We start from the raw sequence: 230,686 nt of genomic DNA, 5'->3' as shown, positions 1-230,686 counted from the left end.
CCAGTTGGGCTAATGATGGTAGTTAAAAACGCGCCGCTATCTATCATTGGGCTGCTCGCTTGCAGGCGATAATCGTTCTCTTGTTGATCAACAAAAAGTGGATCTTCTTCGAGCGTGTCGATAAATTCCACCAGACCAATACTAATGTAATAACTCAACAGGGAATGGTTTATCAATCGTCCCCAGATACCTAAAACATCGTCATCAACGCTACTGGCAATATTATTGTTGATAAAGCGACCGACTGATTTATTACTGCGCAGTAGAATTTGTACGCCATTATTTTCCTTGCAGTGAGAAGCTGCGAAACCTTGGTTATTCCAAAGGATATTATTGCGATATTCGTTGTCTGTCATGTTGTTGATTGGCGTACCGATTGCGATGGCCGCACACCAATTATCGTGAAAGGTATTATTATAGATGCGATTACCATAGTTATAGGTGGCCTCGCTTTTGTATGAAGCCATGCCAATGCCTGCATTGACATGATAAAAAACATTTCGACGGATAATACCATTTTGCCCCGCATACTGAATGCCATTGCCGCCGCTCGTTGAATAGTAATGCTGCGCATCTTTGAAGATATTATTATCAATCATGTTATATTGCGTACTATTAAGCCGCTCCTTTTGCTGTGCAAATTCACCGTTGCCATGCCAACTCATGGACCCTTTTTCACAATCAAATACCGAGCCTAATTTCTGATTTTTATTGCTAAATAGATTATTACGGATCACATTAAAGCTGCCACATTTTATATTCCATAGATCATGGCCTGCGAGATCCATGCGATTATCGGCGACTAAATTATGGTTAGAATGAACCAGCGCAAGGGCATCAGTACCTTTATAAAAACGGTTATTTACAATGCGATTGTAGTGACTAAAGGCAACATACAACCCACCCCGCTTGCTTTTTCCACGCCCATTTCGCCAGATGGTCGATTCATTAAATTCACTATTAGTGATTATATTGTAATGTGCATTCAAGAGCCGCCCAAAGCCGATAGAGCCTCGGACATCAATGCCATTAATCAATACATAGGAGACTTGATCTAACCAAATGGCACCGTACTCTTCACCGCTATCTTCGCTATTAATATCTAACAGGGTGACCTTTTCATTCGCGTAGGCAGAATATCCCAAATAAGCATCCGCACGCCCTGACGTCGTGACATGTAGTACTTCGTTATAATTTCCCCCTCGAATTAAAAATAAAACGCCCGCAGCAGCGCTTTGTTGTGCTCGTTTGATACTGTGAAATGCCAGTTCAGAACCACTGCCACAGGCACGTAATGCGACGTTATAATTGTCACAATCATCCTCTAAGTGGCGATCTATATAAATATTGCGAGTAAAGGAAAATGAATCGATATCTAATCTTGGTTCAATAACGGGGGCAGACTCAATGGGGGGAATGGCGGCACTATTTGCAACCATTTCCGGATAAACTATTTTATCCGTAGCGACACAGGCAGCGATAAAAAAGAGTGATAGAGCGATGCCTGCCGTTACTACCCGTCTGTTTTTATCCATTTAGTTATCCCACCTGTCTCTCTATTAAATGTTGTCACGATGATGCGCAACTAACCAATTTTGCCGATGCCCTAACGGTACTATTCCATAGAGATTAATAGCCCTTGATATCTGCCATGTTGACCGTTTTGGCGATGCTCGGTAATTGATACAGTTCTAACATATAATAGTAGAGATTAGTGAATTCTTTGAGTAAATTTAAATTGCATTTAAAATGGGGGCGATACACCACGTCAAAATGCACTAGCTTGGTACATAACCACTAATGCCTATTTCTCCATGCTCCCGAAAGGATAAGCATCTGATCTATCTTGTTGATTAAAATAATAGATAGCTGCGTTACATTCAATCGCAATAGCCTGCTATTACTCAGTCATGCGCCTTATACCAATCGGATTAAGTCTGTGATCTAAATTTTGCGCAGAAAAAATGGCTTAATTTGAGGCGTAAGTTGACGCAAATAGGTTGTTCCCTTTGCGAAACTTACAACAAAAAAGTAAGTTATTTTAGGCAGTAAAATAGATCAGCTATTTCCCGATTGGTATTACTCTCCATCATTTTTCCTCAACAAGCTATGACCATAATATTATCTGAATTGGTATTATAAAAAATTAACTTTGCGCCATTTCAATAATAATGAAATGGGCGTATTTATCCGCAGCAGAAAGCTTAAGGCAGCCCTCTTCACTTATCGTTAAAGAATCTTGCTGGTTGAGTGATGGGTAACCTGCTATTTTCATCGTCCCTTCTATGCAATTAATGTATGCCTGTCTGCCCGGTTTTAATTGAAATTCGACAAGCGTATCTGGCGCTGTTATTTCCGACACGTACAAATTCACATCCGCATTAACATAGAGGGGGGCAGTCTCTTTGTTCTTCGGGTTAGCAACAATATGCAACAGCTTATTTTCACGGTCGCTTAAGTGAAAGTTGCGCTGGTTATAGCGCACTGTCCCACCTTTTGTCGCTGGCATGACCCAAATTTGTAAAAGACGACAGGATTGATCTTGTTGATTCTGCTCGGAGTGCCAAACACCGTTCCCGCTGAAATAGCCTGCACATGACCTCGACCTATGGTTTCTTGCTGCTCGGTCACATTATCCCAATGGGTTAATTTCCCTGAAATAATATAACTGATTATCTCCATATCTTGGTGTGGATGGCGACCGAAACCACTATGCGGTTTAATCTCATCATCATTTAGGACACGCAGAGCACCAAAGTGCATCCGCACTGGATTGTAATAATTGGCAAATGAAAAATGAAAATAGGTATCTGCGGGATGCACTTCACTACTCGGCAAATAATGTAATTCCGAGGCACTAATTTTTTGATGAGCTGCTTTCATTTTAATTCCCTCACGCTGTTTTGTTCGGTTAATTATATTGAATGAAAGCGATGATTAATAACGGTAATAACTGAACGATCTATTCAAAAATATTGAACTAAAAAAGTCAGCTATTCCCTTTAATATAACGCCCATGGGAATAGCTACCCCGTTACCGTTTTATCGTGGAAGTTGCTCTACCCATGTAGTAAATTTTTCGTATTGGTACAAGGAGGCAAAGGCTTTTTCTGATTTAAAGTGGTCAGCTTTAAATTCATAGGCAAAATAATTTTTTAATACTTTCAGCGCCAGTAGTGCATCATCGGGTTGATTTTTACGTGATAATGCTTGCGCTAACATCCAATAGGCAAGATCCTCTCTTGGATTAATTCTTAAGGCCTTGTTGCCATGTAATATGGCATTATCAATGTCATTAATGGCTAAATAGAGATGACCAATCATCAAATGTACGTGCGCATCTGTCTTAATAATGTCTGCGAATGTTTTTAATGCCGCAATGGCTTCTCTCTCCTGTTTTCTCATAAGGTAAAGCTGAGCCATTAGATAAGAGACGGAGGGGTCATCTCGATAATATTTTTCTAATAGTTGCAGTGCCTTTTTAATCTGCACTTCATCGACCGATGAAGCCATCAGATAAGTCGTCAAATAGACTTTATTGCTAAGTAACGGCTCGGGGATCATTTCTAATTGAGTGATTGCATTATAGGGATTGTTATTATTCATCGCTTGCGTGGCATAGGTAAATTTCTGCACCGATGCTCGTTCCTCTTCATCATCACTGGAACATGGGCAAACAGGCTAGCACTCTTTTGGCTCTGATAAACACCAATTCCATAATCTAACAGATCAACTATCTTATATTGACCATCTCGCTGACTGACAACAATTGCAGTATATAAACTTTCATGGCCGCGTTTAATGCGAATTTTTATTTGCAACTTATCACTGTCAAGTAAGATCAGCTGAGCATCCTTAAATATCGCTAAATTACTGTTCGTAAGCCTAGCAAAAAGGTCTTTTTTAAGTAGTGTATTTCTCACTAAGTTTGCATTGTAGGGGCTACTAGCCATCAGCCCGACACTGCGCTCTGCAAATTCATTGGCATCCCACATTGCTAGATAACTTTTTTCATCCTGTCTTTGCAACACATCAAATAGCTCAGCGATAAATTCATTCAGTGTGGCACTAGGATAAGCAGGAGACGCTTCTATATCAAGGGTTTGTCTCGCGCTAGTTGAGGATGGTACCGTTGTACTTGCACAGCCGTTAAGCAAGATAAAGCAGATAAAACATAATGAGATCTTTCATGATTTTCATAGTCTATCTCCCGTGATGCAATCAATGTGTTTATTAAGGTGTTCAATAAAGGTGCCCATGGTTTGCTCTGTTTGGTTCTTTGTATAGGTTATTTCATACACTTTCGCTAAGCTGTTCTTAGCTTTGCGTAACTTAGCGATATGTTCAGGCACATCTTTGACTGGAATAAAGGCCCCTTTTGATTCATACAGATAACTTGTAATAATCGCTCGGTCGCGATAATCCTCGCTAAAAGAGAGCGAAAAATATGGCGTATCAATCGATTCCGTATTGTTAAATAAAGACATTTTTATCCACTCAGGGTAAGAAATGTAGGATTGATGCATTACTTTTATAGGATAAATGTGTCCCAAGGGAGTCTTACGGTTCACCGTTGTTGGCAGTGTAAAATATTCTGCAATACTATAGGGATAAATATCTGCTAATAGACGCTCTGGTTCTGTTCTAAAAAAGTCAGTAAGACGATAGGACTCAACAACCGTTGCAATATTTTGTTCAGAATCATACTCAAAAGTTAAAGGGGCACCCGCTTGCAAATTTGGGTAAATACGATTCATATAATTGAGAAATTTACGCGCCATGGTCGTTTGACCTTGCGTGATAAATTGAGAATGAATATATTCCGCTTCAATACCGCTATACTCCGTCACGATTCGATAATCCACAGGGGCTTCGTAGGCAATGACGTTAAAATACTCACGCGTACGAATTTCAGCTACCTGCTGAGCCGTTTTGGGCATTTCAACCAGAGCAAGGTATGGGTGGCCAACAACAAGGGCGTTATCATAACTGCGATAGCCAAGGCGATCTAATGCACCGCTCTGCAAGCTTCTCGTTGGATCTAACCAATAAACTTGGTCATCACTTTCGACCCGTGTAATAACATGGTTAAATTCGATAGGGCTAGGTAACTCATTAGGTAGGTTAACCGCCCCAAATGTGGAAACCAAGGCGGGATGAGCGGTGATCCCCAATTTTTCAAGAATGGCGATAAGCAGCAATGTTTTATCTTTACAATCGCCAAAGCGATTTTTAAACACCTCATCTGGATCATGGGGTTGATGGGAATTAACCCCTAACTCGATGCCTAAATAACGAATCTCTCCTTGCACAAACTGCAATGCTTTAACAATTTGTTCTTGCGGCTTTAATGGCTTGATTTTAGAGATAAAGTTCAGCAGTTCAGGATTGCTAATCGTTCTATTTGCGTAAAGAGGCTTTGCCCAAGCACTGACGTCTTTCCAGCTTTGGAAGGATGAAAAAGATAGCTGGGGATAAACGCGATACCATGCTGGATACTCTTTTTCTACAAAAATGGCGGGCGTATTTTTCAGCGTCCATTGATACTCAGTGAACCCATTTTTTTGCGAAATAATGGGTTTATCATCAAATTGATCGAGCTTATATTGAATATCACGACTGTTATCAAAAATAAAACGTCTGTTGAGTTTAACAACGGAATCGTCCAGCCCATAAAGGTATTAAAAAAGGCATGTTGACCATAGATTGGATTGCGACCTTCAATAGAGTAACTGTAATCAATAACATCCCCCTTACGAGTATCATCAATCACCAGCATCGCAGTCACATAACCATCAACAATTTCTTGATCTAAAGACTGCTCCCTTTGCAGCAAGGTAATAGCCGAGGAGGAGAGACGATTCATCTCCTTAGCACCCCGTTTTACGGTGACCTTATGCCACACTAATTTTTGATAAACGGGATTAAAGGAGACTTCTACACGAGAGGATCGCATGACCCCTTCCGTTGTTAACGGCTGTTCAACATTCCGGTTATAAACCGTTGCTTGACCATTAGCGAATTTCACTTGCTGATCAACTAATAGATAGCTAACCGGTTAGAGGAGTCGCTATCCGGAATATCATAACCATTTATGCTGACCCATAAATCGCTGGGAGCGATACGATAGCTAAAGCCGTTAGACTCAACAAGCTGTGATTGGGTCGCTGCTATGCTGATACTTTGAAAAAATAAAATAACAGCGACAATAAAATAGTGACAACAACATATAGCACTGCTACGACGCAGAAAAATATCCATATACAATCAAATCTCCATAAAGAAAGCAAAAAACGCTCACTAAACCCGCCCCACTATCATAAAAAAATGACAACCATCACCATAAGGAATAATCAGCACCGGAACGACCTCTATTTATTAGCGACTCAGTATAACAGTCAAAAATGTCAAAAATAGGGCTATTATCAATTTGTTAGAGACAAATACAAAAAAACAAAAAATAATCAGGTAAAAAAGGCATGTTTTTTTAAAATCTAAAAAACATATTTTTGATGTTTATTTTTTATTTTAAGTAGAGAAGTTGTTAGGATGGCAAATAAAAATATAACTCCTAGCATGTGGATAAACTATAATTTACTTTAGTAATAATCAGGGCTCAGTTACGATGAGCGAAGGCAATTTATTTTGCCATGGAAAAATATAAAAGGAATTTTCAATGAACATCTCTCAATTAAGCATGGTTTCAGCCATTGGATTGATTAGCCTAGGTTTATCCCCTCAACTAATGGCTTTAGAAAATGCTACAAACTTTGCTATTGACGCAAGCCTATGGCATGCCAATTCAATCAGCGAGCCCTCTCCTTTGAGCTATCGTGATGATTTTTCACTACAATTAGCACAAGTCGAGACGAAAACTAACAATAGCGCACAATCCTCAAAGAAGGCATTAACACCCAACGAAAAGCAGCAAGCGTTAAATGGTGGCTATACGCAGGCTCAAATCAATGAAATGATTAACAACCCGCTGGGTGAGTTATGCTGTTGTATATGCAAAATGATACGACTTGGTACGATGGCGATTATTTAGATTTTCTCGGGGAAGATAAAAAGGTCTATAACACCACCACTATTGAACCTGTTATGCCCTTCCAGCTAACCGAGAATATAAAATATATCTTCCGCCCTGTTATTCCGATTCACAGCTGGGAAACGCCACAGTTAAGACAAGGGGCAACGCAATACCCCGGTGGCGAATTACCCGTTTCGGTTGATTTTGAAAGAAAAACTGAGATGGGCGATATCGTTTTATGGAATGCCTTAGGCAGCAATGATATGGTCAAGCCACCTAATATCATGGGTTTCGGTATTACTGCAATGCTCGATACAGCAACGAACAAAGCCTTTGGAACAGGGAAAAACAGTGTTGGCCCGATGGCTGTTTTGCTACATGTTGGCGCACCTAAAGAGTATATGTATGGCGCAGTCGTACAGCACTGGTGGAGTATTTCAGGCGTTCAAGATCGTGACGATGTGAATATGACAAATATCCAATATATCGCATTTTACCGTTATAATGATTCAACCAATTTTGGGTTTGGCAGTCCGAATATTACAGCGAACTGGGAAGCGGATAATGGTGATGTCTGGACGATTCCAGTTGGATTTGGTTTTAATACCATGACAAAAATTGGCCCAATGCCGGTGCGCATAGGAATTGAAGCCTATAAATATATTGAGAAACCAGATAATTTTGGTGCTGAATATGGTTTACGTTTTTATTTCAGTCCCGTTGTACCCAGTCCTGATTTTAGTAAACATGCTCTTTTTTAAATAAAACGCCAAATGACTACTTTGGCGTTATAAGCCAGGGTGTTACAACACCCCGAATTGCATGGCAATATATCGGCATTAATTTAAATCATCGGGGCCAACGCGCACAATTAATTTACCAAAGTTCTCACCTTGTAGTAATCCCATAAATGCAGTCGGTGCATTTTCTAAACCATCGACTAATTGCTCTTTATATTTAATCTTACCGGCACTTAACCAAGCTACCATTGCCTCACTAAACTCGTTATAGCGGTGCCCATAATCATCAAATACGATAAAACCTTGCATCTTGATACGTTTCACCAACAACGTCCCCATTAGCATGGATAACCTATCCAGCCCCGTTGGCAACTCAGTGGCGTTATACTGTGAAATTAAGCCACATAGCGGTATGCGTGCTTTACTATTTAACAGAGGTAGTACGGCATCAAAAACCTTACCGCCGACATTTTCAAAATAGACATCAATACCGTCACAACAAGCTTCTGCCAATTGTTCTGCTAAATTAGCCGATTTATGATCCAAGCAATAATCAAAACCAAGTGCTTGCACTGCATAGTCACACTTTTCTTTTCCACCAGCAATACCCACCACTTTACAGCCATTAAGTTTAGCTATTTGCCCCACTAAGCTGCCCACGGCACCCGTTGCCGCAGCAACCACCACCGTTTCTCCCGCTTTAGGCTGACCAATATCCAACAGCCCCATATAAGCCGTTAATCCTGGCATACCTAAAATGCCTAACGCATATGAGTGATGGGTTAAACTGGCATCTAACTTAAGCAGATTCACACCATCGCTAACGCTATAATCTTGCCATCCAGAAAAAGAGACAACCCAATCCCCAACGGCAAAATCACTATTTAACGATTGCTCAACGCGACATACTGTGCCACCAACCATCGCCGCACCAATTTCAACAGGCGGCGCGTAGGATTTGGCATCACTCATACGTCCGCGCATATAGGGATCTAGTGATAAATAGACCGTACGCAGTAATACTTTCCCCGTTGATATCTGTGGTTTTTCACTTTCAACGAATTTAAAATTATCAGACTTTGGCGCGCCAACAGGGCGCGATGATAATAATATTTGTCGATTAAAATCTTTCGTTTGTGCCATCATTATTTCCATCTATATATTCAGTAAGATTACAAAGCTTGCTCTAATATTTTGCGGCTCTCTGCAATAGTGATCTCTTGTTTTTCACCTAATGCCGTCATGCCATGCGCTTCAAGATTCGCAATGAGCAGATCAATATCTGCTTTTCCTAAATCGACTTCAGATAATCGAACGGGCACGCCCATCTCATGGAAGAAATTTTCCGTCAATGTGATCGCTTGTGCGATTTGTTCATCGTCACTGCCACTGTTGGTATGCCATACACGTTGTGCATATTGAAGTAATTTGTCGTGTTTAGCAGCTTGACGCACTTTCATCACCGCGGGTAAAACGATTGACAAGGTACGCGCATGGTCAATTTCATAGGCACCGGTTAATTCATGTCCTATCATATGTGTTGACCAATCTTGCGGTACACCCGATCCAATTAACCCATTCAGCGCCATCGTTGCTGACCACATAATATTGGCTCGTACTTCAAGGTCGTTTTTCGTTTCTGCTTTAAGCGCTTTCGGCCCTTCCTCAATTAAGGTTTGCAATAACCCTTCTGAAAAACGATCTTGAACTTTCCCATTAACGCTATAGGTAAGGTATTGCTCCATGGTATGAACAAAGGCATCCACTACACCATTGCTAATCTGACGATCCGATAATGATAATGTGACCGCAGGATCTAACACCGCAAATTGAGGGCGAACCAACGGGTTCATAAAGGGTAACTTAGTGCCACCTCGAGTCACAACCGAACCAATATTGGTTTCTGAACCCGTCGCTGGTAGGGTTAATACCACACCAATTGGTAGCGCTTTGCTTATTGGTGCTTGCTTGGCAACGATATCCCAAGGATCATCACCTTCATAAAACGCCGCCGCAGCGATAAATTTACTGCCATCAACAACGGATCCACCACCAACCGCTAATAAATAATCGATACCATGTTCTTTGATAATCGCCTGTGCTTTCATTAACGTATCGTATTTGGGATTTGGCTCAATACCAGAAAACTCAAACCAAGTATGATCTTTTAATGCCGTCACCACTTGTTCATAAACGCCATTGCTTTTTATCGAGCCGCCGCCATAGACGACGAGTACTTTGGCATCCTCTGGAATTTCTTTGCTTATTGCGCTAATTTGTCCTTCACCGAAATGAATACGGGTTTGATTTTCGAAACTAAAATTGAACATACTGTGCCCTCTCTTTAATAATTACGCGTTAATTTGTTTAATTAATTTTTCAGCAACAAGCTCAGAACTAGCGGGATTCTGTCCCGTAATAAGTTGCCCATCCTGTACTGCAAAGGGAGACCAATCCGCTCCTTTTTGATAGTCTGCTCCGCGTTTAATTAATTCATCCTGCAATAAAAATGGCACAATATCGGATAATTGCACGGCATCTTCTTCACTATTACTAAAACCGCTAATGATTTTATCTTTTACAACATATTGCCCGGCATTATCTTTAATATTTAACAATGCAGCAGTCGCATGACAGACTGCCCCTACGGGTTTATTGGCATTAAGAAAAGCTTCTATTAGGGTAATAGAATCACTGTTATCGGTTAAATCCCATAAAGGCCCGTGACCACCAGGGTAAAAAACCGCATCGTAATCAGCTTGATCAATATCAGCAAGTTGCTTAGTCTCTTTTAATTGCAATTGTGCAGCACTATCTGTGGCAAATCGTTTGGTCGACTCGGTTTGAAAATCAGCTAACTCACTTTTCGGATCAATCGGTGGCTGTCCACCAACGGGAGAGGCCAGCGTCACTTCAACGCCTGCGTCTTTAAATAGATAATAAGGCGCGGCAAACTCTTCGACCCAAAATCCCGTTTTTTCACCCGTGTTGCCGAGTTTATCGTGGGATGTTAAAACCATTAATATTTTCTTGCTCATAAATTAACTCCTTTTGATGACCTTACTTTATTTGACGTAGATCAGTATATGCCGCGAATATTGTTTGGACAATGCGCAGTTATTTAACTACATTGTTTCAATAAATTTGACAATAAAAGAATTAATGATGGATATCTCCTTTGAACAGCTAAAAAGCATGGTCGTCTTCGCGCAGGTCGTTGAGCAAGGTAGTCTCAGTGCCGCTGCCAAACATATCGGTTTATCACGCGCGGTCGTGAGCTATCATATAAAAAAATTAGAAACCCATTTAGGCATTAAGCTGCTCAATCGCTCGACTCGTTCAATCACCTTAACCGAAGCAGGCACACAATATTTTCAACGTTGCCGAGTCATCGCAGAGCAAGCTTCTGCCGCCAATCAGCAAATTGAAAATTTAAAAAACGAACCAGAAGGTCTGATAAAAATGACCTGCCCGGTAAATATCGGGCTGCAAACCATTGTGCCAGCGCTCAACTCATTTCGGCAACTTTATCCAAAAGTAGAGTTAGATGTGGTGCTTACCGATGAGGTGGTTAATATTATTAAGGAAGGGATTGACCTTGCTATTCGTGGCGCCCCCTTAGCGGATTCGGGATTACAAGCGAGTAAATTATCAACGCTCACAACTTGCCTATGTGGCTCTCCAGACTATTTTAAAAAGCATGGCTATCCAACGACCCCTGCTCAATTAACTGAACATCAGTGGGTTATCTATAAACTCACCTCCAATACATTAGAGCTTAGCAAAGGTAATCGCTCCTTTAGCATCAAGGTCAAGGGAGGGATCAGCACCAACAATGCTTCAGCTCGCACCGCCTTTGTTGAGGGAGGACATGGCTTAGGTCGGATTCCCACCTACGATGCAAAGCCAAAAATTGCAGCGGGCACGCTAGAGTCGGTTCTCGATGATTACAAACTCTCTGATATTAATGTCTACGGGGTATTCCCTCCGGGTGGCGCGGACTCAAAAAAATTACGTTTATTAATCGATTATTTAAAAGCCTATTTTGTGAAATACAATACGCTCTAATTTATTGTTAAAACAGTGATAGCTGATCGGAAACGATTTGTTCAAAATCCTTACCCAGTAAGGGCAATACCGCTTCGGCAATCGGTTTCAACTGCTTATCAATATAGTGCTGATAATCGATAGCTGAAGCTAAGTACTCCTGAGGCTCGGGGCCATTAATGGTGAACAAATAAGCGATCCGACCGCGCTGCTGATAACGTAAGGGCTTCCCTAATGCGCCATTATGTTGATCCGCTAAACGTGCTGCCCGCACTTGCGGCGGGACATTCTTAATATAGTCCGCCAAAGGACGGCGTAAACGCTTGTGATAGATAAGCTGTTGGTCAAGTTGACCTCGGTTAAGTTGATTAATGGTCTCGATGATCAAATCATCAATAGGCTCATCGGCAAACACTTTGGCGTATAACGCTTGCTGAAAGTTTTGTGCTAACTCGGTCCAATCGGAACGCACCGTTTTAGCCCTTTGAACAACATTTTTTCACCCGTTGCGGTTTGCTTTAAACCAACATAGCGTTTTTTAGATCCCGTTGTCGACCCTCTCAGGGTGGGCATAAAAAATTTTCTAAAGCAGGTTTCAAACTCAATTTCTAAATAGCTGTGTAATTGGTACTCTTTCTCTAATTTATGCTGCCAGTAATGATTAATGATCTTCTCTAACGTCTGCCCCCGCAGTGCTGCTTGTTCACTATTTTTGCACGCCTTTAACCACACAAAGGTTGAATCCGTATCACCATAAATGACTTGTTCACCTTGCGCTTCGATAACTTGCTTGGTCTCCTTCATGATTTGATGTCCACGCAGGGTAATGGAACTCGCTAAACGGGTATCATGAAAACGACAACCAGCCGAGCCAAGCACACCATAGAGACTGTTCATGATAATTTTAATCGCATGCTGAAATGGTTGGTTGTTCTCTCTCTTAGCCTGCTCTCTGGCGGCACTTAATTTATCCAAAATGCCGGGAAGATGATGGGCACTGCGGCTAAATCGCGCTTCTCTAAAACCGGGGATGGAGAGGGAAGGATCTTCACGTAACCCTTCAATCATCCCCATCGGATCGATTTTAAAGGTACGCATAATTGATGGATAAAGGGATTTAAAATCTAACACTAACACCCAAGAATAGAAGCCCGGATCTGATTCCATTACAAAACCACCGGGAGAGTGCTGCGCCTCAATATCACCTATGTTGGGGGCAATATAACCGCTACGATGTAATAACGGCAGATACAAATTGGTAAAAGCCGCCACCGATGCGCCACGTCTATCTAATGCAAGGCCCGTAAGGCAAGCGCGTTGTATGGCATATTCAATCAATTGCGCCTTTGCAAAAATACGTTCAACCAATAAGCAATCCTGTTGATTATAACGTGCCAGCGCAATCGGATCTTGCTCAAAAAGACGTTGGATTTCCAGCCCTTTATCCTCATTGCTAGCTAGCAATTTGCTTTCGCCCAGCAGCGATTCACTAACAAATTGCAAACTGAAGCTATCAAAGTGCCAACTGGCATTTTTTAACTGATCAATACCATCTAATACGACCCGACCATTGATAATCAATGAGCCTTGGTTTGGATTATCTTGATGCGTTAACCAACGTAATGGCGATTGATCACGGCCGAGACAAAGTGGCATCTTGTGCAATGCAGCACGCTTCACCAATAACTGCATATCAAAATCAACGACATTCCAACCAATAATAAGATCCGGATCATGGTCAATGAACCATTGTTGTAACGCCTCTAATAGTGCTCGCTCATCTTTCACCCATTGAATGTTGATATCTTCAGTTTGCGCTTGTTGGCCGACCATTAAGACCCGTGAATAGGGCGAGCTATTTATCGATGCACTGCTGCTATTCGCATAGGTTAACGCAATCGAATACAACGTTTGCCGTGGACTACATTCAATATCTAAGGAGACAAATTTTAGTTGAGGTGAAGCCGTCCCCGCACTTAATTTAGGAGCAATGCTTGTCCAATAACGTCCATTCCACTCTATATCCCCCTGCACTTTTACTGTGCCATAGATAAAGCGCTCCATGAGATAGCGATCTGCTATTTTTATATCTCCTTCAAAATGCGCAATACCGGCACTATCTAAAATACTTTGTAATGCTCGGAATTGTTTATTATTCAATGTATAAATTGCAGTAACAGGTTGCTGATTGAAAGATTTAATGGATAATGAGCGAATTTGTTGCGGGGTTAGCTTGCTGCTTTGCCATAATGAAATAGCACGCGCTAAATCATCCTGTAAAATCAGAAATACATAACGTTGCGCAGGAATAACTACACGACACGGACCTAAGCCAGTGGCAAGCCATAGAACCAGCTCAACCCCCTGTGCCGTTTCATTTTGCTGTCGAGATAGAATTAAACCTTCAATAGTGTTGCGTAAAAGAATATGACTCAATAGTGGCGACCATTTGTTGATTGAAAATAGTGAATGGGACTCATAATAGAGTTGAATTAAACATATAACCTAAATTTCACACAGAGCAAATAAATTACAATACAGGATAAGCAATTAAATTTACAATGCAGGAAGAGATAACGCCATGCCAATTACCCTATATAGCCAATGAATAATCAAATAAGTAGTCGCACCACTATGACTAGATTAACAATATCAAGTCACACCAAAGAAGCGATTAAAGTCGGCATGGCCTTTGTCATTGCCTATGGTATCGCACTTGGCTCTGGCTGGTTAAATCCCTACTGGTCAGCTCTCGCAGTCGCTATGGTTTCCTTGTCTCCGCCGGGATTATCCTTAAAAAAAGGGATGTTACGGGCTGCGGGCACCATACCTGGCTGCCTAGCCGCTATTGCCATTGTCGCCTTAGCGCCGCAGGAAAGATGGTTATTTTTAGGATTTTGTAGCGTTTTTATTTTCTTTACAAGCTACATGATGGTAATCGATGAGGATAAACCCTATTTCTGGAATGTTATGGGGTTTACTTGTTTAGCCGTTGCGATCACAGCAATACCAGGGGATGTCAATGATTTCTTTCAACATGCTATTGCACGCACCATTGAAACAATACTCGGGGTCGCTGTCTATAGCCTGATTGGCATATTTATTTGGCCACAAAAAAATACCGGAGCAATTAAACAAGCCTATCTTAAACTTATCCATAGCCAAAAATTAATAATCGCCAATTGCCAACAAATAATAGAGGGTTCGCCATCAAGCTTATCGCAGGTTGAATTTGGTAACCAACAAATCACACTGTTAACTAACTTTAGCAATGCAACACAAATAGAAAGTTCTGAAAATATTAGAATATTTAGCAATCGCCACCTCTTGAAAGGGATGGTCGCTATTTTTACTGTACAGACGGAGTGTTTACAAAAATGGCATGCAAGCTTATCGATGCTTTCACATCTCGACCTAAATGCAGTCATACCTAGATTAAATGAACATCTTAGCCAACGAATACAACTATTTAATGAAATAGAGGAGATCGTATCTAATAAGAAATGTCATATCGAACTAAGCGAAATCCCTTTAGTGGCAGATCCTGCCATCTTAAAAACACTCTCTCACTATGATAGAGCGGCTATCTCGTTAACCCTTAAAGAGCTAAAAGAGATCGATAAAAATCTAAAATACACGATTAATTATTTACAAGGATTAATGGGGCTTTTAGCGGCTAATACAGTTGAAATATATCCAACTCCTTCTTTATGGCAAAAAACAATAAAACCAACTTGGATATCGATCTGCAAGGCTTTTTTTCCGCCTCTAGTATTGATTATTGGCTTTATCATTTGGATATACATCGATACGCCCGGACACTATGCTTTATTTGAGTTAGCGGCAATACTTGCCATGAGTGTGAGCTTAAATCAACAAATCAATCTAGCTGAAATATTAAAAAACTTTGTCCTTCTTATTCCCATATGCATCTGTATTTATATATTTATCTTGCCTGAAATCACCCTTTTTGCTGAACTGGCGCTGGTCTTTTTTATTATAGTTTCCTACGCTTCCTACTTTTTTACAGGCACTGGAAAATTGGTTTCGCTGATGAGCATTAATAATATCATCGTAATTTCCAACCAACAAAACTATGACGTAGCAGCAATCTTCAATAAAGGCCTGTTCATGGTTATGGCTGTTTCTTTAGCCTATATAGTCTCTTATTTATTACAATATTCCTCTCCAGAGAAACATGTACAAAAACGCGTGCAATACTTTTTAAAAAAGCACTGTGGTTATCTGCTAATTCACTCTTTTTTGCCAAAAAAAATAAATCATCTTTTTTTTCTGTATCGATTATCGCGACATTTGAATGAAATAAAAGCATTGCCTCAGGATATCGGTACATGGACCCCGAGCTATTGATTACAAAACCTTTAATAATACAACGCAACAACAGTCACATGATTTACTCCTTGCCTTGCAAACGTTATCCTATCGAATTGAACAATTACATCAATGTGATGGGATCTACTGTGATAATCTTGAGCTAAATAGACAGTTAAATAAATTTAAAAAATTTATTATGGAGCCTTTACAGTTATGGAGTCGCACCCCGAATGCAGGAAATGAAGAGTTTATGAGGCAACGACTGGCCAATATGGAGTACCTCACAACACAAATAGTCAATAAAATAGCTAATATCATCAGTGAAGATGAAGCAGAATCAATCTTGCTATTGATTGCAAGTTATCGTGGAATATCAGAAGCAAGTATTAACTATTTACACGCAGCAAAGGCAATAGACTGGCGACAATGGCAACAAGAGAGGTTTGCATAATGCGTTTTATTCCCCATGAATTTGCCCTCGGTGGCGTCTATTTTCCGCCTCTGTTTATTGCTTGGATACTGGCCATCATAGTCTCTATGTTAACCGTCTATTTATTAAACAAGTATGATTTAGCCAAATACTTTTTCTATACCCCGATAGTGTTTATTGCATTTAACATTATTTATACTATTTTCTTTAGTCTTTTTGTCATTCCAGGATAACCTATGGCGACCTTCATTAAACAATATCGAAGTTACTTATTAACGGGAAGTGTGCTGCTCATTGCAGTATTAGCCTTTGCCTATAAATATTATGACTATATAAACCATCCATGGACGCGAGATGGGCAAGTGAGAGCAAAAGTGATTCAAATTGCACCGCGTGTTTCTGGCGAAATCATTACCTTGCCAATAAAAAACAATCAGTTTGTCAAGGCTGGCGAACTGCTTTTTGAGATAGATCCGCGTACCTTTGACAATGCCTTAGCACAAGCAACGGCACAACTTGACAGCGCAGTTAATAATTACAACTCTCTGATTGAGCAAATAAAATCAAGCGAAGCCCATGTTAACGTGTCACTTCATGCCATTACTCAGGCAAATGCGAATATTGATGCAAACCTTGCCACCATTGCAAAAAACAAAGCGGAATATCAACGCCAACAGGAGTTACTGCCACAAAAAGCAACGTCCTTAAAAGCGGTACAACTGGCTAAGGCTAATTACGAAATATCCATTGAACAAAAAAAATCAGCGGAAGCGAGTCTCAGTCAAGCTAACGCCACACTGCTTGCCGCAAAAGCGGATTTGGCACAAAACAGAGCGGCACTTGGCGCAATGGGGGAAGACAATGCTAAAATTCGAGCGGCCCGCGCAGCTGTAGAGCAAGCTAAACTTAACTTACAGTTTACCAAGGTGATCGCGCCCGTTGATGGTTATGTTACCAATTTAAATTTGCGAATCAGTTCTCAGGTGGTGGCCAACCAACCCATTATTGCCTTTGTTGATGTGAATAGTTATTGGATAAGTGGCTTCTTTAAGGAAAACTCCGTCGGAAATATGTGCCCAGGTAATCGTGCAGTTATCACCTTAATGAGCTATCCAGACACTCCGATCGAAGGGGTCGTCACTGATTTAGGTTGGGGGATTGCCCAGCAAACGGGAAGCACTGGATTTGAACTACTTCCCACTATCAATCCGACCTTTGAATGGATTCGACTTGCACAGCGTATCCCTGTTAATATCAAATTACTCGATATTCCTGAAAATGTCGCACTACGTGTCGGCTCAACAGCATCTGTACTGGTTTTTTCCGAACCATCTTCATAGCAATTAATGTCTACACATAAGAGAAAAGAATGGCCGCGTTACCAATAGATCAAGATGATCGTTTAGACCATATGAAAAAAAATAGAGTGATAACACCCTTACTCTGTTTAGTACTTAGTGGCTGTACAACACTGGGTCCTAATTATATCGCTCCTAGCGATAATGACCTCATCCCAGAGCAGACAAAATTTACAGAGCAGCAACAAGAAATGGCGATAGTAGATAAACATGCTGCTATTGAAAACCAACAACCGAGTATTGAATGGTGGAAAAATGCATTCCACAATGAGCAAATTAATGGTCTTGTAGAAGCCGCATTAAAACAAAACCTCAACATTCGCTCGGCGGCGCTACGTGTTTTACAATCACAGCAACAATTGGCGATTGCCACTGCGAATCAATATCCACAACAACAATCCATCACTGCGGGTGTATCAAGGCAAGAAGCAAATGGCAGCGCATTCAACAACTATAATAGTGGCTTTAATTTGAGTTGGGAGGTTGACTTATGGGGCCGTTTTCAGCGTCAAATTGAATCATCTCAAGCGCAACTCGATGGCAATGTTGCCAATTATGATGGCGTAGTCATCTCGCTAATATCACAAGTCGTTAAAAATTACATTTTAATTCGCACCTATCAACGGCGCATTGATGTTTCACAGTTAAGTATCCAACTGCAAGAGGAAAACTACCGCATTGCCTTAGCAAAAGCGAATGCCGGCGATACCAGTGAGTTGGATGTCGATCAGGCATTAAGCTTACTCAACAACAGCAAAGCAAGTGTACCAAGTTTACAGATATCACTGCAGCAATCTAAAAATGCGTTAGCACTACTATTAGGAGAATCGCCGCAAGCACTGAATTATATACTGAACGAGCAACAAGCTATTCCCATTGCTTCACCATTCATCGCCTTGGGAATGCCACAGGATCTTATCCGCCGACGACCTGACATTCGCGTAGCAGAACGTTCGCTGGCCGCTCAAAGTGCACAAATAGGCTTTGCGGCCAGTGAATTATATCCACACTTTTCGATAGGCGGCTCTATCGGAAACAGTGCCGATAGCATGGGTAATTTATTCAATAGTAATAGCAAAACATGGTCGATTTTCAGTGCCTTTGAATGGGATATATTCAATTATGGAAGATTACAGAGTAATGTTCGTTTACAGGATGCCTTATTCCAACAATTATTAATTGATTACAAAAACATCGTTTTATCCGCACAGGTTGAAGTTGAAAATAAAATAGTCGCCTACTTAAAAAATCAAGAACAAGTGACGTTATATGAAACATCGGCGGCAGCAGCAAAACGTGCTGCGGATATTGCCACCTTTCAATATCAAAATGGGGCGGTAAACTTTAATACAGTGATTAACACTTTAGTTTCCTATTCTCAACAAGAAGATTTATTAGCCTCTCACCAGGGAGCGATTGCAGCAAGTTTGGTCGATGTTTACCTTGCACTCGGCGGTGGGTGGCAAATAAGAGGATCGTGATCCGGTGGATTTATTACCGCAAGAGATAAAACAAGAGATGAAAGCAAGAACGGCTAATTGGGATGATCTGTTACAATAATTTGCCATAACGTAGCCACCTTCTTTGCGAAGGTGGCTAGCAAATAACGTTAGCTACGCGTTGGCTGGTATTACGGCGACGCTCATTCGTTTTACGATGCTGACTATGTTTTTTCACCGCGCGACGAATACGCGATTGTGCATTTTTTACTTTACCAATATCGACACGAACCTTACTTTCCGTCTCCTTAGGCATATCCACTAATTTACGTAAATAGTTGACCTCTTTTAGGTTTAACTCTTGCCAACCACCTTGGGGTAACTGTTTATCTAAATGAATATTGCCATAACGTACACGCATTAAACGACTTACCTGTACACCTTGGCTTTCCCATAAACGACGTACTTCACGTGTACGACCTTCTGTTAATACAACATGGAACCAACGATTAATACCTTCGCCACCTGACTCTTTAATTGATAAAAACTTCGCTTCGCCGTCATCGAGTTTCACCCCCATGCGTAAACGGTTAAGCATCGCTTCATCAACATCACCAAAGACACGTACCGCATATTCACGCTCGACTTCATTACTGGGGTGCATCATTTTATTAGCAAATTCACCATCGGTGGTAAATAGCAATAAACCCGAGGTATTAATATCTAATCGACCGATGGAGATCCAACGTGCACCATTTAAACGCGGTAAACGTTCAAATACAGTTTTACGCCCCTCTTCATCACTGCGCGTACAAATTTCGCCTTCCGGTTTGTTGTATGCCAATATGCGACAAACGACGGTTTCTGCGGTTTTATTTTTAACCACATGACCATCGACACGGATCACTTGATCTTCAGTAACACGTTCACCGAGTTGCACAATTTTACCATCGAGACTAACACGTCCTTCGGCAATAATCGTTTCCATTTTACGGCGCGATCCTAAACCTGCACGCGCTAATACTTTCTGTAGTTTTTCACTCATTTTAATATCCTTGGGTAATTCTCATTAAGCCAATACCAACAAGCGCAAAGGCGCTGTTGGCAAATTTAATCACACCTAACAATGGTGCGCTGTTTTTATATAAAGGGGCTTACATCACCAGCACCTTCACGCAAAATAACCACTTCGTCATCGGAAAAATCGATAACTGTCGTTGGTGATTCGCCAAGATAACCGCCATTTAAAATTAAATCTACGCGGTTTTCTAATTTGTCTCTTATATCTTCAGGATCAAACTCCGTACTTTGCGAACCCGGTAAAATTAAACTGGTTGTCATCAAAGGCTCACCAAGCTCAGCCAATAAAGCTAAGGCTATCGCATTATCAGGAATGCGGATACCAATAGTGCGCTTAGTTGGGTTCATTAATCTTTTAGGTAAATCTTTGGTTGATTTAAATATAAAAGTATAGGCACCCGGCGTATTACTTTTCAAAGCACGATAGGCTTGATTATCAACGCGAGCATAAGTGGCTATCTCTGAGAGGTCTCGACATACCAAAGTAAAATTATGCTTTTTATCTAAATCTCGAATCTGACATATACGTTCTAAACCACGCTTATTGTCCATGGTACAACCTAATGCATAGCCAGAATCCGTCGGGTAGATCACTACCCCACCATTTTTTAAAATATCCACCGCCTGCTTCATTAATCGAATTTGTGGATTTTCTGGATGCACGTAAAAAAATTGACTCATTTTAACATTCCGTCTCTACTTAATAGTTCTTTGTAAATAGGCCAATCTGCCCATACTGCTTTACTTATATCGGGTAAATGTAACGATTTACCGAGGTCACGCCAAGGCCCCACAAAATGAAAATCACTCCCCTGCGATGCGAGTAATCCATATTCAACACTCCACATCGCTAACTGCTGACGCATTTGTGGAGACTGCTGCCCCATCGCCACTTCCATGGCATCACCATTAAAACTTTTAAACTCACTAAACAAGCGGCGCATCCATTTATTGGATAGATGGTAATGGTTAGGGTGAGCCAAAATAGCTTGTCCACCCGCTAAATGGACCACTGCAATGGCCTCCGCTAAGTCAACCCAATTATGCGGAACATAGCCGATGTTGCCACGACTTAAATATTTATCAAACACTTTTGCGAAACTTGGTGCAGCGCCTATGGTCACTAAATACCGAGCAAAATGAGCACGCGTGATTGCACCGTCACCAGCCAGAGCTTTCGCCCCTTCATAGACGCCCAATAATTTTGCTTTTTCTAATCGCCTACCCATCTCCATCGCTCGCTCTTCACGCTTTAGCTTTTGCTGTGCGATTAAATCGGTTAATGCGTGATGGCTGGGATCGATATTGACACCAACAAGGTGAATTTCATGATTTAACCAATTCGTGGTTATTTCGATCCCATCAATTAACGTTAACTTTAGATTTTTCTCAGCAATAGTTTGTCGAGCTTCAGCTAAGCCATCAACCGTATCATGGTCAGTAATTGCCAATATATCAACTTGCCGATTTGCTGCGCGCTCAACGAGTTCTTTGGCGGTTAATTGTCCATCCGACGCTTTCGTGTGTGAGTGCAGATCAATTAACATGAATATCCTAAAAATCAACTTGACATTAAAAGCAGAATCGCAAAAAATGGTTACCATAATTTATTGGATGCATAATATATGATTTTAAATACAATTACTCTTAAAGATTCTTGGTGGCACTCATTCTCTTAGGCGAGCAATGAGTTTTTTGTATATTATCGATTTTTCCAGAAAACCTTAAAGCTCGCATAACGCGGGCTTTTTTTGTATTTGCAGCTTTAAAAGTAAAAAAATTAACAACAAATTTTGAGAAGTAATATGGATATAATTGCGCAGATCCTTATACAGCGATGGCGATGGTAAACATAACAAGAATATGCCAACCACAGACTGAATATATGAAAGGATAAGAAAATGAACACATTACACCCCATTGGCGTTTTAAAAAGCATCTCTGCAAATTGCAGATATATCAGTGATTCACTCACATTATTTCAGAGAATCGCAGAAAATAGTCATAACCAACTACTTTTGGACTCCGCTGAAATAGCCAGTAAAGCCCACCTTAAAAGTTTAATGCTACTCGATGCATGTATGAAAATAAGTTGTCACGGCCTCGTTGTGACGCTCGAGGCATTAACCGATAATGGTAAAGACTTACTCACCTTTATTACCCCTCAATTTTCAACACTGATTATTACGCAACAATCTCCCTCCCATTTACAACTGACCTTCCCAGCTTCTGATAACAGTGGTGATGAAGATAAACGCCTTAAATCAGCCTCTCCAGTTGATGCGTTGCGCTGTATTGTTGACAAAGTAAAAAACAGCTCGGCTCACAATCAAGCACTATTTCTCGGTGGAATTTTTGCTTATGATTTCATCGCTACCTTCGAAGATTTATTAGATGTGCCAGAGAGTGATAATATCTGCCCTGATTTTGTCTTCTATGTTGCTGAAACGCTGTTAATTCAAGACCATCAAACACAACAAAGTGAAATTCTCGGTACTGTTTTTGGCGGCCTATATTCCAGTGAGAATGAACAACGCATTCAATCACGTATCAAAGAGATTCAAGACTATTGTGATAACTTTGTTGCCCCACTCCCCTCTATCACACCACTTAATGGGCAGGTCACAACGGATGTATCGGATCAACAATTTTGCCAGAATGTCCAAACCTTAAAAGAGTATATTGTTAAGGGTGATATTTTTCAGGTGGTTCCATCACGTACTTTTTCTCTGCCTTGTCCCGATCCGGTTGCCGCCTATGCCAAGCTAAAAGAGACCAATCCAAGTCCTTACATGTTTTACATTAAAGATGAGGATTTTATTTTGTTTGGCGCATCACCTGAGAGTGCCTTGAAATATACCCAATCTAGCAATGAAGTTGAGATTTACCCAATTGCAGGAACTCGCCCTCGCGGATTTAATAGAGATGGCACTATTAACAAAGATTTAGATAGCCGTTTGGAACTGGAATTACGCTTAGATAAAAAAGAGACGGCTGAACATTTAATGCTAGTCGATTTAGCACGTAACGATGTGGCACGAATTAGTGAACCGGGCTCTCGCCACGTTGCTGATTTATTGCAGGTTGATCGTTATAGCCACGTTATGCATTTAGTTTCCCGTGTGGTTGGTCAATTACGCTCTGATCTAGATGCATTACATGCCTATCAAGCCTGCATGAATATGGGAACCCTAGTTGGTGCCCCTAAAATACGCGCATCGGATTTAGTCCGACAAGTCGAGAAAAAGCGCCGCGGTAGTTACGGTGGAGCGGTGGGCTACATTAATGGCAACGGCGATATGGATACCTGTATTGTTATTCGTTCGGCCTTTGTTAAAGATGGTATTGCACAGGCGCAGGCTGGAGCTGGTGTCGTCTTTGATTCTGACCCTCAGGCTGAAGCCGATGAAACGCGTAGCAAAGCAGCGGCAGTTCTCAATGCGATCGCCCTAGCCCACGGCACAACATTACAAGCAGTTTCAGCAACCCCGAGTGTAGGAAAATAAGCAGATGACTAAGACAACAAAACAAACCCTGTTTTTTCTTGATAACTTTGATTCATTTACCTACAACTTAGTGGATCAATTTAAAGCACTTGGTTATCCGGTTAAAATATATCGTAATAGCTTATCTGCAACTCAGATCAAAAGCTATATTGATGCCTGTGAAAATGAAGTCGTATTAGTACTTTCCCCCGGCCCGGGTACCCCCAGTGCTGCGGGATGTTTAATTGAATTAATCAGCTTATGCCGCGGTAAAATACCGATGATCGGCATCTGCCTAGGCCATCAGGCTTTGATCGAACAATATGGTGGCGTTGTTGGCCAAGCAGAACAGATTATGCATGGTAAGTCATCATTAATTAGTCACTGCGGAGACCGAATGTTCGCAGGGTTAAAGAAGCCCTTGTCCGTCGCCCGTTATCACTCATTAATCGGCTCAACTGTCCCCGATAGTCTTGAAGTCGTCGCAGATTACAACGGTATGTGTATGGCCGTTTATAACGAGCAGGATAAGGTTATTGGCTTGCAATTCCATCCTGAATCTATTTTAACCTGCGAAGGCGCTAAATTATTAGAAAATTGCTTAAACTTGGTCACCACTAGGGAGAGTGTTTAATGAATGCATTTAATATCCAAGCTATGTTAGAACAACTTTATCAGGGTAAATCACTTTCTAGCCCACAGAGCCAACACTTTTTTGAACTGGTTGTGCAAGGTGAAATCGACCCAATTGTTTTATCTTCGGTTTTAACCGCTTTAAAAATAAAAGGTGAAACTCCGCAGGAGATCACCAGTGCTGCGCAAGCATTATTAGCGCAGGCGGTAGCCTTTCCCCGCCCTGACTATCCTTTTACCGATATTGTCGGTACGGGTGGAGATGGGTTCGGTACCATTAACATCTCAACGGCGAGTGCCTTTGTCGCTGCGGCATGTGGCGTGAAAGTTTGTAAACATGGTAGTCGTAGCGTCTCAAGTAAGTCGGGCTCATCGGATTTATTAGCCGCCTTTGGTATTAATCTCAATATGAGCCCAGAGATTGCCCGCCAATGTTTAGATGATTTAAATATCTGCTTTATTTTTGCCCCACAATATCATGCAGGTATGCGTTTTGCTGCGCCCGTTCGCGCGGCCTTAAAAACACGTTCTATTTTCAATCTGTTAGGTCCATTAGTCAATCCTGCTCGTCCCGATTTTGAGTTGATGGGCGTCTATGCACCGGAGTTATTGAAACCGATAGCGGAAGTACATAAACAACTCGGCATGAAACGTGTCATGGTTGTCTACGGCAGTGGCTTAGATGAGGTGGCATTACATGGTGAAACAGAAGTTGCTGAACTCAAAGATGGTGAAATTATCGAATATCGTTTAACGCCAGAAGATTTTGGCGTAAAACGCTACCCCATTGAAACCATATTTGGTGGAGATGCCAATGAGAACAAAATAATCATTGAGCAAATATTGCAGGGTAAAGGCAGCGATGCACAGCAAGCTGCTGTGGCCATTAACGTTTCTGCCCTTTTGGTACTAAATGGCTTTGCCGATGATTTTAAAACAGGGGCAAGCATGGCTTTGGATATGATGAAGACAGGTAAACCTTTACAATTAATGCAACAATTAGCGGAGCAGAGTCAATGTTAAATGACCAAAGTTTACAAAATACCATCCTTGGTAAAATTGTTGATGATAAATTATTGTGGGTGGCTGAAACGGAAGCAAAAACAACCTTTAATTTCCTTCAAAGATGAGATCACTGAAAGTGATCGTCACTTTTACCAAGCATTAGATCAAGATAACAGTGTCTTTATTTTAGAATGTAAAAAAGCGTCTCCATCAAAGGGGTTAATTCGTCCCGTTTTCGATTTAGATTTAATTGCAGGTGTTTATAAAAACTATGCCAGTGCGATATCAGTTCTAAGCGATGAAAAGTACTTCCAAGGCGATTTTAACTACATTACTCAAGTACGTGAACAGGTTACTCAGCCGGTCATTTGTAAAGATTTTATTGTCGATCCTTACCAAATTTATTTAGCTCGTTACCATCAAGCAGATGCAATATTATTGATGCTATCGGTACTTGATGATGATGCCTATCAAGCTTATCGTGATACAGCACATAGCCTAAATATGGGTGTATTGACCGAAGTGAGTAATGAACACGAATTAGTCCGAGCTATCGCCTTAGGTGCTAAAGTCATTGGTATTAATAACCGTAATCTACGTGATCTCAGTATCGACCTTGATCGTACTAAGGAGTTAGCTGCTCGCATTCCTGCTGATCGTATTGTCATTTCAGAATCTGGTATTTATAACCACGCTCAGGTAAAAGAGTTAAGTAAATATGCCAATGGCTTCTTAGTGGGTAGCTCGATTATGGGGCAACAAAATATTGATCGCGCATGTCGCCGCTTAATCTATGGCGAAAATAAGGTGTGTGGTTTAACCGCGCCTCGTGCTGCAGCCGATGCTTGTCAGGCCGGTGCCGTCTATGGTGGTTTGATCTTTGTAGAAAGATCACCACGTTATGTAGACATGGAACAGGCACGCTTGACAATGGCAGGTGCACCATTGCTGTATGTCGGAGTATTCCAAAATGAAGATCCAGAAATAATTGCCTACACCGTAAAACAGCTTGGGCTAACAGCTGTCCAACTTCATGGTGATGAAACACCTAAAGATATTAAAATGTTACGCGCCATTTTACCAAGCCAATGTGAAATATGGAAAGCGCACGGCATTAGTGACAAACTACCTGAATTTAGTAAATATAATGTGCAAAAACATATTCTCGACACACGCATTGGCAATCAAAGTGGTGGCACGGGTGAAGTATTCAATTGGCAGCTACTTAATGATGCCAGTATCGATAAAAGCACTATTATACTGGCGGGTGGTTTAACACCAGAAAATGCACAGCAAGCGGCATTAATTGGTTGTGCAGGACTAGATTTTAACTCTGGTGTAGAAAGTAAACCCGGCATAAAAGATAGAAGTAAATTAGAAGCAGCCTTTTCAGCTATACGCAGCTACATGCAACGTAATTAAAATATTTTAAAATAAGGTATACAGAACAATGGAAAAATTAAATCCCTATTTTGGACAATTTGGCGGTATGTTTGTACCACAAATTCTGGTTCCAGCATTAAAGCAACTTGAACAAGAGTTTTTAAAAGCACAAACCGATCCTGAATTTATTGCTGAATTTGCAGAGTTATTAACTGAATACGCAGGTCGTCCAACTCCGCTTACTCTATGCCGTAATTTAACTAAAGGTAAAAAAACCAAGCTTTACCTAAAACGTGAAGATTTACTTCACGGTGGTGCGCATAAAACTAACCAAGTTCTGGGCCAAGCACTGCTTGCCAAACGCATGGGCAAAAATGAAATAATTGCCGAGACGGGGGCTGGTCAACATGGTGTTGCTACTGCACTAGCCTGTGCCCTGCTTGGTTTAAAGTGTAAAATATATATGGGTGCAGTCGATTGTGAACGCCAAGAGCCCAATGTATTTCGTATGCGTTTAATGGGTGCAGAAGTAATTCCTGTCACGTCTGGATCAGCGACATTAAAAGATGCCTGTAATGAAGCCCTACGCGATTGGGCGGGTAGTTATGATAGCGCACATTATCTGCTCGGCACCGCCGCAGGACCTCACCCATTCCCAACGATTGTGCGTGAATTTCAAAAAGTTATTGGCGAAGAAGCGAAACAACAAATACTTAAAAAAGAAGGAATATTACCTAATAAGGTTATAGCTTGCGTTGGGGGAGGTTCCAATGCAATTGGGATTTTTAACGACTTTATTGACGATCCTAGTGTTGAACTTATTGGCGTTGAACCCGGCGGTCATGGCGTTGAAACGGGTGAGCATGGCTGTCCTATATCATATGGCTCTAAAGGCATTTTCTTTGGCATGCACTCTTTAATGATGCAGGATAAACATGGTCAAGTTCAAGAATCCTATTCTATTTCTGCAGGACTTGATTTCCCTTCTGTTGGTCCACAACATGCCTATCTTGCTGAAACAGGACGTGCGCAATATGTTAATGCAACGGACAATGAAGCACTAGATGCATTTAAAGCCCTCGCTGAACAAGAAGGGATCATTCCCGCATTAGAGTCGGCTCATGCACTAGCACATGCATTAAAAATAATTAAAGAAGATGATAAAGAGCAAATCATTATTGTTAATTTATCTGGTCGCGGTGATAAAGATATCTTTACCGTTGCCGAGATCTTCACAAAAAAAGGAATGAAAAAATGAAGCAACGTTATCAAGCATTGTTTAATCGTCTAGCAACAGAGCAGCAAGGTGCATTTGTTCCTTTTGTTACTATTGGTGATCCAAACCGTGAACTATCGATACAAATCATTGATACCTTAGTGAAAGCTGGCGCCGATGCACTAGAACTCGGTATCCCATTTTCTGACCCCGTTGCCGATGGCGTGGTTATTCAAGATGCATCAACCCGCGCACTAAATGCCGGAGCAACCCCCGATAGCTGTTTACAGATTATTGCAGAAATACGTAAAATGCACCCAACCATTCCAATTGGTCTGCTTCTTTATGTTAACCTTGTTTATCGCAATGGTATCGAAAACTTCTATCAACGCTGTGCTGAAGCAGGCGTAGATTCGATTCTTATCGCCGATGTACCACTAGAAGAGAGTGCCCCATACCGCGCAGCTGCCAGTAAATTTGGCCTGCAGCAAATATTTATCGCACCACCTAATGGTGATCAAGAAACATTACAACAAGTCGCGGAGTATGGCGAAGGCTATACCTATCTACTTAGTCGCGCAGGTGTCACAGGCGCTGATGCAAAGGCCGGAATGCCCGTTGAACATATGCTAGCAACCCTTAACAAACATCAAGCGCCTCCTGCACTTTTAGGCTTTGGTATCTCAACACCAGCACAAGTGAAAGAAGCGATAAAATCAGGGGCGGCAGGTGCAATATCAGGCTCCGCAGTGGTCAAAATAATAGAAGAAAATGTTAATGATCCGGCGCTATTACTGTCAAAAATGGATAAATTTATCAGTAAAATGAAAGCGGCAACTCATAAATAATTTGCGAGCTAAATAATGAAAAGAGAGAGCGATGAAACAATTCTTTGAGTTTATACCATTAATCATATTTTTTGCCGTCTATAAAATGGTCGACATCTATATAGCCACAGCATCATTAATGGTGACGACGGGGCTAATGCTTGCCTTTAATTATTATAAAAATGGCAAAGTAGAAAAAATGCACCTCATCACTTTTTTAATGGTATTGGTATTTGGTGCATTTACACTTATCTTCCACGATGATCTATTCATAAAATGGAAGGTTACCATCGTTTATGGCCTCTTTTCAGTTGCTTTACTCGTTAGTCAACTATTTTATAAAAAGCCCATTATCAAACAAATGCTAGGTAAAAAGCTGTTTTACCCGATCATATTTGGAATAACATCAATACAGCTTGGGCAATCTTTTTTTCAGCATTAGCCCTATTGAACCTTTATGTAGCATTTAATTTACCTCAAGATGTGTGGGTAAACTTTAAAGTGTTTGGTCTATTAGCCCTAACCCTTGTTTTTACCGTCCTAAGTGGACTATACCTATACAAATACCTTCCTGTAACTACTCAACCAGAGAGTGATAAATAATTATGTTATACGTCATTTTTTCACAAGATATTGAAAATAGCCTAGCACTACGTAAACAAGCTCGCCCTGCACATATTGCACGCCTACAAGCATTAAATGAGCAAGGCCGTTTAGTTATTGCAGGGCCATGCCCAGCGATTGACAGCGATGATCCGGGTGAAGCAGGATTTACAGGCTCAACGGTGATTGCTGAATTTCCATCACTCCAGGATGCTCAGGCTTGGGCCGATAGTGACCCTTATATCGAAGCGGGTATCTACAGCAAAGTAATCGTAAAACCATTTAAGCAAGCTCTGCCTTAGTCAAATAGGTAAATACTATACAAACGGAGAGAGATAGCTCTCCGTTTACCCCTTGCGCTTGCATTGCAATAATACCAATCGGAATAATACCAATTCCGGTAAGTATGTGATCTAGATTTTGCGCAGGAAAAACAGCTTAATTCAAGGCGTAATTTGACGTAAATGGTTATTCCCTTTGCGAAAATTACAACGCAGCAGTAAGTTGTTTTAACCAGTAAAATAGATCAGCTATTTATCGGAATTGGTATAAATAGCTGATCTATTATTTTTTTAACCAATAAAAAAAATCCGATCTCTTGTGAACATCGGATTTCTATTTCATTCAGTTAACCATTAACCGTTTATAATCACGACTAATCATTAAAAAGAGGTCATTCAGCGATTAAAAGTATTCCTGCTCTGCCACTCTTTTTTCAATGGTAAGCGTAGGATCAACCTCTTCTACGACGGTATCAACCCAACCGCCACCCATTGCTTTATAAACATTAACCAACGAATTGTAATAGGCAACTTGCGCATCAACGCTATTTAACTCTGCTTGAAATAACTCTGTATTGGCGTATAACACTTCTAAATAACTCGATGCACCATTGTCAAAACGCATCTGTGCAAGTCTTGCATAGGTGCGTAAAGAGTCTGCTCTTTTACTCTGAGAAGTATACGATTCCGCCGTTGTTTTAGTTGATACAAGCGAATCATTTACTTCGCGCAAAGCATTTAAAATTGTATAACGATAATTTCCTTCAGCCTCATCTCGCGCAGCCTCAGCGGATTTAACAACCCCCTCTACACGTCCAAAAGTAAATATTGGACCAGCAATATTTGCTCCTAGATTCCATGTTCGAGCACTAGTTTGTACAAAATCGCCTAAATCGGAGCTAACTAAGCCAAGCGCACCTGTGATTGATATATCAGGATAATAGAGTGTTTCAGCCACACCTACTTGTGCATTAGCTGCAATTAAATTTTGCTCTGCTTGCATGATATCAGGGCGGCGAGTAAGCAATGAAGAAGGCAAAGCACTAGGTACCTCTGGTAACTTCATTTCAGCTAAATTCAGACCACGTTTAATAGCGTCAGGATTCTTGCCTAATAAGATCGATAGTATATTTTCTTGCGCTGCAATTTTTGCCCGTAACTCAGGAATAGAAGCCAGTGCTTGCTGATACTGAGAATCTATTTGCGCCACTTCCATCATAGATGCGGTCCCAAATTTATGACGAAGTAAAAATATATCTAAGGTCTTTTTATAACTGTCGGCAGTTTCCTGAGCAATAAGTAATTGCTGATCAAGGCCACGCAAACCGATATAACTTGTCGCTACACTTGTCACAACAGACATGATAACACCGCGACGACCTTGCTCAGAGCTATATACTTGAGCAATAGCCGCTTCCGTTTGTCGTTGTACACGGCCAAACAGATCAAGCTGCCAAGTGGCACCTAACGCAGCGTCATATTGGCTATAGTAGGGATCACTTCCCGTACCAAAAGCCTCTTTTGATAGACGAGTTCGCCCTAAATCGCCACTGTAACCAATTTGTGGATAGAACTCTGCGCGAGTGGTATTTAATGCCCCAAGAAATTGTTCTACCCGACTCGCTGCGATACTAATATTGAGATTTTCTTGTAAAGCCACTGAAATTAAATGATCCAACTCTGGATCATTAAATTTTTTCCACCAACTCTCATTCGCTAATTCAGCAGCAGAAGAGTAGTTAACTCTCCAGCTATCAGCCATTTCAATATCAGGACGTTTGTAATCAGGGCCTAAAGTACAGCCAAATAAAACAACCGAACAACATGCACTAACTAAACTACGTTTAAGGAATCTCATCTTAATTTTCCTCCTTAATATTAGCACTATCAATTGCGGCCACTTCACTGCTTTCAGCTGTTTTATGTTCCTTAGAAAACTTAGCACTAACATTCTCAACAATAACAAAAAACATCGGTACAAAAAATGATGAAATAAGGGTCGATGCTAACATGCCACCAATTACACCAGTCCCCGATCGCATGTAAACTATTTGCACCAGGTCCTGATGCAATCGCCATCGGTACACAACCAAGAATGAATGCTAATGAAGTCATCACAATCGGTCTTAATCTTAATCTAGCACCTTCTATAGCCGCCTCTTCTAAAGACATCCCTTTACGGAAATTATCTAAAGCAAACTCGGTAATAAGGATTGCATTTTTAGCGGACAACCCGACCAAGGTAACAAGTCCAACTTGGAAATAGACATCATTTTCAAGTCCGCGTCCCCAGGTCATTAAAAGAGCGCCACAAATTGCAAAAGGAACGGCAAGCATAACCCCAATCGGTAGTGTCCACATTTCGTATTGCGCAGCCAAAATCAGGAACACCATGACTAAGCCAAAGGCAAAGGCAATAATTGCAGTGTTACCTGCTTTTTTCTCTTGATAAGCCTGACCTGACCAAGTGTAATCATAACCTTCTGGCAATACCTGTTGCGCTACACTTTCCATTGCTTCAATCGCTTGCCCAGAGCTGTATCCGGGTGCTTGTGCGCCGGTAACTTTTGCTGCAGGGAAACCATTAAAACGCGGCAACATATTTGCACCAGCAACATATTTATATGTCGATACTGCAGAAAGTGGTATCTGTTCACCCGTTTGAGATTTAACGTAAATATTATCAAAGTCACTCGGATCATTACGGTATTTACCATCGGCTTGAATAATTACCTGCCAAATTCGACCAAAATCAGTAAATTGTGAAATGTATGAGGAACCAAAATAAACACCAAGCGTCTGATAAATATCAGGTATCGATAATTGCATTAACTCAGCACGTGAACGATCAACATCAAGATAAAGTTGCCTTTCTGACGCTGTAAATGTCGTACTTACGCCCGCTAATTCAGGTTTTTTTCTTGCAGCGGAGAGGAACTCTTGTGTTACTTTTTCCAATTCAGCAGGACTACTTCCGATCTTATCTTGAATATAGAATTCGAACCCTCCCGTTGAACCTAAACCAGGTAATGATGGCGGACTGACTAGCATGCCAATACCATCTTCTATTCCGGCTAAATCTTTGCGTGAGTTTTTAACAACATCAAAGGAACTCATACCAGCTTCTGTACGTTCCTCAAACTCTTTTAATTGCACAAACAATAGACCGGTATTGGTTCTAAATTGTGAATCAAGAATACTAAAGCCGTTTAAAGTCGCAACCGATTTAATCGCAGGTTCATCGTTACGTAGAATAGTCGCAATATTATCATTTACCGCGGTAGTACGCTCAAGACTAGCTGCATCCGGTTGCAGGCTTAAACCAAATAAATAACCTTGATCTTCCTCGGGAACAAAACTACTTGGTAACACTTTAAAGAGCATGACCATTGCAACGATCACACCTAAAAATAGCGATAAACCGATGGTCTTATTGAAGATAAAAAATCTAACACCATGTATATAAAGATCCGTTATTTTATTAAAACCGTTATCAAAAGCGGCAAAAAACGCATGTTTTTTCTTGTCTTCTTTAGGAGCTTTCAAAATTATTGAGCATAAAGCCTGGCGACAACGTTAATGCAACGATACCCGATATCACCATAGAAATGGCAATGGTAATGGCAAACTGTTTATATAACGTCCGGTCATACCACCTAAAAACGCAATAGGTAAAAATACCGACGAAAGTACCAATACGATTGATATTAATGCGCCAGTTAACTCTTGCATCGCCTCTTTTGCTGCAGATTTTGGATCTAACCCCTTACTCTCCATTTTGTGTTCAACGGCTTCAACCACGATAATAGCGTCATCGACCACCAAACCGATAGCTAAGATCATACCGAACAATGTCAGCATATTAGTCGAGAAGTCGAGACCATAAATGCCAATGTAAGCCCCGATAATTGCAATGGGTACCGCAATGACAGGGATAATCGTCGCACGAAGACTTTGTAAAAATAAAAATACAACAATAACAACTAACACTACCGCTTCAAAGAAGGTATGAACAACTTTATTGATAGATTCTTGGGTAAATTTAGTGGTATCTAACACCACCTCATATTCGACCCCTTTAGGGAAGTTAGGCTTTAACTCCTCGAGTGTCTCTTTTACCAAAGTAGCGGTTTTAATTGCGTTCGCACCTGCCTGTTGATATACCACCAATTGACTTGCAATTTTGCCATTTGTTTTAGCGGTCAATGAGTAGTTTCTTGAGCCTAACTCACTATGGCCAATATCACGTACACGTACGATTGATGCGTTATTTTCAGTACCCGCTCTGATCATAATATTGTCAAATTCTTCGGGCTTAACCAACATACCTTGGCTGGTAATCGGAATATTTTGTATTGTACCGGCAGGCGAAGGATTAGCCCCTAACTGACCAATACCAAAGGCTTGATTTTGTCCACTGATCGCATTGGTGATTTCAGGAATAGTAATCCCCATTTGCGCTAGTCTATCTGGCTGTAGCCACAAACGCATAGCGACGTCAGGACTAGGGTAAACCGTTGATAAGTTAGCACCTGGTAATCGCTTGATCGCATCCCAAATATAGAGATTAACATAGTTGTCTAGCTCTACTTTGCTCATTTTCTTTTCATCTGCGGTAAAACTAATTACCATCATGAAAGATTGCGATACCTTTTGCGTTGTTACACCCTGTGCATTTACGATTTCAGGAAGTTGAGCCGTTGCCTGCCCAACCCGGTTTTGCGTGTTAACCTGTGCGATATCTGGATCAGTTCCTGGTTCGAAGGTAACAACGAGTGTCATGTTTCCAGAAGATGAACTTGTGGAAACCATATAGATCATATTATCGACACCATTAACCTGCTGCTCAATAGGCGCAGCAACAGTATTAGCAACCACCTCTGCGGTCGCACCAGGGTATGTCGCAGATACATTGATTGTAGGAGGAGCAATATCGGGATATTGCGAAACAGGAGTGACCGACATAGAGACCAAACCAGCTAATACAATAACGATAGATATAACCGAAGAAAAAATTGGTCTATCAATAAAAAAACTTGGGCCCATTATTATATCCTTAATTAATGCTCAACAGATTCGGTGGTCTTCACCTGATCTTTTGTATTTTCAGGTTTCGCGGACTCTTTTGCTTTAGGAATATAATGTAAAGCTTTCACCTTCATTCCAGGTGCTGTGGTTTTAAAACCATCAACGATTAGCGCTTCCCCACCATTAAGACCATCTTCGATAATCCAACCATCACCTAACCACTCACCGATAACAACTGGCTGAGCTTCGACGATGCCTTTATCATTAACCACTAGAACGATAGGTCCATTAGCACGTTGTTGCACTGCCTGTTGAGGGATAACGATTGAATTAGGACGTTTTGCCCCTAATATATTTGCCGATACAAACATACCAGGTCGTAGATAAAGATTCGGATTTGGTACCACGGCTCTTATTTTCACCGTACCTGTATTTTTATCAAAGATAGGCGAAGAAAAGTCCAAGTAACCTGTATGAGGATATGTACTGCCATCGGCAAGCACGATTTCAAATTTATAATCGCTTTGCTCTGGTGCTGTTATCAAGCCATCTTTTTGCTCTTGCATATACTTAGTTAATTCATTTTGCGATAAAGCAAAATTGACCCAAATAGGATCTAATTGCGCAACGTAAGAGATATAAGCAGATTCCCCCATTGAATTTAAATAGGCTCCTTCACGTTGGAAGGCTGCACCACTTAATCCGGTTACAGGGGCTTTGATAGTTGTATAACTCAGATTCAATTGTGCATTTTTTACCGCAGCTTGAGCTGAATATACGGCGGCTTCTGCAGCCCGTTGTTCGCCTGTTGCTGTATCTAAATCACTTTGGCTCATCGCATCAGCTTCAGCAAGTGGTTTAATACGTTTTAAATTTGCATTGGCGGTCCATAATCTTGCCTGTGCAGCTGCCAACTCACCTTTTGTCGCATCAAGTTCACTTAAAAACGGACGTTTATCCATAATAAACATGACGTCACCTTTTTTAAGAGCAGTACCTTCTTTATAAGCAACTTTATCTAAGAAGCCTGAAACTCGGGCAACGACAGCAACCTCTTTGGAACTCTCTAGCTGAGCCAAACGTGGGATTTTAATATCCACGGTTTTTGGTTCAACAGTAATGACTTTAACCTCTCTGACAACAGGAGGCGGTGCATCAGTTTTTTTATCACATCCAACCAAAAAGAAACCTAACAATAATAATAAATGTTTGCTAGTAAGAGGATATGTCACGTAAAGCCGGCGCCCTATTTTAATCACTATGCGGATTCCTTGTTTTTAACTCTAACGGTAAAATTTTAGACTCACTTAAAAAAAGTGCCAATGAAAGTTCGTTTTAATTCAATAGATTCACTAAATAAAACGGCGATGATCGCACTTTAACAGAGAGAAAGGATAATTCAACATTAAATATATTATTACATGATAAAGCTTGATTTTTATACGCCTTTAATGTGATGTTTATTGGAAAGTAATGAAATATCAACAATGGAGATCATTCATTGTTTGCCACTCTTTATCACTTTTTAAGTTGGCAATTCAAGCATATCTTTCTATGTACAGGCACCAGCAAAAATAATTAATTTTTTACCATTTTTAAAGGATGGCTTAATGAACTACTCATTTATATTTATTAAAATATAGGAATGGGTATAACCCATCATATTGATGGGTTAACTATTAGCAAATCAATCAGCTATGATTAACTGCGCAACAAACAGGACAATGCGTGTGTTTCATTGCCAATTAATCGTGGTTTTTCAGCTGCACAACTATCCGTTGCAATCGGACAGCGTGTACGGAATACACAACCTGAAGGCGGGTTAATTGGCGAAGGTAACTCCCCTTCTAGCATCTGTATTTTTTTATTACGCTCAATACGCGGATCTGGAATAGGCACAGCAGACATTAACGCCTGCGTATAAGGATGTTTCGGATCTGCAAACAACGCTTTACATTCACCAAATTCAACCGGATTACCAAGGTACATCACCAATACACGGTCTGCTATATGTTTCACAACGGAAAGATCATGGGCAATAAAAACTAAGCTCAAACCAAACTCCTGTTGTAATTCTTTCAATAAATTAACAACTTGTGCTTGAATTGATACATCTAAGGCTGAAACGGGTTCATCACAAATGATCATTTTTGGTTTGAGTATTAATGCGCGCGCGATACCAATACGTTGACATTGCCCACCGGAAAACTCATGGGGATAACGGTTAATCACGTTCGGCAATAAGCCAACGCGAGACATCATCTCTTTGACCTGTGCTTTAACCTCATCTTTACTTAAATTGGGGTAAAAAGTACGTAATGGCTCAGCGATAATATCCCCCACATTCATGCGAGGATTTAATGATGCCAAAGGATCTTGAAAAATCATCTGAATTTCTTTACGCTTGAGACGTAAATCTTCATCAGCGAGTTGAGTTAAATCTTCACCTAACCAAACAATGCTGCCGGCAGCGGCAGGTACTAAGCCTATAATCGCACGCGCTAAGGTTGATTTCCCGCACCCTGATTCACCTACGACACCTAAGGTTTCCCCTTCGTACAATTTAAGCGAAACACCATCAACAGCTTTTAACTCTTTTCCATTAGCCCAAGGCCAAATCGATTTAGAAGGAATAGCAAACTGAACTTTCAGATCATTAATATCAAGAATTAATTTTTTATTACTACTCATGACCAAGACTCCCAGTCAGAAAAACAAGCACGGGAGCGCTGTTCTGCAAAAGGTATTAATTGCGGCGCTTCTTTTTTACAACGTTCCATAACACGATGACAACGATCTTGGTATGGGCATCCAGTCGGTAAATTTAATAAATTTGGTGGATTACCCGGAATAGTTGGTAATATATCGCCATCCGTATCTAAACGAGGAATCGCCCTTAACAATCCTTCGGTGTAAGGGTGACTTGGTTTGTAGAAAATTTCATCCACTGTGCCATATTCCATGGTACGCCCTGCATACATCACTAAGACTTTATCACAACTGCCAGCGACAACGCCTAAATCGTGTGTGATCATGATAATAGCCGTATTAAACTCCGCTTTTAATTCATTTAACAACGCCATGATCTGAGCTTGAATAGTGACATCAAGCGCCGTTGTTGGTTCGTCAGCAATCAGCAATTTAGGACGACACAACAGTGCCATTGCGATCATCACACGTTGACGCATACCGCCTGAAAACTCATGGGGATACATATTAATACGTGCTCTTGCTTCTGGTATTTTAACTGCCTCAAGCATTTTTACCGACTCTTCAAAGGCCTCTTTTTTACTCATACCTTTGTGTAAAATTAACACTTCCATCATCTGTGCGCTGACTTTCATGTAAGGATTAAGTGAAGTCATGGGATCTTGGAAAATCATGGCAATTTGTTCTGCACGCACCTTGTTGAGTGCTTTTTCTGGTAAATTGAGAATTTCATTACCTTCAAATTTTGCACTGCCGTTAATTATGCCATTTTTGGCTAATAAGCCCATCAAAGCAAATACAGTTTGCGATTTCCCTGAGCCAGATTCACCAACGATACCCAGTGATTCGCCCGCTTTTAAAGAAAAATTAAGATCATTGACGGCGGTTACATCACCATCTTGTGTGGTAAATTCAACACGTAGATCTTTAACATCTAATAAATTCATTATCTATCCTTCAATTCTTTTATCTGTCTTTTGGATCTAACGCATCGCGTAAACCATCACCGATATAGTTAAAGCAGAAGAGCGTGATCACCATAAACGCGGCAGGAAAAGAGATCTGCCAAATAGCCACTTCCATGGTTTGTGCCCCCTCTTGCAATAAAGCGCCCCAGCTTGTCATCGGCTCTTGTACTCCGAGCCCTAAGAAACTGAGAAAAGATTCCGTTAGGATCATGCTCGGCACTAACAACGTGGAATAGACAGCAACGATACCCAATACATTGGGGATAATATGGCGTCTGATAATATTCCATTTACTGACACCACAGACTTGTGCAGCTTCTATAAACTCCTTGCCACGTAGACTCAATGTTTGCCCACGTACAATGCGCGCCATGTCTAGCCAAGCAATAGCACCAATCGCAACAAAAATAAGAATAATATGACGGCCAAAAAAGGTGACTAATACAATCACCAAAAACATAAAGGGAATAGAGTAAAGTATTTCCAGAATACGCATCATCGCTCTATCGACTTTACCACCAATGAAACCAGAAGTAGCACCATAAACAGTACCAATAATGACCGCGACAAATGCCCCTAAAACACCAACCATTAATGAGATTCGACCACCAATAAAAGTACGCACCAATAAATCTCGCCCAAGGCTATCTGTGCCAAACCAGTGCACACTGGAGGGGCCTTCATGCATGGCATACCAATCGGTGTCATCATAGGCAAACTCTGCAAACATCGGTACAAAAATAACAGATACAGTAATCGCAACTAAAATGAATAGACTCACCATCGCCGCTTTATTGCGCATAAAACGTATTCGCGCATCCTGCCAAAGACTGCGCCCTTCAATCTCTAAATTTTCAGCTAAACTTTCCACTGTGGCGCTATTTTTTTTTGTGTTTAACATAAGATTAGTCCCTTAATAGCGAATTTTTGGATCGACAAAAGCAAGTAAAATATCAACGATCGCATTGAAGATAATGAACAGAAAACCAATTAATATGGTAACGCCCATTACTAAGGAATAATCACGGTTAAAAGCGGCATTAACAAACAACTTACCAATGCCCGGTAAACCAAAAATAGTTTCGATAACAACGGATCCAGTAATGATACCGACAAATGCAGGCCCCATATAAGAGACAACGGGTAACATTGCTGGTTTCAATGCGTGTTTCAAAACAATATAGGAGAAACTCAACCCCTTCGCTCTCGCGGTACGAATAAAATTACTATTTAAAATTTCAATCATACTACCGCGCGTAATACGTGCAAAAGTGGCCACATACATCATCGCCATCCCTAAAACAGGCAGCACAATATATTGTGAAGATCCATCAAGCCACCCCCCGGCAGGAAACCAGCCTAAATTGATAGCAAATATATAAATAAGCACGGGTGCTAGTACAAAGGATGGCATAACGATGCCGAGCATGGCCGTTGACATCACTGTGTAATCTAACCAAGTATTTTGCCGCAGCGCCGCAACAGTGCCGACCAAAACACCAAAAAAGAGGGCAAAAATAAAGGCAATAGAGCCAATGGTCGCCGAAACAGGTAAAGCAGCGCTGACCAACTCATTAACGGTAAAGTCTTTATATTTAAATGAAGGACCTAAATCACCTTGCATCACATTCGTTAAATAGGAGGCATATTGCTCCATAACTGGTTTATCAAGACCATATTTTGCATTAATATTTTGCATGACTTGTGGCGGTAAGGTGCGTTCACTGGAAAATGGGCTACCTGGTGCAAATCGCATTAAGAAAAAAGAGACAGTGATTAATATCAGCATTGTAGGTATTGCTTCAATCACCCTCTTCATGATGAATTTAAACATAATTCACTCAATTTTAGCTAAGTTAAACAAAAAAGAGGCTGCTATAGCCTCTTTGTATTCCGATACAAAAGATATTATTTCGCAATAATATACATATCTTTTGAATAAAGTTTATCTTCTGCATTATTAACCGCATAGCCGCCCACATGAGGGTTGACTAAACGAGTTGTAACATATTGATAAATTGGTGCAATCGGCATGTCTTTAGCAAGTAAAGCTTCCTGTGCGTAGTATAGTTGTTCACGCTCAGCATCGGAGGTTGTTTCAATACCACGTTTGATTAGTTCATCATATTCAGCACTTTTATAATGAATACCACCTGTAGTATTACTGCCTTCCATTAATGAGGTAAAGGTTGATGGCTCATTGTAATCACCACACCAACCAGCACGAGCAGCTTCGAAGTTACCTTGTTTTTTGGTTTCTAGGTAGGTTTTCCACTCTTGATTTTCTAGTGTCACTTCAACACCCAATGTTTTCTTCCACATTGATGCAATCGCAACGGCGAGTTTTTTATGGTTTTCACTGGTATTGTATAACAATGAGAATTTAAGAGGATTCTCTTTATTGTAGCCCGCTTCAGCTAACAATTTTTTCGCTTCTGCAATACGTTCTTTTTGCGTTAATTTACCATAAGGTGGTAATTGAGGCGCAAAGTTAGCAATGATTTCAGGTGTTAAAAAGTAAGCTGGTTTTTGTCCTTGGCCAAGTATTGCATTAGCGACGATATCACGGTCAATAGCGTAGGAGATAGCCTTACGTACACGTAGATCATCAAAAGGTGCTTTATGAGTATTAAAGTTATAATAATAAGTACACAGATTACCTTTAATGGCTAGCGACTCGGCATGTTCTTTTTGCAAACGTTTAAAGTGCTCATTTGGAATTTCATAGGTAAGGTCAATTTCACCAGAAAGGAAGCGATTCATCTCAGCCACTTGATCTTCAATAGGCAAGAATGTCACTTTGGTTAATACTGTTTTTGCATTGTCCCAGTAGTTTTTATTCGGCGTCATTTCAATGCGTTCATTAACAACCCAATTGCTAACCACAAAGGCGCCATTACCAACAAAGTTTTCAGCTTTCGTCCATTTATCGGCGAATTTTTCAACGGTCGCTTTATGGACAGGTTTCATGGTGGTATGGCCCATCATCATAACAAAATAGGGTACCGCATTGTCTAACTCAACCTGTAAAGTATAATCATCAATGGCTTTAACACCGAGAGTAGACTTATCCTTTTTACCTGTGATGATATCTGCAGCATTGGTCATGGTGGTCATTTCAAGATACCATGCATAAGGTGATGCAGTTGTCGGGTCAACGGCTCGTTGAAAGCTATAAACAAAATCATGCGCAGTGACAGGATCGCCATTTGACCATTTAGCCTCTTTACGTAAATAAAAAGTAAATGTTTTATTGTCAATGTTTTCCCAGCGCTCCGCTACGCCAGGAATTGTATTACCATCAGCATCTTGGTTAACTAAACCTTCTAATAAATCACGAATTACATGAGATTCAGGTACCCCCTCTGTTTTATGTGGATCAATCGAAGCGACTTCAGTGCCATTACCACGCACAAGTTCTTGTTTAGCGGCAAGCTTGACACCAGCAGGAACATTTGCGGCAAAGGTTGTGATAGAGGTTGCAGCCAAAGAAAGTCCGGCAGCTAAAAGTAGGGATTGAGTTATTTTATTCTTATACATGTGTAAACTCCATTGTTTGTTTATCTTCCATAAAGTAGTCAAACTTCTTTTGATACAGTTTTTACTGATAAAAACCTGAAATCAGAAAACCAACCGAAAGCATAAATATGCACAAAAAACGCATAAGGAACCACTTTCAGCTGCATATTCACTGCATAACTACTGCATATTTGAAATCGATGCGACAGCAACATAGCATTTTATATTTGTACAACATAATTTAAGATCAATAAAATGCGATTAAAAATGCAGGAATGATAAAAAAAAAGCCATTAACTTACTTTTCCTTCATTTTTATGTTCAATTTGTAGCCGAGGAAACACGTTAAAGCAAGCTAAAAGCTAATAACAAAGTGAGAATCGAGAGTGGAGAGCATATTCAATTTATGCACTTCTGCACTTAATGATAAGAAGTAATAACTAGCTATTACGATTATTTTAACCAACAAGATAAATCAAATACTTATGCGGATTGGTATAAATAAGAGGAGTTGATACCATTTACGTCAAATTACGCCTTGAATTAAGCTGTTTTTCCTACGCAAAATTTAGATCACATACTTACCGGAGTTGGTATGAGTTGAGCCGAGCTACAATGCTGATACAAAAAGCGCATCCAGTATTGGATGTCAGGTACCTTTATGAGATAAGAAAAAGGATAAAAAAATGCCGCTTACTTTCATAAACGGCAATCGATATTTACGCAAATAAATGCAAGCTTAATTAGCCATAGACAGGGTTTGCTTTACAGAACGTGGCAACTTTCACTTTCACACTCTCAATAGCGGCTGCTAATTTCTCTTCGTCTTTAATCGCATCAAGAATATCACAGATCCACCCAGCCAATTCAGTTGCATCCACAGGTGTTGCACCGCGACGCGTGAATGCAGGTGTACCAATACGTAACCCAGAAGTTACAAATGGCGAGCGAGGATCGTTAGGTACTGAGTTTTTATTTACCGTGATATGAGCAAGTCCTAATGCGGCATCCGCTTCTTTACCTGTAATATCTTGGCTGATTAAATCCACTAGGAACAAGTGGTTTTCAGTTCCGTTAGAGACTATTTTATAACCGCGCTCTTGGAATACTTTTACCATCGCTTTTGCATTATCTAACACGGCTTGTTGATAAACTTTAAACTCAGGCTCTGCACACTCTTTGAATGCAACCGCTTTAGCTGCGATAACATGCATTAATGGGCCACCTTGACCACCCGGGAATACTGCCGAGTTAAGTTTTTTCTCAATCTCTTCGTTTGCTTTGGCAAGAATTAAACCACCACGAGGACCGCCCAATGTTTTATGGGTTGTTGTCGTTACAACATCAGCAAAAGGAACCGGGTTAGGATAAAGACCCGCAGCCACTAAACCTGCTACGTGTGCCATATCTACAAATAGGTAAGCACCTACTTTATCGGCAATTTCACGGAATTTAGACCAATCAATAATACCCGAGTATGCAGAAAAACCAGCGACAATCATTTTAGGTTTATGTTCAACCGCTAATGCTTCCACTTCAGCATAATCAATTAAACCTGACTCAGGATTAATGCCATATTGAATTGCGTTGTAAATTTTACCAGAAAAACTAACAGATGCACCGTGTGTTAAATGACCACCGTGCGCAAGACTCATCCCTAAAACAGTATCACCGGGTGCACAAAGTGCTTGGTAAACTGCAGAGTTAGCTTGTGAACCGGCATGAGGTTGCACGTTTGCGTAATCGGCACCAAATAGTGATTTAGCACGTTCAATCGCTAATGACTCAGCTACATCAACATACTCACAACCACCGTAGTAACGTTTACCAGGGTAACCTTCTGCATATTTGTTAGTTAACTGACTACCTTGCGCTTCCATTACACGAGGGCTAGTGTAATTTTCTGATGCAATAAGTTCAATATGCTCTTCTTGACGCTGAACTTCATCTGTCATTGATTTCCATAATTCCGGATCGTAATCTGCAATATTCATATCGCGGTTAAACATGCGCATCTCCTGCTAAAAATGGTAGGTATCTAATAAAATCTAAATGATTCTGTGATGTAGCTCATTTTACGCAAAGTTTTGTCACTTGCATAGCGTAAAAAAATTAATTTTTTTGGGATTTAAGATGAACAAAATTCATAGTAAATAAGTAACAATGAAGATCATTAATTAAAATAAATCCGTACAGCTTTTTTACCGTATTCTATAAAATGACAAGTAATAAAGTTTAACCATTTATAACCATGATACTTAAAAATACTAGGAGCTGATTTCCATGTTCTACAGCCGCTAACTAGCAAAGCATCTAGAGGTGACAGGGTTATATTTTAACAAGCATCGTTTTTTGTAGTTGTGAGATAAAGTAACGTACGGCAATGGGCATAAATAAACCAAAACAGATATAAATAGCCCACATAGATGCTGACTTGTAATGCACTAATGCCAATATTTTATCGTATTCATAGTAACCCAACTGCACCATGAAAAGATCAATAATCACAAAAGCCAACATATGCATCGTCATAATATCTTTGGAATGTAAACCGATCGCTTTTAAAGCTCGATTGTTTACCGATACGCTTAAAAAATACGCAACGGAAAATAAGCTAAAACACCCTAGTAATGCACTAACAAGATGGATAGAAAAACCATCTGGGTATTGACTCCAAGACATGCCCAAACGATGAAAAGAGTCATTACCAACGAAGGTAAACATCAATAGTACAGAGATAATGAAGATGTTAAATGAGGCAAATATCTTAAGGTTATTTTGAATTACATATCCAATAGCCAAATACATGTAAGCAACACCTAACTGACAAACAAAATTAATCAACCAATACTCTTTCGGGTTTGGCCAATATTTTTTCACATCAAATAGAGGGGCAACTTCGGCAATTGCAACATAACCGACCAACAGTCCCATAACTAAACACAATAAAGGAACAAAACGCGGCTGCAGATAGGAAAGCATCAAAGTAATCTGCATCTTAAAGAGTGAAGAGATGAGAAAAAATGCAACCAAAAACCAAGCCACCATAAATAAGCTGTTATTATGCATATTGCTTTGAAGCGCAAATTCTAACGGATTAAATTGCCCACTATCAGAAAAACGAAGCACAATTTTTGTAGCAAATATATGGTTAATAACCCAAGTAACTAAACCAATCACCATATACCAAATGGCCATATACAATATATATTTTGTAACACAGTCTTTCAGCCACTTTTTCACATCACGAATCGGTTTCATCACAATGCCACCGATAATAAAAAAAATCGGCATATGGTAAATATAGGGATCATAAATATCCAATGGCATCCAATTATAGTGGCCAATCACCACGGTGATCATGGCAAGTGCTTTGGAGTAAGTAATAAAAAGGGAGTGTTGTTCGGTAAATTTAATATCCACAGCTTAAATATTCGTTTAGTAAAGAAATGTTTTGTGCATTAGTTAAGCATACATAGATAGCCTTGTATCAAAATAGATAGCAAAAACCGCATAACATCACAATTTTTGCCCATATTTTTTTAGATTAAAATTATAATTTTGGCAAATTCGGTACGCGGCCTACTTCGCATGTGATTAGCTATTTATATTTTTAGATATTTCCCCTATTATTCTTACATTTTCAATATGCTAACAAGGGGTCCCTAAATGGCACCATTACCAGATAAATTCATATTTTCAATGAATCGGGTGAGTAAAGTTGTTCCTCCGAAACGTACCATCCTTAAAGATATATCGCTCAGCTTCTTCCCTGGCGCAAAAATCGGCGTACTGGGTTTAAATGGCTCAGGTAAATCAACACTTTTGCGCATTATGGCTGGTGTTGATAAAGAGTATGATGGTGAAGCTCGTGCTTTCCCTGGCACTAAAATTGGTTACTTACCACAGGAGCCCGTACTTGACCTAAACAAAAACGTGCGCGAAATAATCGAAGAAGCAGTTAGCGAAGTAAAAAACGCACTCACTGAGTTAGATAGTGTTTATGCCGCCTATGCTGAAGCAGATGCCGACTTTGATGCATTAGCAAAACGCCAAGGTGAACTCGAAGCGATTATCGAAGTTCACGATGGTCATAACTTAGATAACCAATTAGAACGCGCAGCAGATGCGTTACGTTTACCCCCTTGGGATGCTAAAGTAAATCTATTATCGGGTGGTGAACGTCGTCGCGTTGCACTATGTCGACTACTGCTTGAAAAACCTGACATGTTATTATTAGATGAACCAACCAACCATTTAGATGCTGAATCCGTTGCATGGTTAGAACGTTTTCTACATGATTACGAAGGCACCGTTGTCGCCATTACCCATGACCGTTACTTCTTAGATAATGTCGCAGGTTGGATCTTAGAGTTAGACCGTGGCTACGGTATTCCTTGGGAGGGTAACTACTCATCATGGCTAGAGCAAAAAGATGAACGGTTAAAACAAGAAGGCGCACAGGAAAAAGCACGTCAGCGTCAAATTGAAACCGAGCTTGAATGGGTGCGCTCTAATGCGAAAGGTCGCCAATCGAAAAGTAAAGCGCGTATGGCTCGCTTTGAAGAACTTAATAATCAAGATTACCAAAAACGTAATGAAACCAATGAGCTATTTATTCCACCAGGCCCTCGTTTAGGCACACAAGTCGTTGATGTTAGCCATCTTAAAAAGTCATTTGATGGACGTGTGTTGATTGATGATTTGAGCTTTAGCATTCCACAGGGTGCCATAGTTGGGATTATTGGAGCAAATGGTGCAGGGAAATCGACCCTATTTAAAATGCTATCAGGCACAGAACAACCCGACTCAGGCGAAATCAAAATAGGTGAAACGGTACAACTTGCCAGTGTCGATCAGTTCCGTGATCACATGGATGATAAAATCACCGTTTTCCAAGAAGTATCAGGAGGCAGCGATATTATTCAAATTGGTAATACCGAAATTCCAAGTCGCGCATACCTAGGCCGTTTTAACTTTAAAGGTACCGATCAACAAAAAATAGTGGGTGACCTTTCTGGTGGTGAACGCGGCCGTTTACATCTTGCTAAACTATTAAAATCAGGTGGTAATCTACTGCTCCTCGATGAACCAACCAATGATCTGGATATAGAAACTTTACGCGCTTTAGAAAATGCCCTACTCGGTTTTCCTGGTTGTGTGATGGTCATTTCCCATGACCGTTGGTTCTTAGATAGAATCTCTACTCATATCATCGATTACCGTGATGAAGGGCAGATTAACTTCTATGAAGGTAACTTTACAGAATATGAAGCGTGGTTGAAAAAAACCTATGGTGCCGCTGCGATTGAACCGCATCGAATAAAGTACAAACGTATATCGTGACTTTAACCATAAAAATGATAAGCCTCTAAGATAGAGGCTTTTTTATCATGGTAGTAAAGGTAAATGGCCCGTTTTAACCAAAATAATGGTCTCTTCTTTAACAAAGGGACAGTGGCCACTCATGTGAGGTGAACGGATCCAACTATTTGCAGGACACTCGCCAAATTCATCGATAAAAACACCAGATAAGACTAATATTTCCTCACCACCGAAATGTTTATGGGGCTGAAAACGTTCATTAGCAGGCCACTTAACTAACGCAACATGCTCATGAGCAAATTCATGTAATGGCATCACTTGTAGGCCACCTATCCCCGCTAGCCACATAGAATTATTGGTATCAATATTAACCTGTTGATTGTCTTCAGGTGAAAATTGATTCAGTTTCACAAAAATCGTACAACCTTCACGACTAAAGGGAGTATGGGTACTACCGGGTGGGTTACGGATATAGGAGCCGCTTGGATAGTCACCATTTTCATCGGAAAATACACCTTCAAGCACGTAAATTTCTTCACCCTTTGGATGCAAATGAGCCTTAAAAGAGGATTGCGCTTTATAACGAACAATACTCGTTGTGTGCCCTGATTCTTTTGCTTCTCTTTCTAGCGGCTTACGTAAAACATTAGGGGATGGGCTAATAACCCACTCCATTTGATTACTATCCACAACAATTCGTTTGCTAAAATCCATATTCAACATGTAATTTTCCTCAAATATAGTTGGCTAAAAAAGGTCAAATGCCCCGAGTATAAATAAAAGAAGTGGGTAGAAAAAACAGGTAGGGTATAAATTAAAAGGCAAAGCGAATGCTTTGCCTTGTTATTAACAACTTACTTATGAACATGAACATCCATTTGTGGGAATGGAATATGTAAACCTTCTTTGGCAAAGGTTTTATAAACATTTTCATTCATATCAAAGAAAACGCCCCAATAATCACTGGATTCAACCCATGCTCGAACGGCAAAATTTACCGAACTATCAGCTAATGCAGAAACAACAATCACCACTTCAGGATCTTCAAAATTCGCGCATCGGCATCACATAATTTACGGATAACCGCACGAGCCTGATCCAAATCATCGCCATAGGCAACACCAATAGTCCAATCAACTCGACGACGGCCTTCCGTTGAAAAATTAACCATAGATCCCGTAGATAAGCCACCATTTGGTAAAATAATGGTTTTGTTGTCAGGGGTTTTTAAGATGGTATTAAAAATTTGGATCTCTTTAACCGCCCCCACATAACCCTGTGCATCAATGACATCACCAACTTTAAAAGGTTTAAAGATTAGGATCATCACGCCACCAGCAAAATTTTGTAAGGTACCCGATAATGCCATGCCCACGGCTAAACCAGCAGCTGCTAAAATGGCAATGAAAGAGGTCATTTCAATACCCAGCATGCCTAACACGGTAATCGCCAATAATACCTTAAGCGTCATGCCAAAAAGGCTAGCTAAAAAAGGTTTTAGGGAGACATCAAGATTACTCTTGTTCATCACCTTATTTGCACCACTAATCAGTAGCTTAATCACCCACATACCGACAACCCAAACGACAATGGCTGCAATTACTTTAGGGCCATATTCTAAGACTATTTCTGTTCCTAAATTGATTATACTTTCTACGTCCATATACTGCTCCTTGCTAAAATAAATCCGAATTGGATATGCAAAACAAATTAATACATTTATATTGTTTTGTAAAATATTTGTGATTTATAAATTAAATTAATTAACCTTACCACTCACTAAAATGAATGCGACTGTCATTTTTAATGATTAATCACGAAAATTATTAAACTGGAAAGCGGCATCTAATTCAGCGCCTTTCACAAGTGCCATAACAGATTGTAAATCATCACGCTTTTTGCCAGTCACACGTAACTGCTCACCCTGTACAGCAACTTGTACTTTCGCTTTACTATCTTTGATAAGTTTGATCAGCTTTTTAGACGTGGGTTGGTCTATTCCCTGAGCGAAAGTTACATTTTGTGTCCATGTTTTTCCACTCGCATTGGCTGTATCTAAACTCATGGCACGAGAATCGACTCCGCGTTTAATAAGGTTAGTACGCAACATATCAGCCAAATGACGTAATTGCGAGTCATGCTCAGCGGTCAATTTTACAACATCTTTTGTTAACGTTATGCTCGCTTTTACACCACGAAAGTCAAAACGCGTGTCTAATTCACGACCGGCATTGTCAACGGCATTTTGAACTTCAGACATATTTATTTCTGAAACGATATCAAATGAAGGCATATTGTATTCCTATAAAGTAAATTTAATAATTGAGGCATAAGTTACCAGAAAAAAAGAGATTCATCTATGTTATGATCTGGCAAAGTAAGTATTTAAAGGTAAATAGCATGTGGCAAATAATAGGCGCTGGCGCAATAGGTTGTTTATGGGCTGCCAATTTAAAACGCATCGGTGAAGATGTTCATTTAATTATGCGCAGAGCCGCACAAAGTAATGCACTCTGCTATCAAGATTTACAGCAACAAATAACAGAGGTAGCAATTTCCTGTAGTGCATCATTAAAAAATGATTACGATCCTATTCTAGTTTGCGTCAAAGCAACGCAAGTTGAACAGGCCATAGTGACGCAACGTACACTAATTAGCGACAAACAACCCATTATTTTAATGCATAACGGTATGGGGTGTGCCGAAAAAGTCGCCAAACTGTTGCCTACAAATCCAATTATTTGTGCAACGACGGCCAATGCGAGTTACTGAACTCTCAGCTTAAATATACAACAAACGGGAGTTGGCCCTACCTATTTAGGCGCTTACAATGATTTAGCGATACCATTTAAAGATCTCATTTTGCCATTAAATAAAGCATTAAATGAGACCCATTGGGTTGATAATATCAATGAAAAATTGTGGTTAAAACTGTTAATTAATGTTGCCATAAACCCATTAACTGCAATCTACCAAGTTAAAAATGGTCAACTACTCGCCCCTGAGTTTGCAACGTTAATTAACCGAATTATCAAAGAGAGTGTGCTCATCAGTAAAGCAGAAAAGATGCCATTTTCAGAAGAAGAGCTGCTTGCGACTGTTACGCAAGTAATAAGCAAGACAGCAGAAAATTATTCATCCATGAATCGTGATATTCATTTTAAACGCAAAACAGAAAATGAATATATAAGCGGTTATTTATTAGCAAAGGCAGCTAAACACGCGATCAACGTGCCAACAATTGCCAAGCTACATCAAAAAATCGATCAATACAGCCTCTACAAAGAGGGAGAATCACTAAGTAATTCAATTAAATAGTTAGAGAGTTGGCGATTAATATTATCCTCTAAACGCGGTATAAGTAGCTCTTTTTGTTTAGCGGACACTTTTACGGGCCAGCGTTTATGGCTGAGCATGACACCTTTATCTGCAATGGATAAAGTATAACTCCCGCGCACCCAATACCAACCATCAAGTAAGGTCGGTTCAGTAACGTCTATATCTGCATTTATCTGTAAATCAGCATATTCAACTACGGTGATGCCTAATTGCGCCAATCCACCTTGAATGCTTCTTTTATGACCATCATGGTCGAGTTGTACACTTATTTTTATGGCCGCTAATTTTTCGACGATCAACTGCTCAAGTTTACTATTAGAAAAATCACTCTCAATGCCAGACACGCCCACCTGTTTAAGTTGTAAATTAGCCATCGAGCGCGTTAACTGTAAATCACGCGCTTTACGTAGCGCATTTAAAGAGGCGAGTTCATTGGTGGCGCCCTGACGGCTAAACTCCACCAACTTTAGCGTTGCTTGATCCAAATCCATTATTGATTCGCTTAAACTTAATGCCGCTTTGCGTTTGTTTAACACAGCTAAAGCATAGTATTCGCCCTCTGGGCTTAACCATGTCTCTTTTATCTCAACACCACTGATAACTTGATCTGTCTCGGTTTGGATACTTCGACGTAACTCAGTCGAGCTTTCCATGCTGACACCTAAGGCACTTTGCTGTTTAGTCGCCTCCGTTAATGTATTGGTTTGTGCGTTAACATTAACTAAAAATATTTCGGCCAGATTAGCAATGGCATTTTGCGTCGCACGATCACGCTTATCTGATTGCCCTACAGCCGTTAAATAATCTTGAGCAGCATAGTCTTGGCTGGCGTTATCAATCCATGTGGGGCGTTGTTGGGCTGAATTAAAACTACATCCATAAACAAACAAACAGCTAATAAATATAATTAAAGTGCGGGATAATTTTTTATACATAGCATACTCTTTATAAATCTACTGTTGATAATGAAATACTGAATTAGACAAACCATTAATTAACAAAATATTTTGAGAACCTTTTTCGATTGGCACAACTTTAATTGCATCACCATTATTTTGAACTGATACCCCATTTTCATTGGTCTCTAAATAAGTAAATTGTATGTTTGATGGTAAGGTATTCCAGCTGCGCAAATCAGCTATCTCTGTTAATAGTGTAGCCATATTAACAATCAATCCCAACAAGGGTTCTACATCATTACTCGTATCGACTAATTTGTACTTACTCAACGCCCTCGCCGTCGTCATTAATAGTATAGAAGGATAATCGTCGGACAAATCATCCCTCACTATACCTTCGACATCCTCAACTAACTCTGTGTTTGCTTGCTGCTCTTTTAAAACTAAATTAGCCCTTTTTAGGGGGTAATTTTTTACCGGATAACTCGGAACAGAAATACGAATAACTTGCTCCCCATCATCAACGGGCACCATCAGTGATTTCTGTATTTTATGACTTACGATACCATCAAAGTAAAAGGCAAAAATGCGACTTTTACTATTTTCAGTGGGAAGTGCTAAATTGGCAAATTGCTTTCGATATTGATTATATTGAGCTTGATCACCAATTTTAAAGCTCATACGTAACAGTGATTTTTTTAACCCTAAGGGTAAAGCATATCCTCGTTGCTTTATAATATCAGCGGCAAATTTATAACTAATTAAGGCATTTGATTGTTCATCGAGCATTTCATAAATAACCGCAGACAACAAGTGAGCGCTCGCCAACTGACCTAATAACTCTTGCCGATTAGCCAGCTTCTTCATCGCAACATCCGCTTGCAGTACCTCGACACGCGCCCCATCAATATCATTATTGAATAGGTAGCTAAAAGCTAACATGGTATGCACCATCACTTTATCAGTGGGATAACCACTATAGTTGCGCAAAGTTTCACTAATAGTCGCTGCCGCAAAGTTTTCACTGACCGATGCTGCTTCTAAAACCGCCATTTCACGCTTAGCAAGCGTTAATATATCAATCGCATCATGAAAATGACCGCTTAATAAATAGACCATGCCAATATTTAGATGGAATTGTGCGGAACTACGTTCGCTTGGCTCACTCTTTTGTAATTGTTTAAGTACAGTTTGTGGTTCTTGAGAATAGAGTAAATTAGCTAGTTGAAAGCTCTCTTGCTGCTGTTGCTGCGCACAACCTACCATGGCCATGCACAGCATAATTAATATCACTTTAGGCATCCGTGAATCCGACATATTTAGTCATAAAATAGATAGCGCCATCAAGCTTAAATTATTCACGCAATTTACTATTTTTGATTAACTTCTTGATTTTTTTCTCACCAATCCAAACTTTACGATTATCTTTGATGCTTATTAACTCTAAATTAACTTGGTAATAACGCACCTGTGTTTTACCGTCAATATCAATAATCGTGTTAATTTGCCCTTGCATCATAAAATCAGCGCCATACTCTTGACCCATCTCTTTACGCGTTTCTTCCGATGCATGCAGATCTTGATCACTACGTTCATCACGAATTTCATTTCGTGCGGCTGCAGACGCAACAAACTGTACCTCGCCAGAATTAATGAGCTCACGCTCCATATTGGCAATAAAAGTGTTCGTGTTAATATGCTCATGACTAAGGTTTTTTATCTTACCGACGATGACAACGGGTTGATCACCACTTGCTGTTACAAAGTTTTTCAACCAAGCGCGAGATAATGAATCTTCAATCATCTCTTTGGCAACTAACTGTGAATCGCTATCATTCCACGCCCCACTTAAATCAACCTCTTTCTCGGCATCTAAACGTTCGACAGATGTTGAACAAGCGCTAACAAAAATAGCGACTAACGCTGCTAAGAAAATATTTTTTTTACTCTGCATTTTTTACTCCAAAGAATTATTTTATAAGATTTAATTTCCAGCAACCATTTTACCAAGCGGCTTACCACCGACTAAATGTAAGTGGATATGATAGACCTCTTGCCCACCATCTTGATTACAATTCATTATTAAACGATAACCAGATTCTGCAATCCCCTCCTGCTTCGCTAACATTTTAGCGACACTGTAAAGTTTACCTATCAATAACTCATCTTCAATTTCAATATCATTAACAGTCGCTATCAATTTATTAGGAATAATTAAAATATGTGTTGGCGCCTTTGGTGATATATCACGAAATGCGGTAACAAATTCATCCTGATAAAGCATATCAGACGGAATTTCTTTATTAATAATTTTTCTAAATATTGTCTCTTCGGCCATGTTCCCTCCGTTACGATTCATCGTTCTGTAATTGCGCCTTTACCAATACCTTCATAGGCATACACGGTGATCTTTTGTTCACTATAACGCGCTTTTATTTGCTCACAAATATAATTTGCTAACTCTTCAACGGTGGTATCTCTAGGCAACACTTCAGCTCGACTAGCTGGGAGCAAAAGTTCAAAATACCCTTGTTGTGCATGGTAAGCGGTACATAATTTATCGCTTTTATTCTGTAATACAATAAAAGACAAATCCCCCTTATCTATCACATCTTCAGCACTAACAAGGTAAATATCGCGCCAACGGTTAGCCCAATCCTTGACCAAGGCATCACTGTAAACATCATCAATATAGATATCTATTTTAGAACGATGTCCGTGAGCGATACGTTGACAGTTACCATTATGCTTCTTTAGACCATGAGTATAATGATAGTAAGGTGTTGCAATCTGTTCATTTCTTAATTTCACTTCAAGCCCGGTAATATTATCAGGCAGTTGCAATAAAATAACTTGCTCAAGATAGGTTTCTAATAATTCAAGTGTGACGGTTTCACTCTCTAATAAACAATAGGCTTCATTGGGGCATTTTAATTGAATAGCGCTATTATCATTGAGAATATAATTAACCTGAGAGCGTTCAGCTCCAAGGATCACACTGCAATTTTCAGCGGCATGTGGCACAAGCAACTTATGATCTACCTCGGCATCAATGATCGCTTTAATTTTCTTTTTCACCAATGAAAAATCAAGTATCATCGATTGTTCATTGAGCTTACCGTCAAGCGTTATATCAACTTGATAACTCTCTCCAACGAAGCCTCGTTGTGCATCTAAGTATGATGCATCAATAACCGTTAAATCACGTACAAATAATTTCATTCTTCTCTCATTAATTTAGTAATATAGTCATCATACTTCAAGGTACAAAGTCAGTAAGAAACAAAATACTGAGCTGCATGGCATAACTATGCTATTTTCTTGCCCTACGGGGCGCTAGCCCGAAAACCAATGCTGCGTTGTCAAACTCGAAAAACGAATAACAATTCCCTCATTTTACATGAGGCTCAGGTGTCCGAGTTGGCGCCAGACAAGCATCTGGAGATAACATGGGGATAAGCATTAAAATGGTGCTGTATCGTCATTTTCAAGACGGCTATCTGACTCACCAACATCACCATCCCGCTTCAACTGCTCGCGAAGATTAGGTGGGATCCCTTGAATAGTTAGGGTATCGCTATCCGCATCATAATGTATACGTTCACCAAGATGTTTTTGGTCAAAACTAATGCTAATTCCGCCCCCCTGCCCGACATATTTCGTTAATTTACGCATCACACTACGATCAGCAGGAAAACTATTTTCCAATTGATAATCTTCGCTGACAAAATCATAAAAACTACCTTCGAGTTTAGGCGACTCTTGCAGTTGCTCTGATAATACCGAAAGATCAATATCATCACCTTGTTTTAATTGCTCTTTACAATATTCAAAGGCAACTTCCCTTACCTCTTGTTTTTGCGTTATCGGCAAAGCTTCTTTATCACAAAATGCTTCGACCGCTTTCATTAAGCCTTGATTTTGAGCTTTAGCATCAAAACCTTCTTGCGCCCCCATAAAGTCCAAGAAAAAATCAGACACTTGACGCCCAACACGCCCTTTTATAAAGGAGATATAGCGATTTGATTCCGGATCACGAGCAAACAAGGTTAAATCAATACGTGCAACCAGTTGGATTTTAGTCGTTTCAATGTGCTGGCTGACCTGCAATTCTAAATTATCGTTAACACTAACAGACTCATTATTGTGCAATAACGCGATAAATAGATATTCACTAGCAGTCCAACTGTATTTACTAATTAACAATACGCCCTGCTCAGCAAAGTCATACTTTTGTAATTCAGTCACCAAGCAAGTTGCCGCTTGTTGCGATAAACTGACAAAGTCGAGCTCGCCAGCCATCTCTTTTTCTAATGCATCACGAAATAGCGACTCTTTTTCACTATCAGCGGTAAAAGAAGCGAATGCTTTATTCGTTTTACTTTGATAAGTACGATGCAACTCACTTAAAAAAGATTCAATTGATGGTGATATTGGCAATTCACCTTCACGCATTTTACACTGTAGTACACCCTCAGGGCTGTAATTCAATGAATGAAGAATAATGTTCGTTGCAGAGATATTCATAACAAGTGCACCAGATAAAAAAAGTAATTAGTCTGTATGGATTATACAGATACAAACAGCCAATAGTAGCAAGCAAGATACCGATATTGAAAATTTTGCTAATAAAAATAAAAACTAGGTTACCTTTGCCATTGCTATGTTATTATAAAATTATTTATTACTAACGAGTTAACCAATTACTATGCCAATTATTTCTAAGTATTCTAATAAAAAAATTGAAAAAATCTTAAATGAAGTTTTACAAGTATTACATGATAATGATGTCTCCATTGACCTAAGTCTGATGATTTTGGGCAATAGCATTACACATATCATTAATAATAATGTTCCCGTTAACAAACGTGCTGAAATTGGTGAAAAATTTGTTGATGCCTTCACCGCCTCACTTAAAACAGAAGAAAAATAATTAATATGGTTGAAACGGGTAATAAATTCCACGATAACGCCTCTCGCTTAATCAGCTGGGGGCATTGGTTTACTTTTTTTAACCTCATACTCATTTCATTAATCAGCCTTCGCTATATAAAATATGCCGGATTAGCTGACACGCCTGTGGGAATCGCATATCAATTCATTAGCCTAATTGGCCATGCTAGTTTTTTATGCGCAGTGGTATTTGTTGTAATACTCTTTCCCCTGGCGTTTATTATACGAATGCAACGCTTATACCGATTATTAGCAATAATAATAAGTACCGCAGCGTTAACGTTATTAATTGTAGACACACAAATATTCAAGCTATATAGCTTCCATATTACCCCTTTAATTTGGCAATTTTTACAACGTCCAGAACAGGTTGAGCAAATTTACTCAATCAATTTGCACTACATATCTATTCCTATAATTTTCGCCATTGAATTAGCTATCTCTTATTTTGTTTGGCGTAAACGTCGCGTATTGCAAGCTAAAGCCATTGGTAAGCCGATCGCTATATTCCTATTTACTACTTTTGTTATCACCCATTTAACGTTCATTTGGGCTGATGCAACGCAATATCGCCCAATTGTCCAACAGAAATCTATTTACCCACTCTCCTATCCTATGACGGCACGTTCATTTTTGACCAAACAAGGCTGGCTTAGCGATGAAAAATTATTAAAAAGAATTAACCAACAAAGTGCTTATGCCAATGCACAAGTCGAATATCTACACTACCCCAAAAGCACGTTATCTTTTATGAAACCACTAGCAAGCACACCTAAAAATGTCATACTCATCAGTGCAGGTGGATTACGTGCAGATATGCTCAATGAAAACAATATGCCATTTTTACATTCACTGAGTAAACAAGGATTGAATTATACAATGCATTTCAGCGGTGCGACTAATCGTTCGCAGGGAATATTTAGCTTATTCTATGGTTTACCTAATCGCTATTGGCCGGAAATAACCAGTAACTATATTCCACCTATATTAATGACTCACCTATCCAAAGAAAATTACAATTTTGGTCTTTTTTCTAGTATTGGATTTGTACATCCGGAATTTTTGCAGAGCAGTTTTAGCGAAATAAAAACACCTGAATTAGAAAATTATTCAGAACAAAATAGCAATGCGAGTAGCACACTAAAATGGCAACAGTGGATAACTAAACAACCTCAAAATGAAAAATGGTTTAGCTTTATATACTACAAGCAAGGACGTGCTGCAGCGAACAACACAACCCCATTGACGTTAACTGCGCAGTCACAAAAATTAACGCAATACCAGCAGCAAGTATTGGCGATAGATGAACAAATAAACGGGGTCATTTCAACCCTAATAAAAAAGGACTTACTCGAGAATACCATCGTTATCATCACCGGCACAAATGGCAAAACATTTGATAATCTATCCAGTAACGATGCCATGATCCATAACGCCCATGTCCCTTTAGTTGTACTTTGGCCTGGAATACAAGAACCCAGACAAATAACCCGCATGACCAGTCATGTTGATATTGTCCCCACTTTAATGGAGGCGCTATTTGGCAGTAAAGATAACCCAGATTATACAGCAGTGGTCAAAGCCTATTTGATAACAGAGAGCGCCAATATGTCCTGTCGGGCAGTACGAAAGAATATATTATTTATCAAAAAGAAAAAATAACGCGCTTTTCAAATAACGGCGAGATAGAGAGCATTAACTGGCTTGGTGATGAGCTAAACGAAGATGAAATAGACATTACCCTACTTATTGATGTACTAACCAAACTAAGGCGTTTTAATTAAGAGATATTCCCGATCAAGGCATTAGCTTACACAATAGCGATAATCTTCTATCGCTATTTTTTGTTGATCGGCTAAACCGTTAATAGTAATCCCCTCATGCTCTAACAACCAGTGTTTACGATGTAGCCCCCCCGCGTACCCTGTTAATTTACCATTGCAACCGATAACTCGATGACAGGGAATAATAATCGCAAGCGGGTTTTTAGCATTTGCTCCGCCCACTGCTTGTGATGCTTTAGGGTTGTTAATCATACGTGCAATATCAGCGTAACTAAGCAGTTGACCATAGGGGATTTTAGCTAAGCATAACCAAACAGTTTTTTGAAAATGGCTGCCATGCGGAGCAAGCGGTAAATCAAATGTTTTTCTTACCCCTGAAAAATATTCCGCAAGCTGTATCAGACATAACTCAGTGTGTTGATTCGCATTACACTCACCTATTCGGCTCGCACTAAACTCAACCTCTGTTATGCCTAGCTCAGAAGCGTGGCATTTAATCAAACCTATTGGTGTTTCGATATAATCAAAGTACATCAGTGCGACTCCCTTAAAAGAATAGTTATACCAATTCCTTTGATTATGAAATCTATCTAGGCGTGACAACAAATCGATGAAAGCGAGCGCTACTTTTTAGCAATAGCTTCACTTGCTTTTAATTGAGGCAGGGCAATAAGCTTGTTTTAATCACTTAAGAACAAGCTTATTGCAGTCGCTTTAACTCAGCCGAAATTGTAGTCAGTATCCCGACCAATATCGTAGTTAAAGTCATCGTCGTAGTCGTAGTCATCAAATGTACTATCAAGATCTAATTTCAACAGTCTCTTTTCATGCCATAACTCAATCTCTCTGCGTGTTTGCTCTTTTGAACGAACGGGCATAACCACTTCAAAATCATCGCTATTTACATCAAAATCAAGAAGGTCAATATCATCATCATCAAATAGATCATCTTCTTCTTCGTAATTCATCATAAACCTCCCAAGGTTGGTGATTGCAACTAAATAAATAATTAACCAAATTCTCAATTTTAGAAAGAGAAAAAATTTATTGTGGCTGAACAATTTTTTTTATTAAGACCGAAGCACAGAAAATACTATTTTTAACTTGCACAGATAACCTAAGTTAGCGATATTAGGGACTCATCAATACCCGATATCAATATTACATAGGAAATCATTTTGAATGACTTACTAACGCGTTGTAAAACGTACCTGTTTTGCCTCATTACAGTCGCTAGCTTAACTGCCTGCCAAGGGCTTTTTTCGAAAATAAATGATAATATTTCCGATAATAATAAAACGGAATGTGCAACGGATACGACTGCGGTTTCATTTAAAAAAGTTGCCTATTGGAATGGCGATAATAGCGATGAAATTGATAACCTCTACTACGCATCTCTGACCCACCTAATCTATGGCTATTTACAGTTTAAATCAGATGGCTCACTGGTCGCCTTCAGTGACAGTGAAATCAATGACTTTGAAGATATGATAACCTACGCACAGGGGCAAAATGTCAAAATACTAATTTCTATCGGAGGTGACAGCGGTAGCAGCGCAAACTTTAAGACAATTGCAAGCTCAAGCTCTTTAACCAAAACATGGGTAAATAACATCATTGATTTTATTGAAGATTATGATTTAAATGGTGTTGATCTCAACTGGCAATACCCAAAGGATAAGAGTGAAGGTGATTCTTTTTGAAGATTTAGTCTCCGCGCTATCTAGTAAATTACAGGATAAAGGTTATCTACTAAGTATTGCGGTTATCTCTGGTGTTGGTGATGATGAAAATTATGCCGACCTCATTGATAGCACGGTCTTTGATGATGTAAATTTTGTGAATGTCAGGGCTTTTAATACAAGTAACTCCGATAATTTACAATCATCTAAACAAGATGCAATTGATTCTATTGACTATTGGACGGAGCGTTGCTTAATTAAAAATAAACTTGTCCTAGGTATCCCCTTATTTGCTGATAACGGGGAAAGCTTTGACCAAATAGTCAATGAAAGCAGAAGTTATGCGTGCACCGATAATAGCAAAAGTCGAGATTATAATGGTATCCCCACCGTGGTCGATAAAACCGAATACGCGATGAAATATGCGGGAGGCATGATGATGCAATCGCTTGATCAAGATGCCTATAGAGAGTATCCGACCTATTCGTTGCTCGATGCAATCAAAGAAACGGTAGATGGCAACATCGTAACTATCTGCGATTAATCACACCTTAACGCTTGGCTCCACGCCAAGCGTTAATTATTTATTCGCAGGTTGTTTCGCTATTTGACTCGCAGCCCAATCATTCAGCGTTTTATATATACAAGTGCGAGGCTCTTCTTTTTTACCAATACAAGCTTCTTTAATAATTGGTTCCAATTTAATAATCAAGGCTTTATCAGAAATATAATTATTAATACAAGCATGAGCAAAAAAGCTACTAACATAATCAGGAGACAATTCTTCTGTCATTAATAAAAACCCCCTTACCTCACTTTGGAAAAATGGTCCACCCTCAGGAAATATAGTGAGCAGTTCTTGGTATTCATCAACCGCTTCGATAGCTTTTCCACTTTGCACTTGCTCTGCAATCAGCCCTGTTTGATTGGACAAAAAACCGCACATAATTTGTGATGTTTGATTGGCCATCGAGCTAAAAGAGAGAGTCAGCAAAAAGAATAATGAAAAAATCTTACCCATATTATTTTCCTAAATATATTTAAATCGAATAACAAATTACCAGCAGTGATAGTTTTTGTTACCATTATTAACGTAAAAACAGATTCGATTATAGCAAATACAATGCGGTTTCATGAACCAGTAAGAGTAAACAACCAATAATTGTTTACTTAAGAGCAATTTAACGTTGATTTTAATACTGTAGAAACGAAAAAGCCCACTGAAATCAGTGGGCTTTTTCTTTAATGTGGCGGAGGAGGAGAGATTTGAACTCTCGGAGAGCTATTAACCCTCGCTGGTTTTCAAGACCAGTGCATTAAGCCGCTCTGCCACCCCTCCGGAACGAGGCGCATATTAAACATAATTAATAAAAAAGCCAAGCATTATTTTTATTTATTTTAATTTTCATGCCTTTTGAGTATTTGCCCCTTTTATTGAACGGCAATCCCCTTTATATTTACCTACTGTCTTGCCATTCAGTTTTCGTTTGTGCACAGCATTCATTTTAAGGTTTTATTTTATGTTTCAGAACAACCCATTGCTTAGCCAATTAAAAACTCAAATTCAAGAAAACATCCCGAAACGTCAAGGCATTGTAAAAGCAACTGAACGTGGCTATGGTTTTCTAGAAACAGACAAAGGTAAACGCTTTTTTATCCCGCCGAGTGAGATGAAAAAAGTATTGCATGGCGACCATATCAATGCGTTTATTCGTGAAAATGGTGATAAATCAACGGCGGAACCTAACAAATTAAAACAAGCTGGCATTGATGTTTTTATTGCCCGTCTATCAGTGAAAGGCAAACATCTTAATATCGAACCAAATAATCCGCTATTAAAGGCATTTTTCAAGGTCAAAGGCGGCCATCAGCTTTTACAAAATGGCTATCTTGATGGAGATTGGGTAAAAGTAAAATTATTGAGTCATGCCTTAGAAGGCAATGGTTTTATGGTCGAGGTGATTGAGAAGATTGCCGATGGCAGCGATCCCTTTGCCTACCGATTAGTGGCGGTTGCAACACATAATCTTCCCGCTAAAGCCCCTGAATTTGACCATCCATGGCAGGTTATTGATACAGATCTAGAAAGAGCCGATTTAACTAAAACACCTTTTTTTACCATTGATGGTGCTAATACACAGGATATGGATGATGCACTCTATATAGAAGAAAATAGCGCGGGTTGGCTACTAACCATCGCCATTTCCGATCCTTCTGCCTACGTGCCTGAAAACAGCTCCATTGACGATGAAGCAAAACGACGTGCCTTTACTCACTACCTACCCAATTTCAATGTACCAATGTTACCGCGAGATTTAAGCGATAGTCTCTGTTCATTAAAAGAGGGAGAAAAGCGAGCTACACTTTGTTGCGCTGTTCAAATCAATCATGATGGCCAATTAGAGGGGCCAGCAACCTTTTTTGCTGCATGGATAAAATCACATTATCGTCTTAATTATAATGATGTTTCCGATTATCTAGAAAACGAAGAGGGTAATAATGATGTGTGGCAACCTAGTCGTCAGTTAAGTAAGCTATTACACACCTTAAATGAGGCGACATTAAAACGTTTCACATGGCGAAGCGATAATAATGTCGTCTTTAAAAGCCAACCAGACTACACCTTCAAACTCAATAATAAAGGTGAAGTGTACGAAATTATCTGCGAGCCAAGACGCACCGCGAACCGTCTCGTAGAAGAGTCGATGATTGCCGCTAATATTTGTGCGGGTGACTTTTTAGCAAAACATAGAGCGCAAGGCGTCTTTAATAGCCATTCTGGTTTTGCTTCCGACCGTTTAGCTAAAGCCGTCGAATTACTGGCTGAATATGGTATAGAAAGTGATGTTGATGCTTTATCAACGTTAACCGGTTATACCAAAATGCGTCAACAAGTGAGTAACCTGCATAATAACTATTTAGACCATAGACTACGTAAACTGCTTGCCTATGCAGACACCAAAAGTAAACCAGAAGCGCATTTCACCATGGGCGTTGAGCATTATGCGACATGGACATCCCCCATTCGTAAATATGGTGATTTAGTTAATCACCGATTAATTAAGTCAATCCTATTAGAAACAGAGAGCTGCGAAGTCGCTGATGATATTGGTCTGTTACTTAATGAAGCTCGTAAATTACAACGTCTAGCTGAAAGAGATGTCAATAACCTCCTTTATTGTCAGTATCTTAAAAGTCAGGAGCAATCACAGTGGCGTTATAAAGCGGAGATATTTGATATCGTTAAAGCTGGACTACGTGTCCGCGTACAGGAGAACGGTGCAACCTTCTTTATTCCTGCAAGCTTGTTAGTGAAAAATAGTAATGATGCTAAAGCGATAGAATGTAGCCGTGAACTTGGACAAGTTAAAATGGGTGCGCAAACTGAATTACAACTGGGTGATGTTATTGATGTTATGCTCCATAATGTCAACCTTGAGAGTAATCAACTTATTGGCAAATTAGCGGATCCACTTAGCGCGCCACTATAGATATCAGCTGAAGTTAATCCACTATGTTGGATTAACTTCAAGCCGCCTCTAACCCACATAAACTTCGCGGTTAAGAATCCCCCATAGATATGCTAGAATCCCCTTCTCTATATTCCAACATAAGTTAAGTTAGGCAAATACAATGAGCGTTGATTTATTACAAGCTGATAGGCCACTTTTTTCATATCCCAAATATAAATCGCGAACTGAAAAAGCAGCGCCATTTTTGCCTATGTCTCGTAAAGAGATGCAGCAACTCGGTTGGGACAGTTGTGACATTATCTTAGTGGTTGGTGATGCCTATGTAGATCACCCAAGTTTTGGTATGGCCGTTATTGGCCGGACGCTTGAAGCGCAGGGGTATCGTGTCGGGATAATCGCACAACCCGATTGGAGCAGTAAAGATGCCTTCATGCAGCTGGGCAAACCCAATCTCTTTTTTGGCGTCTCTGCGGGTAATATGGACTCCATGATCAATCGCTATACGGCTGAGCGTCGTCTGCGTCATGATGATGCCTACACGCCAAATAATGAAGGTGGCAAACGCCCAGATCGCGCTGTATTAGTCTATACGCAACGTTGTAAAGAGGCTTATAAATCAGTCCCCGTTGTGATCGGCGGCATTGAAGCGAGTTTACGCCGTATCGCCCATTATGATTACTGGTCAGATAAAGTACGTCGATCTGTTATTCTCGATGCTAAAGCGGATATTTTGCTCTATGGAAATGCTGAGCGACCACTATTAGAAGTGGCTTACCGACTCTCTCAGGGTGAACAAATTAAAGAGATGGTCGATATTCGCGGTACCGCGGTGTTAATTAAACAACCCTTAGATAATTGGCAGGGACTCGATTCTCGTAAGGTCGATCAACTCGGCAAGATAGACCCCATTATCAATCCCTATGCCGATATAAACGTTGCCTGTGCCACGCAAAAACTGGCAGATCCTTCTCTTAATGACGCTCCAACACAGGTGATCACGATTCAACCTGAGCAGCATCGACCAGCAAAGCAGAAGCCTTGGGAAAAAACCTATATTCAATTACCCAGTTATGACCATGTCAGTCAAGACAAGGTGCTTTATGCACATGCTTCACGCGTTATGCACCAAGAAACCAACCCCGGTTGTGCACGCGCATTAGCGCAATATCATGGCGAACGTTTAGTGTGGATCAATCCCCCCGCTTATCCATTAACCATGGAAGAGATAGATAGCGTATTTGGACTGCCCTATCAACGCATTCCTCACCCTGCCTATGGAGATGCTAAGATCCCCGCTTACGATATGATCAAATTTTCGATTAATATTATGCGTGGTTGCTTTGGCGGCTGTACCTTCTGTTCCATAACCGAACATGAAGGACGAGTGATCCAAAGTCGTTCGGAAGATTCGATTATCAAAGAGATAGAAACGATTCGAGATAGCGTGCCCGGCTTTACAGGCGTCATATCTGACCTTGGTGGGCCAACGGCAAATATGTATCGTCTGAAATGTAAAAGCCCCAAAGCGGAGCAAACTTGCCGACGTTTAAGCTGTGTCTTTCCTGATATTTGTCATCACATGAATACCAACCATGAACATACGATTGGCTTATATCGCCGCGCACGGAAATTATCTGGTATCAAAAAGATTTTAATCGCATCGGGGGTTCGTTACGACATCGCAGTGGAAGATCCTGCCTATGTGAAAGAGCTCGTTGAACACCATGTTGGCGGCTATTTGAAAATAGCACCAGAGCATACGGAAAAAGGCCCATTAGATAAAATGATGAAGCCTACCATGAGCAGCTATGAAGCGTTCAAAAATATGTTTGAAAAATACTCCAAAGCTGCGGGCAAAAAACAGTACTTGATCCCCTACTTTATTTCTGCACATCCAGGTACTACAGACCTTGATATGGTTAACCTTGCTTTGTGGTTAAAAGAGAATAATTTTAAATTAGATCAAGTGCAAAATTTTTATCCGTCGCCCTTAGCGAATGCAACGACCATGTACCATACGGAAAAAAATCCACTACATAAAGTATCAAAAGATAGTGAGCAAGTATTCACCGCAAAAGGGGGACGTCAACGTAAAATTCATAAAGCAATTCTACGTTACCATGTACCAGAAAACTGGCCATTAATTCGTGAAACATTGAAAAAACTGGGTTTAGCGAGAAAGTTGATAGGTAAAAGCCCACAACATTTAGTGCCGCCTGAATCGCGTAACGAGCAACAAGGGGTGCTACAACAACAGCAGTTTGCAACCAATAAACCAGCTCAAAGCGCAGTCACACGTCATTCGGGTTCTGCACAATTTAAAAAGGCAAACTCATCAACGAGCAAAAGCAACAAAGCGAGCGGCAAAAAAGTTGCTAAATTAACTGGCAGTAAAAAGCCGGAAAATTGGGGAATTTTAAAAAATAGAACGTCCAGAAAATGAGTGTGACAGTGTGGTACTATCGACAAATTCAAGTTCGCCACCCACTGGCACACCATGCGCAATACGGCTTACGGCGATATTGTATTTTTTTGCTAAGGTCGCAATATAATAAGCCGTTGCCTCCCCTTCTACCGTTGGATTCGTTGCTAGAATAATCTCCTCTATTTTTCCCTTAGCTAATTGGCTTTCCAATAAAGGCAAGCCCAACTGCTCTGGACCAATGCCATCAAGAGGAGAAAGGTGCCCCATTAATACAAAATAGGTGCCAGAAAAAAGCGCAGTTTGTTCGATGGCAAGAACATCCACGGGCATTTCCACAACACAAATTAACGGACTATTATTACGCTTCTCATTACTACAGATGTTACATAACTCGGTTTCCGTGAAGGTGCGACATTGCTGGCAATGACCAATCTCATGAATTGCCCGCTCTAGCACATGGCTCAGCCTTAAGCCGCCTTGACGATTTTTATCTAACAGGTGATACACCATACGTTGCGCTGACTTTGGGCCAACACTAGGTAAGCATTGCAACGCTTGAGTTAGTTCTTCAAGTAAAGAGATAGAGCCCATATACACACTTCTTATGCTATTAAATTAATGATAATGATGCGTGCGATGTTAACACGCCTTGCCAATTTGCTATAGCCATCATCATACAATAGTTACGGCACTAGATTAACCACTGAGCAACAATAATTAGCAACAAAATAAAACTCATACCTTGCCAAAACAGAACCGGATTACGTTCAATGAGTGGCCGACTCGTGCGATTTATAAACCTCTTATTTGGCTGCTTTAAATCATGTATGAATTCCGATAACTCTGCGTAACGCTTTGCAGGTTCAACGTTTAAGGCCTTACGCAAGGTGTCGTCAATCCAGATAGGAAATTCGGTATCATCATTAATTAAACTTGTATAACTCAAACGTCGTTGTGCCGAAAGACTTCTTACCTGCGCTATTTTTGCATGGTATGGAAAACGGCCTGATAACATTTGGTAGGTAATGACCGCTAGTGCATAAATATCGGAACGGGCAGTGCCAACTTCACCTAAAAAATATTCAGGAGCAGAGTAACGCATAGTACCTCTTACTGCTTCTTCATTTTTAATATCCGTTACTCCCGCGATGAAGGTCGAACCAAAATCGATGATCTTAACGGTCTGGTTATGGTCAATCATAATATTATCGGGGCGTAAGTCTTGATGAACCATCTCTTGTCGATGAAACGCTTGCAACCCCTTTGCAACTTGTCCAATAATATCTCTTACTTGATTAATGGTTGCTTGCGGGTTGTCTATCATCCACTGTTTTAATGAAATACCTTCAATATATTCACTCACCAAATATAAGAAATTGCGCTTACGAGTTGGCTCTATTGCTTTCACCACATGCGGATTATTAATACGTTTGGCGATCCACTCTTCGAGCATAAAACGTTCTAGGTATTGTTTATCATTACGCAGTTCCGTTGAGGGGGTTTTAATAACCACAAGTTGCTGACTTTCTATATCAGATGCTAGAAATACATGGCTACGACTGCTTATATATATTTCACGAAGAATCGTATAACCATCAAATACCATTCTCGCTGTTAATCTCGGCGGTAAAGGTAGCATTGAGACATGCTGCTGAACTTCGCTGAGTTGATAATTGGGTAATTTTTCTATCTTAACAATCTGAATAGTTAAGTTATCATCACTACCCGACAACATCGCTTGCTCTATGATCCTCTCTGCGGCAAGCGTTAAATTATCAAATTCTGCAATAGTCGCTAATATATACGCTTCACTAACAAACTCATAGACACCATCAGTAGCGAGAATAAATAGATCCCCCTCTGCGATAATTTCACTGTGATAATCAATATCTAAAGCGGGATCTATCCCTAAAGCACGCGTTAAATAACTCACTTCTGAAGAAACAACGCGGCGATGATCCTGGGTTAATTGTACTAATTGATTATCTGAAATACGCAAAATACGGGTATCACCGCAGTGCAATAAATGGGCTGTATTAGATTTAATGATGAGGGTGCTAAAAGTCGCAATGTAGCCTTTATCTTTTTCATAACGATAGGGGCTATTAGCTGTTTGTGCATATAACCAATGATTGATTGATTTAATGACTTTCTGAGCCGATGTGTTAACAGACCAAGAATCAGAGGTACAATAATAATCTGCTAAAAAACTTGCCACAGCGGTATCGCTGGCTATTTGACTAACATGACTTGAACTGATCCCGTCAGCCATAGCCAGCACAACACCTTTGCTACTTAATAAAGGTTCGTTAGGGATAACATATCCCATTGCATCTTGATTGATTTTTTTAATACCTTTATCGGTTGCTTGACCAATGCTGACAGCTAACGCTTGCTCCATCAATTATCTCCTACCTTTATTACCCGAATGAGATTTTCACCGTGGGATCTGCCCATGTTTTATAGTGTGCCCTAAATAAAAAGGCTCTAAAGTCTTATCACTTTAGAGCCTAAATAAGGCTGCCGATTAACAACAGCGATTAAGCAATTTTACGCACAGGTGATGTTTTAACATGGGTGAAATAAAGTGGTAAACCAACCAGTAACAAGCCACCGACAAGGTTACCTAATACGGTAGGAATTTCATTCCATAATAAGTAATCATAAACTGTAAAGTCTCCCCCCATGATCATAGAGAAAGGGAATAAAAACATATTAACAATTGAATGCTCAAACCCCATGAAGAAGAACAGCATAACAGGCATCCACATGGCGGCCATTTTAGCCCCAGCACTGGTGGAAATCATTGCTCCAACAACCCCCATGGAGACCATCCAGTTACATAACATACCGCGAATAAAAATCGTTATCCAACCACCTAGACCATGTTCTTGATAGCCTAATGTTCTAGCTTCACCAATACTACTTACTTTAGCAGCTAAAGCGCCGCCATCCGTAGAGTAACCATAGGTTAGAATAAACGAGATGAAAAAGGCGGTGGTTAAAGCACCAGCAAAGTTACCAATAAAAACAAGCCCCCAGTTACGAAGCACGCCAGCAGCGGTAACACCTGGACGTTTATCAAATAACGCTAATGGAGCCAGCGTAAATACTCCCGTTAACAGATCAAATTTCATCAAATAAAGCATAATAAAACCGACTGGAAACAGACAAGCACCTAAAATAGGACTCCCTGTTTTTGTTGCCACGGTTATCGCAAACACAGCGGCTAAACCTAAAATGGCCCCCGCCATAAATGCACGTATAAGGGTGTCTTTCGTCGACATGTATACTTTTTGTTCACCAGAATCAACCATTTTGGTGACAAATTCACTCGGTTCTATATATGACATAATACATCCTCTGTATATTGGTTTAAAATTATTTATGCATGCCCTAGATCACGCTATTAACAGATTAGCAACATACATACCAATAAATTAAAATGACATAAGCAATTGATTTTTAATGGCAATATTTTGTTCGATAAGTAAATGATATTTTTACAAGCACCATAACAGTGCTGAAAATGCAGTTTCGCACTAAATTGGGTTAAGTTTTTAACAAAAATTTAACCTGCGGTTAACTTAAAAAGGTGCACCGCATCAACCAAAGGGAGTGCCACACCATGTATCGTGGCAATCAATACATCTAATTAAGCAAATGGCATAGTTTTCGCTTATTACAAATTTCTTTAATGTAAAAGAGCCCCATGCACAGGTAAGTGCATAATCAATAAAAATGAGGTGAATGATGTCTGATTTAACAAATCTACTGTTAGAGGCAAAATCAAATAAAGGCTTATCCTTTACGGATCTCGGGGATGCGCTAGGCAGAAGTGAAGTATGGACCGCTTCACTTATCTATGGCCAAGCCAGTGCATCAATTGAAGAAGCGCAAGCTTTACTTTCCATACTAGAAATTGATTTATCATGGACTAAAGCGCTTACGCAATATCCAGTTAAAGGGCTCATTGATACCGTACCAACTGACCCCTTAATTTATCGCTTCTATGAAATTATGCAAGTTTACGGACTCCCGCTTAAAGATGTTATTCAAGAAAAATTTGGGGATGGTATCATGAGTGCAATAGATTTCACTCTTAGCGTCGATAAAGAAGAAAACCCTGCTGGCGATCGGGTCGTGATCACCATGAATGGTAAATTTTTAGGTTATAAAAAGTGGTAACAGTAATGCCATGAACTAGAGGTAACAATAGCCATTATTCATAATGGCTATTGTTGCTTTATATCTCATTTTAATAAACCAGATCAAATACTATACCCAAATATAGTTATACTAATGAATACGACTCTCCAATATTAAAAATAGACATTAGGCGAACAAGCACTAAATAATGAAGGTAATATGAAAAAAGTATTATGCTTTGCTTTATATATCATACTGTTATTTTTTTCTTTCCCCATATTTGCAAAACAAAAAATATTAATAATAGAAAGTTACCACAGTCAACACAGCTGGGACCAAAGCTATATTGAAGGCATAAAATCTGTACTTAATGATGACTTTGAACTTATCTATTTCCAAATAAATGGCAAACGAATAGCTAAATATCAGTATCAACAGCAAGCCAATTTAGCATGGGAATTTTTTGAGGAGAAACAACCTGATTTAGTTATATTAGGTGATGATATTGCACTACTCCATCTCGGTGAACGTTTAAATCAAACACAAACTCCGGTCATCTATTTGGGAATAAATAACAATCCTCGCAATTACAATATCTATCCCAGTGATAATATTTGTGGAGTGTTAGAACGACCACTCATTAAACGAGCTATTCCAACCATTGCTCAGGTACTTGCTAAAAAAGTAAATCGCGTCTTACTCCTATTTGATAACAGTACCACTTCTCACGTCATTTTAAATGAGGTCTTTGCGAACTCGACTAAGATAAAAGTATCATCGATAGAAGTAGAAATAAAACTTATCGGTAACTGGGAAATTTGGCAGGAGGAGATAAATAATGCAGATGAAAATAATTATGACGCACTATTTATTGGCACCTATCACACCCTTACTAACGATAAAGGCGAACATATTTCAGAAGATACAATTATCAATTGGAGCGTCAACCACACGCCAATTCCTCCCTTTGCATTTTGGGATTTTTCCGTAGGAGAAGATAAAGCAATTGGAGGATTAGTCCTCGTTGGCTTTGAGCAAGGAAAAATAGCAGCAGAAATGGCCAAAGAGGTATTAACTACAGACAAAAAAATGTCTTTATTAAGACCTAGAACAGCCCAAAGAGGGCAATATATATTTAGCCGCCATGGCTTACAAAAGTATGGCATCACACTGCCGGAAGATATTGCAGCTAAAGCAACCTTGATAGATTAATCGCCATCTCACTAAGGCGAGCACCTCCATGAGAGACACAGTAGCATCGATTCTTTACTTAACTAGCTTTATCTTCGCTTTATAATATCATTGATATATATGCTAAAATTAGCAGCGAAGTAATGTTTTTATAAACTATAATAAAAAGCGTTTATACTTTTTATAAACCAATCACAAAGGACGTTGTAATGAAACTCTTTATAAAATTATTTGTTGGAGTGCTAACTCTATTTATCCTTGCCGCTATTCTTTTATTCACACTCGTGGATCCGAATGATTATAAAGAAGAGATCCAGGTTCAGGTAAAAAAAGCGATCAACCGTGATTTACTCATTAATGGCGATCTGGGGTGGACATTTTACCCTCAGTTAGGGTTTAGTAGTGGTGAAATTGAGCTACTCAACCCGAATGGATTCAACCGTAAAAATTTAGCAAAAATTAACGATGCAGCGGTAAGCTTAGCGTTAATGCCACTATTTAAAGGCGAAATCCAGATCGGGGAACTGACCTTAAATGGCCTACGTTTCAACTTAATTACGAATAAAAATGGCTTATCAAATCTAGATAATATGGTACCTAAGCAAGCAAGCAGTAATACAACGGCCAAAGAGAATAACAAAACAGAGAGCAGTGATAGTGCTAACAATAATTCAGTAACCCTCGATACCATTAAATTGGCAGGCATCAATATCAATGATGCAATCATAGAGGTGCAAGATCTCACCGTCGGGTCTAAAACCGAAGTTACTATAGAGCAAATTAAATTGGGCTCATTTGAACTTGGCAAAGCGACTGATTTATTAATTATCACCAATATCGTCATTGATAAAATTTACGGACGAGCAGAGTTACAAGCACAATTAATGGTTTCGCCCGATCTCAACCATCCAATTAAATGGGTTGAATTTAGAGACTTTATTTGCAGGCGACTCACTACCTAATAAAAAGTTATCAAGCAAAATCAGCAGTAATATAACTTATACCATCCCCAGCAAAAAAGCTGATATTACCGATTTAACCCTCGCGGTTGATGATATTCAATTACAGGGCAAGCTTTCAGTACAAACGACAAACACAACGAAGGTTCGTTTTGATTTGCAGGGTAATGAATGGGATCTAACGCCCTATCTTCCTGCAAAATCGGAAACCGCTGACGTTGAAGGGGCAGATCAAAATAGCGCCGATCCAGCAGCGGAAATTGAGCCCAATTTAGCGTTTTTAAACACGCTTGATGTTAATGGTGCTTTAACAATTGCAGGCATAAAAGCCAATGAGATTAAAATAGGCAAAATTGATATGAAGGTTTTAGTGAACAAAGGTAAAGCCGAAATTAAACCGCTAACCGCCTTGTTATACGATGGTCAACTAACGGTTAACGCCCTTGTCGATGATGCCAAAGGAATGAATAAGTACAACATTTCGACCACTCTTAAAGATGTTGTCATACGTCAGTTATTAACCGATGCTGCAAAGATAGATTTCCTAAGCGGTAAAACGGCCTTTAATTTTTCAGGCTCAGGTACAGGATTAACCAGTAGTAAAATAAAAGCAGGTTTAATGGGTAAAGGTGATTTTACATTATTAGATGGCGAGATATATGGGGTTAATGTCCCACAGGAAATACGCATACTGAAAGCGAAAATAAAAGGTAAAGAACTACCAACGGAAAAAAGCATTAAAAAGACTGATTTTGCATCGTTAAAAGGGAATTTTACTATCCAAAAAGGACAAGTTGATAACCAAAAGCTATTGATGCTATCACCCGTCATGCGTTTAGATGGCGCGGGATTAGCTGATATTTTAAAAGAATCATTAGACTATAAGTTAAGTATTACCCCACTATCTAAAAGCGATGAAAAAACAGAAGTCTACGACCTAAATGGCATTACCATCCCAATGTTGATCAAAGGTTCTTTCTCTGAGCCAAAATTTAGCCTTGATATGGATGGCGCGTTGAATGAACAACTGAAAGCGAAAGGCAAAGAACTTGAGAATAAAGCAAAGGATAAACTAAAAGAGCAGCAAGACAAATCGAGTGATGAACTCAAAGAAGAAGGTAAAAAAATAGAGGACAAACTTAAAGGTGAACTTGGTAAGCTATTCGGCTAACCACGCAAACAAGATGATAAATGGCCCTAAGTTGTTAACCGTCAACTTAGGGCTTTTTTATAAATTTCAAAGGCATTAAAATTTGCCCATAATAGCTAACAAGTTTACGGTTCACATCCACTCCAAAATAAAAATTTATGATCACGGCAAAAACTAAGCATGGTCATATTTTTGCAACAATTCCCCCTTATTATCAGCTTCATCGAAGAGTATTTATCATTCTAAATAAGGATATTATATGCAATACGACAACCACTATTTTGAGGTAGATAGCACTCACTTATTACATCTCAGCACGAGAAAAAAAGCCCCTAAAGTGAGAAAGTGGCGAGAAATTGAAGCGTTTAAAGCTCGTCAAGCATTGACCAAAGAACTCTATGATTTAGATCCGACCTTTCAACTCTCTTCACTCGATTTTTTATAATAAAACAGCGCCGCGATTAACAATAATAGCGGCGCTTTTTTACCCATGTCATTTATATAGCAAATTAGATGGTTAAAAAAAAACAAAAAAATCGGCAAAAAAATCGAAAAAATCGGACACCCAAACATTTGATTGATTTGCATCAATCAAATGTTTGGGTGTCCCCCTATTGGTGCCTACAGCCGTTATGCGTAATTTCCCCCGATTTAATTGCCTTGTTATGTTTTTTATACCATAATCCAATACATATTGGTATTAACTAAAAAGGTTTTAACTATGGCTAAAAATACAAGCGTTACTTTAGGTGATCATTTTGATCAATTTATAAGCCAACAACTTCATTCAGGTCGCTACGGTTCAGCAAGCGAAGTGCTTAGAGCTGGTTTGCGAGCATTAGAAGATGAAGAAACCAAACTACTTAATTTACGTACTATGCTAGTTCAAGGTGAACAAAGTGGCACCGTTGAGTATAGCTATGACTCATTAATAGCTGAACTTGATAAAGACAATCACTAATGAAGAAATTCGTATTATCAGGTAAAGCAAAATCAGATTTAATAAAAATTGCAAAATACACCCAATTAACATGGGGTCAAGCGCAACGAAATAGTTATTTAAGAATACTTGATAACTCATTTCAATTATTAGCAGATGCCCCCGAAATCGGAATTAACTGCGATTATATTAGAGAAGGTTATAGTAAGTACCCTCAGGCTAATCATGTTATTTATTACAAAGAGCATAAAGAAAATCAGATACTTATTGTGCGTATTTTACATAAAAGCATGGATGTAAATCGCGCTCTCTGAGCCTGAAACATAACGAGGCTGTAGAATTTCTCATTTTCAGCCTGATTATTTAAAATAAAAATAACATTAATTCACATTTACTTGAGATTCAAATAGATTATTCACTTTTCAATAAATGATTGATTAAATTGAATTGTAAACGTGTTTATGAGGCTAATTTGGTTGGATTATTGCGGTTTAAGGGCTTAACCCTTGGGTTAATGTAGGCAAAACAACAAAATCGGACACCCAAACATTTGATTGATTTGCATCAATCAAATGTTTGGGTGTCCTCAATTGGCGGTATTATTCCAGATCGGGCTTGTTCAACACCCGAATAAGGTGTCGGCTGCGCGACACCTATTCTTGTTTTTTATGTTTTTTTTGCACACTGATCAGTTATTACATCACTAAGTTTGAAAAAAACTAGCTCCTGAAGATACAAAGGAGGTTCTTTATCTCCTTTTAACCAACTCTGCAACGTTCTTTGTGGAACGTCATATAATATAGAGCAAAGTACTTTTTGGCTTACTTTTAATTCTTCTTTCTTCTTCTGTAATTTATGACAAAATAGCATCTTAATCTCTTGACGTTGCGCACTCAGTGCGTAATAATATTTGTAATTCTCTTATTATACCAAAGGTTGCTTAATGTCTAAGCCAATATTGTTCTCTTTCTTCTCCGGCAGTGGTTTTTTAGACCTCGGATTTGAAAAATCGGGCTTCGATGTCCAGTATGTCAACGAATTTCACAAACCATTTCTCGACGCTTATAAATATAGCCGTTCTTCAATGGGGATTTCTGAACCTCAATTTGGATATAGCAATGAGAGTATTGAAGAATTAGTAGAAGGAGATTTAAAAGAATCCTTTTTAGAAACAGTTAATAATGCAAAAAAACAAAATGAGTTAATAGGTTTTATTGGTGGGCCTCCATGCCCTGATTTCTCTGTTGCAGGAAAGAATAAAGGTAAAGATGGTGAAAATGGTCGATTAACACAAGTTTACGTTAATGGAATAATTAAGTTCAGCCCGGACTTTTTTATATTTGAAAACGTTAAAGGCTTATGGCGCACTGCGAGACATAGAGAGTTTTTTGAAAAAGTAAAATTAGAGTTAGAAGAAGCTGGTTATATACTAACAAATCGATTGACAAATTGTATTGAGTATGGCGCGCCTCAAGATAGAGATAGAATATTACTTTTTGGAATAAAAAAGTCCAAATCTAACTCTAAAAATAATGAACAATTAGAAATGGATTTTAATTGGCAATCTGAATTGAAGTACGATAGAAATCTAATATTTCAAAAAATAGAATGGCCTACTCGTGATATATACAAAGAAAATGGTGAAAAAACAATTCCAACTGAAATTAAAAAATATGAAGAATTAACAGTTGAATATTGGTTCAATAAGAATAATGTTAATGCCCACCCTAACTCTAAGCATCATTTTGTGCCTAGAGCTGCATTACCTAAGTTTCAAGTAATTGACGAAGGAGATGATTCTAAAAAATCGTTTAAAAGATTACATAGATGGAGATACTCACCGACGGCTGCTTATGGAAACAATGAAGTTCATTTACACCCTTATAAAAGTAGACGATTATCAGCAGCTGAAGCTTTAGCTATTCAGTCACTGCCAAAAGACTTTTCTTTTCCTGATACGATGACTTTATCGAATATGTTTAAAACTATAGGGAATGGAGTTCCGTACGTAGCAAGCTTAGGACTTGCTCGTACAGTTAAGAAATATCTTGATTCTTTTACTCATTGAGAATGATTTTAAAAGCGTCATCGCAATTTGAATTGCTATTAATGGTAAACACCTCATCAACCGCAGCTTGTGGGGTGGCTTGAACATCGAGAATAGAGTGTGTCGCCACTGTTCGTAATCCACGCCGATCTGCGTCAGATATTTTTGTTGCAGCGCCGTAGTATTTTAAACCCTTAGGATTAATAACCCAATCTCTAGTTTGAAGGTGCACATATGTTGCCTTCATAAGAGAACCTTCATGCGACAATTGCAGCCTACAATCAGGTCGAAATGTTGTTTTGACTGAAAGATAGCCTGATATATTTTCAAATGAACACTTACCAATAAAATGCTGATAGCTTTTTTCTAACTTATCTATTGAGTCAGGGGTAAAACCTGAAATACTTTTTTGGAATTCACCATCAAGTTTAATATTTGTTGTATCAATAATAACAAAATCAGGGTTGGAAGTTATTAATTGTACATCAGCAGTTTTCTTTACCTTTAATAGTAATCATTAATATAACCATACAGCTCATCGTTATATAGTGCCGCCACGTCAAAACTTGATACATTTGGTAAAAGAAGGAGAATTAAGTTTTTATTGTTTTTGATCCTATAATTCCAAGCATTTGCTGCTAACATCCATTCATACCAATCACCATGACAATTACTTAATGCTCCGGACGTTACTTGAGGATGTTTATCTTTGATTATTTTATCGAATTGTTCTAATAAACCCGAAAAACTTGAATCTTCTGAAGGAAGCTCATAATTAAGAAGAGAGCAAAATGTATCCACTCGCTTTATTTGTGGTTTTCCTTTTTCGGAGAATTCGACTATCGGAGGCATATTTTCCCTTTTTTACAAATAGTTAAAAATACTTTAACTATAATAACCTCCGATTGAAAAACATGAAACTGTTTCTTCCATTCAATTAATCGAAGCTATTCAAGAAATCGGACACCCAAACCTTTTTGTTGATTTACATCAATCAAATGTTTAGGTGTGCTCAATTGGCGCATAATAAAACAGGGCGCTAATAGCGCCCTATTTTATTATATTATTTAAGGAAAGGCGTATTGGTATGCACATGTAAATTTTGTGCACGATGGCGTAACAAATGGTCTAATAAGGTAATTGCCATTTGCGCTTCAGCAATCGGTACCGCCCGAATACCAACGCAGGGATCATGACGACCTTTAGTTATCATCTCAGTGGCTTCGCCATCAGTGGTAATGGTACGTCCGGGAATCGTTAAACTCGATGTTGGCTTTAACGCAATGTGAGCAATAATATCCTGCCCCGTTGAAATACCGCCTAAAATCCCACCAGCATGATTCGATAAAAAACCCTCTGGCGTCATTTCATCACGATGTTCAGTTCCTTTTTGACTGGCAACGGCAAAACCATCTCCTATCTCAACCCCTTTTACGGCATTGATACTCATCAATGAGTGAGCCAATTCTGCATCTAAACGGTCAAATACAGGCTCACCTAACCCGACAGGTACGCCAGATGCAACCACGGAGACCTTTGCTCCGACAGAGTTCCCTTCTTTAATCAGCGCTTTCATATAGTCTTCAAGCGCGGATATTTTGCTTGCATCGGGAAAGAAAAAAGGATTATTTTCAACTTCATCCCAATTCAATTGATCCGGTGTAATATCACCAAGTTGACTTAAATAGCCGCGAATGACAATGCCAAATTGCTCAAATAAATATTTCTTAGCAATAGCCCCTGCAGCTACGCGCATTGCAGTTTCACGTGCCGATGAACGCCCACCACCACGATAATCACGGTGTCCATATTTTTGATGATAGGTGTAATCGGCATGTCCAGGACGAAATAAGTCTTTAATTGCTGAATAATCTTTAGAGCGCTGATCGGTATTCTCAATTAATAAACCAATACTACAGCCCGTTGTTTTTCCTTCAAACACACCAGATAAAATTTTAACCTGATCGCCCTCTTGACGCATTGTAGTATAACGCGACTGCCCAGGACGACGTCTATCTAAATCGTGCTGTAAATCAGCTTCACAAATAGCTAAGTTAGGTGGTATACCATCTACGATACATCCTAATGCGGCCCCGTGACTTTCGCCGAAAGTGGTCACTTTAAAAAGTTGGCCAATACTGCTTCCTGCCATGATTTGTTTTCCTACTATAAATAAATTAAACCAAGGTTATAAACTAACTGAAATATCATCAAGTTGTTCTTTAGTTAACACGAATATACCATGCCCACCGTTAGCAAGCTCTATCCAAGTAAATGGAATCTCTGGATAATTATTCTGTAAATGAACCTGTGAATTACCCACCTCGACAAACAATAAACCGCCGTCGTTGAGTCTATCTGCCGCTTGAGAAAGCATTTTTCGAACTAAGTCTAAACCATCGTAACCACATGCTAACCCTAATTCAGGTTCATGTTTAAATTCTTCAGGTAAGTTTGCCATATCTTGCGCATCAACATAAGGTGGATTTGATACGATTAAGTCATATTTTTCATTTTCTACACCGGAAAATAGATCCGATAACATCGGAATAACTTGCTGCTCTAAACCATGCCCTTGAATATTAATATCAGCAACTTCTAAGGCATCATCAGAAATATCCACCGCATCAACTTCTGCATCGGGGAAGGCATAGGCACAGGCAATAGCGATACAGCCACTGCCTGTACAAAGATCCAAAATACGTTGCGGTGACTGCTTTAACCAAGGAGTGAAACGCGCTTCAATTAATTCAGCAAAGGGAGAGCGTGGCACCAATGTGCGTTCATCAACATAAAACTCTAATCCACAAAACCACGCCGTATTGGTTAAATAGGCGACGGGGATACGTTGATCAATACGTTTAACAATCAGCTCAACTAACATTTCCCGTTCGCGACGAGTAAGACGACCGCTGATAAGCTCACTACTAGCAAAAAAAGGTAAATTAAGTGATGGCAAAATTAAGCGCATTGCATCATCTAACGCATTATCAGCACCATGCCCATAAAAAAGCCCTGCACGGTTAAATTCAGTGGTTGCCCAGCGGATCATGTCTTGAATTGTTAATAACTCATTAACCGCTTCTTCTTTTAAAATGCTATCCAATGTAGACTCCAATTAGGTAATAGCAATCACATTTTCAATGTAATTGGGGTAAACTACTGACATCAAAATAGCGCTTTGGAAAGACCATGACCGATAAAACTAAAAATGATGATTTTTCACTATTCAGTGCAGAGTTTTCTGGTATTAAAAAATTAAAACAGGATACCATAAAACTACCGCCTAAAAACAATAAGAAAAAACAGGTAATTCAAAAAACTATTATTGCTTCCTTTGAGAGTGAACATTTCTCCGATGGCTTTGAGCCACACCTTGCCGAAGAGAACCGTTCCTTTATATCCGACAAGATGCTCAAAAATATTTAATAAAACAGTTAAGACGTGGTGATTTTGCACCCGAAATTATTTTAGATTTACATGGATTAACTCAAGAGGAAGCTAAGCGCGAGCTCGGTGCTTTGATTGCATGTTGCAAAAAAGAGGGACTATACTGCTGTAGCGTCATGCACGGTGTCGGTAAATATGTGTTAAAAAAACAAGTGCCATTATGGTTGGCCCAACATCCTGATATTTTAGCCTTTCATCAAGCCCCCCTTGAATTCGGTGGTCATGGAGCCCTACTTGTTTTAGTTGAACTTGAAGATTGGCAGATGAAGCGTGAATATGAAAAATAAAAGGTATAGCGCAATTTGACGCATACTTTATAACTATTCATCGCGTTTGGGGAAGCCATTAAAAAAGCCCTCAATATCGAGGGCTTAACATTTATTATCAATAGTTATCGATTAAACGATACAATACATCTTATTGATTTAAATATTTAATTTCTACACGCTGATTGGCAGTACGACCTTCAGCGGTGTCGTTACTCGCAATCGGGTAAGCTTGACCATAACCTGTCGCGAGTAACAAATTACCATCAACTCCCTTAGAAACTAAATAAGCAACAACGCTTTCAGCTCGTTTTTGCGATAACATCAAGTTCGATTTAGCATCACCTGTATTAGATGAGAAACCAATGACAACGGCTTTCTTCGGTTGTCTCATTAAGTTATTAGCTAAAATATTTAACACAGTTTTAGCTTCGTCCGTCAAATCAGAAGACCCTACGTGGAAAGTAACACCACGCAAAATATCCCCACTTGATGGAGTTTTGCTCGAAACATTGCATACTCTTCAAGATGAGCAGTAAAAACTCCGGCTAATTCTTCTGAACGAACATAACAGGTATCCTCAACAATAGCGCGGTTTGCAACTGCCGAGTCGGCTGCAGCCATTGCTTTATCATAGGTTGATTGTCTTACCTTCTCACGTCCATCAAGAATTGCTTCTGCATTAGCTATATCCATGGCAGCTTGATGTGTTGCAACAATACAAGCACCATCAGGACCTGATTTAGCGGCGTCGATTTTACTCTGAACAGGCCCTACATCGACTGTTGAACAGCCAGAGACAATTAGCAATAAAGATGCAGCAGGTAACGCTTTTTTAAAATTGAACATAACTAACCTCATTTAAATAACAGCAAGTAAAACGAGTATAATACATGGTTAAAGTTATGCAAAAAAAAAGACTAAAAGACGCTGATTTTAATGAAAAACAAACTATCTACGCCACTCAATTAAGCCCATAAAGGATGATTAAAAGGAAAAAATAATTTATCCCCCCTTATAAAATACGTTCACCGAAATGAAAAACGCAAAATTCACCCTCGGACATTTTTACCCACTGTTCATCTTTCGTTAATGGTCTAGTTGCAATAACAGTAACAATATCGCTATCCGATGTCTCCTGCTGAAAATCAACGGTCATATCCTCATCAATCAACTGTGCCTTACCAAAGGGAGCGCGCCGCGTTATCCAATGCAAGTTATTCGTGCAATAGCACATAACGTATTCACCATCGCTTAAAAGCATATTAAACACCCCCATTTTACGGAGCGTATCAGCATAACTGGCGATTTTTTTAAACACTGGCAACATATCTGTAGGCTCATTGGAATAATCTTCAGATATTTGTTCAAGAATCCAACAAAATGCACGCTCACTATCCGTTTCACCAACGGGCAATGCACGCCCCATTGGCAGGGCTTCATAGCCTGTTAGCTGACCATTATGCGCATAGGTCCAATTTTTTCCCCATAGTTCGCGTGTAAATGGATGGGTATTTTCCAAACTCACCCCCCCTCTATTGGCTTGGCGAATATGGCTAATAACGGATTTGCTCTTAATGGGATACTCTTTTACCAACTGCGCAACACGTGAATCGCAACTTGGTCGAGGATATCTTAAAACTACGACACCCCTTTCCTTCGTAAAAGGTAATTCCCCAACCATCCTTATGTGGCCCAGTATCACCACCACGTTTAACTAATCCACTAAAACTAAAACAAATATCAGTCGGTACGTTGGCACTCATGCCTAATAGTTCGCACATTTAAGCAATCCTCAATGATTCAAATACAATTTGATAAGGATAACATGCACAGCCGAATTGATAACTATTCCTAATCGTAAAAAATCTGCTCATACTAATAAAAACCGCATCCATAGTGACTTTGGGTAAGTATAAATTTTGAGACCAGACGCATATATTACCTTGTCTCAAACCATTACGACTATTACTACTGGATTTTTCGATAAATGTCGTTATAGTCATGGTCTTTCTTCAAATCAGGATATGGAATATGGTTATCAGACAATCCTCTGTTATTTTACTTACTAGCTTACTCCTCGCAAGCTGTTCAAATTATTCATTAGAAGCGACTCAAGAAGCAAATACAAATGCGTTTCAACCAATAGCAAAAGCCCGCAATGAATTAGCAAACAAAACCGTTTGTTGTACTACTTTTCAACAATTAAAATATAAAGAGATAAAGAGTGATGGGCCGCTAAGCATCGCGATTACAGATCAATCACAAGCTTATAATTTTGCTAACGGCAAAAGCTTTGTTGAAGCCTATAAAATAACAAGTAAAAGCCAAGAATTAAGATTAGAGATGGATAGTTTAATATTTGATTCAGTGTTAATGCCTGAAGTAACATTATTAGATGCCAACTTTAAAGTGACTCGTACCATCAAAGCCAGACAATTTATTTATAAAGAAGCTAAGGTATTAAAAGGCGACAGGCTATTCGCTTCATTAACTATATATCGCCAACAAGCGAATAATCCTGCGAATGAAACTTATATTTTATTCCATACTTCGCCAGAAAACATGAAGGGAGGCACAACCATAATCCACCCTGCGAAAGCTTTTGCTATTGCTCACAGTACAGTACCACCAGAGATCCCAGATCCGATTATCCCCATTCTGCAACTGGTTTAATAGAGCTTAATGTTGCGAGTAAAAATACAACAACGGATAGTGAAAATGGCTACAATCCATTGGCAAACCTTTTATCAATCGAGCCTAAATCAGAGTCTATATCGGAACAAGATGCACACTACAACACGGAAATCTTAGCTGCAATTGCAGATAATGAAATTTCTCGTGCACTAACGCTGGTACATGAAGCTGAATCTATAGGTTCCACAACGGCTCGCACGACCTTCACCGATGCACTTAAAAAACGCAACGAAACAGTAGTACTCAGTGAACAAGAATATAACCAAGAAATTATTGATGCGATTTCTGTCAATGAGATAGCGAAAGCGCTCGCATTGGTTGATCAAGCGGAAGCTGCGGGTTCGCCAAGCGCAAGACAGACGTTCCTTGATGCGCTTGATAACAATAAAACACCTCAAACTCGTGTAGAGGTAAAAAAAGATATCAACCAACAAATTAAAGATGCCGTTGCCGCTAAACAAACAGCTAAAGCTCTGCAATTAGTGAATAAAGCAGAATCAGAAGGATCGACAACAGCTAGAAAAACCTTTGTCGACGCCCTTAAAGCAAGAGATGGACAGTAACCCCCATCTTTAAAGTGAACAGGATAAAAAGCCAGTGATGGGCTCCCTCACTGGCTTTTTTTTGTAAAAATTTAAATCTAATATTTACCTGCACCAACCTATTTATACTTATACCAATCAGCATAATATTTTGGTCGTAGCTGGTTGAGGAAAAATGCTAGAGTAACAGCAGAAACGCTGCTATCTATTATTTTAATCACCAAGATAGACCTGAGAGTAAAAAACGACAGCATGAAGTTAGAAATATTGACTTAAATGACTTTATGATATTGGCAGGAGCTATTTAGCGAATAAAAAAGAGAGCTTTAGTTATACTGCTAAAATCACATATCTAGCTTATGCAGGTTGAATATACTTTGAAAATAAAAAAGCATTGATCATCGTCAATGCTTTTTATCAATAAGAATATATTTTTTAGATTGATTTTCTTCGTGAAAAAACTAAACCAGCAAGGCCAAGTAACACCAATGCGAAGGATGTAGGCTCTGGGACTGCTGAGGTGACATTTCCAATTTTAATTGATATAAACTCCCCTGTTAAAACATCAGTGATTGTGTAATCGCCAGCAGTCAAACCAAGATTTGCAAAAGTTCCAGACTTAGACCAAGAAACATCTGGCGTCCAAAAATCACCAATCAAATCAGCAGAAGATATGCCAATTCCAGGAGTGCGAAGAGGATCCATAATATAGGTGGCGAATTGAGTCGTCCCACTCGTTGACCAACCAAAATTCGAAGTAGTGAACATATCCCCTATCCAAGGGCTGAAATCAGTACCATCGTGAAAACCAAATGCCACATCTAGCCCGCCCATAGTAGTATCCCCCATTATGTCGGATTGTTGCGAAGCGTTGGTCTCAACACCAACCCCGCCCCATCCTGACGGTGAGGAACTTACCAATTCAGCCGTATTAAGTACGCCAGATGAATTCATTAACACATTACCACCAGACTCAGTGAATGAAAAAACAACACCAGCTTGAGCTTGCAAAGAGATAAAGCCAAGCACGGAAATAGATAATGCACTTTTTATAAATTTGTTCATATGTAATTCCATTTGATAAGTTGAAGTAAACTTAAAGCAAATTTAATACCACATACATAACACGTTGTATTTAATTGTTTTCATATTTTGACTATTTAAGAGTCGTAAAATTATTCGACATTTAAATTTAACATAGGAACAAATGGAATGATTATGTCATTTTTATGTGAAGAGTATTGAGCTAATTGAATTTCTTGTTAATATTATCCACTTGTGTCAGCAATTTGGCTGACAATAGGATAGAATAACTTTTAAAACTTGGTAAATGTTTATTAAGTTGCAGGTAGCAAATAATGTCTTTATTAGAAGTAAAAAACCTTCGCATTGAATACCCTTCTCGGCATGGCGTTCACGCCGCCGTTAAATCGCTTTCTTTAACTATTGAAAGAGGTGAAATTGTAGGTGTCGTAGGTGAATCAGGGGCGGGAAAATCAACTGTAGGGAATGCTGTAATTGACCTTTTAAGCCCACCAGGTGTTATTGCTAATGGAGATATTTATCTCGATGGTGAAAAAATTTCGGGCTTGTCTACAAATCAAATGCGCACTGTTCGCGGCTCTAAAATTGGTTTCATCTTTCAAGATCCCATGACCTCCTTAAATCCTCTTTTTACATCTGAACAGCAAATAACTGAAACCATTCTGGCTAATCTAGATGTATCACCCGAAGATGCCTTTTCCCGTGCGCTTAGTTTAATGGAACAAGTGGGCATTCCTGAGCCACATATTCGCATCAAACAGTATCCCCATCAATTTTCAGGTGGGATGAGGCAACGTGTTGTTATCGCTATCGCCCTCTCTGGAGAACCTGATTTAATTATTGCTGATGAACCTACCACTGCCCTCGATGTTTCTATTCAAAGATCAAATACTGACCCTTATACGTCAACTCTGTGTTGAAAAAAATGTTGGCTGTATGCTAGTTACTCATGATATGGGCGTAGTATCTAATGTGACCGATAAAGTCGCGGTTATGTATCGTGGTGATTTAGTTGAATTTGGCACTACGGCAAAAGTACTTGGCAATCCGAATCATGACTATACTCGCAGCTTGATATCAGCCGTGCCCCGCTCGGATATCAAACTAGACCGATTCCCACTTGTCAGTTATATCGAAGAAGCCAGTGAAATGAAGCAACTCGATATTAAAAATCATTGGCTAGGACAAAGCGAAGATCAAAAAATCTACACAGGACCGCTACTCAATGTGGAAAATGTTAGTTTGCGATTTATTACTAAAGACTCTTTTTTGCTAGTCATCGAGAGTATGTACAGGCATCTAAAAATGTCACTTTTCATATCAATGAAGGAGAGACATTTGGTTTAGTTGGCGAATCAGGCTCGGGTAAATCAACGATTGCCCGCGTTATTGCAGGCTTATATGGCGCCGATGCTGGTAAAATAACCTTCGAAGGCGTTGATTTAACAGCATTGAAATCAGAAAGCCAACGCCGTCCTATACGTAGACAAATGCAGATGGTTTTCCAAAATCCTTATACGTCAATGAATCCTCGCATGAAAATTTTCGATATTATCTCCGAACCCATTCGCTTTCATAAATTAGCTAAATCTGAAGCTGAAATACGGCAAATAGTGCATGACCTCTTAGATCATGTTGGTCTTGGCCGAATGGCTGGCGTAAAATATCCACATGAATTTTCTGGCGGACAACGTCAACGTATCTCAATAGCAAGAGCATTGGCAACACGCCCTCGCCTATTAATCTGTGATGAACCTACATCGGCATTAGATGTATCAGTACAAGCACAAATTCTTAATTTATTGAAAGATCTGCAAGATGAGCTAAACCTAACTATGTTATTCATTAGTCATGATTTGCCAGTTATTCGTCAAGTGTGCGATCGCATTGGCGTGATGAAGCAAGGGCAACTTGTAGAGGTTGCAGAAACAGAACAGCTGTTTGTCAATCCGCAACATCAATATAGTAAACATCTTGTATCATTAATGCCTGAATTTAAAGGGCTTAGAAACAAATTAGAAAACGCATAGAAAAGATAAGCTGGCTTATCCAAGGTTGAAATATTTTCTAATAACCACCAAACCAAAGGGAAATGTCCCCATTAAAGGGGCTATTTAATGAAATTTTTAAAAACAAAACTTGCAATTGCTTTATTTGCAGCAGGACTGAGTTTTTCAGCAGCGGCAGCAGACATAACAGTAGCCTATGATGCGGATCCGGTTTCACTTGATCCACACGAGCAGCTTTCTGGTGGCACTTTACAAATGTCACACATGTTATTTGATCCACTTGTTCGTTTTACTAAAGAGTTAGAGTTTGAACCTCGTATAGCTGAAAAATGGGAACGTATTGACGCAAACACTTTCCGCTTCCAACTGCGCAAAGGTGTTAAATTCCATTCAGGAAATAGCCTAACAGCTGATGATGTTATCTGGACATTCAATCGTTTAAAGATTTCTGGAGACTTTAAAGGTGTTTTTGCACCATACGACGCGATGGTTAAAGTTGACGACTATACCGTGGAACTCAAATCGAGTGAGCCTTACCCGTTAGTTTTACAAACTGCGACTTATATTTTTCCAATGGATAGCAAATTTTACTCTGGTGAAATGGATGGCAAAGACAAAGCAGCCATTGTAAAACATGGTGGCTCATTTGCTTCTACAAATGTTTCAGGTACAGGTCCTTTCACGGTAACATCACGTGAGCAAGGTATTAAAGTTGTATTTGAGCGTTTCAAAGATTACTGGGATACTAAATCACCTGGCAATGTTGATAAATTAACGTTAGTGCCAATTAAAGAAAATGCGACCCGTGTTGCTGCATTACTTTCTGGTGATGTTGATTTAATCAATCCTGTTGCACCTAATGACCATAACCGTGTAGAAAAAACCAAAGGTGTTGACTTAATTACAGTACCAGGCACTCGTATTATTACTTTCCAAATGAATCAAGAAAGTAATCCTGCACTTAAAGATGTCCGTGTTCGTCAAGCGATTGTCCACGCCATTAATAACGATGGTATCGTTAAAAAAATCATGAAAGGCTTTGCAACAACAGCAGGACAACAAGGACCTGCAGGTTATGCTGGTTATGACGCAGCACTTGTTCCTCGTTATGACCTTAAAAAAGCGAAGCAATTAATGAAAGAAGCGGGTTATGAAAAAGGCTTCAAACTAACCATGATGGCACCAAATAATCGTTATGTTAATGATGCTCAGATTGCACAAGCAGCTTCTGCTATGCTCTCTAAAATTGGTATTAAAGTTGATCTTTAAAACCCTGCCAAAGGCACAATACTGGCCTGAATTCGATCTTTGCTCTGCTGATATGATGATGATAGGTTGGCATTCAGATACTGAAGATTCTGCTAACTTTTCAGAGTTCTTAACCATGACTCGTAACGCAGAAACAGGTAAAGGAGCCTATAACTGTGGTCACTATTCAAACTCAGAAGTAGATGATCTAGTTAATAAATCTAACATGGAAACGAATCCTGCACTACGTGCTAAAATGTTACAACGTGTTGAAAAAATTCTATATGATGAGGCTGCATTTGTTCCTCTACACTGGCAAAACCTAGCTTGGGGAGCAAAATCTAATTTACAAGTAGCACCTATTGTTAATGCTATGAACTTCCCATACTTTGGTGACCTAGTCGTTAAATAATATTTTTATGAGTTTATAACCATAATAACTGGCCCTAAATATTCATTTAGGGCCATATTTTTATCTGCAAATAATCTTATGTCTGAGCATCGGGCATATAAAACATTATTTTTATAAAAGGGATATATCAATGTTTACGTTTTTGGTCCAGCGCCTATTTCAGGCTCTGATAGTGATGTTTGTGATCAGTCTGGTAGCCTTCGCTATTCAGGATAATCTAGGAGACCCATTACGTGAATTAGTCGGGCAATCTGTATCAGAAGAACAACGACAAGTATTACGTAATGAATTAGGTCTCAATGACCCTTATCTGACCAAATATACTCGCTTTATCAGTAATGCCGTAAAAGGTGATTTAGGGAACTCCTATTTCTTCAAAAAACCAGCGGTTGAAATTATTTTAAGTAAGTTACAAGCAACCCTTGAATTAGTATTAGGCGCGACCTTGCTGATTATTTTCATTTCCATTCCGCTCGGTGTCTACTCAGCAATAAATCCTAAAAGTACATGGACTAAAATCATCATGGCCGTGAGTAGCCTAGGTATATCTGTACCTGTATTCCTAACAGCAATATTACTTATGTACTTATTCTCAATAGAACTTAACTGGTTACCTTCCTATGGCCGGGGAGAAACCGTTAATATTTTAGGTTGGGAAACTGGTTATTTAACAAAAGATGGGCTGTTACACCTTATTTTGCCCTGCATTTCATTATCTTCAATAATGATGCCACTATTTATTCGCTTGGTACGTTCTGAAATGCTCGAAGCGTTGAGCTCAGAATATGTGAAATTTGCCACGGCGAAAGGCTTGTCGATGAATAAAATATATTATCAACATGCGCTTAAAAACACTATGTTACCCGTTATTACAGTTGGTGGCGTACAAATCGGCACAATGGTCGCTTACACCATTTTAACGGAAACGGTATTCCAATGGCCTGGCACTGGATTCCTCTTTTTAGAAGCGATAAACCGCGTTGATACCCCCTTAATTACCGCCTATGTCATTTTTGTAGGTTTAATTTTTGTAGTCACAAATACCATTGTCGACTTGTTATATGGGATCATTAACCCAACTGTAAACATTACCGGTAAAGGCGCTTAATTATGAATAACATCACCTCTTCACATGTTCCTTCTCGCTGGAAACGCTTTAAAGACTCGGATCTCATTTACTACTTTTTAAGAGATAAAGTCGCCATGCTGAGCTTTGCACTATTTTTAGCGTTCTTCTTAGCTGCACTGTTCGCTCCATTGATTGCACCAACGAATCCCTATGACTTAAATGCGATAGATTTAATGGATTCAGAGCTCCCCCATCTTGGTTAGAGGATGGCGATACACGCTTCATACTAGGTACCGATGACCAAGGCCGAGATGTTTTATCAACGATTCTTTATGGCTCTCGTTTATCGCTAACGATTGGTTTTTTAGCCGTTGCCGTGCAATTAATACTGGGTATTGTTATTGGCTTGTCGGCAGGCTATTTTGGAGGCCGTATTGATGGCTTTTTAATGCGCTTTGCCGATATTCAGTTATCCTTTTCTACCATGATGGTCGCCATTATTGTGTCGGCTATCTTCAAAGCGACCTTTGGTAGTGAATTTTTTAGTCAATATGCGGTGATCCTATTGATTGTCATCATCGGCATTGCTGAATGGCCACAATACGCACGGACAATACGCGCAACCGTACTCGCAGAAAAACAGAAGGAATATGTTGAAGCTGCACAAGTAATGGGCTTAAAATCACTGCGTATTATGTTTAGACATATCCTACCAAACTGTCTATCACCTATTTTAGTTATCTCAACGGTTCAGGTCGCTAATGCGATTATGTCGGAAGCCGCCCTCTCCTTTTTAGGCTTAGGTTTACCCGTTGATCAGCCTTCACTGGGCGCTTTAATAAGCATCGGCTTCAAATACATATTCTCTGGCGCTTGGTGGATTACCGTTTTCCCAGGGATCGTGTTAGTGACATTAGTTTTGGTCATTAACTTATTGGGAGATTGGCTAAGAGATGCCTTTAACCCAAAGATTTATAAAGGTTAGTTTCTCATATCTTTTATAGCTAAAAGGATTATTCCCTATGGAATAATCCTTTTTATTTATGCGCTCGTCATTGTCAAGTTATTAATCCAATGACGTTTTAAGTAACGAGAAAAACAGAGGATAAATTTTACAACCTCCTCACTTAGCATCATCATATAGACGTATTTAAAATCTAAATGCAGAACAAAAGCGGCAAATGCCGTACTGGAACCCCAACGACCCAAGTTGAGATAAAATCCATACGTAAACAAAACAGGTTATCGCCTCCAGCTCTTAACATCCCATTAATAATAATCATATTGAGCATACGTAACCATATCGCACAGCAAAATATCATTAATGCAGGTGATGCAAGAGGGTAAAGTTCATCACTGGCTAAGTTTAACCATGATAAAATGGTGTGTTGGCCAAGTAGGAGCAATAACCCAATTATACCGCCAAATACCAATACTATTTTGATAAAGTATTTTGACATATCTAATGCTTGGGCAAAATCATCTCTCCCCAATGACTGTCCCAATAAGACAGAACAAGCAACTGAAAGACCAAAAAACAGTGAATAACACAAAGACTCAAAGGGGCCAATCATACTGAAAACCGTCAGTTCTGTGGTTCCCATATGGCCAAAAACCATCTGATAAACAAGCGTACCAATTGCCCAAACTAAAGCACTTGCAGTAGAGGGAACTGCAAGTTTTTATCGATTTCCATAAAAATGTAGAGTCCTTTAATGGCATAACTGTGAATAACCAATGTTTACGCCAGTACAATAATCCAACCATAAGCATAACTTGCAATAGACGTGAGATCGTCGTTGCTAAAGCAGCACCAGCAACCCCCATTGCGGGTACACCTAATCCGCCTTTAATAAGCCAAAAGTTTAAGGCAATATTAACAATAATAGTTATCATACCTAGATATAAAGGCGTAACGGTATCGCCTGAAGAGCGTAAAGCTGATTCAGAAACAATCACTAAATGCGTTAATAGCAACACAGGAAAGCTGTAATAAAGGTAAGTTGAACCTAATGCAATAACGTTACTATCTGTTGTTTGCAACAACATAATGTAACCAGAAAGTAATGTGATCATTAGCGTAATGGGAATCAGTAATTTAGTACCACAATTAATAACTAATATGGTAATAGTTTTTGCCGCAGAGACATCACCTTTCCCCCAATACTGTGCGACTAAAACACCATGTGCCGATGCCATGCCAGCCATAATAATAATGGCAACAAATTGCCACTTTGATGCGATACCAACAGCCGCTGTCGCACCATGGCCGAAATCACTAACCATTAACACATCAGCTATGGCTAATATTGCAACTAAAGCACTTTGCAGCGCAACAGGAAAAGCAAGCTTAATAACCCTATATAATCCACTGTTTATATGTGATTTATTGTTTTCATTTTGATTTTTCGTAATGGTCATTGAAACTCCTTAGTTTGTGCTGCAACTATAGGAGGATAGTGCGTAAAATAACATGTGTTAAAAAAGAGAAAAACTGTGCAAATCCGTCATCAAAAACAGTAGATATATTTTCTGTTCAATACCGTAGCAGTGAAACATGAATTTATGCTAGGTGAATATGAAATAAAAACATAAACTTATCAACAATATAGACAAATAACACACCTTAGCAATCGCAGTTGATTACTAAGGAGTAATGAACACTAAAGTTACTTGGCCTCTAATACGGCTAAAATATCCTGCATAGAGCGCTGGTATTGCTCCTCATTAGAGTTATGGAATAGCAATAAATCATCATGAATATGAGCTTCATCGATACTGCTTGGAATCGCGAAATTAACTCCTTTAATATACTCATCCCAATTATCAAGTTTCCAGGTATCTCGCGGCGAATTTCGTTCAATCATACGCTGTTTCACAACATCAATATCAGTTGCTACCCAAACAACGGTTAGGCGGGCATTTTTTTCTAATAACTTATCTTTCAACGCATCAATAAAAGCGGTATCTCTTATTTCACGGGTAAAAGGGGCATTAATGAGTACGATATCCTCATATTCCAAGGCTTCCATCGCCAGCGCTAAAATCGCATCATATTCGTAATTACGAATATGCTCTTCAAAAAAATCTGAACTACGGTTCACTTCTGCATTAGCGGCTTTAAAAATCTGGTGAGATAGCACAATAAGTGTATCTTTATCTAAATAGACAACATGTTTAAGCGCTTTGGCTAATTGCTTGGAAATATAGGTTTTGCCACTTGCTGGTGGGGAGGTGACAAGAATTAAGCGTTTCATTATTATTCCTTATTTAAAATATTAAAATGCCATTATACAGCCCCTTAAATACAATATTTCTGACCTAAATTAAGTAAACAAAAGGGGGATTTCACTTTGTATTAACGTGCTATATATATCTAATTGAATCATCACATTATCTATTAATGGCACTAGAATCAAATTGTTCGCTAATAATTTTGCGATATAGTGGATTGGAAAAGTCTTAGATTAAATTTTCAACGCTCAATCATGACGACTCAGCCAGTAAACGAAAGGCGTAAAAATAAAAAAGGTAACCATCAGGCTACCTTTAAAATAGTAATTAACAACTGGTTTTGTAAATGAAAATCAAGAAAAAAGCATGTTACTTATTGTACAAGCGCCATGACCTTTACCGCCCACAGCCCACAACCCATTACCACTGACTTGATAACTACCTGACAGGTCGAAATGGATCCAATTTGTCTCGGGTTGGTCAATGAATTTGGCTAAAAATGCGGCGGCTGTCGATGCGCCCGCCATACCTTCACCGCTGTGAATATTGGCAATATCGGCAAATGAGGAGCTAATTTGTTTAAGGTGGAAATCTTCTAAAGGTAAACGCCATACCTTTTCATTTTCACTTTTAGCACATCTAACAGCAGATGAGATTAGGCCTTCATCCATTGATAAAATACAATTATAATCGCGACCTACTGCCATTTTAGCCGCCCCCGTCAGTGTCGCAGCATCGATGATTCGTTTCGCATTACTCTCTTGCGCAGCAATCAGACCATCGGCTAACACTAAACGTCCCTCAGCATCGCTGTTTAATACTTCAACGGTTATGCCATTTTTATAGGTGATCACATCCCCTAATTTTAATGCGTTATTGCTGATCATATTTTCTGCACAACAAAGATATAATTTAACTCTTTTTTGCAAACCATTCGCGATTGCTAATGCAAGCGCAGCGGTCAGCGTTGCCGCTCCCCCCATATCACTTTTCATATAGGCCATTGAATCACTTGGTTTCAAGCTATAACCACCAGAGTCAAAGGTGATCCCTTTACCCACCAACGCATAATCAACAACGGCATCTTGCTCTGCCGTTGGATTATAATCAAGTTCAAGCAAACAAGGGGCACGTGAGCTGCCCTTACCTACTTGATAGATTCCTTGGTAATTAGCCTCTAATAATGCCTCTCCTGCGATAATATTGTATGTGATAGTCTGCTCTGCGGGTAAGACACTTTCAATCAGTGCTACCGCTTTTTCACACAACAATTCAGGGTAGAGTGCTTGCGGACCTAAATTGACGGTTTCTCTGACCCATTCGATGATATTTTTACGCTGAGTAAGCTGCTCTAAATCACTTTCACTGATATCACCGAAATCGACTGGAGCCCCCTTTTAGCCGTATAAAATCCCTGAGAAAAAGCCCATCGGAGTTCATTATCCCAGCCAGTGCCAATTAATTTTATCGCTTCTATCGCCATTGTATTTAACGTGCGAGCCGCTGTTTGTACCTGTGTAAATAGCACTTTATTATCATCTAAATGGATCTTCGCAGAGCCTTCGCTAAAACTAAGTAACGCATCTTTGCCCCATGCAGCAGGCGCCTTACCAAAGCTTAAAGAGACTTGTAATTCATTGCTCATCATTTTCTATTTCCTAGTAAGCAAAAACGTAAGCCAAAGCTTACGTTTTGTATAAAATAATAACTAAAACTCATCTATCCAACATTGCTGCACGGCTTCTAATATCCGTTCATTACAATGTTTGGGATCATCTGAAAAATCATCTAAAGTTAAGATCCATTCTCGTAAATCGGTAAAGCGAATCTTGCTTGGATCCTGATCTGGATATTTCTCCAGTAATGCTAATGCTAACTCAGTCGAGTCGATCCACTTTAATGGCATATTCACCTCCGATTTATAATCGTTACTTAATGATTTTCCGAAACAATATTGACGGTGTATTTAGGGATTTCAACCACTAAATCTTCATCGCGAACACAAGCTTGGCAACCTAAGCGCGATTCAGGCTCCAACCCCCATGCTTTATCTAGCATATCATCTTCTAGCTCATCGCTTTCATCAAGGGAATCAAAACCTTCTCGAACAATCACATGACAGGTGGTACAGGCACAGGATTTTTCACAGGCATGCTCAATATCAATATGATTTTTTAATGCGACATCTAAAATTGTCTCCCCCTCCTGCGCCTCAACCACTAAACCATCGGGGCACAATTCTTGGTGGGGTAAAAATATTACTTTGGCCATCTTAATAGCACCTTATTCTAGTAAAGAAATTTATATTTGCTTAACAGACTTACCTGTTAATGCTTGTTTAATAGAGGCATCCATGCGTAATGATGCATAGTGATCCGTTAATTTATCGATATCAGTTAATGCTTGTTTGATCGCCTCAACATCACTCCCCTGGGCAATTATTTCAAGTTGTGCAATATTTTCAACAATTGCTTGATACTCATGCTCTGATAACAACTGTTTACCATCTTTAAATAATGCCGCCTGTAAATTTTCTACAACACGTTTAACTTCGACCTGCTGCTCAATCAACATACGTAACTGGATATCTTGTTGCGCATGACTCATTGAGTCTGACAACATTTGCATCACTTGGTTATCACTCAAACCATAGGAAGGTTTCACCTCAATATGAGCTTGCACTCCAGAGGATTTCTCCATCGCACTGACACTTAGTAAACCATCTGCATCGACTTGGAATGTCACACGAATATGAGCGGCACCAGCCGCCATTGGTGGTATATCGGTTAAAACAAAGCGCGCTAATGAACGACAATCATCAACCATTTCACGTTCACCCTGCAAGACATGGATAAGCATCGCCGTTTGACCATCTTTAAAGGTAGTAAATTCCTGTGCTCGCGCCACGGGAATCGTGGTATTGCGCGGAATAACTTTTTCAACTAATCCGCCCATCGTCTCTAAACCGAGAGATAGCGGTAATACATCTAGTAATAACATTTCTGAATCAGGTTTATTACCAACCAAGATATCCGCTTGAATAGCCGCACCAATGGCAACCACTTTATCGGGATCTATGGATGTTAAAACCTCTCGCCCAAAGTAGTGACTCACTTGTTCGCGAACCATTGGTATTCGAGTTGACCCACCTACCATGACCACTTCAACGATATCGGTCAATGATATTGAGGCATCTTTTACCGCCCGTTTACAGGCTCGAATGGTTTTTTTAACCAGCTGATTAATGAGCGTTTCAAATTCACTGCGCGTTAAGGTCAGCGATATCTGTTTATCCTGCAATTCGATAGTCACCTGTGACTGCGCGCTAAGAGCCTGTTTGGCTGAGCGTGCCACCTGTAATAATTCCTGCTGTAATTGAGGGGTGACCGTTCCACAAATATTGGCTTGCGTACGGATCCAATCGACGATGGTAAGGTCAAAATCATCGCCGCCTAGGGCTGAATCACCGCCCGTTGCTAGCACTTCAAAAACGCCTTTATGCAGGCGTAAAATGGAGATATCAAAGGTACCGCCACCTAAATCATAAACTGCAATCACCCCCTCTTGCGCAGAGTCCAAACCATAAGCAATCGCTGCTGCGGTGGGTTCATTCAATAGACGTAAAACATGTAATCCAGCCAAACGCGCCGCATCTTTTGTACCTTGGCGCTGAGCATCATCGAAATAGGCAGGGACAGTGATCACCACACCGTCTAACTCTCCTTGCAGGGCTTCATTAGCACGTGCGCTTAATGCTTTTAAAATTTCACTAGAAGCTTGTATCGCATTAATCGGGCCTTGACGGGTATCTATTTGTAACAAACCACTTTCATGTTCACTAAAGTGATAGGGAACGTGTGTTGTATCGATATCCGTTAATGACTTACCGATAAATCTTTTTACCGACACTAAGGTATTAACGGGATCGCTAAGAAGATAATCCTGCGCTGTCCGTCCGACGGTAATTTGCTCATCGCCATAATGGATCACAGAAGGAAGCATATCCTGTTGCTGATGGTCAACAAGTGTTGCCGCTACGCCACTTCGTACGCTGGCCACTAAGGAGTTTGTTGTGCCTAAATCAATACCGACAGCAAGTTTATGCTGATGGGGAGCCGCCGATAAACCAGGCTCTGCAATTTGAAGTAATGCCATCGTTTGTTATCCTGTTTTACGCTTATTTTCAGTCGAAAAGCTTTTCTTCAACTAATTCAAGTTCTGTTTGTAGTTTGGACATAAATTTAAGTTTTCTAACACTATCTGCAGCTGCTTGAAAATTTTTATTTTGCAGTTGCTCTGCAATCAAAGACTCAAGGCTAGCAACTTGACGCTTAATCTGGATAGCAAAAAGGTCTATCTCATCTTCGTCTTGATCGGTAAAGTCAGCAATGCGCTCTCGCCACTCCATCTGTTGCATCAAAAAAGTAGTATCCTGCAATGTTTTTTGTTCCATCGCCATATCTACCCCAACAAGGGAGAGCATATATTGTGCACGTAAACAGCTGTTTTTTAACGTTTGGTAAGCATCGTTAATTTCGGTACTTTGTTGCATCGCGCGCAAACGTTGGGCATCATCATGCATCGCAAATTTATCTGGATGCGCCTGTTTTTGTAGTTCTCGATAAATTTCAGATAAGCGGGCTTGATCAATTTGAAATGCGACGGGAAGAGAAAATAACTCAAAATAATTCAAAACAATATCCTAGCGAAGGTTGATTTAAAAAAACGCCTCTATCTTAGCAATTTATAAGATAAAAGGCGTTATTATTATCGGTTATAGGTTAAACGCTAAAGCTTTCACCACAACCACACTCGCCATTAGTATTGGGGTTATTAAATTCAAAGCCTTCATTAAGCCCTTCTTTAACAAAGTCCAATTGTGTGCCATCAAGATATACCAAGCTCTTTTTATCAACAACAACTTTCACACCTTTATCGATAAAGACAACATCGTCATCATTGAGTGCATCTACAAATTCAAGGACATAAGCCATGCCCGAACAACCAGATGTTTTAACGCCTAGACGTAAGCCAATTCCTTTACCGCGATTTGCGAGAAAAGCAGCCACATGTTTAGCTGCAGGTTCAGTCATTGTGATTGCCAAAATCCACTCCAATTACACACTAATAATTTCTTAAAAAACATTAATAATACCTAACTTGTCGATTATTTGATACAAGTTAAGAATATGAACTACTTATTTGGATGCTTACTTTTATAATCTGCAATTGCAGCTTTAATTGCATCCTCTGCCAAAATAGAACAATGTATTTTCACTGGGGGCAAAGCTAATTCAGCAGAGATTTCAGTATTGGTAATTTCACTCGCTTGTTCAAGCGTTTTACCTTTAACCCACTCAGTTACCAATGAACTTGAAGCAATCGCACTACCGCACCCATAAGTTTTGAATTTCGCATCAGAAATAATGCCATTATCATCTATTTTTAGTTGTAGCTTCATTACATCGCCACAGGCTGGCGCACCAACCATGCCCGTTGCTACACTTGCATCATTTTTATCAAATGAGCCAACGTTACGTGGGTTTTCATAATGGTCGATTACTTTTTCACTATAAGCCATGATATTTATCCTTTTCTAATTAATTTTAATGCGCCTGAATTAGTGGTGAGACCATTCAATACTATTGATATCAATGCCTTCTTTGTACATATCCCAAAGTGGTGACATATCACGTAGACGACCGATATTTTCACGAATGATTTTAATAGCGTAATCAATTTCTTCGGCAGTAGTAAAGCGCCCAATACTAAAACGAATTGAACTATGCGCTAATTCATCATCACGACCAATTGCTCTTAATACATAGGAAGGTTCAAGGCTCGCTGAAGTACAAGCACTTCCCGAAGAGACAGCCAAATCTTTCAGCGCCATAACCAATGACTCACCTTCAACATAGTTAAAGCTAATATTGATATTACCCGCGACTCGATGTTCCATTGAGCCGTTGACATAAACCTCTTCCATATCACTTACACCGTCTAATAAGCGATTACGTAATGCCAGAATACGCTCATTTTCGGTCGCCATTTCCTCTTTAGCAATACGGAAAGCTTCTCCCATTGCAACAATTTGATGGGTTGCCAGTGTCCCGCTACGCATACCTCGTTCGTGACCACCACCGTGTATTTGCGCTTCTAAACGAACACGCGGTTTACGGCACACATATAATGCGCCAATCCCTTTTGGACCATATATCTTATGAGCAGAAAAAGAGATCAAGTCAACTTTCATTGTTTGCACATCAATCTCTACTTTACCGGCACTTTGCGCTGCATCAACGTGTAATATTGTTTTATTGGCACGGCATAATTCAGCAAATGCGGCAATATCTTGAATCACGCCAATCTCATTATTAACATGCATCAAACTCACTAACACGGTATCTTCTCGTAATGCTGCTTGCAGTTGTTGAGGTGTTACTATGCCATCAGCCTGTGGATCAAGATAAGTGACTTCGTAACCTTCACGCTCTAATTGACGACATGAATCTAAAACCGCCTTATGCTCAGTTTTTGAAGTGATAATATGCTTGCCTTTTTTACCGTAAAAATGCGCAGCACCTTTAATCGCAAGATTATCGGACTCGGTAGCCCCCGATGTAAAAACAATTTCTCGGGGATCTGCATTAATAAGGTCAGCAATTTGTTCACGAGCAATATCTACAGCCTCTTCGGCTTGCCAGCCAAAACGATGAGAACGAGAGGCTGGATTACCAAACTCACCATCCATCGTTAAAAATTGCATCATTTTTTCAGCAACACGTGGATCAACGGGGTTAGTTGCTGCGTAATCAAGGTAAATCGGTAATTTCATTTTTCTCTCCACTGCTAACATTATCGTTATTGAGATTTCACATTAAGTTGCGCAGTTTGATTGTATTTATTATTTTGAATTTCAGATATATGTTGCACATGGTCAGAAGACATTAACTCTTCAAGGGTAATATCATCTAAAAACGAACTAATTCGGTCGCTTAACTGCGCCCATAATGAGTGTGTTAAACATTGCACCCCATCATCGGTGCAACCACCATTGCCAGAGCATTTACGAATATTAATAGATTCATTCACCGCATCAATAATCATCGCCACGGATATTTCATTACGTGGACGTCCTAATTTATAACCGCCACCAGGACCTCTGACACTACTCACTAAATTATTTTTACGTAATTTAGAGAACAACTGCTCTAAGTAAGAAAGCGATATGCCTTGACGTTCAGATATATCAGCTAAGGGCACCGGCCCGGTATGCTCTTTAATCGCGACATCTAACATTGCCGTTACCGCATAACGACCCTTTGAAGTTAATTTCATAATGCATCACTTATGTAGTGGGAAATAAATAGTTTCCATGACTGTATAAGTGTAATTATATATACCTGACAATTTCAGTCAAGTAAAAAACCACATGCTTTACTAGGTTTTTTCTAAACATTTGTTGAGCTATTTATCGTGCTCGGCGGCTTTGTTATCGCTGGATATCGATTTTTGGATGCTACTAAAAATCCCACGCCACATGCGTAACTCTTTAACCTCTGGGCGAGCTCGATTGAAAAAGCGACGTAATTTAGTCATCACTAAACCGGGGTGGGCCAGGTACAATAAAACGGGTATCCGTTAGCGTTTGCTCAAGATGTTCAAACATCCCCTCTATTTCATTCGCCAACGGATACTCTTCCTGTTGTTCTGGATAGGCTTTATCGGCTAAAAAGGCCATGCGAACTTCATAACTTAATGTTTGCACTGCCATTGCTAAATTAAGTGAACTATATTCAGGGTTAGCAGGAATAAAAACGTGAAAATGGCACTTTTGCAATTCATCGTTAGTCAAACCACTATTTTCACGACCAAAAACTAACGCTATTGGGTGTTTTTTACCCTCAATAACCGCTTTCTCACCCATTTCACGGGGATCTAACATAGGCCAATCTAATGTACGAGGACGCGCACTCGCACCAATAACTAAACCACAATCTGCAATCGCTTCATCTAAGGTTGCAAATAATTGATGATTTTTCAGCAAATCAGAGGCTCCCGCTGATAGTGCAACGGATTTACCATCAATGTCACATTCAGGAGCAACTAATACTAAGTTTGATAACCCCATGGTTTTCATCGCTCTTGCTGCGCTGCCAATATTTCCCGGATGAGACGTTCCAATCAGTATAATGCGCACATTTTCTAACATGTGTATTCCTTGGTCGTTGAGCTAAAATTTAAATGGGCAGAGTTTACCATTATTTGCATGACAAACAAACTAAGGGAGCGGCGAAGATTTTTATCTGTTTTGTCGATATATTGTTTAAATAATTTGCAGATTTGTGTGATCTCTGTATAATTTTGCGCCGAAGGAATCTCCCTTCAATGTTCTTTTAAAATCTAATGGTGATCCAATGCATCCAATGTTAAATATTGCGATTCGTGCTGCGCGAAATGCAGGTAAAGTAATTGTTAAAGGCTTTGAAAATTTAGAGTCAGTTGAAGTTGAAGAAAAATCATTAAATGATTACGTTAGCAGCGTTGATAAAGAAGCTGAACTTGCAATCATTGGTACATTACGTAAATCATACCCAGACCACTGCTTTATTGCTGAAGAGTCTGGTATCGATGAAGGTAAAGACAAGGATTACCAATGGATTATTGATCCCCTAGATGGAACCACTAACTTTATCCACGGCATTCCTCATTTTGCTGTATCAATTGCCTTAAAAATTAAAGGTCGTACCGAAGTCGGTATTGTTTTCGATCCAATTCGTAATGAACTTTTCTCTGCTGTTAAAGGCCAAAGTGCACAATTAAATGGTTACCGAACACGTATCAATTCTGTGCCTAAATTATCAGGAACATTGATAGCAACTGGATTTCCATTTAAACAAAAACATCACACTGAAACTTACTTAAACATCTTTAAAGAGCTCTTTTTAGATGTTTCAGATATGCGTCGTAGCGGTAGTGCTGCACTTGATCTTGCTTACGTTGCAGCAGGTCGTATGGATGGTTTCTGGGAATTTGGTTTAAAACCATGGGACATCGCAGCAGGTGAACTACTAATAAAAGAGTCTGGCGGCATAGTCACAGACTTTAATGGTGGCAATGACTATATGAAAACTGGCAATGTTGTAGCATCTAACCCAAAACTATTAAAAGAGTTGTTAACGGTTATTCGTAAAAATAACGCATAATCAATTGTTTTATTTAAGCGCAAAGCCTCTTTGCGCTTTATACTTATCACTTGCATTCATCTCCCCAAAATAATCACAAAAAGCTGTTCAAAATAGCGCTAAAATTGGTGAATATTTTCATAAAATAACACCAAATTACTGCTTTTTAAGCTTAATAGAATATCTTTTACTCAGAAAAAATAGATGATCTGCAAATTAGATTATTGGCATTTATCCTACCCTGCTCATAAAAGCAATCATTAAATAAACTTTATTTGCTCTTTTTGCGACCAAAATGTTTGTTATTTAATCGCCCCCTTATTTGTTTCATGTATTATCCTCCAACCTTATTTATTACTATAACTTTCAAAGAGATAAATTAATCGTTATGTGATAAAGGTGAAGTTACGATGCAGGTGCATCTTTGGGCAGGAGCCACTGATAGGTTATACGGACATGTAACAAAAAATATCTATTATAACTTCTGCAAGTTTTAATATAAAAACCTTCACATTATGATTTAAATTAATAATGTGTTGAAAGGATTCGATAATGAAGAAGATATTTACCTTAGGTTTGGTAATGGGTGCTATTAACGTACAAGCGGAAATAGCAGCTACACATATATACCATAATCATATGCCAAACTTTTGGCCTTATTACGATGTGACTAAATACGATGATCTACCCGTTGGAGCACCAATACGCTATACCTATGATGGTCAAGTCATCAATTTGAAAACTAACCCACCAGCTAATTACACCTTTTTTATTCCAGATAGCGGTGCGCCTATGCCACATGATGACCTTGTCGCATATTACTCGCATCATGCTAAAACAGGGGCCTATTTAAGCTGGCCTATGGATACCGCTTTAAATAATAAAAATAATCACCCTCTTAGCCAAACCCACGTGACAATGTCAGCTTCTGTCATAAACAATGTACAAAGCTTTGCCGAGCTTGGTAATTTGGATGGATATAATTTAGGTTGGGGAAATTACTGGAAAAATACTCAGAATAGCACCAAAACCGCCAACGGTCATAATGCACTCGATACTATTCATTTCGCTGGACACCACACAATGGGACCATTAGTCGGAAATGAATATTTCTTAAAAGATCTTATTTATCAAAATGTAACCTTGGCACAAGATTACTTTTTAGGAGATTCATTTAAATCTTCAAAAGGCTTCTTTCCTACAGAGTTAGGTTTTTCTGAACGTATTATCCCTGCTTTGACAAAATTGGGGATCGAGTGGTCAGTATTAGGTAATGTCCATTATTCTCGTACATTACGTGATTACCCATACCTGAATGACCCAGGTAAAGATACGCTTATCTCCCCTCCTAACCGAGCTGATTTACAAAATGAAAGTAACCTAGGAGACTGGGTTGAGTTACACATGTTTAATGAACAGCAAACGACTTTTAATAAGTTTCCATTTGCCTCTATTCCTCATTGGGTACAATACGTTGACCCCTCAACTGGCGAAGAACATACTGTTGCAGGTATTCCCGTAGAACAAGCAAGCTCATGGGAAGAAGGTTATCAAGGTAGTGTGACTGCCTCTGCATTGAAGCCATTTGAAGGTGAAGCAGGGACACTTGGCCGTAAACAATATTTTGTTATCGCACATGATGGAGATAACTCAGGAGGCCGCGCTGGCGATGGTGGAACTTGGGCATCATCTGGAAATATCACATACTCTGATGGCGGTGTAACTGGCATGGGAGTAGATGAATATTTACAAGCCAACCCAATCCCAGCTAATGATATTGTTCATGTTCAAGATGGTTCATGGATAGATACACGTGATTCATCCGCAGATCCAACTTGGTATCATTGGCATATTCCTATGGGTGTTTGGGATACTCAAATGAGTGCCTTCAACATGGCAAACGGTACCGACTTTACTGCAACACGCACACACATGGTTTCATTAGAACTCGGGTATCATTATTTAGAGCGTAATTTTGCATTGCTACAAGCTGCAGAGAATTATGCTAAAACAGCAGAACAAATATGGCTAGATGCAAACCCTAATCACTGGAAACCAACAACAGAGCGAGATCACCAGGTCACTTATGAAGGCAATCAACTCAACCCATGGATGATGTCTTATCCTGTTAAAGGGGATGAAAACAATAATTATGCGGGCGGAGCAAACCCTGCTGAGTTAAGTTGGTATTTCTTATTAGCATCGATTGATTCTGGTTTTGGTTATTACGATGAAAATGTCGATGATGGTGTTAAACCCACAGTCTCGTTTAATCAATCCTTAAGTTTCTCAATGCCATATGTTGACGCTAAGTTAGTAAAAGATAAAACAGGCCCTTCTGTTTGGTGGCCACAACGTTATCCTTATAATCCAGGTAGTGCAAATAGTAGTAAAGCAGAAGGTTGGGCAACAATCTATGCGGACACTACCTTTGCAATTTATACCTACGCATACGATGTCAGTGGCATAACCAACGTACAAGTTAAAGTCCGCGTCCATACTAACAAACGTGCCGATGCAAAAGATAAAACATTTAAACTATATAACCCAGAAGCTCATAGTGCCGACGCAAATGTCAATCCATCACGCGTTGGTGATTGGGAAACGGTTACCATGAAAGTTCGAGATTTATCACCTGATATCAATGGTGTTTCTTGGCAGCCTTCTGGTGAACGAATGTTTAGTGTTGTTCCTGCTCAAAAAATCGGTGATATGTATTACAGCTACTTTAATAAATACCAAGATCAATTATTGGATTATTATATAGAAGCAACCGATAGCAAAGGAAATGTTACACGTAGTGATATTCAACAGGTTTATGTCGGTACTGGTCGCTTTAAAAGTGAAGCTGGTCAAATTATTGAAGATATTAATGGTGATATAGCTGGTGAATCGCTTTTCTTTACTGCCAATGTTGTTCCTGGAAATAAAAGCCCTATCGCAGTTATAACACCAGCAAGTAAAGAAGTTGAAGCAGGCACTGTGGTTACATTAAGCGCGGCCGATTCAACTGATCCCGACGGAGAAATTGTTAGTTATATTTGGAGTACAGGTGAAACGGGAGTTAGTATCGATGTAACCGTTAATGAAAAAAGCACTTACACTGTCACTGTTACTGATGACAAAGGTGCATCAAGATTAGCTACCGTAACTTTAAAAATAATAGGTGAAAGTGTTAGCTCAACTATTTATTACAAAGATACTAATAGCTGGGGCAAAGTATGCTTCCATTATACGGTCGATGGCACTGTGACATGGACTGTTGCACCAGGTGTTGAAATGCTTAGTTTAGGCGAAAACTGGTATACCTATAGTGTTTCACTTGAAGACGATAATAAACTTGAATTTGTTACTAACAACTGTGCAGGCACATGGGATAATAATGGTGGTCAAAATTACTCGGTAGGTGAAGGCATCTGGCAGTTTAATGCAGGAGTCGTTAAATCTGGCACGCCTGAAGAGTTAAGCAACAACCAGCGACCTGTCGCGAAAATTAGTCAAGGCAGTCAAACTGTAGCTAAAGGAACAACACTAACACTTGATGCATCCACATCAAGCGATAGTGATGGTTCAATTGTTGATTATAGTTGGAGCACAGGAGCAAGTGGTGTCACCTTGCCAATTACAATCAATGAGACGCAAACCATTACCTTAACAGTCACTGACAATGAAGGGGCAACGAGTGTTACCTCAATTACATTAACTGTACCTGAAAACATCCCACCTATTGCTGTGATATCGCCTTCTAGCCAAACTGTTGAACAAGGTGAAGCTGTGACTTTATCTGCTACAAATTCAACGGATCAAGATGGCTCTATAGTGAGTTATCTATGGAGTAATGGTGCAACAACGCCAGAAATTACTGTGACTCTAGATATGACTACAACCTTTACGGTTACTATTACAGATAATGAAGGAGCTATTGCATCAACGGATGTTACTTTAACTATTGATAATGGTAATAACGCTAAAAACTTTGCACAATTGTACTTTAGAGGCACAGCAAACAACTGGTCAACCAGTGCAATGTCATTAGTTGCAGACAATACTTGGCAAATAACAGTTAACTTTGATGGCCAAACGGATCAGCGTTTCAAATTTGATCTTAATGGTGATTGGCAAAATAATTATGGCGATAGTAACCATGACGGCACTTTAGAGCAGTCTGGTGCAGACATTTACACATCTGTATCTGGTACCTATCTCATTGAGGTTAATGATTTGACCCTAGCCTACAAAATGGTAAAAATTGGTGATAACAATCCAATAACAGCTAAGAATTTTAACCAGCTATATTTCCGAGGAACCCCAAATAACTGGGCAGCGAGCGCAATGCTATTAGTTACGGACAATACTTGGGAGATAACTATAGATTTTAATGGTCAAACAGAACAACGTTACAAGTTCGATCTAAATGGTGATTGGTCAAACAATTATGGCGATAGTAATCAAGATGGCATTATTGAGCAATCAGGTGCAGATATTTACACTACACTAGCAGGACGATATGTGGTTCGTGTAAATGATTCGACATTAAATTACAGCATAACAGCAGTTGCAAATGACTAAAATAATTTGCTCATAACCAATGTTACAACAATAATACCAATCGGATTAAATTTGACATTGAATATTATGTAAAATAAAGAATGAGTTCTAGTTCTAGCGTAAGTGGATAATCATTTGCGCGACTCCAAACAAGAATCATTTTAACCAGCATAGTTACTCTAGCAATTTATCCGATTGGTATAATTTAATGCTCAATCGCTAAATACAATCATCAGCCAACCTCAAACATATTGAGATTATCTAAGAAATAAAAAAGGCGCTATCATTAAGCGCCTTTTAGTTTTATTTAATATATTACTTAATTAACTTAGCTTACCATGACACTGTTTATACTTTTTACCTGAACCACATGGACAAGGTTCGTTACGGCCAACTTTAGGCTGTTCTCTAACAAATGTTTCATGACTATCTGCCTGTTCATCACTTTGTGTTAGTTCACCATTGCTCGCTTGTGCATGTTGCATTTCAATTTTAGCCATAGCTTCTGCTTGTCTGCGTTGCTCTGCAATCGCATCAACCTCTTCCCTGCTTTGCACTTGCACTTTAGATAAAATCATAACCACATCGGTTTTTAAGTTATCCAACATAGCTAAGAACATTTCAAAGGATTCTCGTTTATACTCTTGTTTAGGATCTTTTTGTGCATAGCCACGTAAATGGATACCTTGACGCAGATGATCCATCGCAGCTAAATGCTCCTTCCACAGAGAATCGATCGTTTGCAACATAACAGATTTTTCAAATGAGGCGATGATCTCCTCTCCAACCAACTCTTTTTTAGCAGCGTAACTCTCTTTGGCATAAGTGAGAATATTTTCACGAATAGTCTCTTCTTGTAAATTAGCATCATCGACAAGCCACTGTTGAACCGGAAGATTGATTAAAAAGTCATTTTTAAGGCGTAGCTCTAACCCTCAAGATCCCACTGTTCTGTTAGCGAGTTTTGTGGCACATATTCATCAATAATACGATTAAATACATCCCCCAAATTTGCTCAATTGTTTCACCAATATCATCGCTATCCATCACGCCATTACGCTGTTGATATACTATTTTACGTTGATCGTTAGCCACGTCATCGTAATCTAATAATGACTTACGCATATCAAAGTTACGCCCTTCAACTTTACGTTGTGCATTTTCAATAGCACGCGTAACCCAAGGATGTTCAATGGCTTCGCCATTTTCCATGCCCATTTTTTTCATCATATTGGAGACTTTTTCTGAAGCAAAAATTCGCATCAAAGAATCTTCCATCGAGAGATAAAAACGGCTCTCCCCAGGATCACCCTGACGCCCTGCTCGCCCCCGTAACTGGTTATCAATACGGCGCGACTCATGGCGTTCAGTACCAACAATGTAAAGCCCACCGGCTTCTAGCACCATTTTGTGCTCAGCTTTCCACTTTTCAGTCTCTGCTTCTATTTGCTCAGTTGTCAATTCACCTAATTTTGCAAGGCGAGCCTGCAAATTACCACCTAAAACGATGTCAGTACCACGACCAGCCATATTAGTTGCAATCGTCACAACACCTAAAGCACCGGCATTGGCAATAATATCCGCTTCTTTTGCATGGAATTTGGCATTCAAAACACTATGTTTTATCTTCGCTTTATCCATTAAGTTTGACAAAAGTTCGGAGTTTTCGATAGAGACGGTGCCAATCAAAACAGGCTGACGACGCTCTACACGCGTTTTAATATCAGCTACAATTGCTTGATACTTTTCTTCATCGGTTAGATAAACTAAATCACCACCATCTTTACGGATCATCGGTTTATTAGTCGGTAATACAATGGTTTCTAAACCATAAATAGATTGAAACTCAAAAGCTTCAGTATCCGCAGTACCAGTCATGCCGGCTAGTTTTTTATATAAACGGAAGAAATTTTGGAAAGTAATAGAGGCTAATGTTTGATTCTCATTTTGAATTTTTACACCTTCTTTCGCTTCAACGGCTTGGTGTAAGCCTTCTGACCAACGACGACCAGGCATGGTACGCCCAGTATGTTCATCAACGATGACCACTTCACCTTGATCATTGACAATATATTCGACATCTTTTTCAAAGAGTGTATGAGCACGTAATGCAGCATTTACATGGTGCAATAAACTAATACTCGCAGCAGCATACAATGATTGATTTTCTTCTAATAAACCACGCTCTTGTAAAATTTTCTCTACTTTTTCTTGACCACGTTCTGTTAATAAAACTTGCTTGCTTTTTTCATCAACGGTGTAATCCCCTTCTCCAATATATTCCTCAGTATCTTCTTTATCTTGCTTACTAAGTAATGGAATAACCGTATTTAATTGTGTATAAAGCGAAGAGTCGCCATCAGTTGGGCCTGAAATGATTAATGGTGTCCGAGCTTCATCAATTAAAATAGAATCGACTTCATCGATAATAGCATAATGCAATGGACGCATAACACGTTGCTGAACCTCAAAGGCCATATTATCGCGAAGGTAATCAAAGCCAAATTCATTGTTAGTACCATAGGTAATATCAGCTGCATAGGCTGCTCGTTTTTGTTCAGGCGTCAGGCCCGCGATATTAATACCAACGGTTAAACCTAAAAATTCAAATAATTTTGCATTCCATTGAGCATCACGTTGTGCCAAATAATCATTGACGGTAATAATATGTACCCCTTTACCCGTCAACGCATTCAAATAAGCAGGTAAGGTTGCCGTTAGCGTTTTACCTTCACCAGTACGCATTTCTGCAATTTTATTTTCATTTAAGACCATTCCGCCAATAAGTTGCACATCAAAATGACGCATCCCAAACACACGCTCAGAAGCGCTACGAACGACAGCAAAAGCTTCCACAAGGACATCATCAATGCTCTCTCCGGCTGCAATACGCTCTTGAAATTCAACCGTTTTAGCTTTTAGTTCTTGATCCGATAATGATTGTATTTCCGGTTCAATTTTATTTATTTCATTAACAATTTTACGGAGTTGTTTGATATAACGGTCGTTACGACTGCCTATTATTTTTGTTATTAGCTGTGTGATCATTTTATTTTTCTCATAGTTTAAAAATTAGTTTAAATTAAATTTTTGCAAAGTTAGAAATATCAACCAGTCGTTCTTTGTATATAATAATTTGGATTGATTCTCATCCCATTTCTTAATACTTCATAATGCACATGAGGCCCCGTAGAACGTCCTGTACTCCCCATCACCGCAATGATGTCCCCTTTTTTAACAACATCCCCAATATTTACCTTTAACTTTTTAGCATGCGCATAACGTGTTACCAAGCCATTACCGTGCTGGATCTCAACCATAAACCCATAACCACTTTTTTTCCCAGAATCAGTCACAACACCCGCTGCGGTGGCGATAATTGGCATACCACTATACCCGGCAATATCAACACCTTTATGCCGAGTCATTCTTCCGGTAAAAGGATCTTTGCGAGTACCAAAGGGAGAAGATATCCATGAGCCTTTCCCTTTGACTGGGCGGCCAGAAATATACAGTTGCTTAGTGAGATTGAGATTGTTTAAGGCGATTTCAAGACGTACAAGCTGCTTTTGTTGATTTTCGAGATGTAGCTCAATATTTTCAATGTATTCCAACAGGGGAACAAACTGAGAACTTTGCCCGACTGGATCTATATTTGGGCCGCCAATAGGCAAAGAGGTATCAAAATCAAATTCCTTTTTGGGTAAATTCGATTTATCAATAACACGCTCCCCCAATGCATTTAAGCGATTAATTTGTGCTTCTACATTCGCTATTTTATCAGCTAATACGCCAATCTTCTCATTACTTTGTGCTTCAATGAGCGCTAGATATTGATCTTTACTAACATCTCGATTATTTGTTGCACTTAATTTAAATTGATTTAATTGGCTTTGGTAATAAGATTGTATAAACCAAGCACATCCTATTAATAAGGTGACAAAAAGAAGAAAACTCACCAGAATTCTATTTTTTGTAAACGAAAACGAGTGATTCGTTTCCTCCTTTGAATAGATAATCGTTATACTCATAATACTTAAAATCACTGTTGATGAATTAAATGAATAGAACCCGACAACCTAAAGCTATTTCTTTGCTTTTGCAAAAAAGTAACCTAAAGCCTGACACGAGCCTAATCACGAAGCTCAATAGTTTACTACAAAGCTATTTGAAACAACATAATATAGAAGGCTGTCGAGTAGCTTATTTACAAAATGCGAGCTTGCTTATAGAAATCCCCACCGCAACGTGGTTAATTCGCTTACAATTTATGCGCAGTGAGTTACTTAGCGTAATGCGTCAGGAGATACCCGGTCTTCTTGAGATAAAAATAAAAGTAAACCCTAATCTGACCACGAGCGTAACAAACAACACTAAAAAACGTCACAGGCCCATTAAACGCGCCAGTAAAATGCCGCACGATGTGGCACTATCATTTATAGCGATGGCTGATAATGCAGAACCTGAGCTACAGGCTGCATTGCGCTCACTAGCAAGCTATAGCCAAGATAAATAAAAGGGACTAAAAAGCCCCTTTTATTTTACATTGAGATTTTATAACAACGCAGATTATTGCTGATTGGTGCTATTTTCCTTGCCCTACAGAGCGCTAGCGCCTGACAAAGATATTTCGACCATTCAATCAATTTAATTTGAATGCAACATACTATTAAGTTCTACCGCACTCTTATTAGCTAAACATTCAATTTGTCCAGTCATTGAGTTACGACGGAATAATAAGTCATCCTTATTAGCGAGCTCTCTTGCTTTCGCAAATCCAGCTTCTTTCCCTTCTTTATCTAATAATTTAATTTTTGAGCCCGCTGTCACGTATAAACCAGATTCAATGGTACAGCGATTTCCAAGCGGTATACCTAACCGGCATTGGCACCCAGCAGGCTATTTTCACCAATCGAAATAACCATTTTACCACCACCACTTAACGTACCCATAATGGAAGCACCACCACCAATATCACTTCCTTCGCCAACCATTACGCCAGCCGAAATTCGCCCTTCAACCATACTTACGCCGGTTGTACCTGCATTAAAGTTAATAAAACCTTCATGCATTACCGTTGTACCCTCACCAACATGTGCACCTAAACGAACCCGTGATGTATCCGCAATACGCACACCTGACGGTACAATGTAATCAACCATTTTAGGGAATTTATCAACACAATCAACGGTAATAACTTCTCCATTTAGACGAGCAGCAATTTGACGATCTGCTAACTCAGGTAGATCAATCGCACCTTTGTTTGTCCAAGCAATATTGTGCAATATGCCAAAAATGCCATCTAAAACGATACCATGAGGTTTCACCAGACGATGTGAAATCAATTGTAATTTAAGATAACCTTGAGCTACGGTAGTGGGGGCTTAATCGGTTTCAAGAATAACCAAGATCAATGGCTGTGCCGATTTTGCAGCCGCAATTGCAAAATCCGCATTTTTAGTATCATTTACACCATTAAAAGCAGCCGCTAGTTGCTCTGCTAATTGCGCCGTTATAGTAAACTCTTTATTACCATTATCATAGCCAACTAGGGCAGCAATAACGGCAACAAGATCATCACTTGGATTTAGTAGAGGATTTGGAAAAAATGCTTCTATAATCTTCTGATCACGATTTTTAGTAGCGCTGCCAAAAGCAAGTGCAAATGTAGACATGAATTAACTCCATTTTTTAAATTCGAAATATGACAAAATAGTTATAACTGCCATAATAAAGAAGCAGATCACAGATTTAAAGGGATAAATGCAAAACAAAACAATTAATTGTTAAATTTCATTAAATCAATTTAATTTGTGTACAGACCTTTTACGCCTAACTAGAGAAGTAAGGAATATAAATAGCAAATCTATGGTTAATGTCACAGATAGTGCAAAGGCAATACCTACTGTTATAGCCTCTTTATTTAAGGCAATTTCAGCGCGATAATTATCCTCTGTTTCTAAAAACAACGGATGATTCACTTCCCCAAGGAGGTAGAACAAGCGTGAAACTAACGAACCTTGTAAGGCGTTTTGTTGGTTTTTTAAATAGGAGACTCGCGCTACCAATTCTTCAACAATAGAAGCTTCTGCTTCAAATAACGCAACACTACTCTGTTGATGCTTTTTAATTAAGGCATTGATATCACCTGCAAAAAAAATCTGCGAGTGCTTGATATTTAACTAATTGACCTTCTGCTTCCAGTAAGTGTGCATCTAAACGTGTTTCATACTGGGCAAGAAAATTAGGTAGTTGTATCGCTAATAACAGCGAAGAGACAAACACTAGCTTCAGGCTATAGGATCTAATCAGGCGAATCAGCACTTATTTAAATCCTCTAATTTTACGTAATGTTTCATAGGCACGTTGAATATCTTGCGTTTTCTCCTTTGCCATCGTCATCATCTCTTCAGGTAAACCTTTCGATGCGAGCTTATCAGGGTGATGTTGAACTCATTAACTTGCGATAAGCACGCTTAACCTCTTTATCTGTTGCACTACTCTCAATCCCCAACACTTTATAGGAATCCTCTTCGCTCGCCCCTTGATTTTGCTGGGTATTATGAAAATGCTGTTGGCCTTCAAACATCTGTAATAAACGGTCTAGTTCAAAATGAGAAAAACCTAAATGTTCGGCGATAATATAAAGAATTTCTTTCTCTTTGTGGTGAAACTCACCATCTGAATAAGCGGCCTGTATTTGAATTCCCAAAAACATCTGCAAAACATTGCGATCACCACGAACCATTTGCACAAATTCAGTTAATTTTTCTTTTAACGGAAAATGACAATCTTTACCCGCTGCAAATGACTTTTGAGCTTGTGCACGAGCCGCCCCCTGCAACCGCATTTGATCCATGTACGCGGTCGCAATTTGAATATCTGTTTCAGTGACCTGACCTTTCGCTTTTGCAAGATGCCCCATCACGGAAAAAGTCGTGTCAAAGAAATTTTTCTGTCTCTCTTGGCTACTAGCCATATTCGCAAATAAGCCATTTTGAATATTAAAATTCATGGTCATAGCGCGATCAAAACGATGGCCAAGCCAAATACCCAGTAGCATACCAACCACACCACCGAACATAAAACCAAAAAAACCACCTAGTATTTTTCCCCAAATACGCATAACGGTAAAACCTTATAAATGATAGAGAGTAAAAAAATCATCGCTATTTTGACTAAGTATTAACAATTTGGCTAATTTTTTACGCAAAATAGTGAAATTTAACCTATTAATAGAGAACAAAGATTGGAGCAAGATAAAGTTTGCTCTATCATAGCCCCCCAATCTTTGAGATATTTTCGCTTTGTGTATTCAGCGTCCAAGCTACTTATTGTGAGTTGTAAATGTTAAAACTTTTCCCTCTACTGATTATTTTTCTACCTGCATCTTTGGCATATGCCCAGCAGCCAAGTAATACCAATCAATCAATCAGCCAAACAAACTTGAGTACACGTGACAAAAATGTTTTCTTTGCTCAATGTTACCGCATGGTTCCCCCTATAATTAAAGATACTAACCCTTTGTCTAGCCAAGAAACACCGGTCAATATTAACGCCCGTCAAGCGTTTGGTTATTCCGATAAATACTTATACCAAGATGAAGTGACCCTAACACAGGGGGATAAGTTTTTAGCCGCAGATAAATTAACCTATCTAAAAAATGAAAATACAATCACTGCTGAGGGCGATGTAAACTATGTCGATGGAGGTGTTACACTTTACTCTGATAAGATTGAATCACAATTAGAAACGAAGCAAGCAACTTTATACAATGCTGATTATCAATTTCACGGTCAAGGAGGGCGAGGAAAAGCAGAGCGCATTTATGATAATGGGTTAAATCTCTATGAATTTAACAATTCAACTTACAGTGCTTGCCCACCAGAAGACAATACATGGGCACTTGATACAAGCACTCTATATATTGATAATGAAAATGATATGGGCACCGCCTATAATGCGGTTCTACGAGTGAAAGATGTTCCCGTGTTCTATTTTCCCTATATAAGTTATCCCATATCAGATAAGCGTAAAACGGGATTATTGCTACCCAATTATGAAATATCTGAAACCAATGGCTTTACTGTTACTCAACCTTTATATATCAATATTGCACCGAACATGGATGCCACAATTACACCGACATATATGACTGATCGCGGTACACTACTGGCGACGGAATATCGTTACCTATTTGATTTTGGTACAGGTACACTACATGCAGAAAACCTCAGTAATGATAGGATCCGTGATGATTCACGCTACCTTTACCATTTTGACCATGCTGGTAATTTTGCTAAAAATTGGCATTTTAGCGCCGATTATACCAAAGTCAGTGACGACTATTACTTCAGTGATATTAATACCAATTACGGGACTCAGAGTGATAACCAATTATTACAGACAGGAAAAATAAGCTATCGCGAAAGTAACTGGAATAGCGAATTAGAGGTGCGAAAATTTCAAATATTAGGAAACGGTGACACCCCGCACATCGTAGAGCCTAAACTCGCTTTTAGCGCATATCAGCCGATCGATTGGCAAAATTTACAATTTGATTGGTATTCAGAAATGACAAAATTTGACCATAATGATGATGATGTTTATCCGGCTCTCGTGTTCATCTCGAGCCGACACTCACCTTACCGCTTTATTACAATTCAATGTTTATCAACACAGAATTAAAGTATATGGCTACGTTCTATAACCAAGATTTACCACAGAGCAATAAAGAAACTTGGTATAATGAGCTAGATGATAATGTCAATCGCTATATTCCCTCTTTTAAAGTTAACTCGGGAATCAACTTTGAGCGTTATTTTAGTGCTTTTGGTGGGCAATATAAACAAACACTGGTACCACAAATTCAATATTTATATGTGCCTTATAAAAATCAAGACAATATTGGTATTTATGATTCAACTAAAATGCAACTCGATTATTACGGACTATTTCGCGATAACCGCTATTCAGGTTATGATCGTATTGCTGATGCCAATCAAATCACAGTCGGGGTGTCGAGCAGTTTTTTAAATCCACAGGGTGAGCAAAAAATGCGCTTTGCAATCGGGCAAAATTATTATTTCGATCCATCGAAGACCAGATTGCCAGAAGAAAAATCATCATCAAAAACTGCAAATCGTTCATCTATTATTGGTGAATTTGATATCAACTTTGATGACCAATATTTTTTCCACTCCGGAGTAGTTTGGAATGCCGATGACAATATCATTGATAAAGCCAATGCAACGTTTGAAAAACGTTGGCTGTACGATACCTATGCACAACTAAACTACCGCTATATTGCCAAACCTAAAAATGATGACCGCTTTGATGAAGTCGCAGGTATCGTTAAACAACTCGGTAGTAAGGTAAACTGGGCAATTAACAGCCAATGGAGTACCTTTGCCAGCTATTACTATGATTTTGAATATAATCATATTTTTGAACAAATCGTCGGTATAAAATATCAATCTTGTTGTTGGGCTTTCGGAATAACTTATGATAACCACATGCTACCTTACTACGGGAGCTTAGACACTATTGGTGAAGATTATGAAACCGAACAGACGATTAGTTTTACTTTTGAGTTAATGGGATTAGGTGGTGCAGGAGATAGCGACACTAGTGATGGGCTGTTCAATTATGGTCGCCCTTTTTACTTACAATAACGGAAAAAAAATGAAAATAATAAAAAATTTAGCTTTAGCATTATCTTGCTCAATATTAACCATTCCTGCTGTTTTAGCCAAGGAAGTACAAGTTGATCGCATTGAAGCTATTGTTAATCAAGAGGTCATTTTAGAAAGTGATGTTAAACGCATGCGCTTATCTGTTCATAAGCATTATAAAAATGAACAAGCCGCGATGCCCTCTGATCAAGAATTACAAAAACAAATTATAGATAAGCTGATTGATGATCGCTTGCAACTGCAAATTGCCGAACGTATCGGCCTACGTATCAATGATGCTCAACTTGACCAAACTATCCAAGAAATAACAAAGGAACAAGGGCTGACAGTCGCACAATTACAGGCAAAGCTCGAAAAGGAAGGTGAAAGTTATAGCGCTTTTGTTGATGATGTTCGTCAAGAGTTAACGATCAATGAAGTTCGTCAAATGCAGGTTCGCCGTCGAATTAATATTTCAGATCAAGAAGTAAACCAAATGGTTGAAAAACTTAACGAGCATGGAGAAAAAAATACGCAATTTAAATTTGTTCATATTATGCTACGAATGAGCTCAAATGCTTCCGTTGAGGAAGAAAAAACGCTCACCAAACAAGCTAATGAGTTGATCTCTCGCATTAAAAATGGCGAAGATATGTCCAACCTTGCGGTGAAATATTCACAGGGACCGAGAGCGCTCGAAGGGGGACATTGGGACTGGCGAACAATTAATGAAATTCCAACTCTATTTGCTGATTCCTTTGATGATATTAAAACCAAAAAAGGCAATATTATCGGCCCCATTCGCAGTAATATGGGGTTACATATCATTGAAGTTGTCGATAAAAAAGGTTCATCTAATGTTATTACCACCGAGGTTAATGCTCGTCATATCTTAATTAAATCCAATATCATTCTCAGTGATGAAAAAGCTAAGGAGCTGTTAACTCAATACCGTCAGGAAATTATTGATGGTAAAGCAAGCTTTGCCCAATTAGCCAGAGAGTATTCACAGGATCCAGGGTCAGCAATCAAAGGAGGAGATCTAGGTTGGTCTAATCCAAGTATGTATGTTCCTGAGTTTAGAGATTTAGCATTATCACTACCGATTGACAAGATCAGTCAACCCTTTAAAACAATGCATGGCTGGCATATTCTTGAAGTAATGAATAGACGAGATTCTGACACCACAGAACAAGCGACCAAACAAAAAGCCTACTCAATTATATATAGACAACGCTTCCCTGCCGAAGCCGCCGTTTGGCTCAATGAATTACGTGAAGAAGCTTATATAAAAATTATGGATCCAGATTATATGATTAAGGCTGTAAAATGATTAATCGTATCGTCATTACCGCAGGAGAGCCAAGCGGCATTGGCCCAGATTTAATTTTACAACTGGCTCAACAAGCGTGGCCAGTACAATTAGTTATTTGTACTGACAAAGCGTTATTAATAGACCGTGCCAAGGCTCTTAATGTAGATGTTAAGTTAATTGATTATGACGCAAATCAAGCAGCATATGCATCACAGCAAGGAACATTGACCGTTGCCCATATAGGCTTAGCAGCAAGATCATTACCCGGTCAACTTAACGTAGAAAATGGACAATTTGTTTTAGATACACTCACATTTGCGAGTCAAGGCTGTTTATCAGGTGAATTTTCCGCGGTAGTGACTGCACCTGTTCATAAAGGAATCATCAATGATGCAGGTTTCTCCTTTAGCGGCCACACCGAATTTTTTGCTGAGCAAGCTGATGTGGATCTTGTAGTTATGATGCTTGCCACTACAGGGCTAAAAGTCGCATTAGTTACCACTCACTTACCATTGAAAGATGTACCTAATGCCATCACCGAAACACGTCTATCTGAAGTAATTACTATTTTAGATGCAGAATTAAAACAAAAATATGGGATTGATAATCCACGAATATACGTCTGTGGATTAAATCCTCACGCCGGTGAAAGTGGACACATGGGTAGAGAAGAGATCGATACCATCATTCCAACATTGGATAAATTACGCAGAAAAAATATAGATTTAGTTGGACCTTTACCCGCAGATACACTTTTTCAAGAAAAATATCTGCAGGATGCTGATGCCGTTTTGGCTATGTATCATGATCAAGGTTTACCTGTTTTAAAATATAAAGGCTTTGGCAAATCGGTCAATATTACCCTAGGACTCCCGTTTATTCGAACATCTGTCGACCATGGTACAGCGTTAGATCTTGCTGGAACAGGCCAAGCTGATGCTGGTAGCCTCTTGTGTGCGGTCAATGAAGCAATCACAATGAGTCACAGTCAACAAAAAGATAAAAGTTAAGGCATATAAATATGAATGACAAAACCCATTTAGGGCATACGGCGCGAAAACGTTTCGGGCAAAACTTCTTACATGATGATTATATTATTGATTCGATTGTTGCAGCCATTGCCCCACAGGCTGATGATAATATCGTCGAAATTGGCCCCGGTTTAGGCGCATTAACCGAACCTGTTGCCGCTAAAGTCAACTGCTTAAATGTGGTCGAACTCGACCGTGATCTGGCGATTAGACTTGAACAACACCCTATATTAAGCAAAAAATTAAAAATTACCCAAGCAGATGCGATGCAATTCGATTTTGGCCAACTTGCCCAAGAGGGTAAACAATTGCGCGTCTTTGGTAATCTACCCTATAACATATCAACACCATTAATGTTTCATCTTTTTGAGTATGCCAATAAAATAAAAGATATGCATTTTATGCTACAAAAAGAAGTGGTTAACCGTCTTTGTGCGGGTCCAAATAGCAAGGCATACGGTCGTCTAACCGTTATGGCTCAATATTACTGCCGTATTATTCCCGTACTTGAAGTGCCACCGACAGCGTTTAAACCAGCCCCAAAAGTTGATTCAGCAGTAGTGCGTCTTGAGCCCTACGACACACCACCTTTCATCGCTAATAGCATGAAAACACTCAATCAAGTCTGTTCTATGGCCTTTAATCAACGTCGTAAAACTATTCGCAACTGCCTGCGCGACATACTCTCGGTCGAACAGATGCAGGAGATAGGTATTGACGCAACGAAACGTGCGGAAAATATTAGCGTTGAAGAGTATGTAAAAATCGCTAATTATGTTAATGATTTAAAAGCAGGGCAATAGATGGCCACCTATATTATTGGTGATATCCAAGGTTGCTATGATGAACTAAAGTCTTTACTTAAACTGGTTCAGTTTTCACCTAAACAAGATGAGCTTTGGATAACGGGTGATATTATAGCTCGCGGACCTAAGTCATTAAAAACATTACGTTTTATTAAAAACCTTGGCCCTTGTGCCAAGGTGGTATTAGGCAATCATGACCTACATTTACTGGCAATTGATCAAGGCATTCATAGCAGTAATAAGAAAGATAAACTATCTGGATTATTAAAAGCGCATGACCGTAATGAACTACTAAATTGGTTGCGTATGCAGCCTCTCTTGCTTCGTCACCCTGAATTTAACTTCATCATGGTGCACGCGGGTATTTCACCACAATGGACGCTCACAGAAGCTGAACAACTGGCACAGGAAGTTGAGCAGCAATTACGTAGTGACCATTACCCACAATTTCTAAAAGAGATGTATGGTAATCAACCACAAAGCTGGTCACCGGATCTACAGGGAATTGACCGCTTACGTTTTGCAGTTAATGTATTTACACGTATGCGCTACTGTTTTGCAGATGGCTCCTTAGACTTTGGCTGTAAACTAGCCCCACAACAAATAGAGGATAAGAATCAACTTGTTCCTTGGTTTGAGGTAGAAACTTTAGATAAACGCTGTGAAATCGTTTTTGGTCATTGGGCTGCGCTATTAGGTAAAACCAATAAACCCGGAATTTATGGCTTAGATACAGGCTGTGTTTGGGGGAATAGTTTAACCATGCTGCGCTGGCAAGATAAAAAAATATTTTCTCTCTCTTGCCCAGTCTATAGTAGCTAATACCTTTAATTAGATAACCTATTTATGGGGCAGTTGAGTATTGCGATCATTGATTGCTGTAACTATCCCCATGTCACCTCAAATACTTTATCATCTAGAAGTAGCATGGGAATACTACTGACCTAAAACAACTTGATTACGACCATTTTCTTTAGCCCGATAGAGTCCTTTATCGGCAACATTTAGCGCATCTTCTACCGTATTTATCCTACCAATATAAACACCTATACTGGAAGTCACTTTCAATGAATGCCCATCAGATAAAATAAACGCTTGATCTTCTATCTGTTTACGCAAATTTTCAAAACGCTGCAATGCTTGCTCTGGAGAATGTTCGGGCAATAAAAAGCAAAACTCTTCACCACCATAACGCGCAACTACATCACCATCAGCAAATTCATTACGGAGTATCACGCCTAATTTTTTTAGCACTAGATCACCAGCATCATGCCCGTAGGTATCATTTATTTTTTTAAAAAAATCGATATCTAAAATAGCAACTGCAGCCCTTTTACCATCTTTTTTCTGCTTGATATACTCTTTACTTTGCTCGAAAAAGTAGCGACGATTATATAATCCAGTTAAATAATCACAGCGAGCTAAGTACTGTAATTCACTAATATGTTCAAGTAGCTCCATATTTTGATTGATGCGACAAAAGAACTCTTCTTCTAAAAAAGGTTTGTTAATAAAGTCACTACCACCTATTTTTAAAAAATGGGCTGAAAGCTTGTTATTACCATATGTTGACATACCTATAATTGCCAAATCTTGGCTACTGTAGAGTTGGCGAATATGTTTGGTTAGCTCAACGCCATCCATATTAGGCATATTGAAATCAGTTAACACTAAGCTGATCGAAGGATTGTCTTTCAATATGTGTAGCGCTTCAACGCCATCCTCTGCTTCGAGTACATTAAACTGATAAATAGATAGGAGATGTTTAATATAGCCTCGAACAGATCTTGAGTCATCAACGATTAATATCGTTTTAGTTTGATTGCGTAACAATTGCTTTAATAATGAAATAACATACTCAACATTCGCAGGCCCCTCCTTTAAAATATAATCCACCACCCCTTTTTTATAAATATTATCACGAAAGAGTTGATCTAATTTCCCGGTAAAGACTATCGAAGGAATGTTATGATCTAACACGTAATCGATAACTTCACCATTCGGTGCATCAGGCAAATTAACATCTAATAAACTAGCAAAAAATGTATGCCTATTTTCCGCTAATAATAATTTCAACTCATTAAAACTAGCCACAGCGATCACTTCGAACTGGTCTACAGATTCAATTTTGCGAGTTAACATACGGGTAAACATTTGACTATCTTCAACAACTAAAATGTATTTATTCGGCGTTTGTGTCATAAATACGTGACTCCTATTTGGCAATATCAATGCCATCAGCAATAAAAAATTTTATACGCTACGATTTAACGTCACAAATTGATAATTATAGTTGTTTTTGTCGTCTGCAACGTGTATTTCACGCTCAGTTTCAATCCAAGTTGCATTTTTCATATAATCAGGAAAACAGGTGTCGCCTGTAACATCTAAATCGATAAAAGTCAGATATAGACGATGCGCTTTAGATAAAAATTGCTCATAGATAGTCGCCCCACCAATGATCATGACTTCCGGCTCATCTTTTACTAGTGCTAACGCTTGTTGTAACGTTTGCACGCAAGTGACCCCTTCAATATCAAGGCCTTTATCACGGCTCAAAACGATGTTGAGCCTCCCTGGTAACGGACGACCAATGGAGAGAAAAGTTTTGCGTCCCATAATAATTGGTTTACCTAGGGTTATACGTTTGAAAAATTGTAAATCAGCGGGTAAATGCCAAGGCATTTTATTATCTAAACCGATCACACGATTGTTAGCCATTGCCGCTATCATCGAAATAATCATATCAATCCTTATTTTTTATCATTGCCCCATTGCCAATAGAGACATTAACGCACACTTGGCATTTGGTTTGGTATTGATAACAGGTTACCATAAAAAAGGAGTAATTCTCTCTGTATCAATACTTTTTACTCTAAAAACCAATGGATACTGGCATAAAATTATATAGCTGAATATACTGCAGAGATTAATTTTTTAACAAATATTTTATTGCCCTCAATGGCAGGAGTTAATAATGACAATTCCATCTAAAAAGACCATCTTAACCACTTTACTCGTTTTAGTATTTTTACTCTGGCTAGTCTCGATTTGGGAGAGCTGGATGCCAGAAAGTTATGATGTCAGCATTCGAGCCAATGCCATTGCCAAAGAACAAAATCATGAAGTCGTAACAGGTTACACAACAACCACGACGTTAATTGATATGGCAAGCTGGTTACTCGACAAGCCTGGCGGTTTTTTATCTAATGATATTACGCCTCCTTCCGTATTTATGGATAATATGCCCTCCTTTGAATATGGTGTATTGGAGCAGGTACGTGATTTAGCATTAGCAATGCGCTTAGACTTTAGCCGCTCACAGTCACAGTCAACGGGTGATAAAGATTTAGAAATCGCACAAAGTAAACTTAACATATCACATAAAAACTGGATGCTACCCAGTGCTGAGAGTGAGTATGCAAATGCAATTAAAGCCCTTAAACGTTATCGCATAAGATTAGTCTCACACAATGAAAAAGATGCGCAATTTTACACTCGTGCTGATAACTTGAATGAATGGCTCAGAGAAGTAGATAAACGATTAGGCTCTATCTCCCACCGATTGAGTGCTAGCGTAGGACAAGATAGATTTAATTTAGAATTAGCCGGTGATTCAACAGCTAAACAAGCGACAAAAACTGCTGATGAGGAGATGGTGAAAACACCGTGGTTACAAATTGATAATGTGTTTTATGAAAGTCGTGGTGCTGCGTGGGCTATTTTACATTTTTTAAAAGCCGTAGAAGTTGATTTTGAAGATGTGCTGAAAAAGAAAAATGCATTAGTGAGCCTTAAGCAGATTATTCGAGACCTTGAGGCAACGCAGGAAATGGTTTGGAGCCCAATGATTTTAAACGGTAGTGGTTTTGGCTTACTGGCGAACCATTCATTAGTGATGGCAAATTATATATCGCGTGCTAATGCAGCACTCATTGATTTACGCGCTTTACTCACGCAAGGTTAATCAATAACAGGTAAAGTTTTAAAGCCGTAAAAAATAACGGCTTTAAAACTCAATATCATTCAGCTGATGCACAGCACTTTTTATACTTTTTACCGCTTCCACAGCTGCATGGATCATTACGATTAGGCTTTTTCGCAAACGTGATTGTGCTGGGTTTATTTAGTACACCTTGTAACTCTATAATATTTTCAGCAACATCACTATTAACTTCAATATTAGCAAAAAGCCCATGCTGCTCAACAATTCCCAGTACTTCTTGTCGACGGTTTTCACTATTAACAGTCAGTGTCAATGGTGACTCTTCTGTTCCTATTTTAACAACACGTTTTGTATTAAAACCATAACTTGCATGTTTTGGTTTTTTTTCTTTTCTACCTTTAAAAAAGAACTTGTCTGACATGGTCAATCCTGCTGAGAAATAAATAAGCGCGAAGCTTACACTAAAATAGAAACAATGTATTAATTTAAACGATAGGTCGTCCACGATAAATCAGTATTGAAGGAATCGCTAATCCAAAACTTAATGCCCCTAAAATAAATAAAGTACGTAAACCATTTTCTACAACCACCTGCATTAATTGTAAACTGTAGCCCAATGTATGTAATTCAAAAATACCAACCAGTGTCGTAAATCCGAAACTACCGGGAATCATTGGAATGACCGAAGCCACAGTAAATACAGGACGAGGGATTAAACGTTTTCTTGACCAATATAAGCCTAAAAAACCCATACTCGTCGAAGCCACTAAGGTAGCCCACTCGATAGGGATGCCAAAATGCATCAGTAAAAAACGTAAACTGTGTGCAAAAGCCCCGCCAATGGCACAATAAACAAGCATTTTTTGGGGAACATTAAAAACCATCGCAAATCCCACGGCGGGAATACTAGCCATCAAAGCATCAAGCAAAAAAAATGTTAATAATTCCATCATGCTATCCACCCCGATACGCCTGTGATTGACATAGAGGCAATAATGCCTAGAGAAACACTAATCATTAATAATGTTGCAAAAACCCAACGCGCAATCCCGGTGCCAATGTGCCCTTTAAGCATGTCCGATGCAGCGTTGATTAATGGAAATCCAGGAACAAATAAGAGGACAGAAGCGGCCATCGCGAGTTCCGGTTTCGCACCAATTTGATAAATAGCACCGAGACTAGCAATCGTCGTTGCTAAAAATGCGCTTAATGCAAAATTGACAAAGGGGTTATGGTGACGATGGGCCAACTCTTGACGCAGTGTCATTGCACAGGCAGAGGCAATAAATGTGGTGATGTAGACAGGTAGGTCACCACCGAAAAAATAACTAAAACTAGAGCAGGAAAAACCAATCATAACCACCACAGCCCAGCGGTTATATTTATAGGGTTCTAAACGAGCTAAACGCTCCTTAACCTCTTTTGCATTTAATAACTGTTTTTCTAACATTACACAAATACGTAAAACTTCGCAAACCATGTGCATATTAATACCGCGATCATAGCAACGGCGCGTGGTTGTTATGCAGTTGCCTTCAAATAAGCTAGTAATAACAATCGCATCACTACTAACAGAAAGCTCAATACTTTGCGCCCCTAAGGCGACACCAATCCGTTGCGTAATTTGCTCAACAAGCCCGCTTTCAGCACCATGTTGAAGTAAAATTTGCCCCGCTTTAACCGCAATGCGCGTTAACTCGGTTTGTCCTTCACGGGTTAAGTTCATTATATTCCCTTACGATGAAAATCACGCTTACATTAAATGATAAATATTGTAAAAAGGAGACTTTGTTTCATAAAAAATAATACCAAATTATAATTGAGACTCAGCAAGTTTTAAATCTAATGTTGCTTTGAGTAACTTAAATAATAAAATAGCCGCATCAATTTCCTCTTTACGATTGGTTAAACTCTCAATATTTAGCCCGAGTGGAATATCAAGGGGTAAGCAAGCTTGTAAAATTTGCTCGAAATTATTACGGCTGATGAGTAACGACTCCTTGAGAGGGTTCTCTGCTTGTAAAATACGCAGACTGGTCGCTTCAGGCACCGAAATCCCTAGCCATTCAATAAACTCTAATGTCTTAGCACTGCCACAGGGTGAGAAAGTTAAAATAACACGTTTAGGCGGTATACCTAGACTCTTACATTGCATTGCGTAACGGGTAAGAAGATCAATCGTTGCCTGAGCATTATAAACCGCTTGCGAGATAAAAAATTCACATCCTTGATGCTCCTTTTCAATCATACGTATATGTTCATTGCCCTTACTCAAATGGCGTTCAGCAATCGTCACCCCACCGAGATGAAACTCAGAACGATGCGCTTTTAATGTTTGATAGGCATCATTTAATGAAAGTTTAATCTCACCTTCAGAAGATGGGCTACCAACCAACACAATGTCTCGAACCGAAAACTGATGCCATGCATCCGATAACCAGCGAGAAAAATCTGCTGCATCACGTTGAGAAACACTTTTATAGGTGATCACTGGCTTATCTGATTTATCATGTAATAATTTTGAATATAATCTTGAATCGTGCGTGTATTTAAAAGGAAATGGTCTCGGTTTTTCGATGCGAGATGTTTCATCTTGAATGTCATAAACAATCAACCCGTCATAATCAATGCATTCTAAACGTTGCAATAGTTTATCTGCGATACCCGAAACCAATTCGATGTCTGTATCTTGTTTCGGTGGAGTGGTTCCTATGAAGTAGACCCCTAGTTTTGGATCGCTGGATTTACTTTTTAATATCGACTTATACATAAAGGCTACTCTAAACTGACAGATGAAATTAGATCCTAAAATTGTCGCATATCTATAGCACAAATGAAATCAACTTGTTGCCATCAAAAATATTTTTTGATGGTTATAACAATTGATATATAAATCACAGATAAAAAAAAGGCTACCCACTGCTGGATAGCCTTTTCACGATTAAGTGATTAAAGAATATTAACCAATAATACGTTGATGTAACTCTTGTACTGAATTAACCGTTGCTTCATCCGCCGTTGGATCGGCAAGATGTGCTTGACACGTTGCAAATGCACCACTTAGCGTAGTGGTGTAATTTACTTTATAACGTAAAGCAGCACGACGAAGTTGACGCGAATCCTCAATAGCAATACGCCCTTCAGTTGTATTTACCATATAAGTATACTCACCATTTTTAGTACGGTCTAAAAGATGTGGTCTGCCTTCATGTACTTTCTTAACAGTACGTACATAAATACCGGCATCTTTAAGTACTTCAGCAGTCCCTTCAGTGGCATCAATTGCATAACCTAAATCTATCAGCTTCAATGCAAGTTTAGCAACACGGGCTTTATCGCTGTTACGAACAGAAAGTAACGCTCGACCGATTGTCGGCACATCTTTAATCGATGCCAGTTCGGCTTTTGCATAAGCCTCAGCAAAACTATCACCCGCTCCCATCACTTCGCCAGTACTGCGCATTTCAGGGCCTAAAATTGGATCTGAGCCAGGGAATTTATTAAAGGGTAAGACCACCTCTTTTACTGAATAATAAGGTGGTACAACTTCTTTTGTAATACCTAACTCTTTGAGTGTTTTGCCAGCCATTACGCTCGCACCAATTTTGGCAATGGGTACGCCTGTTGCCTTAGAAACAAAAGGAACAGTACGCGCTGCGCGTGGATTCACCTCAATCATGTAAATAGTGTCGTCTTTAACGGCTAATTGCGTATTCATTAAGCCAACCACACCTAATTCTAATGCTAAGTGATGAATATAACCGCGCATCTCATCTTGAATTTCTGCACTTAATGTATAAGCAGGCAAGGAACAAGCGGAGTCACCTGAGTGCACGCCAGCCTGTTCGATATGCTCCATAATCCCACCGATGACCACATCGGTACCATCACAGATAGCATCAATATCGACTTCGATAGCATCATCTAAGAAACGATCCAGTAATACAGGCGACTCATTAGAAACACTAACCGCTTCTTTAAAGTAGCGACGTAAATCAACTTCGTCATAAACGATTTCCATGGCACGACCACCCAATACATAGGAAGGGCGAACAACCAAGGGATAGCCAATTTCTTTTGCTGAAGCAACCGCTTGATCAAGCGTTGTCACCGTATCATTCTCAGGCTGTCTTAGACCTAAACGCTCAACAACTTGTTGGAAACGCTCACGATCTTCAGCTCGGTCAATAGCTTCTGGTGAAGTACCAATAATAGGTACACCAGCCGCTTCAAGTGCACGCGCTAATTTAAGTGGTGTTTGACCACCGTATTGCACGATCACACCTTTAGGATTTTCAACACGTACTATCTCTAATACATCTTCAAGGGTAATAGATTCAAAATAGAGACGATCCGATGTATCAAAATCGGTGGAAACCGTTTCAGGATTACAGTTAACCATAATCGTTTCATAGCCGTCTGCACGCAGCGCTTGAGCAGCATGTACACAACAGTAATCAAATTCAATACCTTGGCCGATACGGTTAGGGCCACCACCAATGATCATGATTTTTTCATTGTCAGTAGGGTTCGCTTCACACTCTTCATCATAGGTAGAGTACATGTAAGCTGTATCCGAAGAAAATTCAGCAGCACAGGTATCCACACGCTTGTAAACAGGATGTAGTACAAAACGCTCACGCAACTTACGTATTTCGGTTTCAGAAACACCAACCACTTTTGCGATACGACTATCGGCAAAACCTTTACGTTTGAGACGTTTTAATAATGTCTCATCCAGTAAACGTAACCCACCTTCAGACAATTTCTTCTCTTCATTAATCAGATCTTCAATTTGTACTAAGAACCAATTATCAATCATTGTGATATTATGGATTTCATCCATAGTCATGCCTAAACGGAATGCATCACCGATGTACCAAATACGTTCAGCACCCGCTTCGCGTAGCTCATATAATACTTTATCTTTTGCATCGGGATCATTAAGGTCAACCATCGGGCTGAAACCATCAGCACCAACTTCTAAACCACGTAGTGCTTTTTGCAGTGATTCCTGCTGGTTACGACCGATAGCCATAACCTCACCAACAGACTTCATTTGCGTTGTTAAACGGTCATTAGAATTGGCAAATTTTTCAAAATTGAAACGTGGAATTTTAGTAACAACGTAGTCGATAGTGGGCTCAAAAGATGCTGGCGTTTTGCCACCAGTAATATCATTTTGTAACTCATCAAGAGTATAACCGATGGCAAGTTTTGCCGCGATGCGAGCAATAGGGAAGCCCGTTGCTTTTGATGCTAATGCAGAAGAACGAGATACACGAGGATTCATCTCAATTAACACCATGCGGCCATCAGCAGGGTTAATACCAAACTGAACGTTTGAACCACCCGTTTCAACACCAATTTCACGTAATACCGCTAAGGAAGCATTACGCATTAATTGATACTCTTTATCCGTTAATGTTTGTGCAGGGGCAACCGTAATAGAGTCGCCCGTATGGATACCCATTGGGTCAAAGTTTTCAATAGAACAAACAATAATACAGTTATCGTTTTTATCTCGAACCACTTCCATCTCATACTCTTTCCAACCGATTAAAGATTCATCGATTAGCAATTCAGAAGTAGGAGAAAGATTTAGGCCATTTGAACAGATATCATCAAATTCTTCCTTGTTATAGGCGATACCGCCACCGGTTCCACCCATCGTAAAAGAAGGGCGAATAATACAAGGAAAACCAACCATATCTAAAACTTTGTAGGCCTCATCCATTGAATGGGCAATACCAGCTCGTGGACACTCAAGGCCTATTTTTTTCATTGCTTCATCGAAACGGCTACGATCTTCTGCTTTATCGATAGCATCGGCTGTTGCACCAATCATTTCAACATTATATTTAGCTAAAACACCTTTAGCTTCAAGTTCTAACGCACAGTTAAGTGCAGTCTGTCCACCCATCGTTGGCAGAACAGCACAGGGACGTTCTTTTGCGATAATTTTTTCAACAACTTGCCAATGAATAGGCTCAATGTAAGTTGCATCAGCCATCTCTGGATTGGTCATAATCGTTGCAGGGTTGGAATTAACCAATACAACACGATAGCCTTCTTCTTTTAAGGCTTTACATGCTTGAGCACCTGAGTAATCAAACTCACAGGCTTGGCCGATAACAATCGGCCCCGCACCAATAATTAGGATGGTTTTTAAATCATTACGTTTTGGCATCTGAAATTACCTTTCTATTCTGGTTCTATGTATCCGATTAACTAGGCGTTTTTGTACTGTTCGATCAAATCAATGAAGTGATCAAATAATGGTGCTGCATCGTGTGGACCCGGGCTTGCTTCTGGATGCCCTTGGAAACTAAATGCCGCTTTATCGGTACGATGTATGCCTTGTAGTGAACCATCAAACAATGATACATGCGTTGCACGTAAGTTTGCAGGTAATGTCGCTTCATCAGCAGCAAAACCATGGTTTTGACTGGTGATCATAACAACGCCACGATCTAAATCTTTTACTGGATGGTTAGCACCATGATGGCCAAATTTCATTTTCAGAGTTTTCGCACCACTTGCCAAAGCAAGTAATTGATGGCCTAAACAGATACCAAAAACGGGAATAGCCGTTTTTAAAATCTCTTGAATCGCAGTAATTGCATAGGTACAAGGTTCAGGATCGCCAGGGCCGTTGGATAAAAAGATACCATCAGGATTAAGTGCAAGTACATCGGCAGCGGAAGTTTGTGCTGGAACGTTAACGGTAATGCGGCAACCACGGTCAGCTAGCATACGTAAAATATTACGCTTAACACCGTAATCGAATGCAACAACATGGTATTTAGCATCAATAATATCTGCAGGCAAACCACCCGTTAACGTCCAACTACCCTGTGCCCATTGATATATTTTATCCGTAGTCACTTCTTTCGCTAAATCCATTCCTTTTAGGCCTGGAAATGCTTTGGCTTGAGCTAACGCAAGCGCTTCATCAATATTTTCCCCTGCAATAATGCAACCTGACTGCGCCCCTTTCTCACGTAAAATACGCGTTAACTTACGTGTATCGATTTCAGCAATACCAACAACATTATGCGCTTTCAGATAATCGCTCAATGATGCTTGACTGCGGAAATTACTAGCGAGTAAGGGAAGATCTCTGATAATTAATCCACAAGCATGGATAGATGATGATTCTTCATCTTCATCATTGGTACCAGTGTTGCCGACATGGGGGTAAGTTAAAGTAACGATTTGACGTGCGTAGGATGGATCAGTAAGAATTTCTTGGTAACCCGTCATTGACGTGTTAAAAACAACCTCACCAACAGAATTCCCATCAGCGCCGATTGAAACACCTTTAAACACTGTTCCATCTTCCAATACCAATATGGCGGAATGACTCAAGATAACCTCCGTGAAAACAAAAAATAAATTTTATGTATCTGATGAAGGCATGCAAAGCATTTTTCACCAGATATCATAAATTTTGGCAAATTCGCGACAGTTTATAGATCTTACGCACAATTGACCAATCAATTTTTAATTTTCGTAAAAAAATCTTAAACGAGGTAAAAATTCTATGAGTTATTAACTAAGAAAAGACGTTAATTAATGTTAATGTAGCAGGTAAAGTTGGAATAAGCATAACGAGCAAAAAACCTAAAAAATAACGAATTGAGTATGGGTCTTTAAAATTATCTTCTGACACTGTCGATTCCTTTAGAAAATTGATAAAATATTGCACTTGATCTATATCAATTAATTCTACCTTTAAATATCTCATTGAAACACCGATAAAATTTATGGATATTCATTTTTCATCAACATAAGGCCTATCTATGCAACAATTACAAAAAACTAAAGCTGCGCCATTGTGGTCATTTTTTCTTAACATCTGTGCGATTCCACACCCATCTAAACATGAACAAGCGTTAGCCACTTGGATTATCGATTGGGCTGCAAAAAATAATATCACATGTAAACAGGACACTATCGGGAATTTAATTTTATCTAAGCCTGCCAGCACAGGGTATGAAAATAAAACGCCAGTTATTCTGCAAGCACACTTAGATATGGTTCCACAAAAAAACAGACAAACAGAACATAATTTTTTAACAGATCCGATTAAAACCATTATTGATGGGGAATGGTTACACGCCGATAACACAACACTAGGTGCCGATAACGGCATCGGTATGGCTTCTTGCCTCGCCGTATTAGCAGACGACAATATTCAGCACGGCCCACTCGAAGTACTATTAACAACCGATGAAGAGACCGGTATGACTGGAGCTTTTGGTTTACAGTCAGAGTCTCTAAAGGGCAAAATTCTAATCAATACTGATTCAGAGCAAGAGGGAGAACTCTATGTAGGCTGTGCAGGGGGTATCAATGTTAATATATCGCTAGCCTATGAAAAAATGGAGTCAGAGCCAACGGCAAAAGCATTTGAAATCACATTAGGCGGGCTAAAGGGAGGCCATTCCGGTTGTGATATTCATTTAGACCGTGGTAATGCGATTAAAATATTAGCCGACCAATTCGTTAATTTCGATGCCATTCCATTTAATCTCGCTTCCTTTGAAGGAGGTAGTTTACGCAATGCGATTCCTCGTGAAGCCAGTGCTGTAATTGTTTGTGATGAACAATATCAAAATAGCCTTGAGATTATTATTAATAGTTTACAGGCATCACTAACCAATCAATATCAACACAGTGATGAAGATATTCAATTATCGATTTCATCCATTGATTTGCCTGCATCGGTACTAACCCATGAAAGTCAGGATAACTTATTAAATAGCTTGCGAAATTGTGACAATGGCGTATTTACTATGGATCAAAACTTTGCCAATGTTGTACAAACCTCATCGAATTTAGGGGTCATTAAACAAAGCCATAACAATCACCAATTTTTCGATATTCAGGTATTAGTTCGTTCACAAATAGAAACTGAAAAATACGCACTTGCTGATAAAATCACACAACAATTTAAATCTGATACAGCTCAAGTAACACAGGAGGGCAACTACCCGGGTTGGACTCCGAATAAAAAATCGCTTATTTATAAAGTAATGGAAGAGCAATACCTTGCGCTATTTAATCGCACACCGAAAACAATGGTCATTCATGCTGGACTAGAGTGTGGTTTATTTAGCGATAAATATCCTCACTGGGATATGATCTCCTTCGGTCCCACGATTAAATTTCCACACAGTCCTGCAGAAAAAGTACATATTAATAGCGTAGATAACTACTGGCAGCTACTTTTAGCGACGTTAAAAGCGCTAGACTAACAGTATTAGTTGGTAGTAACTAAATCTTAAAGCAAAACGTTCAAAGGGGTGTTTCTCCCTTTGAACGAAACATATTTGAGTGATTTTTATTAATTCAAAGCAATGAATAAATAGCACAAAATAGAGATGCTTAAGGGATTTTCAGAGAATCGAGGAGGATAATTTCAACGACTTCCTTCTAAAAATTCTAATTACACTGCTTAGCGGTTGCAAATAACCTAAAGTAATTTTGTGTTGTTACTTGTGCTAGTTCTGCTAAAGAGATGCCCTTTAAATTAGCGACAAATCCTGCGACATCGCGCGTATAGGCAGGTTCATTCTCTTGTCCACGGTGTGGCACCGGAGCTAAGTAGGGGGAATCGGTCTCCACTAACAAACGATCCAGTGGGATAGCCTTGATCACAGCTTGTAGCGCCTTTGCATTTTTAAAGGTAACAATGCCAGAAACCGAGATATAAAAGCCCAACTCCATTGCAGTTTGTGCCATCTGTAGCGATTCGGTAAAGCAGTGTAAAACCCCTCCAACCTCTGCAGCCCCCTCTTCTTGCAAAATAGCTAAGGTCTCTTCACGAGCGTCTCGTGTATGTATAATCAAAGGTTTATTGACCGCACGAGCAACCCGTATATGACAACGAAAAGAACTTATCTGTGCTTCTTTGTTATCGGGCGAATAGTAATAATCGAGCCCCGTTTCACCTATCGCGACTACTTTTTCATCTTGGGCATATTTTAAGAGTAATGCCTCATCAACTACTTCATCTTGATGCAGTGGATGCATCCCCACTGAGCTGGAAATATTTGCAAAAGGGGCAACCAATTCCGCCATTGCTGGATATTTTTTCAATTCCACACAAACACTCAAGAGATGATTAACCCCCTGCGCTTGCGCTTTGCTGACCACATCGGCAAGATCTTTATGTCTATTTTTATAATCTAAACCATCGAGATGGCAATGAGAATCAACCAACATAATCGGGCTCCATAAATTCATTTTTTATTTTTATTAACAATGCATTGATAAGTAACTCTTTCTTCACCGCTGCATGTGATACAAGTAAGTGACGCGTATGCAATATTTCATTATTTATATAACGCAAGCTTTTCAAACTAATTTGTCGCTGCCATATTTGTAATTGGGGCAACGCAAAGCTGTAAATAGCATCATGGTCAAGTGCTGAATCAAGTAGTTTTAATTTATGTAGATCATGGAAAAGGTGAAATAACAGTTGTAGACGTGACTCAACTGCTTCAGCCAAATAGTGACTAAATGTAAATAGCGTGTCAGGTTGATTTAATAGTGCAAAGATACCCTCGATGCAATTTTTACGTTCATCCTCACTCTGCCCAGTTTCAATATTGCGCAGATGATTTAACAATGCTAATGGACTATTTTGAAATAAGCGTAACAGACCAATATCGTCAACCATATAGCCCAACTCGGCTAACCAAGCTAACAGAGTCACATCATCGGGCGTATGGATATGCGTATGTTGCACGCGACTAAGCAGCGTTGGCATCAGTTGATGATGCGTACGAGCGAGCAAAATCAAGTAACTATTCCCCTGCGGCTCTTCCAATGTTTTCAGTAACGCATTCGCAGCTGAGGACGTTAACAAATGCGCATCTTTAATAATAACGACCTTATTTTCACCAAGATGGGGGCGTTCATTCAAGGATGCGATGAGACCTCTGACTTGCTCAATACCGATGGAGTTATTTTCATTGTGTAGAAAATGAAAATCTAAATGATTATGTGCTAAAAAAAGCTTACAAGAATGACAAGCTTGGCAGGCTCCATGGGCCTGTTTATCACTACAAAGTAAGTACTGCGCTAAATTTTTCGCCTGCTTAAATTTACCCACGCCCGCACTACCAGTGAACAATAAACCGTGAGCAAAACGCCCGCTTTGGTAGGTATTTATTAATTGCAGGAAAGCAGGGGTTAACCAAGAAGTGGAAACCAAATCAAATTGATTATTCACTGTTTCAATCATAGTCAGAGAGGCTCGTTAACCAGTTATCCAACTGTAAGAAAATGGCTTTTTCGACCAATTCAGGCGTTTGACTCGCATCAATGCGGTAAGCGCTTGGATCGTTATCAACTAAAGCGTTAAAAACGTCGCGTGTTCGTTGAAAAAAATCAAGCGCTTGTCGCTCAATACGATCTAATTCACCACGCCCTTTTGCGCGACTTAAACCAAGTTCTGGGTCAATATCTAAATAGAGGGTAAAATCCGCTTCAAAATCACCTAGGGCAACCTGTTTAATCTCTTTAATTAGCTGTAAATCAATGCCTCGCCCACCACCTTGATAGGCAAGTGATGAATAATTATGACGATCACCAATCACTACTTTTCCTTCTGCCAAAGCCGGTTTAATCAAATGCTCAACAAGCTGCACTCGCGCAGCGTACATCAGCAGTAGCTCGGCTTTATCGTCAAGCAATTCACCATCGATATCCATTTTGACAATATCACGGATTTTTTCAGCAAGCTCAGTGCCACCGGGTTCGCGAGTATAAACTATTTTATTCTCAGGGATATTTTGTAAAGCCAACCATTTCGCAACATAATTAATGGCAGTGGTCTTTCCAGCGCCTTCAAGACCTTCAATCACAATAAATTTATTGGCTAACTTATCTAACGTTGACATAATTTTATTTCCCTAAAATATATTTTTGTACTGCCCTATTATGCTCAACCAAATTCTTTGAAAAGTAAGAATTACCATCCCCTTTACTCACAAAATATAAATAATTAGTTTTGGCTGGATGTAATGCGGCGTATAACGCTGCTTCGCTTGACATAGCAATAGGAGTTGGCGGTAAGCCATCTATTCGGTAGGTATTATAAGGCGTATTTTCTTGTAGATCTTTTTTGCGTATACGTCCGTTATATCTATCTCCCATGCCATAAATAACCGTAGGATCAGTTTGTAATCGCATCCGTTTATTAATTCGATTAATAAAGACCGAAGCAATTTTGTCACGATCTGCTGCTAATGCACTCTCTTTTTCGATGATCGAAGCCAAAATCAAGGCTTCATAGGGTGTTTTCAATGGTAAATTTGGGTCCCGTTCTGCCCACAATTTATCAAGCACAGACAACTGCTTTTGATAAGCGGTTTCAATAATGTTATAGGCGCTCATCGAAGCGGTATAATGGTAAGTTTCCGGAAAAAGTAACCCTTCCAGTTTGCTGTATGGACTACCAAGCATTGCTAATATTTGCTGTTCATTTTTTTCTATTGGATTGAGCATTTCGGCATTATTTAATATAGCTACCCACTCTTTAAAGGTACTACCTTCAACAAAAGTAACTTTAAATTGATATTCCACACCTCTATTGACAATAGCAAGAATATCTTCAATCGTTGCCCCCTCGTTAAACTGATAAGTGCCAGATTTAATATCGGTCAACTGCGGATGTAATTTGCCAATCACTTTCCATAATAACAAATCACTCACTAAACCTTGCGTTTTCAGGTGATTACCCAGTTTCGAATAATTACTGCCACTATTAACAGTGAATAACATAGTTTTATCAATGCGTGGTTGCGAAAAATATTCATCTAACTTTTTTTGTGCATAATATAAAGCGGTGAACAATAAGCTCAATAATACAAGTAAGGCTAGGCCGGTTCTTTTACAAGACATCTAATTGTTCTCTTTGATTTAATAAATTTTGCAAAGTAAGGACAGCGACTAACCCTTCCTTCGGATAAACATGATCTTGCAGTTGGCGCACCGCAACGATCCCCATCAACGCATTAGTAATGCATAATCCCTGCGCGTTGAATAATTCATCTACCCGTAGATGCGTCTCTTTAATAGCTATCCCCGATTGCTGCGCAGCATCTAGAATCTGTTGACGTTTAACACCAGCCACTCCACTGGTCTCGAGTTTCGGAGTCAGCCATTGATCATTTAAATAAACGAATACGTTGGCACTGCAGGCCTCTACGACATAGCCGTCATTATCACAGACAATGCCTTCTAATGCCTGCAAAGTTTCCAGTTCGTGTTTAATGAGTATTTGTTCAAGACGATTTAGGGTTTTTATACCAGCGAGTTGGCCGCTACTGGCTAATCTCTGTTGGCATAACTCAATGTTGATCCCTTGCTGCTGCCATGACAAATAAAAATCGGGAAAGGGGTGGCAAGAAACAATACGCAACGGTGTATCACAACCACGACTACTATAGCCTCTACCACCAGAGCCACGCGTCAATATCACTTTAATGACAGCGAGGGAGTTCCCTGAAAGCGTTTTAGCCAAGGTCATAACTTCCTGTTCAAGTAAAAACCAATCAACAACGGGGAAAAATAGACGTTCGGCACCTCGCTTAAAGCGCGCAAGGTGATAATCCCATAGCTGCACAGCACCGTGCTCAACTTTAATTGTCGAAAAGAGCCCGTCACCATAGGCAAGACCACGATCCGTTGCCGCAATTTGATTATTTTCTATTCCATTAATTAACATATTTCACTTTCTTCACATATAAAAAAACCCGACCATGAAATCGGGTTTTTATTATATACCTAAATTACTTAGAAATGCAGTTCAGCTTCAGAGTAACACAGCCAATAGATTAAACGCGTTTAAAAATCAGAGTACCGTTAGTACCACCAAAACCAAAGGAGTTAGATAGTACATATTCGATATCTGCTGGACGAGCTTTACCATCGGTCACATAATCTAGATCACAACCTTCACTTGGATTTTGCAAATTAATCGTTGGTGGCGCAACTTGGTCACGCAATGCTAGCACACTAAAAATAGCTTCGATGGCACCAGCTGCACCTAACAAGTGACCTGTCATCGATTTAGTTGAGCTCATCATCACTTCATTGGCTCGATCACCCCAGATACTTTTAACAGCCTGCGTTTCTGCGATATCTCCAGCAGGCGTTGACGTACCATGGGCATTAATATATTGAATATCAGTTGCGGCGATATTGGCATCTTTAATCGCATTTTTCATTGATAATGCTGCACCTGCTCCACTTTCTGGTGGTGATGTCATATGGTAAGCATCGCCACTCATACCAAAACCAACAAGTTCTGCATAAATTTTTGCACCACGCGCTTTGGCATGCTCATACTCTTCGAGTACTAATACACCCGCGCCATCCCCTAACACAAAACCATCACGATCTTTATCCCAAGGACGACTCGCTGTTTCAGGTGAATCATTACGCGTTGACAAGGCGCGAGCTGAGGCAAATCCCCCCATGCTTAATTCGCTTGAAGCTTTTTCAGCACCGCCCGCTAACATAGCGTCTGCATCACCATATTGGATCATACGTGCAGCCATACCGATACTGTGTGTTCCCGTTGTACAAGCCGTTGTTATCGCAATGTTAGGCCCTTTTAAGCCTTTATTAATTGAAACATGGCCAGAGATCATGTTGATAATCGTTGCAGGTACAAAAAATGGGCTTATTTTACGCGGACCACTTTTTTCGAAATTACGTACATTGTTTTCAATCGTGGTGATACCACCAATACCCGAACCGATGGCGACACCGATTCGCTCGGCATTATCATCATTGATGATTAGCCCAGAATCCTGTAAAGCTTGCTCCGCTGAGGCAACACCATATTGGATAAATTCATCCATTTTACGGGCTTCTTTACGTGGCATATAATCTTCAACATTGAAGTTTTTGACTAATCCAGCAAATTTTGTAGAGAATTTTTCTGTATCAAAATGGTCAATATTAGAAATGCCACTTTGTCCAGCTTGTACTGCTTGCCATGATTCTTCCACCGTATTACCTACGGGTGATAGCATCCCCAAGCCAGTTATTACAACTCTTCGCTTTGACACGATGATCCCTCCTGATTAGGATTATTTAAACTAAATCAATTATCACCATAATAATGCTGATTCATACCAATTAACATAATATTACGGTCATAGCTTGTTGAGGAAAAATGATAGAGAGCAAGGCGCATGATTGAGTAATAGCTCGCTATTACGATTGAATGCAATGCTGTTATCTATTATTTTAACCAACGAAATAGGTCAGATACTTATACGGATTGGTATTAGTTACTTTAATCTGAACCGCTAAAGACACAAAAGGCGGTCATAGGACCGCCTTTTAAAAATACACAATCATTCAGAGTTGAATGAATTATTAAGCGTTGTTTACAATGTAATCAATAGCTGATTGAACAGTTGTGATTTTCTCAGCTTCTTCATCTGGAATTTCTGTATCAAACTCTTCTTCAAGAGCCATTACAAGCTCAACTGTATCTAGAGAATCAGCTCCAAGATCGTCAACGAAAGAAGCTTCGTTTTTAACTTCGTCTAGTTGAACACCTAGTTGTTCAACGATGATGTTTCTTACGCGTTCTTCGATATTGCTCATTTTTATTTTCCTTTGTGGATACGCTGTTGCGTTATTTAGTTGCGACAGTTTATTCTATCACGTTTAATATTCAAGTATTCTATTGCTGGTTAGACCACTTTTTTTGGATCTTAATCAATAAAGATATAAATTCCAACCATTTTCACCAATTTAGCGGTCAATTTTAGACCATATACATGCCGCCATTAACGTGAATTGTTTCACCATTAATGTAAGCTGCGCCTTCTGATGCAAGAAATACAACCGTTGCAGCAATCTCTTTCGGATCACCTAAACGACCTGCAGGTACAGCAGAAAGTGTCGCTGCACGTTGCTCTTCTGTTAATGCTTTAGTCATATCAGTTTCAATAAACCCAGGAGCTACTGTATTAACAGTAATACCACGGCTTGCCACTTCTCGTGCTAAAGACTTAGTAAAGCCAATCACACCCGCTTTTGCAGCAGCATAGTTAGCCTGCCCTGCATTGCCCATAGTACCAACAACAGAGCCGACGTTAATTATACGTCCATGACGTTTTTTCATCATTGGACGCAATGCCGCTTTACTCATTTTAAAGATGGGCGTTAAATTCGTGTTAATGATATCATTCCACTCATCATCTTTCATACGCATCAATAAGTTATCACGAGTAATGCCAGCGTTATTGACTAACACATCAACAGCCCCATATTGTGCTTTGATCTCATCAAAAAGTGTACTGATAGAATCTGTTTCTGTTACATTTAGCACAAATCCTTTACCTGCATCACTTAAATATTCACTGATCGCTGCTGCGCCATTTTCACTCGTCGCTGTACCAAGTACCGTTGCACCTAATGCAACGAAACTTTCAGCAATAGCACGTCCTATACCACGACTTGCACCCGTTACTAATACCACTTGACCTTTCATACTCATTATTGTGCTCCTTTAACTGCTGCCAGTGATTGCTCAAGGCTAGCATTATCATTGATAAAACTGGCAGTAAAACTCTTATCGATACGTCGTACAAGGCCGCTTAACACTTTACCAGGTCCAGCTTCAACTTGTAGTGTGATCCCCTCTGCCGCCATTTTTTCAATCGTTTCTGTCCAACGAACAGGTGAAAATAACTGACGAACTAAGGCGTCTTTAATTTTAGCGGCATCCGTTTCTGCAACGACATCGACATTATTAATAACAGCCATTGTCGGTGTTTTAAATTCAATGTCTTGCAGCGCAACAGCTAATTTCTCTGCGGCAGGTTTCATCAATGCACAGTGTGAAGGAACACTAACAGGTAAAGGAAGTACGCGCTTTGCACCAGCTTCTTTTAATAATAGACCCGCTCGTTCTACCGCTTCTTTATTGCCCGCAATAACAACTTGTCCTGGAGAATTAAAGTTAACAGGAGAAACAACTTGTCCCTGTGCTGCATTTTCACAACAGGTTGCAATAACATCGTTATCTAAACCAATAATGGCAGCCATAGCCCCTGTTCCAGCAGGCACAGCCTGTTGCATTAATTGACCGCGTAACTCAACGAGTTTAATGGCATCTTGAAAATTAATAACACCTGCACACACTAAAGCGGAATATTCGCCTAAGCTATGACCAGCAATAACGGTGGGCTTTATACCACCCTGCTCTTCCCAAACACGCCAAATAGCGACTGATGCCGCAAGTAATGCAGGTTGTGTTTTATCTGTCTGATTCAACGATTCGCTCGGACCTTGTTGCACCAGCGCCCATAAATCATAACCTAGTGCAGCACTTGCTTCTTTATAGGTGTCTACAACAACAGGAAATGTCTCTGCTAGTTCAGCTAGCATAGCAACACTTTGCGAGCCTTGCCCAGGAAAGGCAAAAGTAAAGTTTGTCATATTTTAAATTCCTATGAATATAACTGTTTTTAGACTAAACCCACTCATCAAATACTCTATTTAGGCATAGGAAAAATGAATGAAAATAATCATTAAGTATGCGCTTCTGATTAAACAATGAATAACCAAGGTGAAACACTGTTTCACCTTAAGCTAACATCCATTTTAACAAGCATTAATAAGTAGGTAATTACTGAATTGAGTGTTACATACGGAGCAAGGCACTACCCCATGTAAACCCACCACCAAATGCCTCTAGTAAAACTAGCTGACCGGGTTTGATTTTGCCACTACGAATGCCTTCATCTAGCGCCAAGGGCACTGATGCAGCAGAAGTATTGCCATGTTTATCAAGCGTTAGAATAACTTAATCCATGGACATCCCTAATTTTTTAGCCGTAGCACTGATAATTCGCTGGTTCGCTTGATGAGGAACCAACCAATCTAACTCTTCTTTAGCAATATTATTAGCCGCGAGAGTATCAACAACCACTTGACTTAATCTTGTCACAGCAACTTTGAAGACATCGTTTCCTGCCATTGATAAATAGGCCGTATTCAGGGTATCCATATTGCCACGCTCAACATTTGGCAATTTTAATAAATCACCATAACGGCCATCGGCATTGATATGAGTCGATAAAATGCCCACTTCGGTGGTTGCACTAACAATAGCCGCCCCAGCACCATCACCAAATAAAATGACTGTTGAGCGATCCGTTGGATCACAGGTATTAGCTAAACTATCGGCACCAATGACAAGAATGTTTTTAGCACCACCAGCTTTAATAAAATTATCGGCAATGCTTAATGCATAGGTAAACCCAGCACAGGCCGCAGCAACATCAAAAGCGGGGATATTATAAATGCCTAATAAATTTTGTACTTCACAGGCAGCAGAAGGGAAAGCGTTATGATTACTGGTCGTTGCGACAATAATCATATCTAAATCTGACGCGGTTAAACTCGCAGCTTGCAATGCATTAACCGCCGCCTCTTTTCCCATAAAGGCGATTGTTTCTTGTTTGTTTGCGATACGGCGCTCTTTAATACCCGTACGTGTCGTGATCCATTCATCACTCGTGTCGACCATTTTCTCTAAATCGTCGTTTGTACGTATCGCTGCCGGTAAATAGCTACCAGTACCTATAATTTTACTATTCATGTGATAAACAATCTCGCTCTGATAAAACAGTTTCTAACGTCTCAGCTACACACGCAGGGATTTGCCATTGAATCTCTTTGATCGCTTGTTCAATGGCATAGGTAAATGCAACTTCATTTGCACTACCATGACTTTTAACAACAATACCGCGTAGCCCAATTAAACTTGCTCCATTATACATATCCGGATGCAAATGTTTTAACTGCTTTTTTAAAATTGGATTTAATAACCTACCTAACAGTTTACTATAAAAGTTTGTATTCAGTGCTTTATTTAACTGCGATAGATAGACACGGCCCATCCCCTCATAACTTTTTAATGCAACGTTACCACTAAAACCATCGGTTACAACCACATCGGCTTGGCAGGAAAAGATATCGTTCGCCTCAATAAAACCAATGTAATTCACATGCGGAGTCTGCTTTAACAAATCAGCACAGCGTTTAATTATATCATTACCTTTATTATTTTCTTTACCCACATTAAGCAGGGCAACGGTAGGACTTTTAATTTGCTCTACCTTTTCACAAAGTACACTGCCCATAATCGCGAAATTAAACAAAGTGTCACTATCACACTGTAAAATAGCGCCCAAGTCTAAAAGATAAGTGTGGCCAGCACAATTATTGGGCAAACCAGAGACTAATGCGGGTCGAGAGATACCAGGCAAGGTTTTCAATGCCTGTTTTGCTAACAACATTAGCGCCCCTGTATTACCGGCACTAACACATGCATCCGCCTTTCCCTGGGCCACCAAATCTAATGCGAGGTGCATAGATGTACCTGAAACATGGCGTAAAACATATACGGGATTATCTTCCATAGAGATAAACGTATCTGTATGAATAACATGCAAACGAGGATGATTTAGAAGATTATGCTTTTGTAAAAAAGGGTGTAACAGTGTTTGGTTGCCAACTATCAATATTGACAGATTGGTATGTAACTGAAGTGATTTTTTAGCCGCTAAAATAGGAATATGGGGACCGAGATCGCCCCCCATGACATCAAGCGCAATAGTAAATTTACGCAAAGTAATCTTATAGGTCGATTACTTTTCTGCCTCTGTAAAAACCATCAGCAGTCATGTGATGACGACGATGAGTTTCACCAGATGTAGAGTCTACAGAAAGTTGAGCACCTGCACCTAGTGCATCATGTGAACGACGCATACCACGTTTTGAAGGAGTCTTACGACTTTTTTGTACTGCCATTTTTAAAATTCCTGCTTGTTACTTGTGCTTTAGCTTAGCTAATGCATCAAATGGGTTGGGACGCTGTTCTTCTTCATCAATTTCACCAAAGGTAACTTCGTACGCTCCGAGCTGACAATCCTCTATTGCATGTTTTGCAATTTGCGGAAGAGCCAGAATCAGTTCGTCTTCAACAACCTGATAAAGATTTACCTCTCCATTTTCATCATAGTAAATGGGTTCATAGGCGTCTGGTAAATTATTTTCCTGTTCTTGGTTATGAACGGGACAATACGTAAATTCAGCTTCACACTGATAAAGCATAGGCTCACTGCACCGTTGACAAATGAGTTCTACTTCAACACTAGCTTTGCCATGAAATATTCTCAGCTTTTGCTTATCAATATCAAATGAAAAAGTCGTGTTGATATCAGACTGAACGCTGATTGTTGACTCTGCCAATCTGTTCAAAAACGACTTAGGAATATGAGCATCAAGTTCCAGTTGTTTTTGAGCAGCGCGAACAGGATCAACGCTAATCGGTAATTTAACCTTTTGCATGGGCGCGAATAATATAGTTTGCTGTTAAGATAGTCAAAGAAAAAGCGACATTTTTTATTATGTTATCGCTTTATTATTTTCAAGCCCATAGAATAACACAATTCATAGATAAAAAAAGAGGCCAATATGCCCCAATTTCTTGTTTTAGCATCCACCTCCCCCTTTCGAAAGCAACTACTGGAAAAATTGCATCTAGCATTTTTAACCGACAAACCCAATGTTGATGAAACCGCCTTGCCCAGTGAAAATGCACAACAATTAGTGACGCGTTTAGCTATACAAAAAGCACAGGCTGTCACAGACAAATATGAGCATGCATTGATTATCGGCAGTGACCAAGTCTGCGTGAATGACGGTGTTATTTTAGGCAAACCAGGTAACTTTGAAAACGCATTTAAGCAGCTCAAAGCCGCCAGTGGTAAACGCATCACCTTTTATACGGGTCTCGCTTTAGTTAACAGTGCAACGGGACGAGTTCAGTCTCTGGTTGAGCCTTATACCGTGCAATTTAGAGAGTTGAGTGATGCAATGATCACTCGTTACCTAGAAAAAGAACAACCGTACAATTGCGCAGGCAGCTTTAAAAGTGAGGGGTATGGTATCGCCCTATTTGACTCTTTTGAAGGCAAAGATCCCAATAGTTTAATCGGCTTACCACTCATATCGCTAATTAAAATGCTAGAGAACGAAAACTTTTCCGTCATTTAATATATCAATGCAACTTGAAGATGACTGATATAACATATTCAAGTTGCATGTATCTTCTATCATGACAAAATTTTCCATCTTGCCATTATCTCCCCAATATTTGTATTAGCAACAACTGACACTGAGGATACGTTGTACTCCCCTTACCCCATAGAAACTAATTGTTCCTGTAATTTAGTAACTTCATCCCTGATTTTTGCAGCTTGTTCAAACTCGAGTTCTTTGGCGTATGTAAACATCTGCTTTTCCAATTTAACGATCTGCTTAAGGATCTCCTGCTCACTGTTAACTTGGTAGTTGGCTTTATACTCAGCGACCTTATCTTGTTTACTATTGCCTTTTTTAAGATTGCGCTGCCCAAGTTGCAGAACATCATTGACCTGCTTATTTAAGCCTTGTGGAACAATGCCATTGGCTTGATTAAAATTATGTTGCAGAAGGCGGCGATCTTCGGTCACCTTCATCGCCTTTTGCATGGATGCCGTCACTTTGTCGGCATATAAAATGGCTTTACCTTTTAAGTTACGTGCAGCACGCCCCATGGTTTGAATTAACGAACGCTCAGAACGTAAAAAGCCCTCTTTGTCCGCATCTAATATTGCCACCAGTGAAACTTCAGGAATATCTAACCCTTCACGTAGTAAGTTGATCCCCACTAATACATCAAAAACCCCTAAGCGTAGATCGCGTATAATCTCAACACGCTCAACAGTATCAACATCGGAATGTAAATAACGTACTTTAATACCATGTTCATTAAGGTAATCGGTAAGATCTTCTGCCATGCGTTTGGTTAAGGTGGTCACTAATACACGCTCATTTAATGGTAAGCGAAGATTGATTTCCGAAAGCAGATCATCGACTTGAGTAGTAACTGGGCGCACCTCTATTTCTGGATCAAGTAATCCTGTCGGACGAATCACTTGCCGTACTACATCACCCTCTGATTTTTCAATTTCATAATCACTGGGTGTGGCAGAAACATAAATGGTTTGTGGTGCCAATTTCTCAAATTCCGCAAATTTAAGCGGACGATTATCCAAAGCCGATGGCAAACGGAAACCGTAATTCACTAAGTTTTCTTTACGGGAACGATCACCTTTGTACATAGCGCCAATTTGTGGGACGGTTACATGACTTTCATCAATAATCAACAAACCATTGTTAGGGAGGTAATCAAATAACGTCGGTGGTGCTTCACCCGGTGCGCGCCCAGACAAGTAGCGAGAATAATTTTCAATACCCGAGCAATAACCTAACTCATTCATCATTTCGATATCATATAAGGTACGCTGAGAAATACGCTGCTCTTCAATGAGTTTATTTTCAGCTAAAAACGCTTTTTTACGTTCATTGAGTTCTATTTTAATGGCCTCAACGGCTTTTAAAATTTGCTCTCTAGGCGTTACATAGTGGGTCTTAGGGTATACGGTCACACGTGTTAGTTTATCGAGCTGTTGCCCCGTTAATGGGTCAAAAATCGTTATATTTTCCACTTCATCATCAAATAATTCGATACGCAACGCCTCTTTTTCCGAATCAGCAGGAAAAATATCAATGACCTCCCCACGTACACGAAAAGTACCACGGCTTAATTCCGTTTCATTACGACTATATTGTAAATCAACCAAGCGTTGCAGAATTTCACGGCTAGAGATTATTTCACCAAGGGTGAGATGCAACATCATTTTTAAATACGCAGTGGGATCCCCTAATCCATAAATAGCAGAAACAGAGGCGACCAACACCACGTCATCACGTTCTAATAAGGCTTTAGTTGCAGATAAACGCATCTGTTCAATATGGGCATTGACCGCGGCATCTTTCTCAATAAAGGAATCAGAACTCGGTACATAGGCTTCTGGTTGATAATAATCATAATAGGAGACGAAATATTCAACGGCGTTATGGGGAAAAAAATCCTTCATTTCGCCATACAATTGCGCAGCTAAGGTCTTATTCGGTGCAAGAATCAATGTAGGGCGATTCAACTGGGCAATGGTATTGGCCAAGGTGAATGTTTTCCCTGAGCCAGTCACTCCCAAAAGCGTCTGGAAAGCGAGCCCCGATTCAATACCATCAACGAGTTTTTCAATCGCTTGAGGTTGATCGCCTGCAGGCGAAAATGTTGATGACAATTGAAATTTTTTTTTCATAACAGCCCTATTACAGCATATTTTATCGTTTAGATAGTTTAACACCATCTGTGATCATGTAACTGACTCTATAAATTATTTTATACTTCATTAAAAGTATATAAATACAAGCTTGATGAAAAAAAATCATCCAAAGCCTCATTTAAAACCATTATCAGCAGATTTATAGCACTATAAAGGTGCACAAAAGAAATCTTCATATGTTACAGAATCATAACAATATGGCTCAGTATTTATTTTGTTAGCATGGTAAGCGCTGCTAAAACAAACAATAAAAATTCACAACAATCAGTTGCTTGTCAATCTATTTATGCAAATAACCGAAAAAATAATTCACAGAAAAGTATTGACTTGTAGCGAAACAATTATCACAAACAAAACATCAAATATAGATTAACAACAAACACTTGACATTCTTAAGTGACTGTTTTTTAATAAATTTAATTTCCGCTTGTTTTTGCAACAACCCACGACAAAGTAAGTAATCATAAGGCTTTCAGCAACTTTTAATAAAACTCCCCACAGAGTTATCCACAGAAAAAGTGGATAACCGTGATGAAGCTAGATAACATGGGCTTTGTAGGATATTGTGAATTATTTTTTTAAATAAATTCAAAAAAGCAAAGTAATAGTTTGATCATATTTCATACAAAAAGGTAAAAAAAGCTGTAAACAGGAATTTACATGATCAATTGTTCCATAATTGTAGAAATAGAAATAAAATTAACCTTCTATTAGCCTATATTTAACATTCAATATTTATCGTGATTAAAAAGCGCACAAAAAAAATAGCAATATGTTTACAAACAAAGAATAAATCACGCCCTTTATTTGCTATGCTCTGTGTCACTAATTAGTCAGAGGATCTACTACCATGCATTTCTTGTTTAAAAAAATATCACTCCAAGTAGGGGTTGTTTGTACAGCATTATTAATGGCTTGCAGCGCTCCGTCAACCACTGTGCAACTTAATCCAGAGCTATCTATTGCAGCAACAAACAACCTAGAAAACAGCAAAGTCACTTGGCACTTAACCAGCCAAGACAGACGAATTGCGCGCCATATTATTGAAATTAGCAAGGGAGATGGCGTTGCTATGTTAGTAAATGAAAGCCAAAGCAGCCGGTTAGTCATTGAAAGGACGCTACGTGAACAATGGCAACAACAGAGCCAAAACTTCCAAGCTGATAGTAGCAATATTATTAATGTTCAATTAATTAAATTACTTGCTAAAGTCGAACAAGGTAGTGTCTCCTTTGAAAATAATGCTGACATTGTTATAAAGATAGAATTAACATTTGATAATCAGATTTTTAGCAAAACCTATAAATCACGATTTGCACAACAAGGCGTGTTTAAAGCAGATAGTGATAAATTGGCTGAACAATTAAATACGCAATTATCACAAATATTAACTGAAATCATTCAAGACCCTGAACTTAACGCTAAACTACAAAAACTCTAATCCTAAGGAATAAATATGAAATACCTGTTATCTGCTTTACTACTAATATTGAGCACCACTAGCTTTGCCGCTGGCAACCCCAGTGTAGTTATCGATACTTCACAGGGGAAAATAGCTATTGAACTTTTCCCCGACCAAGCCCCACAAAGCGTCTCTAACTTTTTAGCCTATGTAAATCAAGATGGTTTTAAAGAGACAATATTTCATCGTGTTATTAATGGTTTTATGATTCAAGGTGGTGGAGAAAATGCCACAGGAAAAAAATTTGTAACCTTTGCTGCGATTAAAAATGAATCGCGTAATGGCTTGAGTAATGAACGCGGTACGATTGCCATGGCAAGAACAAACTTCCCTCACTCAGCAACGCGACAATTCTTTATTAACCAAAAAGATAATTATTTTTTAGATGCTAAAAATGGCAATTGGGGATATGCCGTATTTGGAAAAGTGACTTCAGGGATGGATGTAGTTGATGCAATTGCAAAGGTCAAAACAAACGCGGGAGATCGTCCGACTCAACCTATCATCATTAACAGCATCACTGTTCAAAAAACAACCACAAAATAAGCGATAAAATAGTTCTTAATATGTAGGTATTAACCTAATACCTACACTAAAATAACTTAGGCTATTTTCCATGGCTAACAATCCATTTTTTTAATGTATCAATATCTCCTTCATAACTGGATTTGAACAATTCATGCCAATCATCAATATTATCCCACCAAGCAGGCAATTCTGGTGATTGAATTTTTTGCGCTAACTCCTGAAGACGTATTAAGCCGACTGAAGCAGCTGCACCTTTGATTTTATGTGCCTCACTCACTATTCCCTTTTTATCCTTAGCAATGATATTTGAATCAAGAATTTGTAAATAATCGGGTATCATCTGCGCAAAAAGAGCAACGTTTTCAAGCATTACTGACGTTGGTAGAAAATCGAACAGTTCACACAACATTGGCTCATTGATAATCGTTTCATTAACATCGTTAATCACTATAGGCATATCACTATTATCCTCCTTTTTCTGGTTCGTAAACAGTCTTACAATCATCTCATTAAAGGATTCAATCCCAAGCGGTTTTCCAAGCGCATCATCCATGCCTTGTTCGATAAACTTTTGTTTATCGGCAAAAACATTTGCCGTTAATGCCACAATAGGCGGAAGATCATCTACATATCTATGGCGCAATGCTTGGGTCACTTGATACCCATCCATATCAGGCAACTGAATATCCATTAAAATCAACTGATATTTGTTATTAGCCACTTTATCAAGTGCTTCTTGGCCATTAATAGCGCTATCTACATGGTGCCCTAGCTTTTCTAATAAAGCTTTAGCTACCACAATATTTAAATCTATATCTTCAACCAATAAAATAGATAAGGTGGGCAATGAATGGGAAATAAGTCGATTATTATGATTTGTTTCAGAACACTCTACAGGGATAGATAACTTAAATAGACTCCCTTCACCGAGGGTACTTTGTACCGTAAGCGTGCCCCCCATAGCTTTGACGATTTGTGCGGAAACAGCCAAACCAATCCCTGTTCCCGTTGCATGTCGATTACCTTTAACTTGGTAATACATCGCAAATATTTTTTCTAACTGATCAGTGGGAATACCAATACCAGTATCCTGTACCTCAAAAGTCAGTAGGCCTTGTGTTTCATTAATTGCTTCACTATAACAGTCAATGGTGACAGTGCCTTCTACTGTAAATTTCACCGCGTTAGTAATTAGATTCCAGAGCACCTGCCTAAGTCGAGTATCATCTGCTGTAATATAATTTGGCAGTAAACTTTTCTGCTGAAAACGTAATGCCAACCCCTTTTGTTCAGTTTGAATAAAAGCAAGACTTTTCAGATCGGTAATAAAATCAGGCATGTTAATATGATTACTAACTAAATTTAAGCGTCTTCAATCAAGTTTATCTAAGTCAATAATATCATTGAATATATTGCCCAATGTAATAGCACTAATATGGATAGTTTTAAGGTATTTAATTTGCTCACTGGTCAGGTTTTCATCTAACAGCATACGACTTAGTCCAACGATACCATTTAGTGGCGTACGTAATTCATGACTAATCGTCGCAATAAATGTTGTTTTATCGCGGCTAGCCTTCTCTAAAGACTCTTGGTATTTTTTACGTTCAGTAATATCACGGCCGAAACCAATGATACCAACACATTTCTTATGGCTGTTATACAAAGGTAATGCCCGTACTTCAAAATAAGCTTGTCGTCCATTAGGATAATGCAACCAATGCTCATTAATCTGCTCTTGATTCGTTTCTTGCGTTTTTAAATCTCGTTCAACGACCTGTCTGGCATAGGATTCTGGATATATATCAAAGGGTGTTAAACCTATAAGCTGCTCCTCGGTTTTTCCAGCTAACTCTTCCATCGCCTTATTGCAACTAACAAAGCATCCTTTCAAGTCACGATGAAAAAAGAGATCGGGGGAAGTATCTAAAAAGGAACGCAATAAAATAGCCGTTTCTTCAAGTTGCCTTTGGCTCTTCTGATGTTCAATAATTTCACACTCTAAAGCATCCGTTTTTTCCTGATCATTTTTTAACATCACTTGCAATTTTGCAACGGTGTTTCCTAAGCGCTGTCTGGCGTCTTCTAGATCTCCAACCACCACAGTTAAAAAATAAACAGCCCAAGGTGTAATAATTAACCCTAAAATGAAAGATCGCGATATATCGACAATATCCAAAGGTGCATTGAAGTAGTATCCTAATAAAATCTGCAAAATCGAATCGGCAGTAATAATTGCAACAGCTAAAATCAAACTAAAACGAAATGCTCCGAGTTTTTTTAATAGTGCAACGTAATAATGCACCCATGTTTTTAGAATAAATATATTCACAATGCCCCCTGAAAATTTCGAATGATTTTATTACTTTTAAAAGTGAAAGAAGGACAATTCTATCTACAATTTGATATAAAAGGCTGAAAATAAGTGACTAGTGTCATAAATCACCATAATATACCCATTTTTAATCACTTAACCAAAACAAATGGCTCAAAAAACAGCCACTTTCACTGACTGTTGATAATCCTTTGCATTTCATGGTTTTTAAATGTTTAGAAGACGTCTATAATGCAGCCTTTAAATTATCTATAAATGCTTAATCATGATTAAGGGAGTTTTACCTAATGGCAATGCCAGATATAGCAAATAGTGCACAAGCTCAAACAGAGGGTAAACTTGATCGAGTTGGCATGAGTAATATTGAGTTACCTTTAATGGTACAAACTGATGATTGCGTACCACAACAAGTAAGCGCCAAAGCTGAGGTGTTTGTGAATTTAGGCGATCCTCAAGCCAAAGGCATTCACATGTCTCGTTTGTATCTACAACTTGATCAATTATCAACAGACTCAGAGTTAACGTTAAATACATTAACAGAATTGCTCAATGGCTTCATACAAAGTCACCATGAATTAAGTCAACAGGCCTATGTGAAATTTGAGTTTGATTACCACTTACGACGCAAATCATTAATTAGTGAAAAAAGAGGCTGGAAAGCTTACCCTGTGACGATTATTGGACAGCTTATCGATACACATTTAACATTTGAAATGCAAGTTAAAGTGCCCTACTCATCCACTTGTCCTTGTTCTGCTGCGTTAGCAAGACAACTTATTCAACGTGAATTTGCAAATACATATTCACAACAAACAGAAGTGAATAAAGATGAGGTGATGAATTGGTTAGGCTCAACAAAAGGGATAGTAGCAACCCCTCACAGTCAACGAAGCGTCGTAGATGTCAAAGTTAAATTAAATAAATCAAACAAATCATTCCCGGTTATTGAATTAATTGATTTAGTGGAAAGTACCTTGAAAACGCCAGTTCAAGCAGCGGTTAAACGCGAAGATGAACAAGAGTTTGCGCGTTTAAATGGACAAAATTTAATGTTCTGTGAAGATGCTGCAAGACAACTTCAGCATGTTCTTATTCCAGAAATTAAGTTTGATGACTTTTGGTTACGTGTAAATCACTATGAAAGCTTACATGCACATGATGCCGTGTCAATTACCAGTAAGGGCATTAAAGGCGGTTACTCTGCTTAATATTTGATTCAACTGGTATAAATAAAAAAAGGAGCATTTTGCTCCTTTTTTTATTTATTGTTATCTGTAATGGTTATTAGTGCACGCTAATCTGATTTCTGCCAGTTGTTATAGCAGCGTGTAATGCAGTATTAGCCTCTATCATCAAAGATTTCATCGTATTTAAATCACTTGGGAATAAACTAGATAATCCGATACTCATTGTTACAATGTCAGTAGCTTCGGAATGGTCATGTTTAAGATTTGATTTTACTACGCCCTTATGTAGAGATTGTGCGACTTTCAATGCACTCGTTGCATTACCACCTTTCATTAAGATAATAAATTTTTCACCTTCTACATGAGCAACAAAACAACCATTAATGATCGCGATCTTTTGTAAAACAGTTGCCACTGTAATTAACATATCTTCACTAGCTGCAACGCCATAATTATCAATGTAAGGTTGGAAAAAATCAACTTCACACATTAACATTGATAATAGCTCATTTTCTTTTTTACTCTCTTCCCACAGTTTTACAAAGTTATCATGAAAAGAGCCACAATCTGCTATTTTCATATCGCGAATTTTCTGTTTAAAATCTACCGAAGGAGAGTTGCTAAGCGTATCCGCTGCTGCATTTGCTTTTTCTTCGTTAGCTTTAACAGCTTCTGCACTATTATGTTTAATGGAGTCCTCTTCTGTTACTGACTCTCTATTTTCAAGTGCATTATCACTCAACTCTACATTACTTTTATGAGGAAAGATGCTTGAAACTTGATTTCGCCCATCAGCTGTCGCATCATGCAGTGCTCGATTAGCCTCACGGACCAACATTTTCATGGAATTAGGGTATACACTTGAAACACCAATGCTTAATGTAACGACTTTACTAACACTCGAATATTTATGTTCAGTTCGTGATAACTCAACAGATTTACGTAACGCTTCTGCGACTGCTAATGCTTTTTCTTCATTGCCACCTTTCATTAAAATGGCAAATTCTTCATTTTCATAACGAGCTAAGAAACAATCATGCTCTTCACATGCTTTTTTCAGAGCAAGACCAATAACAAGCAGCATGAATGAAGCGCCTTGATGGCCATAATTATCATTATAAGCTTTAAAAAAGTCTATTTCACAAAGCATGACGGAAAGTAATGTGTTTTCATCACTTGCCTCTTGCCATAATTGTGAATATTTATTGTCGAAAGCTCGACAATCTGCAATATTCATTTGCGACATCACCTGTTCAAATGCAGATATTTCTGCGCTAACAGCCTCTTCGGGTTGTTTATATTTAGCAATATTCACAACACCCATATTGTCGCCATTTTTACCTTCTAAAGAAGAAATAAATGAATCAACCTTATTTGTATCTTCAGCCTGTTTGTGTTGCGCCATAAATTATCCCTTTATTAACCTTAATTAAGTTTAAAATTTATTAAGTATTATTTAATTCATCAATGAAAACGCTTATCAACATAAGTAATAGATAAAACCATACGATCAATTATAAACTATACAGTACCATTTATTCTATCGCTATTCTTTAGCAAATAGATATTTATCAAGTAAATGTATAAAAAACACTTGCAAACTGCTCACTTAACAATCAAATTACATTGTATTCTTTAAAAAACCAGAGATCACACGATATTTGCACTTTCATCTAAGTAACTTGCTAGTCTTCACAGTTTAAATGTCTAAAACAGATAAATACTTTATTTTCAAGGATATTTGTGCCTAACATCAATGAACATAAAGTTGATCTTTTCCCGTTTGTTTTGCAATATGTAAAGCGCCTTCTGCTTCTGCTAACAATATTTTTGTCGAATTGAGATCACTTGGGAACAAACTTGATAGCCCCATACTAAGTGTAACTATACGATTAACCGATGAATAAAGATGCTCTATTTTTTCACTCACGACTTCCATGCGAATATTTTCAGCAAGTTTTAAAGCATTCGTTGCATTACCACCTTTAGTTATTATGACAAACTTATCAATATCATATCGTGCGACAAAGCAACCAAACTGTATGCAAAACTTTTCTAAAACATGACTAATGTGTTTGATCAATTGATCACCTTCTAATACTCCATAGTTGTCACAATAAGCTTTAAAGCAATCTATATCACAAACAATAAGGGTTAGCAGGTCTTCTTCTTGATATGCATCTTGCCAAAGTTGCTTAAATTGTAATTCAAAAGTATCACGGTTCGCGATACCTGTTAATTGATCATTTACCATTTTAGATTCAATCTGCACCGAAGCTAGCTGCTGTTTTTCTTGATGTTGCTTCTGCGATGTAATATCTCGCGCAGTAATAACGATCCCACTATAATCATTATCTTGATCATGGAATGCATTTTTTTCTATTTGATAGCATCTTTTTTCACCATCCACAAAAAGAAACTCTTCAAATGTGTGTGCGCTACCGGACTCTATTAACAGTTGATTTTCACGTTCAATCCAGTCTGCACGACCATCTGAAAAAACGTCACTCACTGACAAGCCTATCAAGTTTTCCATATTTACATTGATTAATTTTGCAAAGCATTTATTAGCAACCGTAATTCGTCCCGCTTGATCAAGCATAACTAGGGCATCATCTGTTACCTCTAATGTTCTGCGCAATAATGAATGTTGCACAGACAACGATTTTTCAGCTTCCAGACGTTTTAAGTGTTCTTCTTTTAGCTGTTCATTCAAATTATAAAAATCGGTAATATCACTATCAATACTTAGTACCGCAAAAATAGCCCCTTTATCATTGTATAAAGGCAATTTAACAAAATTCACTAAACTTGATGTATCATAATTTTCATTAATCCATTCTTGTTTATTGTAAATCTCTCCCAACCAAACATTAACTTCTTGCCGCTTCTGCTTTTCAATGACATGCGCAGGAAGCATATCAGCAATGCGACGCCCTGTTGCATGATTAACCGTTGTATTATGCGCTGTCGCCCAAGCTTTATTACAGCCAATGATGGTGCCTTTCGATGATTTAAAGGAAATTTGTTCCGGAATGGAATCAAGCACCTTACGCAACAACTCTCGCTCTTCAGTTAATTCGCGCTCGGCACGCAATAGGGCGGTAACATCTTTAAAATAGCAAAACCAAGCCGTTTTACCTTTATAATGAACTCTCTTTGCGCTTATCTCAACATCGTGAAAACTACCATCAACTAAAATATGTAAGCGTTGCTCATCAATTGTAACTAAATGGCTCGCTTTATTGATGAAAGAGGATAATTGTTGTTGATTTTCAATATCTTCAAAAAGATATTTATTTTTTTTGTAATGGAAAGAAAATAACGATTTAAGTTCATTATTTAAGTAATAGATGTCCTGGCCATCTAATGAAAAAATAGCTAATGGATAGGGAGATGAGTCTAAAATATTTTTAAATTCTTTATCCTTACGGCGTCTCCTATGGCTAAAGATAATTACCAGCAACATAAAAAAGAGAAAAACAAATAATTTAGTTGCCATATCTTTAGAAACGCCCCATATAGGATTTTCAGCATTTTCTAGCAACAAATGGGTATTATCTTCGACTTGCTCAAGCTGATTTCCCCAATTTATCCAATCTAATACAAGTTCTCGCTCAATAGGAACATAAACAAAGAAGGGTTTAGATGTAATATAGTGAGAACTTTTTTCAAATAGCAAAGAAATAATACAATCAACAATATGACGCACTCCCTGACCACTATTAAACAAAATAAAAGCATCTAATTTGCCACTATATATATCAACAAATAAGTCCAATAAACCGGGATACTCTTTGTATACTACCTGCGTGTTGTTGCCGAAAACTAATATTTGCTGAGCCCGAGGAAACAAGCCCCCAACAATTAAAGCTCCTCCATCGAGACCGATGCGATGCTCAATATCTTGCTTATGGGAAGATAAATAGTAAAAATCAGCTTTAAAATCAAATAGCAATTCTTTTTCTAATGAAGCTAAATTCTGCTCTTTCGCCAGCAAGCCGCTATAAATAGCAATAGGATTCGAATTCAATAAATAAAAGAGAGATTCATTGTTGTAGGGATGAAAATTAACTGCAATATCGCTCTGTGTTGACCATAATTGCCAATAATCTACAACGACTCCCTGCGCTTTTTGATTAGCATCAAATCCAGAATAGGGGAGGTTTTGGTCAATGTAAACGTTAAGCACTGACGGCTTTTCTGTCTCATTTAACGCAGCATGAGCAGACATAAAACAGATTAATAAAGGGAAAACAGAAAAAAATTTCATCATAGTAAAATCCAGTTCAGTATGAATTAAAAAAATTTATTTCATTGGCAAATTTCAATCGGCAATAGCGAGATAAATTTAAATATTCCTTAAGATATCGTATACCCATATTAGCTCAATATGCTTTGCTATACGCTAGTTCGGATACCAGTTCAAGACGTAACATAAGGTAAATTTTATTCACTTTCACGCATTACAGCGTAACGCACGTTTTCAGTCTGGCGCCACATAAAGCAAGGAAAATAACAGTAATTGGTTTTGTTAAAAATTGCTATGTCGTATAACGATACTTCTATTTTAAGCCTCGCATCTCGGTACACTTTTTCTTGCTGACTTTGCATTTTGAAGTCGCAGGCTATATAAACCACTAATAATACACTTATTTTAAATAAAAATACGCATACTTATTATAAAGCACTTCCCTGTCCACCGAGTTGTTGCATCAGTTTGGCCATTCTATTCTGTACAGGCCAGCGTTTTTCACTCCACATAGGCGCAAGTAACTCACTGCGTTTTGCCGTCGCTGAAATACGATGATAAACAATATGAGCCGGGGTATGACGAATTAAAGAGACCGCTGCTTGACTATACTCTTCTAATGTCAACGTAGCTAATCGCCCCGCTTGCCATGCTTTTTCCATTATAGCACCTCGTACGATATGCAAGGGGTGTAATTTTAACCCATCAACGCCTGTCGCAACTACTTGATTTAACGTTTGTTGGTAATCGCTCTGCTGCTCATTAGGCAATCCTAGTATTAAATGCGTACATACTTTTATCCCCCTCGCTCGCGCTTTTACACAAACCGCCTCATATTCAGCAAAACCATGACCACGATTAATACGTTTAAGCGTTTTATCATTCGCTGACTGTAACCCTAACTCTAGCCATACCTCGTAACCACGAAAAAGATAACTGCTTAATAAATTTAAAACCTCATCGGAGACACAATCAGGACGTGTACCAACGCAAAGACCTACGATGTTACTATTTAGCGTTGCTTGTTCATATAATGATGCTAATTGCTCTATTTCTGCATAGGTACTTGTATATGCTTGAAAATAAGCTAGATATTTAGTCGCTTTATGGATCACTTCTTGAGCGCGAAGCTGTAATTGATTTTCGATGCTATATGCAGCTTGTCCTTCATCGGCAAAGGCAGCAACACTACAAAAAGTACAGCCGCCTAACCCTAACGTACCATCACGATTAGGACAGCTAAAGTTCCCATGCAATGTTAATTTATGTACTTTTTCCCCATAGCGAAGCTTCAAATCTGCTCCTAAGGTTGTCACAAAGTCAGTGAGCTGCATCAAATGATTCCAAATAAAAAGCCGTTATAGCGGACGTTGAGCTATAACGGCTTTGTAATAACAAATTCAATAAATTATCTTACTTACCAAATAAATAGGTTAAATAGACGTTTACCACGTTTCATCAATGTATATTTACCATATAAAGCATCGGCTTTATAAAGTACGGCTTCACTATTAACTTGTTTCTCACCGTTAACACTCACCGCACCGTTGTTAATAAATTCACGCGCCATTTTATTGGACTTAGCCAATTCACAACTAGTGAGTAATTCAACTAATGATTTTTGTTCACCTTCAACGAGCGTCGTTGGCAACCCATCCTGCGCGAGCTGCGCTAGATCAGATTCACACAATTGACTTAAATCACCAGAAAATAGTGCTTCAGTAATACGTTGTGCCGATGCAAGCCCAGCTTCACCATGAACGATACGGGTCACTTCTTGAGCAAGAATTGTCTGCCCTTCTGGACGTCCGGCTATGGTTTTATCCTTTTCTTCGATAGCGGCGATCTGTTCGATAGACAAAAAGGTAAAGTATCTTAGAAATTTATAAACATCAGCATCTAGTGTGGTGATCCAAAATTGGTAAAAGGCATAGGGAGATGTTTTCTCTGCGTCTAACCAAATAGTACCCGACTCGGTTTTACCAAATTTAGTGCCATCCGCTTTAGTTACCAAAGGAAGCGTTAGGCCAAATACTTTCTCTTTATTCATACGGCGAGTTAGTTCAATTCCCCCAGTGATATTTCCCCACTGATCAGAACCACCAATTTGTAATGAGCAACCGTTTGCTTTATTTAGTGCAGCAAAATCATAGGATTGTAATAACATGTAACTGAATTCAGTAAATGAAATACCCGAACCTTCGCGTTCAATACGTTGTTTAACCGATTCCTTTTGAATCATTGCATTCACACTAAAATGTTTACCCACATCGCGTAAAAATGAAATACTATCCATTTTACCGATCCAATCAAGGTTATTAACCACTTCAGCTGAGTTCTCTTGATCACCAAATTCAATAAAAGCACTCACTTGTGTTTTTATTTTGCTCACCCAACTTTCTACTATGTCATCACTGTTGAGTTTACGTTCTGCGGCTTTAAAACTTGGATCGCCAATTAAACCTGTTGCGCCACCCACTAACGCCAACGGTTTATGCCCTGCTTGTTGAAAACGTTTTAACGTTAAAAGCGGCACTAAGCTACCTATATGCAAACTGTCCGCCGTTGGATCGAAACCACAATAGAGAGTTTTACAGCCTTCCGATAGATGTTCATGTAATTCTTCATCAGCTGTTGTTTGCGCAACAAGTCCGCGTGCTTTTAAATCTTCAAGTAAGGCATTCATCTATTTTTTCCTAGTTTAGCTTGATCAACTTTTAGTGGGGGCGATTTTACACAGTTAGCGCACACAAAAAAACCATAGAGTGAAGATCTAGCAAATTTTATGTTAACATCAGCGTTTTAATAATAGTTTAAAGAGTAAAACCGATGAAAATAGGCATTATTGGTGCAATGGATGAAGAAGTTCGCCTTCTAAAAGAAAAAATGAGTAATGTACAAACGACTATCATTGCTGGATGTGAATTTTACCAAGGTGAATTAGAGAAAAAAGAGGTTATTTTAACTAAATCAGGAATCGGAAAAGTAGCTGCAGCTATTGCGACAACCCTATTATTAGAAAAATTCGCGCCGAATATCATCATTAATACGGGATCTGCAGGCGGTTATGACAGTTCGCTCAATGTTGGTGACATTGTTATTTCTACAGAAGTGCGTTTTCATGACGTAGATTTAACGGCCTTTGGCTATGAAATAGGACAAATGGCTCAGCTACCTGCCGCTTTTAAAGCAGATCAAAAACTAATCGATATTGCACAACAAGCAGCACAAACGTTAGATTCATTGAAAATAATACAAGGGCTTATCTGCTCTGGTGATATTTTTATGGCCAATCCAAATAAAGCAGCCGTGGCACTTAATAACTTTCCAACTATGGCAGCCTGTGAAATGGAAGCAGCCGCAATAGCGCAAGTTTGCCACCAATTTCACATGCCATTTGTCATTATTCGCTCTTTATCTGATATTGCAGGTAAGAAATCAGAACTCTCATTTGAACAATATTTACCCATTGCTGCCAAAAATGCTTCTATACTTGTTGAAGCAATTCTAAAACGAATCGATTAAATGCAATTTATTGAGCAATATAGCGACTTCTTTAGTTTTATAAGCATTGCTGTTGCCTCTTTCTTTATTTCGCTGCCGAAAGATCTTAGCCCCATTTCGGCAGTAGAATTAATGTTTCAGCAGATTGCTAAAAAAGTTAATTTAGAGACACGTAGCGATAGCTATAAACGCTTAGCAAGTGTGTTATCGATTTGTCTCATCTATTTACCCACAATATTAATCATTAGCCAACTCTATAATGTCGTTTATAAGCCGATTATCATTAACGTTATGCTATTGTTTATATTGTTGTCATGGCACGATAAAAGCAGTGCTTATAAAGAGATAATCAATGCCTTAAAACACAATAAATTAGCACAAGCAAAATATACGCTAGCGACTTTAACAGAGCGGCAGACTAAGCCGTTATCGCCACTAGGCGTTAATAAGGCAACCATTGAATCCATGGTTTTACAATTAGCGAACTCCTGGTTTGCGGTTATTTTTTGGTATCTATTAACGGGGATTTATGGCGCGTTATTTTATCGCACCATTCAAATTTGTGCGCAGCAATGGAATAAAAAAAGAGAAGAGTTCGACGCACTAAGCACTATTCCATCATTGATCTACTCACTGATGTTATTTCCGGTACATCTCCTAGTCAGCTTTACCTTTGCATTATATGACAAGCCACTTGAAAATTTACCAACAAAATTTAAACAGAGTATTCACTGGCACCATTTTTCATCGGGATTAATGCTAGCAAGCTTTGCTTTGAGTATGCATATTAGTTTAGGCGGAGTACGTCTTTACCAAACACAAAAAATAAATTATGCCGCCCTTGGTAATGATATCTCCCCGACAATAGAGTCAATCTCCCTCTCCCTACAGCGTATTCGTTTAACGGCTTGGTTCTGGTTAATGTGCATCTCTGGTTATACTTTTTTTCCATTAATCCTTACTTTTATAACTAAAATCCATTAAAAAAGCCCTTCATCTATCACTAAATGAAGGGCTGGCAATAATCGTTTATAATCGGATTTGCTGTTATTTAATCTCTAATAACTCAACATCAAATACTAATGTAGAGTGGGGACCAATCGCCGCACCCGCACCACGAGCACCATATGCTAAGTCTGCAGGAATAGCTAAACGATATTTAGCACCAACAGGCATTAATTGTAACGCTTCCGTCCAACCAGCAATCACACCACCTACAGGGAATTCAGCAGGTTGACCACGTTCAACAGAACTATCAAATACAGTACCATCAATTAAAGAACCATGGTAGTGAACACGAACCGTTGAAGCTGCAGTCGGTTTTTCGCCTTCACCAGCAGAGATAACTTCATATTGAAGACCTGATTCAGTCACTACAACGCCTTCTTTCTTCGCATTTTCAGCAAGAAATGCTTCGCCTGCAGCACCAAGTACTTTTGCTTGTTCCGCTTCTACAGCTTGCATACGTTCAGAGATAACTTGGAAAGCAGCTTGTAAATCAGCTTGGCTAACTTTACTTTCAAGACCCGCAAATGCATCCTTCAGTCCTTGAGAAACAGCTGAAATATCAAGCCCTTCAAATGGATTAGAAGCTAGCTGCTCACCCATTTGCAAACCAATACCGTAACTTACTTGCTGCTCTTGTGTGTTTAGTTGTAATTCAGACATATATATTTCTCTTGTAGTGAAAGAACAGCGCCTAACGCACTTATTCTTTATTAAAATTTAATTCTTTAGCGATAACAACGAAAATAGTAACTGATATTTTATATTGTTAATAAGTAGATATGGGGCAGCAAATTTATTTTTAAAGGGATATTTTAAAATAAATAAAAAAATACCATCACGAGGATGGTATTTTATGCCGATTGGTAAAATAATGGAAATTAACTACTTAAATCATCAAAGAATGTTTTTAAGCTAGCCAAAAAACCTTCCGATTTAGGTTTATGTTTTCCTGAACTAGAAGAACAAAGAGATTCAAACTCTTTCGTATTCTCGCTGTTTAGCAGATAGTTTCACTGGTGTTTCAACGATCACTTTACATAATAAATCACCAACGGCATTACTGCGCACAGATTTAATACCTTTATTGCGCATGCGATAAATTCGCCCCGTTTGAGTTTCAGCCGAAATTTTCAGTTTGACTCGACCATCAAGAGTCGGTACTTCTATTTCGCCCCCCAAAGCGGCTTCTGTAAAGCTAATAGGCACTTCACAATAAAGATTATTGCCATCACGCACAAAAACTTCATGCTGCAAGACATTCATTTGCACATATAAATCGCCCGCTGGAGCACCATTTTCACCAGCCTCGCCCTCACCACTTAAGCGAATACGATCGCCAGTATCAACCCCTGCTGGTATTTTCACAGATAGGGTTTTACTTCTTTCATAGCGCCCTTGACCATGACACTTATGACAAGGATCTGTAATGATTTTACCTTTACCACGACAGGTAGGACAGGTCTGATTGACAGCAAAAAATCCTTGACGCATTTGCACTTGACCTTGTCCATGACAAGTTCCACATGTTTTTGCATCAGTCCCCTTTTTCGCACCAGAACCATTACATTGTTCACAATGAACTAAAGTTGGTACTTGGATCTCTTTGGAAATACCTTTCACCGCTTCTTCAAGCGTCAAATCCATATTATAGCGTAGGTCGGCACCTTGCATTGGGCGTTGAGCGCCACCACGTCTACCACCACCAAAAATATCACCAAAAATATCACCAAACTGATCACCAAAATCACCGTGACCAAATCCACCCTGGCCTTGGTTGACGCCTTCGTGACCATATTGATCATAAGCCGCTTTCTTTTGTGGATCACTTAAAATTTCGTATGCACCCTGTAGCTCTTTAAATTTCTCTTCAAGCTCACCATCGCCTTTTGTACGGTCGGGATGGTACTTCATAGCCAAGCGTTTATACGCTTTTTTAATCTCTTTTTCTGTTGCACTTCGGGTGATACCTAGTACTTCATAACAGTCTCGTTTTGCCATTTTATTTCTCAAACTTATGAAATTTAAACAATAATGCGGATTATAGACAAACCATAACCCGCATTATTTAACATAAAGAGTAACTCATTGAAAATTTAGTTTTTTCGAATTACTTTTTATCATCCTTTACTTCTTCAAACTCAGCATCAACGATATCATCATCTTGCTTTTCATTTTTCTGAGTCGGCTCTGCACCACCCGCTTGTTCAGCTTGTGCTTTTTGTTGTGCAATTTCCATTAGCTTTTGTGATGCTTCAGCAAGGGCTGTTGTTTTAGCTTCAATTGCAGCTTTGTCTTCACTTTTTAGAACATCTTCTAATTCTTTGATAGCCGCTTCAATTTTCTCTTTTTCATCACCAGGTAATGCATCACCAGCTTCTTCAATTTGTTTACGTGTTCCATGGATCATTGCATCTGCTTGGTTGCGAGCCTGTACAACTTCTTCAAACACTTTATCCGCTTCGGCATTCGCTTCAGCATCTCTCACCATTTGTTCAATTTCATCATCACTTAAACCAGAATTTGATTTAATGGTTATTTTTTGCTCTTTATTCGTATCTTTGTCTTTCGCTGATACATGTAGTATACCATCAGCATCCATATCAAAAGTCACTTCGATTTGTGGAGTACCACGGGTTGCAGCACGAATACCTTCAAGATTAAACTGACCAAGCGACTTATTATCCGCAGCACGTTTACGCTCACCTTGTAAAATGTGAATAGTAACCGCACTTTGGTTGTCTTCGGCCGTTGAAAAGGTTTGTGACTGTTTGGTTGGGATAGTGGTATTTTTGTCAATAACCTTAGTCATCACACCACCCATAGTTTCAATGCCCATTGATAATGGTGTCACGTCTAATAACAATACATCTGTTTTATCACCAGACAATACCGCACCTTGAATCGCAGCACCCATTGCCACAGCTTCATCAGGATTTACATCTTTACGCGCTTCTTTACCAAAGAACTCAGCTACTGTTTTTTGTACCAGTGGCATACGCGTTTGGCCACCAACTAAAATTACATCGTTGATTTCACCAACAGATAAATCAGCATCTTTTAGGGCAATACGAAGTGGTTCAAGTGTCGCTTTAACCATATCTTCAACAAGCGATTCAAGTTTTGCACGCGTAACCTTGATATTAAGATGTTTTGGACCAGATGCATCAGCAGTGATGTAAGGTAAATTAATATCGGTATGCTGTGCAGATGAAAGCTCAATTTTAGCTTTTTCTGCTGCTTCTTTAACACGTTGCATTGCCAATGGGTCGCTCGATAAATCAAAGCCTTGGTCTTTTTTAAATTCACTCACTAAGTAATTGATTAAACGGTTATCAAAATCTTCACCACCAAGGTGGGTATCACCATTTGTCGCTAATACTTCAAAGGTTTTTTCGCCGTCTACTTCATCAATTTCAATGATTGAAATATCAAATGTACCGCCACCTAAGTCGTATACCGCAACTACGCTGTCACCCTTAGATGTATTAACACCGTATGCAAATGCTGCAGCCGTTGGCTCATTGATGATACGTTTTACATCTAAGCCAGCGATGCGCCCCGCATCTTTCGTTGCTTGACGTTGTGCATCGTTAAAATAGGCAGGCACAGTAATAACAGCACCGGTAACCGCTTCACCTAAGTAATCTTCCGCTGTTTTCTTCATTTTTTTCAAAACTTCAGCAGAGACTTGTGGCGGCGCCATTTTCTTACCACGCGCTTCAACCCATGCATCATCATTATCTGATTTGATAATTTTGTAAGGCATGATCTTGATATCACGTTGTACTTCTTCATCTTCAAAACGACGACCGATTAGTCGTTTAATCGCAAATAATGTATTTGTAGGGTTAGTCACTGATTGACGTTTAGCTGGTTGACCAACTAAGATTTCACCGCCTTCAGTGTAGGCGATAATTGATGGCGTTGTACGATCGCCCTCTGCATTTTCAATAATTTTAGCAACATTACCATCCATGACAGAAATACATGAATTTGTTGTACCTAAATCAATACCAATTATTTTACCCATTTTTTTGTCTCTCCAATTTTATTCATTATGTAAAGTCAGCATTTTCTGATTTAGTATTGCTGCTTTGATACTCTCTATATATGGGGCTATTTTTTACTTTCAAGGTTTATCTGAAAAAAAAGTTAAATTTTTAAGGTTAAAACTTCTTGCGTCAATCACGCTTAATCGGCGGCCTTAGAAACCATGACCATCGCAGGACGAATTAGGCGACCATTTAATTCATAGCCTTTTTGCATTACCGCAATAACTTTATTAGCAGGAACACCAGCAACAGCTTGCATGCTCATCGCTTGGTGTTTCTCAGGATCAAACTCTTGATCTTGTGGATCGATCATTTTCAGACCAAATTTTTCGATGGTAGAGAGCATTGATTTCAACGTTAGCTCAACCCCATCAACCATTGGTTTTAACGCTTCGTCTTCTTTGTCAGCATGACTGATAGCCATTTCTAAACTATCAATGACAGGTAATAAACCATCGGCAAATTTATCCAGTGCAAATTTATGTGCCTTTTCTATATCCAGCGTTGCTCTACGACGTAAATTTTCCATATCCGCTTGGGCGCGAAGCACAGATTCTTTTTGATCATTAATAGTTTTCTCAGCTAAGGCTAATTTTTTAGTAAGCTCAGAGACAAGATCAACCTCAGCACCAACCTCTGATTCGGTTTCAACTTCAGCTTCTGCTTTAATCTGTTCATCACTTGCTACTGCATCAACTGCATCTAACGCTTCATCAGCTACTTTATTTTCTTCACTCATAACTTATTTACCCTATCTTTACTTGAAATCATTAAGTTGCAGCTAGTATGGGGGCGATAACGACCGTTTCAAGACTTTAACTGCAATTAAATGAAATTCTTTACGATCATTAGTTATTACACAAATGCTATTCTAAAAAAAATAATAGCGTTATACTTACACTTCACAACACCTCTTTTTAAAGGTTTTTCATGACTGGCCAACATACTGATATTTCTGAATTTAAAACCATTGGCTTAATTGCAAAGCCACAACATCCCGAGGCTAAACAAACTTTATTAGCTTTATACGCGTTTCTACTCAAACATAAGCTCAATATCGTGGTCGATTGCCGCGTTGCTGACGATCTCCCCTTTGATAACGTAATAAAAGCAGACTTACTTAAAATTGGCCGGCTCTGTGATTTAGCCATCGTGATTGGTGGCGATGGTTATATGCTCGGTGCAGCACGTGTTTTATCCCGTTTTAATATCTCAGTAATCGGTGTGAATCGAGGCAATTTAGGCTTTTTAACGGATCTTGATCCCGATAACTTTGAGCAGCCATTGGCAGAAGTACTAAAAGGTAACTATCAAACTGAAAATCGATTTTTATTAGAAGCCCAAGTGCACAGTCACGGCCACATGAAAAGTACCAATACTGCGGTAAACGAAGCCGTTCTGCATCCCGATAAAATAGCACACATGATTGAATTTGAAGTTTACGTTAATGATAACTTCATGCTCAACCAACGTGCCGATGGATTAATTATATCGACGCCAACGGGTTCAACGGCTTATTCTCTCTCCGGAGGCGGCCCTATTTTAACCCCCAATTTAGACGCTATCAGCTTACTTCCAATGTTTCCACATACCTTAAATAGCCGCCCTATTGTGATTGATGCTAATAGCTGTGTACGCTTAAAAATGTCACAAAACAATAGTACTGAAATGCAAATAAGTTGCGATAGCCATGTCAATTTATCTGTGTTACCGGGTGATGAAGTGATTATCAAAAAGACAACACATCAGTTAAAATTAGTTCATCCCAAAAACTATAACTATTTCCATGTATTACAAAATAAACTAGGCTGGGGCAATAAACTTTTTTAATAATCATCACAAAAAGTATCAATAAAAAGCACAACCCACTTTACTGTTTAAAAAAACAGTATTAAACTCTGTTTAAAACCAGTCTTTATAACAGTTTTAGGGATGTGATCATCATGCTTAGCCAGTTAACTATCCAACATTTTGCCATTGTACAATTTTTAGAACTCGATTTTCATCAGGGAATGACGACCATCACCGGTGAAACTGGAGCTGGTAAATCAATTGCGATAGATGCATTAGGCCTATGTTTAGGCACTCGAGCAGAAATCAATATGATACGTCAAGATTCTGATAAAGCAGAAGTTAATGCCCGTTTTACCTTAAATGATACGCCGAATGCAGTGACTTGGCTTAAAAATAACGATCTCGAAAATACCGCAGATAATAATGAATGCTTATTGCGCCGCATCATAACGAAAGAAGGTCGTTCACGAGCTTATATTAATGGCACCCCTGTTCCACTCTCTCAGCTAAAAAGCCTTGGGCAACTATTGGTCAATATCCATGGTCAACATGCTCATCAGAGCCTTTTAAAAAATGATATACAGCTTAATATTATTGACGATTACGCCGGGCATCACCAATTACTGCAAAAGGTAAAAGATACTTACCAAGGGTGGCACTTCTTAAATAAACAATTGCAACAGCAGCAACTTTCATTACAAGAAAAACAAGCACGTAAACAGCTTTTGGAGTATCAAATTGAAGAATTAGATAATTTTGCATTGGCTGAAGATGAATTCCAACAAATTGAACAAGAGCATAAACGTTTAGCCAACAGTGGTGCACTTTTAGATAGCTGTCAAATAAGTCTTGACCAACTCTGTGATGGTGATGAAATCGATGCACTCACATTACTCAGAAAAAGCATATCCAGACTTGAGGCGCAAATTGATAACGATGCGCAATTATCTCCCATCGTTAATAGCTTACAGGAGGCACTCATTCAAATTGAAGAGGCGAGTTATGAACTGCGTCATTTTAGTGACAACTTAGAATTAGATCCTGAACATTTTCAAACATTAGAAAATCGCATGAGTGAAGCGCTCTCTTTGGCACGTAAACATCAAATACAGCCAGAGATGCTCTACCCATTTCATCAAAAATTAAGTAAAGAGTATAGACAGCTCAATAATAGCGAAGCGCAGATAGAAGAACTAACCATTGAACTACAGCAAGCAGAGCAGAGCTATTTTCAACACGCTGAAAAATTAAGTAAAAGTCGCATACGTTACAGCAAGGAACTCAGTCAAAAGATAACCAAAAGTATCCAACAATTAAATATGGAAGATGGCCGCTTCCACGTCTCCTTAGAACAAAGTAAGAATAAATATTTAAGCCCACTTGGCATTGATAGTATTGAATTTCAAGTCGCAACCAACGCAGGACAAGAATTAGCAGAGTTAGGAAAAATAGCCTCTGGTGGTGAATTATCACGTATCGGTTTAGCTATCCAAGTCATTATTAGTCAGCGTATATCCACTCCGACACTAATTTTTGATGAAGTTGATGTGGGAATTAGTGGAGCCACTGCCGCTGTTGTTGGCAAGTTATTACGCAGCTTAGGCGAAAATACACAAATCTTTTGTGTTACACATCTTCCACAAGTAGCTGGAAATGGCCACCACCAAATGTTTGTTGGCAAACAGAGCGATGGCAAAACAACTAACACCACCATGAAAAAACTCAATACCGATGCCCGAATTAAGGAACTCGCACGATTATTAGGTGGTGATAGCATTACCGAACGCACTCTTGCTAACGCCCAGGAGTTACTTATTAAATAAGTTACTGAATAATAAATAAGCGACCATTCATCAGTTTAAAATATGCGTATTGAGGAAAAATAAGAGATCAAAAGGTGGATGATGAGTAATAGCTGGCTATTGCGATTGCATGTAACCTAACTATCCCTTATTTTTACCAATAAGATAGATCAGATACTTATGTTGATTGGTATGAGTTGCTTTAATAACAATGCAATACCATACTATGGCTATCTTTTATCAATCAGAGATAGGGATATGTCCGATAGTTTTTTACTTTTTGATAATGAAACAAAAGAACAAATTAGCGCAAACATCTTACCTTTTTTTACCGACAAGGTCTTACCAAAAGAGTGGGTAAATGATGCGCCGGCAAAATTTAGCTCCGAAAGTAGAGTGTATGCCTATGTCAGTGATACAAATGCCCCTGCAATTATTGAAGCAGCAATTGCAGGGCAATGGTTTCTCGCTATTTTACCCCATAAACAATCCTATTATGCACGCCGAGGATTCTGCGTCGAAGATAATTTACAACAAGCAATTCAACAAGCACAACTCGCTCCGCCCAAGAAAGTCGATATACTACGCTGTAATGGCCAATTAGTTTTAAGCTCAGTGGTACTCGGTGAATGTTTTAATCTACTCCCTACAGCGAAAAGCTTGAGTTGGCGAGAACGGATACAATTTGCCATCAAAAGTATCTCGAAAATTCGCATGCTCAGACCACAAAAAATGAGTTTTACAACCGAAAATGAAAATTGCTTTAGCACTGCAGCCATTGGTTTAGTTATCATTGACCATGCCTATGGTTCATCCTTATCCCAGCATATTTTACCAGATACTGATATTAATGATGGCATGTGTCACGCCATGATTGTTGCTCCTCGTAGTTCGATGGAAATTCTCCGTTTTTTTACCATGGCACCGCTACATCGAAGAGTTAAACTGCCGAACTTTCTTGGATTATTAAAAACCAAATCATTTACACTTAGCAGTGAAAATGAGGTCAGTTATAAAATTGATGGCCATGACCATCAAGCAGAGCAGTTGACTATTACTACAGAGGCTCGGGTATTGAATCTGTTAGTGAGTGATGCCTTACCAATAAATGAGACATCGTCGAATCATAAAGAGCAGAGAAAAATATCACGCTTACCTTCAGGTGAAGCGATTTCCGCTATGGTCTGCAAAGAACTACCATTCATCGCCTGTGCTGCAACGGATGAGTTCAAAGAGCTTTATCAACTATTACGTGAAAACGCTTCAGCTTCCCCCACATTTTTAACACTAATGGTTTTAGCGACTTTATTAGCAAGTGTTGGATTATTTGCAAGTTCCGCACCCGTGATCATCGGCGCAATGATCTTAGCCCCTTTAATGGCCCCTATTATATCCCTATCAATGGCGTTAGTAAGGCAAGATCCACAACTGTTAAGCAACAGTATAAAAACACTCTCAATAGGTCTATGTTTATCACTTGGATTCGCCTCCTTAGGTAGCTTTATCATGCCCATGAAAACAGTGACACCAGAGATAGCGGCTAGGTTAAGCCCCAATTTGCTAGATTTAGCCGTGGCAATTATCTCCGGCATCGCTGGTGCCTATGCACATGCCCGTATTGAAGCCGCAAAAAGCATGGCAGGTGTGGCCATTGCTGTCGCCTTAGTTCCACCACTTGCTGTAACTGGCATCGGCTTAGGATGGCTCAATTTTAATGTTGCTTGGGGCGCATTATTACTCTTTTTCACTAACTTAGCAGGTATCGTATTAGCTGCGGCTTTAACTTTTTTAGTGTTAGGTTTTGCCCCTTTTAATCGTGCTAAAAAAGGGTTAACTATCGCCTTTATAGCGGTATTAATTGTTAGTGTGCCACTGGTCATTAGTTTTATGCGGTTATCGGATGAATCATCTATCATACATCAATTACAAGGGAGGCAAATCGGTGAAGTAACTATTCGTCAAGTTCATGCAAGAGCGGTACACCCCTTATCGTTATCCATTGAATTAGTTTCCCCTAGCGGCATAACTGATGAAGAACTCGATACGATAAAAGCAGCAATAGAGTCACAATTACAACGCACAATTATAATGGAAGCACAGGTTATTATTCGTCGATGATAACAAATGTAATAAGTAAAGCTGACCCTAATGAATAGATTTGCTACTATCCTGTTCGCTAAATCCTCGCATTTAATATCGGTATCGTTTTTATGAAAAAATTATTGTTTTCTCTTCTTCTTGTATTGTTCGTTAGTGGATGTGCGCAACGACCAGCGCCACAGATATCATCATGGCAGCAACACCAAGCGCGGTTGCAAGCGTTACATAATTGGGATTTTCACGGCAAAATAGCGTTCTTCACCACAAAGGAAAGACGCAGCTTAAATATACATTGGCAGCAAACAGGCGATGACTTTCATATTAATCTCACTACCTTTATAGGGACCACTATTTTAGACATCCAAAAAAGTGAACAAGGAACGAAGATTACCGATGATGATGGCAAAATATATTGGGGTGATGATGCACAACTGTTAATTAAACAATTATCGGGATTAACGTTACCTATTGATAACCTGCAACAATGGATTAAAGGAAACCCAAACGGTGCTCGCTATCAACTTAACGACCATAACAATGTTGCAACGCTATCTGGTCATGACTTAGAAAAAAGTGACTGGCTAGTCGAATACCAACAATATGAAGCAACACAGGGCATTAACTTGCCTTACAGCATTCAACTCAAACACCACGATTTGCGACTTAAATTTGCCATCTCTGAATGGCACATTGAATAATCTGACAACAAATCCAATGCATTTATATCCTGAACCCAATATTTATAGTGACAATAAAATATGAAAATTCAAACAATTCGTTGGCCAGCCCCTGCTAAATTGAATCTTTTTCTATATATCAATGGACAACGCCAAGATGGCTATCACGAATTACAGACCCTATTTCAATTTATCGATATTTGTGACTACTTAACTATTACACCTAATTCATCTAGTGAAATAACACTATCTGGCGCTATTGCTAATATTGCATTAGAAGACAACCTTATCTATAAGGCCGCCATGTTATTAAAAAAATCAGCGCCAAAACATCTCGGTGCGAATATTAATGTTGAAAAAAATCTACCTATGGGTGGGGGCTTAGGGGGAGGCTCATCCGATGCAGCAACGACCTTAGTGGCATTAAATTACCATTGGCAACTCCAGTTGGACAGACAACAATTAGCTAAATTGAGTATGACACTCGGGGCCGATGTCCCTATTTATTTTTGGTAAAGCCGCTATTGCAGAAGGGATTGGGGAAATATTAAGCCCAGTAACTCCAACTGAAAACTATTATCTGCTAGCCATCCCCTCATGCCATGTCTCTACGCCCCTTGTTTTTGGGGATCCAGAGCTAACACGTGATACACGTAAGCAACCCCATCAACGATTAATGCAACAGGCATGGGAAAATGATTGCCAAACTTGTGTAAAAAATAACTACCCCGAGGTTGCCAAGATAATAGAGTGGTTGGTAGAATACGCACCGACTAGGTTAACTGGAACGGGAGGATGTGTTTTTAGCACCTTTAATAATGCAAGTGAAGCCCAAGTTGTAATGGATAAAGCGCCTAAGTGGTTGAATATTCGCACCACTCAAGGTTTAAATAATTCACCACTAAATGAATTATTATCCACTCTAGATCAAAATCAACAAAATATTGTTAATTAGCATGTTGCTATTAACACAAATTCAACAGGATGACAGAGGTCCTCACAGTGCCAAATATGAAACTATTTGCAGGTAACGCCACACCCGATCTAGCACAAAAAATTGCTGATCGCCTTTTCATTAAATTAGGAAGCGCAGAAGTAGGACGCTTTAGTGATGGTGAAATTCACGTACAAATTAACGAGAATGTGCGTGGAGATGATATTTTTATCGTGCAATCGACTTGTGCCCCAACGAATGACAACTTAATGGAATTAATCGTCATGATCGATGCACTTCGTCGTGCATCAGCTGGCCGTATTACTGCTGTTATTCCTTATTTTGGTTATGCTCGTCAGGATCGTCGAGTGCGTTCAAGCCGTGTTCCTATTACAGCAAAAGTAGTCGCCGACTTTTTATCGAATGTTGGAGTTGACCGCGTATTAACGGTGGACCTTCACGCAGAACAAATTCAAGGTTTCTTTGATGTACCTGTCGATAACGTATTTGGCAGCTCTGTTCTTTTAGAAGATATGTTAGAGAAAAAACTCGATAATCCAATGATTGTATCACCTGATATCGGTGGTGTTGTTCGTGCTCGTGCACATGCGAAACTATTGGATGATGCAGACCTTGCTATCATTGACAAACGCCGTCCAAAAGCAAATGTTGCCCAAGTCATGCACCTAATTGGTGACGTTGAAGGACGTCATTGTATCATCGTTGATGATATGATCGATACTGGTGGCACCCTATGTCAAGCAGCTGCAGCCCTTAAAGAACGTGGCGCGCTTTCTGTATATGCATACGCAACACATGCCGTATTCTCAGGTAAAGCCGTTGAAAACATCAAAAACTCTGTCATTGATGAATTCATTGTAACTGACTCTATCCCGCTTTCAGATGAGCTTATTGCAACGGGTAAAGTTAAGCAATTAACATTAAGTGGCATGCTTGCAGAAGCGATTCGTCGCGTTAGTAATGAAGAGTCAATTTCAGCAATGTTCCACTACTAATTTTATAAAATTAATTTTATAAAATTGCATAACGCTTATTAGGGTAACTAATAAGCGTTTTTTTATCCTTTAAATTTGCTTTAACATTGTACAAAATAAATTTCCTACGTTATCATAGCGCGCCTTTTTTATATGCCTCTATTTCGCAGTTAGATAAGGTGGTTGTATCTGGTCGCAAGATATAACCTATTTTAAATTTGCAGAGCTACGATTTAATCACGCTCTCACTATTGGAGTTAAACCATGTCTATTAAATTAATCGCAACAGTCCGTACTGATTTAGGGAAAGGTGCGAGCCGCCGCCTTCGTCATACAGACCTTGTACCTGGAATTGTTTACGGTGCAGGCAAAGAGCCAGTATCTGTAACTTTTGAACAAAAAGAATTACGTAAAGTAGAATCTGTTGAAGCATTTTACTCTTCTGTTCTTAATGTTGAAATTGATGGTGTTTCAGAGCAAGTTGTACTTAAAGCCGTACAACGTCATGCATTTAAAGATTTAATTCAACATTTAGATCTATTACGTGTTGATGCTACTCATAAACTTCACACTATTGTTCCACTACACTTCATCAATGAAGAAACAGCTGAAGCTGTTAAAAATGGTGGTGTTGTTGCACATACAGCAAACGAACTTGAAGTAACTTGTCTACCAGCAGATTTACCATCATTTATTGAAGTAGATATCTGCAAAATGGCAATCGGTGATACCATTCATATCTCTGATTTAGTACTGCCAAAAGGTGTTGAGTCTGTTGAGCTACTAAAAGGTAGTGACCATGACCAAGCTTTAGTTTCTATCTCTCTTTCTAAAACAGCTCCGGCTGCTGAAGAAGAAACTGCTGAATAATTGTGGCAGTAGCAATTAAATTGCTTGTGGGCCTGGCTAATCCAGGCCCCGAATATGCAAACACCCGACATAATGCTGGGCAATGGTACATAAATCAACTCGCCTCCCAAGAAAATATCTCACTTAAAGCAGAAGCAAAATTTTACGGCCTCACCGGACGTATTCACTTTGCAGGTCATGATCTGCGTCTTTTGGTACCAACAACCTATATGAATTTAAGTGGCAAATCTGTTGCTGCAATGGCGAATTTTTATAATATTAAGCCAGAAGAGATCCTTGTTGCACACGATGAGCTAGACCTCCCTCCTGGTATTGCAAAATTTAAATTAGGTGGCGGTCATGGCGGCCATAATGGTTTAAAAGATATTATTAATAAACTGGGTAATAATAAGAATTTTTATCGCCTACGTATTGGTATTGGCCATCCTGGTGATAAAAATAGAGTCAGTGGTTATGTACTGGGCAAAGCCCCAAGTAGCGAACAAAATCTAATTGACCAAACTATCGATGAAGCAGCACGTTGCACCCACATATTAGGGCAAGATGGCTTAGCAAAAGCAATGAATCGATTACATAGTTTTAAAGCTGAATAGAATTATAATTAAAACCACCTCATAAATAACTAACAAAATAGGATAACAATCATGGGTTTCAAATGTGGCATAGTCGGTTTACCAAATGTTGGGAAATCAACATTATTTAACGCGTTAACTAAAGCGGGCATTGAAGCAGCTAACTTTCCATTTTGTACTATTGAGCCAAATACCGGCATCGTTCCGGTACCTGATCCGCGTCTTGATCAACTCGCCGCTATTGTAAACCCACAACGTATTTTACCAACAACCATGGAATTTGTGGATATTGCAGGTTTAGTTGAAGGTGCATCAAAGGGTGAAGGACTAGGTAATAAATTTCTCGCTAATATCCGTGAAACCGATGCAATAGGTCACGTAGTACGCTGTTTCCAAGATGATAATATTATCCATGTTGCAGGAAAAATTGATCCTAAAGGCGATATCGAAACAATCAATACAGAACTCGCATTAGCAGATTTAGAAAGTTGTGACCGTAGTATTTTACGTATCGCTAAAAAAGCGAAAGGCGGCGATAAAGACGCAAAATTCGAACTGCCTGTTTTAGAGAAGATTAAAGCCCACCTTGAAAATGATGGCATGGTTCGAGGATTAGCGTTAGAAAAAGAAGAAAAACAAGCCGTTGCTTATCTTAACTTTCTCACTGGCAAGCCAACAATGTATATTGCCAATGTAAGTGAAGATGGTTTTGAAGATAATGAATATTTAGACATCGTACGTGAAATTGCAGAAAAAGAAGGATCGGTTGTCGTGCCTGTATGTGCCGCGATTGAATCGGAAATTGCCGAACTCGACGAAGAAGATAAAAAAGAGTTTTTAGAAGGTATAGGTCAAGAAGAAGCAGGATTAAATCGTGTTATCTATAGCGGCTATCAACTATTACACTTACAAACCTACTTTACAGCAGGTGTTAAAGAAGTGCGTGCTTGGACGGTAAAAATAGGTGCGACAGCACCACAGGCAGCAGGCGTTATTCATAGTGATTTTGAGCGTGGTTTCATTCGTGCAGAAGTGATTGGATTTGATGACTTTGTACAATTTAAAGGTGAATCTGGTGCTAAAGAAGCAGGAAAATGGCGCTTAGAAGGCAAAAATTACGTTACTCAAGATGGTGATGTGATCCACTTCCGCTTTAACGTTTAAGTAAGCGTTAAATTGAAATAATTTAAAAGCAACCTCGGTTGCTTTTTTTATATACGTAATTTGAGGTTTTTAACTGTGACCGAATTTGAAAAAATGCAATTAAATATAGAATGGGATGATTTTGATCCCGAATTGCTGGCAATGCGAGAACAAGCATTTAATCTATTGCAGCGAATCAATCAAAATACACTACAAAATAGCAGACCATTTTTTATGAGATTATTAAAAAAAATGGCTGAAACAAGCTATATTTATCCTCCATTTCACTGTGAATATGGAAAAACAATCTCAATCGGTGAAAAAACATTTATCAACATGGGGGCAATGATGCTAGATAATGCACCAATAACCATTGGTAAGCATGTTCTCATTGGCCCCAATGCACAATTCTATACCCCTTCTCACCCGCTCGATTATCGTCAACGTAGAGAGTGGAAAACAACTTGCCTGCCCATTGTTGTCGAAGATGATGTTTGGATTGGCGGTAATGTCGTTATCTGCCAAGGAGTAACAATAGGAGCGCGTTCTGTCGTTGCAGCAGGCTCAGTAGTAACCAAAAATGTTGCAGCAGATACAATGGTCGGCGGTCAACCCGCTAAATTAATTAAACGGTTAGATAAATAGCCTAAACATATTTACATCACGCTGCGCTTTTAAAGCCAATAAAAGCGCTATAGACGCCTTTCCCTCTCTATTTCATATCTTACTCATATTCACATCGTAACGCGCTTGTCGTTAACAAATAGAATGGCACCTTGTGTTGCGTGACCGCTGCAAACTTATTTGTGATGAGAATGCTATTTAAGAAAAGTATTCGCTATTGAAAATTGCACTTTATCTGTTTAAAATAAAAACAACTTGTCTAGCATTTAAGCAAACGAAAGAAAAATAACTTTTTTTCTCAAAAATCAGTTGACGACAATCATCGATATCCGCATAATGCGCCCCATCGAAACGTTGCTGGTAACAGACAAGGTTGAGATTCAAAGTAAAATGGCTACATAGCTCAGCTGGTTAGAGCACATCACTCATAATGATGGGGTCCCAAGTTCAAATCTCGGTGTAGCCACCATTTACTTTTAGTTGCGGAAATGGCGGAATTGGTAGACGCGCTAGATTTAGGTTCTAGTATCGTAAGGTGTGAGAGTTCAAGTCTCTCTTTCCGCACCATTCTTTATTTAATAAAGAATTACCTATAGAGAATTCACTCTTAAAAAATAACAGTTGGGATATCGCCAAGCGGTAAGGCACCGGGTTTTGATCTCGGCATTCAGAGGTTCAAATCCTCTTATCCCAGCCACTTTCACTAATTTGTGTAAACAAATTGGTAAACTTGAAGAAGTATAAACTTACAACTGGGATATCGCCAAGCGGTAAGGCACCGGGTTTTGATCTCGGCATTCAGAGGTTCAAATCCTCTTATCCCAGCCACTTTTTTGCGGAATTGGCGGAATTGGTAGACGCGCTAGATTTAGGTTCTAGTATCGAAGGGTGTGAGAGTTCAAGTCTCTCATTCCGCACCATTCTTTATCGAGATAAAGAAATAAATTAACCAGCTTATTGCTGGTTTTTTTATGCCTGTAAGAAAATGAAAGGAAGAAAGCTAAGATAGGTTCAGCTATTCCTTAAAGAACGCGAAGGGTGTAAAAACTCAACTCTCTCATTCCGCACCATTCTTTATCGAGATAAAGAAATAAATTAACCAGCTTATTGCTGGTTTTTTTATGCCTGTAAGAAAATGAAAGGAAGAAAGCTAAGATAGGTTCAGCTATTCCTTAAAGAACGCGAAGGGTGTGAGAGTTCAAGTCTCTCATTCCGCACCATTCTTTATCGAGATAAAGAAATAAATTAACCAGCTTATTGCTGGTTTTTTTATGCCTGTAAGAAAATGAAAGGAAGAAAACTAAGATAGGTTCAGCTACTACAATTTATTGCAATTGCTAATCATTCCTATTCTAATCAATTGCTCTAATTGCTTTTTTTAAAAAATTTGATTTATCTTGAAAAGCTTGTTTCACTTGTGCTTTTTTAGCCGCATATAATTGGCTCTCAACGGCAACGAGCTCTTGAAAGAGCCAACCTCGAATCATCATGTAATATCGGGAATCTGTTCCATAAGCTACGATAATCTGTAACGACTGCTTTTCATCGAAAGTATCTAGTGCTATTTGGATTTTTTGTACCATTCGCCCTATTTGATAGGTATTATTATTATTTTCAGAATCTATAATTTGTGCTGCATTACTACTATTAATATAAAAAGATAAACAGAGTAATAAACAGTAACTAAATACATTTTTATTCATCATTGCTAATTCCTCGTTATAATATTTTTTATATTTTGAAAGCGATATTAACGTTCATAACATGTTAAATTACAACGCTAATTTATTGTTTAGAGTATTACCGCATGATCCTTGAAAAAAACTGGCGTATTTTAACCATTGGCGATGGTGATTTATCATTTTCCAATGCATTGCAAACAACCTATGGACCTGCAACGCTAACAGCCACGGTTTATGATTCTCTAGAAGCGATGCGTGATAAATATGATGACCTATTTTATCAACAACTCACAGAAAATAAGATTCAAGTATTATTTGAATTTGACGTTACCGCCCCTAAAACGTGGCAGGGGTTAACAAAACATAGCTTTGATCTGGTCATATTTCAATTTCCATTACTACCTGGATTCAAATCCTTAGAAGAGTATAAAGCACGCTGTAATGGCATTAATGTTAATACCTTAAATAGAGCTTTATTACGCAGTTTTTTAGTACATTCTTTTGCACATTTTCTTGATCCCAAAGGTCAACAGCTCTGTTTTATAACCTCTAAAGATGTCAATCCATACCGCCAGTGGAATATAGAAAATGCCTTACATATTGATACCGATATTCACTATCTCGGGTCAAGCCCCTTTAATATAGATAATTTCCCAAATTACAGAGTGCGTAACGTAGATCGTGATAAACATGTCAAGGATACAAGAGGGATCACCTATGCATGGAGTCTACACAAAAATCATTCACTCGCTAAACAGCTAACGCCGGCAATGTATCAACTAAATAATTGTTGCTCTATGTGTCAAGTCGGCCCATTTATTAATGAGGTTGACCGAAACAAACATAATAATTCAGTGAAACATAAAAAGATGGTCGAATTTGAAAAACTATGGGCAATAAAGTTATCGGAGTAACTTCCCTGCCCAGTACTTATTTTTTCGCCTGTAACGCATGGAAAACCGCCATTTGCTCTTCGCTGGCGGGTTGTTGATGCTTCTCTTTCCATTGCTCATAAGGCATACCGTAAACATGTTCTCTGGCCTGCTCATAATCAAGGGAAAGGTCAGACAATTTAGCCTCTTCAACCATCCATTTGGATAAACAATTGCGACAAAATCCGGCCAAATTCATTAACTCAATATTTTGTACATCCTTGCGACTATCTAGGTGTTTTAATAGTTGTCGAAATGCAGCCGCTTCAATTTTAATTTGTTCTTCACTAGTCATGCTTATTCCTTTTTATCATAATTATTAACTATCATAGCTTGAAGCCCTGAATATTCTCAGAAAAATTTATACAATTGTTATATAGCCATGTTACCTCAAGATGCTTTGTCTGACATATTGAAGTATCATGGATATAGGGTACTAGGTGTTAAACATTGTCTCACTTGCAAAGTAAAACGACTTTACAAAAGTTATTTATCATTTGTCAGTGTTAGCTTTTAATAGGAAATTATTTATGCAGTTAAAATCCAGCCAATCTCAAGGATTATTACTTTTCAAATTATCCGCGTTACAAAGCTTCGCACTAGGCACGCTAAAAATACAAGAAATAATCCCTTTTCAACCATTAACTCAACTTCCCAATGCACAAGCTGATGTCATTGGAGCAGCGAGTTTCCGTGGCATGACACTTTCGGTGATTGATATTGCTGCCGCGGTGGGGTTCCTGCAATCCCAATTGAAGAAAGAAAAGATTGTGTGATCATTATTACCGATTGTAGCCGTATGAAAGTCGGTTTTTTAGTACGTAAAATAGAGCGAATTATCGAATGTAATTGGCGAGACATCGCTCCACCACCAGCATCATTAGGCAATAGAAGTTATATCACTGGAATCACTCATTTTGAAAACAAACTCATACAATTATTAGATGTTGAGTTATTGCTTTCGCAGGTTTTTCCGAGTCAAGATGAAAAAAATGTCACAATCAATGGTATGCAAAAAGGCTTTTTACAAAATAAAAATATCCTTTTGGTGGATGACTCCGCTGTCGCTCGTAAACAGCTTGAACAGGCATTAACTAATATTGATGTGCCCTTTAAAGTCTGTACCAACGGGATGGATGCATTGGAGATCATAAAAAAACTCGCAAAGACAACCAATGCCATTGATATTCTAGTGAGTGATATTGAGATGCCCGGATTAGATGGCTATGAGTTAACCTTTGAAGTCCGCAGTATGGCTGATATTCCGCAACCCTATATTATTTTACACTCCTCTCTATCGAGTAAAATGAGTGTATCTCAGGCAACACAAGTGGGAGCCAATGAGGCTCTCACTAAATTTGCAGCACAGGCGTTGGTAGATGCCATGTTAAGGGCCAATAGTGATAACAAATAGCCTTTACTATTCATTTAAAAGGCTCTCTTGAGCCTTTTATTGCAGTTTAACCTACTACTCTTTTAAGCGAATACCCTTTTCTTCAATATCAATCAAATGACTGCGATATAGCTGACCAATCGATTTTTTGAAATTACCCTTACTCATTTTTAATATTTTAGCAATTTGCTCAGGGGAGCTTTTATCGGAAAGTTGTAAGAAACCTTGGTGTACCTTCATTGTTTGCAGAATTCGTTCCGCCAATGCATCAACCTTCGCATAACCCACCTTTGTCAGACCAACATCAATTTTTCCATCTTCACGGATCTGTTTGATATAACCAACGCATTTTTTACCAATGCCCATTTCACCAAAAACTTCACTTTCAAATAAAACTCCCCAGTGTTTATTGTTGATAATTGCTTTAAAACCTAAATCGGTTTTATCGGCAATCAACAACTCAACTCTCTCACCCACTTTATAGTTAACGGGCTCCTTATCTAAAAATCGATCTAATTTCGATGAAGCAACTAGCCGCTCACTAATATCGTCTTGATACACATAAACAATGTAACCAAAGCCCACTTTCATAGGAATTTTTTGTTGATTAAAAGGCACTAAAAGGTCTTTAGGTAAGCCCCAATCTAAAAAAGCCCCCGCTCTATTAGTATCAATCACCTTCAATGACGCAAACTGTCCGACTTCCGCTTTCGCTTTTTGGGTGGTAGCAATCAGTCTATCTTCTGAATCAAAATATAAAAAAACAGTGACTTTATCACCCACTTTCATTGCATCTGTAATATAGCGTTTAGGGAGTAATATTTCCCCTTCAGACCAACCATCTAAGTAAAAACCAAAATCAACACGCTTAATAATAGTCAGCTCGTTATAAGCACCTATTTTGACCATAAATTTCTCTTTATTTTAAATTTCAATTAATCATTCAGCGCTGATAATTAAACATCAGTCGCTAAATGCTGTTTCGGTTTATCTAGCACAGCCACCGTCAGGCGCGAACAACAGAGCAGTTGCGCCCTTTCATTAACAATTTCAATATCCCATACTTGTGTAGTACGTCCAATGCGTAGCGGGCGTGCAATTCCCGTAACAATGCCTTGCTTTGCACTACGTAAATGGCTTGCATTTACCTCTAAACCGACGCAAATTTTATTTTCTGATACGGTAAGATTAGCGGCCACACTGCCTAATGTTTCCGCTAACACCACGGAAGCGCCGCCATGTAACAAACCATGAGGTTGATGCGTTCTCGCATCAACGGGCATGGTTGCTTGTAAAAAATCATCGCCGATTTGCGTATAAAAAATCCCCAAATGGGCAATAATGGTATTTTCACTGAGCTTATTTAAACGCGCTAAATCGGTGTTTTTTTTCCAAATTGCCATAATGTTTTACCAACTTATTATAGAATAGACAATAAAGCTTGTACTGGATGTTTTAGCGTCTGCCCTTCTATGCGTTTTACTTGACTACGGCAAGAATACCCCGTTGCCAAACAACGACTGCGGTCACGCTTCGCTATCTCCCTTTCCCAACTCAAACTATAAATAGCTTTAGAATCGCTTAAATGCCCCGCATCATGACCATAGGTTCCCGCCATACCACAACAACCAACGGGCACATTCGTTAATGTTGCACCATAGTGTTTAAATATTTTAGCCCAATCACTGCTTGATGTCGGCTCAGCGGTCACTTCTGTACAATGACCAAATAGGAAAAACTGTTCATTGCTTTGAGGACGTTCGGCTTCGCCTAATCGAGGCAATAACCATTCTTGAAATAGATGCACGTTAAAGTCACCACGCTTATCTCCCAAGGCATGTTTATATTCATCACGGTAGCAGAGCACCATCGCAGGATCAGTACCGAGCATCGGAATATTTAATTGTGCCATTTGATTAAGAAAGGCAGCCGAGTCCTCTGCAGTTTTCGCAAACTGACTTAAAAAACCCTTAATATGCTGCGGCTTACCATTAGGTTTAAAGGGTAACAGTAACGGCTTATAACCTAGCTTTTTAATCGTTAATAATAGGTCTCGTACCACATCAGCATCATAATATGTGGTAAAAGGATCCTGTACGACTAATACGTAAGATTCACGTTCGGCGTCTGATAATACCTGTAATTTTTGTAAATCAAACTCACTAATATCATGTTGTTTAACGGACGACTTCAGTGTCGGTGAGGATAATAAAGGAATATCCACCATACCAACAAATTTCTCAGTTAGTGTCGCCGTCAATTTCATCTTCATAAAAAAGTTAAAGAAATTCGGCATTTTCCCCATCAAAGGTGCATAGGTTTCAACATAGGCAACAAAATAATCCTTTAACGGACGTAAATAACGGTTATGGTAAAGGTGCATAAAACGCGCACGGAAAGTCGGTACATCAACCTGAATAGGACACTGACTCGTACAAGCCTTACAGGCCAAACAGCCCTGCATAGCTTCCATCACTTCATGGGAGAAATCATATTCACCTTTACGTTTTGCGACTGTGTTGAAAAACTTTTTAAAGACAGTGGCATTTTTACCCGCGTAAAGATTGCTCTCCAATTGCAATACATCAATATCATTGTTAGCTAATTGACGCAGCCATTCACGCATCAAACCCGCTCGCCCTTTAGGTGAATGACGACGATCTTTAGTCACCTTCACCGACGGACACATCGGTGAACTGGTATCGTAATTAAAACATAAGCCATTACCGTTACAGTCGATACTCTCTTTAAAACTTTCACGCACTTTAATGGGAATTTGACGGTCGAAGGTGCCACGTTTTAGCGCATCAACACTTACCAATGATTCCATTGAATTAAGTGGAGTACAAATTTTACCCGGATTAACACGGTTATTTGGGTCAAATGCCGCTTTAATTTTACGCAGTTCAGTAAATAACTCTTCACCAAAAAACTCAGGGCCATACTCACTGCGAAAACCTTTACCATGCTCTCCCCACATCAACCCTTTATATTTTGCTGTTAAAGCCACCACCTTATCGGAAATATTGCGCATCATTTTTTCTTGTTCAGGATCGCACATATCTAAGGCGGGGCGAACATGCAACACCCCCGCATCAACATGACCAAACATACCGTAATGGAGATTATGTTCATCAAGCAGTTGACGAAACTCAATGATATAGGCCGCTAAGTTTTCTGGTGGCACACAGGTATCTTCGACAAAGGCAATCGGTTTTGCGCTGCCTGCTGTATTACCTAACAGCCCCACCGCTTTTTTACGCATGCCATAGATGCGATTAATATCAGCTAAATCATCACAGATTTGATAACCGATCACGCCATCTTCTTGATTTGCAATCAAGGCATCTAGTTTAGCGGCTAATGCGGCCACTTTTTGTGCCTGTATTTGTGCATCTTCTTCAACAAATTCAACGATATTTAAACCATCAACACACTTCCCAGGGACGTCAGCAATAAGCTCACTAACGCTGTGCCACACGATATCTAACTTCGCTAAATTCATCACCTTAGAATCAATTGTTTCCACGGATAACGCATTGGCATTAACCAAAAATGGCGCATGTTGTAATGCCGATTGGAAACTATCGTACTTAACATTAAAAAGCGTACGGTAAGTCGGAATTTTTTGAATGTGTAATTTAGCTTCGGTGATAAAAGCAAGCGATCCTTCCGCACCACACAAAATACGCGTTAAATCCACCGTGCCCGTTTCTGCATCATAAACGTGTTTTAGGTCATATCCCGTTAAAAAGCGATTTAATTTTGGAAAAGCATCGCTGATTTTCTGTTGCTTAGTAGCACAAGTTTCTAAAATTTGACGGTAAATTTTACCGATACTATCATCTCGCCCCCTCAGTTCAACTAGCTCGGCACCTTTAATAGGGGCGCTATTTAAGAGAGCCCCATCAACTAAAACAGACTGCAGCGCTAATACGTGATCACTGGTTTTACCATAAACTAAAGAGCCTTGCCCTGAAGCATCACAACTTACCATTCCGCCAATTGTCGCACGGTTACTGGTTGATAATTCAGGGGAAAAGAACAAGCCATAGGGACGCAAATAGGCATTGAGTTGATCTTTAACCACCCCAGTTTGTACACGTACCCAACCTTCTTTTTCATTTAATTCAAGAATATTGTTCATGTAACGGGATAAATCTAGAACAAGGTCATTGCTCAATGATTGTCCATTGGTCCCCGTACCACCACCGCGAGGTGAAAAACGAATATCAGCAAACTCATCTTGCTGTGCAAGCTGACAAATTTCGACAATATCCTGCGTAGATTTAGGGAAAAGAACCCCCTGCGGTAAGCACTGATAGACGCTATTATCCGTTGCAACAGCTAAACGACTCGCATAGCTTTTTTCAATATCGCCGCTGTAATCCGTGCGACTTAACGCTTCTAAGAAAGCAAAGTAATCTTTTTTAATATTTTCTTGATGGGTTAATTTGGGGATCATGTCTAAAGCACCCTAGTCCGTTATTGGTTTGTATATTTCAGATAAAAATAGTTGCGCATAATAGCACATATTTATCGCAGCTTGGGGAGAAAAAATCACCTCCCCATTAAGAAAAAGAGTGCCAAGATGCAAGATATAAAATTGAACTACCGTTATTCTACATAGCAATTTTACAACAAAGCTGATCAGGACGATTTACGGGGCCGCAGCGAGCAAACCAGTGCTGCGTAACACGCGAAAGGTGAGGAGCAACAACTTCATTAAAATTTTGATATGATCTATTTGCGCCCTTTATTAACAATACAGAAATGACCACGCTTAGTACGCCATTTTGAACATGTTTCACACTTCGCTGCCTAAGCCATCATCCTTGTTGTTATTCATGTTACCGGATCTCGATAAATATTGGGCTGCCAAATCTGCATTAGCATCTCAGGGTTTTCAATTTCCTTAAAACCAAACTGCGAATATAGCCCATGTGCATCACGTGTTGCGAGTACCATACGCCTTAGCCCTTGTAGCTCGTGATGTTCAATGATTGTTTTCAACAGCCACTTACTTAGCCCCTGCCCACGATAGGTTTCAAGGATAAAAACATCAGCAAGGTATGCAAATGTCGCTTTATCTGTAATTAACCGCGCAAAACCGACTTGTGCCCCCTGACTATCAAAGACAGCAAAGCAAAAAGAGTTAGCGATAGATTTTTTTAACGTCTCTTTAGGAATACCTATCGCCCAATAACTTTGAGAGATGAATTGATAAATAACCTCAAAATCCAACTCGTTATTATTTGTACTTATTCTAAATCCCTTCATTGTATCTTCCTAAGTTAACCTATCATGGAGATCTATACTTTTACTTTATCAAAGAACGGCCATGGATGAGTAATACCAACTCCGGTAAGTATGTGATCTAAATTTTGCGTAGGAAAAACAGCTTAATTCAAGGCGTAATTTGACGTAAATGGTTATTCCCTTTGCGAAAATTACAACGCAGCAGTAAGTTGTTTTAACCAGTAAAATAGATCAGCTATTTATCGGAATTGGTATAATGATATGAAAAGTAAAAAGGCGCAATAAGCGCCTTTATTCATCATTAATGGTGGTAAGTTACCCTATTCCCATTCAATGGTGGCAGGCGGTTTACCTGAAACATCATAAACAACGCGTGAAATACCATCAATTTCATTAATAATACGATTTGATACATGACCAATTAGTTCATAGGGTAGATGAGACCAACGAGCCGTCATAAAGTCTATCGTTTCCACACAACGTAAAGAGACAACCCAATCATATTTACGGCAGTCACCCATTACCCCAACCGAGCGCACAGGCAAAAAGACAACAAAAGCCTGACTTACCTTATGGTACAAATCGGCTTTGTGTAACTCTTCAATAAAAATAGCATCGGCACGGCGTAGTAGATCACAATACTCTTTCTTCACCTCACCTAATACGCGCACCCCTAAACCAGGCCCAGGGAATGGATGACGATAAAGCATATCGTAAGGCAAACCTAATTCTAAGCCGATTTTACGTACTTCGTCTTTAAACAACTCACGAAGCGGCTCAACCAGTCCCATTACCATATCATCGGGTAACCCCCCCACATTATGGTGAGATTTAATAACATGTGCTTTGCCATTTTTAGAAGCGGCAGATTCAATCACGTCAGGGTAAATCGTTCCCTGAGCCAACCACTTAGCATTTGCAAGTTTTTTAGATTCTTCATCGAAAATTTCAACAAAGACACGACCAATAATTTTACGTTTCGCTTCAGGCTCACTGACACCTGCCATTTGCTCAAGAAAACGATGTTCAGCATTAACATGAATGATGTTTAACCCGAAATGGTCGCCAAACATCTCCATTACCTGTTTGCCTTCATTTAAACGCAACAGGCCATTATCAACGAACACACAGGTCAGTTTATTACCAATCGCACGTTGCAGTAACATAGCAACCACGGAAGAATCAACACCGCCAGAAAGACCAAGAATAACTTCATCATCACCAATTTGCTCTTTCATACGAGCAACGGCATCATCAATAATCGAAGCCGGTGTCCATAGCGTTTCACAGCCACAAATATCAACAACAAAGTTACGCAACATACGTTCACCTTGGCGAGTATGTGTAACCTCGGGGTGAAATTGCACACCATAAAAATGCTTTTCTTCATTGGCAATGGCAGCGAACTGACATGTTGCCGTATTAGCGACAGCGACAAAATCAGAGGGAATAGCTGAGACTTTATCACCGTGGCTCATCCAAACATCTAATAATGCATTGCCACTTGGCGCTACCGCATCTTCAATCGACTTAAATAATTCACAGGCAGCTTGCACTTCAACTTGCGCGTAACCAAACTCCCCCTCACCTTCACCCTTGATAACCGCACCACCTAACTGTTGTGACATGGTTTGCATGCCGTAGCAAATGCCTAATACAGGGACTCCGGCCGTAAATACATATTCAGGCGCACGCGGTGAGCCTTGTTCAGTCACACTTTCAGGACCACCCGCTAAAATAATACCGTTAGGGCTAAATTCTTTGATATCTTCTTCGTTAACATCCCAGCTCCAAAGCTCACAGTACACTCCAATTTCACGAATACGACGGGCAATTAATTGTGTGTATTGAGAACCAAAATCTAATATTAGAATTCGCTGTTCATGAATGTTTTTGCTCATTGAAAAATCCTTGCATATAAAAGAACAAAAGACGTCAATACGCCTTTCAAAAATCATCTTAATTAAAGAGGTAAGCGGGTTAACCAATCCGGCACTGAATTGGTTAACTTATCTCGCAAACAATAATTAACCACCGGTGCGATAGTTTGGTGCTTCTTTGGTAATAGCAACATCGTGCACGTGGCTTTCACCCATACCAGCGCTAGTAATTTTTACAAACATCGCTTTGGTATTCATCTCTTTGATTGTTGCACAACCAGTCAATCCCATAGAAGAACGCACGCCACCCATTTGCTGATGGATTATTTCTTTTACTTTACCTTTATAAGGAACACGGCCTTCAATTCCTTCAGGTACTAATTTATCGGCTGCATTATCAGATTGGAAATAACGATCAGACGATCCTTGAGACATCGCTCCTAATGATCCCATTCCACGGTATGATTTATATGAACGGCCTTGGAATAAAATAATTTCACCAGGAGACTCTTCAGTACCCGCAAACATACTGCCCATCATTACACAGGATGCGCCTGCCGCTAAAGCTTTCGCTATATCACCAGAGAAACGAATACCGCCATCTGCAATGACAGGAATACCAGTACCTTCTAATGCGGCTACGGCATCAGAAATCGCGGTGATTTGTGGAACGCCTACACCTGTTACAATACGCGTAGTACAAATTGAACCAGGGCCAATTCCCACTTTTACGGCGCTACATCCAGCAGCAACTAACGCTTTAGCGCCTTCACCCGTTGCCACGTTACCACCAATAATTTGTAGATCTGGATAACTAGCACGAGTCGCTTTAATGCGATCTAATACACCCTGTGAGTGGCCATGTGATGAGTCGATCAGCAATACATCAACGCCCGCCTCAACTAATGCGTCGATACGCTCTTCATTGCCAGCTCCAGCGCCAACTGCCGCACCAACGCGTAAGCGACCAAATCCATCTTTACAAGCGTTTGGTTTGCGTTCTGCTTTACGGAAATCTTTAACCGTAATCATGCCTTGTAACTTAAAGTTATCATCGGTTAACAGTACTTTTTCAATACGTTTAGCATGCATTAATGCTTCAATTTCATCGCGTGGAGTGTCAGGTTTTGCAGTCACTAAATCAGCTTTTCCAGTCATTACTGCAGACACCGGCTTGCTCAAATCAGTTTCAAATAGTACATCTCGCCCCGTTATGATACCGACTAATTCACCCGTTGTTTCCACCACTGGATAACCTGCAAAGCCATTTTGCTCAGTGAGCTTTTTAATCTCTCCAAGTGTCGTTTCTGGTGAAACGGTAACGGGTTTATTAACCACACCACTTTCATGGATTTTAACTAAACGAACTTGTTCAGCCTGTTGCTCAATAGACATGTTTTTATGAATAAATCCCATGCCACCTTCCTGTGCCAAAGCAATCGCAAAACGCGCTTCAGTCACAGTATCCATCGCCGCAGAAACAACGGGAATATTCAAAGATATGGTTGCTGTTAGTTGGGTTTTTAAATCCGCGGTATTGGGTAGTACAGTCGAGTGACTTGGTACTAATAATACATCATCAAATGTTAATGCATCTTTGGCAATTCGTAGCATTGCAATATCTCACTTATAGTTGGGAGGATAGGTATAATATTGCGGATGGATTTTAATCGTTATGCGCGCTAACTACAATTAAAAAATCACTTGTAGACCATTTCTTTTTATCAAATTGAAAAAATGTTAACATCAGGGCTCATATTTCATTTATAAAACAGTGCTGATAAACGATAATGGCTTTACAAAATAAAAACATCTACAGTGTTAGCAGCCTCAATCGCGCGGCTAAAACCTTACTTGAATCTGGACTCGGCGTTATTTGGTTGTCTGGTGAAATATCTAACCTAACTATTGCTGTATCGGGGCATTGGTACTTTACCCTTAAAGATCATAATGCACAGGTACGTTGCGCGATGTTTAAGGGCAACAATCGCCATAGCGGCTTTACCCCAAAACATGGTCAACAGGTTTTAGTTCGCGCTAAATTGAGTCTCTACGAAGCGCGCGGCGAATACCAATTAATTATAGAGAGTATCGCTCCCGAAGGAGATGGTTTATTAAAACAGCAATTTGAACAACTAAAATGCCAATTAGCGGGTGAGGGATTATTTGCACAAAGCCACAAAAAGCCTTTACCACAAATAATTAAACGTATTGGCATTATCACTTCATCTACCGGTGCTGCTCTGCATGATATTCTCAGCGTATTACAACGACGTGATCCTCGCTTGCAGGTAATTATTTACCCCTCCTTAGTACAAGGCGCAAGCAGTGCACAATCGGTCGCAGCACAAATTCAACTCGCCAATGCACGTAATGAATGTGACCTGCTAATTGTTGGTCGTGGTGGCGGCTCTTTAGAAGATCTTTGGTGTTTTAATGAAGCCGTGGTTGCCTATGCCATTTATCATAGTGAATTACCCATTATCAGTGCGGTTGGCCACGAAATAGATGTCACTATCAGTGATTTTGTCGCCGATCTACGGGCGGCAACTCCCTCAGCAGCGGCAGAGTTGGTGAGTGACAATAAAGCCAATGTAGAAACACAACTACAAACCTTAGTTAACCGTTTAAAGCAAGCGATACAGGGGCAATTACAACGGCACCATCATCAACACAGTTTGCTGCAAGAAAAGCTTAGACAACAGGATCCCAAACATAAATTACAGCAACAAAATTTACAGCTTGATGAACTCTCTTTACGTCTTAGCCATGCGATGCAGCAAATATTAAATTCACACGAGCAACATCAACAACAATTACACAATAAATTACGTCACTTTAGCCCAGCACAAACAATTCGCATAGAAGGCCAAAAACAAGCCCAGTTATTAGCCAATTTACAACAAGCAATGCAGCATAAATTAAAAGAGTGTGAAATGGACCTGCACGGTACAATGGCAAAGTTACATGCCGTTAGCCCACTGGCGACCCTCGCTCGAGGCTATGCCATCGTCAAAGATAAAAATGGCAATGTAATAACCAATGCCGATAGCGTCAATGCGAAAGAAAAAATTTCAATTCGCTTGGATAAAGGCGAAATACGGGCACAAGTTCTAGCAGAATAATGTTACAAAGTATGCATGCGTTTATACCCATGTTAATTCAAGATGCAAAGTCAGCAAGGAAAAAGAGTGCCGAGATGCGAGGCATAAAATTGAACTATAGTTATTCTACATCGAGATTTTATAACAAAGCAGATAGGTGCTATTTTTCTTGCCCTACGGGGCGCTAGCTCGAAAACCAGCCCTGCGTTGTAACACTTGAAAAGTGAATAACAATTACCTCGTGTTACGTCTTGCTCTGGTATCCGAACTAGTGCCTGACAAAGCAGCTTGAGGTAACATGGGTATATATTCTTAGTCTGCCGCTTTTTCCATGTGAAAGGAGATCAACTTTTGTTCACCGATTTCGGTGCTTAACTGTTTTTTAACTTTAAAACCAAAGTGTTCAAAAAAAGGCTTAGCTGTAATACTCACCTGTGCAAAGTAACACTTTATTTTTTTCTTCTCGCCTTCATGAAATATCGCCATCATTAATGTTCGCCCAATGCCATGACGTTGATACTGATGGTGGCAAAAAAAATGGTCGATTAGACCATCATTTTGTAAATCGGCATAACCAACTATTTTACCCTCTATCTCTGCAACAAAGGGTTCAATATCAATCATCCTTTTATTCCATATAAAAAATCCATCGATTCTGCTGCCCATGCTTGTAACTGTTCTTGCGTATAATCCTGTTTATTAATATTACGCACTGTATTAAAGAAGAGTGACCACGTTGCCTGCGCATCCTGTTCATTATATTTTCTAAGTGTAATCATAATAATTATATCCACTAAAATGAGATTTTAATTTACTATCAGCATATAACGAATTTGCTTAACTTAACAACTTATCCATTTTTTAAAAATATCGATCCTTACACTTAACAATATAAAAAGATCAGAGGTGTCACTTGTTTTCTATCGCGGCTAAATCATGGCTTAGTTTATACTTCATCTCTTTCCTCTTTATTTGGGGGGTATTTTTACCTTTTTGGGGCATTTGGCTAGAAGAGCAAGGCATCTCTAGTGAAACAATAGGCCTACTTTTTTCGATTGGCTTAGCTTTGCGTTTTGTCAGTAGTCTGACCTTATTACCAAATATCTCTCGTGGTCCTTCATTATTACAACTAATACGTATATTGGGCTTTTTAAGCTTACTGGCTTTTAGCACCCTATTTTATCTCAAAGGGGAGTTTATTTGGGCGTTAATAACACTATTAGTCAACTTCCTGATGGCTCCGATGATGCCATTAGGCGATATTATTGGTGCGCGATTAGTAAAACAGATTAATTTAGATTATGGACGCGTTAGATTATGGGGATGGGTAAGCTTTATTGCCGGTTAACCTGTGTCGGTTGGTTTATTGGCGAATACGGCAAACAGGCTATCCTGTGGGTAATAGTTTGTGCCACATTGGTCATGTGGCTACTTACTTTATTACAATTATCACCGCAATTAGAAGAACAGGCAACAACATCAAATGAACCTAAGAAATCACTATTTTCACTACTGAAACGTTCCGATGTTCGGCTGTTTATCCTGATCACGGGGGCCATTCAAGGAAGCCACGGAGCCTACTATGCATTTAGTGCTATATACTGGAATCATCAAGGCCTTTCTGAAGTATCAATTGCATGGCTATGGGGAATTGCCGTCTTTGCAGAGGTGATATTAATGCGTTTTAATTATTCATTATTTTCCAAGTGGTCCATAAGACAGATGTTGTTATTAGGGTTAACTGCTGCCATTGCACGTTGGTTAGTACTGGGACTTTCTACTGATGTCTATCTACTCGGCGTAATACAGACATTCCACGCATTCACTTTTGCAGCAACACACTTAGCGGCAGTACGCTACATTGGGCTACAAAAAAATCATGAAATGGTACGTTACCAATCACTTTACTCTGGTATTGCATTGGGTTTAATTATGGCGTTATTTACCTATCTTTCTGGACTATTTTTTAAATCGCTACAGGGAAATATATTTTTAATAATGTCGATAATGCTAATCCCTATATTCTGGTGCATTAAAGTTTGGAAAGTCTCCCCTGAGGAAGATGAGCGGGTAAGCTTATAAACGTCTCATCGTACCAATGTTGATGAGTCCACTGAATATTTTGCGAATATCTTTGTGAATTGATCGTTATCTTTCAATTTTTGTAGTGCCCTATCAATCTCAGGCATTAAGCTAACATATGGCGATTTTTTGCTCATCATAAGATGAAAATCAACGGGGCCAAACCTTACATTCGTTAGCTCAATCTCTTTACTTAGGCCTAATTCAGCAATAATAGGCGACATTGAGAAGGCGACATTAATCATCCCATCAACTTTTTTTGATGCAACAAAACGGGCTGCGTACCTATCTTTTTTTACTATTTCAGTGCGCACGCCCTTTTTTTCAACATTCACACTATGCCACCCATTTCCAGCTGTAGAAACCAATAATAAATTCAACGCTTTAATATCTTCAATGGTTTTTATCTTTTTAATTGCTTCAATGTTGGGGTGATTAGCATAAACATAGAGGTTGAAATATAACTGGTAAAATGGAAACTCCGTTACTGCACTATAAGTGCGCCTCTGTTGGTAGGAATGGTAAGGATAAAGTCGCTATGACCAATCTCCACTTCGAGTTGTGCTCTTTTCCATGGCAGTAATTTATAATTAAGCGCTAAGCCTAGTTCTTGTTCAAATAAAAGGGTTAACATCTCAGGAAATATTCCTCTATTGATATTATCCCCCTCTTTAATATAACGAAAAGGAAACCAATTTTCATCACTGGTTGCATATTCAATAGATGTCTGAGCAGATGTACAGACTGCATAACTCAATAAAAACAGCACAACAAATAATCTGTTTATGAGCTTTATTTTAAGTATGTACAATATAATTAATTCTTCCATAAATTAAATGACAATCATTTGCTACTTTGCAAAACAACCTCAATGACTAAGGCCTGATTTCAATCACAGTTCCTATTTCAACCAATTCCCATATCTCTTTTATTTCACTATTCAATACACCGATACAGCCATTGGTCCAATCTCGATAATAAAATGCAGCTTCCTTTTTTTCCATGCCATTAGGTACGCCATGTATGAAAATATCCCCCCCGGGATCCACGCCATTTTGTTTAGCTATTTCTATATCCTTGGCACTGGGATAGGTAATATGTAATGAAAGATGAAATCGACTATTCTCATTTCTGTAATCAATAAGATATCTACCTTCAGGGGTTTTATCGTCGCCCTCCTGTTGCTTATGACCGATGGGATTTTCACCTAGAGAGATGTAAAACTCACGATAAGTCTCTCCATTGCTCATTAAATACATTTTACGCTTTGCTTTTTCGATTAAAACAAGATCGATGTTAGGGTGAACAGTTTGAGCAAAAGCCAAACTGGGAATTAAGCAAATAAAGGTACTGAGCAACGGCGATTTAAAAAAAACTATAATAGACCACAATACTGATACTAATTGCTCAATTTTCCTATATATTCCGCTCATTAAACTGCCTGATATTAAATGTAATACACTGTCGTGGTGATTATACCCCTATTTCATTAACAAGTAACAATTTGTAGCGCGATGATGCTCTTGTTTTCATAAAAATCACTCAAAAAATAACATTCAATAACACTAACAAGACCTCATCCATAGACTAAAATTATAGTAAGTAGGTGTTTTAGGAATCGAAAATGGCTGACTTTGTACAAAAGATTCACTATAAAGGGCAGGCAGAAGAAGATATTTATTTTGCTAAATTAGACCAGCAATTGATACAAGAGCTGCACGATAAGCAAGCCAAACAAGCTGAACAAACAAAAACGGCCTTAAACAAACCATTACTCCTTAAGGATTCTGAAAAAATCACCCATAGCAGCGCCCTAATCGACAAAAAGATTACCAAAAACGGGAGAGAGATAATGAAATATCGACATATTTTAGTTGCAATCGATTTAACTGATTCAAGCGAATATATTATCAATAAGGCAGTTTCTTTAGCGAAAATGAGCAATGCAGAGCTATCATTAATCTATGTTGATATGGATTATAGTAATATTTACACAGGGTTAAGTTATTCAGAATTTACGAAAATTGAGCCAGATAGCCAAAGAGTTACCTCACTACAAAATGAATTAAAATCGTTAGCAGAAAAAGTTGATTACCCTATTAGTCATCGCTTATTTGAAAGCGGTGATTTAAGTAAAAATATTCTGCAATCCACAGAGGAACTAGGTGCAGATCTATTAGTCTGCGGGCACCATCACGACTTTTGGAGTGGACTGTTATCATCATCACGAAAGTTACTTAGAAAATCAGTGATAGATATATTTATCGTGCAAGTTTAATCCGTAAAATTCAAGCCATCAGGTGCGATGGCTTGCTAGCTTAAGTTGATTTGATGGTTAATTTGCATAACAGAGGTTAAACCGTGTAAAACAGCAAAACCATTATCATCTATTTCAACATGCCCAACGGAAGAGGTTGCAAAGGCAGGAACTCCCGCAGAAGGAACCAATTCGCCTATAATATACCCTACTAAGGGGAGATGTGAGACCACTAATAAATTGTTAACGCCCTCTGCTTGCAAAGCTGATATTTCATTGACGGATTTTCTCGCGCTGCCACCTGGTGTTAACGATTTAATGGTTTGAACATTAGCCACCTCAGGAAAAAAAGGGCGAACAGATTCCCATGTTTGCTGAGCGCGTAAGTATGGACTGACTAGAACCGCATCAAGAGTCACACCTCGGTTGGCTAAATGTGTCGCCATTTTTTCTGACTCAGCTTGACCTAATGACGTTAAAGGTCTTTCTGCATCAGAGTTAGCCATCATTTCAGCTTGTCCATGGCGCATAATATATATATTCATTGGTTATCCTTGATAACTCTTTTTCATTGAAGAGTATCACTAAATCAGCTTGCAATGGCTATTTAATAAATATTGCTAAACAACATTAATCTTCAATAGGGGTTTCGCCTAACATATTCAATATAACAGCAGAGACACAAAACACACCAATAAAGCCCATAATAAAAATCACAGGCATGGCAGAGTAACCGAGAATGTGCCAAATAATAGATTCTAATTCACTCATTTTTATTCCTCTTCTTTAAATTAATGGTAAGGATACGTAATAACTAAGAAAAAAACATGCGCAATATCATAATTTTTTAGCTTAGTCGATTATTGACACTATATACAAGGTATTGCATTATTTTAAATAAACTATATATCTTGAAGTTGGGTATCATACTCAGTATATTTTCTTTCTTTCCATAAAAATCAATATTTTAATAGAGTATAAAGATGGCTAAAAAACAACTTGATGCATTACGAACTTACCTTAATAAAATGATTTTAGGACAAAGCGAACTGGTTGATGGCTTATTAATTGCCTTACTTGCTGATGGCCATATCCTTGTGGAAAGCCCTCCAGGGCTTGCAAAAACACGAGCAATCAATGCGTTATCAGAGGGGATTGAAGGTGATTTTCACCGAATTCAATTTACGCCCGACTTGTTACCCTCTGATTTAACGGGCACCGATATATTTCGCCAAGAGACTGGTGAATTTATTTTTGAAAAAGGGCCTCTATTTCATAATTTAATTTTAGCCGATGAGATAAACCGCGCACCAGCCAAAGTACAATCAGCACTATTAGAAGCGATGGCTGAGCGTCAAATTACCGTGGGTAAAAAAACCTATCCATTACCCGAACTATTTTTAGTAATGGCGACACAAAATCCATTAGAGCAAGAAGGCACCTACCCATTGCCTGAAGCACAATTGGATCGTTTCATCATGCATTTAGAACTAGATTACCCTGATGCGGCTACTGAAAAAGAAATTTTACAACTTAATCAAAAAGAAATTTTAAAAGAAAAGGTTGCCGAAGTAACACCACTATTAAACGAGCAAATATTCTCTATACGTGAAGAGATAATGACCATTAATATTGCTCCTCATTTAGAGCAATATTTAATCGACCTCATCATCGCAACACGTCAACCAGAAAAATATGGTGCACAATTAAAAGAGTGGATAAATTATGGGGCCAGTCCCCGTGCAACTTTGGCATTAATGCGTACCGCAAAAGCACGCGCATGGCTTGATAATCGCGATTATGTGATGCCTGATGATATTATTAGCAACCTTTATCCTGTATTACGTCATCGCCTGATACTAAGCTACGAAGCCGAAGCACAGGGCATTAATGCTAACCGCGTTATTCAAGAGATTATCAATCAGGTAGCGATTCCAGCCTAATGAACGTCACTAAACCACAAATTTTTGCTAATACGCCCTATTTAACGGGCGTGGATGTTAGCCTTAATGAATTGCTCAGTTATAAACAACAGGCAAAACTGAAGCTGCAACCCATTACTCATGTTGCGGCAAAGCATTTAGCAGGCAACTATTTAGCCAATATTAAAGGCCGCGGCATGGAGTTTGCCGAAGTACGTCATTATCAACCGGGTGATGATGTCCGCTCGATAGATTGGTCGGTCACGGCTCGCACCGGAAAAGCACATACTAAACTGTTTCAAGAAGAGAAAGAGCGCCCCGTTTTTATTTTACTCGATCTCTCTGACAGCATGATTTTTGGTAGTCAATTTGCGTTTAAATCCGTACAAGCTTGTCATTTAGGGGCTTTATTAGGCTGGCAAGCGAAACAACGTAATGACCGTTTAGGTGGCATAATATTCAATCAGCAGAGTGTCGCAGAGTTAAAACCCGCAGGCCGAAATAGAGGTTTAATGGCATTCCTTCACCAAAGTGAAGCATTATGTCAATCTGCCCCCTTGAAATTGAATGATAATCCTCAAGCTTTAGTATTACAGCTACAACGCCTTTCTCGTTTAGTACAAACGGGCAGCCAAATTCATTTAATTAGCGATTTTTCACAGCTAAACAGTGACTGCCAAAAACTAATTAGCTTGATGCGTCGACATAATCAAATCAATGCATGGCAAATTAGTGATCCGCTCGAGTTAACACTCCCTAAAAATGTACAAAAAATTAATCTGAAAATTAATAGCCTGTACGGCAGCGGCTACTTCAACGAAAAAAATGCACTGCAACAATATCAAAATGATGCGAGTCAGCGCCAACAGCAGATCGCGAGCCTATTTATCAAACAAGGTATCCCACTTCATCAGCTTACGGCAGCAACCTCATTAATGGAGCAATTTCATGTCCCCGCAAGCTAATGCAAGTCCACTCGCTCAACTACATGATGTGATAGCACCGAGTATACCGAGTTGGTGGCCTCTCGCTGCAATATATTGGTTTCTAATAGCGCTTGTTATTGGCTTAGCAATCGCATCTACCTATCTCTATAAAAAACAACAGCAAGAAAAACAGAAACAGCAAAAAGCGCTGCAACAATTACGGCAACTGCAACGCTCTAATGCTAATTTTGTACTGTTAAATCAACTATTAAAAGGTGTCGCATTAAGTTACTTTCCAAGACAAAAAGTGGCATCATTGCATGGTGAACAATGGTTTGAATTTTTACATATCCATGCCAAAGAGCCTATTTTCAACAGCAAAGAAGCCTTTGTAAAACGTCTATATCGAAATGATACACCTGCCTGCACCGATAATGATTATGATCAGGCCAAAAGGTGGATAAAAAACCTCCCTGTACAAATCAGAAAACGAGAACAAGAGGTTAATAAAAATGTTTGAGTTTATTTATTGGTGGATTTTCCTACTTTTACCACTGCCATTAGTGGTACGACAATTGTTACAGGCCAAAAAACAACAGGCTCAGCAAATTTGGCTGCCCCTTGCTCGCGCTCTATCACCACGACAGTCACCACTAAGTAGTAATAAATTTAAGCAATTTATTCCATGGCTTGTATGGTTATTATTACTAACAGCATTAGCCAAACCAATCTGGTTTGGCGAGCCAATACGCCTGCAACAACAAGGCCGAGATATGGTTATCTCATTAGATTTATCAGGCAGTATGCAAGAAGTGGATATGCCCTTAAATGGCAGAAACGTCGATCGCCTTACCCTTGTCAAAGATCTATTAAAAACCTTTATTAACAAACGCGAAGGTGACCGTTTAGGATTAATCCTTTTTGCTGACCATGCGTATCTACAAACACCACTCACCTTTGACTTAAAAACCATTAATCAAATGATTGATGAAACGGAAATTGGCTTGGTAGGTAAACGCACCGCTATCGGAGAATCTATCGCACTGGCGATTAAACGTTTTGTTGAAAACCAAAATGATCAACGCGTACTGATTTTATTGACCGATGGCGCAAATACCGCAGGACGAATTGATCCCATACAAGCAGCTACACAAGCAGCTAAAAATAACATCACCATCTATACCATTGGTATTGGTGCGGATGAGATGATTAAGCGCGATATATTCGGCTACCAGAAGGTAAATCCTTCTGCAGATCTTGATGAAAAGGCGTTAACTGAGATTGCTAAAATTACAGGAGGAAAATATTTTCGAGCCCGCAACCAGCAGGAGCTAGATGATATCTACACACAATTGAATCGACTAGAACCAATAGATAGTGACTTCTTAGAGTTTCGTCCAGAAAAAGATCTTTTTTATTGGCCCCTATCAATCGCCTTGCTGATATTAATCATATCTTCACTGTACTTTAAATTAAGAGGGATTTATGTTGCCTGAAAGCACCTTGATGCCACTGCAATTTTTACGACCTTTATGGTTACTTGGATTGTTTGTTATCCCTCTCTTTTTGTTGATAAAACAACAATCGGCTAAAAAAGAGCGTGCAAACCCGTTAATTGCTCCCCATTTAAGCAAACAGTTAGTGAGTACCGATACCTTCAGCAAAAGCAAACAACTGCTGTTACCTTTACTCACTACGATTGCGTGCATCGCATTATCGGGACCAAGTTGGCGTAGTCTACAATTACCCGTTTATGAGATGCAAAAAGCACAAGTTCTAGTGCTAAATCTCTCCTACTCTATGTACGCAACGGACATCAAACCTAACCGCGTAAGCCAAGCTAAATACAAAGCAATCGATCTTATTAAACAATGGGGGGAAGGCGAAAAAGCGCTAATAGCTTATGCTGGCGAGCCCTTTACTATTTCTCCCTTAACCCCAGATGGTAATTCCATCATCAATCACATAGCCAGTCTTTCACCGGATATCATGCCCGTAACGGGATCGAATGCAGACATAGCGCTAGAGAAAGCCATTGCATTGTTACAAAATGCCAATTACCAACAAGGGCATATTGTTTTTATTAGTGATGGTATTGATGAAGAAACATCACAAAAAATGTTACAACGCATTGAAGGAACAGATTGGATTGTTTCAATGTTAGCTGTCGGCACTAGCAAAGGAGCACCAATAAAATTAACGGATGGCACTCTATTAAAAGATCAGCAAGGGGATATTGTTATCCCGACCTTACAAACTAAAGCGATGTATGCAATAACAAAGGCTAGTGATGGCTTATTTTTAACAATAAAAAATACAAATTCAGATATTAAACAACTCGGCAATTATTTTAGCGTACCAACGGGTCACAAAAGCGAAGACAAAACCTCATCAGCGGATCAATTTCCTAAAGATGATGGCTATTGGATCGCTTTTCTATTGCTACCACTTTTTTTATTACTATTTAGAAAAGGTCTTTTTTATATCGCCTTACTAGGGTTAACGACAACCTTAGTTACCCCGCCAGCGGCACAGGCGTCAATTTGGCAAAATAATCAACAAAATGCCTACCAAGCATACCAAGAAAAAAACTATGACATTGCCGCAGAATTATACAAAAACCCCAATGCAAAGGGCAGCGCGCTCTATCAAAACAAGCAGTACCAAGAAGCACTAGAGCAATATAACAAAGCTACGCGAGCCAATCCCAATGATGCCACGGCTTTTTATAATCAAGGAAATGCCTTAGCACAATTGCAAGAGCTTGATAAAGCTATCACAGCCTATGAACAAGCACTAAAAATCAATCCGACATTACAAGTTGCGGCAGATAATAAAAAATTAATTGAAGAGTTACAAAATCAACAGCAACAAAACGAACAGCAACAAAATGAGCAGCAGCAAAACGAACAGCAGCAAAATGAGCAGCAGCAAAATGAGCAGCAACAAAATGAGCAGCAGCAAAATGAGCAGCAACAAAATGAGCAGCAGCAAAATGAGCAGCAACAAAATGAGCAGCAGCAAAATGAGCAGCAGCAAAATGAGCAGCAGCAAAATGAGCAGCAGCAAAATGAGCAGCAGCAAAATGAGCAGCAGCAAAATGAGCAGCAACAAAATGAGCAGCAGCAAAATGAGCAGCAGCACAATGAGCAGCAACAAAATGAGCAGCAACAAAATGAGCAGCAGCAAAATGAGCAGCAGCAAAATGAGCAGCAGCAAAATGAGCAGCAACAAAATGAACCACAACAATTAGCTGAGCAAGAAAATGGCCCTGAAAAAAATCAAGAGCTTGAAGATCTTCCCATGTGGTTAAAAAACATGCCCGATGATCCCGCTCTTTTATTACGCAACAAAATGCGTTTGGAATATCACAAAAGAGCGGAGTCAAAACCCGTCAAACGACAAAACAGTGGAGACAGTTGGTAATGCGCACACAAATATCTCTTTTTATCGCACTTTTATTAATGTTATTTCAACTACCTAGTGCTTTAGCTAACACACAATTACAAACATCTGTTTCTAGTAATCAAGTTTTCTTAGGTGACCTATTTGTGTTAACTATTGAACTTAATGATACGGGATCAGAATATAAGTTAGATACACGACCACTTGAACAAGAATTCACAGTATATCGCCCCTCTGAAAGCCGAAGCACTCAGATTATTAACGGAAATGCTCAGCGACAAACGGTCTGGCAAATTAATCTACAGGCAAAACGAATTGGTGAGCTAACCATTCCCGCCATCAATATCGGTTCTTTGAAAACAAAACCGATTCAAATTTCCGTCAAAAAACCCTCCGAAGAAGCAACTAAACTTGCCGATAACGCGGTATTTATGGAAAACAGCATCACCAAGAAAAGTGTTTATATTGACCAACCACTGCGATTAACAACAACTATCTACCTAGCGCAAAATAGCCGTGATTTAGAGCTCAACCCTCCCCAACTTAATGGTGCTAAAATAAGTGTGTATGGTGAAGATAAAAATAGCATCACTATTCGTCATGGCATGCGTTATCAGGTAATCACACGACAATATCAAATAGAGCCTACTGAAGTCGGCACGTTTACCATATCATCGCCTTTATTAACCGGAAACTTACGAAAATTAGAGCAAATAAGCGATTGGCAGAACCGCATTGTCTCTGAGCCAATAAATATCCGAGGAGATAGCTTAACGATACAGGTAAAAGCACAACCCCAAAATTACCAAGGAAAATGGTTGATCAGTGAAGATGTACGTTTAATAGAAAATGAGCAGCTAACAGAAAAAAGTTATCACGTCGGAGAGCCCATTACTCGAAAAGTCACACTACAAGTTGCCGGAATTAATAGTGAAAAAGTGTCCGACATTGATTTCAATTACCCTGCAAATTTACGCTATTACCCTGATAAAGATAACTTACAGGAAGAAAATATTAATGGTTTAATTTATGCATCACGAATAATGACTCATGCAATTATTGCAGATAAAGCAGGCCAATTAACCTTGCCAGAAATTAAATTAGCATGGTGGAATAGCATTACCGACAAACAAGAGTTTGCCGTTTTACCAGCACAAACGGTCACCATATTAGCAAACGACAGCAATACGCAAACAATAGTTCAACAAACAGCCCCCCCACTACAGGAGGAGCAAGCCAAACAACCAGTCAATAACATCATAGTTAATAGTAACGAACTTATTTATTGGCAAATAACAACGGCTATACTGCTGTTTGCTTTACTAGTGATGATTATTTACCACTTATACATACGTAAACAATTAACAAATGGAGCCTCCCAAAAAGCAGAACAATCAGTGAGTGAAAATAAACAAGCTTACCTCACACTACAGCAGGCATTAAAGCAGGGGAATGCGCGACAAACCTATCAAGCACTTTTGCACTACTGGCAAGGCGAACTTCCACAACTGAAAAGCCTTAAACAACTCGGCGATCAGCTCAAGTGGCAAAAACAGATGACAATGGAATTATCTGAGGAAATCAAACAGCTAGAAGAAGCCTGCGCCAATCAAAGCAATTTATGGCAGTCAGAAAAATTAGGCGTACTGCTAACAAAATACAACGAATTCAAAAATAAACGCTCAGATAAGGATGATACTGAGATAATGGACATCAATGATAATAATTATTAATTAGATTTCTTTAAGCATGTCGCATTTTTACAAATAAAGACGCATTATTTTAGTGCAACATGCACCAAAACAGTACTTTTTAAAAGCAGTTCTCTTATATAGTGCTACGCTATTTTCATAACGTGGCATTTCATATCACAAATAAGCAATTGAAATACCTAATTTTAAAGAAAAAACACGTTAATTTTAAAATTGGCACAATATCTGCCTTTGTAATAAGTGAATAAGTGAATTCGCTTTATTGAAATTAATCATCATGCCAATTTCAATAGTTAAAGAATCGACGGGTCCAAAGAAAATGAATGTAGGCAAAGGCTGTGCTAAATGTACTGTTATTCAACGGCCTATTTACTTTCAGATACACCAATGACTTAATAATTATTGAATTTGCTACTATCACACTCTATAAGGAAATAAAGATGAAAGTTACAAAAATAGCTTTAGTTTTAGGCATTGCTTCACTCCTTCCTAGTCTATCGTCCGCCTCTACACTCGAGCAAGTTACTAAAAAAGGCGCTTTAAATTGTGGTGTATCCACAGGTATTCCAGGCTTTTCCGCAACTGATTCAAAAGGGGTATGGAAGGGGCTTGATGTAGATTTATGCCGTTCAATTGCCGCGGCTGTATTAGGTGATGCTGAAAAAGTAAAATATATTCCACTAACAGCTAAAGAGCGCTTTACTGCACTTCAGAGCGGTGAAATAGATGTGTTAGTTCGTTCTACCACTTGGACAGCAACGCGTGACACTTCACTTGGTCTTAATTTTGCGGGTGTTAACTATTATGATGGACAAGGTTTTTTAGTTAATAAAAAACTAGGTGTAAAAAGTGCCAAAGAGTTAGATGGTGCAACTTTCTGTATTCAAGCAGGTACAACAACAGAGCTAAACTTGACCGATTACTTTAAATCGACAGGCATGGAATATAAAGCCGTTACCTATGATACATCAGGGCAAACTATTGATGGCTTTAAAAATGGCCGCTGTGATGCAGTAACTTCCGATGCATCTCAGTTGTATGGTTTAAAACAAAAACTTAATGATCCAAACAGTGCCATCGTATTACCAGAAATTATTTCTAAAGAGCCTTTAGGTCCAGTGGTTCGTCAAGGAGATGATGACTGGTTTAATATCGTCCGTTGGACTTTTTACGCAACCCTAGAGGCTGAAGAGCTGGGCGTAACTAAAGCGAATGTTGATACACAACTTAAATCTGAAAATCCAAGTATTAAGCGTTTACTTGGTACTAGCGGTAGTGCAGGTGAAGACCTGGGACTAAAAGCGGATTGGGCATATCAAATCATTAAGCAAGTGGGTAATTACTCTGAATCTTTCGATGCCAATGTAGGTAAAGATTCACCATTAAATATTGATCGTGGATTGAATAATTTATGGAATAAAGGCGGGTTAATGTACTCAATGCCAATTCGATAATATTAATTTAGGGGGTTCGCCCCCTTTTTAAAGGCTACCTATGAACAATAATACACACTCCCCCAAAAACAACAGTTTACTCTCTGCTATTAACAACCCTGACAATCGCGCGGTAATATACCAAATTGCAGCATTGTTAGCGGTATTTATACTGGCATATTACTTTACTAATAATATGTTCGATAATATTGAAAAAAGAGGTATTAGCACAGGTTTCTCATTTCTAAATGAAACGGCTGGCTTTGGCATTAGTCAAACATTGATTGAGTATGACGATGGCGCGTCAACATATTATGATGTATTCGTAGTCGGATTATTAAATACACTACTCGTATCGATAATAGGCATTGTATTGGCGTCATTACTGGGGTTATTAATAGGCGTTGGACGATTATCTAGCAACTTTTTAATATCTAGATTATCAGCAGTTTATATTGAAACTTTTCGTAATATCCCGATTCTCTTACAAATTTTATTCTGGTATAACGTTGTACTTGCAACGCTACCGAGCGCCCGTCAAAGTTTATCCTATTGGGATTCCATTTTTTTAAATAACCGTGGATTATTCCTACCCAATCCAATCTTTGAAAATGGCAGTATGGCTATTATAATCGCTTTTTTACTGGCCTGTGTTAGTGTTTTCTTTTTAGCTCGCTGGGCAAGCAAACGCCACGACACAACGGGTGAAGAATTTCCAATTATCAAAGTATCCATTGCATTACTTGTTACAGCCCCCCTGCTTCTCTATTTTATTACGGGTCAGCCGATCAGTGCAGAATACCCTGTATTAAAAGGATTTAATTTTAAAGGTGGCTTAACCATTATTCCGGAATTATTAGCCCTTATTTTTTCATTAAGCATTTATACGGCAACTTATATTGCGGAAGCAGTACGAGCAGGTATTGAAGCGGTACCTGATGGGCAAAAAGAAGCAGCGAAATCACTCGGATTAAAAGATCACATTATTTTACGCAAGGTTGTTTTACCACAAGCTTTACGCGTGATAATTCCTCCTGTTATTAATCAGTACCTCAATTTAGTCAAAAACTCTTCGCTAGCAACTGCGATTGGTTACCCTGAAATAGTCACATTATTTTCAGGTACAACACTCAACCAAGTGGGGCAAGCTATTGAAATTATATTAATGACGATGGCTGTTTACCTAACATTCAGTATTGTTATTTCACTGTTCTTAAACTGGGTGAATGCCAGAATGGCAATTAAAGGAAGATAAAATGGCAGTGTATACTTTAAAAGAAGCGAAACCAGCACCCGCAACCAGTAAAGGATTACTGTTTTGGCTTAGAGAAAACCTTTTTTCAAATATCAGTAACTCACTACTGACATTATTGGGATTTTATATTATTTACTTAACCATCCCACCATTAATGGACTGGATGATTTTCGATGCCACATGGAGTGGAAGTAAAGAGGAGATAGTTAATAGTGGTGCTAGGTGGATATTTATTAGCGAAAAGTTCAATCAATTTATGTATGGATTCTATCCAGAAGATCAGATTTGGCGGCCAAATCTAGTTGCATTGATCAGTGTTGCATTTCTAATTTTATTGCATGTTATTAAAAATTTAAAAATAAAATTAACGATGATGCTGCTCTATCCTATTACTTGTTTTATTTTAATTCATGGCGGCATATTTGGTCTAGAAACTGTAGCGACAGAAAAGTGGGGGGGATTAATGCTAACCCTAGTTGTTGCAGCAGTCGGCATTATAGCCTCATTCCCTATCGGCATTGTGTTAGCACTTGGGCGGCAATCGGATATGCCCATTGTGAAAACGTTGTGCGTTGGATTTATCGAATTTATACGCGGCGTGCCGTTAATCACCATCTTATTCATGGCATCGGTTGTCTTACCGCTATTTTTTCATGATGGCATTGATTTTGATAAATTATTACGCGCATTAATCGGCATAACACTCTTTCAAGCCGCTTATATCGCTGAGGTCATTAGAGGAGGATTACAGGCGATTCCCCGAGGGCAATATGAAGCATATAAATCATTGGGGCTGAGCTATTGGCAAGGTATGATTTTAATTATATTGCCACAGGCTCTTAAAATTTCGATCCCAAATTTAGTTGGTTCGTTCATCTCTTTATTTAAAGATACGACCCTTGTCTTAATCATTGGCCTCTTTGATGTATTAGCCATGGTTACCTTAACAACAAGTGATAGTAACTGGCTAGGTTTTGAAGTAGAAGGTTATGTTTTTGTCACCATGATTTATTGGTGTTGTTGTTTTACCATGTCACGCTATTCAAAAGCCGTTGAACGAAAATTTAATACTGAGCATTAATAGGAAAAAACCATGTCTGAACAAGAATTTATGATAAAAATGCAAGATGTCAATAAATGGTATGGTGACTTCCACGTACTAAAAGACGTTAATTTAAATATAAAAAAAGGTGAAAAAGTGGTTATCTGTGGCCCTTCAGGGTCTGGAAAATCAACGACAATTCGCTGCTTAAATCACTTAGAAAAATTTCAAAAAGGGGATATTACCATTAATGGTACAGCTCTAATTGATGATGTTAAAGTGGTTCGTCAAATACGTGCCCAGGTGGGGATGGTATTCCAACATTTCAACCTATTTCCACACCTATCTGTATTAGAGAATCTGTTAATAGCACCAACATGGGTACATAAAAAACCTCGCCAAGAAGCGATAAAAACCGCAATGTATTATCTTGAACGAGTAAAAATTGCCGATCAGGCACATAAATACCCAAATCAATTATCGGGTGGACAACAACAACGTGTTGCGATTGCTCGTTGCTTATGTATCAACCCTGAAATCATGTTATTTGATGAACCCACATCGGCATTAGACCCCGAAATGGTATCTGAAGTATTAGATGTGATGGTAGAGCTTGCTGAAGAAGGTATCACGATGATCTGTGTCACTCATGAAATGGGGTTTGCTAAAAAAGTAGCCGATCGCGTTATCTTTATGGATGCAGGACAAATCATCGAAGAGAATGAACCTCAAGCCTTTTTTAACAATCCGCAATCGGATCGATTGAAATTATTTTTAGATCAAATCCTAGCGCACTAAAATCAAATTAAAGGTTAGGGACTGTTGACCTTTAACATTGATTTTTACAGCAATATTTCGCACTTTCAGAGTGTAGTTATTCTACATAAACTAGTGATTAGCTAGTAGAAAGTGCGAAAACGTGCAGCCCCTAATTACTCATACGCACATTATCTATCATTAACACTACGCCACGTTGATTTCCCCAATCAGGTAAAATAGCAAATGGTGCATTAACATTGCGTAAATCCAATGTCGAGCCTGAATAATTAACCAAATCTTTTAATGTAACCGAGTAATGTGTCCACTTATCCAACTCAGGTTTTCTAATGGGAAACGGCCCCGAACTGCAAGGGTGAAAACAATCCATTTTAATAAAAAGACCACCATCATCACGAGGATCTGAAACTAATTTTAAATCAAATTCAAGATAATTATAATCCGAATAATCGATGCCACCACTACTATCGAAATAAGCAACCCCTTTATTTGTGGAATAGCGAACACGGGATACCTGACCGTGTTCTCCATCCATCGCTGTATTAGTCGAAACAGTGTCATATTGCGCATATTTTCTTAAACGATAGGGCTCAGAAACGCCCTCCGTATAAATATCAAGTATTTTCCTTTTTTTAACGGCTGGCATTTCTGGCGTTTTAGCAATGGCAACAGGCTCTGCATCGTTAGCAGATTCATCAATTGCTTTCTTGCTTGCTTCTTTAAGTGCTTTGGCCACTTCAAGTGCGACAGCTTCATCAAACGCCTTCTTTGCTGCAGCAGCTGCGGCAGCCTCATTTTTAGCATCAGAAGTTTTTGTAGACTCAGGGAGCTTCGATTTTTCTAACTCCTTAATTTTAGCGGCAGCAAGAAACTCAGGATCGTCCTTAATGACCTCTTTGACCGATACTTTTTTAGCTTCGGCTATTTTAGCTAAACATAATTTAGAGGCGTCCTTAGAACCTTTACAATATTTTTTCAACGCTACATCAAGGTCTTTAATACAGTTTTTAAAGGCATTTACCGTTTTAGCTGGCATATCAATTTTATTGTAAACCGGCATATCAATTGTTACTCCTCCCTGACGCATTTGAATTTTATCTACAGCTAAGAAAAGGTCGAATAACTCTTTTTTATAAAACAACTCGCCATACACAGAAGTATCATCTGCATACTCATAAATTTTGCCGATTTTTTTATCATAAAAAGCTAACGTACTAGGCTCACCTGGTTTTATTCCATAGGGTAACCAAGATTGCATCCCTTTTTGTAATTCCCCTTCTTTGAGTTCAGCTTGGAAAGTATAAAATACAGGCATTCCCTCTGTCGTTAGATAATCACTATTTTTGTAGGTTAAAACACACGCAGTATCACCGATATTCTGCATACGCACTTCACTATGTTTATTCTCATTATGGGCAACTGTTTTTACCTCAGCTGCAACTGAATAAGAGAGTAAACTCAACGCCACGACTAAAATGTTATTTCGCATATTTTATAATATTCCTTTTATTAAAATATCAAAGCCAATTAACGATATTCATTTATCTAAAATTGACATACCCAACCCAAATTGTAAGCGCTTCCTTTTTTGTAGTTAGTAACTTAAAGAGTAGAAACAGTATCATTTACAAAGATAGCTGCTCTATTTATGCTTTAAAGCAAAATCTATGATAGATGATATTACGCTAACAATTGATCAACATCTAAAGGCAAATTATACAGATTAACGAACAGCCAAAAAGAGAACTACAACACAAATGGAAGCGCTTTCACAAAACAGAGAGTCATTACTTTGATTATATGATCTATTTATACCAATCGACATAAGTATCTGATCTATCTTTGCGGCTTAAAATAATAAATTGCGGCGTTGCATGCAATCGCAATCGACTACTATTACTCAATTATGTCGCTTGCTCTCCCTTATTTTTCCTCAGCAAGTTATGATCACAATATTATGCGGGTTGGTCTTAGACGTTACAACAAATGGATGATTAGAGAAAAGGAGCAGAGTGTTATCCTCTGCTCAAATAATGGTAATTAATAAGTCATGTTTTAATAGTTTGACAGGGTAATACTATCTACTTGTAATTTAACCCCATTTTGACTTCCCCAATCTGGGAAAACGGCAAATGGCACATAGACATTAATAAGATTAAGGTTCGAACCAGGGTTATTAAGCAAATCCTCTAACGGAACCTTGTAGTGCTTCCACTCTCCAAGTCTTGGTTTTTCTATCTTGTATGGACCTGAACTACAATAACCCGCACAATCCATCTTGATATTTAGATTAAAGTTAGGATGCGGATCTGCGATTAGCTTAAGGTCAAATTCAAGATAAGTATATTCAGAGTAATCTATCGCATTTTTAGTCGCAAAATAGGCAACATCTTTATTGCCCAAATAACTAATGCGCATAATATTACCACGTAACCCACCGTTAGAAATTTTTACATTAGCAGCACTATGTTTGCCATATCGATTAAGTTGATAGGGTCCTTCAGGATTATCAATAAAGATAGAAATTTTCTTCTTGTTTTTTTCTTCAGCAGCTTGTTTTGCCTCTCTAGCAAGAGCTTTAATGCGCGCTTGTTTAAGCGCCTTTGCTACTTCAAGGGCAACAGCATCTTCGAATGCTTTTTTATCTTGACCATCTTGACTTACAACAGGCGTACTTATAGATTCTGATCCCTTTGACTTTTCCAACTCTTTGAGTTTAGCCGCTGCAATAAAATCGGGATCGTCTTTAATAACTTCATTAACAGATGCTTTTTTAGCATTCGATTTTTTGGCTAAGCACTGTTTAGAGGCGTCAGTAGAGCTTTTACAATATGTTTTCAAGGCGCCATTAAGATCATTAACACAACTTTGAAAAGCCTTTATTGTTTTACTTGATATGCCGCTATTGCTATAAACAGGCATATCTATTGTCACACCGCCCTGACGCATTTGAATTTTATCTACATTCAAGAAATGGGTAAACAAGTCTGTTTGATAAAAAAGCTCGCCATAGGAAGAAACTTTATAGGTATACTCATAGATTTTACCGATTTTTTTATCGTAAAATGCTAAGGTACTAGGCTCCCCAGGTTTTATTCCGTAGGGTAACCAAGATTGCATCCCCTCCTGTAACTCGCCTTCTTTGAGCTCAACTTGAAAGGTATAAAATACAGGCATCCCCTCTGTTGTGAGGTAATCACTGTTTTTATAGTTAAAAACACAGGCCGTATCCCCAATATTTTGTACGGTTACTTCACTATTTTCGTGCGCATCAGAGGCTATTGTTTTTACGTCAGCGATAGCTGAACATGACAGAAAGCTTAAAGCAACTGCTAATACTTTTATTTCCATACTTTATAAAATCCCTAATAAAACTTCGCGAATCAGTGTGACACATTTACTAGATGGAGCTAATAATTAGTGACATTATCGCGTTGATAAAATAATTTTTGTAAATATACCATGAGTTTGAATAAATTAACTGTTAGATACGATAATTAAAGATTAAAAGTAATAAATACTTCTCAAAATTAATGTTAATCACGTAACCGTTCGTATTCCAACAAAATCAAATAAAAAAAGACGATACCGCTACAATATTCCTCCTCCTTACTAGGTAAAAGGTAAAACATTCTGCACTAACATTTATCATACGTTTGTTAATAACTTATCTAATATACCGATTAACCCTAACGCCATTTTATTTTTATAATTAGCTCAGCGAATAGCGTTTTTCCCATTTTTTAAAGGCGTAAATAACAGAAAAGGTCAGACACATATACAGCAAACCGGCCATTAAGTAAGCTTCAAATGGGGCATAATAGCGCGCGTTGACGACGCGTGCTGCCCCCGTTATATCGACAATAGTAATAACCCCCGCAATGGCACTACCATGGATCATAAAAATAATTTCATTACTGTATGCGGGTAAAGCTCGACGCATAGAGTTAGGCAAGGTAATACGACGCAAAATTTTCCACTTACTCATACCATAGGCTTTGGCAGCCTCTATTTCACCTGCGGGCATCGTTGCGATAACTCCACGAACGATTTCTGCCGTATAAGCCCCTGTATTTAAAGTAAATGCTAACAGAGCACAAAACCAAGCTTCTTGAAAGTAGTTCCATAACCAACTATCGTGCAATTGTACAAACTGCGCGGAACCGTAATAGATAATAAATAATTGCACTAGCAAGGGCGTACCACGAAAAAAGTACATGTAGAGCCAAGCAGGCCCCTTAACTAAGTAATGATTACTGCCACGTAAAATACCAACGGGAATAGCAATCAATAAACCAAGTACCAATGAAATGGCCACGAGCCAAATCGTCGTCCATAAACCTTGCAAATAGAAAGGAAACTCATTGATTATAATTGAAAAGTCCATGCGCCCTATCTCGTCTGAATGCTATATTTACGCTCAGCATAACTTAAAAATGCAGTTGATACTGAAGTAAAAAAAAGAAAAACTAAGGCAACGGCTAGGTAAAACGTAAAGGGCTGCTGTGTAGAGCCAGCTGCATCTCCTGCTACTTTCACCATATCCTGTAGACCAATAATTGAAACTAATGAGGTGGTTTTTAATAAGACTAACCAGTTATTACCGATTCCAGGTAATGCATGACGCATCATCTGTGGAAACATGACACGTACAAAAATCTTATATGGATTCATACCATAGGCTCTAGCTGCTTCCAACTGGCCTTTTTCAACCGCCAAATATGCGCCACGAAAGGTTTCTGCCATATAGGCACCAAAAATAAAACCAATTGTCATGATTCCGGCAAAATAGGGGCTGACATCAATATAATCGGGCAAAAAGGAGTACCACTCGTGGCTAGGTTGAAAACGGGTAATAATGTCGTTTAACCACTCATTTAAGTTATAGCTCAAGTTATTAACGAGCATCTGCCCACCAAAAAAAATCAACAACATCAGAATTAGATCAGGAATACCACGAATAACGGTGGTATAGAGTGTTGCAATGCCCTTTAACAGACGTGACTGGGATAATTTTGCAAGCGCCCCGAGCAAGCCTAAAATAACCGCTAAAAGCAGAGACAACAATGCCACTTGAACGGTTAGCCAAGCACCAGTGAGCAATATTCCTTGATAATTTATTAATTCATGCATAAGTGATTCTTTCAAAACTCAATAAAAAAGGATGGTTTCCCATCCTTTGTATGGATCCTTAACAAATTTTATTGCTAACCGCCATAAACGTCAAAGCTAAAATATTTGTCTTGGATTGTTTTATACGTACCATTAGCACGAATAGCTTGAATGGCTTTATTAAATTGCTCAACAAGATCTTTATCTTGTTTACGCACAGCAATACCCGCACCTTCACCAAACCATTTTGGATCATTTAATTTTGGACCAATAAAGGCGAACTTTTCCCCGCCCTCTTTATTCAATAAACCATCAGAAATAGCTGCAGAGTCAGCCATTACATAATCTAAACGATTTGCTTTTAAATCAAGATACGCTTCGTCAGCGGAGCCGTAACGTTTGATTTCTGCACTTGGGTAATTATCTGAAATGTATAAATCCATTGTAGTCGCACGTTGTACACCGATTTTTTTGCCCTTCATAAAGGAGTCATCACCTTGGTACTCTGCACCTTTTAAAGCAACAAAACGCGCAGGGATATGTTGATATTTATCAGTAAACGCCACTTTCTTTTTACGCTCAGCGGTAATATCCATTGTTGCAATAATAGCATCATACTTACGCGCCAATAATGCAGGAATAATGCCATCCCAATCCTGTTTAACAAGCGTACATTTCGCTTTCATTTCAGCACAAAGCGCATTAGCAATATCAATATCAAACCCAGTCACACTGCCATCAGCTTCTGTTTTGCTAAATGGCGGGTAGGCACCTTCTACACCAATACGGATCTGCTTCCACTCTTTTGCCTGAGCAACATTAAAAGACAAAGCAAAAAGTGCAATAAGTAAGCTAGTTTTTTTCATTGTATATCCTTATTTAACAGTAAAATTGTTTTTATTAATAAATTACATTAATAAACAGACGAAATAAATTGTTTAAATCGTTCCGATGAAGGGTTATTAAAAATATCTTCAGGTTTCCCCTCCTCTTCGACTAAACCTTTATGTAAAAATAAAACCTTACTCGATACATCGCGTGCAAATGCCATTTCATGAGTGACAACTAACATCGTTCGCCCCTCTTCTGCTAAACCTTGCATTACACTCAGTACCTCGCCAACAAGCTCTGGATCGAGTGCTGACGTCGGTTCATCAAACAGCATCACTTCAGGTTCAACAGCTAAAGCTCTGGCAATTGCAACACGCTGCTGTTGGCCACCAGAGAGCTGCCCAGGATAATAATCCTTACGTTCATATAAACCGACTCGTTGCAAAAATGCCTCTGCTTTAACAATCGCCTCTTTTTTAGGAACGCCAAGTACATGCACAGGAGCTTCAATGACATTTTCTAATACTGTCAGATGTGACCATAAGTTAAAGCTTTGGAATACCATTGCCAAACGAGAACGAATACGCTCTACCTGTTGCATTGAAACAGGCACTGCACCTCGATTTTTATCCACTCTCATTTCAATCAACTCACCATTTACCAGTATGTCACCGGATGTAGGCGTTTCAAGTAAATTAACACAACGCAGTAATGTACTTTTTCCTGAACCTGACGCGCCCAAAATTGATATAACATCACCTTTATAGGCATCTAAATCAATACCTTTCAGTACTTCATTGTCAGCAAATGATTTATGCAAATTTTTTATCGATAAAGTGGGAGTAGTTAGTGTCATTAGTCAAAGTTCATTTTCATAGGAAATTTCTCTAATTCTACCTATTTTATTGAACAACACTAATAAAATTTATACAAACATTTTATCGCTCAGCAAATTAAGTTCGTTAAAACGGAAATAAATTAGAACTGATATATAAATCAACTAAAAACCGATAAAAAGGTGACTTGATATTTATTGTTACAAATCACTTTACAAACATTTTTTCCATGTTATCGTGCGCGCAATCTTCCCTATTCAACTAACAAAAGGTATCTAACGTGTCACAATCTCTAAATTTAGCAAATCCAGGGCCGCTTGGCTTAATGGGTTTCGGTATGACAACAGTCTTACTTAACATTCATAATGCGGGTTTTTTTCCTATTAGTGCAATGATTCTTGCAATGGGTCTTTGCTATGGTGGCGCAGCACAAATCATCACCGGTATTCTTGAATTTAAAAAAGGTAATACCTTTGGCTTAACTGCATTTACATCCTATGGCTTTTTCTGGGTAAGTCTTGTTGCATTAATCGTAATGCCTACCTTAGGTTGGGCGGAAGCGACACCACATGCATTTATGGCTTGGTATTTAGTCATGTGGGGTGTTTTCACTGCATTTATGTTTATCGCAACACTACGTGGCAACTTTGTGCTTAAGTTTATTTTTGCAAGCCTAACTGTTCTTTTCTTTTTACTTGCTGCTCGTGATTTTACTGGCTCAAGCTTGATTGGCACCATTGCTGGCTTTGAAGGTATTATCTGTGGTCTAAGCGCTATTTACTTAGCAATGGCAGAAGTCATCAATGAACAATTTGGTCGCACTGTTTTACCTATTGGTGAAGCAAAGTAATAAATTTTTCTAGCACACCGACTTTCTTTAGTTAAGCCGAGTCTCACTCGGCTTTTTTATGCGTGTAGATAATTTCCACAACAATGCATCTTCTCAATTTTCTTTCAGGCATAAAAAAGGAAGCCTAAGCTTCCTTTTTGCAATCAATAAAATGATTATTCTGCTGCTGGTACGTCTTTCTTCTCAGTAGCTTCTTTAATACTTAAACGTACACGACCTTGGCGATCAACTTCTAGTACTTTAACTTTTACTTCTTGTCCTTCAGACAAGTGATCCGCTACTTTTTGTACACGCTCTTCACAGATTTGCGAGATATGAACCAACCCATCTTTACCTGGAAGTATGTTTACAAATGCACCGAAATCAGCTAAACGAACGACTTTGCCCGTGTAAATAGCCCCCACTTCTACCTCAGCAGTCAGTGCTTTAATACGGTTAATCGCATCATCAGCTTGTTCTCCTGAAGTTGCAGCAATTTTAACGGTACCGTCATCTTCAATTTCAATCGTAGTGCCCGTTTCTTCACATAGCGCACGAATAACCGCACCACCTTTACCGATAACATCACGAATTTTATCCGTGTTAATTTTCAGTGTATGAATACGAGGCGCAAACTGTGAAATATCATCACGACCTTCAGAGATAGCTTCATCCATTACAGATAATATGTGTAAGCGTGCCGCTTTTGCTTGGTTTAAAGCAATTTGCATGATTTCACGTGTGATACCTTCAATTTTGATATCCATTTGCAGTGCTGTGATACCGTTAGTTGTACCAGCAACTTTAAAGTCCATATCACCAAGATGATCTTCATCACCTAAGATATCAGAAAGAACAACGAAGTCATCGCCTTCTTTAACAAGACCCATCGCAATACCAGCAACGGAAGCTTTAAGAGGGACACCTGCATCCATCAACGCAAGAGAAGAACCACAAACAGAAGCCATTGAAGATGAACCGTTAGATTCCGTAATTTCCGATACAACACGTACTGTATATGGGAACTCTTCAACCGTCGGCATTACCGCTAAAACACCACGTTTAGCAAGACGACCGTGACCAATTTCACGACGCTTAGGCGAACCAACAAAACCTGTTTCACCTACACAGTATGGAGGGAAGTTATAATGCAATAGGAAGTGATCTTTCTTCTCTCCCATTAAGCTGTCGATAATTTGTGCATCACGTTGCGTACCTAATGTCGCAACAACTAATGCTTGTGTTTCACCACGAGTAAAGAGTGATGATCCGTGAGTACGAGGTAAAACGCCAGTACGCACATCAAGTGCGCGAACACTTTCAGGATCACGTCCATCGATGCGAGGCTCACCTTTAATGATACGGGTACGTACTACTGTTTTTTCTAAATCATGCAGATATTCACCTACCTGTTTAGCATTTAATGTTTCATCTGCCGCTAATAATTTTTCTTTAACGTCAGTAGTAATCGCTTTAACCGCATCGTAACGCTGACCTTTATCACTGATCTGGTACGCTTCTTCGAAACGCGCACGCGCTTCCTGTGCAACTAAAGCATCTAATGCTTCATTACGAGCAGGTGCAGTCCAATCCCAAGCTGGGCGAGCAACCTCTGCTGCAAACTCTTTGATTGCAGAAATAACCGCTTGTTGCTCATCGTGACCAAATACAACCGCACCTAACATCACATCTTCAGAAAGAATAGAGGCTTCAGATTCAACCATTAATACGGCGCTGTCTGTACCTGATACAACAAGGTCAAGTTCACTTGTTTCTAATTCAGTTTTGGTTGGGTTTAGTAGGTATTGGCCTTCTTTATAACCAACGCGCGCACAACCAATAGGGCCATTAAAAGGCATACCTGAAATAGCTAATGCAGCAGAAGTACCAATCATAGCAACGATATCAGGATTAACTTCAGGGTTGATTGAAACAACTGTTGCAATCACTTGTACTTCGTTTTTGAAACCTTCAGGGAACAGAGGACGCACTGGACGGTCAATAAGACGTGCAATTAGCGTTTCTTCTTCAGATGGACGGCCTTCACGTTTGAAGAAACCACCTGGAATTTTACCCGCTGCATAGGTTTTTTCTTGATAATTCACGGTAAGCGGAAAGAAATCACGCTCTTCATCATCTGCGTTTTTCCCAACAACCGAAACGAATACAGAAGTATCGTCCATGCTACACATTACAGCGGCTGTCGCTTGACGAGCAATTACGCCAGTCTCTAGTGTTACCGTATGTTCACCATACTGGAAACTTTTAACAATAGGAGTCATTTTTTTTCCTTTAATAAATTTAATTTTTATGCTTTTTATCGCGCCGATAGTATAGCTGAAACTGCTTCCAATGAAATAACTTTCCTACGGCATAAACAAAAAAAGAGCCATATAGGCTCTTTTTAAAAGGTTTTTTAAACTCAGAATTAACGACGTAGGCCTAATTCTGCGATTAATGCTGTGTAAGATGCAACATTTTTACGCTTTAAGTAGTCAAGTAATTTACGACGTTGACTAACCATACGTAATAGACCACGACGGCTGTGATGATCGTGGATGTGCTCTTTGAAGTGACCTTGTAAATGGTTGATTTGTGCAGTGTATAATGCAACTTGTACTTCAGTTGAACCAGTATCGCCTTCTGCGCGACCAAATTTTGCTACAATTTCAGCTTTCTGTTGTGCACTTAGTGACATAACATACTCCAGTATTTTGTGGTTAAGTGAATTAACCTATTTTAAATGATTATTGCCGATCACTAATTCAGCAATAAAGTGAAGGGCGCATAATACGGATAACTCAGCAACTAAGCAATCATTATTGATGATTAAATCAATAAAAAAGTCAATATATCATACCCTATCACATAGGGTTACATGGGGGATGATACGGCACTCTATTTGAGTCAGCGCCCGTCGGACAAAAAAAAGCACCACTTGCCAAAGGCAAACAGTGCAAAAAAAATAATAATCGCGTGATTCTCTACTAGGATTTCATTTTAGGTAGCAGTAAATTTAAAGCGATAGCAACCACACCACAAAGGCTAACACCCTGTAAACTAAAGTTACCAAAACCAAATGCCATACCGCCTATACCAAAAACCAAGGTCACAGAGACAATACATAAATTGCGCGAGTGAGACAAATCGACTTGATGACGAATCAAGGTATTTAAGCCTACCGATGCAATAGTACCAAAAAGTAAAATCATGATCCCGCCCATTACCGCCGTGGGAATGGTTTGCAAAATAACCCCAAATTTACCGACGAATGCTAAACATATCGCAATCACTGCTGCCCAGATCATAATTTTAGGGTTAAAATTACGCGTCAACATCACGGCACCAGTCACTTCGCTATAGGTTGTATTCGGTGGACCACCAAACAATGATGCAGCACTCGTAGCTAAACCATCACCAAATAGTGTGCGATGTAATCCCGGCTTCTGTAGAAAATCTTTTCTCGTCACATTGCTAATAGCAAGAATATCCCCTACGTGCTCAACAGCAGGCGCAATCGCAACGGGAATTAAAAATAAGACCGCATGCCAATTCCACTCTGGCGCGACAAAATTAGGCATACTAAACCATGGCGCATTAACAATCGGAGAGAAATCAATAATCCCCAGCAAAAATGATAATAGATAACCGACAATAACCCCTGCGAAGATAGGGATCAATTTGAAAATCCCCTTCGCCATGGTGGAAATCAGTAATGTTGTTAATAACGAAGCGAGCGAAATAATCATCGCCGTATTTTGCTCAACTAACACAATACTGCCATCGCCAGATTTACCCAATGCCATATTTACAGCAAGCGGCGCCAGCCCTAAGCCAATAACCATGATAACAGGTCCAACGACGACGGGTGGTAATAGACGATGGATAAAGTCCACACCGCGCAACTTAACCGCATATGCCATTAACATGTAAACAACACCGGCTGCAAATAGACCGGACATGGTCGCAGGAATACCCCATGTTTGTATACCGAACGCTATCGGTGCAATAAAGGCGAAAGAAGAAGCCAAAAATATAGGCACCTGACCTTTAGTGACAATGTGAAATAATAGCGTACCGATACCCGCCGTAAAAAGTGCGACATTAGCATCAAGGCCAGTGATTAATGGCATCAACACCAATGCACCAAAGGCGACAAAAAGCATCTGTGAACCAGCGAGAATTTGCTTAAACACACTTAAATTTTTTGTAATATCTTCAACGGGAACATCCAACGTCTCTTCCAATTCATTGGTGGAATTAGCCGACATACTTTTCTCCAATAGAGTTATAAACTCTTTTATTATTTAGTACCAAAAATTTTATCGCCCGCATCACCTAAACCAGGAACAATATATCCCTTCTTATTCAAGTGGTCGTCAATTGAAGCAGTGTATAACTCCACATCGGGATGTGCAGCCTCTAATGCCTTTAAACCTTCCGGTGCAGCAACCAAGACTAAAACTTTAATGTTATTACAACCGTTCGCTTTCAATAAATCTAATGTAGAAATCATCGAGCCACCTGTTGCTAACATCGGATCGACGACTAATGCCAAACGATCTTCTATCTGTCCCACCAATTTTTGAAAGTAAGGGACAGGTTCAAGCGTCTCTTCATCACGGTAAATTCCAACCACACTCACCTTGGCACTTGGCATATGCTCTAACACACCATCCATCATGCCTAAACCAGCGCGTAAAATCGGCACGACCGTTGCCTTCTTACCTTGAATTTGTTGTACTTCAATCTCTCCGTCCCAACCATCAATAGTAACGGTTTCCAACTCAAGATTTTTGGTTGCCTCATAGGTCAGTAAGCTGGCAACTTCGCGTGCTAATTCACGAAAATGTTTAGTACTGATATCCCCCTTACGCATTAAACCTAATTTGTGTTGAATTAATGGGTGCTTAACTTCAAATACTTGCATACTTACCTCTTAATTAAATGACTCAATATCTTATTAAAAATAAAAAAAGGGCATACAGATTACGCTGTTGCCCTTTCTTTTGATTAAGTAAAACCAACTTAGTTATTATTTAAATTTGTTGCACCGATTTGGTGGACAGAAAGGTCGGCGCCGTTAAACTCTTCTTCTTCAGACATACGTAGCGGCGCGAATTGATTGACTAATTTATAGACGACAAAACCGCCAACTACCGCAAATAGGACACCAACAATCGACCCAAGCAACTGGCTTATGAAGCTCACGCCCCCGATACCACCAAAACTTTCTAAACCGAAAATACCCGCAGCGATGCCGCCCCATAAGCCACAAACACCGTGTAATGGCCAGACACCTAGCACATCATCAAACTGGGCAAATTTATTTTGTACATAGGTAAATAGCCAAACAAATAGGCCGCCGGCAATAAGCCCAGTCATTAGCGCACCAATAGGATGCATAATATCAGATCCTGCGCAAACAGCGACTAATCCCGCCAAGGGGCCATTATGAATAAAACCGGGGTCTTTTTTACCAATAACCAAAGAACTAATTATTCCCCCAACCATCGCCATTAATGAGTTCATGGCAACTAAACCACTAATACCTTCGATGGCCTGTGCTGACATCACATTGAAGCCAAACCAACCGACAGAGAGGATCCAAGCGCCTAATGCTAGTAATGGGATATTAGAAGGTGCAAATGCAACGACTTTACCACCACGATAACGACCATTACGGCTACCTAAAACAATAATAGCAGCGAAAGCAATCCATCCACCTACAGCGTGAACAACAATTGAGCCAGCAAAATCATGGAAAGCGGCACCAAAACTACTTTCTAACCAAGCTTGAAATCCCCAATTCCCATTCCAAATCAAACCTTCGAATAATGGATATACAATGCCAACACAGAGTGCTGCAGCAATTAACATCGGGTTAAATTTGGCTCGCTCAGCAACTCCACCAGAAATAATTGCCGGTATAGCAGCGGCAAATGTCATTAAAAAGAAAAACTTAACTAACTCATAACCATTGTTTTGCGCCAGTACAGATGCACTATCAAAGAAAGTTACCCCATAGGCCAACCAGTAACCAAAGAAAAAATACACCAAGGCAGAGACGCCAAAATCTGACATGATTTTTACTAATGCATTAACTTGGTTTTTATGGCGAACAGTCCCCACCTCTAAAAATGCAAAGCCAGCATGCATGGCGAAAACCATGATTGCCCCTAGTAAAATAAATAGGGTATCCGCACTACTAACGAGTGCACTCACGTGATTTTGAATAGATTCCATTCTTTCCTCATGAATAAAGTAAATTAAAATTGGTCAGAACATTAACTTATCCGCCGTAAAATTAAAAATACTTTTATCCGATCTAGTACAAAAGACGACAAAAAATGATTAAAAACAACAAATTTAACGATAAAAAAATGATAGAAACTTATTGTTTAATGCGAATTTTCTATCTATTTTTCCCCATGCCACCTCAAGGTGCTTGCTCAGCTACCAGTTCAAATAGCAGATCAAAGTACAACATGAGGTAATTGGTCGTCATTTTTTGAGGGTAATACCAATCTACATAATATGATGGGCATTCTTGTAAACTTGGCCCCTTGAAGTAGCCCGGGTATATTTCTCTGTGGCATACAAAAACGGCAACTTGTAGAAAGCTGCCATTTTTATTTATAGACGTTAACGGTCAAACTCACGTTTAGGTAACGACTAACCTTTAGCAATAAGCTGATTAGGATCTAAGCGGCTTACCCGCGCTCTAATCTTCGCTTCAAGCTGTTCAATGACTTTGTCGTTATCAAATCGATCGCGTTGACGCACACCATCTTCGTAAAACCCGCTCTTATTTTTACCACCTGTGATACCTAAATCTGAAATTAAAGCTTCACCAGGTCCATTGACAACACAACCAATGATAGAAACATCAATAGGAGTAATAATATCTTCTAAGCGCTGTTCCAGTGCATTTACCGTTGCAATGACATCAAATTCTTGTCGGGAACAGGTTGGGCATGCGATAAAATTAATACCACGACTACGAATACGCAGTGATTTTAAAATATCAAAACCGACTTTGATTTCTTCAACAGGATCAGCAGCTAAAGAAACACGCAAAGTATCACCAATCCCCTGTGCCAGTAACATTCCTAGACCTACCGCTGATTTCACTGACCCACTACGTAATCCGCCAGCTTCGGTAATTCCTAAATGTAATGGCTGAATAATTTGTTTTGCGAGCAGCTGATACGATTCAACCGCTAATAATGCATCGGATGCTTTAACGCTCACTTTGAATTGATCAAAATTAAGGCGATCCAAAATATCCACATGGCGTAGCGCTGAGTCAACTAATGCTTGTGCTGTTGGCTCGCCATATTTTTCTTGGATATCAGCTTCTAATGAGCCACCATTGACACCGATACGAATAGGTATGTTTTTATCACGAGCACAATCAACAACACTGCGGATGCGCTGCTCATTACCTATATTACCCGGATTAATCCGTAAACAATCGACGCCATATTCAGCAACCTTTAAAGCAATGCGATAATCAAAGTGAATATCAGCCACCAATGCAATATTGGTTTGCGCTTTAATCTCTTTAAATGCCTCTGCTGCATTCATAGTAGGAATGGAGATGCGAACAATATCTGCACCGACCGCCTCTAAGCGCTTAATTTGCGCAACAGTTGCAGCTACATCGGTGGTTAATGTATTTGTCATAGACTGCACAGAGATCGGTGCATTACCTCCAACGGGTACATTACCAACCATGATCTGTTTTGAAACTCGACGAATAATTGAAGAAGAATGACTCATAATAGTTTTTACTCTTTGCTATGTTCAGCGGATCTATTGCTCGTGGCAGCTTTTATGGAATAGTAAATCGCGTAGTGCGGCCACTTTTAAACTGACCATCAACGATTTCACCTTGATATTGTATCTCAACCGCCGCTGGGTCACCTAATTTCAATTTAAATGGGGCAACACCAATAAGGTTTAATTGCGCCCCTTTTTTATATAAATTAAATGCTAAACGCTTATTGTTTGCATCAAATATTTCCGTCCAGCAATCTTTAGAGAAGGTCAACGTCAATCTCTCTTGACCGATCATCGTATCATCAAGCGTCGTTGTATTTATAGTCGACAGCGATTCACTAACACCATTTTCTAATACGCTTTTATCAAGCGTAGACTCAGGTTCAACACCATTAGAAACAGCAGGTATATCTAACTCGTCATCCATGCTTTGAGTAGAACTATCACTCTCATCTGGCTCAACAGCTTCCTCTATATTATCGCTATTTAATTGACTTTCTTGTGCCGCCGACGTCTCTTCTGTTTGCTCAGCATTTTCGACTATCAAAGTTTCCTCTGCGGCAGAGTGTTGAATATCTTCATCGCTTGGCGCACTATCAATTTTCATCGTTGCATTTTCGGTTTTATTCTCGATAGGGGTATTATCAGTAAATAGTCCCTGTTGATCAGCAAACCAATAAAGCGTAATGAACACAATAGTCGCCAGCAACAATAACCAAGTAACTCTGCGCTTATTTTTTCTTGGCGGCTTTCGCTGCGGAGCTTGAAATGTATATTTATGGTGCTCGGTCAGCTTTTTAAACTCAGCAAAAGCACTTAAGTCATGCAGGCCAACCAGTTTGCCATAATTGACAATGTAACCACGTAAATAGATACTTGGATATTTATCAGAATCAATGGTCACATCCAATTCATTTTCAATATTTAGCACGGTGCTAGCACTCAGATTCAACTTCTCAGCGACATCATCAACGCTTAAGGATGCCACTATTCGAGCATCTTTTAATGCCTGGCCAAGTGGTACGATAATAGCTTGCTCTTGGTTATTCATAGTACTCATGATTTAAATAATCTAAGGCTTGTTGAGAATCAGGGAATTGATTTAATAATTCCCCGGCGTATTTATTAAGAGTGGCACTTTTTTCCGTTGCATAACTCAAACGGATTAATTGCCACAACAATTCAGGCGAAGCTTTATTTTTTTTCTGATAATTAAACAGATTTAGACGTGCTTCTGTAAAGTTTTTTAAAGTAATATTAAACTTTGCCAAATACAAATTTAGATAGTATTTATTCGGGTTATGCGATATTGCGTATTGATAATAAAAAAGCGCCTTATTGATATCGCCAGCCTTTTCTGCACAGGTACCCGCATTTTCATAGGTATTCGCCACATTGGTGTAACTACTTTGTTTAACCGCAGTAAGAAATGCTTTTTCAGCCTCAGCATAACGTGCTTTTTCACATAAAAAAGTACCATAATTATTATAGGTATCAGGATTTTTAGAGTCCATTGAGAGGGATTTTTTATATAACTCTTCGGCCTTTTGATCTTCATTGACTCGCTGGTAATAATATGCAAAAACACGATAAATATTGGCATCATTCGGTTGATATTCTAATGCCTTTTCAATATTTTTTTTCGCTTGCTGCATATCATTTTTTTGTAGATAAAGCAGCGCTAATTTAATGCGAGTATCAGCAGCGGCTTGCGGATCAAAAACCTGTGGCTGTCCACTTCCACCATTACTGGTTGTCACCGATGTTTCACTGGAGACACAAGCGGACAGTAAAAACAAACATGAAATGAGCATAAAAAATTGGTGCATATATTCCTCAATAACTATCCCTGAAATACGCATTTTGCATAACACAGTAGTAATACCATTGTGAACGATATTGCCCCCGCTTGCATCCGTTTTTTCACCGTTATTGAATATCGATCATCTACTTAGTATCATTTAAGCATCAGAAATTACAATATTTTCACCCTTTTGACGTTTCTTCATGGTACGTTTCGTACGATCAATAACATCGCCAACTAATTGACCACAAGCAGCATCAATATCATCACCACGCGTCTTACGAACAATAACCGTGTAGCCATATTCCATGAGCACCTTATTAAAACGATCAACGCGGCTATTGCTTGGTTTTTTATATTCATTATCTGGAAATGGGTTAAATGGAATCAAATTAATTTTACAGGGTGTATCTTTAAGTAAATGCGCCAATTCATGAGCTTGATCCGTTGAGTCGTTATAGTGATCTAACAATAAATACTCAACCGTAACCTTGCCTCGATTCGCATTTGACTTATCAATATAACGTTTAACACCCGCTAAAAAATCAGCAATGTTATACTTATCATTAATCGGCATCATTTCAGAGCGTAATTTATCATTTGCAGCATGCAACGAAATAGCTAAAGCAACGTCGATTCTATCCCCTAAAATATCCAAAGCAGGAACAACGCCAGAGGTTGATACCGTGACGCGACGTTTAGAGAGTGCGTAGCCAAAGTCATCGAGCATCAACTCCATTGCAGGGATAACATTATTAAGATTCAACAATGGTTCCCCATCCCCATCATCACCACATTAGTAATTGGGCGCTTGCCACTTTCACCCATCACACCAACCACTTTCGCGGCTCGCCATACTTGGCCAATAATTTCAGACACCGCTAAATTACGATTAAATCCCTGTTGCGCCGTAGAGCAGAAATTACAGGCTAATGCACAGCCTACTTGTGAAGAAACACAAAGTGTTGCGCGATCTTTTTCTGGAATATAGACAGTTTCAACATCTTGATCGCCGACAGTCATCGCCCATTTTATCGTACCGTCGCTACTACGTTGCTCCACTTTTATCTCTGGCGCTCTAATTTCCGCCCGCACTTTTAATTTCTCACGTAATGTTTTATTAATATTACTCATTAAATCAAAATCATCACAACCAAAATGATAAATCCACTTCATTACCTGTTCAGCGCGGAACGGTTTCTCGCCTAGTTCAACAAAAAACGCACGTAAACCTTCGCGGTTTAAATCTAATAGGTTTACTTTTTTAATACTCATGGAAGCCTCGTTACAACAAAATGGGGGCAAAATTGGAAAGGGATTGTACAAAGTATAAAAGGATATAGCCAGTCAAAGCGTGCGCTTTATCCTGTACAATACCCATATTTATTTAAATCACTGTTAACGTAGGAATTTGCGCCACTTGCACATAACTGTAATAAATAATAGGTGTTAATTTAGCACCACGTTGGTTAATCGTTTTTTGAATATAACCACGTTTTAACAACACAGCCATCATCGGGGCTAGCCCCTCTTGAGTTAAACGAAAGTGCTTAAGTAGCACCGCCTCATCTACTCTTTTAGCCGCTTTAATATAGTCATTAAGTGATTGTAAAATCATTATTCAGCCTGTTTTACTTGTATATTGGCAAGCACATTACCTTTCCGCTTCAAGGTGTACAACATACTTAAAACAATAAACATTGAAACAAAAAGATAGACTAAACTCATGCTTGGTTGCAGTGTAAAAGTCGCTAATTGATAATAGGAAACCGATACAATATAGGCAATTCCAGTGCTCCATAGAGCGATAAATTTAGCCCATTGACCACCAACCTCACGAACAATCGCCCCCATAGCTGCAGCACATGGTGCATATAATAGGATAAATAATAAATAGGCAAAAGCGGCTTCTTGAGTGACAAATGATGCCTGAATATTGCTATAAATTGCCAGATCTACCCCTTGGTCTTCAGCGGCTACGGATAGATCAGCCACATCACCAACATCTAAACCTAACGGATCGCTAATATTAATATTTAATAAATTTTCAGGAATGGTCTGTAAAGCTTGATTAAACTTTTCAAGCAAAGTGACATCTGATGTGGTTTCTATTGCCTGTGTTAAATATAAATTATTTAGTGTCCCGACAATCGCTTCTTTAGCGAACAATCCAGTAACGATGCCCACCGTTGCAGGCCAGTTATCATTAGTGATACCTAGTGGAGATAATACAGGGGTCACAAACTGAGCTCCTTTACTCAATAAAGATTGATCACTACCTTGATGACCAAAACTACCATCAACACCAACAGAATTGATAACATTAAGCAAAGCGACAACAATCACGATGGTTTGCCCCGCCCCTAACACAAAGTTTTTTAACTTTTGCCATGTTTTAATCAATGTGTTTTTTAAAGTTGGTACTTCATAATCGGGTAATTCTAGAAATAAATTTTCACTTTTACCGGGTAAAATCGTGCGGCTTAATACATAGCCAGTGAGTACAGCAACGATAATCCCTATTAAATAGAGTAGAAAGACAACATTTTGACCACTTTCAGGAAAAAACGCACTCGCAAATAAAGCATATACAGGTAAGCGCGCACCACAGGACATAAAAGGTGACATAATAACCGTCAGTAAACGCTCGCGCTCTTTTTCTAATGTTCTAGCAGCCATAACAGCAGGAACAGTACAACCAAAGCCAACAATCATAGGGACAAAGGATTTGCCTGGCAGCCCTATCCATTGCATCGCTCTATCGATAACAAATGCAGCGCGCGCTAAATAACCCGAACTTTCAAGAATCGCTAAAAAAAGATATAAACAAGCAATAACAGGTATAAATGTCATCACCGTTTGTATGCCGTTACCAACACCATAGGATAAAACATTAATTAACCATTCCGGTGCAGCAAGGTTAGCCAGTAACTGTGCACTCCCATCTACAAAAATAGCACCGGAGGTAATATCAAAGAAATCAATAAATGCACTGCCGATATTAATAGAGAACATAAACATTAAATACATCACAAATAGAAAGAAAGGGATACCCGTAAATCTATTTAAGGTTAATGCATCAATTTTTTCCGTCAGACTCCGCCCCAAATGCCCTTGCATACGGACAGCTTGTTGAGACAATTGATAAATAAAGCTATACCTTGTATCGGCTATTTGTAAATCAATATCAATCGGCAAACTTTGTTTAGCACGCACTATTTCTTGCAATTTTTCGGCAGAAAAAAGTTGCATAATATTCGCGTCATTTTCTAATACTTTTATCGCTAGAGCACGATCTTCTAACCTATGTTCAATACTCGCAAAGAGCGTCGACACATGCTCAATAACCGGCTCTAAAGATTGCCCATAATCTAATGCAATCGCTGCCGTTGAGATCTGTTGCTGTAATGCGGGTAATCTTGCTTTTAGTTTATTAACCGCAACTTGATCATGTGCAGATAAGCTAATAACTGGACACCCTAACTCCTTAGCTATCATTTTTTCGTTGATTACTAATTGTTTTTTTTCTGCAACATCCATTTTATTAAATACAACCACAACAGGTAGCCCAAGTTCTTTAAGTTGTAGTGTTAAATATAAGCTGCGCTCTAAACAACTAGCATCGATAACATTAATAACAATATCTGGCGAGTTATGCATAACATAATCGAAGGCAACACACTCATCCAAAGAGCTACCTTCACTATCATAATCAAGATTGTAGATGCCAGGCAGATCAACCACGGTAATTAACGAATCATCTGCTAATTTAAAATGTCCCGTTTTCTTTTCAACAGTGACACCACTCCAATTACCAACACGCTGATTGGCACCGGTGAGTGCATTAAATAACGTCGTCTTTCCTGAGTTGGGGTTACCAATCGTTGCAATTGTTAAACTCATGACAACACCTCCACTTTAATCTGCTTAAGTAAATTTTTACGTAACGCAATAGAACTATTTGCACAGCGGATCACAATCGGATCGCCCATTGGCGCTATCCGTAATAACTGTACCTCTGCTCTGGGCAAAAAACCTAAATTAAGTAATTTTTTACGCATAGCTGGCTGAATATCTTGCAAACTTGTAATATGCGCAATTTGGCCAACTTTAAGCTCAGATAAGATCCATTGTATTTCCTAATGTAACAACCAGTTGTTGTTAATAATTATCATTTACATAATAATAAGGCAAATATTCGCGATAAACAATGCTCTAGATCAAATTTAATTTTATATACCTACTTTTATTCAGGGAATTTTTAGGATTATTTACGTTATCAATTAGATTATGCTCTGCTAAACTAACCGAAAAGTAATTTTTGGAATTTATTATGGACTTCAGCGAACTTAACCTTGTTTACTCCACTGACGGTGGAAAAATAGACAAACCTAAAGAAAAGAAAAGCGCACCTGCAGGCGACGGCATCATTCGTATCCACCGCGAAACTAAAGGTCGAAAAGGTAAGGGTGTGATGCTTATTAAAGGACTCTCTTTGGATGAAAAAGCATTAAAACTATTAGCTAAAGAGATAAAAACACGAACCGGAACGGGTGGCAGTGTCAAAGATTTCGTGATTGAAATACAAGGCGATCAACGTGATCTCGTGAAAACACTATTAGAAAAAAAAGGCTATCAAGTTAAATTGGCAGGAAGCTAATGTGAGTGACAGTAACAGATTTGCAATACACAAAGCTGTTACTGCTTTATAAAACGAATTATTTCTTAGTTAACGCCTGCCCAGAAAAATGGATAGCAGACCAACCATTAATTATAAATTGACGAATGTTTTGATGATCCTTCGCCTCGGGATGTTGCAATACATGTTCGCGATAATAATGCCCAAAGCACGCTAAGGTTTGTGACTCATTCAATCCTTGTAATTTAGCAAAAGAAAAGAGTTTACATGAGCCAGAATTCTCTTCTGCGGCATTAACTTGCAAACCATTCGTGAATGCTGTTGCAGTAAAATTATAGGTATTATCGATCACATCCATCGTATCACTAAATTCGATAGCCTCGGGCTGTGTTGTCAATTTATCTAAAAACTCAGTTAATAGCATACAAAAAAATCTCCGTACTTAATCAAAGTAGATGGTGTTGTCAGGTTTAATCTGCTCAGGGTCAGCCGGCTCACCTTTAATGCGTTTTTCTTCATTAGCCCATTCACCAAGGTCAATTAGTTGACAACGCTTACAACAAAAGGGTCGATAAATATTTTCTTTACTCCATTCAACTTCTTTTTTACACGTTGGGCAATTAACTTTCATTTTTACTCACCTATATCAGCAACAAATCTGCTGAAATGAAACATTTTCAGCGCGATGATTTTCAATATCCGCATTCATAAAACGGATCGCATAACGATTTTTATGACCACTAATCATCGGATAGACAGCCTGATTTTTTGCTACATTAATAATAACAAAGGAGCAATTTTCTACCTCACCTTGATAAAAACCATTTTGTGCAATTAAGTCACTCGCCACGCCCTGTGAACGTTTCATTTTTAAAAATAGAGAGAGTGCTTTATCTAAATTCACAAAATGACTTAACCACTTTTGTGCATCTTGCTGGCGTTGCGATAACTCACTATTCATCCAGAAATGAAACTGTGGTAAATCAAAGTTACAAGTACCACTTGGGATTGAAAAGCGCTGTTTAAGCGAGGTTAAAAAACGGTTAGTTTTAAAATAACGCAACTGCTTAGGCATATTTGATAGATTAATGACCAGCTCTTCTATCTCAGCAATCATTGTCGATACAGCTTGATGGTCGACTTGATCTAGACTTAACCATTCCTTCATTTGCCCTGAAAGCTGCCGTAAATCTTTAATTAAATCATGGCGGATATCGCATCGCTCAATTAATTCAAGAAGATCAAATAGATTTTTGAAAAAGGCAGTCATATCACTATGATTAGCAAACTGACTAGTCTCATTAATTTGTAAAAAAAGAAATTCAAATCGTAGATAACTACGGATTTTTTCATTTAAAGGGTATTCAAAAGCGATCATTTTTTCTATTTATATTGGTCATAAAGCATTAATCCTACAGTAAAAACAAGTAAACAGGAAAAAAAACATCAGCAATTTTCTTTCTTTTGTAAAAAATTAAAACGCTTGTCTAAATCTAGCACGCTATTTTTTAATTCATTAAGTGATTTGTCACTATTATTGATCACAAAGTCAGCCTGCTTTAAACGTTTCTCGCGACTAATTTGCGACGCTACAATCACTTTAATCTGCTCCGCTGAAACATCATCACGTCGGCTTGCACGTAACACCTGTAGCTCAGGCTCAATATCTACCACCAAATTATAATCGGTCAGATCATCTAATTTATTTTCAAACAATAAAGGTGCTTCTAATAAAATATAACGTCCTGTTG

General features: G+C 39.1%; 215 protein-coding genes, 6 tRNA genes and 14 pseudogenes (2 of these 235 cut by a window edge). 95 read left to right on the top strand and 140 right to left on the bottom strand.

All coding sequences use genetic code 11. The features are described from left to right. The 8 genes from AB1A03_RS13535 to AB1A03_RS13500 form a co-directional block, all read right to left on the bottom strand. Positions 1–1,535: the 5' portion of a right-handed parallel beta-helix repeat-containing protein gene (locus AB1A03_RS13535; protein WP_354625152.1), read on the bottom strand. The gene continues 247 nt to the left of window position 1, outside the view; 1,535 of the gene's 1,782 nt are visible here — the first part of the coding sequence; it begins with the start codon at positions 1,533–1,535; its stop codon lies off the left edge, out of view. Between the two features lie 611 nt (positions 1,536–2,146). After that, positions 2,147–2,485, bottom strand: a complete 339-nt coding sequence (locus AB1A03_RS13530) for a pirin family protein (RefSeq protein ID WP_354625151.1) — start codon at positions 2,483–2,485, stop codon at positions 2,147–2,149. Further along, on the bottom strand, positions 2,455–2,883 hold the full coding sequence (locus AB1A03_RS13525) for a pirin family protein (RefSeq protein WP_354625150.1): 429 nt from the start codon (positions 2,881–2,883) through the stop codon (positions 2,455–2,457). The genes AB1A03_RS13530 and AB1A03_RS13525 overlap by 31 nt, the downstream gene beginning before the upstream one ends. Positions 2,884–3,042: 159 nt before the next feature. Beyond that, positions 3,043–3,636, bottom strand: a complete 594-nt coding sequence (locus AB1A03_RS13520) for a tetratricopeptide repeat protein (RefSeq protein WP_354625149.1) — start codon at positions 3,634–3,636, stop codon at positions 3,043–3,045. Then, positions 3,603–4,157 (bottom strand): hypothetical protein, encoded by a 555-nt coding sequence (locus AB1A03_RS13515; RefSeq protein ID WP_354625148.1) that lies wholly within the window; start codon positions 4,155–4,157, stop codon positions 3,603–3,605. The genes AB1A03_RS13520 and AB1A03_RS13515 overlap by 34 nt, the downstream gene beginning before the upstream one ends. Positions 4,158–4,196: 39 nt before the next feature. After that, complete coding sequence (locus tag AB1A03_RS13510) at positions 4,197–5,312, bottom strand: transglutaminase-like domain-containing protein (protein WP_502945959.1); 1,116 nt, start codon at positions 5,310–5,312, stop codon at positions 4,197–4,199. A gap of 218 nt (positions 5,313–5,530) precedes the next feature. Continuing rightward, complete coding sequence (locus AB1A03_RS13505; protein ID WP_354625147.1) at positions 5,531–6,028, bottom strand: DUF3857 domain-containing protein; 498 nt, start codon at positions 6,026–6,028, stop codon at positions 5,531–5,533. 11 nt (positions 6,029–6,039) lie between these two features. Then, complete coding sequence (locus tag AB1A03_RS13500; RefSeq protein ID WP_354625146.1) at positions 6,040–6,261, bottom strand: hypothetical protein; 222 nt, start codon at positions 6,259–6,261, stop codon at positions 6,040–6,042. Between the two features lie 415 nt (positions 6,262–6,676). Here AB1A03_RS13500 and AB1A03_RS13495 point away from each other — a divergent pair, with 415 nt between their 5' ends. After that, positions 6,677–7,048 (top strand): hypothetical protein, encoded by a 372-nt coding sequence (locus AB1A03_RS13495; RefSeq protein ID WP_354625145.1) that lies wholly within the window; start codon positions 6,677–6,679, stop codon positions 7,046–7,048. Beyond that, positions 7,009–7,791, top strand: coding sequence for a hypothetical protein (locus AB1A03_RS13490; protein ID WP_354625144.1), 783 nt, complete (start codon positions 7,009–7,011; stop codon positions 7,789–7,791). Before AB1A03_RS13495 ends, AB1A03_RS13490 begins: the two co-directional genes overlap by 40 nt. 78 nt (positions 7,792–7,869) lie before the next feature. Here AB1A03_RS13490 and curA read toward each other — a convergent pair whose 3' ends face one another. Genes curA through AB1A03_RS13475 form a run of 3 tightly spaced genes read right to left on the bottom strand, consistent with a single transcriptional unit; the run spans position 7,870 to position 10,808 of the window. Continuing rightward, positions 7,870–8,913: an NADPH-dependent curcumin/dihydrocurcumin reductase gene (gene curA / locus AB1A03_RS13485; RefSeq protein WP_354625143.1), complete on the bottom strand. Its 1,044-nt coding sequence runs from the start codon at positions 8,911–8,913 to the stop codon at positions 7,870–7,872. Between the two features lie 29 nt (positions 8,914–8,942). Beyond that, a complete protein-coding gene (locus tag AB1A03_RS13480; protein WP_354625142.1) occupies positions 8,943–10,100 on the bottom strand; it encodes an iron-containing alcohol dehydrogenase in 1,158 nt (385 codons plus the stop codon). Between the two features lie 21 nt (positions 10,101–10,121). Next, positions 10,122–10,808 carry a type 1 glutamine amidotransferase domain-containing protein gene (locus AB1A03_RS13475; RefSeq protein WP_354625141.1) on the bottom strand — a complete coding sequence of 229 codons (687 nt, stop codon included), beginning with the start codon at positions 10,806–10,808 and terminating at the stop codon, positions 10,122–10,124. A 127-nt stretch (positions 10,809–10,935) separates the two neighbouring features. On the opposite strand from AB1A03_RS13475, the gene AB1A03_RS13470 reads away from it, so the two are divergent. Further along, the gene (locus AB1A03_RS13470) at positions 10,936–11,838 is read left to right on the top strand and encodes a LysR family transcriptional regulator (protein ID WP_354625313.1); all 903 of its coding nucleotides are present in this window, start codon (positions 10,936–10,938) and stop codon (positions 11,836–11,838) included. Between the two features lie 7 nt (positions 11,839–11,845). On the opposite strand, the gene AB1A03_RS13465 is transcribed toward AB1A03_RS13470, so the two are convergent. Together AB1A03_RS13465 and AB1A03_RS13460 are read right to left on the bottom strand one after the other, a co-directional pair. After that, positions 11,846–12,289 carry a hypothetical protein gene (locus tag AB1A03_RS13465; RefSeq protein WP_354625140.1) on the bottom strand — a complete coding sequence of 148 codons (444 nt, stop codon included), beginning with the start codon at positions 12,287–12,289 and terminating at the stop codon, positions 11,846–11,848. Further along, entirely contained in the window at positions 12,265–14,253 is a 1,989-nt protein-coding gene (locus tag AB1A03_RS13460) for a DNA polymerase II (protein WP_354625139.1), read from the bottom strand. The genes AB1A03_RS13465 and AB1A03_RS13460 overlap by 25 nt, the downstream gene beginning before the upstream one ends. 198 nt (positions 14,254–14,451) lie before the next feature. On the opposite strand from AB1A03_RS13460, the gene AB1A03_RS13455 reads away from it, so the two are divergent. From AB1A03_RS13455 to AB1A03_RS13435, 5 genes are read left to right on the top strand one after another with little or no spacing between them, the layout of a single operon-like run. Beyond that, a complete protein-coding gene (locus tag AB1A03_RS13455; RefSeq protein ID WP_354625138.1) occupies positions 14,452–16,188 on the top strand; it encodes an FUSC family protein in 1,737 nt (578 codons plus the stop codon). A gap of 55 nt (positions 16,189–16,243) precedes the next feature. Beyond that, complete coding sequence (locus AB1A03_RS13450) at positions 16,244–16,603, top strand: hypothetical protein (RefSeq protein WP_354625137.1); 360 nt, start codon at positions 16,244–16,246, stop codon at positions 16,601–16,603. Beyond that, positions 16,603–16,815 (top strand): DUF1656 domain-containing protein, encoded by a 213-nt coding sequence (locus AB1A03_RS13445; protein ID WP_354625136.1) that lies wholly within the window; start codon positions 16,603–16,605, stop codon positions 16,813–16,815. Before AB1A03_RS13450 ends, AB1A03_RS13445 begins: the two co-directional genes overlap by 1 nt. 3 nt (positions 16,816–16,818) lie before the next feature. Beyond that, positions 16,819–17,922, top strand: coding sequence for an HlyD family secretion protein (locus AB1A03_RS13440; RefSeq protein WP_354625135.1), 1,104 nt, complete (start codon positions 16,819–16,821; stop codon positions 17,920–17,922). A 29-nt stretch (positions 17,923–17,951) separates the two neighbouring features. Continuing rightward, positions 17,952–19,421: an efflux transporter outer membrane subunit gene (locus AB1A03_RS13435; RefSeq protein WP_354625134.1), complete on the top strand. Its 1,470-nt coding sequence runs from the start codon at positions 17,952–17,954 to the stop codon at positions 19,419–19,421. Positions 19,422–19,536: 115 nt separating this feature from the next. Here the strand turns inward: AB1A03_RS13435 and rluB are convergent, their stop codons facing one another. From rluB to rnm, 3 genes are all read right to left on the bottom strand, one after another. Next, a complete protein-coding gene (gene rluB, locus AB1A03_RS13430) occupies positions 19,537–20,424 on the bottom strand; it encodes a 23S rRNA pseudouridine(2605) synthase RluB (RefSeq protein ID WP_354625133.1) in 888 nt (295 codons plus the stop codon). Positions 20,425–20,519: 95 nt separating this feature from the next. Next, the gene (locus tag AB1A03_RS13425) at positions 20,520–21,140 is read right to left on the bottom strand and encodes an L-threonylcarbamoyladenylate synthase (protein ID WP_354625132.1); all 621 of its coding nucleotides are present in this window, start codon (positions 21,138–21,140) and stop codon (positions 20,520–20,522) included. Continuing rightward, on the bottom strand, positions 21,137–22,006 hold the full coding sequence (gene rnm, locus AB1A03_RS13420; protein ID WP_354625131.1) for an RNase RNM: 870 nt from the start codon (positions 22,004–22,006) through the stop codon (positions 21,137–21,139). Before rnm ends, AB1A03_RS13425 begins: the two co-directional genes overlap by 4 nt. A 354-nt stretch (positions 22,007–22,360) precedes the next feature. Here rnm and AB1A03_RS13415 point away from each other — a divergent pair, with 354 nt between their 5' ends. The 8 genes and pseudogenes from AB1A03_RS13415 (at position 22,361) to AB1A03_RS13380 (ending at position 29,913) form a co-directional block, all read left to right on the top strand. After that, a complete protein-coding gene (locus AB1A03_RS13415) occupies positions 22,361–23,965 on the top strand; it encodes an anthranilate synthase component 1 (protein ID WP_354625130.1) in 1,605 nt (534 codons plus the stop codon). A 4-nt stretch (positions 23,966–23,969) separates the two neighbouring features. Then, the gene (locus AB1A03_RS13410) at positions 23,970–24,578 is read left to right on the top strand and encodes an aminodeoxychorismate/anthranilate synthase component II (protein WP_354625129.1); all 609 of its coding nucleotides are present in this window, start codon (positions 23,970–23,972) and stop codon (positions 24,576–24,578) included. After that, positions 24,578–25,600: an anthranilate phosphoribosyltransferase gene (gene trpD / locus AB1A03_RS13405; protein ID WP_354625128.1), complete on the top strand. Its 1,023-nt coding sequence runs from the start codon at positions 24,578–24,580 to the stop codon at positions 25,598–25,600. Before AB1A03_RS13410 ends, trpD begins: the two co-directional genes overlap by 1 nt. Then, a pseudogene (gene trpCF, locus AB1A03_RS13400) lies at positions 25,594–27,004 on the top strand (bifunctional indole-3-glycerol-phosphate synthase TrpC/phosphoribosylanthranilate isomerase TrpF). The gene trpD and the pseudogene trpCF overlap by 7 nt, the downstream one beginning before the upstream one ends. 28 nt (positions 27,005–27,032) lie before the next feature. After that, positions 27,033–28,223 (top strand): tryptophan synthase subunit beta, encoded by a 1,191-nt coding sequence (gene trpB, locus AB1A03_RS13395; protein ID WP_354625127.1) that lies wholly within the window; start codon positions 27,033–27,035, stop codon positions 28,221–28,223. Then, positions 28,220–29,029, top strand: coding sequence for a tryptophan synthase subunit alpha (trpA, locus tag AB1A03_RS13390; protein WP_354625126.1), 810 nt, complete (start codon positions 28,220–28,222; stop codon positions 29,027–29,029). Before trpB ends, trpA begins: the two co-directional genes overlap by 4 nt. 31 nt (positions 29,030–29,060) lie before the next feature. Then, positions 29,061–29,611 (top strand): annotated as a pseudogene (locus AB1A03_RS13385) (septation protein A). A gap of 2 nt (positions 29,612–29,613) precedes the next feature. Next, on the top strand, positions 29,614–29,913 hold the full coding sequence (locus AB1A03_RS13380) for a YciI family protein (protein ID WP_354625125.1): 300 nt from the start codon (positions 29,614–29,616) through the stop codon (positions 29,911–29,913). Between the two features lie 382 nt (positions 29,914–30,295). Here AB1A03_RS13380 and AB1A03_RS13375 read toward each other — a convergent pair whose 3' ends face one another. From AB1A03_RS13375 to AB1A03_RS13330, 10 genes and pseudogenes are all read right to left on the bottom strand, one after another. Continuing rightward, complete coding sequence (locus AB1A03_RS13375) at positions 30,296–31,750, bottom strand: efflux transporter outer membrane subunit (protein WP_354625124.1); 1,455 nt, start codon at positions 31,748–31,750, stop codon at positions 30,296–30,298. 95 nt (positions 31,751–31,845) lie between these two features. Next, positions 31,846–34,938, bottom strand: a pseudogene (locus AB1A03_RS13370) (efflux RND transporter permease subunit). Positions 34,939–34,952: 14 nt separating this feature from the next. Further along, complete coding sequence (locus AB1A03_RS13365) at positions 34,953–36,179, bottom strand: efflux RND transporter periplasmic adaptor subunit (protein WP_354625123.1); 1,227 nt, start codon at positions 36,177–36,179, stop codon at positions 34,953–34,955. 442 nt (positions 36,180–36,621) lie between these two features. Next, positions 36,622–37,611 carry a murein tripeptide/oligopeptide ABC transporter ATP binding protein OppF gene (oppF, locus tag AB1A03_RS13360; protein ID WP_354625122.1) on the bottom strand — a complete coding sequence of 330 codons (990 nt, stop codon included), beginning with the start codon at positions 37,609–37,611 and terminating at the stop codon, positions 36,622–36,624. After that, positions 37,608–38,576, bottom strand: coding sequence for an ABC transporter ATP-binding protein (locus AB1A03_RS13355; RefSeq protein WP_354625121.1), 969 nt, complete (start codon positions 38,574–38,576; stop codon positions 37,608–37,610). The genes oppF and AB1A03_RS13355 overlap by 4 nt, the downstream gene beginning before the upstream one ends. Before the next feature lie 19 nt (positions 38,577–38,595). Further along, a complete protein-coding gene (gene oppC, locus AB1A03_RS13350) occupies positions 38,596–39,498 on the bottom strand; it encodes an oligopeptide ABC transporter permease OppC (protein ID WP_354625120.1) in 903 nt (300 codons plus the stop codon). A 12-nt stretch (positions 39,499–39,510) separates the two neighbouring features. Further along, the gene (gene oppB / locus AB1A03_RS13345) at positions 39,511–40,431 is read right to left on the bottom strand and encodes an oligopeptide ABC transporter permease OppB (protein ID WP_354625119.1); all 921 of its coding nucleotides are present in this window, start codon (positions 40,429–40,431) and stop codon (positions 39,511–39,513) included. Positions 40,432–40,505: 74 nt separating this feature from the next. Further along, positions 40,506–42,137, bottom strand: coding sequence for an ABC transporter substrate-binding protein (locus AB1A03_RS13340; protein ID WP_354625118.1), 1,632 nt, complete (start codon positions 42,135–42,137; stop codon positions 40,506–40,508). Between the two features lie 722 nt (positions 42,138–42,859). After that, the gene (gene glyA, locus AB1A03_RS13335; RefSeq protein ID WP_354625117.1) at positions 42,860–44,125 is read right to left on the bottom strand and encodes a serine hydroxymethyltransferase; all 1,266 of its coding nucleotides are present in this window, start codon (positions 44,123–44,125) and stop codon (positions 42,860–42,862) included. Positions 44,126–44,444: 319 nt separating this feature from the next. Next, positions 44,445–45,539 (bottom strand): acyltransferase family protein, encoded by a 1,095-nt coding sequence (locus AB1A03_RS13330; protein WP_354625116.1) that lies wholly within the window; start codon positions 45,537–45,539, stop codon positions 44,445–44,447. Positions 45,540–45,785: 246 nt separating this feature from the next. Between AB1A03_RS13330 and ettA the strand changes: the two genes are divergently transcribed. Continuing rightward, positions 45,786–47,462 carry an energy-dependent translational throttle protein EttA gene (gene ettA, locus AB1A03_RS13325; protein WP_354625115.1) on the top strand — a complete coding sequence of 559 codons (1,677 nt, stop codon included), beginning with the start codon at positions 45,786–45,788 and terminating at the stop codon, positions 47,460–47,462. Between the two features lie 45 nt (positions 47,463–47,507). On the opposite strand, the gene AB1A03_RS13320 is transcribed toward ettA, so the two are convergent. The 4 genes from AB1A03_RS13320 to AB1A03_RS13305 form a co-directional block, all read right to left on the bottom strand. Then, positions 47,508–48,164, bottom strand: a complete 657-nt coding sequence (locus tag AB1A03_RS13320) for a cupin domain-containing protein (protein WP_354625114.1) — start codon at positions 48,162–48,164, stop codon at positions 47,508–47,510. A gap of 131 nt (positions 48,165–48,295) precedes the next feature. Further along, positions 48,296–48,475: a hypothetical protein gene (locus tag AB1A03_RS13315; protein ID WP_354625113.1), complete on the bottom strand. Its 180-nt coding sequence runs from the start codon at positions 48,473–48,475 to the stop codon at positions 48,296–48,298. Further along, a complete protein-coding gene (locus AB1A03_RS13310) occupies positions 48,469–49,104 on the bottom strand; it encodes a mechanosensitive ion channel family protein (protein WP_354625112.1) in 636 nt (211 codons plus the stop codon). Before AB1A03_RS13310 ends, AB1A03_RS13315 begins: the two co-directional genes overlap by 7 nt. A gap of 147 nt (positions 49,105–49,251) precedes the next feature. Next, complete coding sequence (locus AB1A03_RS13305; RefSeq protein ID WP_354625111.1) at positions 49,252–49,734, bottom strand: YajQ family cyclic di-GMP-binding protein; 483 nt, start codon at positions 49,732–49,734, stop codon at positions 49,252–49,254. A gap of 107 nt (positions 49,735–49,841) precedes the next feature. On the opposite strand from AB1A03_RS13305, the gene AB1A03_RS13300 reads away from it, so the two are divergent. Beyond that, entirely contained in the window at positions 49,842–50,213 is a 372-nt protein-coding gene (locus tag AB1A03_RS13300) for a ketopantoate reductase family protein (protein WP_354625110.1), read from the top strand. Between the two features lie 90 nt (positions 50,214–50,303). Further along, positions 50,304–50,759 (top strand): ketopantoate reductase family protein, encoded by a 456-nt coding sequence (locus AB1A03_RS13295; protein WP_354625109.1) that lies wholly within the window; start codon positions 50,304–50,306, stop codon positions 50,757–50,759. On the opposite strand, the gene AB1A03_RS13290 is transcribed toward AB1A03_RS13295, so the two are convergent. The 6 genes from AB1A03_RS13290 to yejK all read right to left on the bottom strand — a co-directional run bounded on the left by AB1A03_RS13290 (position 50,720) and on the right by yejK (position 56,206). Then, positions 50,720–51,715, bottom strand: a complete 996-nt coding sequence (locus AB1A03_RS13290; RefSeq protein WP_354625108.1) for an LPP20 family lipoprotein — start codon at positions 51,713–51,715, stop codon at positions 50,720–50,722. The two genes, AB1A03_RS13295 and AB1A03_RS13290, sit on opposite strands and share 40 nt — an antisense overlap. A gap of 18 nt (positions 51,716–51,733) precedes the next feature. Further along, positions 51,734–52,981: a COG3014 family protein gene (locus tag AB1A03_RS13285; protein WP_354625107.1), complete on the bottom strand. Its 1,248-nt coding sequence runs from the start codon at positions 52,979–52,981 to the stop codon at positions 51,734–51,736. A gap of 52 nt (positions 52,982–53,033) precedes the next feature. After that, entirely contained in the window at positions 53,034–53,633 is a 600-nt protein-coding gene (locus AB1A03_RS13280; protein ID WP_354625106.1) for a penicillin-binding protein activator LpoB, read from the bottom strand. Between the two features lie 30 nt (positions 53,634–53,663). Beyond that, entirely contained in the window at positions 53,664–54,017 is a 354-nt protein-coding gene (locus AB1A03_RS13275) for an HIT domain-containing protein (RefSeq protein ID WP_354625105.1), read from the bottom strand. Positions 54,018–54,034: 17 nt separating this feature from the next. Further along, positions 54,035–54,901, bottom strand: a complete 867-nt coding sequence (locus tag AB1A03_RS13270; RefSeq protein ID WP_354625104.1) for a 6-carboxytetrahydropterin synthase — start codon at positions 54,899–54,901, stop codon at positions 54,035–54,037. Between the two features lie 240 nt (positions 54,902–55,141). Then, a complete protein-coding gene (gene yejK, locus AB1A03_RS13265; protein WP_354625103.1) occupies positions 55,142–56,206 on the bottom strand; it encodes a nucleoid-associated protein YejK in 1,065 nt (354 codons plus the stop codon). A 181-nt stretch (positions 56,207–56,387) separates the two neighbouring features. Here yejK and AB1A03_RS13260 point away from each other — a divergent pair, with 181 nt between their 5' ends. Next, positions 56,388–56,612, top strand: a complete 225-nt coding sequence (locus tag AB1A03_RS13260) for a YejL family protein (RefSeq protein ID WP_354625102.1) — start codon at positions 56,388–56,390, stop codon at positions 56,610–56,612. 5 nt (positions 56,613–56,617) lie between these two features. Continuing rightward, positions 56,618–58,294, top strand: a complete 1,677-nt coding sequence (locus AB1A03_RS13255; RefSeq protein ID WP_354625101.1) for a DUF3413 domain-containing protein — start codon at positions 56,618–56,620, stop codon at positions 58,292–58,294. Between the two features lie 143 nt (positions 58,295–58,437). On the opposite strand, the gene AB1A03_RS13250 is transcribed toward AB1A03_RS13255, so the two are convergent. Both AB1A03_RS13250 and AB1A03_RS13245 read right to left on the bottom strand, forming a co-directional pair. Then, positions 58,438–58,950: a methylated-DNA--[protein]-cysteine S-methyltransferase gene (locus AB1A03_RS13250; RefSeq protein ID WP_354625100.1), complete on the bottom strand. Its 513-nt coding sequence runs from the start codon at positions 58,948–58,950 to the stop codon at positions 58,438–58,440. 185 nt (positions 58,951–59,135) lie between these two features. Then, a complete protein-coding gene (locus tag AB1A03_RS13245; RefSeq protein WP_354625099.1) occupies positions 59,136–59,387 on the bottom strand; it encodes a hypothetical protein in 252 nt (83 codons plus the stop codon). 207 nt (positions 59,388–59,594) lie between these two features. On the opposite strand from AB1A03_RS13245, the gene AB1A03_RS13240 reads away from it, so the two are divergent. Together AB1A03_RS13240 and AB1A03_RS13235 are read left to right on the top strand one after the other, a co-directional pair. After that, the gene (locus tag AB1A03_RS13240) at positions 59,595–60,119 is read left to right on the top strand and encodes a glycoside hydrolase family 18 protein (RefSeq protein WP_354625098.1); all 525 of its coding nucleotides are present in this window, start codon (positions 59,595–59,597) and stop codon (positions 60,117–60,119) included. Next, a complete protein-coding gene (locus AB1A03_RS13235) occupies positions 60,100–60,642 on the top strand; it encodes a glycosyl hydrolase family 18 protein (protein ID WP_354625097.1) in 543 nt (180 codons plus the stop codon). Before AB1A03_RS13240 ends, AB1A03_RS13235 begins: the two co-directional genes overlap by 20 nt. 36 nt (positions 60,643–60,678) lie before the next feature. Here AB1A03_RS13235 and AB1A03_RS13230 read toward each other — a convergent pair whose 3' ends face one another. Further along, positions 60,679–61,119: a hypothetical protein gene (locus tag AB1A03_RS13230; protein WP_354625096.1), complete on the bottom strand. Its 441-nt coding sequence runs from the start codon at positions 61,117–61,119 to the stop codon at positions 60,679–60,681. Positions 61,120–61,346: 227 nt separating this feature from the next. Beyond that, a tRNA-Ser gene (locus tag AB1A03_RS13225) sits at positions 61,347–61,437 on the bottom strand. 181 nt (positions 61,438–61,618) lie between these two features. Between AB1A03_RS13225 and AB1A03_RS13220 the strand changes: the two genes are divergently transcribed. Next, entirely contained in the window at positions 61,619–63,589 is a 1,971-nt protein-coding gene (locus AB1A03_RS13220; RefSeq protein WP_354625095.1) for an exoribonuclease II, read from the top strand. Positions 63,590–63,731: 142 nt separating this feature from the next. Further along, positions 63,732–66,014: a YgiQ family radical SAM protein gene (locus AB1A03_RS13215; RefSeq protein ID WP_354625094.1), complete on the top strand. Its 2,283-nt coding sequence runs from the start codon at positions 63,732–63,734 to the stop codon at positions 66,012–66,014. On the opposite strand, the gene recR is transcribed toward AB1A03_RS13215, so the two are convergent. The 3 genes from recR to AB1A03_RS13200 form a co-directional block, all read right to left on the bottom strand. Further along, on the bottom strand, positions 65,988–66,587 hold the full coding sequence (gene recR, locus AB1A03_RS13210) for a recombination mediator RecR (RefSeq protein ID WP_354625093.1): 600 nt from the start codon (positions 66,585–66,587) through the stop codon (positions 65,988–65,990). The genes AB1A03_RS13215 and recR overlap by 27 nt on opposite strands. Before the next feature lie 100 nt (positions 66,588–66,687). After that, positions 66,688–68,397 (bottom strand): bifunctional protein-serine/threonine kinase/phosphatase, encoded by a 1,710-nt coding sequence (locus AB1A03_RS13205; RefSeq protein WP_354625092.1) that lies wholly within the window; start codon positions 68,395–68,397, stop codon positions 66,688–66,690. 139 nt (positions 68,398–68,536) lie between these two features. Further along, positions 68,537–69,349, bottom strand: a complete 813-nt coding sequence (locus tag AB1A03_RS13200; RefSeq protein WP_354625091.1) for a formate/nitrite transporter family protein — start codon at positions 69,347–69,349, stop codon at positions 68,537–68,539. 400 nt (positions 69,350–69,749) lie between these two features. Between AB1A03_RS13200 and cynS the strand changes: the two genes are divergently transcribed. The 8 genes from cynS (at position 69,750) to AB1A03_RS13160 (ending at position 76,453) form a co-directional block, all read left to right on the top strand. Next, positions 69,750–70,184, top strand: a complete 435-nt coding sequence (cynS, locus tag AB1A03_RS13195) for a cyanase (RefSeq protein ID WP_354625090.1) — start codon at positions 69,750–69,752, stop codon at positions 70,182–70,184. A gap of 180 nt (positions 70,185–70,364) precedes the next feature. Then, positions 70,365–71,357 carry an ABC transporter substrate-binding protein gene (locus AB1A03_RS13190; protein WP_354625089.1) on the top strand — a complete coding sequence of 331 codons (993 nt, stop codon included), beginning with the start codon at positions 70,365–70,367 and terminating at the stop codon, positions 71,355–71,357. Between the two features lie 188 nt (positions 71,358–71,545). Then, positions 71,546–72,298: an AsmA family protein gene (locus AB1A03_RS13185; RefSeq protein ID WP_354625088.1), complete on the top strand. Its 753-nt coding sequence runs from the start codon at positions 71,546–71,548 to the stop codon at positions 72,296–72,298. Continuing rightward, positions 72,258–73,466, top strand: a complete 1,209-nt coding sequence (locus AB1A03_RS13180) for an AsmA family protein (RefSeq protein WP_354625087.1) — start codon at positions 72,258–72,260, stop codon at positions 73,464–73,466. The genes AB1A03_RS13185 and AB1A03_RS13180 overlap by 41 nt, the downstream gene beginning before the upstream one ends. 238 nt (positions 73,467–73,704) lie before the next feature. Further along, positions 73,705–73,890 (top strand): DUF3545 family protein, encoded by a 186-nt coding sequence (locus AB1A03_RS13175; protein ID WP_354625086.1) that lies wholly within the window; start codon positions 73,705–73,707, stop codon positions 73,888–73,890. 276 nt (positions 73,891–74,166) lie between these two features. Further along, positions 74,167–74,406 carry a type II toxin-antitoxin system ParD family antitoxin gene (locus AB1A03_RS13170; protein WP_354625085.1) on the top strand — a complete coding sequence of 80 codons (240 nt, stop codon included), beginning with the start codon at positions 74,167–74,169 and terminating at the stop codon, positions 74,404–74,406. Continuing rightward, positions 74,406–74,699 (top strand): type II toxin-antitoxin system RelE/ParE family toxin, encoded by a 294-nt coding sequence (locus AB1A03_RS13165; protein ID WP_354625084.1) that lies wholly within the window; start codon positions 74,406–74,408, stop codon positions 74,697–74,699. The genes AB1A03_RS13170 and AB1A03_RS13165 overlap by 1 nt, the downstream gene beginning before the upstream one ends. 629 nt (positions 74,700–75,328) lie before the next feature. Then, positions 75,329–76,453, top strand: a complete 1,125-nt coding sequence (locus AB1A03_RS13160) for a DNA cytosine methyltransferase (RefSeq protein ID WP_354625083.1) — start codon at positions 75,329–75,331, stop codon at positions 76,451–76,453. On the opposite strand, the gene AB1A03_RS13155 is transcribed toward AB1A03_RS13160, so the two are convergent. The 4 genes from AB1A03_RS13155 to prmB form a co-directional block, all read right to left on the bottom strand. Next, on the bottom strand, positions 76,443–76,865 hold the full coding sequence (locus AB1A03_RS13155; protein WP_354625312.1) for a Cfr10I/Bse634I family restriction endonuclease: 423 nt from the start codon (positions 76,863–76,865) through the stop codon (positions 76,443–76,445). The two genes, AB1A03_RS13160 and AB1A03_RS13155, sit on opposite strands and share 11 nt — an antisense overlap. Before the next feature lie 71 nt (positions 76,866–76,936). After that, entirely contained in the window at positions 76,937–77,284 is a 348-nt protein-coding gene (locus tag AB1A03_RS13150) for a Cfr10I/Bse634I family restriction endonuclease (RefSeq protein ID WP_354625082.1), read from the bottom strand. Between the two features lie 211 nt (positions 77,285–77,495). Beyond that, on the bottom strand, positions 77,496–78,584 hold the full coding sequence (gene aroC, locus AB1A03_RS13145; RefSeq protein ID WP_354625081.1) for a chorismate synthase: 1,089 nt from the start codon (positions 78,582–78,584) through the stop codon (positions 77,496–77,498). 36 nt (positions 78,585–78,620) lie between these two features. Next, positions 78,621–79,538, bottom strand: coding sequence for a 50S ribosomal protein L3 N(5)-glutamine methyltransferase (gene prmB / locus AB1A03_RS13140; protein WP_354625080.1), 918 nt, complete (start codon positions 79,536–79,538; stop codon positions 78,621–78,623). Positions 79,539–79,624: 86 nt separating this feature from the next. Between prmB and AB1A03_RS13135 the strand changes: the two genes are divergently transcribed. Together AB1A03_RS13135 and smrB are read left to right on the top strand one after the other, a co-directional pair. Continuing rightward, a complete protein-coding gene (locus tag AB1A03_RS13135) occupies positions 79,625–79,861 on the top strand; it encodes a hypothetical protein (protein ID WP_354625079.1) in 237 nt (78 codons plus the stop codon). Further along, entirely contained in the window at positions 79,834–80,169 is a 336-nt protein-coding gene (smrB, locus tag AB1A03_RS13130) for an endonuclease SmrB (RefSeq protein ID WP_354625311.1), read from the top strand. Before AB1A03_RS13135 ends, smrB begins: the two co-directional genes overlap by 28 nt. A gap of 130 nt (positions 80,170–80,299) precedes the next feature. Here the strand turns inward: smrB and AB1A03_RS13125 are convergent, their stop codons facing one another. The 3 genes and pseudogenes from AB1A03_RS13125 to AB1A03_RS13115 form a co-directional block, all read right to left on the bottom strand. Continuing rightward, on the bottom strand, positions 80,300–80,590 hold the full coding sequence (locus AB1A03_RS13125; RefSeq protein WP_354625078.1) for an OmpA family protein: 291 nt from the start codon (positions 80,588–80,590) through the stop codon (positions 80,300–80,302). A gap of 11 nt (positions 80,591–80,601) precedes the next feature. Beyond that, a complete protein-coding gene (locus AB1A03_RS13120; protein WP_354625077.1) occupies positions 80,602–80,997 on the bottom strand; it encodes a hypothetical protein in 396 nt (131 codons plus the stop codon). A gap of 166 nt (positions 80,998–81,163) precedes the next feature. Continuing rightward, positions 81,164–81,932: pseudogene (locus tag AB1A03_RS13115) on the bottom strand (class II glutamine amidotransferase). A 250-nt stretch (positions 81,933–82,182) separates the two neighbouring features. On the opposite strand from AB1A03_RS13115, the gene AB1A03_RS13110 reads away from it, so the two are divergent. Together AB1A03_RS13110 and AB1A03_RS13105 are read left to right on the top strand one after the other, a co-directional pair. Further along, positions 82,183–82,824, top strand: coding sequence for a MalM family protein (locus AB1A03_RS13110; protein ID WP_354625076.1), 642 nt, complete (start codon positions 82,183–82,185; stop codon positions 82,822–82,824). A gap of 59 nt (positions 82,825–82,883) precedes the next feature. Then, entirely contained in the window at positions 82,884–83,408 is a 525-nt protein-coding gene (locus AB1A03_RS13105) for a hypothetical protein (protein WP_354625075.1), read from the top strand. A gap of 414 nt (positions 83,409–83,822) precedes the next feature. Here AB1A03_RS13105 and AB1A03_RS13100 read toward each other — a convergent pair whose 3' ends face one another. Then, positions 83,823–84,452, bottom strand: a complete 630-nt coding sequence (locus AB1A03_RS13100) for a PEP-CTERM sorting domain-containing protein (RefSeq protein WP_354625074.1) — start codon at positions 84,450–84,452, stop codon at positions 83,823–83,825. Positions 84,453–84,745: 293 nt separating this feature from the next. On the opposite strand from AB1A03_RS13100, the gene AB1A03_RS13095 reads away from it, so the two are divergent. The 8 genes from AB1A03_RS13095 (at position 84,746) to AB1A03_RS13060 (ending at position 90,154) form a co-directional block, all read left to right on the top strand. Next, positions 84,746–85,351 carry an ABC transporter ATP-binding protein gene (locus AB1A03_RS13095; protein WP_354625073.1) on the top strand — a complete coding sequence of 202 codons (606 nt, stop codon included), beginning with the start codon at positions 84,746–84,748 and terminating at the stop codon, positions 85,349–85,351. Between the two features lie 16 nt (positions 85,352–85,367). Next, complete coding sequence (locus tag AB1A03_RS13090; RefSeq protein ID WP_354625072.1) at positions 85,368–85,778, top strand: ABC transporter ATP-binding protein; 411 nt, start codon at positions 85,368–85,370, stop codon at positions 85,776–85,778. Next, the gene (locus AB1A03_RS13085) at positions 85,751–86,461 is read left to right on the top strand and encodes an ATP-binding cassette domain-containing protein (protein WP_354625310.1); all 711 of its coding nucleotides are present in this window, start codon (positions 85,751–85,753) and stop codon (positions 86,459–86,461) included. The genes AB1A03_RS13090 and AB1A03_RS13085 overlap by 28 nt, the downstream gene beginning before the upstream one ends. 87 nt (positions 86,462–86,548) lie before the next feature. Then, a complete protein-coding gene (locus AB1A03_RS13080; protein ID WP_354625071.1) occupies positions 86,549–87,709 on the top strand; it encodes an ABC transporter substrate-binding protein in 1,161 nt (386 codons plus the stop codon). Continuing rightward, entirely contained in the window at positions 87,699–88,100 is a 402-nt protein-coding gene (locus tag AB1A03_RS13075; RefSeq protein ID WP_354625070.1) for a periplasmic substrate-binding domain-containing protein, read from the top strand. The genes AB1A03_RS13080 and AB1A03_RS13075 overlap by 11 nt, the downstream gene beginning before the upstream one ends. Before the next feature lie 130 nt (positions 88,101–88,230). Continuing rightward, positions 88,231–89,208: an ABC transporter permease gene (locus tag AB1A03_RS13070; protein WP_354625069.1), complete on the top strand. Its 978-nt coding sequence runs from the start codon at positions 88,231–88,233 to the stop codon at positions 89,206–89,208. Positions 89,209–89,210: 2 nt separating this feature from the next. Next, positions 89,211–89,432 carry a hypothetical protein gene (locus AB1A03_RS13065; protein WP_354625068.1) on the top strand — a complete coding sequence of 74 codons (222 nt, stop codon included), beginning with the start codon at positions 89,211–89,213 and terminating at the stop codon, positions 89,430–89,432. Positions 89,433–89,545: 113 nt separating this feature from the next. Then, positions 89,546–90,154: an ABC transporter permease gene (locus AB1A03_RS13060; protein WP_354625067.1), complete on the top strand. Its 609-nt coding sequence runs from the start codon at positions 89,546–89,548 to the stop codon at positions 90,152–90,154. A 172-nt stretch (positions 90,155–90,326) separates the two neighbouring features. Here the strand turns inward: AB1A03_RS13060 and AB1A03_RS13055 are convergent, their stop codons facing one another. The 13 genes and pseudogenes from AB1A03_RS13055 to trmJ form a co-directional block, all read right to left on the bottom strand. Continuing rightward, positions 90,327–90,788, bottom strand: a complete 462-nt coding sequence (locus tag AB1A03_RS13055; protein ID WP_354625066.1) for an MATE family efflux transporter — start codon at positions 90,786–90,788, stop codon at positions 90,327–90,329. Further along, a complete protein-coding gene (locus AB1A03_RS13050; protein ID WP_354625065.1) occupies positions 90,727–91,590 on the bottom strand; it encodes an MATE family efflux transporter in 864 nt (287 codons plus the stop codon). The genes AB1A03_RS13055 and AB1A03_RS13050 overlap by 62 nt, the downstream gene beginning before the upstream one ends. Before the next feature lie 248 nt (positions 91,591–91,838). Continuing rightward, positions 91,839–92,426, bottom strand: a complete 588-nt coding sequence (locus AB1A03_RS13045; RefSeq protein WP_354625064.1) for a P-loop nucleotide/nucleoside kinase family protein — start codon at positions 92,424–92,426, stop codon at positions 91,839–91,841. A gap of 330 nt (positions 92,427–92,756) precedes the next feature. Then, positions 92,757–94,048 (bottom strand): annotated as a pseudogene (gene pepB / locus AB1A03_RS13040) (aminopeptidase PepB). Positions 94,049–94,111: 63 nt separating this feature from the next. Next, entirely contained in the window at positions 94,112–94,309 is a 198-nt protein-coding gene (gene iscX, locus AB1A03_RS13030; protein ID WP_354625062.1) for a Fe-S cluster assembly protein IscX, read from the bottom strand. A 26-nt stretch (positions 94,310–94,335) separates the two neighbouring features. Then, a complete protein-coding gene (fdx, locus tag AB1A03_RS13025; RefSeq protein ID WP_354625060.1) occupies positions 94,336–94,674 on the bottom strand; it encodes an ISC system 2Fe-2S type ferredoxin in 339 nt (112 codons plus the stop codon). A 30-nt stretch (positions 94,675–94,704) separates the two neighbouring features. Further along, on the bottom strand, positions 94,705–96,558 hold the full coding sequence (hscA, locus tag AB1A03_RS13020; protein WP_354625059.1) for a Fe-S protein assembly chaperone HscA: 1,854 nt from the start codon (positions 96,556–96,558) through the stop codon (positions 94,705–94,707). Positions 96,559–96,586: 28 nt separating this feature from the next. After that, a complete protein-coding gene (gene hscB / locus AB1A03_RS13015; RefSeq protein WP_354625058.1) occupies positions 96,587–97,096 on the bottom strand; it encodes a co-chaperone HscB in 510 nt (169 codons plus the stop codon). Positions 97,097–97,184: 88 nt separating this feature from the next. Then, positions 97,185–97,508 (bottom strand): iron-sulfur cluster assembly protein IscA, encoded by a 324-nt coding sequence (iscA, locus tag AB1A03_RS13010; protein ID WP_354625057.1) that lies wholly within the window; start codon positions 97,506–97,508, stop codon positions 97,185–97,187. Positions 97,509–97,597: 89 nt separating this feature from the next. Further along, on the bottom strand, positions 97,598–97,984 hold the full coding sequence (gene iscU, locus AB1A03_RS13005) for a Fe-S cluster assembly scaffold IscU (protein ID WP_354625056.1): 387 nt from the start codon (positions 97,982–97,984) through the stop codon (positions 97,598–97,600). 39 nt (positions 97,985–98,023) lie between these two features. After that, positions 98,024–99,238 (bottom strand): IscS subfamily cysteine desulfurase, encoded by a 1,215-nt coding sequence (locus tag AB1A03_RS13000; protein ID WP_354625055.1) that lies wholly within the window; start codon positions 99,236–99,238, stop codon positions 98,024–98,026. A 26-nt stretch (positions 99,239–99,264) separates the two neighbouring features. Beyond that, positions 99,265–99,741 (bottom strand): Fe-S cluster assembly transcriptional regulator IscR, encoded by a 477-nt coding sequence (gene iscR / locus AB1A03_RS12995; RefSeq protein ID WP_354625054.1) that lies wholly within the window; start codon positions 99,739–99,741, stop codon positions 99,265–99,267. Positions 99,742–99,870: 129 nt separating this feature from the next. After that, a pseudogene (gene trmJ, locus AB1A03_RS12990) lies at positions 99,871–100,615 on the bottom strand (tRNA (cytosine(32)/uridine(32)-2'-O)-methyltransferase TrmJ). 205 nt (positions 100,616–100,820) lie between these two features. On the opposite strand from trmJ, the gene suhB reads away from it, so the two are divergent. Both suhB and AB1A03_RS12980 read left to right on the top strand, forming a co-directional pair. Next, on the top strand, positions 100,821–101,609 hold the full coding sequence (suhB, locus tag AB1A03_RS12985; protein WP_354625053.1) for an inositol-1-monophosphatase: 789 nt from the start codon (positions 100,821–100,823) through the stop codon (positions 101,607–101,609). Positions 101,610–102,140: 531 nt separating this feature from the next. Next, entirely contained in the window at positions 102,141–106,157 is a 4,017-nt protein-coding gene (locus AB1A03_RS12980) for a PKD domain-containing protein (RefSeq protein ID WP_354625052.1), read from the top strand. A gap of 302 nt (positions 106,158–106,459) precedes the next feature. Here AB1A03_RS12980 and secA read toward each other — a convergent pair. Together secA and AB1A03_RS12970 are read right to left on the bottom strand one after the other, a co-directional pair. Next, positions 106,460–109,184 (bottom strand): annotated as a pseudogene (gene secA, locus AB1A03_RS12975) (preprotein translocase subunit SecA). Positions 109,185–109,243: 59 nt separating this feature from the next. Further along, entirely contained in the window at positions 109,244–110,095 is an 852-nt protein-coding gene (locus tag AB1A03_RS12970; protein WP_354625051.1) for a M23 family metallopeptidase, read from the bottom strand. A 101-nt stretch (positions 110,096–110,196) separates the two neighbouring features. Between AB1A03_RS12970 and AB1A03_RS12965 the strand changes: the two genes are divergently transcribed. Further along, positions 110,197–110,652, top strand: coding sequence for a DciA family protein (locus AB1A03_RS12965; protein ID WP_354625049.1), 456 nt, complete (start codon positions 110,197–110,199; stop codon positions 110,650–110,652). Between the two features lie 131 nt (positions 110,653–110,783). Here the strand turns inward: AB1A03_RS12965 and AB1A03_RS12960 are convergent, their stop codons facing one another. The 5 genes and pseudogenes from AB1A03_RS12960 to djlA all read right to left on the bottom strand — a co-directional run bounded on the left by AB1A03_RS12960 (position 110,784) and on the right by djlA (position 113,262). After that, complete coding sequence (locus AB1A03_RS12960) at positions 110,784–110,966, bottom strand: LbetaH domain-containing protein (RefSeq protein WP_354625048.1); 183 nt, start codon at positions 110,964–110,966, stop codon at positions 110,784–110,786. A gap of 44 nt (positions 110,967–111,010) precedes the next feature. After that, complete coding sequence (locus tag AB1A03_RS12955; RefSeq protein ID WP_354625047.1) at positions 111,011–111,481, bottom strand: 2,3,4,5-tetrahydropyridine-2,6-dicarboxylate N-succinyltransferase; 471 nt, start codon at positions 111,479–111,481, stop codon at positions 111,011–111,013. Positions 111,482–111,520: 39 nt separating this feature from the next. Then, on the bottom strand, positions 111,521–111,811 hold the full coding sequence (locus AB1A03_RS12950) for a hypothetical protein (protein WP_354625046.1): 291 nt from the start codon (positions 111,809–111,811) through the stop codon (positions 111,521–111,523). 126 nt (positions 111,812–111,937) lie between these two features. Next, positions 111,938–112,421: pseudogene (locus AB1A03_RS12945) on the bottom strand (DUF2937 family protein). Positions 112,422–112,460: 39 nt separating this feature from the next. Continuing rightward, positions 112,461–113,262 (bottom strand): annotated as a pseudogene (djlA, locus tag AB1A03_RS12940) (co-chaperone DjlA). 221 nt (positions 113,263–113,483) lie between these two features. Here djlA and AB1A03_RS12935 point away from each other — a divergent pair. Genes AB1A03_RS12935 through AB1A03_RS12910 form a run of 6 tightly spaced genes read left to right on the top strand, consistent with a single transcriptional unit; the run spans position 113,484 to position 119,784 of the window. Beyond that, positions 113,484–114,824 carry an LPS-assembly protein LptD gene (locus AB1A03_RS12935; protein ID WP_354625045.1) on the top strand — a complete coding sequence of 447 codons (1,341 nt, stop codon included), beginning with the start codon at positions 113,484–113,486 and terminating at the stop codon, positions 114,822–114,824. Further along, positions 114,803–115,810, top strand: coding sequence for an LPS assembly protein LptD (gene lptD, locus AB1A03_RS12930; protein ID WP_354625044.1), 1,008 nt, complete (start codon positions 114,803–114,805; stop codon positions 115,808–115,810). The genes AB1A03_RS12935 and lptD overlap by 22 nt, the downstream gene beginning before the upstream one ends. A 10-nt stretch (positions 115,811–115,820) precedes the next feature. Beyond that, on the top strand, positions 115,821–117,143 hold the full coding sequence (gene surA, locus AB1A03_RS12925) for a peptidylprolyl isomerase SurA (RefSeq protein WP_354625043.1): 1,323 nt from the start codon (positions 115,821–115,823) through the stop codon (positions 117,141–117,143). After that, positions 117,140–118,135: a 4-hydroxythreonine-4-phosphate dehydrogenase PdxA gene (pdxA, locus tag AB1A03_RS12920; RefSeq protein ID WP_354625042.1), complete on the top strand. Its 996-nt coding sequence runs from the start codon at positions 117,140–117,142 to the stop codon at positions 118,133–118,135. The genes surA and pdxA overlap by 4 nt, the downstream gene beginning before the upstream one ends. Positions 118,136–118,146: 11 nt before the next feature. Next, positions 118,147–118,959 carry a 16S rRNA (adenine(1518)-N(6)/adenine(1519)-N(6))-dimethyltransferase RsmA gene (rsmA, locus tag AB1A03_RS12915; RefSeq protein ID WP_354625041.1) on the top strand — a complete coding sequence of 271 codons (813 nt, stop codon included), beginning with the start codon at positions 118,147–118,149 and terminating at the stop codon, positions 118,957–118,959. Next, complete coding sequence (locus AB1A03_RS12910) at positions 118,960–119,784, top strand: symmetrical bis(5'-nucleosyl)-tetraphosphatase (RefSeq protein WP_354625040.1); 825 nt, start codon at positions 118,960–118,962, stop codon at positions 119,782–119,784. A gap of 114 nt (positions 119,785–119,898) precedes the next feature. Here the strand turns inward: AB1A03_RS12910 and AB1A03_RS12905 are convergent, their stop codons facing one another. Beyond that, on the bottom strand, positions 119,899–121,164 hold the full coding sequence (locus AB1A03_RS12905) for a diguanylate cyclase (RefSeq protein WP_354625039.1): 1,266 nt from the start codon (positions 121,162–121,164) through the stop codon (positions 119,899–119,901). A gap of 51 nt (positions 121,165–121,215) precedes the next feature. After that, positions 121,216–121,707: a type 3 dihydrofolate reductase gene (gene folA, locus AB1A03_RS12900; protein WP_354625038.1), complete on the bottom strand. Its 492-nt coding sequence runs from the start codon at positions 121,705–121,707 to the stop codon at positions 121,216–121,218. Positions 121,708–121,939: 232 nt separating this feature from the next. Between folA and AB1A03_RS12895 the strand changes: the two genes are divergently transcribed. Beyond that, on the top strand, positions 121,940–122,929 hold the full coding sequence (locus AB1A03_RS12895) for a DUF2333 family protein (RefSeq protein WP_354625037.1): 990 nt from the start codon (positions 121,940–121,942) through the stop codon (positions 122,927–122,929). Positions 122,930–122,984: 55 nt separating this feature from the next. Here AB1A03_RS12895 and AB1A03_RS12890 read toward each other — a convergent pair whose 3' ends face one another. The 6 genes from AB1A03_RS12890 to carA form a co-directional block, all read right to left on the bottom strand. Next, a complete protein-coding gene (locus tag AB1A03_RS12890) occupies positions 122,985–123,329 on the bottom strand; it encodes a PBPRA1643 family SWIM/SEC-C metal-binding motif protein (protein ID WP_354625036.1) in 345 nt (114 codons plus the stop codon). A gap of 64 nt (positions 123,330–123,393) precedes the next feature. After that, positions 123,394–123,861 (bottom strand): threonine/serine exporter family protein, encoded by a 468-nt coding sequence (locus AB1A03_RS12885; protein WP_502945956.1) that lies wholly within the window; start codon positions 123,859–123,861, stop codon positions 123,394–123,396. Then, the gene (locus AB1A03_RS12880) at positions 123,858–124,634 is read right to left on the bottom strand and encodes a threonine/serine exporter family protein (protein ID WP_354625035.1); all 777 of its coding nucleotides are present in this window, start codon (positions 124,632–124,634) and stop codon (positions 123,858–123,860) included. The genes AB1A03_RS12885 and AB1A03_RS12880 overlap by 4 nt, the downstream gene beginning before the upstream one ends. An 87-nt stretch (positions 124,635–124,721) precedes the next feature. After that, positions 124,722–125,678 carry a methylenetetrahydrofolate reductase gene (locus AB1A03_RS12875; protein ID WP_354625034.1) on the bottom strand — a complete coding sequence of 319 codons (957 nt, stop codon included), beginning with the start codon at positions 125,676–125,678 and terminating at the stop codon, positions 124,722–124,724. 189 nt (positions 125,679–125,867) lie between these two features. Beyond that, positions 125,868–129,098 (bottom strand): carbamoyl-phosphate synthase large subunit, encoded by a 3,231-nt coding sequence (carB, locus tag AB1A03_RS12870; protein WP_354625033.1) that lies wholly within the window; start codon positions 129,096–129,098, stop codon positions 125,868–125,870. A 41-nt stretch (positions 129,099–129,139) separates the two neighbouring features. Beyond that, positions 129,140–130,279, bottom strand: a complete 1,140-nt coding sequence (carA, locus tag AB1A03_RS12865; RefSeq protein ID WP_354625032.1) for a glutamine-hydrolyzing carbamoyl-phosphate synthase small subunit — start codon at positions 130,277–130,279, stop codon at positions 129,140–129,142. Positions 130,280–130,713: 434 nt separating this feature from the next. Between carA and AB1A03_RS12860 the strand changes: the two genes are divergently transcribed. After that, positions 130,714–132,171: an aminoacyl-histidine dipeptidase gene (locus AB1A03_RS12860; protein WP_354625031.1), complete on the top strand. Its 1,458-nt coding sequence runs from the start codon at positions 130,714–130,716 to the stop codon at positions 132,169–132,171. Positions 132,172–132,358: 187 nt separating this feature from the next. Here the strand turns inward: AB1A03_RS12860 and AB1A03_RS12855 are convergent, their stop codons facing one another. From AB1A03_RS12855 to yceD, 13 genes and pseudogenes are all read right to left on the bottom strand, one after another. Then, on the bottom strand, positions 132,359–133,141 hold the full coding sequence (locus tag AB1A03_RS12855) for a TatD family hydrolase (protein ID WP_354625030.1): 783 nt from the start codon (positions 133,139–133,141) through the stop codon (positions 132,359–132,361). Continuing rightward, a complete protein-coding gene (gene holB / locus AB1A03_RS12850) occupies positions 133,131–134,165 on the bottom strand; it encodes a DNA polymerase III subunit delta' (protein WP_354625029.1) in 1,035 nt (344 codons plus the stop codon). Before holB ends, AB1A03_RS12855 begins: the two co-directional genes overlap by 11 nt. Next, the gene (gene tmk, locus AB1A03_RS12845; protein ID WP_354625028.1) at positions 134,158–134,823 is read right to left on the bottom strand and encodes a dTMP kinase; all 666 of its coding nucleotides are present in this window, start codon (positions 134,821–134,823) and stop codon (positions 134,158–134,160) included. Before tmk ends, holB begins: the two co-directional genes overlap by 8 nt. A 4-nt stretch (positions 134,824–134,827) precedes the next feature. Continuing rightward, positions 134,828–135,826, bottom strand: coding sequence for an endolytic transglycosylase MltG (gene mltG, locus AB1A03_RS12840; protein ID WP_354625027.1), 999 nt, complete (start codon positions 135,824–135,826; stop codon positions 134,828–134,830). Next, positions 135,816–136,652, bottom strand: coding sequence for an aminodeoxychorismate lyase (gene pabC, locus AB1A03_RS12835; RefSeq protein ID WP_354625026.1), 837 nt, complete (start codon positions 136,650–136,652; stop codon positions 135,816–135,818). Before pabC ends, mltG begins: the two co-directional genes overlap by 11 nt. Positions 136,653–136,761: 109 nt before the next feature. After that, positions 136,762–138,003 carry a beta-ketoacyl-ACP synthase II gene (gene fabF, locus AB1A03_RS12830; RefSeq protein WP_354625025.1) on the bottom strand — a complete coding sequence of 414 codons (1,242 nt, stop codon included), beginning with the start codon at positions 138,001–138,003 and terminating at the stop codon, positions 136,762–136,764. Between the two features lie 313 nt (positions 138,004–138,316). Next, positions 138,317–138,550, bottom strand: a complete 234-nt coding sequence (acpP, locus tag AB1A03_RS12825) for an acyl carrier protein (RefSeq protein ID WP_354625024.1) — start codon at positions 138,548–138,550, stop codon at positions 138,317–138,319. 163 nt (positions 138,551–138,713) lie between these two features. After that, the gene (fabG, locus tag AB1A03_RS12820) at positions 138,714–139,448 is read right to left on the bottom strand and encodes a 3-oxoacyl-ACP reductase FabG (protein WP_354625023.1); all 735 of its coding nucleotides are present in this window, start codon (positions 139,446–139,448) and stop codon (positions 138,714–138,716) included. Continuing rightward, on the bottom strand, positions 139,448–140,392 hold the full coding sequence (gene fabD, locus AB1A03_RS12815) for an ACP S-malonyltransferase (protein ID WP_354625022.1): 945 nt from the start codon (positions 140,390–140,392) through the stop codon (positions 139,448–139,450). The genes fabG and fabD overlap by 1 nt, the downstream gene beginning before the upstream one ends. Positions 140,393–140,597: 205 nt before the next feature. Then, a pseudogene (locus AB1A03_RS12810) lies at positions 140,598–141,557 on the bottom strand (beta-ketoacyl-ACP synthase III). Further along, positions 141,550–142,590: a phosphate acyltransferase PlsX gene (plsX, locus tag AB1A03_RS12805; protein WP_354625021.1), complete on the bottom strand. Its 1,041-nt coding sequence runs from the start codon at positions 142,588–142,590 to the stop codon at positions 141,550–141,552. Before plsX ends, AB1A03_RS12810 begins: the two are co-directional and overlap by 8 nt. Positions 142,591–142,597: 7 nt before the next feature. Further along, positions 142,598–142,771 carry a 50S ribosomal protein L32 gene (gene rpmF / locus AB1A03_RS12800; protein WP_354625020.1) on the bottom strand — a complete coding sequence of 58 codons (174 nt, stop codon included), beginning with the start codon at positions 142,769–142,771 and terminating at the stop codon, positions 142,598–142,600. Positions 142,772–142,789: 18 nt separating this feature from the next. Beyond that, a complete protein-coding gene (gene yceD / locus AB1A03_RS12795; protein WP_354625019.1) occupies positions 142,790–143,311 on the bottom strand; it encodes a 23S rRNA accumulation protein YceD in 522 nt (173 codons plus the stop codon). Positions 143,312–143,437: 126 nt separating this feature from the next. On the opposite strand from yceD, the gene AB1A03_RS12790 reads away from it, so the two are divergent. After that, complete coding sequence (locus AB1A03_RS12790; RefSeq protein ID WP_354625018.1) at positions 143,438–144,019, top strand: Maf family protein; 582 nt, start codon at positions 143,438–143,440, stop codon at positions 144,017–144,019. A 143-nt stretch (positions 144,020–144,162) separates the two neighbouring features. On the opposite strand, the gene uvrB is transcribed toward AB1A03_RS12790, so the two are convergent. Beyond that, positions 144,163–146,175, bottom strand: a complete 2,013-nt coding sequence (gene uvrB, locus AB1A03_RS12785) for an excinuclease ABC subunit UvrB (protein WP_354625017.1) — start codon at positions 146,173–146,175, stop codon at positions 144,163–144,165. A gap of 874 nt (positions 146,176–147,049) precedes the next feature. On the opposite strand from uvrB, the gene AB1A03_RS12780 reads away from it, so the two are divergent. Continuing rightward, the gene (locus AB1A03_RS12780; RefSeq protein ID WP_354625016.1) at positions 147,050–147,640 is read left to right on the top strand and encodes a YajG family lipoprotein; all 591 of its coding nucleotides are present in this window, start codon (positions 147,050–147,052) and stop codon (positions 147,638–147,640) included. 15 nt (positions 147,641–147,655) lie between these two features. Beyond that, a complete protein-coding gene (locus AB1A03_RS12775; RefSeq protein WP_354625015.1) occupies positions 147,656–148,207 on the top strand; it encodes a peptidylprolyl isomerase in 552 nt (183 codons plus the stop codon). Between the two features lie 61 nt (positions 148,208–148,268). On the opposite strand, the gene AB1A03_RS12770 is transcribed toward AB1A03_RS12775, so the two are convergent. Both AB1A03_RS12770 and AB1A03_RS12765 read right to left on the bottom strand, forming a co-directional pair. Further along, positions 148,269–149,528, bottom strand: a complete 1,260-nt coding sequence (locus tag AB1A03_RS12770) for an ATP-binding protein (protein WP_354625014.1) — start codon at positions 149,526–149,528, stop codon at positions 148,269–148,271. Positions 149,529–149,561: 33 nt separating this feature from the next. Continuing rightward, the gene (locus AB1A03_RS12765; RefSeq protein ID WP_354625013.1) at positions 149,562–150,521 is read right to left on the bottom strand and encodes a PAS domain S-box protein; all 960 of its coding nucleotides are present in this window, start codon (positions 150,519–150,521) and stop codon (positions 149,562–149,564) included. Between the two features lie 290 nt (positions 150,522–150,811). Between AB1A03_RS12765 and folE2 the strand changes: the two genes are divergently transcribed. Beyond that, the gene (gene folE2, locus AB1A03_RS12760) at positions 150,812–151,732 is read left to right on the top strand and encodes a GTP cyclohydrolase FolE2 (protein WP_354625012.1); all 921 of its coding nucleotides are present in this window, start codon (positions 150,812–150,814) and stop codon (positions 151,730–151,732) included. Positions 151,733–151,808: 76 nt separating this feature from the next. Here folE2 and AB1A03_RS12755 read toward each other — a convergent pair whose 3' ends face one another. From AB1A03_RS12755 to tyrS, 4 genes are all read right to left on the bottom strand, one after another. Further along, positions 151,809–153,116 (bottom strand): diguanylate cyclase domain-containing protein, encoded by a 1,308-nt coding sequence (locus AB1A03_RS12755; protein WP_354625011.1) that lies wholly within the window; start codon positions 153,114–153,116, stop codon positions 151,809–151,811. Between the two features lie 348 nt (positions 153,117–153,464). Next, entirely contained in the window at positions 153,465–155,987 is a 2,523-nt protein-coding gene (locus AB1A03_RS12750; protein ID WP_354625010.1) for a diguanylate cyclase domain-containing protein, read from the bottom strand. 404 nt (positions 155,988–156,391) lie between these two features. Continuing rightward, positions 156,392–157,297 carry a tRNA modification radical SAM protein MnmL/YtqA gene (mnmL, locus tag AB1A03_RS12745; RefSeq protein ID WP_354625009.1) on the bottom strand — a complete coding sequence of 302 codons (906 nt, stop codon included), beginning with the start codon at positions 157,295–157,297 and terminating at the stop codon, positions 156,392–156,394. 83 nt (positions 157,298–157,380) lie between these two features. After that, entirely contained in the window at positions 157,381–158,649 is a 1,269-nt protein-coding gene (gene tyrS, locus AB1A03_RS12740; RefSeq protein WP_354625008.1) for a tyrosine--tRNA ligase, read from the bottom strand. 143 nt (positions 158,650–158,792) lie between these two features. On the opposite strand from tyrS, the gene mtnN reads away from it, so the two are divergent. After that, positions 158,793–159,488: a 5'-methylthioadenosine/S-adenosylhomocysteine nucleosidase gene (mtnN, locus tag AB1A03_RS12735; RefSeq protein ID WP_354625007.1), complete on the top strand. Its 696-nt coding sequence runs from the start codon at positions 158,793–158,795 to the stop codon at positions 159,486–159,488. Beyond that, a complete protein-coding gene (locus tag AB1A03_RS12730; RefSeq protein WP_354625006.1) occupies positions 159,489–160,451 on the top strand; it encodes a cobalamin biosynthesis protein CobD/CbiB in 963 nt (320 codons plus the stop codon). A 63-nt stretch (positions 160,452–160,514) separates the two neighbouring features. Here the strand turns inward: AB1A03_RS12730 and bamJ are convergent, their stop codons facing one another. From bamJ to grpE, 4 genes and pseudogenes are all read right to left on the bottom strand, one after another. Further along, the gene (bamJ, locus tag AB1A03_RS12725; protein ID WP_354625005.1) at positions 160,515–161,135 is read right to left on the bottom strand and encodes a BamJ family beta-barrel-assembly machinery protein; all 621 of its coding nucleotides are present in this window, start codon (positions 161,133–161,135) and stop codon (positions 160,515–160,517) included. Positions 161,136–161,353: 218 nt separating this feature from the next. Beyond that, positions 161,354–162,473: pseudogene (gene dnaJ, locus AB1A03_RS12720) on the bottom strand (molecular chaperone DnaJ). A gap of 109 nt (positions 162,474–162,582) precedes the next feature. Then, positions 162,583–164,505 (bottom strand): molecular chaperone DnaK, encoded by a 1,923-nt coding sequence (gene dnaK / locus AB1A03_RS12715; protein WP_354625004.1) that lies wholly within the window; start codon positions 164,503–164,505, stop codon positions 162,583–162,585. A gap of 161 nt (positions 164,506–164,666) precedes the next feature. Beyond that, positions 164,667–165,266 carry a nucleotide exchange factor GrpE gene (gene grpE / locus AB1A03_RS12710; protein WP_354625003.1) on the bottom strand — a complete coding sequence of 200 codons (600 nt, stop codon included), beginning with the start codon at positions 165,264–165,266 and terminating at the stop codon, positions 164,667–164,669. A gap of 191 nt (positions 165,267–165,457) precedes the next feature. On the opposite strand from grpE, the gene nadK reads away from it, so the two are divergent. From nadK to AB1A03_RS12630, 15 genes and pseudogenes are all read left to right on the top strand, one after another. After that, positions 165,458–166,357, top strand: a complete 900-nt coding sequence (gene nadK / locus AB1A03_RS12705) for an NAD(+) kinase (protein WP_354625002.1) — start codon at positions 165,458–165,460, stop codon at positions 166,355–166,357. A 113-nt stretch (positions 166,358–166,470) separates the two neighbouring features. After that, positions 166,471–168,144: a DNA repair protein RecN gene (gene recN, locus AB1A03_RS12700; RefSeq protein ID WP_354625001.1), complete on the top strand. Its 1,674-nt coding sequence runs from the start codon at positions 166,471–166,473 to the stop codon at positions 168,142–168,144. Between the two features lie 237 nt (positions 168,145–168,381). After that, positions 168,382–170,241, top strand: coding sequence for a TIGR00341 family protein (locus AB1A03_RS12695; protein WP_354625000.1), 1,860 nt, complete (start codon positions 168,382–168,384; stop codon positions 170,239–170,241). Positions 170,242–170,333: 92 nt separating this feature from the next. Further along, positions 170,334–170,921 carry a lipoprotein insertase outer membrane protein LolB gene (gene lolB, locus AB1A03_RS12690; RefSeq protein ID WP_354624999.1) on the top strand — a complete coding sequence of 196 codons (588 nt, stop codon included), beginning with the start codon at positions 170,334–170,336 and terminating at the stop codon, positions 170,919–170,921. A 60-nt stretch (positions 170,922–170,981) separates the two neighbouring features. Next, positions 170,982–171,855 (top strand): annotated as a pseudogene (gene ispE / locus AB1A03_RS17380) (4-(cytidine 5'-diphospho)-2-C-methyl-D-erythritol kinase). A gap of 47 nt (positions 171,856–171,902) precedes the next feature. Continuing rightward, positions 171,903–172,850: a ribose-phosphate pyrophosphokinase gene (locus tag AB1A03_RS12675; RefSeq protein WP_354624996.1), complete on the top strand. Its 948-nt coding sequence runs from the start codon at positions 171,903–171,905 to the stop codon at positions 172,848–172,850. Between the two features lie 243 nt (positions 172,851–173,093). Continuing rightward, on the top strand, positions 173,094–173,699 hold the full coding sequence (locus AB1A03_RS12670; protein ID WP_354624995.1) for a 50S ribosomal protein L25/general stress protein Ctc: 606 nt from the start codon (positions 173,094–173,096) through the stop codon (positions 173,697–173,699). A gap of 2 nt (positions 173,700–173,701) precedes the next feature. Next, positions 173,702–174,292: an aminoacyl-tRNA hydrolase gene (gene pth / locus AB1A03_RS12665; RefSeq protein ID WP_354624994.1), complete on the top strand. Its 591-nt coding sequence runs from the start codon at positions 173,702–173,704 to the stop codon at positions 174,290–174,292. 51 nt (positions 174,293–174,343) lie between these two features. Further along, positions 174,344–175,435: a redox-regulated ATPase YchF gene (ychF, locus tag AB1A03_RS12660; protein ID WP_354624993.1), complete on the top strand. Its 1,092-nt coding sequence runs from the start codon at positions 174,344–174,346 to the stop codon at positions 175,433–175,435. Between the two features lie 75 nt (positions 175,436–175,510). Further along, complete coding sequence (locus AB1A03_RS12655) at positions 175,511–176,059, top strand: sugar O-acetyltransferase (protein WP_354624992.1); 549 nt, start codon at positions 175,511–175,513, stop codon at positions 176,057–176,059. Between the two features lie 371 nt (positions 176,060–176,430). Further along, positions 176,431–176,507: transfer RNA gene (locus AB1A03_RS12650), tRNA-Met, on the top strand. Positions 176,508–176,520: 13 nt separating this feature from the next. Beyond that, a tRNA-Leu gene (locus AB1A03_RS12645) sits at positions 176,521–176,605 on the top strand. Positions 176,606–176,660: 55 nt separating this feature from the next. After that, positions 176,661–176,735: transfer RNA gene (locus AB1A03_RS12640), tRNA-Gln, on the top strand. Positions 176,736–176,791: 56 nt separating this feature from the next. Continuing rightward, a tRNA-Gln gene (locus tag AB1A03_RS12635) sits at positions 176,792–176,866 on the top strand. Positions 176,867–176,873: 7 nt separating this feature from the next. Continuing rightward, positions 176,874–176,958, top strand: a tRNA-Leu gene (locus tag AB1A03_RS12630). Positions 176,959–177,390: 432 nt separating this feature from the next. Here the strand turns inward: AB1A03_RS12630 and AB1A03_RS12625 are convergent. Next, positions 177,391–177,744: a hypothetical protein gene (locus AB1A03_RS12625; RefSeq protein WP_354624991.1), complete on the bottom strand. Its 354-nt coding sequence runs from the start codon at positions 177,742–177,744 to the stop codon at positions 177,391–177,393. 101 nt (positions 177,745–177,845) lie between these two features. Here AB1A03_RS12625 and AB1A03_RS12620 point away from each other — a divergent pair, with 101 nt between their 5' ends. Continuing rightward, on the top strand, positions 177,846–178,634 hold the full coding sequence (locus tag AB1A03_RS12620; protein WP_354624990.1) for a class I SAM-dependent methyltransferase: 789 nt from the start codon (positions 177,846–177,848) through the stop codon (positions 178,632–178,634). 16 nt (positions 178,635–178,650) lie between these two features. On the opposite strand, the gene AB1A03_RS12615 is transcribed toward AB1A03_RS12620, so the two are convergent. Next, positions 178,651–178,947, bottom strand: coding sequence for a DUF1244 domain-containing protein (locus AB1A03_RS12615; RefSeq protein ID WP_354624988.1), 297 nt, complete (start codon positions 178,945–178,947; stop codon positions 178,651–178,653). Between the two features lie 235 nt (positions 178,948–179,182). Here AB1A03_RS12615 and AB1A03_RS12610 point away from each other — a divergent pair. Beyond that, positions 179,183–180,066: pseudogene (locus AB1A03_RS12610) on the top strand (chemotaxis protein). A gap of 54 nt (positions 180,067–180,120) precedes the next feature. Here AB1A03_RS12610 and AB1A03_RS12605 read toward each other — a convergent pair. The 6 genes from AB1A03_RS12605 to guaB form a co-directional block, all read right to left on the bottom strand. After that, the gene (locus tag AB1A03_RS12605; protein WP_354624986.1) at positions 180,121–180,954 is read right to left on the bottom strand and encodes a CvfB family protein; all 834 of its coding nucleotides are present in this window, start codon (positions 180,952–180,954) and stop codon (positions 180,121–180,123) included. 47 nt (positions 180,955–181,001) lie between these two features. Further along, positions 181,002–181,448 carry a hotdog fold thioesterase gene (locus AB1A03_RS12600; RefSeq protein ID WP_354624985.1) on the bottom strand — a complete coding sequence of 149 codons (447 nt, stop codon included), beginning with the start codon at positions 181,446–181,448 and terminating at the stop codon, positions 181,002–181,004. Positions 181,449–181,465: 17 nt separating this feature from the next. Further along, entirely contained in the window at positions 181,466–184,510 is a 3,045-nt protein-coding gene (ydiJ, locus tag AB1A03_RS12595) for a D-2-hydroxyglutarate dehydrogenase YdiJ (protein ID WP_354624984.1), read from the bottom strand. A gap of 380 nt (positions 184,511–184,890) precedes the next feature. Then, a complete protein-coding gene (locus AB1A03_RS12590; RefSeq protein ID WP_354624983.1) occupies positions 184,891–185,325 on the bottom strand; it encodes a GNAT family N-acetyltransferase in 435 nt (144 codons plus the stop codon). 299 nt (positions 185,326–185,624) lie between these two features. Next, positions 185,625–187,205, bottom strand: a complete 1,581-nt coding sequence (guaA, locus tag AB1A03_RS12585) for a glutamine-hydrolyzing GMP synthase (RefSeq protein WP_354624982.1) — start codon at positions 187,203–187,205, stop codon at positions 185,625–185,627. A 126-nt stretch (positions 187,206–187,331) separates the two neighbouring features. Beyond that, positions 187,332–188,798: an IMP dehydrogenase gene (gene guaB, locus AB1A03_RS12580; RefSeq protein WP_354624981.1), complete on the bottom strand. Its 1,467-nt coding sequence runs from the start codon at positions 188,796–188,798 to the stop codon at positions 187,332–187,334. A gap of 176 nt (positions 188,799–188,974) precedes the next feature. On the opposite strand from guaB, the gene xseA reads away from it, so the two are divergent. After that, positions 188,975–190,309, top strand: a complete 1,335-nt coding sequence (gene xseA, locus AB1A03_RS12575) for an exodeoxyribonuclease VII large subunit (RefSeq protein WP_354624980.1) — start codon at positions 188,975–188,977, stop codon at positions 190,307–190,309. A 291-nt stretch (positions 190,310–190,600) separates the two neighbouring features. Here the strand turns inward: xseA and AB1A03_RS12570 are convergent, their stop codons facing one another. After that, the gene (locus AB1A03_RS12570) at positions 190,601–190,912 is read right to left on the bottom strand and encodes a GNAT family N-acetyltransferase (RefSeq protein ID WP_354624979.1); all 312 of its coding nucleotides are present in this window, start codon (positions 190,910–190,912) and stop codon (positions 190,601–190,603) included. Then, positions 190,909–191,067, bottom strand: coding sequence for a GNAT family protein (locus AB1A03_RS12565; protein WP_354624978.1), 159 nt, complete (start codon positions 191,065–191,067; stop codon positions 190,909–190,911). Before AB1A03_RS12565 ends, AB1A03_RS12570 begins: the two co-directional genes overlap by 4 nt. Before the next feature lie 134 nt (positions 191,068–191,201). Between AB1A03_RS12565 and AB1A03_RS12560 the strand changes: the two genes are divergently transcribed. Both AB1A03_RS12560 and AB1A03_RS12555 read left to right on the top strand, forming a co-directional pair. Then, positions 191,202–191,636, top strand: a complete 435-nt coding sequence (locus AB1A03_RS12560) for an MFS transporter (RefSeq protein WP_354624977.1) — start codon at positions 191,202–191,204, stop codon at positions 191,634–191,636. After that, on the top strand, positions 191,612–192,370 hold the full coding sequence (locus AB1A03_RS12555) for an MFS transporter (RefSeq protein ID WP_354624976.1): 759 nt from the start codon (positions 191,612–191,614) through the stop codon (positions 192,368–192,370). Before AB1A03_RS12560 ends, AB1A03_RS12555 begins: the two co-directional genes overlap by 25 nt. Positions 192,371–192,375: 5 nt before the next feature. On the opposite strand, the gene AB1A03_RS12550 is transcribed toward AB1A03_RS12555, so the two are convergent. The 3 genes from AB1A03_RS12550 to AB1A03_RS12540 all read right to left on the bottom strand — a co-directional run bounded on the left by AB1A03_RS12550 (position 192,376) and on the right by AB1A03_RS12540 (position 193,803). Next, the gene (locus AB1A03_RS12550; RefSeq protein WP_354624975.1) at positions 192,376–192,705 is read right to left on the bottom strand and encodes a transporter substrate-binding domain-containing protein; all 330 of its coding nucleotides are present in this window, start codon (positions 192,703–192,705) and stop codon (positions 192,376–192,378) included. 149 nt (positions 192,706–192,854) lie between these two features. Then, on the bottom strand, positions 192,855–193,139 hold the full coding sequence (locus AB1A03_RS12545) for a type 2 periplasmic-binding domain-containing protein (protein ID WP_354624974.1): 285 nt from the start codon (positions 193,137–193,139) through the stop codon (positions 192,855–192,857). A gap of 106 nt (positions 193,140–193,245) precedes the next feature. Further along, positions 193,246–193,803 carry a L,D-transpeptidase family protein gene (locus AB1A03_RS12540; protein WP_354624973.1) on the bottom strand — a complete coding sequence of 186 codons (558 nt, stop codon included), beginning with the start codon at positions 193,801–193,803 and terminating at the stop codon, positions 193,246–193,248. Positions 193,804–193,994: 191 nt separating this feature from the next. On the opposite strand from AB1A03_RS12540, the gene AB1A03_RS12535 reads away from it, so the two are divergent. After that, positions 193,995–194,648 (top strand): universal stress protein, encoded by a 654-nt coding sequence (locus AB1A03_RS12535; RefSeq protein WP_354624972.1) that lies wholly within the window; start codon positions 193,995–193,997, stop codon positions 194,646–194,648. Positions 194,649–194,683: 35 nt separating this feature from the next. Here AB1A03_RS12535 and sixA read toward each other — a convergent pair whose 3' ends face one another. Continuing rightward, on the bottom strand, positions 194,684–195,172 hold the full coding sequence (gene sixA / locus AB1A03_RS12530; protein ID WP_354624971.1) for a phosphohistidine phosphatase SixA: 489 nt from the start codon (positions 195,170–195,172) through the stop codon (positions 194,684–194,686). An 85-nt stretch (positions 195,173–195,257) separates the two neighbouring features. Then, complete coding sequence (locus AB1A03_RS12525; RefSeq protein ID WP_354624970.1) at positions 195,258–195,398, bottom strand: TIGR02808 family protein; 141 nt, start codon at positions 195,396–195,398, stop codon at positions 195,258–195,260. Between the two features lie 212 nt (positions 195,399–195,610). On the opposite strand from AB1A03_RS12525, the gene AB1A03_RS12520 reads away from it, so the two are divergent. The 10 genes from AB1A03_RS12520 (at position 195,611) to AB1A03_RS12470 (ending at position 207,120) form a co-directional block, all read left to right on the top strand. After that, the gene (locus tag AB1A03_RS12520) at positions 195,611–196,570 is read left to right on the top strand and encodes an AAA family ATPase (protein WP_354624969.1); all 960 of its coding nucleotides are present in this window, start codon (positions 195,611–195,613) and stop codon (positions 196,568–196,570) included. Further along, positions 196,570–197,514, top strand: a complete 945-nt coding sequence (locus tag AB1A03_RS12515; RefSeq protein WP_354624968.1) for a DUF58 domain-containing protein — start codon at positions 196,570–196,572, stop codon at positions 197,512–197,514. Before AB1A03_RS12520 ends, AB1A03_RS12515 begins: the two co-directional genes overlap by 1 nt. Further along, positions 197,498–197,995 carry a DUF4381 domain-containing protein gene (locus tag AB1A03_RS12510; RefSeq protein ID WP_354624967.1) on the top strand — a complete coding sequence of 166 codons (498 nt, stop codon included), beginning with the start codon at positions 197,498–197,500 and terminating at the stop codon, positions 197,993–197,995. Before AB1A03_RS12515 ends, AB1A03_RS12510 begins: the two co-directional genes overlap by 17 nt. After that, on the top strand, positions 197,988–198,971 hold the full coding sequence (locus AB1A03_RS12505) for a vWA domain-containing protein (protein ID WP_354624966.1): 984 nt from the start codon (positions 197,988–197,990) through the stop codon (positions 198,969–198,971). Before AB1A03_RS12510 ends, AB1A03_RS12505 begins: the two co-directional genes overlap by 8 nt. Beyond that, complete coding sequence (locus AB1A03_RS12500; protein ID WP_502945953.1) at positions 198,961–200,901, top strand: vWA domain-containing protein; 1,941 nt, start codon at positions 198,961–198,963, stop codon at positions 200,899–200,901. The genes AB1A03_RS12505 and AB1A03_RS12500 overlap by 11 nt, the downstream gene beginning before the upstream one ends. Continuing rightward, positions 200,901–202,613 (top strand): BatD family protein, encoded by a 1,713-nt coding sequence (locus AB1A03_RS12490; RefSeq protein WP_354624965.1) that lies wholly within the window; start codon positions 200,901–200,903, stop codon positions 202,611–202,613. The genes AB1A03_RS12500 and AB1A03_RS12490 overlap by 1 nt, the downstream gene beginning before the upstream one ends. A 419-nt stretch (positions 202,614–203,032) precedes the next feature. Continuing rightward, positions 203,033–204,046 carry an amino acid ABC transporter substrate-binding protein gene (locus AB1A03_RS12485; RefSeq protein WP_354624964.1) on the top strand — a complete coding sequence of 338 codons (1,014 nt, stop codon included), beginning with the start codon at positions 203,033–203,035 and terminating at the stop codon, positions 204,044–204,046. Positions 204,047–204,086: 40 nt separating this feature from the next. Next, the gene (locus AB1A03_RS12480; RefSeq protein ID WP_354624963.1) at positions 204,087–205,280 is read left to right on the top strand and encodes an amino acid ABC transporter permease; all 1,194 of its coding nucleotides are present in this window, start codon (positions 204,087–204,089) and stop codon (positions 205,278–205,280) included. A 1-nt stretch (position 205,281) separates the two neighbouring features. Continuing rightward, positions 205,282–206,361: an amino acid ABC transporter permease gene (locus AB1A03_RS12475; protein ID WP_354624962.1), complete on the top strand. Its 1,080-nt coding sequence runs from the start codon at positions 205,282–205,284 to the stop codon at positions 206,359–206,361. A 12-nt stretch (positions 206,362–206,373) separates the two neighbouring features. After that, positions 206,374–207,120 carry an amino acid ABC transporter ATP-binding protein gene (locus tag AB1A03_RS12470; RefSeq protein WP_354624961.1) on the top strand — a complete coding sequence of 249 codons (747 nt, stop codon included), beginning with the start codon at positions 206,374–206,376 and terminating at the stop codon, positions 207,118–207,120. Between the two features lie 130 nt (positions 207,121–207,250). Here AB1A03_RS12470 and AB1A03_RS12465 read toward each other — a convergent pair whose 3' ends face one another. The 6 genes from AB1A03_RS12465 to AB1A03_RS12440 form a co-directional block, all read right to left on the bottom strand. Next, positions 207,251–208,588 carry a hypothetical protein gene (locus AB1A03_RS12465; RefSeq protein WP_354624960.1) on the bottom strand — a complete coding sequence of 446 codons (1,338 nt, stop codon included), beginning with the start codon at positions 208,586–208,588 and terminating at the stop codon, positions 207,251–207,253. A 566-nt stretch (positions 208,589–209,154) separates the two neighbouring features. Next, entirely contained in the window at positions 209,155–210,450 is a 1,296-nt protein-coding gene (locus AB1A03_RS12460; RefSeq protein ID WP_354624959.1) for a hypothetical protein, read from the bottom strand. 361 nt (positions 210,451–210,811) lie between these two features. Beyond that, the gene (locus AB1A03_RS12455) at positions 210,812–211,486 is read right to left on the bottom strand and encodes an ABC transporter permease (RefSeq protein ID WP_354624958.1); all 675 of its coding nucleotides are present in this window, start codon (positions 211,484–211,486) and stop codon (positions 210,812–210,814) included. 5 nt (positions 211,487–211,491) lie between these two features. Further along, entirely contained in the window at positions 211,492–212,232 is a 741-nt protein-coding gene (locus AB1A03_RS12450) for an ABC transporter permease (RefSeq protein ID WP_354624957.1), read from the bottom strand. 74 nt (positions 212,233–212,306) lie between these two features. Beyond that, positions 212,307–213,077 (bottom strand): L-arginine-binding protein AotJ, encoded by a 771-nt coding sequence (gene aotJ, locus AB1A03_RS12445; protein ID WP_354624956.1) that lies wholly within the window; start codon positions 213,075–213,077, stop codon positions 212,307–212,309. 47 nt (positions 213,078–213,124) lie between these two features. Beyond that, positions 213,125–213,898 (bottom strand): ABC transporter ATP-binding protein, encoded by a 774-nt coding sequence (locus tag AB1A03_RS12440; RefSeq protein ID WP_354624955.1) that lies wholly within the window; start codon positions 213,896–213,898, stop codon positions 213,125–213,127. 260 nt (positions 213,899–214,158) lie between these two features. On the opposite strand from AB1A03_RS12440, the gene AB1A03_RS12435 reads away from it, so the two are divergent. Further along, complete coding sequence (locus tag AB1A03_RS12435; protein ID WP_354624954.1) at positions 214,159–214,728, top strand: acetate uptake transporter; 570 nt, start codon at positions 214,159–214,161, stop codon at positions 214,726–214,728. A gap of 155 nt (positions 214,729–214,883) precedes the next feature. On the opposite strand, the gene pnp is transcribed toward AB1A03_RS12435, so the two are convergent. From pnp to AB1A03_RS12375, 12 genes and pseudogenes are all read right to left on the bottom strand, one after another. Next, entirely contained in the window at positions 214,884–216,989 is a 2,106-nt protein-coding gene (gene pnp, locus AB1A03_RS12430; protein WP_354624953.1) for a polyribonucleotide nucleotidyltransferase, read from the bottom strand. Positions 216,990–217,135: 146 nt separating this feature from the next. Continuing rightward, a complete protein-coding gene (gene rpsO, locus AB1A03_RS12425) occupies positions 217,136–217,405 on the bottom strand; it encodes a 30S ribosomal protein S15 (RefSeq protein WP_354624952.1) in 270 nt (89 codons plus the stop codon). A gap of 289 nt (positions 217,406–217,694) precedes the next feature. Next, positions 217,695–218,978, bottom strand: a complete 1,284-nt coding sequence (locus AB1A03_RS12420; protein WP_354624951.1) for a uracil-xanthine permease family protein — start codon at positions 218,976–218,978, stop codon at positions 217,695–217,697. A 32-nt stretch (positions 218,979–219,010) separates the two neighbouring features. Next, a complete protein-coding gene (upp, locus tag AB1A03_RS12415; RefSeq protein ID WP_354624950.1) occupies positions 219,011–219,637 on the bottom strand; it encodes a uracil phosphoribosyltransferase in 627 nt (208 codons plus the stop codon). A gap of 98 nt (positions 219,638–219,735) precedes the next feature. Continuing rightward, positions 219,736–220,953, bottom strand: a complete 1,218-nt coding sequence (locus tag AB1A03_RS12410; protein WP_354624949.1) for an ammonium transporter — start codon at positions 220,951–220,953, stop codon at positions 219,736–219,738. A gap of 429 nt (positions 220,954–221,382) precedes the next feature. After that, positions 221,383–222,492 (bottom strand): flavodoxin-dependent (E)-4-hydroxy-3-methylbut-2-enyl-diphosphate synthase, encoded by a 1,110-nt coding sequence (ispG, locus tag AB1A03_RS12405; protein WP_354624948.1) that lies wholly within the window; start codon positions 222,490–222,492, stop codon positions 221,383–221,385. Positions 222,493–222,544: 52 nt separating this feature from the next. Beyond that, entirely contained in the window at positions 222,545–223,543 is a 999-nt protein-coding gene (locus tag AB1A03_RS12400) for a RodZ domain-containing protein (RefSeq protein WP_354624947.1), read from the bottom strand. Then, entirely contained in the window at positions 223,536–224,321 is a 786-nt protein-coding gene (gene pilW, locus AB1A03_RS12395; RefSeq protein WP_354624946.1) for a type IV pilus biogenesis/stability protein PilW, read from the bottom strand. Before pilW ends, AB1A03_RS12400 begins: the two co-directional genes overlap by 8 nt. A 132-nt stretch (positions 224,322–224,453) precedes the next feature. Next, positions 224,454–225,571 (bottom strand): annotated as a pseudogene (rlmN, locus tag AB1A03_RS12390) (dual-specificity RNA methyltransferase RlmN). A gap of 112 nt (positions 225,572–225,683) precedes the next feature. Then, positions 225,684–225,914: a FeoC-like transcriptional regulator gene (locus tag AB1A03_RS12385; RefSeq protein ID WP_354624945.1), complete on the bottom strand. Its 231-nt coding sequence runs from the start codon at positions 225,912–225,914 to the stop codon at positions 225,684–225,686. Beyond that, positions 225,914–228,199, bottom strand: a complete 2,286-nt coding sequence (gene feoB, locus AB1A03_RS12380; protein ID WP_354624944.1) for a Fe(2+) transporter permease subunit FeoB — start codon at positions 228,197–228,199, stop codon at positions 225,914–225,916. Before feoB ends, AB1A03_RS12385 begins: the two co-directional genes overlap by 1 nt. Next, entirely contained in the window at positions 228,196–228,423 is a 228-nt protein-coding gene (locus tag AB1A03_RS12375) for a FeoA family protein (RefSeq protein ID WP_354625305.1), read from the bottom strand. The genes feoB and AB1A03_RS12375 overlap by 4 nt, the downstream gene beginning before the upstream one ends. 206 nt (positions 228,424–228,629) lie before the next feature. Here AB1A03_RS12375 and yciH point away from each other — a divergent pair, with 206 nt between their 5' ends. Next, complete coding sequence (yciH, locus tag AB1A03_RS12370; protein ID WP_354624943.1) at positions 228,630–228,956, top strand: stress response translation initiation inhibitor YciH; 327 nt, start codon at positions 228,630–228,632, stop codon at positions 228,954–228,956. Positions 228,957–229,014: 58 nt separating this feature from the next. On the opposite strand, the gene AB1A03_RS12365 is transcribed toward yciH, so the two are convergent. The 4 genes from AB1A03_RS12365 to coaE form a co-directional block, all read right to left on the bottom strand. Further along, positions 229,015–229,359: a HopJ type III effector protein gene (locus AB1A03_RS12365; RefSeq protein WP_354624942.1), complete on the bottom strand. Its 345-nt coding sequence runs from the start codon at positions 229,357–229,359 to the stop codon at positions 229,015–229,017. Between the two features lie 18 nt (positions 229,360–229,377). Beyond that, positions 229,378–229,566 (bottom strand): DNA gyrase inhibitor YacG, encoded by a 189-nt coding sequence (gene yacG, locus AB1A03_RS12360; RefSeq protein WP_354624941.1) that lies wholly within the window; start codon positions 229,564–229,566, stop codon positions 229,378–229,380. Between the two features lie 15 nt (positions 229,567–229,581). Then, positions 229,582–230,313, bottom strand: a complete 732-nt coding sequence (gene zapD, locus AB1A03_RS12355; protein ID WP_354624940.1) for a cell division protein ZapD — start codon at positions 230,311–230,313, stop codon at positions 229,582–229,584. 68 nt (positions 230,314–230,381) lie between these two features. Continuing rightward, a protein-coding gene (gene coaE, locus AB1A03_RS12350; RefSeq protein ID WP_354625304.1) for a dephospho-CoA kinase crosses the window boundary here: on the bottom strand, positions 230,382–230,686 show its 3' portion. The gene runs 259 nt beyond the window's last position; the window shows 305 of its 564 coding nt (coding positions 260–564); the start codon falls outside the window, past its right edge — the gene reads right to left on this strand; the stop codon is at positions 230,382–230,384.

The organism is Psychromonas sp. MME2, from assembly GCF_040566515.1.
Taxonomy (GTDB): Bacteria; Pseudomonadota; Gammaproteobacteria; order Enterobacterales; family Psychromonadaceae; genus Psychromonas.
Note: the sequence above shows the minus strand (reverse complement) of the source record. Positions and strands in the feature narration are given on the sequence as shown.

What these genes read in the sequence shown, in the direction of transcription:
- AB1A03_RS13245 (WP_354625099.1), bottom strand. Translation starts at nt 59,387, where the DNA reads ATGATGAATTACGAAGAAGAAGATGATCTATTTGATGATGATGATATT.
- AB1A03_RS12420 (WP_354624951.1), bottom strand. Translation starts at nt 218,978, where the DNA reads ATGTCGGCTAATTCCACCAATGAATTGGAAGAGACGTTGGATGTTCCC.
- AB1A03_RS13200 (WP_354625091.1), bottom strand. Translation starts at nt 69,349, where the DNA reads ATGTCATATATAGAACCGAGTGAATTTGTCACCAAAATGGTTGATTCT.
- AB1A03_RS13165 (WP_354625084.1), top strand. Translation starts at nt 74,406, where the DNA reads ATGAAGAAATTCGTATTATCAGGTAAAGCAAAATCAGATTTAATAAAA.
- AB1A03_RS12890 (WP_354625036.1), bottom strand. Translation starts at nt 123,329, where the DNA reads ATGTCAGACAAGTTCTTTTTTAAAGGTAGAAAAGAAAAAAAACCAAAA.
- AB1A03_RS12410 (WP_354624949.1), bottom strand. Translation starts at nt 220,953, where the DNA reads ATGGAATCTATTCAAAATCACGTGAGTGCACTCGTTAGTAGTGCGGAT.
- rnm (WP_354625131.1), bottom strand. Translation starts at nt 22,006, where the DNA reads ATGTTAATTGATCTGCACTCACACACGAAAGCGTCGGATGGACAATTA.
- mnmL (WP_354625009.1), bottom strand. Translation starts at nt 157,297, where the DNA reads ATGCAGCTCACTGACTTTGTGACAACCTTAGGAGCAGATTTGAAGCTT.
- AB1A03_RS13475 (WP_354625141.1), bottom strand. Translation starts at nt 10,808, where the DNA reads ATGAGCAAGAAAATATTAATGGTTTTAACATCCCACGATAAACTCGGC.
- AB1A03_RS13480 (WP_354625142.1), bottom strand. Translation starts at nt 10,100, where the DNA reads ATGTTCAATTTTAGTTTCGAAAATCAAACCCGTATTCATTTCGGTGAA.
- AB1A03_RS12505 (WP_354624966.1), top strand. Translation starts at nt 197,988, where the DNA reads ATGTTTGAGTTTATTTATTGGTGGATTTTCCTACTTTTACCACTGCCA.
- AB1A03_RS13205 (WP_354625092.1), bottom strand. Translation starts at nt 68,397, where the DNA reads ATGGAGCAAGCGTTAGCTGTCAGCATTGGTCAAGCAACCGATAAAGGT.
- curA (WP_354625143.1), bottom strand. Translation starts at nt 8,913, where the DNA reads ATGGCACAAACGAAAGATTTTAATCGACAAATATTATTATCATCGCGC.
- AB1A03_RS13215 (WP_354625094.1), top strand. Translation starts at nt 63,732, where the DNA reads ATGAGCGTTGATTTATTACAAGCTGATAGGCCACTTTTTTCATATCCC.
- surA (WP_354625043.1), top strand. Translation starts at nt 115,821, where the DNA reads ATGAAAATAATAAAAAATTTAGCTTTAGCATTATCTTGCTCAATATTA.
- yceD (WP_354625019.1), bottom strand. Translation starts at nt 143,311, where the DNA reads ATGCAAAAGGTTAAATTACCGATTAGCGTTGATCCTGTTCGCGCTGCT.
- carB (WP_354625033.1), bottom strand. Translation starts at nt 129,098, where the DNA reads ATGCCAAAACGTAATGATTTAAAAACCATCCTAATTATTGGTGCGGGG.
- AB1A03_RS13100 (WP_354625074.1), bottom strand. Translation starts at nt 84,452, where the DNA reads ATGAACAAATTTATAAAAAGTGCATTATCTATTTCCGTGCTTGGCTTT.
- AB1A03_RS12750 (WP_354625010.1), bottom strand. Translation starts at nt 155,987, where the DNA reads ATGATGAAATTTTTTTCTGTTTTCCCTTTATTAATCTGTTTTATGTCT.
- holB (WP_354625029.1), bottom strand. Translation starts at nt 134,165, where the DNA reads ATGATTGAAACAGTGAATAATCAATTTGATTTGGTTTCCACTTCTTGG.
- rpmF (WP_354625020.1), bottom strand. Translation starts at nt 142,771, where the DNA reads ATGGCAGTACAAAAAAGTCGTAAGACTCCTTCAAAACGTGGTATGCGT.
- AB1A03_RS13110 (WP_354625076.1), top strand. Translation starts at nt 82,183, where the DNA reads ATGGTTATCAGACAATCCTCTGTTATTTTACTTACTAGCTTACTCCTC.
- AB1A03_RS12730 (WP_354625006.1), top strand. Translation starts at nt 159,489, where the DNA reads ATGCAATTTATTGAGCAATATAGCGACTTCTTTAGTTTTATAAGCATT.
- AB1A03_RS12510 (WP_354624967.1), top strand. Translation starts at nt 197,498, where the DNA reads ATGTCCCCGCAAGCTAATGCAAGTCCACTCGCTCAACTACATGATGTG.
- AB1A03_RS13185 (WP_354625088.1), top strand. Translation starts at nt 71,546, where the DNA reads ATGAAACTCTTTATAAAATTATTTGTTGGAGTGCTAACTCTATTTATC.
- AB1A03_RS13190 (WP_354625089.1), top strand. Translation starts at nt 70,365, where the DNA reads ATGAAAAAAGTATTATGCTTTGCTTTATATATCATACTGTTATTTTTT.
- AB1A03_RS12605 (WP_354624986.1), bottom strand. Translation starts at nt 180,954, where the DNA reads ATGGTCAAAATAGGTGCTTATAACGAGCTGACTATTATTAAGCGTGTT.
- AB1A03_RS13160 (WP_354625083.1), top strand. Translation starts at nt 75,329, where the DNA reads ATGTCTAAGCCAATATTGTTCTCTTTCTTCTCCGGCAGTGGTTTTTTA.
- glyA (WP_354625117.1), bottom strand. Translation starts at nt 44,125, where the DNA reads ATGTTTAACCGCGATATGAATATTGCAGATTACGATCCGGAATTATGG.
- AB1A03_RS12385 (WP_354624945.1), bottom strand. Translation starts at nt 225,914, where the DNA reads ATGATTTTACAATCACTTAATGACTATATTAAAGCGGCTAAAAGAGTA.
- AB1A03_RS13000 (WP_354625055.1), bottom strand. Translation starts at nt 99,238, where the DNA reads ATGAAATTACCGATTTACCTTGATTACGCAGCAACTAACCCCGTTGAT.
- tmk (WP_354625028.1), bottom strand. Translation starts at nt 134,823, where the DNA reads ATGTCAACGTTAGATAAGTTAGCCAATAAATTTATTGTGATTGAAGGT.
- AB1A03_RS13500 (WP_354625146.1), bottom strand. Translation starts at nt 6,261, where the DNA reads ATGGATATTTTTCTGCGTCGTAGCAGTGCTATATGTTGTTGTCACTAT.
- aotJ (WP_354624956.1), bottom strand. Translation starts at nt 213,077, where the DNA reads ATGAAAAAAACTAGCTTACTTATTGCACTTTTTGCTTTGTCTTTTAAT.
- AB1A03_RS13310 (WP_354625112.1), bottom strand. Translation starts at nt 49,104, where the DNA reads ATGGACGTAGAAAGTATAATCAATTTAGGAACAGAAATAGTCTTAGAA.
- AB1A03_RS12515 (WP_354624968.1), top strand. Translation starts at nt 196,570, where the DNA reads ATGAACGTCACTAAACCACAAATTTTTGCTAATACGCCCTATTTAACG.
- guaA (WP_354624982.1), bottom strand. Translation starts at nt 187,205, where the DNA reads ATGAGCAAAAACATTCATGAACAGCGAATTCTAATATTAGATTTTGGT.
- AB1A03_RS13340 (WP_354625118.1), bottom strand. Translation starts at nt 42,137, where the DNA reads ATGTATAAGAATAAAATAACTCAATCCCTACTTTTAGCTGCCGGACTT.
- feoB (WP_354624944.1), bottom strand. Translation starts at nt 228,199, where the DNA reads ATGAGTTTAACAATTGCAACGATTGGTAACCCCAACTCAGGAAAGACG.
- AB1A03_RS12965 (WP_354625049.1), top strand. Translation starts at nt 110,197, where the DNA reads ATGAATAGAACCCGACAACCTAAAGCTATTTCTTTGCTTTTGCAAAAA.
- AB1A03_RS12490 (WP_354624965.1), top strand. Translation starts at nt 200,901, where the DNA reads ATGCGCACACAAATATCTCTTTTTATCGCACTTTTATTAATGTTATTT.
- oppF (WP_354625122.1), bottom strand. Translation starts at nt 37,611, where the DNA reads ATGAGTAGTAATAAAAAATTAATTCTTGATATTAATGATCTGAAAGTT.
- guaB (WP_354624981.1), bottom strand. Translation starts at nt 188,798, where the DNA reads ATGCTACGAATTGCCAAAGATGCATTAACATTTGATGATGTATTATTA.
- AB1A03_RS12540 (WP_354624973.1), bottom strand. Translation starts at nt 193,803, where the DNA reads ATGAGCGGAATATATAGGAAAATTGAGCAATTAGTATCAGTATTGTGG.
- AB1A03_RS13170 (WP_354625085.1), top strand. Translation starts at nt 74,167, where the DNA reads ATGGCTAAAAATACAAGCGTTACTTTAGGTGATCATTTTGATCAATTT.
- suhB (WP_354625053.1), top strand. Translation starts at nt 100,821, where the DNA reads ATGCATCCAATGTTAAATATTGCGATTCGTGCTGCGCGAAATGCAGGT.
- AB1A03_RS13440 (WP_354625135.1), top strand. Translation starts at nt 16,819, where the DNA reads ATGGCGACCTTCATTAAACAATATCGAAGTTACTTATTAACGGGAAGT.
- AB1A03_RS12480 (WP_354624963.1), top strand. Translation starts at nt 204,087, where the DNA reads ATGAACAATAATACACACTCCCCCAAAAACAACAGTTTACTCTCTGCT.
- pilW (WP_354624946.1), bottom strand. Translation starts at nt 224,321, where the DNA reads ATGCACCAATTTTTTATGCTCATTTCATGTTTGTTTTTACTGTCCGCT.
- AB1A03_RS13230 (WP_354625096.1), bottom strand. Translation starts at nt 61,119, where the DNA reads ATGGGTAAGATTTTTTCATTATTCTTTTTGCTGACTCTCTCTTTTAGC.
- AB1A03_RS13270 (WP_354625104.1), bottom strand. Translation starts at nt 54,901, where the DNA reads ATGAAATTATTTGTACGTGATTTAACGGTTATTGATGCATCATACTTA.
- AB1A03_RS12695 (WP_354625000.1), top strand. Translation starts at nt 168,382, where the DNA reads ATGTCCGATAGTTTTTTACTTTTTGATAATGAAACAAAAGAACAAATT.
- nadK (WP_354625002.1), top strand. Translation starts at nt 165,458, where the DNA reads ATGACTGGCCAACATACTGATATTTCTGAATTTAAAACCATTGGCTTA.
- AB1A03_RS12935 (WP_354625045.1), top strand. Translation starts at nt 113,484, where the DNA reads ATGTTAAAACTTTTCCCTCTACTGATTATTTTTCTACCTGCATCTTTG.
- ychF (WP_354624993.1), top strand. Translation starts at nt 174,344, where the DNA reads ATGGGTTTCAAATGTGGCATAGTCGGTTTACCAAATGTTGGGAAATCA.
- iscX (WP_354625062.1), bottom strand. Translation starts at nt 94,309, where the DNA reads ATGCCATTAAAGTGGATCGACTCGACTGAGTTAGCATTAGCATTACTG.
- AB1A03_RS12440 (WP_354624955.1), bottom strand. Translation starts at nt 213,898, where the DNA reads ATGACACTAACTACTCCCACTTTATCGATAAAAAATTTGCATAAATCA.
- acpP (WP_354625024.1), bottom strand. Translation starts at nt 138,550, where the DNA reads ATGAGCAATATCGAAGAACGCGTAAGAAACATCATCGTTGAACAACTA.
- AB1A03_RS12525 (WP_354624970.1), bottom strand. Translation starts at nt 195,398, where the DNA reads ATGAGTGAATTAGAATCTATTATTTGGCACATTCTCGGTTACTCTGCC.
- AB1A03_RS13045 (WP_354625064.1), bottom strand. Translation starts at nt 92,426, where the DNA reads ATGAAACGCTTAATTCTTGTCACCTCCCCACCAGCAAGTGGCAAAACC.
- trpB (WP_354625127.1), top strand. Translation starts at nt 27,033, where the DNA reads ATGGAAAAATTAAATCCCTATTTTGGACAATTTGGCGGTATGTTTGTA.
- hscA (WP_354625059.1), bottom strand. Translation starts at nt 96,558, where the DNA reads ATGGCATTACTTCAAATTGCAGAGCCTGGTTTATCGGCGGCTCCCCAT.
- pabC (WP_354625026.1), bottom strand. Translation starts at nt 136,652, where the DNA reads ATGTTAATTAATGGAATAGAAAATAATCAAATTGCGGCAACGGATCGT.
- AB1A03_RS12905 (WP_354625039.1), bottom strand. Translation starts at nt 121,164, where the DNA reads ATGACACAAACGCCGAATAAATACATTTTAGTTGTTGAAGATAGTCAA.
- AB1A03_RS12470 (WP_354624961.1), top strand. Translation starts at nt 206,374, where the DNA reads ATGTCTGAACAAGAATTTATGATAAAAATGCAAGATGTCAATAAATGG.
- pdxA (WP_354625042.1), top strand. Translation starts at nt 117,140, where the DNA reads ATGATTAATCGTATCGTCATTACCGCAGGAGAGCCAAGCGGCATTGGC.
- recN (WP_354625001.1), top strand. Translation starts at nt 166,471, where the DNA reads ATGCTTAGCCAGTTAACTATCCAACATTTTGCCATTGTACAATTTTTA.
- AB1A03_RS12465 (WP_354624960.1), bottom strand. Translation starts at nt 208,588, where the DNA reads ATGCGAAATAACATTTTAGTCGTGGCGTTGAGTTTACTCTCTTATTCA.
- AB1A03_RS12670 (WP_354624995.1), top strand. Translation starts at nt 173,094, where the DNA reads ATGTCTATTAAATTAATCGCAACAGTCCGTACTGATTTAGGGAAAGGT.
- AB1A03_RS13175 (WP_354625086.1), top strand. Translation starts at nt 73,705, where the DNA reads ATGCAATACGACAACCACTATTTTGAGGTAGATAGCACTCACTTATTA.
- AB1A03_RS12780 (WP_354625016.1), top strand. Translation starts at nt 147,050, where the DNA reads ATGCATTTCTTGTTTAAAAAAATATCACTCCAAGTAGGGGTTGTTTGT.
- AB1A03_RS13455 (WP_354625138.1), top strand. Translation starts at nt 14,452, where the DNA reads ATGACTAGATTAACAATATCAAGTCACACCAAAGAAGCGATTAAAGTC.
- fabG (WP_354625023.1), bottom strand. Translation starts at nt 139,448, where the DNA reads ATGAGTATGAAAGGTCAAGTGGTATTAGTAACGGGTGCAAGTCGTGGT.
- AB1A03_RS13445 (WP_354625136.1), top strand. Translation starts at nt 16,603, where the DNA reads ATGCGTTTTATTCCCCATGAATTTGCCCTCGGTGGCGTCTATTTTCCG.
- AB1A03_RS13495 (WP_354625145.1), top strand. Translation starts at nt 6,677, where the DNA reads ATGAACATCTCTCAATTAAGCATGGTTTCAGCCATTGGATTGATTAGC.
- AB1A03_RS13375 (WP_354625124.1), bottom strand. Translation starts at nt 31,750, where the DNA reads ATGAGATTCCTTAAACGTAGTTTAGTTAGTGCATGTTGTTCGGTTGTT.
- AB1A03_RS13380 (WP_354625125.1), top strand. Translation starts at nt 29,614, where the DNA reads ATGTTATACGTCATTTTTTCACAAGATATTGAAAATAGCCTAGCACTA.
- lptD (WP_354625044.1), top strand. Translation starts at nt 114,803, where the DNA reads ATGTTTATCAACACAGAATTAAAGTATATGGCTACGTTCTATAACCAA.
- xseA (WP_354624980.1), top strand. Translation starts at nt 188,975, where the DNA reads ATGGCTTTACAAAATAAAAACATCTACAGTGTTAGCAGCCTCAATCGC.
- AB1A03_RS12875 (WP_354625034.1), bottom strand. Translation starts at nt 125,678, where the DNA reads ATGTATAAGTCGATATTAAAAAGTAAATCCAGCGATCCAAAACTAGGG.
- AB1A03_RS13525 (WP_354625150.1), bottom strand. Translation starts at nt 2,883, where the DNA reads ATGAAAGCAGCTCATCAAAAAATTAGTGCCTCGGAATTACATTATTTG.
- rpsO (WP_354624952.1), bottom strand. Translation starts at nt 217,405, where the DNA reads ATGTCACTAAGTGCACAACAGAAAGCTGAAATTGTAGCAAAATTTGGT.
- recR (WP_354625093.1), bottom strand. Translation starts at nt 66,587, where the DNA reads ATGGGCTCTATCTCTTTACTTGAAGAACTAACTCAAGCGTTGCAATGC.
- AB1A03_RS12980 (WP_354625052.1), top strand. Translation starts at nt 102,141, where the DNA reads ATGAAGAAGATATTTACCTTAGGTTTGGTAATGGGTGCTATTAACGTA.
- AB1A03_RS13050 (WP_354625065.1), bottom strand. Translation starts at nt 91,590, where the DNA reads ATGACCATTACGAAAAATCAAAATGAAAACAATAAATCACATATAAAC.
- AB1A03_RS13425 (WP_354625132.1), bottom strand. Translation starts at nt 21,140, where the DNA reads ATGAGTCAATTTTTTTACGTGCATCCAGAAAATCCACAAATTCGATTA.
- folA (WP_354625038.1), bottom strand. Translation starts at nt 121,707, where the DNA reads ATGATTATTTCGATGATAGCGGCAATGGCTAACAATCGTGTGATCGGT.
- AB1A03_RS13220 (WP_354625095.1), top strand. Translation starts at nt 61,619, where the DNA reads ATGTTTCAGAACAACCCATTGCTTAGCCAATTAAAAACTCAAATTCAA.
- AB1A03_RS13260 (WP_354625102.1), top strand. Translation starts at nt 56,388, where the DNA reads ATGCCAATTATTTCTAAGTATTCTAATAAAAAAATTGAAAAAATCTTA.
- yciH (WP_354624943.1), top strand. Translation starts at nt 228,630, where the DNA reads ATGGACTTCAGCGAACTTAACCTTGTTTACTCCACTGACGGTGGAAAA.
- pnp (WP_354624953.1), bottom strand. Translation starts at nt 216,989, where the DNA reads ATGACTCCTATTGTTAAAAGTTTCCAGTATGGTGAACATACGGTAACA.
- tyrS (WP_354625008.1), bottom strand. Translation starts at nt 158,649, where the DNA reads ATGAATGCCTTACTTGAAGATTTAAAAGCACGCGGACTTGTTGCGCAA.
- AB1A03_RS13285 (WP_354625107.1), bottom strand. Translation starts at nt 52,981, where the DNA reads ATGCCTAAAGTGATATTAATTATGCTGTGCATGGCCATGGTAGGTTGT.
- ydiJ (WP_354624984.1), bottom strand. Translation starts at nt 184,510, where the DNA reads ATGATCCCCAAATTAACCCATCAAGAAAATATTAAAAAAGATTACTTT.
- AB1A03_RS12600 (WP_354624985.1), bottom strand. Translation starts at nt 181,448, where the DNA reads ATGGCAATTTGGAAAAAAAACACCGATTTAGCGCGTTTAAATAAGCTC.
- AB1A03_RS12450 (WP_354624957.1), bottom strand. Translation starts at nt 212,232, where the DNA reads ATGCATGAATTAATAAATTATCAAGGAATATTGCTCACTGGTGCTTGG.
- AB1A03_RS13415 (WP_354625130.1), top strand. Translation starts at nt 22,361, where the DNA reads ATGAACACATTACACCCCATTGGCGTTTTAAAAAGCATCTCTGCAAAT.
- upp (WP_354624950.1), bottom strand. Translation starts at nt 219,637, where the DNA reads ATGCAAGTATTTGAAGTTAAGCACCCATTAATTCAACACAAATTAGGT.
- trpD (WP_354625128.1), top strand. Translation starts at nt 24,578, where the DNA reads ATGAATGCATTTAATATCCAAGCTATGTTAGAACAACTTTATCAGGGT.
- oppC (WP_354625120.1), bottom strand. Translation starts at nt 39,498, where the DNA reads ATGTTAAACACAAAAAAAAATAGCGCCACAGTGGAAAGTTTAGCTGAA.
- mltG (WP_354625027.1), bottom strand. Translation starts at nt 135,826, where the DNA reads ATGTCTTGTAAAAGAACCGGCCTAGCCTTACTTGTATTATTGAGCTTA.
- rluB (WP_354625133.1), bottom strand. Translation starts at nt 20,424, where the DNA reads ATGAGTGAAAAACTACAGAAAGTATTAGCGCGTGCAGGTTTAGGATCG.
- AB1A03_RS13250 (WP_354625100.1), bottom strand. Translation starts at nt 58,950, where the DNA reads ATGTACTTTGATTATATCGAAACACCAATAGGTTTGATTAAATGCCAC.
- AB1A03_RS13255 (WP_354625101.1), top strand. Translation starts at nt 56,618, where the DNA reads ATGGTTGAAACGGGTAATAAATTCCACGATAACGCCTCTCGCTTAATC.
- AB1A03_RS13120 (WP_354625077.1), bottom strand. Translation starts at nt 80,997, where the DNA reads ATGTTCAATTTTAAAAAAGCGTTACCTGCTGCATCTTTATTGCTAATT.
- ispG (WP_354624948.1), bottom strand. Translation starts at nt 222,492, where the DNA reads ATGAGTCATTCTTCTTCAATTATTCGTCGAGTTTCAAAACAGATCATG.
- AB1A03_RS13090 (WP_354625072.1), top strand. Translation starts at nt 85,368, where the DNA reads ATGCTAGTTACTCATGATATGGGCGTAGTATCTAATGTGACCGATAAA.
- AB1A03_RS12880 (WP_354625035.1), bottom strand. Translation starts at nt 124,634, where the DNA reads ATGAACTTAACCCGTGAAGGACAAACCGAGTTAACGCGCATTGCGGTT.
- AB1A03_RS13095 (WP_354625073.1), top strand. Translation starts at nt 84,746, where the DNA reads ATGTCTTTATTAGAAGTAAAAAACCTTCGCATTGAATACCCTTCTCGG.
- iscU (WP_354625056.1), bottom strand. Translation starts at nt 97,984, where the DNA reads ATGGCTTATAGTGAAAAAGTAATCGACCATTATGAAAACCCACGTAAC.
- AB1A03_RS12775 (WP_354625015.1), top strand. Translation starts at nt 147,656, where the DNA reads ATGAAATACCTGTTATCTGCTTTACTACTAATATTGAGCACCACTAGC.
- AB1A03_RS12475 (WP_354624962.1), top strand. Translation starts at nt 205,282, where the DNA reads ATGGCAGTGTATACTTTAAAAGAAGCGAAACCAGCACCCGCAACCAGT.
- AB1A03_RS12950 (WP_354625046.1), bottom strand. Translation starts at nt 111,811, where the DNA reads ATGTCTACATTTGCACTTGCTTTTGGCAGCGCTACTAAAAATCGTGAT.
- lolB (WP_354624999.1), top strand. Translation starts at nt 170,334, where the DNA reads ATGAAAAAATTATTGTTTTCTCTTCTTCTTGTATTGTTCGTTAGTGGA.
- yacG (WP_354624941.1), bottom strand. Translation starts at nt 229,566, where the DNA reads ATGAAAGTTAATTGCCCAACGTGTAAAAAAGAAGTTGAATGGAGTAAA.
- sixA (WP_354624971.1), bottom strand. Translation starts at nt 195,172, where the DNA reads ATGAATATATATATTATGCGCCATGGACAAGCTGAAATGATGGCTAAC.
- AB1A03_RS13300 (WP_354625110.1), top strand. Translation starts at nt 49,842, where the DNA reads ATGTGGCAAATAATAGGCGCTGGCGCAATAGGTTGTTTATGGGCTGCC.
- AB1A03_RS13410 (WP_354625129.1), top strand. Translation starts at nt 23,970, where the DNA reads ATGACTAAGACAACAAAACAAACCCTGTTTTTTCTTGATAACTTTGAT.
- AB1A03_RS12555 (WP_354624976.1), top strand. Translation starts at nt 191,612, where the DNA reads ATGGGTAAGCTTTATTGCCGGTTAACCTGTGTCGGTTGGTTTATTGGC.
- AB1A03_RS12895 (WP_354625037.1), top strand. Translation starts at nt 121,940, where the DNA reads ATGACAATTCCATCTAAAAAGACCATCTTAACCACTTTACTCGTTTTA.
- AB1A03_RS12755 (WP_354625011.1), bottom strand. Translation starts at nt 153,116, where the DNA reads ATGGCGCAACACAAACAGGCTGAAGATACAAATAAGGTTGATTCATTT.
- AB1A03_RS13070 (WP_354625069.1), top strand. Translation starts at nt 88,231, where the DNA reads ATGTTTACGTTTTTGGTCCAGCGCCTATTTCAGGCTCTGATAGTGATG.
- AB1A03_RS13470 (WP_354625313.1), top strand. Translation starts at nt 10,936, where the DNA reads ATGGATATCTCCTTTGAACAGCTAAAAAGCATGGTCGTCTTCGCGCAG.
- AB1A03_RS12855 (WP_354625030.1), bottom strand. Translation starts at nt 133,141, where the DNA reads ATGTTGGTTGATTCTCATTGCCATCTCGATGGTTTAGATTATAAAAAT.
- AB1A03_RS12620 (WP_354624990.1), top strand. Translation starts at nt 177,846, where the DNA reads ATGATCCTTGAAAAAAACTGGCGTATTTTAACCATTGGCGATGGTGAT.
- AB1A03_RS12885 (WP_502945956.1), bottom strand. Translation starts at nt 123,861, where the DNA reads ATGATGGAATTATTAACATTTTTTTTGCTTGATGCTTTGATGGCTAGT.
- AB1A03_RS12770 (WP_354625014.1), bottom strand. Translation starts at nt 149,528, where the DNA reads ATGCCTGATTTTATTACCGATCTGAAAAGTCTTGCTTTTATTCAAACT.
- AB1A03_RS12590 (WP_354624983.1), bottom strand. Translation starts at nt 185,325, where the DNA reads ATGAAGGGATTTAGAATAAGTACAAATAATAACGAGTTGGATTTTGAG.
- AB1A03_RS12860 (WP_354625031.1), top strand. Translation starts at nt 130,714, where the DNA reads ATGCAACAATTACAAAAAACTAAAGCTGCGCCATTGTGGTCATTTTTT.
- dnaK (WP_354625004.1), bottom strand. Translation starts at nt 164,505, where the DNA reads ATGGGTAAAATAATTGGTATTGATTTAGGTACAACAAATTCATGTATT.
- cynS (WP_354625090.1), top strand. Translation starts at nt 69,750, where the DNA reads ATGTCTGATTTAACAAATCTACTGTTAGAGGCAAAATCAAATAAAGGC.
- bamJ (WP_354625005.1), bottom strand. Translation starts at nt 161,135, where the DNA reads ATGTCTGAATTACAACTAAACACACAAGAGCAGCAAGTAAGTTACGGT.
- AB1A03_RS12485 (WP_354624964.1), top strand. Translation starts at nt 203,033, where the DNA reads ATGAAAGTTACAAAAATAGCTTTAGTTTTAGGCATTGCTTCACTCCTT.
- AB1A03_RS13065 (WP_354625068.1), top strand. Translation starts at nt 89,211, where the DNA reads ATGAATAACATCACCTCTTCACATGTTCCTTCTCGCTGGAAACGCTTT.
- AB1A03_RS12400 (WP_354624947.1), bottom strand. Translation starts at nt 223,543, where the DNA reads ATGAATAACCAAGAGCAAGCTATTATCGTACCACTTGGCCAGGCATTA.
- AB1A03_RS12910 (WP_354625040.1), top strand. Translation starts at nt 118,960, where the DNA reads ATGGCCACCTATATTATTGGTGATATCCAAGGTTGCTATGATGAACTA.
- yejK (WP_354625103.1), bottom strand. Translation starts at nt 56,206, where the DNA reads ATGAATATCTCTGCAACGAACATTATTCTTCATTCATTGAATTACAGC.
- aroC (WP_354625081.1), bottom strand. Translation starts at nt 78,584, where the DNA reads ATGGCAGGAAGCAGTATTGGCCAACTTTTTAAAGTGACCACTTTCGGC.
- grpE (WP_354625003.1), bottom strand. Translation starts at nt 165,266, where the DNA reads ATGAGTGAAGAAAATAAAGTAGCTGATGAAGCGTTAGATGCAGTTGAT.
- AB1A03_RS12570 (WP_354624979.1), bottom strand. Translation starts at nt 190,912, where the DNA reads ATGATTGATATTGAACCCTTTGTTGCAGAGATAGAGGGTAAAATAGTT.
- AB1A03_RS12500 (WP_502945953.1), top strand. Translation starts at nt 198,961, where the DNA reads ATGTTGCCTGAAAGCACCTTGATGCCACTGCAATTTTTACGACCTTTA.
- AB1A03_RS12565 (WP_354624978.1), bottom strand. Translation starts at nt 191,067, where the DNA reads ATGATTACACTTAGAAAATATAATGAACAGGATGCGCAGGCAACGTGG.
- AB1A03_RS13290 (WP_354625108.1), bottom strand. Translation starts at nt 51,715, where the DNA reads ATGTATAAAAAATTATCCCGCACTTTAATTATATTTATTAGCTGTTTG.
- AB1A03_RS12615 (WP_354624988.1), bottom strand. Translation starts at nt 178,947, where the DNA reads ATGACTAGTGAAGAACAAATTAAAATTGAAGCGGCTGCATTTCGACAA.
- AB1A03_RS12535 (WP_354624972.1), top strand. Translation starts at nt 193,995, where the DNA reads ATGGCTGACTTTGTACAAAAGATTCACTATAAAGGGCAGGCAGAAGAA.
- fdx (WP_354625060.1), bottom strand. Translation starts at nt 94,674, where the DNA reads ATGGCCAAAGTAATATTTTTACCCCACCAAGAATTGTGCCCCGATGGT.
- AB1A03_RS13280 (WP_354625106.1), bottom strand. Translation starts at nt 53,633, where the DNA reads ATGCAGAGTAAAAAAAATATTTTCTTAGCAGCGTTAGTCGCTATTTTT.
- iscR (WP_354625054.1), bottom strand. Translation starts at nt 99,741, where the DNA reads ATGAAATTAACTTCAAAGGGTCGTTATGCGGTAACGGCAATGTTAGAT.
- trpA (WP_354625126.1), top strand. Translation starts at nt 28,220, where the DNA reads ATGAAGCAACGTTATCAAGCATTGTTTAATCGTCTAGCAACAGAGCAG.
- zapD (WP_354624940.1), bottom strand. Translation starts at nt 230,313, where the DNA reads ATGATCGCTTTTGAATACCCTTTAAATGAAAAAATCCGTAGTTATCTA.
- AB1A03_RS12520 (WP_354624969.1), top strand. Translation starts at nt 195,611, where the DNA reads ATGGCTAAAAAACAACTTGATGCATTACGAACTTACCTTAATAAAATG.
- fabD (WP_354625022.1), bottom strand. Translation starts at nt 140,392, where the DNA reads ATGACAAACTTTACTTTTGCCTTTCCTGGGCAAGGCTCGCAAAGTGTT.
- rsmA (WP_354625041.1), top strand. Translation starts at nt 118,147, where the DNA reads ATGAATGACAAAACCCATTTAGGGCATACGGCGCGAAAACGTTTCGGG.
- AB1A03_RS12790 (WP_354625018.1), top strand. Translation starts at nt 143,438, where the DNA reads ATGCCCCAATTTCTTGTTTTAGCATCCACCTCCCCCTTTCGAAAGCAA.
- AB1A03_RS13320 (WP_354625114.1), bottom strand. Translation starts at nt 48,164, where the DNA reads ATGTTGAATATGGATTTTAGCAAACGAATTGTTGTGGATAGTAATCAA.
- AB1A03_RS13355 (WP_354625121.1), bottom strand. Translation starts at nt 38,576, where the DNA reads ATGAATTTATTAGATGTTAAAGATCTACGTGTTGAATTTACCACACAA.
- AB1A03_RS13150 (WP_354625082.1), bottom strand. Translation starts at nt 77,284, where the DNA reads ATGCCTCCGATAGTCGAATTCTCCGAAAAAGGAAAACCACAAATAAAG.
- AB1A03_RS12455 (WP_354624958.1), bottom strand. Translation starts at nt 211,486, where the DNA reads ATGGACTTTTCAATTATAATCAATGAGTTTCCTTTCTATTTGCAAGGT.
- folE2 (WP_354625012.1), top strand. Translation starts at nt 150,812, where the DNA reads ATGGCAATGCCAGATATAGCAAATAGTGCACAAGCTCAAACAGAGGGT.
- AB1A03_RS13275 (WP_354625105.1), bottom strand. Translation starts at nt 54,017, where the DNA reads ATGGCCGAAGAGACAATATTTAGAAAAATTATTAATAAAGAAATTCCG.
- oppB (WP_354625119.1), bottom strand. Translation starts at nt 40,431, where the DNA reads ATGTTTAAATTCATCATGAAGAGGGTGATTGAAGCAATACCTACAATG.
- mtnN (WP_354625007.1), top strand. Translation starts at nt 158,793, where the DNA reads ATGAAAATAGGCATTATTGGTGCAATGGATGAAGAAGTTCGCCTTCTA.
- AB1A03_RS13055 (WP_354625066.1), bottom strand. Translation starts at nt 90,788, where the DNA reads ATGGTTTTTGGCCATATGGGAACCACAGAACTGACGGTTTTCAGTATG.
- uvrB (WP_354625017.1), bottom strand. Translation starts at nt 146,175, where the DNA reads ATGAAAAAAAAATTTCAATTGTCATCAACATTTTCGCCTGCAGGCGAT.
- AB1A03_RS12460 (WP_354624959.1), bottom strand. Translation starts at nt 210,450, where the DNA reads ATGGAAATAAAAGTATTAGCAGTTGCTTTAAGCTTTCTGTCATGTTCA.
- AB1A03_RS13080 (WP_354625071.1), top strand. Translation starts at nt 86,549, where the DNA reads ATGAAATTTTTAAAAACAAAACTTGCAATTGCTTTATTTGCAGCAGGA.
- AB1A03_RS12365 (WP_354624942.1), bottom strand. Translation starts at nt 229,359, where the DNA reads ATGCTATTAACTGAGTTTTTAGATAAATTGACAACACAGCCCGAGGCT.
- AB1A03_RS13490 (WP_354625144.1), top strand. Translation starts at nt 7,009, where the DNA reads ATGCAAAATGATACGACTTGGTACGATGGCGATTATTTAGATTTTCTC.
- AB1A03_RS13305 (WP_354625111.1), bottom strand. Translation starts at nt 49,734, where the DNA reads ATGCCTTCATTTGATATCGTTTCAGAAATAAATATGTCTGAAGTTCAA.
- ettA (WP_354625115.1), top strand. Translation starts at nt 45,786, where the DNA reads ATGGCACCATTACCAGATAAATTCATATTTTCAATGAATCGGGTGAGT.
- AB1A03_RS12625 (WP_354624991.1), bottom strand. Translation starts at nt 177,744, where the DNA reads ATGATGAATAAAAATGTATTTAGTTACTGTTTATTACTCTGTTTATCT.
- AB1A03_RS13135 (WP_354625079.1), top strand. Translation starts at nt 79,625, where the DNA reads ATGACCGATAAAACTAAAAATGATGATTTTTCACTATTCAGTGCAGAG.
- AB1A03_RS13435 (WP_354625134.1), top strand. Translation starts at nt 17,952, where the DNA reads ATGGCCGCGTTACCAATAGATCAAGATGATCGTTTAGACCATATGAAA.